Consider the following 221,277-nt stretch of genomic DNA (forward strand, 5'->3'; position numbering starts at 1 on the left):
TACGTGTCGAGCAGGTGCGCGCCGAACGCGTCGAGGCGCGCCGCATAGCGCCGCCACGCTGCATCGTCGACGAAACGCGGCCGCTTCGCGACCGGCGTGTCGATGTTGCCCTGGATCGTGCCCGCGCATTCGCCGTACACGACGACCTTCACGTCGTTGTACTGCAGCTTCGTCATATGCGCGCGGCAGCGCTCGATTTCGGCCGCGACTGCATCGGCATCGGTCATACCGGGCGCGACTTCCGCGAGGAAGCCCGAATACCAGCCCGACACGCACACGAGCCCGAATTCGGCGAGCTTCGCCTTCAGTGCGGGGCCCGTCTTCGGAAACTTGTTGCCGAGCTCGAAGCCCGCATAGCCGATTTCGGCGCCTTCCTTCAGCGCCGTCTCGAGCGGCGTCTCGCCGCCGAGCGACGGCAGGTCGTCGTTCATCCACGACAGGGGATTGATACCGATGCGGACGTTCCAGCTCATGACGTGCTTCCTTGATTCGAATGTTGTTGTGTCGGCGCGGCCGATGGAAAGGGGCGCGGATCAGCGCCGCTGGCGGGCCTTCGCGTCGAGATACGCGCGGTGCGCCGCTTCGACGCCGGCGCGTTCGGACACCTGCGGCACCGCGACTTCCCACCATGCGCCGCCGTCGTCGGTCGTGCGCTGGTGCGTGGTGTCGATCACGAGCACCTGGCTCGTCGTCGCCGCCCGCGCGCGCTTCATTTCGTGGCGCAGCTCGCCGATGTCGCGCACGTGCACGGCTTCGGCGCCCATCGCGCGCGCATGCATCGCGAAGTCGATCGTCGAGCGTTCGCCGCCTTCGGGCACGCAGTCGTCGAGCATGTTGTTGAAGCTCGCGCCGCCGCAATTGAGTTGCAGCCGCTCGATGCAGCCGTAGCCGCGGTTGTCGAGGATCACGACGATGAGCTTGCGGCCGAGCATCACGGAGGTCGCGAGCTCCGCGTTGAGCATCATGTACGAGCCGTCGCCGACGATCACGATCACTTCGCGCTCGGGCCGCGCGAGCTTCGCGCCGAGGCCGCCCGCGACCTCGTAGCCCATGCACGAATACGCATAGTCCATGTGGTAGTTGCCCGGCACGCCGCTGCGCCACAGTTTGTGCAACTCGGCCGGCAGCGTGCCGGCCGCGCAGACGACGAGATCGTCGCGCGCGCTGTCGCGTCCCGCGTCGGCCGCGGAGTCGCGCACTGCGCCGATTACTTCCGCGTCGTACGGCAGCGTGTCCTTCGGAATCCGGGTGGTCAGGTCCGTCACGCGCGCGTTCCACGCGGCGGCCTGATCGCGGTTCGCGGCGGTCCACGCCGGGTCGGCGCACCAGCCGGCCAGCGCGGCCGACAGCTGGCCGAGGCCCGTGCGCGCATCGGCCACCAGTTGCCGGCCGCGTTTCTTGCCCGCGTCGAACGGCTGCACGTTCAGGCTCAGCAGCGTCGCGTCGCCATAGAGCGCGTGCGAGCCGGTCGTGAAATCCTGCAGCCGCGTGCCGACCGCGAACACGACGTCGGCCTGCGCGGCCGCGCGGTTCGCGGCGGGCGAGCCCGTCACGCCGATCGAGCCGAGGTTCAGCGGGTGATCCCACGCGAGGCTGCCCTTGCCGGCCTGCGATTCGGCGACCGGCACGCCGTGCGTGTCGGCGAACGTGCGCAGCGCATCCCACGCCTGGCTGTACAGCACGCCGCCGCCCGCGACGATCAGCGGCTTCTTCGCGGCCTTCAGCACGTCGAGCGCATCGGCGAGTTCGAGCGCGTCGGCCGGCGGCCGGCGCATCCGGATCACCGGCGGCGCGAAGAAATCCTCGGGCCAGTTGTACGCGAAGGTCTGCACGTCCTGCGGCAGCGCGAGGCACACGGGCCCGCATTGCGCGGGATCGGTCATCACCTGGATCGCGCGCGGCAGCGCGACGAGCAGTTGCTCGGGCGACGTGATGCGGTCGAAGTAGCGCGTGACGGGCCGGAAACAGTCGTTCGCGCTGACGTCGCCCTGTTCGAAATCCTCGACCTGCTGCAGCACCGGGTCGGGCAGCCGCGACACGAACACGTCGCCGGGCAGCAGCAGCAGCGGCAAGCGGCCGACATGCGCGAGCGCGGCGGAGGTCAGCATGTTGGTCGCGCCGGGGCCGATGCTCGACGTCGCGGCCATCATCCGCTGGCGGAAATGCGCTTTCGCGAACGCGACGGCCGCGTTGGCCATCCCTTGCTCGTTGTGCGCGCGAAACGTCGGCAGCCGGTCCTTCTCCGCATGCAGCGCCTCGCCGAGCCCGGCCACGTTGCCGTGGCCGAAGATCGCGAACACGCCGCCGCAGTACGGCAGGATCTCGGTGCGGCCGTCGGGCTGGACGACTTCGGCGCGCAGGGCGGCCAGGTAGCGCACGAGCGCCTGGCTGACGGTCAGTCTTACGGTGGTGGTCATCGTCGGTCGATAGAGAAGAGTCGGGTGGTCGTCACGGGCACATGCATCAGGCCGCGGCGGCGGCGCGCGCGGCGGCCCGGCGGCTCAGCCACGCGTCGACCAGTTGCGCGAAGTTGCCGGCCACTTCGTCGGTCAGCGCCTGGTCGTCGATCCGGCCCGCGAACCAGTTCAGCGACGCATCGGCCCACAGCGTGCGCCCGACCATGAAGCCCTTGACGATCGGGTTGGTCGCCGAGCGGAAGCTGTCGACGAGGTATTGCAACGGCTGGTTCAACCCGAGGATCACCGCGCCACGGCAGTACGGGTCGCGCTCGGCGATCAGCGCGGCGAGCCGCGCCCAGCCGTCGGCGCTCAGCGGCGTGAGCTTCCACCATTCCGGCTTCACGCCGAGGTTGTAGAAGCGCGCGACCGTGCGCAGCACCGCGTCGTCCTCGGTGCCGGCCGGCGTCACCGCGCGCGGCGGAATCATTTCCAGCAACAGTTCGTTGCCGCTCGCGCGCGTGGCTTCCCATAGTTCCAGCACGCGCTGCTCCTGCTCGACGCGCAGGTCGACGTGGTCGTCCGGGTGATAGTGAACGAGGCACTTCACGACCTGTTCGGTCGGCCAGTGCGTGAGCGACGAGCCGACCGAACGCGTGTCGTCGAACCGCAGCGGCCGCGAGCCCGGCAGCTCGACCGGGCGGCCGACCCACCAGCCGCGCCCGGTGGCCGACGCGAGCGCGTCGCTGCCGTACGCGCCGCCGTCGATCAGCACGCCGACGTGGCCGGCGATCCCGCGCTCGCGCTCGACCTGTTCGACCGCGCGTACGAGCAGGCGCTTCAATGTCTTGATCCGCGCTTCGTCCGCGCCGGCCTGCACCGCCAGCTCGTAGAACTGGCTGCGGTGGTCGAACGCCATCACGCACAGGTCGTCCCATTCGCGGCGCGGCACCGTCACGCGATGCAGGTGCGCGAGCGTGCGGTCGGCGTCGACCTGCGGATTGCGGCTGCCGTCGAACCAGTGCGCGAGTTCGGCCGGCGTCGGCATCGCGGCCGAGCACGCGTGGCGCGACACGACGATCGCGCCGCACGCGTTCGCGATGCGCGTCGATTCGGCCCAGTCGCGCCCGCGCAGCAGCCCCGACAGCAGGCCGGACAGGAACGCGTCGCCCGCGCCGAGCACGTTGAGCACCTCGACGCGCTCGCCGAGAAAGGTCGGCGCCTCGTCGATGCGCGCGGGAATGTCGCCTTCGATCACGCAACAGCCGAGCGCGCCGCGCTTGACGACCAGCGTCGCGTTCGTGATCGCGCGCACCGCCTGCAACGATGCGATCAAATCATCCGGCACACCGCCCGCGATCAGGAATTCCTCCTCGGTGCCGACCAGCAGGTCGAATTCGCCGAGCACCTGCTGCAGCTGCCGCGTGACCTGCGCGTCGGGCACGTAGCGGTTTTCGCCGGCGCCGCGCGCGGTCAGCCCCCACAGCACCGGCCGGTAGTCGATGTCGAGGATCCGCACGGCGCCGTGGCGGCGCGCATACGTCAACGCGGTCAGCGACGCCTCGCGCGTGCCCGGCGTCGACAGGTGCGTGCCGGTGATCGCCAGCGCGCGGCAACCGGCGATGAAGTCCTCGCTGATCTCGTCGGCACGCACGGCCATGTCCGCGCAGTTCTCGCGCACGAACAGCAGCGGGAACGTATCGCGATCCTTGAGCCCGAGCAGCACCAGCGCGGTGAGGCGCTCGCGGTCGGTCTGCAACTGGCTCGTGTCGCAGCCTTCGCGCTCGAGCGTCTCGCGCAGGAAGCGGCCCATCTGCTCGTCGCCGACGCGCGAAATCATCGCGGTCTTCAGCCCGAGCCGCGCGACGCCGAACGCGACGTTGCCGGACGAGCCGCCGAGATACATCTGGAAGCTGCGCGCGTCCTCGAGGCGGCTGCCGTACTGCTGCGCATAGAGATCCACGGCCACGCGGCCGAGGCAGGCGAGATCGATGGGGCGGTCACTCGGAAAGTTCAGCAGGCTCATATCACGTGTCACGCTCGCGGCCGGCGTTCGGCGCTGCCGGCAGATTAGGGGACCGATCCGGTGGCGGCTGTCCGCAGCATGGGCTGCACGACGCGGGGCTGCCTGCCGTCGGGATTCGGGCTACGGAACGGAGTCTAGACTTTTTGGAAATCCAGTTCCCTAGGTGAAATCACGTAGAAATAAATTTCCAAATTTTCGAGGAAGTGATCTACAGTTTCATCCGGATGCTTCAGTCCCGATCGGACCAGATCGGACTCGGCCCGGCGGCGCGCAACGCGCCGTCTTCCGCCCCCGGAGATGAGGAGACAGATTGATCATGAAGACCAAGCTGATGGCCGTCGCGGCCGCCGCGATCCTGGCTGCGCCGCTCGCGCATGCCGAGAAGATCGGCGTGACGATGGCATCGTTCGACGACACATTCCTGACCATCCTGCGCAACAGCATCGCCGATTCGGCGAAGAAGGACGGCGCGACGGCGCAGATCGAGGACGGCGGCAACGACGTCGGCAAGCAGTTGAGCCAGGTCCAGAACATGATCGCGCAGAAGGTCGACGCGATCATCGTGAACGCGGTCGATACCGACGCGACGCCGAAGATCACGAAAATGGTGACCGCCGCGAAGATCCCGCTCGTCTACGTGAACCGCAAGCCGGTCGATTTCGACAAGCTGCCGGCCGGCGTCGCGGTCGTCGCGTCCGACGAAAAGCAGTCGGGCACGCTGCAGGCGCGCCAGGTGTGCAAGCTGCTCGGCGGCAAGGGCGACCTGCTGGTGCTGATGGGCGAGCTGTCCAACGAATCGGCGCGCGCCCGCACCAAGGACATCGAGGACGTGATCGCGACGAAGGATTGCGCGGGCATGAAGATCGTCGACAAGCGCGAAGGCAAGTGGAGCCGCACGCAGGGCCAGGACATCACGATGAACTGGCTGAGCTCGGGCACCAAGTTCGACGCGATCGTCTCGAACAACGACGAAATGGCGATCGGCGCGATCAACGCGCTGAAGGCCGCACGCAAGCTGACGCCGAAGACGGTCGTCGCCGGCATCGACGCGACGCCGGACGGCCTTGCGGCGATGAAGGCCGGCGAGCTCAAGGTGTCGGTCTACCAGAACGCGACCGGGCAGGGCGCGCAGGCGGTGGCCGCGGCGCTCAAGCTCGCGAAGAAGCAGCCGGTCGATCGCTACGTGAACGTGCCGTTCGAACTCGTGACGCCGGAGAACATGAACCAGTACGCGAAGCACTGACCGGTTTTTCCGCTGAACTGCGCGGGCCCGGCGCGGCCGGGTTCGCGCGCGATTTTCGAGGTACGTCCATGTTTACAGCCAGGATCGCGCGCTCGACGGCCAGCGAAAGCGCACCGGCCGCTTCGTCCGCCGCGCCCGGTGCGCCGATGGCCGACTGCGTGCTCGAGGTGCGCGGCGTCGGCAAGTCCTTTCCCGGCGTCGTCGCGCTCGACGGCGTGCAGTTCCGCGTGCGCCGCGGCACCGTGCATGCGCTGATGGGCGAGAATGGCGCCGGCAAGTCCACGCTGATGAAGATCATCGCGGGCGTCTACACGCCCGACCAGGGCGAAATCCTGATCAACGGCGAACCGGTCGTGCTGAACGGCCCGCTCGATGCGCTCGACCGCGGCATCGCGATGATCCATCAGGAACTCAACCTGATGCCGTACATGACGGTCGCGGAGAACATCTGGATTCGCCGCGAACCGAAGAACCGCTTCGGCCTGATCGATCACGCGGAGCTGCGCCGCCGCACGGCCGCGCTGTTCGAGCGGCTGTCCATCGACATCGATCCGGAGACCGACGTGCGCACGCTGACGGTCGCGAGCCGCCAGATGGTCGAGATCGCGAAGGCCGTGTCGTTCGACTCGGACGTGCTGATCATGGACGAGCCGACCTCCGCGCTGACCGACAAGGAAGTCACGCACCTGTTCCGGATCATTCGCCAGTTGCGCGAGCAGGGCAAGGGCATCGTCTACATCACGCACAAGATGAACGAGCTGTTCGAGATCGCCGACGAGTTCTCGGTGTTCCGCGACGGCAAGTACATCGGCACGCATGCGTCGACCGACGTCACGCGCGACGACATCATCCGCATGATGGTCGGGCGCGAGATCACGCAGATGTTCCCGAAGGAAGAGGTGCCGATCGGCGACGTCGTGCTGTCGGTGAAGGATCTCTGCGTCGAGGGCGTGTTCCGCGACGTGAGCTTCGAGCTGCGCGCGGGTGAAATCCTCGGCGTCGCGGGTCTCGTCGGCTCGGGGCGCTCGAACGTCGCGGAGGCGCTGTTCGGCGTCGTGCCGGCCACGTCGGGCGAGATCCGCATCGACGGCAAGCCGGTGCGGATCGCGACGCCCGCGCAGGCGATGAAGCACGGGATGGCGTTCCTGACCGAGGATCGCAAGGATTCCGGCTGCTTCCTGAATCTCGACCTGCTCGCGAACATGGAAGCGGCGGTGCTGAGCCGTCGCTACGTGAAGTTCAACTTCGTGCAGCAGGCGCAGCTGAAGCGCGACTGCGAGGAAATGAGCCGGATGCTGCGCGTGAAGTCGCCCGGGCTGCACGAGGAAATCCAGAACCTGTCGGGCGGCAACCAGCAGAAGGTGCTGATCGGCCGATGGTTGCTCACGCAACCGCGCATCCTGATCCTCGACGAACCGACGCGCGGCATCGACGTCGGCGCGAAGGCCGAGATCCACCGGCTCGTCGGCGCGCTCGCCGGCAAGGGCGTCGCGGTGCTGATGATCTCGTCGGAAATGCCGGAAGTGCTGGGGATGAGCGATCGCGTGATGGTGATGCACGAAGGGCGCATGACCGGCATCGTCGATCGCAAGGACGCCGACCAGGTCCGCATCATGGATCTCGCGTCGCGCTGAGCCGAAACAAGATTGGAGACACTGAAATGGGCAACCTGAACCCGGTCGCGGATGCGCAGACCATGACCCTCAAGTCGCGGCATGCGAAGTGGCCGCCCGAACTGAGCATCTTCCTCGTGCTGGTCGGCATCAGCCTGTTCTTCGAGATCGTCGGCTGGGTCGTCGTCGGCCAGAGCTTCCTGTTCAATGCCGAGCGGCTCGAGATCATCGTGCTGCAGATGGCCGTGATCGGCATCATCGCGGTCGGCGTGAACCTCGTGATCATCACCAGCGGGATCGACCTGTCGTCGGGGTCGGTCGTCGCGGCGGCCGCCGTCGTATCGGCGAGCCTCGCGCAGGTGTCCGACTTCCCGCGCGCGGTGTTTCCGCACCTCACCGACCTGCCGATCATCTGGCCGGTGCTGGCCGGCGTGTGCGTCGGGCTGCTGGTCGGCCTGCTGAACGGCACGCTGATCGCGATGACGGGCATCCCGCCGTTCATCGCGACGCTCGGCACGATGGTCGCGGCGCGCGGCTTCGCGAAGTGGTTCACCAACGGGATGCCGGTGTCGATGCTGACCGATCCGTTCGCGGCGATCGGCGCGGGCGCCAACCCGGTGATCATCTTCGTCGTGATCGCCGCGATCTTCCACGTCGTGCTGCGCTACACGCGCTTCGGCAAGTACACCTATGCGATCGGCGCGAACCGCCACGCGGCCGTCGTGTCGGGCATCAACGTCACGCGGCACCTGATCTTCGTCTATGCGATCGCGGGCCTGTTGAGCGGCATCGCGGGAACCGTGACCGCCGCGCGTGCGATCTCCGGCCAGTCGGGCATGGGCGTGATGTACGAGCTCGATGCGATCGCGGCCGTCGTGATCGGCGGCACGTCGCTGTCGGGCGGCCTCGGCCGCGTGACGGGCACCGTGATCGGCGTGTTGATCCTCGGCGTGATGACGTCGGGCTTCACGTTCATCCGCATCGACGCGTACTACCAGGAGATGGTGAAGGGCGCGATCATCGTCGCGGCCGTGATCGCCGACCAGTATCGCAACAAGAAGTCGCGCCGCTGATCGATTCCACCGCTGTCGAAACCACGAAACTGCCCAGGAAGACGATGAAGATCGCGCTGGATCCCTACATGATTCGCCACCTGCCGCTCGACCGGCTGCCGCACGCGGTGGCCGAGCTCGGCTACGACCAGATCGAGCTGTCGCCGCGCGGCGACTTTCTCGACTGGTGGGTGATGCCGCGCGCGACCCGTGAGCGGATGGCCGCGTTCCGCCACGCGATGCGCGCGAGCGGCGTCGGTCTCGCGTCGCTGCAACCGATGTACCGCTGGGCGAGCCCGTTCGACGACGAGCGGCAATGGGCCGTGCGCTGCTGGAAGAAGGCGATCGAGGTGGCAGTGGAGATGGAGTGTCCGCTGATGGTGTCCGAGTTCGGGCGCGGCGCGTCGCCGGAGCGCTCGGTCGGCGAGCGGCCGGGCGCGAACCCGAAGGAGCTGTGCGAGGCCGCATGGTTTCGGTCGATGGACGAGCTGCTGCCGATCCTCGAGCGCGAGCGCATCGTGCTGTCGGTCGAACCGCATCCGGAGGACTGGATCGAGCAGCTTCAACCGGCCATCGACATCGTCACGAACCTCGGTTCGCCGTCGCTGAAGCTGTCGTACATCGCGCCGCATACGTTCTACTACGGCGACGACATGGCCGCGATGATCGCGGCCGCTGCGCCGATCCTCGCGCACGTGCGCGTGGCCGATACCTTCGACCACCGCAAGAGCAGCCAGCTGCGCTACATCGTGAACCCGCCCGGCTCGAACCAGATCCGCGTGCACCAGCATCTCGACATCGGGCAGGGCGAGATCGACTGGGACGTGTTTTTCCGCGCGCTCGGCGCCGCCGGCTTCGACGGCGTGCTGTCGTCGTGCGTGTTCGCGTGGGAGGACCGCGCGGAAGCGTCGTCGCGCTATATGCGCGACGCGATCCAGCGCTACGTCGATCGCCATTTCGATCGCGCGGCGCGTTGACCGATGACCGATTGTTGACCGGCGCGGCACGGGCCGCGCCGCTGATGAACGAACGACTGGAGAGAACTGCATGACCTTGCAAATCGGCGTGATCGGCTGCGGCGCGATCGGCCAGGACCACATCCGCAGACTGACCCGCACGCTGTCCGGTGCGCGCGTCGTGGCCGTCAACGACATCGATCCGCAGCAGGCGCGCGACGCGGTGACGAAATACGGGCTCGACGCCGAGATCTACGGCGACGGCCACGACGTGGTCGCGGCCGCCGACGTGCAGGCCGTGCTCGTCACGTCGTGGGGGCCGACCCACGAAGTGTTCGTGCTCGACGCGATCGCGCACGGCAAGCCGGTGTTCTGCGAGAAGCCGCTGGCCGTCACGGCCGACGGCTGCATGCGGATCGTCGAAGCCGAAGTCGCGCACGGCAAGCGGCTCGTGCAGGTCGGCTTCATGCGGCCGTACGACGAAGGCTATCGCGCGCTCAAGCGCGTGATCGACAGCGGCCAGATCGGCGCGCCGCTGATGCTGCATTGCGCGCACCGCAACCAGTCGGTCGGCGAGCGCTACACAACCGACATGGCGATCACCGACACGCTGATCCACGAACTCGACGTGCTGCGCTGGCTGCTCGGCGAGGATTACACGAGCGCGCAGGTCGTCTATCCGAAGAAGACGCGCCATGCGAGCGCGCATCTCGCCGATCCGCAGATCGTGCTGCTCGAAACCGCGAGCGGCGTGCGCATCGACGTCGAGATCTTCGTGAACTGCCAGTACGGCTACGACATCCAGTGCGAGGTGGTCGGCGAGCAGGGCATCGCGAAGCTGCCCGATCCGCCGGCCGTCGGGCTCAAGCATGCGGCGCGGCAGTCGGTCGAGATCATGACCGACTGGAAGGAGCGCTTCATCGCGTCGTACGACGTCGAGCTGCAGGCGTTCATCGACGGTGTGCGGCAGGGCGCGCTCACTGGCCCGTCCGCATGGGACGGCTACGCGGCGGCGGTCGCGGCCGACGCGTGCGTGCGGGCGCAGCAGAGCGGCGCGGTCGAGCCGATCGCGATGGCCGACCGTCCCGCGTTCTATCGCGGTTGATCCACGGCCGCTTGCCGCTTACTTGCCGGACCGACCGACATGACGATGAAGATTGGCTGCGCGCCGTGCTGCTGGGGCGTCGACGACGTGAACAACCCGCATCTGCCGCCATGGCGGCACGTGCTGGCCGAGGCCGCGCAGGCCGGCTACTCGGGCATCGAGCTCGGGCCGTACGGCTACATCCCGCTCGACCGCGACGTGGTGAGCGCCGAGCTCGAGCGCCAGCGCCTGAGCATCACGGCCGGCACGATCTTCGACGATCTCGTGTCGCCGGAGAACCTGCCGAACCTGCTGCGCCAGACGCGCGACATCTGCGCGCTGATTACGCGGCTGCCCAAGCTGCCGACGCAGGACGGCCAGCGCTACGCGGCGCCGTACCTGGTCGTGATGGACTGGGGCCACGAGGAGCGCGACTACGCGGCCGGCCACGGCGACCGCGCGCCGCGGTTGTCCGACGCGCGCTGGGCGCGGATGGTCGGCCATATCCGGCAGATCGCGACGATCGCGCGCGACGAGTTCGGCGTGCGCGCGGTGATCCATCCGCATGCGGGCGGGTACATCGAGTTCGCGGACGAGATCGACCGGATCGTCGCCGATATTCCGGCCGACACGGCGGGCCTGTGCCTCGACACCGGCCACCTGCATTACTCGGGCATGGACCCCGAAACGTGGTTGCGCCGCCACGCGGCGCGGCTCGACTACGTGCATTTCAAGGATATCGACGCGGCCGTGTACGACGCCTTGATGGGCGAGCACATCGCGTTTTTCGCGGCTTGCGCGCGCGGCGTGATGTGCCCGATCGGCACCGGCGTGCTCGACTACCCGGCGATCCGCCGCGCGCTCGTCGACATTGGCTATGCCGGCTACATCACGATCGAACAGGAGCGCGACCCGCGCAACGCCGGCACGAGCCTGCGCGACGTCGCCGCGAGCCGCGCGTTTCTCGCGTCGGCCGGTTTTGCATGACCCTCTGAACCCGCACCAGGAACACCATCATGATTGACGGACAGATTCTGCTTGGACATTCGATTCGCTGGGGCATGGTCGGCGGCGGGCTCGGCAGCCAGATCGGCTACAGCCACCGGTCGGCCGCGCTGCGCGACGGCAGCTTCCAGCTGGTTGCGGGCGCATTCGATATCGATCCCGAACGCGGCCGGCAGTTCGGCGTGAAGCTCGGCGTCGCGGCCGAGCGCTGCTATCCCGATTACGCGACGATGTTCGACGCCGAGGCGCGTCGCCCGGACGGCATCCGCGCGGTGTCGATCGCGACGCCGAACAACACGCACTTCGAGATCTGCCGCGCCGCGCTGAACGCGGGCCTGCACGTGGTCTGCGAGAAGCCGCTGTGCTTCACGACCGAGGAAGCCGAGGCGCTGCAGCGGCTGTCGGTCGAGAAGAACCGGATCGTCGGCGTCGCGTACGGTTATTCCGGACACCAGATGATCGAGCAGGCGCGCGAGATGATCGCGCGCGGCGACCTCGGCGAGATCCGCATCGTGCAGATGCAGTTCGCGCATGGCTTTCACAGCGAGGGCGTCGAGGCCGCGAGCGCGGCCGCGCGCTGGCGCGTCGATCCGAAGTTCGCGGGCCCGAGCTACGTGCTCGGCGACATCGGCACGCATCCGCTGTATATCTCCGAGGTGATGGCGCCGGAACTGAAGATCAAGCGGCTGATGTGTTCGCGGCAGAGTTTCGTGAAGAGCCGCGCGCCGCTCGAGGACAACGCGTTCACGATCATGGAATACGACACCGGCGCGATCGGCTACGTGTGGTCGAGCGCGGTGAACGCCGGCTCGATGCACGGGCAGAAGGTGCGCGTGATCGGTTCGAAGGCGAGCATCGAATGGTGGGATGAACACCCGAACCAGTTGCGCTACGAAGTCCAGGGGCAACCCGCGCAGGTGCTCGATCGCGGGATGCCGTACCTGCATCCGCATGCATTGCGCGAGGACCGCATCGGCGCCGGGCATCCGGAAGGGCTGTTCGACGCATGGTCGAATCTCTACGCGCGCTTCGCGCTCGCGATGGACGCGGCCGATCGCGGCGACGCCGCGGGGGTGAAGGCGATCCGTATTCCGGACGTGCACGCGGGCGTCGAAGGCGTGCGCTGGGTCGAGAACTGCGTGCGTTCGGCCGACGCGGGCGGCGTGTGGGTCGACTATCGCTGAACGGAGGCGGGCCGGCTGCGCCGCGCTTCGTCGCGACGGCCGGCCTCGGTACACACCCTGATCTTTACGCCGCCGCGAGCGCGTTGGACAATCGTTCCCAGTCTTGCCGTGGAGCGTATGCAAGCGATGATCGAGCGCGTGGGAGCGAGCAGGCGGCGCGGGCCGTGCCGCAAACGTGATTAAATTCGCCCTTCATGCATGTATCCAGTCGAGCCCCGGGCCGCGCCGGCCAGCCACGCGCGCGCATCGGGGCCGTCAACTTCGCGCTATCCGATGAGTTCATCCGAGAAACCTCCCGCCACCGTCGAGGCGTTCCTGCAGCACCTGACGCAGGAGTACGACGGCCTCAGCAATCGCCTGAAGGTGATCGCGCGCCACGTGGAAACGCATCGGGACCAGCTTGGGCTGGAGGGCATCCAGTCGCTCGCGGAGGCCTGCGGCGTCCAGCCGTCGGCCGTCGTGCGCTTCGCGAAGCACTTCGGCTTCTCCGGGTTCTCCGAAATGCAGCGGCTGTTCCGCGAAGGGCTCGCGCAGCAGATCGCGCCGGGCCGTGCGTACAACCTGCGCGTGCGCGACGTGATCGAATCGGGTTCGTCGAGCCTGCAGCCCGAACAGATCGCCGACGAATTCATCAAGGGCAGCATTGCCGGGATGCAGCAGTTGCGGCAGACGCTCGATTCGCAGGCGCTCGCGCAGGCGGTCGACCTGCTCGCCGATACGCAGGCGATCTGGATCGCCGGGTCGCGGCGCGCGTTTCCGATCGCCGTGTATCTGGACTATGCGCTGCAGCACACCGACAAGCGCATCGGGCTGTTCAGCGCGCTCGGCAGCATGCATCTCGGGCAGATCCGGTCGGTGCGCGAAGGCGACGTGATGATCGTGATCTCGTTCATGCCGTACGCGGACGAGACGGTACAGGTCGCGCAGCAGGCCGCGCAGCGCGGTGCGCGGCTGATCGCGATCACCGACAGCCGGATGAGCCCGCTCGCGCGGGAGGCGGAAGTGACGCTGATGGTGCAGGACAGCGCGACGTTCGGCTTTCGCGCGCTGACGGCGACGATGGGCCTTGCGCAGAGCCTGTTCGTCGCGCTCGCGTACCGGCTCGAGCTGTCGTACCTGCCGACCGCCGACGGCGCGCACGGCACGAAGGCCGGTTGATCTCGGCTACCGGTGCGCCGCCCGCCGAACGGATCGACGGGCGGCGCACCGGCCGGCTTACTTCGCGGTCGGCATCGCGAATTCAGCGCCCTTGCCGATGCTCGACGACCAGCGCTGCATCACCGACTTCTGGCGCGTGTAGAAGCGCACGCCTTCCTCGCCGTACGCGTGCATGTCGCCGAACAGGCTCTTCTTCCAGCCGCCGAAGCCGTGCCATGCCATCGGCACCGGGATCGGCACGTTGATGCCGACCATCCCGACCTGGATGCGCCGCGCGAATTCGCGCGCGATCCCGCCGTCGCTCGTGAAGCACGACACGCCGTTGCCGAACTCGTGCGCATTGATCAGGTCGACCGCTTCGCCGAAATCCTTCACGCGCACGCAGCCGAGCACCGGCCCGAAGATTTCTTCCTTGTAGATCCGCATGTCGGGCGTGACGTGATCGAACAGCGTGCCGCCGGTGAAGAAGCCGGCCTCGCGGCCCGGCACGCGCAGCCCGCGGCCGTCGACCACCAGTTGCGCGCCTTCGTTCACGCCTTGCTCGATATAGCCTTCGATGCGCTTCAACGCTTCGCCGGTGACGATCGGGCCCATCTCGACTTCCGGCGACATCCCGTCGCCGATCACCAGCTTGCGCGCGCGCTCGGCGACCGCCGGCACGATCCTGTCGGCCACGTCGCCGACCAGTACCGCGATGCTGATCGCCATGCAGCGCTCGCCGGCCGAGCCGTACGCGGCGCCGATCAGCGCATCGACCGCCTGCTCGATGTTCGCGTCGGGCATCACGACGAGATGGTTCTTCGCGCCGCCCAGCGCCTGCACGCGCTTGCCCGACTGCACCGCGCGCTGCTGCACGTAGGCCGCGATCGGCGTCGAGCCGACGAAGCTGACGGCCTGCACGTCCGGGTGGTCGAGCAGCGCATCGACCGCGCCCTTGTCGCCCTGCACGACGTTGAACACGCCGGCCGGGAGGCCGGCCTGCGTGAGCAGGTCGGCGATGAACAGCGCGGCCGACGGGTCGCGCTCGCTCGGCTTCAGCACGAACGTGTTGCCCGTCGCGATCGCGACCGGGAACATCCAGCACGGCACCATGCACGGGAAGTTGAACGGCGTGATGCCCGCGACGACGCCGAGCGGCTGGCGCATCGTCCAGTTGTCGATGCCGGTGCTGACCTGGTCGGTGAAGTCGCCCTTCAGCAGTTGCGGCACGCCGCACGCGAATTCGACGATGTCGATGCCGCGCGCGACTTCGCCCTGCGCGTCGGAGAACACCTTGCCGTGCTCGGCCGTGATGATTGCAGCCAGCGTGTCGCGGTGCTCGTTCATCAGTTGCAGGAAGCGGTGCAGCACGCGCGCGCGGCGGATCGGCGGCGTCGCGGCCCAGTCCGGGAACGCGGCGTGGGCGGACGCGACGGCCCGCTCGACTTCGTCGTTGCCGGCGAGCGCGACGCGGCGCACCGCGCGGCCGAGCGACGGGTTGAGCACGTCCTGGAAGCGGCCGCTGCGGCCGGCGACGGGCGCGCCGTCGATATAGTGGCCGACGTCGGCGTCGGACGTATACGCGGGAACCGTGGTCATGCGTGTCTCCTGGGGGGATGAGAGCGGAACAGCGCCTAGTCTAGGGAAACCGGCAGGGCGGGAGAAGGCCGCGCAGCTTGATTCACTGTTCAGAATTCTGAATAATCACTGGATGAATCAGCAAAATGTCCAGGCGCTCTGGCCGCATATCCATTCGCTGACGGTGCTGGCCGCGGCGGGCAGTTTCACGGCGGCCGCGCAGCGGCTCGGCATCAGCAAGGCCGCGATGAGCCAGCGCATCGCCGATCTCGAAAAGGCGGCCGGCGTGCCGCTCGTGCGCCGCACCACGCGCAGCGTGCGGCTCACCGATGCGGGCCAGACGCTCGTCGACAGCACGCGCGACGCGTTCGAGTCGATCGGCCAGCATTTCGCGCGCGTGAAGGACCTGGCCGGCGAACCGCGCGGGCTGCTGCGCGTGACGGCGCCGGTCGCGCTCGGGCGCCAGCAGGTCGTGCCGCACCTGCCCGATTTCCTGCGCCAGCATCCGGGCGTGCAGATCGAGCTCGACCTGTCGGACCGCCTGCATTCGCTGACGCAGGAGGGCTTCGATCTCGCGATCCGCCATACGACCACCGCGCCGCAGACCCACGTCGCGTGGAAGCTGTGCGACACGCGTTCGCTGCTGGTCGCGAGCCGCGACTATCTCGACGCGCGCGGCGCGCCGCGCCACCCGAGCGAGCTCGTCGATCACAGCTGCCTGTGCTATCTGCGCGAGCACGAGCCGGCCGCGTGGAGCTTCGAGCCGGACGGCCGCCGCCGCGAGCGCGTGAGCGTGCCGGTGCGCGGCAGTTTCGCGGCGAACAACAGCGAGGCGATGCGCGAGGCCGCGCTCGGCGGGCTCGGCATCGCGCTGCTGCCCGATTTCAGCGCGCGGCGCGATCTCGACGCCGGCCGGCTCGTCGCGCTGCTCGACGGCTGGCGGCCGTCGGGTGCGTTCGGCGATCACATTTTCGCGATCCGCCCGTACAGCCCGGTCGTCCCGAGTGCGGTGCGCGCGCTCGTGCGGCACCTGCGCGAACGGCTCGCGGGCGGCTTCTCCGGCGCGTGAGCCGGGTGCCGGCGGGCGCCTGGCCGTGGGCTGGCCGGGCAAGCGCGGCGGCGCTGCGGTAAAATCGCCGCTTCCTCCCGCGCCACGTATGGCGCGTCATTCGAAGGTCGACAGCCGATGCAGATTCACAAGGAAGTGGACGCGCGCGGGCTCAACTGCCCGTTGCCGATCCTGCGTGCCAAGAAAGCGCTTGCCGATATGGAAAGCGGGCAGATCCTCAAGGTGCTCGCAACCGATCCGGGCTCGCAGCGCGATTTCGCCGCGTTCGCGAAGCAGACGGGCAACGAGATCGTCGAATCGACGACCCAGGACAAGACCTTCGTATTCCTGATGCGCCGCCGCTGAAGGCGCGCATCACGTGTCCCGCCGCGCCGGGCGCCTCGCCGGCTGTCCCTGGCCCGGTGCCCTTGCCCAGGCTCCTGTTCCATTGGAAAGCGCTGGCCACACTTCTCTGACAATTCTTAAACCTCGTTGCGCGACCGGCTGCGTATACTGACCCGGCCGGTCGTCCGCTCCCAGCGGAGGCGCCGGCCACGGTACGTCGCACGGCGGGCTCGGGGGCCATGCCTGACGCTACCGTCGTACAACGGGGAGAGGACATGTCCTTCAGACCAGGGACCCTTCGAAGTCCGTCCGGAGCGGAAAGCATCGCGCCCGTGCGCACCTCGGAATTGAGCCGGATCGAGCTCGATCCGCAACAGGACCGCCACGCGCGTGCCGCGCTGGAGGCCTATGCGGATTCGGCCGCGGCCGAGATGCCGTGGCTGGCCGAATGGCTGGACGAACGGCTGCGCGACGCCGCGCGGGACGACGGCTCGGGCCCGACCTACTGCGGTGCGACGATCGAACGCGTGTTCGATCTGGCGCAGGCATGGGCGGCGGGCCAGCCCGACTACGCGGCCGGCGCGTGGGAGCGCGTGCGCGACCAGTTGCAGCGGATGCTGGCGCAACCGCCGTTGCCGCAGCGGCCGTCGCCGCGCATGCCGACGGATGATTTCGCCGAGCCGGTGGCCGGCATCGCGGGCGCCGAATAGGCGTCCGGTTGCGCAAGAGAAAGGATTATTCGAAGAAAGGGCGATAGTCCGCGCAATTTCTTGGCGAATTTCATACTACTATGATGAAATCGCCGGTTCGTCCGTGCCCCGTTTTTGAGATATTTAGCCGGGGTCGCCGGCTTGCGCAGGAGGCGCGAGCGGCGAACGACGGCTCGCCGGCCGGTATCCGGACGCCGCGCACAGGTGGCGCGGCCGGGGCAGGCGCGGGAGCCGAGTGGACGAGTCGACTTCGATTTGCGGGGTGCTATGAGAATTGCTGTACTGGATGACGATCCGGCCCAGACGGATTTCGTCAGTCAAACGCTGACGGCCGTCGGCCATACGTGCTATGCGTTCAAGGAAGGCAAGGCCCTGAAGAAGCGCCTGCAGCGCGAGACGTTCGACCTGCTGGTGCTCGACTGGAACGTGCCCGACATGTCCGGCGAGGAAGTGCTCAAGTGGGTGCGGGCGAACCAGACCGAGCACAGCTTGCCGATCATCTTCATGACGAGCCGCGACGACGAGGCGGGGATTACGCAGATCCTCAACGCCGGCGCCGACGATTACGTGGTCAAGCCCGTGTCGGGCCCGATCCTGCGCGCCCGTATCGGTTCGCTGCTGCGCCGCGCGTATCCGGTCAATGCCGAGGCCACCGTCCGCGAGTTCGACCAGTTCCGTTTCGACGTGAACCTGAAGCAGGCGTACGTCGGCGACAAGGCCGTGAGCCTCACGCAAAAGGAATTCGAGCTCGCGCTGCTGCTGTTCCAGCATCTCGACCGGCCGCTGTCCCGCGCGCACATTCTCGACCTCGTATGGAAGCAGGCGACCGACATTCCGTCGCGCACGATGGATACGCACATTTCGATGCTGCGCACCAAGCTCGGCCTGCGGCCCGAAAACGGCTACCGTCTCGCGCCGATCTACGGATACGGCTACCGGCTCGAACGGGTCGGCCAGGGGGAACCGGAGTGACCGCGCGCATCACGCGGCGCACGGCGGGCCTGTGCACGGCGGCGCTGCGCGCGGCCTGCGCGGTCGCATTCGCGTTCGCCGCGCAGCAGGCCGCGGCGCAGCCGCCCGCCGCCGCCGGCAAGACGGTCGTCTATCGCACGCAGGCGGGCGACACGCTGTACGACGTCGCCGCGCGCTACCTGCAGGGCGCGGACGACTGGCAACTGCTCCAGCAGATCAACGGCGTGCCGGCGCCGAAGCGCCTGCAGCCCGGCATCGCGCTGAAGCTGCCGGTCGCGCGCCTGCGCAAGGAAAAGCTCACCGCACGCGTGATTGCGGTGCAGGGCACGGCCGAGCGCGCGTCCGGCGCCGCCTTCGCGCCGCTCGCGAACGATGCGACGCTCGCCGAAGGCGACCGCGTGCGCACCGGCCCGAACGGCTTCGTGACGATCGAGCTGACCGACGGCACGCACATGAGCCTGCCGCCCGACAGCCAGCTCGACCTGAAGTCGCTGCGCCGCACGGTGCTGACCGGCACGCTCGATCGCGAGTTCGAACTCACGCGCGGCTCGGTCGATAGCGAAGTCACCCACCTGAAGAAACGCGACGATCGCTTCCAGATCCGCTCGCCGTCGGTCGTCGCCGGCGTGCGCGGCACGCGCTTTCGCGTGAACTACGACGCGGCCGGCACGGCGTCGACGCGCGTCGAAGTGCTCGACGGCACCGTTGGCGTCGCGGGCGGCCGCAAGCCGGCCGGCGCGACGCTCGTGCATGCGAACTTCGGCAGCGTCGCGACGTCGTCGGGCGCGGTCGGCGCGCCGGTCGCGCTGCTGGGCGCACCCACGCTCGCGCATCCGGACAAGGTGCAGGACGAGCCCGACGTCGCGTTCGACATCGCGCCGCTCGAGCAAGCGCATGCGTACCGCGTGCAGCTCGCGCACGATGCGGGGCTGATGGACCTGTTCCGCGAAACGCGCACCGATTCGCCGCGCGCGGTGTTCCGCGACGTGCCGAACGGCAACTATTTCGTGCGGATCGCCGCGATCGATGCGAACGGCCTCGAGGGGCTGCCGCGCACCTATACGTTCGAACGCCGCGTGATGGGGCTCGACGCGAGCGCGTCGCAGGGCGCCGGCGGTTACGAGTTCCGCTGGTCGCCGAACGGGGCGGGCAAGAACGCGCGTTACCGGTTCGTGCTGTCGCGCTCGAAGGATCTGAGCGCGCCGGTCGTCGATCAGGTCGGCCTGCACGCGCGCCAGATCACCGTCGCGCACCTGCCGCCGGGCGACTATTTCTGGGCGGTGACCGTCGAGGAATTCGAAGGCGGCAAGTTCTACGAGAAGACCAGTCCGGTCAGCGCGTTCACGTTGTCGCGCTGACCCGCGGCGCATGAAACCCGATTCCGTTTCCACACGGCGGCACCTCGGCCGCCGCTTCCTGATCGAATGGATCGCGATCGGCTGCCTCGGGGTCGCGGTGATCCTCGCGTGCGCGCTCGGCCGCCTGTCGTCGAGCGTCGACGGGCTGATCTACGACCGGCTGCTGATGCTGCGCAGCCTGCCGCTGTCGCCCGACGTGGTGGTCGTCGACATCGACAACCAGAGCGTATCCGCGCTCGGCCGCTGGCCGTGGCCGCGCGACGTGCACGCGCGGCTGCTCGACACGCTCGCGCGCGCGCAGCCGGCCGCCGTCGTCTACGACGTGCTGTTTACCGAGCCGTCGCCCGAGGATCGCGCGTTCGCGGACGCGATGAGCCGCGTGCCGACCTTCCTGCCGGTGCTGCTGAGCCCCGAGCAGGCGGACGGCACGCGTTCCGTCGATCCGCCGGTCGCCGCGCTCGCGGCGCGCGCGACGGGGCTCGGCCATATCAATCTCGAAGTCGATCGCGACGGCATCGTGCGCAGCGTCGCGCTGTTCGAAAGCGACGGCCGCGTGCGCTGGCCGCAATTGATGGTGCCCGTCTATCGTGCGATCCAGGCCGGCCGGCTGCATCCGGTCGGCGGCGTGCCCGGCGCGAACGCGCACGACCTGTCGCGCGATGCGGCGGGCGACGGCCGCTACCTGATTCCGTTCAGCCGCAACACGCCCGCGTATCCGACGCTGTCGTTCGACGACGTGCTCGAAGGGCGCGTGAAGCCCGACGCGCTGCGCGGCAAGATCGTCGTCGTCGGCGTGACGGCGTCCGGGCTGTACGATCGCTTCGCGACGCCGGTGTCCGGCGAATTCGGCCCGCTCGCCGGCGTGTACATCCATGCGAACGTGCTCGACATGCTGGCGACCGGCAGTGCGATCTCGCCCGCGTCGCCCCTGGGGCTGTTCGTCGCGTCGCTGCTGCCGCTCGCCGTGTTGCTGGGCGGCTTCCTGATGCTGTCGCCGTGGCGTGCGCTGCTGCTGACGCTGAGCCTCGCCGCGCTCGCCGTCGTCGCGAGCCTGGCGCTGCTGTTCGAGGCGCGCATCTGGCTGACGCCGGCGCCCGCGATCTTCGGGCTGATCGCCGTCTACCCGATCTGGAACTGGCGGCGGCTGGAAATGACGATGTCGTACCTGCGCCGCGAGCTGCAGAAGCTCGCCGACGAGCCGCACCTGCTGCCCGAGGCGCCGCGTACGCGCAGCGTCGGCGGCGACGTGCTGGAGCGGCAGATGGCGCTGATGGCGCAGGCCGCGCAGCGCGTGCAGGACATGAAGCGCTTCGTGTGGGACAGCCTCGACAGCATGCCCGAGCCGATCTTCGTGACCGATCTCGCCGGCACCGTGCTGATCGCGAACCACGCGGCGAAACGCTACGGGTCGCGGCTCGCGCTGCCGCTGCCGGAAGGGCGGCCGCTGCGCACGGCGCTCGGCGAGCTGACGTTCATGAAGACCGTCGACGGCAACGCCGAGCACGACGCGGCGATCCGCGAGCGCTGGCCGGCCGCGCTCGATCCGACGCTCGAGGCCGAGCACGACGCGATGGCGCGCGGTATCGAGGTGCGCGATCGCGACGGGCTCGACCATCTGCTACGCTACGCGGCGTGTACGAACGCGCAAGGGCGCGTGACCGGCTGGATCGCCGGCCTCGTCGACGTGACCGAGCTGCACGCGGCCGAACGGCATCGCGAGGAAGCGCTGCACCTGCTGTCGCACGACATGCGCTCGCCGCAGTCGTCGATTCTCGCGCTGGTCGAGATCGAGCGCGACCGCGTCGACAGCGACGCGATGCGCGGGTTGCTCGCGCGGATCGAGCGCTATGCGCACCGCGCGCTGTCGCTCGCCGACGAGTTCGTGCAACTGGCGCGCGCGGAGTCGCAGGCGTACCAGCTCGAGGTGACGAGCCTCGTCGACGTGCTGATCGACGCGAGCGACGAGGTGTGGCCGCAGGCGCAGGCGAAGCACATCCGCGTCGAGACCGACGTGGGCGCCGACATGTGCTGGGTGCGCGCGGACCGCTCGCTGATCACGCGCGCATTCGTGAACCTGCTGAACAACGCGGTCAAATACAGTCCGTCCGACACGGTGATCACGTGTACGCTGACGGTCGAGCACGCATCGAAGCGGATGTTCTGTACGATTCGCGATCAGGGATACGGCATTGCGCCGGAAGATCAGCGGCATCTGTTCGAGCGTTTCAAGCGATTCCATGCCGGCGAGCGGCCCGAAATCTCGGGCTCCGGGCTCGGCATGGCATTCGTGAAGACGGTCGTCACGCGCCATGGGGGCAGCGTGTCGGTCGACAGCGAAGTGGGTGTCGGCACCGCGGTGACGGTGTCGCTGCCCGCGATCGACGAGCCGTCCGCCTGACAGGGCCGGGCGCGACGGCAGGTATTTGGGGAAAGCCATGAAAAAGCAATGGGCGGCGACCGCGCTGGCGGCGTCGCTGTTGACGGGTTGCGCGGGCGTGACGAGCGGCGTGAGTGCGCTCGGGCAGCCGAATGCATTTGCATCGGGGGCGCACGGCTACGATTTCGTGCGGACGGCCGCGCAGGCGGGCGACGCCGAGTATCGGCAGATCGAGACGCTCGTGCGCGACGAACTCGCGCGCCGCGGCTTCGATGCGCAGCCGCTCAAGGACGCGCGCTACCGGTTGTCGATCGCGTATGCGACGCAGCCGGCGGCGGTCGCGGCGAGCGCCGCCGGCTGCGGCGCGGCGAGCAGCGCATGCGTGACGGTCGACGGGCCCGCGCCGTTCGCGCTGCCGTTCATGGGCCGCGTGTACCGTCACGTGCTGACGCTGCGCTTCGTCGATGCGAAATCGGGCGCCGACGTCTATCGCGTGTCGGCGTCGCTGCGCGACCGCGATCCGGGCACGCAGCAGGCCGCGTCGGCGCTCGTGAAGAGCGCGCTGGCGAAGGTGCCGTTCGGCGACGGCAGCGGCTGGCTCGTCAAGACGAAAAAAGACGACGCGGGCGGCATGCCGGGCGTCGTCTCGGTGAAGCCGGCCGACGCGCACTGAGAGCGCTGGCCGCGAGGTGAGGGCGGGCCCGCCGGGGCGGGCCCTTGCCGCGTTCAGACGGTCGGTTGTCCGCCGTCGCGCGTGCGCAGGTACGTTTCGAACTCCGCACCGACTTCCGGGTGGCGCAGCGCGAATTCGACCGTCGCCTTCAGGTAGCCGAGCTTGCTGCCGCAGTCGTAGCGCGTGCCCTGATACTTGTAGGCCAGCACCTGTTCGTCGGCGAGCAGCGCCTGGATCGCGTCGGTGAGCTGCAGTTCGCCGCCCGCGCCCGGCTTCAGCGCACGCAGATGCTCGAAGATCCGCGGCTTCAGGATGTAGCGGCCGACCACGCCGAGGTTCGACGGCGCGACTTCCGGCGCCGGCTTCTCGACGATCGCCGACATCTTGACGATCGACTCTTCCCATTCCTTGCCGTCGACGATCCCGTACGACTTCGTCTCCGACGGCGGGATCTCTTCGACGCCGATCACCGAGCTGTGATAGTGGTCGAACACGTCGACCATCTGCTTCATCACCGGCGGGTTGCCGTCGAGCAGGTCGTCCGCGAGGATCACCGCGAACGGGTTGTCGGCGACCAGCTTTTCCGCGCACAGCACCGCGTGGCCGAGGCCGAGCGCTTCCGGCTGGCGCACGTAGAAGCAGTCGACATGGCTCGGCTTGATGCTGCGCACGAGTTCGAGCAGCTTTTCCTTGCCGCGCGCCTCGAGCTCGGCCTCGACTTCGTACGACTTGTCGAAGTGGTCCTCGATCGCGCGCTTGCTGCGCCCGGTCACGAAGATCATCTCGGTGATGCCCGCCGCGATCGCTTCCTCGACCGCGTACTGGATCAGCGGCTTGTCGACGACGGGCAGCATTTCCTTCGGGCTCGCCTTCGTTGCCGGCAGGAACCGCGTGCCGAGGCCGGCCACGGGGAATACCGCCTTGGTGACTTTCAACATGATCGAACCTTTATTCCTGTAATCGACTTGTCAGACGGTCTATGTTCACGTTCGCATTATAGTGAACGCAAATGACCTTACCGTTTGTTACGCAGGCAACCGATCGAGCTGCGCACGCAGTTTGTCGAGCGTGCTCTGGAATTCCGCGACGCGTTTCTGCTCCTGTTCGACCACGGCCGGCGGCGCTTTCGCGACGAACGCCTCGTTGCCGAGCTTCGCGTTGCATTTCGCGATCTCGCCCGTCAGGCGCGTGATTTCCTTCGACAGGCGCTCGCGCTCGGCCGCGACGTCGATTTCCACCTTCAGCACCAGCTTGTTCGGGCCGACGATCGCGATCGGCGCGCCGTGTGCTTCCTTGTCGAGCGCCGCTTCGTCCGCGAGGATCTGCACGTCCGACAGGCGCGCGAGCGCCTGCACGTACGGCGCGAACGAGCGCAGGCGCTCGGCGTCGCCGGCGGCCAGCAGCGGCACCTTGGTGGCCGGCGACAGGTTCATCTCGCCGCGCAGGTTGCGGCACGCGTCGACGATCGCCTTCAGGTCGGCCGCCCACTGTTCGGACGCCTCGTCGAGCTTCTGCAGGTTCGCGACCGGGTACGCCTGCGTCATCAGCGACGCTTGGCCCTCGGCCTTGCCCTGCGGATAGCGGCCGGCGAGCGGCGCGACTTTCTGCCAGAGCGCTTCGGTGATGAACGGAATGACCGGGTGCGCGAGGCGCAGCACCGTTTCGAGCACGCGCAGCAGCGTGCGGCGCGTCGCGCGCTGCTGTTCCGGCGTGCCGTTCTGGATCTGCACTTTCGCGAGCTCCAGATACCAGTCGCAGTACTCGTCCCACACGAACTTGTAGATGCTGCTCGCGATGTTGTCGAAGCGGTAATCGGCGAAACCCTTTGCGATGTCGGCTTCGGTGCGCTGCAAGAGCGACACGATCCAGCGGTCGGCCGCCGAGAAGTCGAGGTAGCCGCCGGGGCCGCAGTCGCCCGCGCCGCACACTTCCGGCTTGTCGGCGCCGCAGTCGTGGCCTTCGCAGTTCATCAGCACGAAGCGCGTCGCGTTCCACAGCTTGTTGCAGAAGTTGCGATAGCCTTCGCAGCGCGCGAGGTCGAAGTTCACGTTGCGGCCGAGCGTTGCCATCGACGCCATCGTGAAGCGCAGCGCGTCGGTGCCGAACGCGGGGATGCCGTCCGGGAATTCCTTGCGCGTCTTCTTCTCGATCGTCGCGGCCTGCTTCGGGTTCATCAGGCCCGTCGTGCGCTTCGCGACCAGCGCCTCGAGGTCGATGCCGTCGACGATGTCGATCGGGTCGAGCGTGTTGCCCTTGCTCTTCGACATCTTCTGGCCTTCCGCGTCGCGCACGAGGCCGTGCATGTAGACGGTATGGAACGGCACCTTGCCGGTGAAGTGCGTGGTCATCATCACCATCCGGGCGACCCAGAAGAAGATGATGTCGAAGCCGGTGACCAGCACCGACGACGGCAGGAAGTGCTTCAGTTCGGGCGTTTCGTTCGGCCAGCCGAGCGACGAGAACGGCACGAGCGCCGACGAGAACCACGTGTCGAGCACGTCTTCGTCGCGCTTGAGCGCCCCCGTGTAGCCCTTTGCCGCGGCCTGCGCGCGTGCGTCTTCCTCGTTGCGAGCGACGAACACCTCGCCGTTCTCGCCGTACCACGCGGGGATCTGGTGGCCCCACCACAGCTGGCGCGAGATGCACCAGTCCTGGATGTTCTCGAGCCACTGGTAGTAGGTGGTCGTCCAGTTTTCCGGGACGAACTTGATCTGGCCGTCGCGCACGACGTCGAGCGATACCTCGGTGATCGACTTGCCCGGATGGAACGTGCCTTCCGGCGCCGGCTTCGTCATCGCGACGAACCACTGGTCGGTCAGCAGCGGCTCGATCACGACGCCCGTGCGGTCGCCGCGCGGCACCATCAGCTTGTGCGGCTTCACGGAGTCGAGGAAGCCTTGCGCGTCGAGGTCCGCGACGATCGCCTTGCGCGCGTCGAAGCGGTCGAGGCCGCGATACTGTTCGGGGCCGTTGTCGTTGATCTTCGCGTCGAGCGTCAGGATCTCGATCGGCGCGAGCTTGTGGCGCAGGCCGACCTGGTAGTCGTTGAAGTCGTGCGCGGGCGTGACCTTCACGACGCCCGTGCCGAACTCGCGGTCGACGTAGTCGTCGGCGATCACCGGGATCTCGCGGCCCGTCAGCGGCAGCGTGACGAGCTTGCCGATCAGGTGCGCGTAGCGCTCGTCTTCCGGATGGACCATCAGCGCGACGTCGCCGAGCATCGTCTCGGGGCGCGTGGTGGCGACCGTCAGCGAGCCCGAGCCGTCGACGAGCGGGTAGCGGATGTGCCACAGGTGGCCGTTTTCTTCCTCGCTGACGACTTCGAGATCCGACACGGCGGTGAGCAGCACCGGATCCCAGTTGACGAGGCGCTTGCCGCGGTAGATCAGCCCTTGTTCATACAGCGTGACGAACACGTCGCGCACGGCGGCCGACATCTTGTCGTCCATCGTGAAGTATTCGCGCGACCAGTCGGTCGACGCGCCGAGGCGGCGCACCTGGTCCGTGATCGTCGAACCGGATTTCTGCTTCCATTCCCACACGCGCTCGACGAACTTCTCGCGGCCGAGGTCGTGGCGCGACACGCCCTGCGCGTCGAGCTGGCGCTCGACGACGATCTGCGTGGCGATCCCCGCGTGGTCGGTGCCGGGCACCCATAGCGTGTTCTCGCCGAGCATCCGGTGATAGCGGGCGAGGCCGTCCATGATCGTCTGGTTGAACGCGTGGCCCATGTGCAGCGTGCCCGTCACGTTCGGCGGCGGCAACTGGATCGCGAAATCGGGGCGGGACGGATCGAATGCCGGGGCGGCGTAGCCGCGTTTTTCCCACTCCGGCCCCCATTGGGACTCGATGGTGTGGGGTTCGAAGCTCTTCGCCAGCGTGTTGTCGCTCATGGTTGGAAATTTGCCGAAAAATGCTTGTTGGAGACTTGAACCGCACATTATAAGTCGCCGGGCGTCGAGCGGAGCCGTTCGCGGCTACAGTCAGGTTCGTACGTGTCCAATTGCTGACGCGTGTTGGGACGGCTAACTTGCGAGTCTGGCTGCGGGTTTGAGTCGGCGAGGGCTCGCTGCCGCATCGGTCCGCCGTCGTCACCAAGGAGAGTGGAGTGATACGACCGACATTTGCCGCCGCGTGGGCGGCGTCAACGAAGATTTACGATCCGGCCCGTTCGGGCGAGAGAGTGGCACAGGTGATAGGGGCAGCGTCGCTGCGCATATCCGGGATAAAAAGAACCCTTGGCGGAACACATGCGCGGTTCGTATGAGCTATATCCTGAATGAAGCTGGCGTAATCGTCCCGTCCATGTCGGGCAAGACCAGAGAAGGAGCCGATCGCCGACACTATTTTTATCGTGTCAGAGATGTGATCTCGTTTCTGAAAGTTGTTTGGGGCGCGCCTCAACTCATTGCCTATCCGCCGAGCGGTGGGGGCTCACTGGCGGGGAAACGTGGTCTTATCGAGGTGCATGGATGGAGTGACGCCAGCGGGCATGCGACACTTTTCAATGGACTCAAGTGCTACGACGCTTGTTATTTCAACGAGCCGGAGGCGAACTATCGCACTAGCCGCGCTTATTTCCGGTCGCTCAAATGAACATTTTTCGGGCGGTCTGCGCCGTCGCGCTATGTTCGGCACTGTCTGCCGAAGCAGCCGATTCCGTCATGGCCGTGCGGCGCACCAATGCGGAGAATTACAAGGACAGGGCGATCGGGCGGTCGAGCGGCTTGCAGAACACTATTTGCGCCGCGATTACGGCAATCCCGTGGAAGGTTACGCCGGGGCAAAATTTGCTCTGCTGAAATGCCTGGACCTGTATCACGGCCCCGAACTCGACGAACAAGTTCGCCGGTATGTCCCTCATCTCGACTGGATCGGCGACAAACCTGCTGCCCCGCGCACGAAATAACGCTGGTCACGCGTGCCGAAGCCGTCGCCGGCGGGGCAGGCGGCCTTGTTGGGCCGCGATGCCACATCGGTCGGCCACGGTATCGCGCACGACGGACTTATAATGTCGGGTCCGCATTTTTCTCGCCCGTTAGCCGCCGCTCCATGCCCGATCTGCTCGCCAATCTGAACCCCGAACAACTCGCCGCCGTCACGTTGCCGAACGAACCGGCGCTGATCCTCGCAGGGGCGGGCAGCGGCAAGACCCGCGTGCTGATCACGCGCATCGCGTGGCTGATCCAGCAGGGCTATGCATCGCCGCCCACCGTGCTCGCCGTCACCTTCACGAACAAGGCCGCGCGCGAGATGATGGCGCGCCTGTCGGCGATGATGCCGATCGACACGCGCGGGATGTGGATCGGCACGTTCCACGGCCTGTGCAACCGGATGCTGCGCACGCACTGGCGCGACGCGGGCCTGCCGCAGACTTTCCAGATCCTCGATACGGCCGACCAGCTGTCCGCGATCAAGCGACTGATGAAGGCGGCGAACGTCGACGACGAAAAGTACCCGCCGAAGAACGTCCAGTACTTCATCAACAACGCGAAGGAGCAGGGGCTGCGCCCGGACAAGGTCGACGCGACCGACAACTTCAACCGCAAGTTCGTCGAGCTGTACCAGGCGTACGACCAGCAGTGCCAGCGCGAAGGCGTCGTCGATTTCCCCGAGCTGCTGCTGCGCTGCTACGAGCTGCTCGCGTACAACGCGCCGCTGCGCGCGCACTACCAGGCGCGCTTCCGGCACATCCTCGTCGACGAGTTCCAGGACACCAACAAGCTGCAGTACGCGTGGCTCAAGATGCTCGCGGGCGGCGAGAACGCGATCTTCGCGGTCGGCGACGACGACCAGTCGATCTACGCGTTCCGCGGCGCGAACGTCGGCAACATGCGCGACTTCGAGGACGAATTCCGCGTGCGCAACCTGATCAAGCTCGAGCAGAACTACCGGTCGCACGGCAACATCCTCGACGCGGCGAACCAGCTGATCTCGAACAACGCGCACCGCCTCGGCAAGAATCTGCGCACCGACGCCGGCCACGGCGAGCCCGTGCGCGTGTACGAAGCCAGCACCGATTCGCAGGAAGCCGGCTGGATCGTCGAGGAAATCCGCTCGCTGATCAATACCGGGATGGCGCGCAGCGAAGTGGCCGTCCTGTACCGCAGCAACGCGCAGTCGCGCTCGATCGAGCACACGCTGATGTCGTCGGGCATTCCGTACCGCGTGTACGGCGGCCTGCGCTTTTTCGAGCGGCAGGAAGTGAAGCATGCGCTCGCGTATCTGCGCCTGATCGACAACCCGAACGACGACACGGCATTCGCGCGCGTCGTGAACTTCCCGACTCGCGGGATCGGCGCGCGCTCGGTCGAGCAACTGGCCGACGCCGCACGGCTGTACGGCTGCTCGATGGCCGCCGCGATTCCGTACGTGACCGGCAAGGCCGGCACGAGCCTCGGCGGGTTCGCGAACCTGATCGCGAAGATGCGCGCCGACACGCAGCACATGAACCTGCCCGACACCGTCGAGCACATCGTGCGCGCGAGCGGCCTCGCCGATTTCTACCAGGGCGAACGCGAAGGCCAGGATCGCCTCGAAAACTTGCAGGAACTCGTGAACGCGGCCACCGCGTTCATCGCCGAGGAAGGCTACGGGCTCGACACGCCGGCCCGCTCGATCCCGCTGCGTGCGGGCGCGATCGCGGCGCCCGAGCTCGGTACCGCGACCGACGATCCGGCGGTCGACGTGCTCGATCCGGCATCGCCCGCCGACCCGGCCCAGAACCCCGACACGATGACGCCGCTTGCCGGCTTTCTGTCGCACGCGTCGCTGGAAGCAGGCGACAACCAGGCGCAGGCCGGCCAGGACGCGGTGCAGCTGATGACCGTGCACGCGGCGAAGGGGCTCGAGTTCTCGGCCGTGTTCATCACCGGGCTCGAGGAAGGGCTGTTCCCGCACGAGAACAGCGTGCTCGAATCGGACGGCCTCGAGGAGGAGCGTCGGCTGATGTACGTCGCGATCACGCGCGCGAAGGAGCGGCTCTACCTGTCGTTCGCGCAAAGCCGGATGCTGCACGGCCAGACCCGCTACAACGTGCGCTCGCGCTTCTTCGACGAGCTGCCGGAGCACGTGCTGAAGTGGCTCACGCCGAAGGTCGAGGCCGGGTCGCGCTGGGGCGGGCGCTCGGACAACGCCGGCTACGGGCGCGACTGGTTCGCGCGGCCGGGCGGCGGCAGCCGCGAGCAGATCGTCGATGCGGCCGTGTCCGCGCCGCTGCCCGCGTTCGCGAACAAGCAGCGTGCGGCCGACACCGGCTTCCGGGTCGGCCAGCAGGTGTTCCATACCAAGTTCGGCGAAGGCACGGTCACCGCGCTCGAAGGCAACGGCACCGATGCGAAGGCGCAGGTGAAGTTCAAGCGCCACGGCGAGAAATGGCTCGCGCTCGCGGTCGCGAAACTGCAGGCGGTGGAATGATGGACGTCGACCTCGTCGTGGCGCCTGCCGCGCGTCCGCTCGGCATTCTGGCCGCGCTACCCGAGGAACTCGGCGACCTGATCGCCGCGATGCGCGCCGACGGCGCGATGAAGACGGTCACGCTCGGCCGCCGCGATTATCACGTCGGCACCGTGCACGGCGCGGCCTGCGTCGTCACGCTCGCGCGGGTCGGCAAGGTCGCGGCCGCTGCGACGGTCAGCGCGCTGATCCACGTGTTCGGCGTGTCGGGTGTCGTGTTCACCGGCGTCGCGGGCGGCGTGTCGCGCACGGTGCGGGTCGGCGACGTCGTCGTGGCCGATACGCTGCTGCAGCACGATCTCGACGCATCGCCGCTGTTTCCGCGCTATGAGGTGCCGCTGCTCGGCATCACGCGTTTCGCGACCGACGCAGCGCTGACGGCCCGCTTGCGGGCCGCATGCGCGCTGTTCGTCGAGGAAGAGGGCGCGCAGTTCGCCGAGCGCTTCGGGCTCGCCAGCGCGGCGCTGCACGCGGGGCTCGTCATCAGCGGCGACCGCTTCGTGTCGAGCGAGCCCGAAGTCGTCGCGCTGCGCGACGCGCTGCCGGACGCGCTCGCGGTCGAAATGGAAGGCGCGGCGATCGCGCAGGTGTGCGCCGAACACGACGTGCCGTTCGCGCTCGTGCGCACGATCTCCGATACGGCCGACGATCACGCGACGCAGTCGTTCTCGCACTTCCTGTCGGCGATCGCGAGCAGCTATTCGTCGGGCATCCTCAAGCGTTTCCTGACGCTGCATGCGACGACGGCGGCCTGAAGCCGCCGTCGTATTCTCCCTTCGTACCATTCGACCGGCCACGGTGCGCACGCCGCGGCCGGTCGTTCGTCACGCCTTTTTGCGCCCGCTGCCTTCGAGGTTCGGCAGGAACACCGTCAGCACGCCGATCAGCGGCAGGAACGAGCACACCTTGTAGACGAACGGAATGCTCGTCGCGTCCGCGAGCTGGCCGAGCACGGCCGCGCCGACGCCGCCCAGCCCGAACGCGAAGCCGAAGAACAGGCCCGCGACCATCCCGACCTTGCCGGGCATCAGCTCCGTCGCATAGACGAGGATCGCGGCGAACGCCGACGCCAGCACGACGCCGATGATCACGGTCAGCACGCTCGTCCAGAACAGGTTCGCGTACGGCAGCAGCATCGTGAACGGCGCGACGCCGAGGATCGACACCCAGATCACGTACTTGCGGCCGATCCGGTCGCCGACGGGCCCGCCGATCAACGTGCCGGCCGCCACCGCCGCGAGGAACACGAACAGGTGGATCTGCGCGGCCTGTACCGACAGGTGGAATTTGTCGATCAAATAGAACGTGAAATAGCTGTTGATGCTCGCGAGGTAGAAGTACTTCGAGAACACGAGCAGCACCAGCACGCCGATCGCAGCCATCACGCGACCGCGCGACAGCGTCGGGTGGCCGGCCGGTGCGGCCTTCTTCTTCATCGACGGATGCTTCTTGTACCAGTGGCCGATCTGCGTGAGCACGATCATCGCGACGAGCGCGGCCGCCGAGAACCACGCGATGCTGTGCTGGCCGTGCGGAATGATCACGAGCGCGGCGAGCAGCGGCCCGAGCGCGGAGCCGGCGTTGCCGCCCACCTGGAACACCGACTGCGCGAGCCCGTGCTGGCCGCCCGACGCCATCCGCGCGACCCGCGACGATTCGGGATGGAACACCGACGAGCCGCAGCCGACGAGCGCCGCGGCCACCAGCAGCATCGGGAAACTCGACGCCGCCGACATCAGCAGCAGCCCCGCGAGCGTGAAGCCCATGCCGACCGGCAGCGAATACGGCTTCGGACGCTTGTCGGTATAGAGGCCGATGAGCGGCTGCAGCAGCGACGCGGTGATCTGGTAAGTGAGCGTGATCAGGCCGATCTGCGCGAACGACAGCGCGAACTGGCTCTTGAGCATCGGGTAGATCGCGAGGATCAGCGACTGGATCATGTCGTTGAGCATGTGCGAGAAGCTGATCGCGCCGAGCACCGGGTAGACGGTGCGGGCGACGGGCGGTGCGGACGGCTGAGCGACGGCTGGGCCGGCGCCGGAGTCGAGGCTGGTTTCCATGTGAGCTGAACGAGTTGAGGTGGCTGGCGCGCTCTGTTGGGGATCGGCGCGTGGTTGATTCGTTGATGCGTCAAAGAAGTGTAATGTGGCGTGTCACGAATGTCCTGCCAAGTTTTATCGCGAATCGGACATTCGTCCGACGGATCGGCCGATGCGTGCTTTTTTGGACGGGTATAACGCTGGCGGCGCGTCCGCCCTTCAGCGGGGCCGCGCCGGGGCCGGTGCGTGTTTTTCCGGACTCAAGAAACGGCGGTGGCGGCCGTAGAACGACCCAATGACAACACGCGCGCCGCGCCTGGCCCCGGCTACCCGCCGGGCAGGCGCCGGACGCGCGGCATGGCCTGCCATCGCGGGACCGCCGGGACCGACCTTTCCGGCAGCGTGATCCATACGGGGATAGTTCGATGAAAGCAGCATCTTTGCATCCACAGCCCGGTGCGGCGGCCGCCGCATCCGGTGTTGCCGCCGGTCGTGTCGCACGGCGTGCGCGCGCGGCGCGTCGCGAGCGTCGGCCGTGGACCGTCAAGGCGACGTTGCGCGCCGCATTCGCGATCCTGCTGGTGGGCACGCTCGCGATCGGCGTGTTTTCGCTGTGGCAGATCAGCCGGCTGAACGCGTCGATCGCGTCGGTCTACGAACAGGGTCACGTCGCGAGCCGGGCGGCGGCGGAAGTCCGCGCCGAGGTGCTGCGCGCGAGCCGCGCGCAGAAGATGTTGCTGACCGCGACGACCGCGAAGGAGCGCGACGAACTCGGCGCCGAGGTGAGCGCGGGGCTCGCGTCGATCGGCCAGGCGCTCGGCACGCTGCAGCGCTATGCGGATCCGGCCGATACCGGCGATTCGGCGCGGCTGCACGCGTTCTCGACGGCGGTCGGCACGTGGAGCACGCATCTGCGCGATTTCGTCACGCTGGTGCGCGCGCAGCCGCTCGACCTGTCGCAGATGAACTGGCAGGTCGGCACGCAAGACGTGTCGCTGCTGGTCGAAACCGGCAAGCTCGAAAAACTCGTCGCCGAACTCGTGAAGACGCGCGGCGAGAAGTCGAAGGCGACGCTCGATGCGTCCGCCACCATTTTTTCGTCGTCGTTCGCGATGATCGCCGCGATGACGGCCGCATTGATCGTGCTGGCCGTCGTGATCGCCGAGCGCGTCGTGCGGCGCCTCGCGTCGCAGCTCGGCGGCGAGCCCGCGCTCGCGAAGGAGATCGCCGCGGACATCGCGCGCGGCGACCTGACGCGGCCGATCACGCTCGGCCGGCACGATCGCGGCAGCATGGTGCGCGCGCTGGCCGAGATGCAGACGGGGCTCGCGGCCACCGTCGGCGAGATCGCGGTGAGTGCCGAGGCCATCGCGGCCGCGTCCGGCGAAATCTCGACCGGCAACCTCGACCTGTCGCGGCGCACCGAACAGCAGGCCGTCGCGCTCGAGCGCACCGCGGCCAGCATGGAGCAGCTCACGTCGACCGTGCGGCAGAACGCCGAGAATGCGCGTCAGGCGAGCTCGCTCGCGGCCAATGCGTCGGCGGTGGCGGAGACGGGCGGGGAGGTCGTCGGGCGCGTGGTCGCGACGATGAGCGAGATCGACGACAGCGCGAAGAACATTCGCGACATCATCGGCACGATCGAAGGGATCGCCTTCCAGACCAACATTCTCGCGTTGAACGCGGCGGTCGAGGCCGCGCGCGCCGGCGAGCAGGGGCGCGGTTTTTCGGTGGTCGCCGGCGAGGTGCGGCTGCTCGCCCAGCGCTCGGCGACCGCGGCCAAGGAGATTCGGGAGCTGATCGGTGCGTCGGTCGAGCGCGTGGCCAACGGCGCGGCGCTCGCGCACGACGCGGGCCGCACGATGGGCGACGTGGTGCGCGCGGTCAAGCGCGTGACCGACATCATCGGCGAGATTTCGGCGGCGTCGGACGAGCAGAGCGCGGGGATCGACGAGATCGGCCGCGCGGTCACGCAGATGGATGCCGGCACCCAGCAGAACGCGGCGCTCGTCGAACAGGCGGCCGCTGCCGCGAACGCGCTCGACGAGCAGGCTCAGGCGCTGAAGGCGCTGGTCGGCCGTTTCCGCATCGCGCACTGAGCGTGCGGCGCGCCCCGGCGCTTACGACTTCTTCTGCTTGTCCGGATCGATGATGACCGTGCAGGTCGTGCCCGCCGACAGCACCACGTCGGCCGGCACTTCGTCGATCCGGATGCGCACCGGCACGCGCTGCGCGAGGCGCACCCAGTTGAAGGTCGGGTTCACGTCCGCGACGAGGTCGCGGCTTTGCGGGTTGTCGCGATCGTAGATGCCGCGCGAGATGCTTTCCACATGGCCCTTCATCACGCCGCCGCTCATCAGCCGCATTTCGGCCGGCGCGCCGATCTTCACGCGCGGCAGCTTGGTTTCCTCGAAGTAGCCGTAGACCCAGAACGAATGGCTGTCGACGATCGCGAGCTTCGCCTGGCCGGCCACCGCATAGTTGCCCTTGAATGTCTGAAGGTTCGTGATGTAGCCGTCGACCGGCGCGACGACGCGCGTGCGTTCGAGGTTGAGCTTCGCGGCGTCGAGCGCGGCGATCGCCTGCTGGTATTGTGCGTCGGCGCTCGACGCGCTGTGCGCCGCGTTCTCGCGGTTTTCCTTCGACACGACGAGCGCATCGAGATCCGCGCGGCGGGCCGCGTCGTCGCGGCGCATCTGCAGTTCCGCGCGGCGGGCGGCCACGGCCGCCTGCGCCTGCTCGACCGCGATCCGGTAGTGCGACGGGTCGATCTGCATGATCAGGTCGCCTTTCTTCACGAGCTGGTTGTCATGCACGGGCAGCTCGACGATCGCGCCCGACACGTCCGGTGCGACGTTGACGATCTCGGCGCGCACGCGCCCGTCGCGCGTCCACGGATCGTCCATGTAGTGCACCCACAGCGAGCGCCCGATCAGGATCGCGACGAGAAGGATGACGGCGGTCGCGACGAAGCCGAAGAGTTTTCTGAGCATCATGATGGTTCGGAATCAACGGTAAACGGCAAGACTCAGTCCGCCGCAAATGCAGACGAGAAGGCAGGCCCGGAACAGCGACGGGTGCCAGACGAGACGGTAGAGGCCCGTATAGGCGAGCAGGCGGTCGACGGCCCAGGTCGCGATCGCGCCGAGGACGAACATCAGCACCACCGTCGGCATGTAGGCATCGAGAATGGCGATTTCACGCGGCATCATGACGAGGCTCCTGGTTGGGGACGCACGGGGCGGTTGCGGTTGAGCGGCTCGAGCGGCGATTCCGGGTCGAGCAGCGCGGTCCGCACGAAATGCAGGTGGCTCAGGATGCGCTGCAGCCGGTGACGCTCGTCGCGCGACGGCTCGACCGCATCGAGCGTCTGCCGGGTCGCGTCGATCGCCGCATTGGTCGCGGCGAGCGTCGCGTCGAAACGTGCTGCGCTCGGCGTCGAGAACAGCGCCGACAGCGCGCTGCGCATCGTCTCGATCGCGCGCCGCCACGGCATCGCACTCGCATAGCGCGGGTCGGACGGCAGCGTCGCGAGCTCCTGGCGCAGGTCGATCGTCGCGTTGCCGGCTTCGAGCACCGCGAACATCCAGCGCAGCGCGTCGCGCTGCACGTCCGGCTGGTCGGCCGACAGCGTGTGCGCCTGGTACATCAGGTCCCGCGCGCCGCTTTCGAAGCGCGTGCGCAGGCCCGCGAGCCGCGCGTGGCCGGCCGCGACCACCTGGTGGCGCAGGTCGGCGAACAGCCGCTTCTTGTGCCACGGCGCGGTCGGCGGGAACAGCACCGCGAACGCGATCGCCGACGCCAGCATCGCCAGCACCAGCGCGAGCGAGTCGTTCATGAAGCTGGTCGGATCGTAGTGCGTGATGTTGTCCGGGCCGGCGAGGAAGCTGAAGAAGATCAGGTAGCCCATCCCGTAGCCGGCAAGCTTCGGCTTCAGCGTCATGAAGATGCCGATCGCGAGCAGCGGCGCGAGCGCGACGCACAGCAGCGGAAAGCCGTCGATGTGCGGATAGATGCCGAACGTCAGCAGGAAGCCCGTGCAGACGGCGAGCGCGGTGCCCATGCCCATCTGCGCGGACATCGCGGTGGGGCGCGGCGTCGACGACGCGAGCGCGCAGGTGGCCGCCGCCGTCAGCGTCATCGTCACGCCGCTCGGCCACGCGGTCTCGATCCAGAACCAGCCGAGCACGAGGATCACGGTCGCGGTGCGGATCGCCGCGATCACCATCGCCGTCGCATTGGTGCGCGGCTCGTAGCGTTCGATCCAGCGTTCGCGCTCGTGCGTCGCGCTCGACAGCGACGCGTAGGTGGCCGCGTATTCGTGCAGGTCGGTGATGAAGCGGTACAGCAGTTCGGCAGCCGTATCGAAGTCGAGCAGCGGAAAGTCCGGCTGCGTCTCGAGCGCGGCGCGCGTCGCGCGGATGCGGCGCGGCAGCGCGTCGCGCCACGCGAGCAGTTGCGCGGCCGCGTGGCCGGCGTCGGCCGACGTGCGCACCGGCTCGCCGGCGGGCGTCAGCAGCAGCGGCGCGATCTCGCGAAAGTACGGCTCGATCGCGTCGATCGCGGCCTGCGCGCCGGCCGCATGCAGCCGGTTCATCAACTGGTGCAGCGCATGGAAGCGGCTCGACGCGCTCATGAACTCGCTGTTCAGCCGCGCGAGGCGGCCGCTGCGCATCCGCGTGTCCGGATCCTCGAACACGGCCATGCTGCGCGCGGCCTCGAACCCGACCACGTCGGCGACGAAGCGCGTATGGATGGTTTCGATATGCGCGCGGTCGAGCTTGCCCGACAGCGCCGCCGCGACGTAGTCGACGAAGCTGCCGAAGCGCTTGCGCACCGTCGTGCGCATCTGCTCGCCGGTGGTCCGGGGAAACACGAGTGCGCTGACCACGCCGGCCGACACGATGCCGACCATGATTTCGGCCACGCGCGTCATCGCGCTCATGAATGCGCCGTCCGGGTGCTGCGACGCGGGCAGCCCGATCAGCGCGGTCGTGTAGCCGGCCAGCAGGAAGCCGTAGCTGCGGAAGTTGCGGTTGCGCGCGGCGCCGGCCGTGCACAGGGCAACCCACAGCGCGACCGCCAGCAGGAACAGTTCCGGCTGCTGCGGGAACAGCCCGACGAAGGTGAGCGTCGCGATCAGCCCGAAGATCGTGCCGGCGACCCGGTAGAAGCTTTTCGCGAGCACCGCGCCGCTTTGCGGCTGCATCACGATGAACACGGTCGTCATCGCCGTTTTCGGCGCGGGCAGGTCGAGCCGCATCGACACGCCGGTCGCGATGAACGCGGCGAGCAGCGCCTTGAACAGATAGAGCCACGCGGCGCCGTCGGTGCGGGCCCAGTCGCCGAACGCGGCGGTCCAGGCCGCGAACGGGCCGTCGACGCGCGAGGAAGCGGGGGAGGAAGCTGACATGGCGGCGCTCCGCGTTACCGTGCGGCCGGCGCGGCGGCGCCGCCGGCGGTTGCGACCTGCGCGGGGCGGGCGGCGGCGGCCGCGGGCTTCGCGGCCGATGCGGCGGCTGGCGCGGCTACACCGACGGTGGCCTCATCCTTCGGCGGTTGGCCGCCCCGGACATCCGTCCCCGTCTCGACCCCGCCGCCGAGCGCGGCCATCAACTGCGCGTGTGCGGCGAGGCGTTCCGCGTCGATGCGGGCGGCCGTCTCCTGCGCGCGCAGCAGTTGCTGTTGCGCGACCAGCACGTTCACGTAATCGGTCAGCCCGCGGCGGAAGCCTTCGCGGGACAGTTGATAGCTGCGATTGTTGGCCGCCACCGACCGCGCGGCGTCCTTCTTCTGCGTATCGAGCGAGCGGATCCGCACGACCTGGTCGGCGATGTCCTTGAGCGCGCCGACGATCGTCTGGTTGTAGCGCTCGACCGCCTGATCGTAGCCGGCATTCGCGGCGCCGAGCTGTGCACGCAGCCGGCCGCCTTCGAAGATCGGCAGCGACAGCGCGGGACCGGCCGTCCAGCCGCCGTTCATCGCGCGCAGGAAGTCGGTGAACGGCGCGGTCACGCCGAAGCCGCCGACCGTCGCGAGCAGGTCGATGTTCGGGTAGAACGACGCCTTCGCGACGTCGATGCCGCGCGCCTGCGCGTCGACCGTCCAGCGCGCCGCGACGACGTCCGGGCGGCGGCCGAGCAGGTCGGCCGGCATTGCCGACGGCAGGCCGGCCGGCGCATCGAGCGCCAGTTGCGGCCGCTTGATCGCGTCGCCGGCGCCGGGACCCTTGCCGGCCAGTGCGGCGAGCTGGTGGCGCGCGAGCTGGATCGCTTCTTCATAGCTGTCGATCTGCCGCTCGTAGTCGGGCAGCGTCGATTCCGCCTGGCTCACGTCGAGCTGCGTGCCGAGGCCGGCCTGCAGCCGCTTGCGGGCGAGATCGGCAAGCGAGCGCTGGCGCTCGTACGTTTCGTGCGCGAGATCGAGCAGCGCGTAGTTCATCGACATGCCGACATACGCGCGCACGACGTTGACTTCGAGTTCGAGCTTTGCCGCCCGCGCGTCGGCGGCGGTCGCATGCGCGGTGTCGAGCGCACGCTCGGTCGCGTTCTTGTCCTTGCCCCACAGATCGAGGTGATACGACAGGCCGAGCGTGCCGGTGTTGTTCCAGGTGTCGGTATCGGCGAGCGGCCCCGGGCCGTAGTACACGTTGTCCGGCCAGTGCTGACGCATCAGCGACAGGTTGCCGTTGATCTGCGGCAGCTCGGCCGAACGGGCGACGCGGGCCATCGCCTTCGCTTCGCGCACGCGGGCCTCGGCCGCCGCGAGGGTCGGGTTGCCGGCCTGGGCGGCGGCGATCCACGCATCGAGCTGCGGATCGCGATACGCGCGCCACCAGTCGGCGGCGGGCCAGCCCGCATCGCGGTCGGCCGCGCGGATGGCCGCGCCGGCGTCGAGCGCGTTCGCTTCGATGCGAGTGGACTGGGTTTTGTTGTCGCCCATGCTCGCGCAACCGGCCATTATTAATGAGACTGCAAGAACCGCCAGTGCGAGCGTCCCTTTTGTCGCCGGAGACTGCACGATTTTCTCCCTTTCGGATATAGATGAGTCGGAGGCGATTATATTTTTCAGCGATTCCTGAATAAACGGACAACGGTGCAAGTCATTTTTACGAATCCTGAGATAATATTTGTTGGACCCTGTGCAACAATCCTTGCGGATTCACACGGGTAATCGGATGGATACGTTACAAAACATGCGGGTATTCGTCCGCGTGGTGGACGCGGGAAGCTTTACCGCCGCCGCCCAGCAGATGAATTCGACCACCGCCTACGCATCGCGCGCGGTCTCGGATCTCGAGGCCCACCTGCGCACGCGCCTCCTGAACCGCACGACGCGCCGGATCGCGCTGACCGAAGCCGGCGAGCGCTATCTGCAACGCTGCGAACAGATCCTCGCCTATGTCGACCAGGCCGAAGCCGAGGCCGGCGACGCGCATGCGCGCCCGTCCGGCAAGCTGAAGGTCCATTGCTTCACGAGCCTCGGCCAGCACTACCTGGTGCCGGCCATCGCGCGCTACCGCGAGCGCTATCCGGACGTGCACGTCGAGCTGACGCTTGCGCAGCGGATGCCGGACCTGCTCGACGAGGGCTACGACGTCGCGATCGTCGTCGGCCGCGATCTGCCCGATTCGGGGCTCGTGTCGCAACGGCTCGGCGAGAGCTACAGCGTCGTATGCGCGTCGCCCGGCTATATCGAGTCGCACGGCTTGCCGCAGCGGCCGGCCGATCTCGCGCAGCACGTGTGCCTCGGGATGGTCGCGCCGGGCTTTCACTTCGACGAGTGGGCGCTGGCGGGGCCGAACGGCGACGAGGTCGTGCCGATCACGGCGCCGCCGTTCCGCGTGAACGTCGCCGAGGCGCTCGCGGTGGCCGTGCGGGAGGGGATGGGCATCGGCGGGCTGCCGCTCTATTCGGCGATCGGCTGGCTGCGCAGCGGGCACATCGTGCGCGTGATGCCCGAGTACCGCTCGCACGTGATGAACATCTACGCGCTCTATCCGTCGCGTCAGTACCTCGACGCGAAAATCCGGACCTGGGTCGATTTCCTGCGCGAAGAGGTGCCGCTCACGCTCCAAGCCGACGAAGCCGCGCTCGAACAGTTCACGCGTGCGACATGACCGCGCGGTCGACCGCAATCTGACGAGATTTGTCCTTCACGCAACATTTTTTTACGAACGTGTGTCAGACAGTTTGATACTGTTGGAATTAACGAGATACACCACACCGGAGTAGCGATGGATACGCACCTGATGATCGGCCTTGGCGTCCTGCTGGGCGCGGCTGCCGCCGCGGCGGCGACCCGCGACCTGCTGCGTGCGATGAAGGCGAAGGCGCAGCTGAAGCCCGTGCCGGTCCGCGTGCGCGAGCCGCGCCGCCCCGGCCGCTGATCCCGCCGGCGTCACGCTTCAGGTCGGGAAGGCCGCGCGACGCGGCCGCCCGGGCCGGCGTTCACCCGAGCTCGACGACCTTGTCCCACGCGAACGCGGGGTTTTCCCATTCGCCGGTGCGCCGGTGAAAGTAGCCGCGCGGATTGCACACCACGCGCGTGCCGCCGTCCGCCACGTAGTCGAATGACGTATGCGTGTGGCCGTGCAGCCACAGATCCACCGGCGGCCGCACCAGTTCCGCCATGTCCGTGACGAACCCCGCGGAAGCCAGATCTTTCGCATAGCGTTCCGCCAGCGAGCGCCGGTGCGGCGCATGATGAGTGACGACGATCGTCCTGCCCGCGAATGGCGCTGCCAATTGCGCTTCCAGCCATGCGCGGCCGCGCCGGTGCAGCGCGATCGCGTCGGCCGGCGAGAAATCCCGTTCCGGCGCGCTCGCTTCCGCATGCACCGCCGCGTCGTGCGGCCAGGTCACCTGGATCAATCCCTTGAAATCGAGCATCACGCGCAGCCCGGCGTCGGTCGCGCGCGCGACGCTGGCTTCGTCCCGGCCGAACAGCGAAAAATCGGCCCACAGCGTCGTGCCCAGCACGCGGAAGCGTTGGGCGGGATCGACGTAGACACCGTTGTTCAGGTAATGCACGTTGTCGAGCGCATGCGCCGCGTCGCGCATTGACGATTCCAGCGCGCCGAATTCCCCGTCGTAATACTCGTGGTTGCCGGGCACGTAGATCACCGGCACCGCCGGGTCGAACGTCTCGGCGGCCCAGCGTAGGCCTTCCGCGTGATTGTGGATGTCGCCGGCCAGCACGACGAGATCCGCGTCGGCATGCGGGATCGCGTCGGGCAGGTTGTTTTCGAGATGCAGGTCGGACAGGACGCGGACTTTCACGGGCGTGGCTCCGGAGTAGGCGGTTTCAGCGCAGGACCTTGCCGGGATTCATCAGGCCGCGCGGGTCGAGCGCGGTTTTCAGCGTGCGCATCAGCGTCGTTTCGACCGGCGACTTGTAGCGCTGCGCGTCGTCGATCTTCAGCTGGCCGATGCCGTGCTCCGCGCTGATCGTGCCGTGGTGGCGGTGCACGTTGTCGTAGACGATCCGGTTGATCGGCGCCTGGAACGTCGCGAGGAACGCCTTCGGATCGCCGCCTTCGGGCGTCTGCACGTTGTAGTGCAGGTTGCCGTCGCCCAAGTGGCCGAACGTGACCATACGCGCGCCCGGCGCGGCCTGCTGGATCGCCGCGTCGGTCTCGTCGATGAAGCGTGCGATCGACGAGATCGGCACCGCGATGTCGTGCTTGATGTTGAGCCCTTCGTCGGCCTGCGCGAGCGGGATGTGCTCGCGCAGGTCCCAGAACGCACGCGACTGCGCGAGGTTCTCCGCGACCACCGCGTCGACCACGAGCCCGGCCTCGAACGCTTCTTCCATCAGCTTCTCGAACAGCGCGCGCGCATGCGCTTCGCTTTCGTTGTCGGACAGCTCGAGCAGCACCGTTTGCGCATGCGTTTGCGCGAACGGGTAACGCAGTTGCGGATAGTGCTTGCCGACCAGCTGCATGCAGAAATCCGACATCAGCTCGAAGCCGGTCAACAGCGGCCCGGCCGCGCGCTGCGCGAGCGCGAGGAAATCGAGCGCCGCGTGCGGCGATTCGAGCGCGGCCAGCGCGGTGACCCGCGCGGCCGGCAGCGGATGCAGCTTCATCACGGCCGCCGTGATGATCCCGAGCGTGCCTTCGGCGCCGATGAACAGGTCGCGCAGGTCGTAGCCGGTGTTGTCCTTGCGCAGGCCGCGCAGCCCGTCCCAGATCTCGCCCTGCGGCGTCACGACCTCGAGCCCGAGGCACAGCTCGCGCGCGTTGCCGTAGCGCAGCACCGCGGTGCCGCCCGCATTGGTCGACAGGTTGCCGCCGATCGTGCAGCTGCCTTCCGCCGCGAGGCTCAGCGCGAACAGCCGGCCGCCTTCGCGGGCGCGCGCCTGTACGTCGGCGAGGATCACGCCGGCTTCGACGGTAATCGTGTTGTTGTGCGGATCGAGCGCGCGCACGCGGTTCAGGCGCGCAACGCTCAGCACGGCCTGGCTGCCGCTCGCGTCCGGCGTCGCGCCGCCGGCGAGCCCCGTGTTGCCGCCTTGCGGCACGAGCGCGACGCCATGCGCATTGGCGAGCTTCACGAGCGCGGCGACTTCGGCCGTGTTCGCGGGCCTCAACACCGCGCACGCCGCGCCCTTGTAGCGGCGCCGCCAGTCGGTCAGGAACGGTTCGGTATCGTGCGGGTCGGTCAGCACGTGATCGGCGCCGATCGCGTCGCGGCACGCGGAAACGAAAGCTTCGGAGGACATCATCACCTTGTCGCGTAAGGGTCAGGACGCGGCGCGCGGTTTTTTCGCCGCGCGCTTGAACGGCGCGACGTAAGCCAGCGCCGCCACGAAGAAGCCGACGGCAAGCAGGGTCTCGCACCAGCCGAGCGTTGCGGACAGCCCGCGATCGGACATGCCGCGCACGATGCCTTCGGCCAGATAGACGAGGATCAGCATGCTCGCCCACTGCATCGTATAGATGTTACGCCGCCAGACGCCGGGCAGCGCGAGCGCGAGCGGCACGGCCTTGAGCATCAGCGCGGAGCCGCCGGGGCGCAGCGGCGCGAGCCACAGCTCCCATGCGAGCGACAGCGCGATCAGCGCGACGAGACACGCGGCGGCGGCCAGCGCGTAGCGCGGCCGGGCCGCGACGGCGGGGCGGGCGGGGGCGGTCATGCGGCTTCGGTGGCCTGCGCAGCGGAAAGGGCCGCGGCGGCGCGCGCGAGCCGCACGCCCAGCGCGGCGGCAAGCGCCTTCTCGTCCGCCGAGAGCCCGCCGGGCGCCGCGCGGTCGTGCTGCGCGACGTGCGACGCGCCGTACGGCGTGCCGCCGGTACGCGTCGTGCTGAGGGCGGATTCGGTGTACGGGATCCCGACGATCATCATCCCGTGATGCAGCAGCGGCAGCATCATCGACAGCAGCGTCGACTCCTGGCCGCCGTGCAGGCTGCCCGTCGACGTGAACACGCTCGCGGGCTTGCCGGTCAGTGCGCCGGACAGCCATTGCGGCGTCGTGCCGTCGAGGAAATACTTGAGCGACGCGGCCATGTTGCCGAAGCGGGTGGGCGAGCCGAGCGCGAGGCCCGCGCATTCCTCGAGGTCGCGCAGTTCCGCGTACGGCGGGCCGTCGGCCGGGATGTCGGGGGCGGTGGCTTCGCATACGGCCGACACGGGCGGCACGGTGCGGATGCGGGCCTGCATGCCCGGCACGCTGTCGATACCGTTCGCGATCGCGAGCGCGAGATCGCGCGTGGCGCCGTGACGGCTGTAATAGAGGACGAGAATGTCTTTCATGGGCGACGGAGCCGTGTGCGGCCGCGCGCGTGCCCGGTGCAGTCGGCCCCTGCTGGAATCGAGCGGCTATTATAGGGGCTGAAGCCGTCGCGCAGCGCGGCGGCGGCGCGCCGTGACGCGCGCAGTTTCGAGAAGGAGAAGCCGTTTGCCGAAGTTGAGCGTCGATCTCGACACCATCAAGCGCCTCGCGCAGTTCGCGGCCCGGCGCAGCGCCGAGGATCGCATCCCGCAGGTGGCGGGGAGCCTGACCTTCACGACGATGCTGGCGCTCGTGCCGCTGCTGACGGTCGCGTTCGCGCTGTTCACCGCGTTCCCGATGTTCGCGTCGTTCCAGATCTCGCTGCAGGGGTTCCTCGCGGATCACCTGATGCCCGCGCAGTTCAACATCCAGATCTTCAAGTACCTGAACCAGTTCGCGTCGAAGGCCAAGGGGCTGACGACGGCCGGGCTGATCGTGCTCGTCGTCACGTCGGTGATGACCATGATGACGATCGAATCGGCGTTCAACCTGATCTGGCGCGTGCGCAAGCCGCGGCCGTTCGCGCAGCGCGTGCTCGCGTACTGGGCGCTGATTACGCTCGGGCCGTTGCTGTTCGGCGTGAGCCTGTCGATTTCGTCGTACCTGTTCACGCAATCGCTCGCGTTCACCGGCGCGGGGGCGTCGACGTCGATCGTCGAGTGGCTGCTCGCACTTGCGTCGCTGCCGTTGACGGTGCTCGCGTTCACGCTGCTGTACGTGTACCTGCCGAACTGCGCGGTCGCCTGGCGCGACGCGGTGATTGGCGGGCTGTTCGCGGCCATCGCGTTCGAACTCGCGAAGCGCGGTTTCGGCTACTACGTGCGGCGCATTCCGACCTATACGGCCGTCTATGGCGCGTTCGCGGCGCTGCCGGTGTTCCTGCTGTGGGTGTATCTGAGCTGGTTCATCGCGCTGCTCGGCGCGATGGTGGCGTCGGCGCTGCCGGCGATTCGCGTCGGCCAGTTCCACCGGATCCACTATCCGGGCAGCGACCTGCTCGACGCGCTCGAACTGCTCGCGCGGCTCGCCGAAGCGCGCGCGGCCGGCAAGCGCGGCTACACGGCGCTGCGGCTCGCGACGATGTTGCGCTGCGACATGGAAACCGCGCAGCGGCTGCTGACGACGATGGAGGAGCGGGAATGGGTCGCGCGGCTCGACGGCGGCGAAGAGGCCACGCCGCGCTATATCCTGCTCGCGAACCCGGAGCAGCTGACGCTCGCCCAACTGTTCGACGTGCTGGTGATCGATCGTACCGAGTTGACGTACCAGCTCGAGCGGCGCCGCAGCCACGTCGAAGGCGCGGCGCTGCTCGAGGTGCTGTCGAGCGACCGGTTCGACGTGACGCTCGCGTCGCTGATTGCCGCGCACCGGCTCGCGGGCGGGCAGCCGGCCGCGAGCGCCGGGCCGGCGCCGGGCGCGGCCGACCCGCACGCGCGGCCGCCGCGGCCGGCCTGAAGGCGGGCCGGCGGCTACAGCGGGATCTTGCCGGTACAGATATCCCTGAACATCACCCAGTCGCCCATCAGGCTGTAGATCGGGTGCCGGAACGTCGCCGGACGGTTCTTCTCGAAGAAGAAGTGGCCGACCCACGCGAACCCGTAGCCGCAGACGATCGCCGCCGGCAGCCACAGCCAGTGGCCGGTCGCGACCGCCATCGCGACGCAGCCGATCACGCCGAGCGAGCCGATGAAGTGCAGCCGCCGCGACGTCAGGTTCTGGTGCTCGTTCAGGTAATACGGGTAGAAATCAGCGAAGCTGGCGAATTGCTCCGTATGCGTATGCGCCATGGCCGTCTCCTCGGGCCGCTGTTCATGAGGTCATTGTGCGGCCGGCGGCCCGCGTCCGCAAGCGGCGGCGGCCCGCCGCGCCGGCCCGTGCTTTCCTTTTGACAGGCTTTCCGATAGGATCGAAAGAGATTTTGCATTCAAGCATGAGGGGACTACGATGCGCGTCAGCGATATTCTGAAAGTGAAGGGCAACACGCTGTTTACGGTGACGCCCGATAAGCCGCTGCGCGAAGCGGTCGATACGATGGCCGAGCACGACATCGGTTCGCTCGTCGTGATGGAGTACGGCGATCTCGTCGGGATGCTGACGTTTCGCGAGATCATCCTGCGCCTGCACGTGAACGGCGGCGCGATCGGCGACGTGCAGGTGCGCAAGGTGATGGACGAGCCGCTCACGTGCACGCCGGAAACGGACGTCAACGAAGTGCGCCGGATGATGCTCGAGCGTCACGCACGCTACATGCCCGTGCTCGACAAGAAGGTGCTGATGGGCGTCATTTCGTTCTACGACGTCGCGAAGACGGTCGTCGAGGCGCAAAGCTTCGAGAACCGGATGCTGAAGGCGTACATTCGCGACTGGCCGGAATCGGAAGCCGAAGCGCACAAGCCGTGAATCGCGCCGCGCCCGGCACGTCGATGCATGGGCGCCGCCATCCGGCACGCGGCGGCGCAGGCATGTCCTGCGCCGCCGTTTTTTCAACGACAACACGAGGCCCGCGCAGCATCGCCCAGACGATGCGCGCGTATTCCGCATGAGCGATCACACGCAAGCCACATCGGGGCGGCGCGACGAACGTCGCGCCCACGCATCGCAGTTCGACCTGCTGCGCGAGCGCCGCTTCGCGCCGTTCTTCACGACCCAGTTCCTCGGCGCGCTGAACGACAACGTCTTCAAGATCGGCTTCACGTCGCTCGTCACGTATCACACCGCGCGGTTCTCCGGCGTCGATGCGAAGACGGCTGCGTTCCTGATTTCCGCGATCTTCATCTTGCCGTTCGTGCTGTTCTCGGCCACCTCGGGCCAGATCGCCGACAAATACGACAAGGCGACCCTCACGCGCTTCGTGAAATCGTTCGAGATCGTGCTGATGCTGGTCGGCGCGGCCGGCTTCGTCACGCACAGCGCGACGCTGCTGTATCTGTGCACGTTCATGATGGGAATGCATTCGACGCTGTTCGGGCCCGTCAAATATTCGTACCTGCCGCAGCATCTCGGCGAACATGAGCTGGTCGGCGGCAACGGGCTCGTCGAGATGGGCACGTTCATCGCGATCCTGATCGGCACGATCATTGGCGGCGCGGCGGCCGGCATCGAAGGCAGCGGCGAACGCGTGCTCGCGGTGAGCGTCGTCGTGATCGCGCTGGCCGGGCGGCTCGTCGCGCAGCGCGTGCCATCGACGCCCGCGCCGCAGCCCGACCTCGTGATCAACTGGAACCCGGTCAGCGAGACCTGGCGCAACCTCAAGCTCGCGCGGCAGAACCGCACGGTGTTCCTGAGCCTGCTCGGCATCTCGTGGCTGTGGTTCGTCGGCGCGACGTTCCTCACGTCGTTCTTCAATTTCGCGAAGGACGTGCTGTCCGCGAGCCCCGACGTCGTCACGGTCCTGCTCGCGACGTTCTCGGTCGGCATCGGCCTCGGTTCGCTGCTGTGCGAGCGGCTGTCGCAGCGGCGCGTCGAGATCGGCCTCGTGCCGCTGGGCTCGATCGGCATCAGCGTGTTCGCGATCGAGCTGTATTTCGCGAGCCACGCGTTGCCGTCGCCCGGCCATCTGCTGTCGGTCGGCGAATTCCTCGGCGGCGCGCGCCACTGGCGCATCCTGGCCGACCTGTTCCTGCTCGCGATGTTCGGCGGCTTCTACAGCGTGCCGCTGTATGCGCTGATCCAGAGCCGCAGCGCGCCGACGCACCGTGCGCGGATCATCGCCGCGAACAACATCCTGAACGCGCTGTTCATGATCCTGTCGGCCGTGATGGCGATGGGGTTGACCAAGGCCGGCGTCGACATTCCGGGGCTGTTCCTCGTCACCGCGCTGTTGAACGTCGTGGTCGCGACGTATATCTACCTGCTCGTGCCCGAGTTCCTGCTGCGCTTCGTCGCGTGGGTGCTCGTGCATACGTTCTACCGGATCCGCCTCGTGCACGCGGAGCGAATCCCGGCGGAAGGGGCGGCGGTGCTCGTGTGCAACCACGTCAGCTACGTCGATGCGCTCGTGCTGGCCGCCGCGAGCCCGCGTCCGATTCGTTTCGTGATGGATCACCGGATCTTCAAGACGCGTTTCGCGAGCTGGGTATTCCGGCATGCGAAGGCGATCCCGATCGCGCCGCGCCACGAGGATCCCGCGATGCTCGCGCGGGCGTACGACCTGTGCGAGGCCGCGCTGAAGGACGGCGAACTCGTGTGCATCTTCCCCGAGGGCAAGCTGACGAAGACTGGCGACATCAACCCGTTCCATCACGGCATCACCGAGATCCTGGGCCGCACGCCGGCGCCGGTGATCCCGATGGCGCTGCGCGGGCTGTGGGGCAGCTATTTTTCGCGGCATTCCGATGCGCGGATGCCGCGGCCGATCAAGCGCGGCGTGATGAGCCGGCTGACGCTGGCGGTCGGCGAGCCGATCCCGGCGTCGGTGGCGACGCCCGAGGCGCTGCAGGCGGCGGTGACCGAACTGCGCGGCGCGCGGAAGTAGGCGGGCGGGCGTCGGGGCCGGCGCGGGACGATCGATCCGCGCACCCGGCCGGGATGGCGGCCCGGTTCGGCGGGTCCCGAGCGCAACGCCGAGGGCCTGCGATCGCCACACCTGCCTCGCATCCGCCCTTATCCGCGGCCGGCCCGTGTGGTCTGAACGGTTCACCCGGCCCGCGGGCCCGGGACGGCTGGCATAATAGCGGTTTACCTCTTTCTCGACCGGCAAACGATCGACCTGCCTGCGGCCCCGGCAGCGCATCGGTTTGACCATTTCTCTTTGGGCGGTTCCATCATGTCCGGCAATACCCTCGGCACGCTTTTCACTGTCACGACCTTCGGCGAATCGCACGGTCCCGCGATCGGCTGCGTGATCGACGGCTGCCCGCCGGGGATGGGGCTGACCGAAGCCGACATTCAGGTCGAGCTCGATCGCCGCAAGCCCGGCACGTCGCGGCACGTGACGCAACGACAGGAGGCCGACGAGGTCGAGATCCTGTCGGGCGTGTTCGAAGGCGTGACGACCGGCACGCCGATCGCGCTGCTGATCCGCAATACCGACCAGCGCAGCAAGGACTACGGCAACATCGTCGAGACGTTCCGTCCCGGTCACGCCGACTACACCTATTGGCAGAAATACGGCATCCGCGATTACCGCGGCGGCGGCCGCTCGTCCGCGCGTCTGACCGCGCCGATCGTCGGCGCGGGCGCGGTCGCGAAGAAGTGGCTGCGCGAGCGCTTCGGGGTCGAGGTGCGCGGCTACATGAGCGGCCTCGGCGACATCGACGTACCGTTCGTCGACTGGTCGTACGTGCACGAGAACCCGTTCTTCTCGCCGAACGCGGCGGTCGTGCCGGAGCTCGAGGCGTACATGGATGCGCTGCGCAAGGACGGCGATTCGATCGGCGCGCGCATCGACGTCGTCGCGTCCGGCGTGCCGGTCGGCTGGGGCGAACCGGTGTTCGACCGGCTCGATGCCGATATCGCGAAGGCGATGATGAGCATCAACGCGGTGAAGGGCGTCGAGATCGGCGCGGGCTTCGACAGCGTCGCGCAGCGCGGCTCGGTGCACGGCGACGAACTGACGCCGGCCGGCTTCGTCGGCAACCACGCGGGCGGCGTGCTCGGCGGGATTTCGACGGGGCAGGACATCACCGTGTCGATCGCGATCAAGCCGACGTCGAGCATCCGCACGCCGCGCCGCTCGATCACGAAGTCCGGCGAAGAGGCGACGGTCGAAACCTTCGGTCGCCACGATCCGTGCGTCGGCATTCGCGCGACGCCGATCGCCGAATCGATGCTCGCGCTCGTGCTGATCGACCATGCGCTGCGCCATCGCGCACAGTGCGGCGACGTCGAGACGGCCACGCCGAAGATCGCGGGCAGCGCGACTTGATAGAAGCGGGCGGCGCGCGTCGCGTCGGCCGTCGAACGATGAATGCAAGCGGGGCGCTGCGTGATGCAGCGCCCCGTTTCGTTTGCGGCGGTGGTGTGCCGTGACCAAAAAAACGCGCCGCTCGCGGCGGCGCGTTCCGGCAGCTTACATGTTCGGGTAGTTCGGCCCGCCGCCGCCTTCGGGCGTGACCCACACGATGTTCTGCGTCGGGTCCTTGATGTCGCATGTCTTGCAGTGCACGCAGTTCTGCGCGTTGATCACGAGGCGCTCGCCGCCGTCGTCGTTCTTCACGAACTCGTACACGGCCGCCGGGCAGAAGCGCGCCTCCGGCCCCGCGTACGTGCGCAGGTTCACGTTCACCGGCACGTTCGCATCCTTCAGCGTCAGGTGCGCCGGCTGGTTCTCCTCGTGGTTCGTGTTCGAGATGAACACCGACGACAGCCGGTCGAACGTCAGCTTGCCGTCCGGCTTCGGATATTCGATCGGCTCGCACTGCGACGCCGGCTTCAGCATCTCGTGGTCCGCATGCTGGTGATGCAGCGTCCACGGTACGTTGCCGCCCATCACCTTCTGCTCGAGCCCGACCATCAGCGTGCCGAGATACAGGCCCTTGGCCATCCACTGCTTGAAGTTGCGCGCGCGGTACAGCTCCGTGTACAGCCACGATTGCTTGAACGCATCCGGGTACGCATTGAGCTCGTCCGACTGGCGGCCGGCCTGCACCGCGTCGAACGCGGCGTCGGCCGCGAGCATGCCGGTCTTGATCGCCGCATGGCTGCCCTTGATCCGCGATGCGTTCAGGAAACCCGCGTCGTCGCCGATCAGCGCGCCGCCCGGGAACACCGTCTTCGGCAGCGACAGCAGGCCGCCGGCTGTGATCGCGCGCGCGCCGTACGACACGCGCTTGCCGCCTTCGAGGAACGCGCGGATCGACGGGTGCGTCTTGTAGCGCTGGAATTCCTCGAACGGCGACAGGTACGGGTTCGTGTAGCCCAGGCCCACCACGAAGCCGACCACGACCTGGTTGTTGTCCATGTGATACAGGAACGAGCCGCCGTACGTGTCGGACTTCAGCGGCCAGCCGGCCGTGTGGATCACGAGGCCCGGCTTGTGCTTCGCGGGATCGATTTCCCACAGTTCCTTGATGCCGATCCCGTACGCCTGCGGATCGGCGTTCGCGTCGAGCTTGAACGTCGAGATCAGTTGGCGGCCGAGGTGGCCGCGACAGCCTTCGGCAAACAGCGTGTACTTCGCGTGCAATTCCATGCCGAGCTGGAAGTTCTCGGTCGGCTCGCCGTCCTTGCCCACGCCCATGTTGCCGGTCGCGACGCCTTTGACCGAGCCGTCGTCGTTGTAGAGAATCTCCGCGGCCGGGAAGCCGGGGAAGATCTCCACACCGAGCGCTTCGGCCTGCTGGCCGAGCCAGCGCGTCACGTTGCCCAGCGAAATCACGTAGTTGCCGTGATTCTTGAAGTTGTCCGGCAGCGCCCAGTTCGGCGTGGTCACCGCGCTTTTCTCGGACAGGAACAGGAAGCGGTCTTCCGTCACCTCGACGTCGAGCGGCGCGCCGCGTTCCTTCCAGTCGGGAAACAGTTCGGTGATCGCGCGCGGGTCCATCACCGCGCCCGACAGGATGTGCGCGCCGATCTCGGAACCCTTCTCGAGCACGCACACGCCGATCTCGGTGCCTTTCTCGGCGGCCAGCTGCTTGAGCCGGATCGCCGCCGACAGCCCGGCGGGGCCGCCGCCGACGATCACGACGTCGTATTCCATCGATTCGCGCGGGCCGTATTGCTCGATGAGGCTTGCGGGGGTCATTGGCGTTCCTCTAACCGTTAGAATGCTTTTATTCGGGAGCGTATTGTCTGCGAAACGAAACGCTTGCCGCAACAGCATGCGGGTAGATTAGCACGATCGTTCTATTTTTTGTGCTAGGGTAATGCCGCCCGGGCTGTGCCGTCCGGGCTGGCGCAACGATATCGAAAGGGGATGTGCAAATGGGTCGATCGATCAATCTGGAGGGCAAGGTTGCGCTGGTCACGGGCGCGTCGAGCGGCCTCGGGCAGCGTTTTGCGCAGGTGCTGTCGCAGGCCGGCGCGAAGGTCGTGCTCGCGAGCCGCCGCGTCGAGCGCCTGAAGGAGCTGCGCGCGGAGATCGAGGCGGCGGGCGGCGCCGCGCACGTCGTGTCGCTCGACGTGACCGACGTCCAGAGCATCAAGGCGGCCGTCGCGCATGCGGAGACGGAAGCCGGCACGATCGACATCCTCGTGAACAATTCGGGCGTGTCGACGATGCAGAAGCTCGTCGACGTGACGCCGGCGGATTTCGAGTTCGTGTTCGATACGAACACGCGCGGCGCATTTTTCGTCGCGCAGGAAGTCGCGAAGCGGATGATCATGCGCGCGAACGGCGGCGGCAACGGCAAGCCGCCGTGCCGGATCATCAACATCGCGTCGGTCGCCGGGCTGCGGGTGTTCCCGCAGATCGGGCTATACGCGATGAGCAAGGCCGCGGTCGTGCAGATGACGCGCGCGATGGCGCTGGAGTGGGGCCGCCACGGGATCAACGTGAACGCGATTTGCCCGGGCTATATCGATACCGAAATCAATCATTACCTGTGGGAAACCGAGCAGGGCCAGAAGCTGCAGTCGATACTGCCGCGCCGGCGCGTCGGCAAGCCGCAGGATCTCGATGGGCTGTTGTTGCTGCTCGCGGCCGACGAGTCGCAGTTCATCAATGGCTCGATCATCTCCGCGGACGACGGCTTCGGCCTTGCGTGAGCGGATGACATTTTGCAACAAAGAAGACAGCAATGAGCGCAACAAGCGATTACTCCCCCGTTTTTGAGATGTCGATGCCGATCCGCTGGGGCGACATGGACGCGTTCGGCCATGTGAACAACACGGTCTATTTCCGCTACATGGAGCAGGCGCGGATCTCGTGGTTCGAGCAGCTCGGCATTGCGGGCGGCAACGGCGAGGGGCAGGGGCCCGTCATCGTCACCGCGTCGATGGAGTTCCTCAAGCAGCTGCACTATCCGGGCGACGTGATCGCGAGGATGTCGGCCGCGAAGCCCGGCCGAAGCAGCTTCGACACCGGCTTCGAGCTCACGCGCGCGGACGATCCGCAGCATGTCTATGCACGCGGCAACGCGCGCTGCGTGTGGGTCGATTACGCGCTCGGCAAGTCGGTGCCGCTGCCGCCGCTGCTGCGCGACACGATCGAGCACGCGCTCGCGACGAAAATCGGCTGAGCGCGCATATCGGCAGGCCGTGCGCACCGGGTCGCCGGTGGCGCGCGGTGCCCGTCGTTTCCGTCAATCGGCCGCCATGTGCGGCCGATCGTCATTCGCGCGCCGCGATGCAATGCGCGTTCACTGCCCGAGCAGGCGCTGCAGCAGCTCCGGCGTATTGTTCGTCCCGTATTTGCGCATCAGTCGCGCGCGGTAGATGTCAACCGTGCGGGAGCTGATGTCGAGCACGCGCCCGATCTGCTTGCTGGTCTTGCCGGTCGCGAGCTGCGCGGCGATCTCGCGTTCGCGCGGGGTCAGCTCGACCGCGACGCGGCGCGTCGCGCTCAGATCCTCGAAGGTCCAGATGCCGGCCGCGAGCGGTGCGGTGCGGTCGAGCGCGCGGCCCGTCACGTGGCACCAGAACAGTTCGCCGTCGGCGCGCTTCATGATTCTGTCGTCCGAGTAGACGCCGTTCGCGACCATCACGCGTGCGATGCGCTCGCCGATTCGCTGGAATTCGTCCGTGGACGGGTAGAGCACCGCATACGATTTTCCGGTCAGGTCGGCCCGCGCGCAGCGGAAGATCGACGCGAGCGCGTCGTTGCAGTCCTCGATCACGCGGTCTCGCGACAGCACGAGGCCGAGCGGCGCGAGGTGGAAGGCGGTCTGGTAATCGAGATCGGGCATGGCGCGGGGGGAGGGAAATGCTTATGTATTTTTGCGTATTGTGCCGCATCCGCGCCGCATCGTACCCTTTCAGGCATCTCGCGGCGTTCGTCGCGACATAAAAAGCGTGCCTCGACGCAGGCATCGCCGCGCATGCATAGAATGGTGCGGCGGGCTTGCGCCACGTGGCGCGTGAACCGGTTTTGCTGGTTTCCATAGAGGAAGGGACAACAGATGAACAAAGTCTATCCAAGCGCGGCTGCCGCGCTGGAGGGGATCGTCCGTGACGGACAGACCTTCGCGGTGGGCGGCTTCGGCCTGTGCGGCATTCCCGAGGCGCTGATCGCGGCGTTGCGCGATTCGGCCGTCAAGGGCATCACCTGCATCAGCAACAACGCGGGCGTCGACGGTTTCGGCCTCGGCCTGCTGCTGGAAACGCGCCAGATCAAGAAGATGATCTCGTCGTACGTCGGCGAGAACAAGGAGTTCGAGCGCCAGTACCTGGCCGGCGAACTCGAGCTCGAATTCACGCCGCAGGGCACGCTCGCCGAGAAGCTGCGCGCGGGCGGCGCGGGCATCCCCGCGTTCTTCACGAATACCGGCTACGGCACCGTGATCGCGGAAGGCAAGGAAACGCGCCAGTTCGGCGATCGCCACTACGTGCTCGAGCAGTCGCTGACGGCCGACGTCGCGCTCGTGAAGGCGTGGAAGGCCGACAAGTCCGGCAACCTGATCTATCGCCGCACCGCGCGCAACTTCAACCCGATGTGCGCGATGGCCGGCAAGATCACCGTGGTGGAGGTCGAGGAGATCGTCGAGAACGGCACGCTCGATCCGGATCAGGTTCATACGCCGGGGATCTTCGTGCAGCGCATCGTGCTGAACGCGACGCCGGAAAAACGCATCGAACAACGCGTCGTACGCGCGAAAGGAGACTGACATGGCCTGGAATCGTGACCAGATGGCCGCGCGCGCGGCGAAGGAACTGCAGGACGGCTTCTACGTGAACCTCGGCATCGGCCTGCCGACGCTCGTCGCGAACCACGTGCCGGAAGGCGTCGAGGTGTGGCTGCAGTCGGAGAACGGCCTGCTCGGCATCGGCCCCTCGCCGACCGAAGACGAAGTCGACGCCGATCTGATCAACGCCGGCAAGCAGACCGTCACGACGCTGCCCGGTTCGTCGATCTTCTCGTCGGCCGATTCGTTCGCGATGATCCGCGGCGGCCACATCAACCTCGCGATCCTCGGCGCGATGCAGGTCAGCAAGCAGGGCGACCTCGCGAACTGGATGATCCCCGGCAAGATGATCAAGGGGATGGGCGGCGCGATGGACCTCGTCGCGGGCGTGGGGCGTGTCGTCGTGCTGATGGAGCATGTCGCGAAGGGCGACCAGCACAAGATCCTCGACGAATGCAACCTGCCGCTCACGGGTGTCGGCGTGGTCGACCTGATCATCACCGATCTCGGCGTGATCGAAGTGACGCCGTCCGGGTTGAAGGTGCTCGAACTCGCCGACGGCGTGAGCGTCGACGAGATTCAGGCGAAGACGGGCGCACCGCTCGACGTCAGCGCCGTGGCCTGAGCACGACCCTGGTGCGTGATCCTCGACGCCCCGCGTTCCCGACGGAACGCGGGGCGTTTTGTCATGCACGCACGTGTCACGCAATTGCGCCGCCGCCGTCGATCAGTACCGTCGAACCGGTTGCATAAGGCGTGGCCGCCAGATACAGGATCGCATTCGCGACATCCTCCGGCTGGCCGACCCTGCGTGCCGGAAGCCGCTGGGCGGCGCCGGCGTACATCGCGTCGCGTGCGTCGGGCGCAAGCTTGTCCCACAGCGGCGTCGCGATCAGGCCGGGCGACACGGTGTTCACGCGAACCGGCGCCAGCTCAAGCGCCAGCCCGCGGGCGAGGGCCTCGAGCGCCGCGTTGATCGCGCCTTGCAGCACCGACGACGCGCTCGGCCGCACGCTGAGGAACCCCGACACGAACGTCAGCGAGCCGCCCGGCGCGATATCGATCGCGCGCGCGATGCGGTATGCGCCCCAGAACTTGCTGTCCATCGCGGCCTGCGCGTCGGCCAGCGGCAGCGCACGGACCGGGCCCGTGGCCGTATTCGCGGCCGAAATCACGACGTGGTCGAACCGGCCGACGCGCGCGCAGAACGCATCGACGTCCGCCGTATCGGTGATGTCGAGCGCTTCGGTCCGCACCTGCGCGCCCGGTATGGCATCGATGTCGAACCTGGCCGGATCGCGCGACGCGATCGTCAGATGCGCGCCGCGCCGCGCGAATGCCGTCGCGGTGGCGGCGCCGATGCCGGAGCTTCCGCCGACGACGAGTACGTTCTTTCCGTGGAGCGGATCGTTCATGAAAGTCGTTCCTGGGTAGTGAATTGAGCAGAGTTGAGCGGAATCCGGTCAGATCGTTTCGACCTCGCGCAGCGTCGACGGGCTGTGCAGCGCGAAGCGCGCGATGTCGTCCTTGCGCATGAAAACGACCCCCGGGTGTGATCGAGCGTAGTGCAGGAAGGTGTCCCACGCGCGGACCATCTGCGGCGTGCCGCTGATCCGGTCGTGCGCGCTGATCGACATCAGTCTGCGCCGCTGTCCGGCTTCCGCGTACAGCTGGTCGAAATCCAGCTTGATCTGCTCGACGAACATCGTCGGCGAGTAGTTGCGGCCTTCGATCAGCAGGATGTCGTTGTTGCGCAGCGTGTACGGGACCACCGCGAAATCGCGGCCGCCGACGGTCTCGATGAACGGTTCGTCGCGACTGACGTCGTCGATGTGATACACGTAGCCGAGTTCCTGCAGCAGCGACAACGTATGCGGTCCGCGCCGCAGCCAGTTGCAGTTGTAGCCGGTCGGGCGCTGCCCGGTCACTGCTTCGACCATGTCGCGCGCTTCGGTCAGGAAGCGGCGCTCGTCGTCGCGGCTCATCGCGAATTGCGCGCGCCACGTCGGGCCGTGCGCGGCGGCTTCGTGGCCGCGCGATACGATTTCGCGCGCCAGTTCGGGGTGCCGGCGCACGGCTTCCCCGATCATGTGCGACGTCACTTTCACGCCGTGCCGGTCCCACAGATCGAGCAGGCGCGGAATGCCTTCCCGGTAGCCATACGCAAACCAGGTGGCCGACGCGAGATCGACCGGCACCGACGGCGGGAACGCGACGGCCGGAAACGGGCTGTCCGCGCCCGTGGGCGGTTGGCCACCCGCCTCGAACTGCATCGAGATCGAGATCACGAGCCGCGCGCCGTCCGGCCAGAACGGCGTGGTGCCCGGTGCGGCAGGCACCGGCGTCGGCGTCGGCGCGGCGGTGGCGGGCACGGACGTGCCTGCGGCCAGCGCGACGCCGGCCGCGAGCCCGGCGCCGGCCTGGGCCAGGAACGTGCGGCGCGGCAGCGGCGTCGCGGAAGTGTCGTTACCGTGAGTCATCGTCCCCTCCGTCAACCGACGAGCCCAAGCTGACGCATCAGCGTCAGGTTGTCTTCGATGTGCCAGTTTTCCGCGATCCGGCCGTGGTCGATCCGATAGATATCGGTCGCGATGAAGTCGATCGCCTGTCCGCGCCCGGCCGTTCCGTTGAACGCCCCGGTGAAATGCCCGCGGAAATGCAGGTGCACGACGACCCGGTCGCCGGCAACGATCATCTGTTCGATGTCGCAGCGCAGGTCCGGGATCGCGCCGCGCATCGTGCCGGACGCCGCGAGCGGCCCCGGCAGGCCCTGTTCGCGGCCGGGCGGCAGCGTGCGGTCGGTGAAGTCGTCGGCGAGCGCCGCGCGAGCGAGCGCGGGGTCGCCGGTATTCCAGAAGCTGCCGTAGCGGCGCGCGGCCAGCACTTGCGCGCGGGCCTGCGCGGCCGGCAAGCCCGCCGCGACGGTCAGCGTGTGCGGCTCGACGAGATCGGCGGCATGGGCGGCGGGGGAGCAGAGCGCCACGACGCAGGCGGCTGCCGCGAATGCGTGCGCGACGGGGCGGGTGGCCGAACGAAGGCGGATCGACATGGTTTCGAGGGTCCTGTGAAAGCGTCAGGCGACGACGCGGAACAGGTATGGTAGGTTTCCGTTCTGAATGCAAATACGGGCAAGAAGCGAATGGATTCTTCGAAAAAAGGAAAGGTTAGGGTGAGGCGGGCGCCATGACGCTGATCGACGATTTCCCGGCACTCGATACCTTCGCGCGGATCGTGTCGGCCGGCAGCCTGTCGGCGGCGGCGCGCGAGCTCGACCTGTCGTTGTCCGTCGTCAGCAAGCGACTCGCGCATCTCGAGTCGCGGCTCGGCGTGCGCCTGCTGCACCGGACGACGCGGCAGCAAACGCTCACCGACGACGGCGCGCAGTTTCACGCGCAGGTGCTACGCATCCTCGCGGAGGTCGAGCAGGCGGAAACGCTGATGCGCGATCGCCGCGGCACGGTCAGCGGCGTGCTGCGCGTGACGGCGCCCGGCGAGCTCGGACGCCTGCGAATCGCGCCGCTCGTGGCGGCCTTTCAGCAGCGACATCCGCAATTGACCGTGCAGCTGATGTTGACCGATACGGTCGTCGATCTGCTCGCGTCCGACATCGACGTCGCCGTGCGGATCGGCAATCTTGCCGATTCGACGATGATCGCGCGCGAGCTGGCGCCGAATCATCGCGTGCTGTGCGCGTCGCCGGGTTATCTCGCGGCGCACGGGTCGCCGGCCCATCCGGCCGAGCTTCGTGCGCATCGATGCATCGTGATGGGCGACCAGCCGCGTGCCGAATGGCGGTTCGACGGCGCGCAAGGCGGCGTGGCGGTCGAGGTGACGGCCGCGCTGCTGACCAACGACGGCGGCGCGGCGCGCACGCTGGCGCTCGAGGGCGCGGGCATTGCGCTGAAGTCGATCTGGGACGTCGGCGCCGATCTCGACGCCGGCCGGCTCGTACGCGTGCTGCCGGCCTTCGCGGCGTCCGCCGCGCCGCTGCATGCCGTCTATCCCGGCGGCCGTCACGTGCCGCTGCGCGTGCGGACGTTCGTCGATTTCCTGCGCGAGCAGTTGCGTCATGCGTGGCGCCGCCACGACTGAACCCGCCCCGGGTGGCGGGCCGGGCGCGTGGCGACCCGTCATTCCGAAGCGGTTTACAATCGTTTGCATCGGGCGTCGCAAGCGTTGCCCCGCGCGTCGCCCCCGTTCGACAGGATGCCAACGATGCCAACGACCCCAGCGAATCCCCCGGTCCCCCGCCAGCGGCGCGTGCAGTGTGCGAGCACGGCCGGCCTTCACCACGTCGCCTATACCGAGTGGGGCGACCCCGCGAATTCGCGCGTGCTCGTCTGCGTGCACGGCCTGACCCGCTCCGGCCGCGATTTCGACCGGCTGGCCGCCGCGCTGTCCGATACGTATCGCGTCGTCTGCCCCGATGTCGCCGGGCGTGGCCGCTCGGACCGGCTGGCCGATCCGCGGCTCTATGCGATTCCGCAATACGTGGCCGACATGGTGACGCTGATTGCCCGGCTCGACGTCGAATCGGTCGACTGGTTCGGCACGTCGATGGGCGGCCTGATCGGGATGGCGCTTGCCGGGCTGCCCGGTTCGCCGCTGCGCCGGATGATCGTCAACGACGTCGGTCCGCGCATCGAGCCCGATTCGCTGACGCGCATCGGCGAGTACCTCGGCGTGCAGCCGCGCTTTGCGACCGAGCAGGAGGGAGTCGATTATCTGACGTCGCTGTCGCTGCCATTCGGTGCGCTGAGCGCCGACGAATGGCGCGAGATCAACGGGCCGCTGCTGCACGAACTGCCCGAAGGCGGCTGGACGATGCGCTACGATCCGCGCATCGCCGAACCGTTCAAGGCGACGACGCCCGAACTGGCCGCGCTCGGCGAGGCCGCGCTGTGGCGCGCGATCGAGACGACGGACGCGACGCTGCTCGTCGTGCGCGGCGAGACGTCCGACCTGCTGTCGCGCGAGACGGCGGCCGAAATGGTCCGTCGCGGCCGGCATGTGACGCAGGTCGAGATTCCGGGGGCGGGCCACGCGCCGGCGTTCGTCAGCGCGGACCAGATTGCGCTCGCGCGGCGGTTTTTCGTCGAAGGCGACGCATAAACGCGTCATAATATGCGGTTCGGCGGCACGCGGGCCGTGCCGCCGCCCGAATCCCTACCCATCACGACCGGAACATTTCATGGCAGTCATTCGTCACCACGTCGGGGCCCGTCTCTCCGAAACCGCGATCCACAACGGTACCGTGTATCTGGCCGGCCAGATCGCCGAAGACACCACGCAGGACATCCGCGGCCAGACGCGCGAAGTGCTCGGCCACATCGACCGCCTGCTCGCCGAAGCGAACAGCGACAAGGCCCATCTGCTGTCGGTGCAGATCTACATCTCGGATCTCGCGAACTTCGAAGGCATGAATGCGGAGTGGGACGCATGGGTTGCGGAAGGCAACACGCCGCCGCGCGCGACCGTCGAGGCGAAGCTCGCCGATCCGGCGCTGCTCGTCGAGATCGTGGTCGTCGCCGCGCAGCGGAGCTGAGCGTCAGCCAAAGATGACCGTATTCCGGCAGGCCGTGCAATGACCGAATCCGTTTCCGCTTCTCCCGTCGCGGCGCCGTCGTTCGACGACGTGCTCGCGTTCGTGCGCGAGCGGGCCGGCGACGCGCGGCTGTCGTCGGGCGAGTTGCTCGCCGATCACTCGGCCGGCACGGCGGCGATCATGCGCACGCTGAACGTCGATCCGCACGCGATGCAGGCCGCCGCGCTGTTCGTGCTGACGCCGCACCTGAGCGACCCCGAGCGCGAGCTGACCGAGCGTTTCGGCGACGAAGTCGCGCGGCTCGTGGCCGACGTGCGCAAGCTGTTGCGGCTCGGCACGGTCAGCCTGCGCGCCGCGCAGAACGCCGCGAAGCCCGACTCCGGGCGCGACGCGGCGGAAGAGCGGCGCACGCAGATCGAGGCGCTGCGCAAGATGCTGCTCGCGTTCGCGCAGGACATCCGCGTGGTGCTGATCCGGCTCGCGTCGCGGTTGCAGTCGCTGCGCTACTACGCGGCCGCGAAGCTCGATCCGCCGCCCGACGTCGCGCGCGAGACGCTCGAGATCTATGCGCCGCTCGCGAACCGTCTCGGTATCTGGCAACTGAAGTGGGAGCTCGAGGATCTCGCGTTCCGCTTCGAGGATCCCGTCACCTACAAGCGGATCGCGAAGCTGCTCGACGAGAAGCGCATCGAGCGCGAGGCGTACGTCACGCAGGCGATCGCGCGGCTGCAGCACGAGCTCGCGCAAGCGCACATCCAGGCCGACGTCAGCGGCCGGCCGAAGCATATCTACAGCATCTGGCGCAAGATGCGCGGCAAGGAGCTCGATTTTTCCGAGCTGTACGACGTGCGCGCGTTTCGCGTGATCGTGCCCGACATCAAGGATTGCTACGCGGTGCTCGGCATCGTGCATCACCTGTGGCAGCCGGTGCCGAAGGAATTCGACGACTACATCTCGCGGCCGAAGCCGAACGGCTACAAGTCGCTGCATACGGTCGTGATCGGCGACGACGGCCGTGCGTTCGAAGTGCAGATCCGCACGCAGGAGATGCATCGCTTCGCGGAGTACGGCGTCGCCGCGCACTGGCGCTACAAGGAGGCCGGCGCGCGCGGCTATGGCGGCCAGTTCTCGGCGAGCGACAAGTACGACGAGAAGATCGCGTGGCTGCGTCAGTTGCTCGCGTGGAAGGACGACGTCGAGGACGGCACCGAGGTGTCGGGCGATCAGGCGTGGGCGCAACTGCGCGAGACGTCGCTCGACGACGACCACATCTACGTGCTGACGCCGCAGGCGCGCGTGATCGCGCTGCCGCAGGGCGCGACGCCGGTCGATTTCGCGTACCACCTGCACAGCGAGCTCGGCCATCGCTGCCGCGGCGCGCGCGTCGACGGCGTGATGGTGCCGCTGAACACGGCGCTTTCGAACGGCCAGACGGTCGAGATCGTCGCGGTGAAGGAGGGCGGGCCGTCGCGCGACTGGCTGAACCTGCAGCTCGGTTACCTGAAGAGCCCGCGTGCGCGGCAGAAGGTGCGGGCGTGGTTCAACTCGATCGAGCAGGAAGAAAACATCGCGCACGGCCGCGCGCTCGTCGAAAAGACGCTGCAGCGCGAGGGCAAGACGTCGGTCAGCCTGGACAACCTCGCCGCGAAGCTCGGCTTCAAGTCGCCCGAGGAGCTGTTCTCGGTCGTCGGCAAGGAAGAATTCAGCCTGCGCAACGTCGAGCACGCGCTGTCCGACGCGCCGCCGCCGGAACCGGCGCCCGAGGCGCCGGCCGATTTCGAGAAGCGCAGCAGCGGCGCGAGCGTCGCGCACGGTGCGTCGACCGGCGTGCTGGTGGTGGGTGTCGACGCGCTGCTGACGCAGCTGGCGCGCTGCTGCCGTCCGGCGCCGCCCGATCCGATCAGCGGTTTCGTCACGCGCGGCAAGGGGATGTCGATCCACCGCAGCGACTGCCCGACGTTTCGCCGGATGGTCGAGCGCGCGCCGGAACGCGTGCTGCAGACGACCTGGTCGGCCGACGTGCTGGGCGGGCGCGGCGCGTCCGTCTATCCGGTCGACCTGATGATCGAGGCGAGCGATCGGCAAGGGCTGCTGCGCGATATCTCCGAAGTGTTCGCGCGCGAAAAGATCAACGTCGTGGGCGTGAAGACGCAAAGCCGCCGCAATGCGGCCTTCATGCAGTTCACGGTCGAGGTCTCGAATTCGGCGCAGGTGCAGCGCGCGTGCACGCTGCTCGGCGAGGTGCAGGGCGTCGTGCGGGCAGGACGGAAATCCTGATGGGGTTGGTTCCGCGTTATTTTGCTGCGACCGCATAAAACACTTGCCAAGCCTGCAGCCACTCCATATAATCTTAGCTTCTCTAGGCTCGTAGCTCAGTTGGTTAGAGCACCACCTTGACATGGTGGGGGTCGTTGGTTCGAATCCAATCGAGCCTACCAACGAATTGAGAATGCCCGGCCTCCGGGTGTTCGAAGCAGTACACAACTCAACGCGAACAAGGCGAATACGGTTATGACACCGCGAACGTTGACCGAAACCACTTCGGAGCGACGCTAGTCGAGGAACGTTTTCGCCCTTTCAGTTTGAGTGAAGTATCGAATGCGGCCCCTCGAAAGCGGGGCCGCATTTTTTTTGTCGCGAATTTTCACGCGCGAGTTTGATCTCGCGTACCTGGTCTGCCGCCCACTGTCGGCATCACGGAGAATGCTATGGTTTCGATACGCTTGCCTGACGGCTCAGTTCGACAATACGAGCATCCGGTGACAGTTGCCGAGGTCGCGGCCTCGATCGGTCCCGGCCTCGCTAAGGCTGCGCTGGGTGGCAAGCTCGATGGCGAGCTCGTGGATACGTCGACGCTGATCGACCGCGACGCGTCGCTCGCGATCGTCACGGACAAGGATGCCGACGGCCTCGACATCATCCGCCACTCGACCGCCCACTTGCTCGCGTATGCGGTGAAGGAACTGTATCCGGACGCGCAGGTGACGATCGGCCCGGTGATCGACAACGGTTTCTATTACGACTTCTCGTACAACCGCCCGTTTACGCCGGAAGATCTGGAAAAGATCGAAAAGCGCATGCAGGAACTCGCGAAGAAGGACGAGCCGGTCACGCGCCGTGTCGTGTCGCGCGACGAGGCGGCCGGTTACTTCCGCAGCATCGGCGAGAAGTACAAGGCCGAGATCATCGAATCGATTCCGCAAAGCGACGAAATCAAGCTGTACTCGCACGGCGGCTTCACCGATCTGTGCCGCGGCCCGCACGTGCCGTCCACCGGCAAGCTGAAGGTCTTCAAGCTGATGAAGGTCGCGGGCGCGTACTGGCGCGGCGATTCGAAGAACGAGCAGCTGCAGCGCATCTACGGCACGGCCTGGACGAAGAAGGAAGACCAGGACCAGTACCTGCACATGCTCGAGGAAGCGGAAAAGCGCGACCACCGCAAGCTCGGCAAGCAGCTCGACCTGTTCCACATGCAGGAAGAGTCGCCGGGCATGGTGTTCTGGCATCCGAAGGGCTGGGCGCTGTGGCAGCAGGTCGAGCAGTACATGCGCCGCCGCGTGAACGACGCCGGCTATCTCGAGATCAAGACGCCGATGATCATGGACCGCTCGCTGTGGGAAGCGTCGGGCCACTGGCAGAACTATCGCGAGAACATGTTCACGACGGAGTCGGAGAAGCGCGACTACGCGATCAAGCCGATGAACTGCCCGGGCCACGTCCAGGTGTTCAAGCACGGCCTGCGCTCGTATCGCGACCTGCCGCTGCGTTACGCGGAATTCGGCTCGTGCCACCGCAACGAGGCGTCGGGCGCGCTGCACGGCCTGATGCGCGTGCGCGGCTTCGTGCAGGACGACGCGCACATCTTCTGTACGGAAGACCAGTTCATCTCGGAATCGATCGCGTTCAACACGCTCGCGATGAGCGTGTACAAGGACTTCGGTTTCGATCACATCGACATCAAGCTGTCGCTGCGCCCGGACCAGCGTGCGGGCACGGACGAAACGTGGGATCGCGCCGAGCAGGGTTTGCGCGACGCGCTGACCGCTTGCGGCCTCACGTGGGAAGAGTTGCCGGGCGAGGGTGCGTTCTACGGCCCGAAGATCGAGTACCACATCAAGGACGCGCTCGGCCGTTCGTGGCAGTGCGGCACGCTGCAGCTCGACATGGTGCTGCCGGAGCGCCTCGGCGCCGAGTACGTCGCGGAGGACAACAGCCGTCGCCGGCCGGTGATGCTGCACCGCGCGATCGTCGGTTCGATGGAGCGTTTCCTCGGCATCTTGATCGAGCACCACGCTGGTGCAATGCCGGTCTGGCTCGCGCCGTACCAGGCAATTGTGCTCAATATCGCCGAAAGTCAGGCCGAATATGCGCACGCTCTAACCCAAACGTTGCAAAAACAAGGGGTTAGAGTGGCGGCCGATTTGCGCAACGAGAAGATTAGCTATAAAATACGCGAGCACACGCTGGAAAAGGTGCCTTATCTCCTCGTCGTGGGTGATAAGGAGCGTGATGCGCAAACGGTAGCCGTGCGTGCCCGTGGCGGCGTCGATCTTGGCGTTATGCCGGTCGAAGCCTTCGTTGAGCGTCTGCAGGAAGACCTGCGCTCGTTCAAGTAACCGCCCTGGCAGCGCGGCTCGTTTTTTTAATTTTTAGAGGAAACGTAACATCGCTACTGATAAGTCGTCGCACCGCATCAACGGTGAAATCACTGCGCCGGAAGTGCGCCTGGTCGGGATCGAGAACGAACCGCTCGGTATCGTAAAACTCGCTGACGCTTTCCGTAAATCGGAAGAACTGGATGTTGACCTGGTGGAGATCGCGCCGCAAGCGGTGCCGCCGGTTTGCCGTCTGATGGATTACGGCAAGTTCAAGTACCAGGAATCGAAGAAGCAGCACGAAGCGAAGCTGAAGCAGAAGGTCATCCAGGTCAAGGAAGTCAAGTTCCGCCCGGGTACCGATGACGGGGATTACAACGTCAAGCTCCGCAATCTCGTGCGCTTCCTCGAAGAGGGCGACAAGACGAAGATCACGTTGCGTTTCCGCGGCCGCGAAATGGCTCACCAGGAAATCGGTATGCGGATGCTGGAGCGTCTGCGCACGGATCTCGAGGAAGTCGGCCAGGTCGAGCAGATGCCGAAGATGGAAGGGCGCCAGATGATCATGGTGCTCTCGCCGAAGAAAAAGAAGTAACGAGCCCGCGCGCATCGCGCGCAGGTTCGACAGTGGTTCGGCGCGTTGCCCGGTCAGGGCGGCGCGCCAACAATGACGGCGGCTGCGCAAGCGGTGCGCCGTACACAAGTGGACTGGGTTTCGAAGGGCGGGTCAAGGGCGCAAGCCAACCGCACACCCATCGCCATCTAATAAACTGGAGTTGTTCGTCATGCCTAAGATGAAGACCAAGAAGAGCGCTGCAAAGCGCTTCGTGGTGCGTCCGGGCGGTACCGTCAAGCGCGGTCAAGCCTTCAAGCGTCACATCCTGACCAAGAAAACCACGAAGAACAAGCGCCATCTGCGCGGCGCAACGGCAGTTCATGATTCCGATCTGAACTCCGTCCGCGCGATGCTCCCGTTCGCGTAACCCCTCAACTGATACTCCAAGGAGAGAAACATGCCTCGAGTCAAACGTGGGGTAACCGCACGGGCCCGCCACAAGAAGATCATCAACCTGGCCAAGGGTTATCGCGGCCGCCGCAATAACGTCTACCGCATCGCCAAGCAGGCGGTGATGCGCGCTGGTCAGTATGCGTATCGCGATCGCCGCAACAAGAAGCGTGTGTTCCGCGCACTGTGGATCACGCGTATCAACGCGGCAGTTCGCCAGCACGACATGACCTACAGCGTGTTCATCAACGGCCTGAAGAAGGCGTCGATCGAACTCGACCGTAAGGTGCTGGCCGACATGGCGGTGTTCGACAAGGCTGCTTTTGCTGCGATCGTCAAGCAGGTGAAAGCCGCCGTTGCAGCCTAATTGCGAAATTAGCACTGCGTGGTTAGTTGCAGCGAGGTTCCGGTAGTCTCGGCCGCTGCAGCGAAAACGGGGCTCTTCCGAGCCCCTTTTTTGTTTGGCGAGGCCATTTCGCTCGCCAAGACCGAATGACGTTGGAAATGATGGGATCTATGGATCTGGACCAGATTGTCGCCGACGCGCAGCAGTCCTTCGAACAGGCTGCCGACATCACCACGCTCGAAAACGAGAAAGCCCGATTTCTCGGCAAATCGGGTGCGCTGACCGAGTTGCTCAAGGGCCTCGGCAAGCTCGATCCCGAAGCACGCAAGACCGAAGGCGCACGCATCAACGTCGCGAAGCAGCAGGTCGAAGCCGCGCTCACCGCCCGTCGCCAGGCCCTGGCCGACGCGCTGCTGAATCAGCGCCTCACCGCCGAAGCGATCGACGTGACGTTGCCGGGCCGTGGCGCCGGTGCAGGCAGCCTGCACCCGGTGATGCGCACGTGGGAGCGTGTCGAACAGATTTTCGGCTCGATCGGTTTCGACGTGGCCGACGGCCCCGAAATCGAGACCGACTGGTACAACTTCACGTCGCTGAACAGCCCGGAGAACCATCCGGCGCGTTCGATGCAGGACACGTTCTACGTCGAAGGCAAGGATGCCGACGGCCGCCAGCTGCTGCTGCGCACGCACACGAGCCCGATGCAGGTGCGTTATGCGCGCATGAACCGTCCGCCGATCAAGGTGATCGCGCCGGGCCGCACGTATCGCGTCGACAGCGATGCGACCCACTCGCCGATGTTCAATCAGGTCGAGGGGTTGTGGATCGACGAAAACATCAGCTTCGCCGACCTCAAGGGCGTCTATACCGACTTCCTGAAAAAATTCTTCGAGCGCGACGACATCCTCGTGCGCTTCCGTCCGTCGTATTTCCCGTTCACGGAACCGTCGGCCGAGATCGACATGATGTTCGAGCACGGCAAGAACGCCGGCAAGTGGCTCGAAATTTCCGGCTCGGGGCAGGTGCATCCGACCGTGATCCGCAACATGGGCCTCGACCCCGAGCGCTACATCGGTTTCGCGTTCGGCAGCGGCCTCGAGCGCCTGACGATGCTGCGCTACGGCGTCCAGGATCTGCGGCTGTTCTTCGAGAACGACCTGCGTTTCCTGCGCCAGTTCGCATAACGCCGCTCGCCGCGCCGACCTGTGCCCGCGCACGCCCAGACGGACGTTTCCGACGGGGCCCGGGCGTCGATCTAACCTGTTTCGAACGTAGACATCCATGCAATTCCCTGAATCCTGGTTGAGAACCTTTGTCGACCCGCAGCTGACGACCGACGCCCTGTCGCACGCGCTGACGATGGCGGGGCTCGAAGTCGAATCGCTGAGCAAGGCTGCGCCGCCGACGTCGAAGATCGTCGTCGGTCGCGTGCTCGAAGTCGTCAAGCATCCGGATGCGGACAAGCTCAATGTCTGCCAGGTCGACGCCGGCACCGGCGCGACGCTGAACATCGTGTGCGGCGCCCCGAACGTGGCGCCCGGCATCAAGGTGCCGGTCGCGCTGGTCGGCGCGGAACTGCCGCCGGCGGAAGAGGGCGGCAAGCCGTTCGCGATCAAGCTGTCGAAGCTGCGCGGCGTGGAGAGCCAGGGGATGCTGTGCTCGGCGCGCGAGCTGAAATTGTCCGAGGATCACAGCGGGCTGCTGATCCTGCCGGAAGATACGCCGATCGGCCAGGACATCCGCGAGACGCTCAATCTCGACGACACGATCTTCGAAATCAAGCTGACGCCGAACAAGGCCGACTGCCTGTCGGTGTTCGGTATCGCGCGCGAGACGGCCGCGATCACCGGCGCACCGCTGACGCCGGTCGACATCCGCCCGGTGAACGTCGAGCTCGACGAGACGCTGCCGGTGCGCATCGCTGCGCCCGATCTGTGCGGCCGCTTCTCGGGTCGCGTGATCCGCGGCGTGAATGCGCACGCGAAGACGCCGCAGTGGATGGTCGAGCGCCTCGAGCGTTCGGGCCAGCGCAGCGTGTCCGCGCTCGTCGACATCTCGAACTACGTGATGTTCGAGCTCAGCCGCCCGTCGCACGTGTTCGATCTCGACAAGATCCACGGCGGCATCGAAGTGCGCTGGGGCAAGCGCGGCGAATCGCTGAAGCTGCTCAACGGCAACACGGTCGAACTCGACGAAACGGTCGGCGTGATCGCGGACGATCGTCAGGTCGAAAGCCTGGCCGGCATCATGGGCGGCGACAGCACGGCCGTCACGCTCGATACGACCAACATCTACCTCGAAGCCGCGTTCTGGTGGCCGGACAGCATCCGCGGCCGCGCGCGCAAGTACAACTTCTCGACCGATGCGGCCCATCGCTTCGAGCGCGGCGTCGATTACGCGACGACCGTCGAGCACGTCGAGCGCATCACGCAACTGATCCTCGAAATCTGCGGCGGCAAGGCCGGCCCGGTCGACGATCAGGCGGTGAACCTGCCGCAGCGCGTGCCGGTGAAGATGCGCGTGTCGCGCGCGAACCGCATCATCGGCGTGAAGATCGACGCCGACGAGATCGCGAACATCTTCACGCGCCTCGGCCTGCCGTTCGAGCGTGAAGACGACGCGTTCCTCGTCACGCCGCCGTCGCACCGCTTCGACATCGAGATCGAGGAAGACCTGATCGAGGAAGTGGCGCGCATCTACGGCTTCGAGAAGATTCCGGCGCGGCCGCCGGTCGCGACGAGCGAAATGCGCGCGACCCACGAGACGCGGCGTTCGATCCACGACATCCGTCACGCGCTCGCCGCGCGCGACTACGCGGAAACCGTCAACTTCAGCTTCGTCGATGCGGAGTGGGAGCAGGATTTCGCGGGCAACGACAACCCGATCCGTCTGCTGAACCCGATCGCGAGCCAGCTTTCGGTCATGCGCACGACGCTGTTCGGCAGCCTGATCTCGGTGCTGCGCCACAACCTGAACCGCCGCGCTGATCGCGTGCGCGTGTTCGAATCGGGGCGCGTGTTCATTGCCGATCCGTCGGTGAAGGCCGGCGAACTGGCGGTCGAAGGTCATGCGCAGCCGAAGCGCGTCGGCGCGCTGGCGTACGGTCCGGCATTCGACGAGCAGTGGGGCGTCGTGACCCGCGCGGTCGATTTCTTCGACGTGAAGGGCGACCTCGAGGCGCTGCTCGCGCCGGCGGCCGCGCGTTTCGTGAAGGCCGAGCATCCGGCCCTTCATCCGGGCCGCAGCGCGCGCATCGAAGTCGATGGCCGTGCGGTCGGCTGGATCGGCGAGCTGCATCCGCGCCTGATGCAGAAGTACGAGCTGCCGCACGCGCCGGTGATGTTCGAAATCGACGCGGATGCGCTGACTGCACGTGCGCTGCCCGCGCCGACCGACGTGTCGAAATTCCCGCCGGTCCGCCGCGATATCGCCGTTGTCGTCGATCAGGCGGTCGAGGTTCAGGCACTTTTCGACGAAATGAAGAAGGCGCTTGCCGAAGACGCCTGCCGATTCGTTCAGAAGGTTGTACTCTTTGACGAATTTCGTGCAAAATCAAATACTTCCGGTGGTCTTGCCGCGAACGAGAAGAGCCTGGCCTTCCGCGTGACGCTGCAGGACGCGGCTGGCACGCTGCAGGACGAGGTCGTCGACCAGGCGATCCAGACGCTGGTCGAGCGGATGGCTCGCGCCGGTGCGCGCCTGCGCGGCTAAGGAGAGGGCCCGCCCGTTCGCGGGCGGCTTTTTCCATCGTAAGTTTTGATTCAACGCGCTGTATGGCAGATATGAACGACATGACCTCGAGTGAATTCGAAGCCCTCCTGACGGCGCAACGCAGCGCCATGAACCGCGACGCTTCGGCGCCGGCGTCCACCGAGACGCCGACGCTGACGAAGGCGGAACTGGCGGAGCTGCTGTTCGACAGCGTCGGGCTGAACAAGCGTGAAGCGAAGGACATGGTCGAGGCGTTTTTCGAAGTGATCCGCGATGCGCTCGAAAACGGCGAAAGCGTCAAGCTGTCGGGGTTCGGCAATTTCCAGCTGCGCGACAAGCCGCAGCGTCCGGGCCGCAACCCGAAGACGGGCGAGGCGATTCCGATCGCGGCCCGCCGGGTGGTAACCTTCCACGCGAGCCAGAAGCTGAAGGCGCTGGTCGAAAACGGCGCGGAATAATACGCGCCCACGCCCCGCGCGGCCGCCGCGCACCCTTACCGACGGTTAACCGATGACCACCACGGTTGAGAAAGTCGTCTTGCCTCCGATTCCCGCGAAGCGCTACTTCACGATCGGCGAAGTCAGCGAACTGTGCGGGGTCAAACCACACGTGCTGCGTTACTGGGAACAGGAGTTCACTCAGCTGCGGCCGGTGAAGCGGCGCGGCAACCGGCGGTATTACCAGCATCACGAAGTGCTGCTGATCCGGCGGATTCGCGAGTTGCTGTACGAGCAGGGCTTCACGATCAACGGCGCGCGCAACCGGCTCGATTCGCCGGGCAGCGAGCGGGCCGCGGCGGAGCCGGTCGAATCCGATATGCAGGCAGCCGATGCGCGCGGAGCGGCCAGGGCGGGCGCCAACGTCGATGTGACCGCGTTGCGGCAGGCACTGCTGGACGTGATCGACGGCCTGAAACACGACTGAACGTACGGCGCGCAGGATGTATGGGAAAGCCCGGTTGGCAACCGCCACCGGGCTTTTTTCATACGTATCGCGCGTGCGGATCAGCGCGACGCGAGCGGATTCTTCCGGCCCATGTCGACGACCAGCGTGCCGTCCGGCAGCATCCGCACCGAGCCCTGCGCGACCTGGTTGCGGTACCCGTACAGGTCGAACCGCATCGGCCCGGCCTCGGCCGAATTCCGGATCAGCGCGCGTACGTTCAGTTCGAGCACGTTGAACATCTTCATGTCGCCGCCTTCCATCCACATATAGCTCGGCGCATCGATCTGCGGCCGCTTCGGCGCGGGCGCGCCCGCTGCACGCCGGAACGTCAGACGCAAGCCATCGCGCTCGACCGTCGCCTGCGCGAGCTTGCCGTTCAGCACGGGCGGCGGAAACACTGTGTACTGGTCGAGCACGAGCGTGTCGCCGCGCAGTTCCGCGCCGCGCCGCTGCAGCGGCGTCAGCGACGACAGCTCAATGCCGAGCGAGCGCAGCAGCGTCGCCTGCGGGATACCGAGCACCGACACCTGCGACGGCCTGAATGCGAGGTGGCGGTCGTCGAGCACCGTCAGCGAGCCCTTCATGTCGGTCGGCAGCCAGACGCCCGGCACGTGATTCCACAGCTTGATGCCGCCCTGGACGCGCAGGTTCTGCCCGTCCGCGCTCAGTTGCAGGCCGTTCAGCGAACGCGGCGAATAGTCGAGCAGGTAGTCGTTGAACAGCGCCGACATCGCCTTCCACGACTCGACGACCGTGCCGCCGAGAATGCGGATGTCGTACTGGTTCGGGTCGTCGAGATCGATAGGTTCGCCGGCGCGCTTCGACACGAGTTCCACGTCGAGATCCTCGACATGAAAACCGATATCGCCGGACAGGTTGAAGTCGACGTTGCGCAGATGGATCGTCGGGTTGCGGTTCGACACGTGCCGCTCGTTGAACGGCGTCGTCGACGTGCGCCGCATCGCGACCTTCTGCATGCCGGGCCGCGCGGCGTCCGCCGCGAGCGCGTACGCTTCCCAGTGCTGGCGCACGTCGCGCAGCGCATTCTGCTGCGCGGCGAGGAAGCTGTCGTTCAGGCGCGCGGCCGCGTTGCCGAGCAGCGCGCCGCTCGCCCGGCCCGCATATGAAGGCATCCGGATCGCCATCGCGCCGCTTTCGTCGAAGTTGAAGTAGCCGGCCGATACCTGGTCGCGATAGTGGTACAGGTCGAACACGAACGTCTGGTCGTGCTTCGACGTGTCGAGCGGACCGATCAGGATGTCCGCGTTCATCGGCATCGAGCGCATGAACTTCACGTCGCCGCCGCGAATGTACATCGCTTGCTGCGGCGCGTTCGCGGGCATCGCGAAGCCCGCATGCGTGCCGTCGTCGAGCTTCAGGTCGAGGCCCGCCGGCGTTACGCGCAGCGCGGTGATCGTGAGCTTGAGGCGCGGCGGCGGCATCAGCTTGTCGACCGCCATCACGAGATCGTCGCCGGCGAGTTGCGCGATCGGCGTCTGCACCTTCAGCAGGTCGGCCATTTTCACGTTGGCCGCGCGCATCACCGGCTGCGCGTCGAGGCCCGACACGCGTACGCCGGTCGGGTGGAACACGAGCTGGCTGCCGTCGCGGATCGCGAGCGTGCCGGTCAGCGAGAACGGTACCCAGCCGTCGCGCTGCATCTCGCCTTGCAGATGGATCACGCCGTCGCCGGCCGATACCGCGAGCTTGCGCAGCGGCGCGTTGCGATAGCCGAAGATGTAGGTGTTGAAGAGGGCGGTCAGTTTCGCGTTGTCGAGTGTGACCGTGCCTTCGTGCACGTCGATCTCGAAGCTCGTGGGATCGTCGAATACGATCGGCGCGCCGGCCTGCGTGGGCACGAGCGTGGCCGATAACTGATGAATGAAGAAGCCGAGATTGTTGACGACGCGGAAATCGACGTCGCGCAGGAACGTCATCGCGCCGTTCTGGCCCGAGTCGCGCAGCGTGAACGGGCGCGGCTGCGTGAGGCTGATCGACGCGAGCGACGGCACGGTGCGCGCGATTTGCTGCTCGCGCGCGAGGCGCTCGGCCTTCGTGCGTTCGATCTTCGTCGATGCGATCGACGTGTTGCTGTCGCGCTGCGCGGCCGATTCCGCGCAGCCGGCGCACAGCAGCGCGAGCGCCAGCGCACCGCAGCCGAACACGCGGGATATCGTGTGTGATCGCGGGGCGGCCGTGCGTCGCAGGCCGGCAACCCGGTCGAAAATTGCCAAAGGCGAGCGATGGCCGCGCCGGACCGCATTCCGCATCGTCTGTCTCCATGTCTTGTCTTGATCGACGGCGGCGCGCGCCACTGCACGGCGCGAGCGTCGATGCCGTGCAGTGTGTCATAGCGCGCTAGAGCGGCGTTACCAAACAACGGCCGCCCGGTTACGGCGCGCTGGCGGGCTGCCGGATAATGGTTTCGCGGTGGACGGACGGTCGGATCAAACGATCGTTTGGTTTGTCCGGACCGCCGGCCGGCGTCTTTCGACGCGCCCCTGAAAACCCGCGGCCGACCATGGCCGGCGCGGGTTTCACCGGATGCCGAAGCGGCGCGGCCCCGGGCATCGACGGATACGATCGACGCGGGCGGCGAGGTAAGATCGGCTCAGTGGCGAATTCGACATCACAACACGGCAGCCATCACGGGGAAGCGCCATGGACCTGAAGGAAGTCGACGTACTGGGTGCGGGGGTGGGCGATCACTGGTACTACGCGTCGAAGGCGAGCGCCATTCGCCGGTTCCTGGGCGCGTCGGGCGCGAACCGGATACTCGACGTCGGTGCGGGCTCCGGCTTTTTCTCGAAGCATCTGCTCGAGCGCACGCCGGCGACGGAAGCATGGTGTGTCGACACGAGCTACGCCGACGACAGCGACGGCGAGGCGGCCGGCAAGCCCATCCACTTTCGGCGCTCCGTCGATCGATTCGACGCCGATCTCGTGTTGCTGATGGACGTGCTCGAGCATGTCGACGACGACGTCGGGTTGCTGACGCAGTATGTGAAGGGCGCGCCTTCGGGCAGCCGGTTCCTGATTACGGTCCCCGCGTTCCAGTTCCTGTGGAGCGGCCACGACGATTTTCTCGAGCACAAGCGCAGGTACACGCTCGGCGGCCTCGAGGACGTGGTCCGGCGCGCGGGGCTCGACGTCGAGCACGGCGCCTATTATTTCGGCCTGACGTTTCCGCTCGCGGCCGCACTGAGGCTGGGCGAGCGGGCGCGTTCGCATCCGCGCGAGCCTGCGTCGCAATTGCGCCGTCATCATCCGTTCGTCAACGGTTTGCTCAAGACGATCTGCCGCATCGAGTTGCCGATGTTCCGCTTCAACCGCATCGCCGGCCTGACGGTCATCTGTATCGCGCGCAAGCGGTGAAGGCGATGCGGGTTCGATGCCGCGGATTGCTTGCATCGGCACGATCGCGCCAAAAAATTTCACGAGAACCGGCACAAAATGCATGCGACCCGTTCTAAATCGGGGAACTGTCTGTTATAATTTTTTTCTTTCGGGGCGTAGCGCAGCCTGGTAGCGTACCTGCATGGGGTGCAGGTGGTCGGAGGTTCAAATCCTCTCGCCCCGACCAGACAAGAACCCGCGTCAGTTCAAGCTGACGCGGGTTTTTTCTTGGCCGTCGCTTTTTTGCACATCGCAGCGCGGCCCCGGTAAAATGCAAGGTTGATCCACGGAAAGCGCCGTGATTTAGCGGAAGAGGATTCCCCGAACATGACTGATCTTCGTCTTACCATGCGGTTCGCTGCAGTGCTCGCCACCGGCGCGCTCGTCGCCGGTTGCGGTACGTCGTCGCCCACGAAAGTGGACTACAAGAGCGATTCGAAATCGAAGGAAGCGTCGCTCGCAGTGCCGCCCAACATGCTCGACGAGACGGCCGATCAGCGTTCGCTGCCGCCCCAGGGCGGCGCGACTTCCCTGTCCGCGCTCAAGCAGGTCCAGCAGGCCGCGCCCGCGCTGGATACCGTCGCACCGGCCGTGGCCGGCATGCATATCCAGCGCGACGGCACCGAAAGCTGGCTCGTGATCGACGGCAAGCAACCAGCCGCGATCTGGCCGCAGGTTCGCCGTTTCTGGCAGGAGCAGGGCTTCCTGCTCGTCGTCGACCAGCGCGACAAGGGCGTGATGGAAACCGACTGGAACGAAACCCATCCGCAGATCAACGACGGCCTGATCCGCAGCGTGATCTCGAAGGCGATGGGCAATTCGTACGTGACGGCCGAGCGCAACAAGTACCGTACGCGTCTCGATTCGGCGCCGAACGGCGGCACCTACGTGTTCATCAGCCAGAAGGGGATGCGCGAGGCGATCACCGGCGCGAACAACGATTCGAGCAAGTGGGAGCCGAAGCCGAACGATCCGGCGCTCGAGACGGAATACCTGAAGCGGCTGATGGCCGTGCTCGCGCAGAACGAGCAGCGCGCGAAGAACGGCGAACCGCCGATCGCGAACATCAAGGACAACGCGGTACCGAAGGACAAGAAGGCCGATGCCGACGCGTCGTCGAAGGCCGCCGCGGCGATCGCCGCGCAGAACGTGTCGCGCACGTCGGCGCAAGGCAGCGACGCGGCTGATGCGGCCGTGCCGTCCGAAGTCACGCTCGGCGAGCCGTACGACCGATCGTGGCTGCACGTCGGGCTCGCGCTCGATCGCGCGAACTTCACGGTCGACGATCGCGATCGCTCGAAGGGCCTGTATTTCGTGCGCTATGTCGATCCGAAGGATCTGAGCTCGGCCGAGCAGGGCTTCTGGAGCCAGCTGTTCCACGGCAAGAAGGAAAAGCAGGCGAAGCAGTATCGCGTCAACGTGAAGGCGCTCACGGCCGATCAGACGCGTGTCGCGGTCGTCGACGATGCGGGCGCGATCGACACGTCGTCGCCGGCTCGGCAAATCATGGGGTTGCTCGTGAATCAGCTCCGCTGATCCCGGCGTTTTCCGCACTCCTGAAAAGCCCGCCATCCGGCGGGCTTTTTTCATGGCTGCTTGCTGGCGCGTGCGTTTGTTCTAGTGGTTCGGCCCGCCTCGTGACGTTACGTAACATCCGGGCGTTACGACGGCAGAACACGTGTCACATTGTCGCCGATCCAAAAAATTGTCCTTAAAAATCAAAGGAGTGTCGTGCATGTCGAGCTTGGCACGTAACCTGCTTTATAGGTTGGAATCGTTAGGACGGGGAGGCTGGCGTCAGCGTCCGGAGCGTGCGCCGCGTGCGCCAAACAACGGTCTCGATGCCTTCACACGCCGACGCGACAAGCGTCCGCACAACAGATGATGATCCGCACCCGCGTGCGGATCTCGATGGCCCCGTCGCCTATCCTCGTAGGGCGACGGTTTCGCCCGCGCTTCTCTGAAGCGCGGGCTATTTTTTTTGTGCCATCGTCATGCCGTATCGGCGTAGCCGATGCGCGCTGCGGGATTCGCGTATTCTCGGACTTTTTCGGACGAAGGAGGCGGGAATGGCGGAAATCGCAGTCGTGGCGCTGATCGTGGCGAAGCCGGGCGCGGAGGAAAAACTGCGCACCGTGCTCGAGGGTATCGTCGAGCCGACCCGCAACGAAGCCGGCGCATTGCAGTACGACTTGCACCGGGATCTGAAGGAGCCCGCGCGGTTCGTATTCGTCGAGCGTTGGGAAAGCGAGGAGGCGTTGGCTGCTCATGCGCGTTCCGCGCATATTCTCGCTTATCGCGAAGCGGCCGCGGACTGGATCGAGCGTTCCGAGATCCGCGTGCTGTCGAAGCTCGTCTGAACGCGAGCCGGGCAGGGCGACCGGACGTGTCCGGTCGCGGCGGCGCGTCAGTGCGACGTGCCGGGTACGTCCAGGATCAGGATGATCGTCCAGTCGGCGTCGCCGTCATGGTGATACTGGCGCTCGGCAACGATGAACGGTTGCTGCTTGCCTTGCGGGCCGAGGAACAGCACGTCGCCCTCCATCGGCAGGCACTCGATCGGCGGCAGCGCGAGGAACGCGTCGGCCGAGCCGCGGGGCATCAGTTGCTTGATCTGGCGAGTGGCGGCTTCGGTCCACTCGATGTCGAGTTGAATGTTGCTCATGCTGTCCTCCGCACCGGGGTGCGCACGGGTGGAAAATTTCGGTGCGCGACTTTAGCACAGCGCGCAGGCGCCGCAACCAAAAAAGCCGAACCCGGCTGCCCGGATTCGGCTTTTCGCTGAAGCGGTGCCGCCGAACTTACTGGCTGGCAGCGTCTGCAGCCTTCGCCTTCTTGGCGGCCTTCTTGTGATGCGCAGCCTTCTTGCCGTGGTGATGCTCTTCCTGCGCCGCCGGCTGAGCCGCTTCGGCCGCTTGTTGCTGTTGCAGCGCTTGTGCACGCTGCTCGATCTCGGCGATCTTGGCCGGATCGGTGATGGTTTGAATCTGCGTGCTCTCTTGCGCGTACGCTGCGCCAGTCAGCGCCGACATCGCTACCAGGATAGCCAGGGACGTCTTCTTCATTGCTTTACCTCCGCTAAGTGGTGATGAACCCGAGTGTTGCCGTTTTGTCTGGCGACCGCCGTCGAGTGCGTGTCGAGTGTAACAAAAGTGACGGATCAATGTGCACCGGATCGTCGCACGACGCAAGGCCTCGTTGAAGTCGCGCAACACTTCGCGCACTTCGTCACGCGTCTGCCATCCGCGGTGGCACCGTGATTTTCGCGCCGGTTTTCCCGGTGTCGTCAGAACCAGCCGAGCCAGCGATACACGTGGAATTGCGCGATTCCCACCAGCTCGTGCAGCGCCTGGTTGGCGTTGACCACATTGCGCCAGCGCGGCAGCCAGCCCGTCTGCGCACGGCGGAGATTCGCATAAACGGGCTGCGGATCGATGCCGAAACGGCGGAAATCGAGCAGGGCGCGGCGCATCTGATACGACGACGTGACGAGAATGCGCGCGTCGTCATACTGTGAGCGTAGTATAGACGCAGTGAATTTCGCGTTTTCGTAGGTCGTGCGGCTGTTCGGTTCGAGCACGAGGTCGGCGGGCGCCACGCCCTGCGCGACGAGCTGGCGTCCGTAGACGGCCGCCTCCGTGTCGCCGTGATGTTGCGGGTCGCCGCCGGACATCACGACGGTGCAGCGCTCGGCCTGCTGCCGGCATGTGCGATAGAGCGTCGCAACCTTGCGGATGCGCGCGACGCCGTCGGGCGGCGGCTGCAATCCGGTGTCGGTGCGGCGCGTGCCGGCGCCGATGAGGATCAGCGTGGTGCGCCCATGCATGTCGGGGCGCTCGACCGGCGTGACGCCGGCCTCGGTCCACGCGATCAGCGGCGCCGCGAGCCAGCCCGTCGCGAGCAGCCAGAACAGCGCGGCGGCGGTGATCGAAATGGTTCGACGCTGCTTGCGGCAGAGCATGAAACCGATGAAGAGAAGTACAAATGAATCGAACAGAATCAATTTGATTGGGGTATGGTGTCTTTTTATGGACGGCTGACGATACGGCCCTGACGCGACGCCGAACAACGTTGGCCTCCAGAATCGGTGGCGGTTTCGGCGGGCGGAGACCCCGCCCGGTGCGCCGCTTCGCATTGTCGCTGCACTTTAAGAAAGAATCGAGATGGCCACGTATTCCAACGAAGCGGTGCTCGACGCATTGAGACGAGTGCAGTACCGCCAGGTACCGTGGGCACGCCGCCCGGGCGTGTTCGAGTATCTCCGTTCGCTCGGGCTGATGGACACGGTCAGGCAGAAGACCGTTGCCCCCGCACCGGGCTTTCATGCACCGGTCGACATTGCCGTACTGACCGACAGCGGTCGAGCCGAATTCTCGCGCCTCGAGCGCGCCGAGAAATTACTTTCCTGGACTGATCGCCGCATGGACGACTACGCATTGAGCGAAGCGGGCGCCGTGGCGATTCTCGAAAGCCGCCTGTAGCGGGCTTCATCCCGGCCCGTGCGTCGCCGCGCAGGCCGGCGATGCAAAAAAAAGCCCGTATCGCGAGGATACGGGCGTACCGGATACTTTTGCTGCTGCCACGCTGTGCTCATGGCAACGATGTGACTCGCCGCATGCGGCGCAGTTCCCGGATCCGGGCATTTTCTTTGGCGAAATCTCGAAATCGGCAGGACTACGGATGACGCGACATGCCGGGCGGCTGTGAGCCGATCCGCGCCCGAGCGTTGCTGGCGATATCGCCGCGCAGGTCGCCGCGCGGCACGGTTTGCCGGCTCGACGAGTTGGCGGCCGGCGGCTGGCGGAGGCTGTTGCGGTGGTCCTGCTGGCGATGGGGCGGCTTCGCGCGATCGTCGGCATGGGCAGGAGCGGCCAGCGCCACGGAAACGACAATGCCGCATGCAACGAGCAGTGACATTGTTTTCATGGCGGGGCTCCCTCTCAAGCCGTCCGTGCGGCCTGTTGATATGACGCTAAGGTAAGCGTGGGAGTGCAGGCTTGCTGTAAATATTGGTAAATAGATGTTTCGCGGCACGACAACGGTAATCGACGGCAAAGCGTACGACGCAACGAAGTCGCGTCGCAGAAAGACACCGGGCGGCCGAAGCCGCACGATCGAGCATTCGTTACGCCATCTTGACGGGCGCGCGCCAGGATTCCGGATTGGTCCAGAAGGCGCCGCGCAGCCGGTCGCGGCTCGGCGGGGCGGGCGGCTTCGCCGCGCTTGCGCCGATGCGTCCGCGCAGCGAGATTTGCCGGCCGCTCGTGCCGAGTCGTTTCACGATTTCGGCGAGCGTACCGTCCGCCTGCCATTCGTCGAAGCGGCGGCGGCAGGTCGGCGGGGACGGGTAGCGGCCCGGCAGTTTCGACCAGCCTTCACCCGTCGACAGCACCCACAGCACGGCGTTGACCACCGACCGGGCTTCCACGCGGGGACGGCCGCGCCGCTCGCTCCGCGCGGGCTCCGAGCAAAACAGACCCTCGACCAGCGCCCACTCGTTATCTCTCAAATCGTCGAACAGCATCATGTCCTCACCTCAGCGAAGCTAACTCCGGTGCGCTGCCCTGCGCCGCGCACTCTTCAAGCACTCGAGCGTCGAGTGCCGGGTGGGGGCGTCCGGTTGGCCGGCAGCGGCGTTTCTGCTCTTCCGTCCGACGAACCTGCACCCTGTGCGCAAGGTAATGCACGAAGCGTGCCATGTCGGAGGTGAATCCCTCGAGAGCCGCTTGGCAGCGAGCTAACGGCTAAGTCAGCTAGGGGCGTATAAGACGCCAAAATAACCCGTCAGCAAATCGGGACAATCACCAATCTTGTGCAATTCGCCCATGTCACGTGCGTTTGCGAATCTATTGCACCGCAGCGAAACATGGACGGCGGGGGCCAGATTCGCTCACCGCGGACGGCTTCGCACATTAGAATCACGCATCGATATCGGCGATTGATGAGGTCGGGACATGAACGTTACGCTGCGCCAGCTTCGCGTGTTCATCGAGGTCGCGCGGCTCAAGAGCTTCAGTCGGGCGGGTGACGAGATCGGGCTCACGCAGTCCGCGGTCAGCCGTTGCGTGCGTGAGCTCGAGGCCGAACTCGGGTTGAAGCTGATCGACCGGACGACGCGCGACGTGCAACTGACCGACGTCGGCGGAAACCTGATCGCGAGCGTGTCGCGCCTGCTCGACGATCTCGACGACACGCTGCGCGAGATTCGCGAGATCGGCGAGCAGCGTCGCGGGCGCGTGATCGTCGCGGCAAGCCCGACGATCGCCTGCAGGCTGATGCCGCGCGTGGTGGCGTCGTGCGAGCGCCAGTTCCCGTTCGTGACGCTCGGCCTGCGCGACGACGTGCAGAGCGACGTGCTGCGCAAGGTGAAGTCGAGCGAAGTCGACTTCGGCGTCGTGATCGGGCCGCTGACGGTCGCCGATATCGTCTGCGAGCCGCTGATGACCGATTCGTTCTGCCTCGTCGCGCGCGCCGACCATCCGCTTGCGGCGCGGGCCGAGGTGCCGTGGACGGCGCTCGACGGCGAGCGCCTCGTGCTGCTCGATCATGCGTCGGGCAGCCGGCCGCTGATCGACGCGGCGCTGGCCACGCATCGCGTCAACGCGACGGTCATGCAGGAACTCGGGCATTCGGCGACCGTGTTCGGGCTGGTCGAGGCCGGTGTCGGCGTGAGCGTGCAGCCGTGGCTGTCGTTGCCGCTGCCTGCCGGCTCGACGCTGGTCGCGCGGCCGCTCACGCCGCGCACCGAACGCACCGTCGAGCTGGTGCGCCGCCGCGACCGGTCGTTGTCGCCCGCCGCGCAGGCGATCTGGGAGCTCGTGCGGCAGATGCCGGCAAGGGCCGAGGATCTCGACTGACGTGCGCCGCCGTGCGCCGGTCCGGCTTGCCGGCCGGTACACTACGCGGATCGTGTTCCTCCGCGGTGTTCTCGATGACGCATTCCGCAGGTTTTTTCCCGCCGCACGATGAGCCGGCGGCGCGCACCGCGGTGCATGCGCTGCGGCCGTCGCTGATCCGCGAGGTCGCGAACGCCGGCTTCGGCGTGCCGGACATGCTGCCGTTCTGGTTCGGCGAATCCGATCGCGTGACGCCGGACTTCATCCGCGACGCCGCGGCGGCGGCGCTGCGCGACGGCGCGACCTTCTACACGCACAATCTCGGCACGGCGCCGCTGCGCGACGCGATCGCGGCCTACGTCAGCGCGCGTCACGGTGTGACGGCGGCCGACACGGTCGCCGTGACGAGTTCGGGCGTGAGTGCGCTGATGCTGGCCGCCCAGATGCTGGTCGGGCCGGGCGAGCGTGTCGTCGCCGTCACGCCGCTGTGGCCGAATCTCGTCGAGATTCCGAAGATCCTGGGCGCGCAGGTCGAGTGCGTGCCGCTCGGCTACGGCGACGCGGGCTGGCAGCTCGACGTCGGCCGGCTGCTCGCGGCGCTGACGCCCGATACGCGGATGCTGCTGATCAACTCGCCGAACAACCCGACCGGCTGGACGATGTCGCGCGACGATCAACTGGCCGTGCTCGCCCATTGCCGTCGTCACGGCATCTGGCTGGTCGCCGACGAGGTGTACGAGCGGCTTGCCTTCGACGAGGGCGGCGCGCCGTCGTTTCTCGACATCGCGTCTCGCGACGAGCGCGTCGTGGTCGTGAATTCGTTCTCGAAGGCATGGGCGATGACGGGCTGGCGGCTCGGATGGCTGATTGCGCCGGCCTCGGTGATGGGCGACCTGTCGAAGCTCGTCGAATACAACACGTCGTGCGCGCCGGGCTTCGTGCAGGCCGCGGCCGAGGTCGCGTTGCGCGACGGCGAGCCGTTCGTGCGGTCGTTCGTCACGGCGCTGCGCGACGCGCGCGATCACCTGGTCGCCGCGCTGCGGACGCTGCCGGACGTCGAGGTGCCGCCTCCGCCGGGCGCGATGTACCTGTTCCTGCGGTTGCCGGGGGCGGCCGACAGCCTGGCGTTCTGCAAGACGCTGGTGCGCGACGCGGGGCTCGGCCTGGCGCCCGGGCGTGCGTTCGGCCCGGAGGGAGAGGGGTTCGTGCGCTGGTGTTATGCGTGCGATCCGGCGCGGCTCGACGCGGGCGTCGAGCGGCTGCGCCGGTTCCTCGCGCATGGCGCGGGCGCCCGGTGAAGCGGGGACGGAGCGGGCGCGCCGCCCGCGCGGCGGCCTGTTCCGCTCATCTTTACGCACCGGGCAATTTTGCGTAATATGGCGCTCAGTCACGCGGTTCCGTCGTTGAGCCGTGCTGTTCCGTCCGGTTTGGGCCTGGCCTGAAGTTGGTTCGCCGCCCCCGGTTCGTGCTCCCATCAATATGACCGATCAGAATCGGGCGAGCGCGTCTTCCGTTCCTTTCGTCTGTTTGTTGATCCGGTTCGTTTGACCACAGGGTCTGGCCTAGCTGCATGAATACCCAAGAGGCGAAGATCGTCCTCGAGACTGCTTTGATCTGTGCGCAGGAACCGCTGAAGCTTGGCGATTTGCGCAAGCTCTTTGCCGACGGCGTGTCGGCTGACACGGTCCGCACGTTGCTCGAAGACCTGAAACAGGATTGGTCCGGTCGCGGTGTCGAACTGGTGGCGCTGGCGACCGGGTGGCGCTTTCAGAGCAAGCCGGCGATGCGTCATTATCTGGATCGCCTGCATCCCGAGAAGCCGCCGAAATATTCGCGCGCGGTGCTCGAAACGCTCGCGATCATCGCGTACCGGCAGCCCGTCACGCGCGGCGACATCGAAGAGATTCGCGGCGTCACGGTCAATACGCAAGTGGTCAAGCAACTCGAGGACCGCGGCTGGATCGAGGTGATCGGTCATCGCGACGTGCCGGGGCGTCCGGCGCTGTATGCGACGACCAAGCAGTTCCTCGACGATCTCGGCCTGAAGGCGCTCGACGACCTGCCCGCGCTCGAAGAGCCGGCCGCGAACATCGAGGCGGCGCTGCTCGCGCAGCAGGCGATGGATTTCGACGGTGACATGCCGGCGGCCGACGCGCCGCAGGCGCTGGCGGATGAAGCAGTCGCCGGCGAGTCGACCGACGGGGCCGGCGATGCCGCGGCCGACGTCGCGTCGACGCAGGAAATTCCGGGTCGCGATACGCTCGATGCTGATCGCGGGCAAACGGAACAGATTGAACAGACGGAACAGGTTGGCGCCGAAGCAGTGCCGACCGATGTGCAGCCCGAGCCGCAGCGTGCGGATTGGAGCGAGGAAGATCGCAAGCCGGCCGCCGAAGCGGCTGCCGGAGACGGAGCGGAAGCGGCCGGCGACATGCCCGGCGAGGCTGATCAGGCCGACGCATCCCGCCCCCGTCCTGCGGACGACGAGACGCTGGACGACACGTCCGACAGTCTCGCGGATGCCGTGCGAAGCGCCAGTGCGCCCATCGGCGCCGACGCACTGCCGGACGACGAAGCAGAACCCGAACAGCGTCGCGCCTGATCGCGGCCAACTTCTTGCCGCGCCCGCGCCGGGCGCGAGACCTGACATTTTGAGGTTGTTTTGACAGATATCCACGATATTGAATCGTCCGCGCCTGCCGTGCAGGCAGCGCGTGCCGACGATGCGCCGGAGCAGGATGCTTCGGCCGCGGGTGGCGACGAGCGTCCCCGCCGCGGTCTGCGGCGCGGCCCGCGCAGCCTGATCGCGCGGCGTCGCGCGGCGGCCAAGTCGAAGGGCGCCGAAGGCGAGCAGCCGGGTGCCGAGGGCGCGGATGCGCAGCCGGCCGACGCCGTCGACGCGCAGCCGGCGCGTGCGCCGCGCAAGGAAGGCGCGGCCAAGGGCGGTCGCAAGCCGGCCGCCAAGCGCGAAGGCGCACCCAAGGGTGGCCAGGGCGGCCAGGGCCGTCGCGGTGCGGCGAAGGCTGAAGGCGGCCCGGCGAAGGCGGCGGAAGGCGATGCGTCCCAGGACGAACTGTTCGCATACGTGACGTCGCCCGCCTTCGACGCGGACAACTCCGCGGGCGGCAGCGGCGTGCGTGCGCCGATGCTGCGCCGCGGCCGCAGCCAGCCGGCGAACAAGCGCGTGCTGTCGCCGGACGACGACGCGCCGAAGCTCCACAAGGTGCTGGCGGAAGCCGGCATGGGTTCGCGCCGCGAAATGGAAGAGCTGATCGTCGCCGGCCGCGTGTCGGTGAACGGCGAGCCCGCGCACATCGGCCAGCGGATCATGCCGACCGACCAGGTGCGGATCAACGGCAAGCCGGTCAAGCGCAAGCTGCCGAACAAGCCGCCGCGCGTGCTGCTGTATCACAAGCCGACCGGCGAGATCGTCAGCCACGCGGATCCGGAAGGCCGTCCGTCGGTGTTCGACCGTCTGCCGCCGATGAAGACGGCGAAATGGCTCGCGGTGGGCCGCCTCGACTTCAATACCGAAGGTCTGCTGATGCTGACGACCTCCGGTGATCTCGCGAACCGCTTCATGCATCCGCGTTACAGCGTCGAGCGCGAGTACGCGGTACGCGTCGTCGGCGAGCTGGCCGAAGGGATGCGGCAGAAGCTGCTGCACGGCGTCGAACTCGACGACGGTCCGGCGAATTTCCTGCGCATCCGCGATGGCGGCGGCGAAGGCACGAACCACTGGTATCACGTCGCGCTGGCCGAAGGCCGCAACCGTGAAGTGCGCCGGATGTTCGAGGCGGTCGGCCTGATGGTGAGCCGGCTGATCCGGACGCGTCACGGCCCGATTCCGCTGCCGCGCGGCCTGAAGCGCGGCCGTTGGGAAGAGCTCGACGACGCGCAGGTGCGCAAGCTGATGGCGACCGTCGGCCTGAAGGCGCCGTCCGAGGAGAAGGGCAAGCGCGGCGGTGCCGGTCCGGCCGAGCGTCGCCAGCCCGACCCGATGGAGACGTCGATGGGCTTCATCAGTCGCGAGCCGGTGCTGACGACGCATGGGCAACTCGACCAGCCGCGTCGCGGCGGTGGCCGACGCGGCGGCCCGGGTCTGCCGGGCCTGAGCGGCTACGGCAGCCTGCCGGTTGCGCCGTCGGGTTATGGCAACCGCGCGGGCGGCGGCCGTGATGGCAACCGCGCGGGCGGCGGCCGCGACGGCAATCGCACCGGCGGTGGTCGCGATGTCGACGGCAATCGCGCGTCGTATGGCGCGGGCCCGAAGCGCGATGGTGCCGGCCCGAAGCGCGGCGGCAGCAAGGGTGGCGGCAATCGCAATCCGAACGGCAATCGTGCGGACGGCGCCGGCAACGGCGGCGGCGCGCGCGGTGGCCAGCGTCCGCAGCGCAGCCGCACGCGCGGCCGCTAAGCGTCTATTGGCGCACGGCGGCGTAGAGCCGCCGGCGTGCCGGCTCGATCGGCGTCCGGCCGATTTTTCCGGCACGACGCATCGCGTCGATGGTTTTCGGCTGTATCCATGCCGCGTGCCGCGGCAATGCCGATCATCGGCGCGGCGGGATGCGCCGGTCGACCGGACAAGCCCGATTTCGCATTTTCGGTCCGTAAAGGCAGCCGACGCGCTGCTTTTACCGGCTGGCTTGGCGTTTGCGCCAAAAATCGCTATAATCGCGGAGTCGCTGGGCGTACGGATTCAATGTGCGGCTCAGGTGCGACCACCAGTAAGAAGATGGGCGTTCCGCCCATTTTTTTTTGCTGAAACGGTTAGGCATCTCGGGTAGCGCTTCCTGCGCCGGCTAAGGCGCGCGCCCGCGGGTGAATCGCGAGCGGCGGGCGCGAACACCTGAGAGGACACTGTGCAACTGACGGAACTGATAGAAACCACGGTCACCGGGCTCGGCTACGAGCTGGTGGAACTCGAGCGCACCGGGCGCGGCATGCTTTGCATCTATATCGATCAGCCTGCCGGCATCTCGCTCGAAGATTGCGAAAAGGTTACGCGTCAGCTCCAGCACGTCTTGACGGTCGAAAATATCGATTACGAACGGCTCGAAGTCTCGTCCCCGGGGCTCGACCGCCCGTTGAAGAAGCTGGCCGACTTCGAGCGCTTCGCCGGCAGCGAAGTTTCCGTGACCTTGAAAAAGCCGCTGGACGGGCGCAAGACGTACCGGGGCATTCTGCACGCGCCGACTGGCGAAACGATCGGTTTGGAATTTGAGGGGAAGAAGGGCGAGGCAGCCATGCTGGATTTCACGCTGGCCGATATCGATAAAGCCCGCCTGATTCCGCAAGTTGACTTTAGGAGCCGCAAATAATGAGTCGCGAAGTGTTGATGCTGGTGGATGCGCTGGCGCGCGAGAAAAACGTCGACAAGGATGTGGTGCTGGGCGCCCTCGAGGCTGCGCTCGCGTCCGCTTCCAAGAAGCTGTTCGACGAAGGCGCCGAAATCCGCGTCCATATCGATCGCGAAAGCGGCGAGCACGAAACCTTCCGTCGCTGGCTCGTCGTGCCCGACGAGGCAGGCTTGCAGGAGCCGGATCGCGAGATCCTGCTGTTCGAAGCACGTGAGCAGAAGCCCGACGTCGAAGTCGGCGAGTATGTCGAGGAACCCGTTCCGTCGATCGAATTCGGTCGGATCGGCGCGCAGGCCGCGAAGCAGGTGATCCTGCAGAAGGTGCGCGACGCGGAGCGCGAGCAGATCCTGAACGACTACCTCGAGCGTGGCGAAAAGATCATGACGGGTACGGTGAAGCGCCTCGACAAGGGCAACTTCATCGTCGAATCGGGCCGCGTCGAGGCGCTGCTGCGCCGCGATCAGCTGATCCCGAAGGAAAACCTGCGCGTGGGCGACCGCGTGCGGGCATACATCGCGAAGGTCGACCGCACCGCGCGCGGCCCGCAGATCGAGCTGTCGCGCACGGCGCCCGAATTCCTGATGAAGCTGTTCGAGATGGAAGTGCCGGAAATCGAGCAGGGTCTGCTCGAGATCAAGGCGGCCGCCCGCGACCCGGGCGTGCGCGCGAAGATCGGCGTGATCGCGTACGACAAGCGGATCGATCCAATCGGCACCTGCGTCGGCATTCGCGGTTCGCGCGTGCAGGCCGTGCGCAACGAGCTCGGTGGCGAAAACATCGACATCGTGCTATGGTCGGAAGATCCCGCCCAGTTCGTGATCGGCGCGCTCGCGCCGGCAGCCGTCCAGTCGATCGTCGTCGATGAAGAAAAGCATTCGATGGACGTCGTCGTCGACGAGAACGAACTGGCTGTCGCGATCGGCCGCAGCGGTCAGAACGTGCGCCTTGCCGGCGAACTGACCGGCTGGCAGATCAACATCATGACGCCGGACGAATCCGCGCTGAAGCAGGGCGAAGAGCGCGACCGGCTGCGTGCGCTGTTCATGGCGCGTCTCGACGTCGACGAAGAAGTTGCCGACATCCTGATCGACGAAGGCTTCACGAGCCTCGAGGAAATCGCGTACGTGCCGCTCAACGAAATGCTCGAAATCGAGGCGTTCGACGAGGACACCGTGCACGAACTGCGCAACCGCGCACGCGACGCGCTGTTGACGATGGCCATCGCGAACGAAGAAAAGGTCGAGAACGCAGCGCTGGATCTCAAGAGCCTCGACGGCATCACGCCGGAGCTGCTCGCGAAGCTGGCCGAACACGGCGTGCAGACGCGCGACGATCTCGCCGAACTGGCTGTAGATGAACTGGTCGACATGACCGGAATGGAAGAGGATGCCGCTAAGGCGTTGATCATGAAAGCACGTGAACATTGGTTCCAGTGAGAAATGACCATGGCGCACTGATTTGATGGCGGCCGTATGGCCTGACCCAATGCTAACCGCAAGGAATCGGTTCTTGCACTAAGAGGAATGAATGGCGAGTAACAACGTAGCCCAATTTGCCGCGGAACTGAAAATGCCTGCTGGTGTGCTGCTCGAACAGCTGCAGGCAGCGGGCGTCCAGAAAGCGAGTGAAGACGATGCGCTGTCCGAAGCGGACAAGGCGCGTCTGCTCGATCATTTGCGCAAGTCGCACGGCGCAACCGACGGCGACAAGCGCAAGATCACGCTGACCCGCAAGCATACGTCGGAGATCAAGCAATCTGACGCGACGGGCAAGGCTCGCACCATTCAGGTCGAGGTCCGCAAGAAGCGTACGTTCGTCAAGCGCGACGACGTGGCCGACGGCGCGGAACAGGGTCAGGCGCAGGTCGCCGAAGCGGACGACGATGCAGAACTGAAGCGTCGCGAGGAAGAGGCGCGCCGCGAGGCCGAGCTGCTCGAGAAGCAGGCGCAGGAGCTGCGCGAGCGTCAGGAGCGCCTCGAGCGCGAGGAAGCCGAACGTCGCGCCCGCGAGGAAGCGGCCGAGGCCGAGCGCCGTCGCGCCGAGGAAGAAGCGGCGACGAAGCGTGCCGCGGCGGAAGCCGCCGCAGCCCAGCAGCAGGCGGCAGCGCAGCAGGCTGCTGCTGCCGAGCAGGAAGCGACGCCGACGCAGTCCGCGCAGGACGAAGCACGCGCAGCCGCCGAACGCGCGGCGCAGCGCGAAGCGGCGAAGAAGGCCGAGGACGCTGCCCGCGAGGCAGCCGACAAGGCGCGCGCCGAGCAGGAAGAGATCAGCAAGCGTCGCGCGGCGGCAGAAGCCGAAGCACGCGCGATCCGCGAAATGATGAACACGCCGCGCAAGGCCGTGGTCAAGGCAGTCGAGCCGCCGAAGCCGGTCGAGCCGCCGAAGCCGGCTGAAGCGAAGGGCACGCTGCACAAGCCGGCGAAGCCGGAAGGCGCACAGGCGCGTCCGGCCGTGAAAAAGCCGGCGGGTGCGGCGGCTCCGGCCACCACGCAGGCGCCGGCAGGCGCGGGCGACCGCAACAAGAAGCCGGGCGCAGGCAAGGGCGGCTGGCAGGATGACGCATCGAAGCGTCGCGGCATCAAGACGCGCGGCGACTCGAGCGGCGGCGTCGACCGCGGCTGGCGCGGCGGCCCGAAGGGTCGCGGCCGTCACCAGGACAGCTCGACGTTCCAGGCGCCGACCGAACCGATCGTTCGCGAAGTGCACGTGCCGGAAACCGTGTCGGTTGCCGATCTCGCGCACAAGATGTCGATCAAGGCCTCCGAAGTCATCAAGGTGATGATGAAGATGGGCCAGATGGTCACGATCAACCAGGTGCTGGACCAGGAAACGGCGATGATCATCGTCGAGGAACTGGGCCACCGCGCGGTTGCCGCGAAGCTGGACGATCCGGAAGCGCTGCTCGTCGAAGGCGAAACCGGTACCGATGCGGAGCAACTGCCGCGTCCGCCGGTCGTCACGGTGATGGGTCACGTCGACCACGGCAAGACCTCGCTGCTCGACCACATCCGCCGCGCGAAGGTTGCAGCGGGCGAAGCGGGCGGCATTACGCAGCACATCGGCGCGTACCACGTCGAAACGCCGCGTGGCGTCATCACGTTCCTCGATACGCCGGGTCACGAAGCGTTCACGGCAATGCGTGCACGCGGCGCGAAGGCGACCGACATCGTGGTGCTGGTGGTGGCAGCCGACGACGGTGTGATGCCGCAGACGAAGGAAGCCATCGCCCACGCGAAGGCGGGCGGCGTGCCGATCGTCGTCGCGATCAACAAGATCGACAAGCCGGATGCGAACCTCGATCGCGTCAAGCAGGAGCTGGTCGCGGAAGGCGTCGTGCCGGAAGAATACGGTGGCGATTCGCCGTTCGTGCCGGTGTCGGCGAAGACGGGCGCGGGGATCGACGATCTGCTCGAGAACGTGCTGCTGCAGGCCGAAGTGCTGGAACTGAAGGCACCGGTCGAAGCGCCGGCCAAGGGCATCGTGATCGAAGCGAAGCTCGACAAGGGTAAAGGCCCGGTCGCGACGATCCTCGTGCAGTCCGGTACGCTGAACCGCGGCGACATCGTGCTGGCGGGTACGGCCTACGGCCGCGTCCGTGCGATGCTCGACGAGAACGGCAAGCCGACGAAGGAAGCCGGCCCGTCGATCCCGGTCGAAATCCAGGGTCTGTCGGAAGTGCCGGGTGCGGGCGAGGAAGTGATCGTGCTGCCGGACGAGCGCAAGGCACGTGAAATCGCGCTGTTCCGTCAGGGCAAGTTCCGCGACGTGAAGCTCGCGAAGCAGCAGGCCGCGAAGCTGGAAAGCATGCTCGAGCAGATGGGCGAAGGCGAGGTGCAGAACCTGCCGCTCATCATCAAGGCAGACGTGCAGGGTTCGCAGGAAGCGCTCGTGCAGTCGCTGCTCAAGCTGTCGACCGACGAAGTGCGCGTGCAGATCGTGCACAGCGCGGTGGGCGGCATCAGCGAAAACGACGTCAACCTGGCGACGGCATCGAAGGCGGTCATCATCGGCTTCAACACGCGTGCGGATGCTCAGGCACGCAAGCTGGCCGAGGCGAACGGCATCGATATCCGCTACTACAACATCATCTACGACGCAGTGGATGAGGTGAAGGCGGCGATGTCGGGCATGCTGGCGCCGGAGAAGCGCGAAGTCATCACCGGCATGGTCGAGGTGCGCCAGGTCTTCAAGGTACCGAAGATCGGCACGGTCGCCGGCTGTATGGTCACGGACGGTATCGTCAAGCGCTCGTCGTCGGTGCGCGTGCTGCGCAACAACGTCGTGATCTTCACGGGCGAACTCGAATCGCTGAAGCGCTTCAAGGACGACGTGAAGGAAGTGAAGCAAGGCTTCGAGTGCGGTATGTCGGTGAAGAACTTCAACGACATCGTCGAAGGCGACCAGTTCGAAGTCTTCGAAGTGACCGAAGTCGCGCGTACGCTGTAATCGTCGCGCATCGGCTCATGGGCGGGGCAGGCTTGGGCCTGTCCCGCCCATTTTCATGGTGGCGTGCCGAAAACGGCCGCCGCTTCATCCTGATAAACGGATCACGGATCGATCATGTCCAGGAAACGTACTTCCCCCAATCGCAACGTTCAGATCGCCGACCAGATTCAGCGCGATCTGTCCGAACTCATCATGCGCGAGGTCAAAGATCCGCGCGTCGGCATCGTGACCATCCAGAGCGTGGAACTCACGCCGGACTATGCGCACGCGAAGGTCTATTTCACGGCGCTCACCGGCGATCCGGACAAGACGCAGGAGGCGCTGAACCATGCGTCGGGTCACCTGCACAACCTGCTGTTCAAGCGCCTGCACATTCATACGGTGCCGACGCTGCATTTCCATTACGACCAGACGATCGAGAAGGCCGTCGAAATGTCGCGCCTGATCAAGGAAGCGAACTCGACCCGCGCGAAGGACGACGACGAGGCCGACGCGCCGGCCAAGGACGACTGAGCTCGACGGGCCTATGACGAATGCAGCACCCCAACGTCCGCGCGTGCCCCGGCGCGTGCTGGACGGCGTTCTTCTGCTGGACAAGCCGGTCGGCCTGTCCAGCAACGATGCGCTGATTCGCGCGAAGCGCCTGCTTCTCGCGAAGAAGGCCGGCCACACCGGCACGCTCGATCCGCTGGCTTCGGGCCTGCTGCCGTTGTGTTTCGGCGAAGCGACCAAGTTTTCGCAGGATCTGCTCGACGCCGACAAGACCTATGAAGCGACGATGCGTCTCGGCCAGCGCACGGCCACCGGCGACGCGGAAGGCGACGTGATCGACACGCGGCCGGTCGAATGCGATCGGGCGGCGGTGGAAGCCGCGCTCGTACGCTTCACCGGCGACATCGTGCAGGTCCCGCCGATGTATTCGGCGCTTAAGCGCGACGGCAAGCCGCTGTATGAATATGCGCGCGCCGGCCAGACCGTCGAGCGGGAAGGCCGCAACGTGACGATCCACTTGCTCGAACTACTCGCGTGCGAGCTGCCCGACGTGACGTTTCGCGTGACCTGCAGCAAGGGCACGTATGTGCGCACGCTGGCCGAGGATATCGGCGAGACGCTGGGTTGCGGCGCGCATTTGACGATGCTGCGTCGCACGGGCGTCGGTGCGCTGACGCTCGACCATGCGGTGACGCTCGACGCGCTGTCGGACGCGCCCGAATCGGCGCGCGATGCATGGCTGCAGCCGGTTGACGCGCTGCTGTCGACGTTTCCGCTGGTGCGTCTCGACGAAGCTAGCGCGAAGCGGTTTCTGCACGGGCAGCGGCTGCCGCTGTCGGCGCTCGAGCCGATCGACGCGGCCGAGGGCGAGCGCGTGCGCGTGTACGACGCAACGCGGTTACTCGGCGTGGCGCGTAGGGCGAATGGCGTGCTCGCGCCGGAGCGGCTGGTCGTGACGGCTGAGTGATGCGAGGCGCGCAAGCGCCATCGCCGGCACAAAAAACCCGGTCGATTTCGACCGGGTTTTTTGTTGGATGCGTTGCGTTGAACGTGGTGCTCAGTGCGCGGCCGACGCCGCCGCACCTGCATCGCCGCCGCCCGCGCGTTCGGGCTTCGTGATCCAGATCAGTCCGATCAGCAGCACGAAGATCGCCGCCGAAATGTAGAACAGATCGTTCACGCCCAGCTGCGCAGCCTGCTGCGTGGCCATGTTGTTGATCAGGCCGTGTGCCTGCTGCTGCGTGAGCCCGAGATTGCCCATCTGAGTGACGGCCTGATTGAACGTCGGGTTGTACGGATTCGTCTGCTCGACCAGCTGCGCGTGGTGGAAGTTGTTGCGGTGGTCCCATGCGGTCTGGAAGATCGACGTGCCGATGCCGCCGCACATGATCCGCACGAAGTTCGACAGGCCGGACGCCGCCGGAATGCGGTGGCCGGGCAGACCCGACAGCGTGATCGACACCAGCGGGATGAAGAAGCCCGCCATCGCGATGCCCTGCACGAGCGTCGGCAGCGTCAGCGACCATTCGTCGACGCCGGTCGTGTAGCGCGAACGCATCCAGAAGCACAGCGCGAACGTGAGGAACGCGGCGGTCGCGATGTAGCGCGGATCGGTGCGCGGCAGGAACTTGCCGGTCAGCGGCGACAGCAGGATCGCGAACAACCCCACGGGCGCCATCACGAGCCCCGCATCGGTGGCCGTATAGCCGATCTGGGTCTGCAGCCACAGCGGCAGCAGCACGAGATTGCCGAAGTAGAGCCCGTAGCCGACCGCGAGCGCGATCGTGCCGCCCGTGAAGTTGCGCATGCGGAACAGCGACAGGTCGACGACCGGATGTTCCGCGGTCAGCTCCCAGATCACGAAGAACGCGAACGAGATGACCGCGATCAACGCGAGCGCGACGATCGTGGTCGACGCGAACCAGTCGAGATCCTTGCCCTTGTCGAGCATGATCTGCAGCGAGCCGACCCACAGCACGAGCAGCGCGAGGCCGACGCCGTCGATCGGCGCGCGGCGCACCGTCGATTCGCGCGTACGGTAGATCGACCACGTGGCAAGCGCGGCGGCGATGCCGACGGGAATGTTCACGTAGAAGATCCACGGCCACGAATAATTGTCCGAGATCCAGCCGCCGAGGATCGGCCCCGCGACCGGCGCGATCAGCGTCGTCATCGACCACAGGGCGAGCGCCATCGGCGCCTTCGCGCGTGGATAGCTCGACAGCAGCAGCGATTGCGACAGCGGAATCATCGGGCCCGCGACGGCACCCTGGAGCACGCGCGACGCGAGCAGGAATGGCAGGCTCGGCGCCAGCCCGCACATCCACGACGAGATGACGAACAGGATGATCGACGCGAGGAACAGGCGAACTTGCCCGAAACGGTCGGTCAGCCAGCCGGTCAGCGGCACCGAGATTGCGTTGGCGACCGCGAACGACGTGATGACCCACGTGCCCTGGTCGGACGACACGCCGAGGTCGCCCGAGATGGTCGGGATCGCGACGTTCGCGATGGACGTGTCGAGCACGTTCATGAACACCGCGAGCGACACCGCGATCGTGCCGAGCACGAGTTGCCCGCCCTGCAGGGGCGGGTAGGAGACAGGAGCCTGTGCCATGTCGGTTGTCTTTCCGGAGTCGGAACGGTTACATCATTTTCGCGGCGGCGTTCTGCTTCGCCGCGACCGGCGCCGACGCGTTGCCGCCTGCGTTCTCGGCGATGATGCGCGCGATTTCGGCGTCGGCTTCGTCGCCGTATTTCGCGAACACGTTGGTCTCGTAGACGGTGTTCGGCGCGTTGACGAGCTGGTCGCCGCGTTCGTCCTTGATGTCCACGTCGACCTGCATCGACAGGCCGATGCGCAGCGGATGCTTGTCGAGATCCTTCGGGTCGAGCTCGATACGCACCGGCAGGCGCTGCACGACCTTGATCCAGTTGCCGGTCGCGTTCTGCGCCGGCAGCAACGAGAACGCCGAGCCCGTGCCGGCCGAGAAGCCGACGACCTTGCCGTGGTACGTGACCGACGAACCGTAGATGTCGGCCGTCATCTCGACCGGCTGGCCGATGCGCATGTGCTTCAGCTGGACTTCCTTGAAGTTCGCGTCGACCCACACGGCATTGAGCGGCACCACCGACATCAGCGGGTTGCCGGGCGATACGCGCTGGCCGACCTGCACCGAGCGCTTCGCGACGTAGCCGGTGACCGGCGCCGGCAGCACGTTACGCGCGTTCGCGAGGTATGCGTCGCGCACCTTCGCGGCGGCGGCCATCACGTTCGGGTGCGATGCGATCGTCGTGTTCGCCGTCAATGCGCGATTCGATGCGAGCTGCTGCTGGGCGGCGTCGACCGATGCCTGCGCGGCCTTTACCGCGTCGCGGGCGTGCGAGATTTCTTCCTGCGACACGGCGCCCGTCTGCGCGACGGCCAGACGGCGACGCAGGTCGTCCTGCGCCTTCGACAGGTCGGACTGGCGCAGCGCAACTTGTGCGCGGTACTGGTCGTCGTTGACGAACAGGCCGCGGACCTGGCGCACCGTCTGCGCAAGATTGGCTTCCGCCTGCTGCAGCGCGACCTGCGAATCGGCCGGGTCGAGCACGACGAGCGGGTCGCCGGCCTTGACCGTTTGCGTGTCGTCCGCCTTCACGGCGATCACGGTGCCGGTGACCTGCGGCGTGATCTGCACGACGTTGCCGTTCACGTATGCATCGTCGGTGTCTTCATGGAAGCGGGCGACGAGGAAGTAGTACAGGCCGTATGCGATGGCCGCGATCACGATGACCGCGACGAGCAGCGTCATCATTCGTTTGCGCTTGCCGTTGTTCTGCGGCTGCGCGCTGGCGGCGTTTTGTTGGTCGCTCATGGCGATTTTCTCCGTCCGTTATTTCGAGTGTCTGCGTAGTGGTGGCGCCGGCTCAGTTGGCGGCTTGTTTGGTCGGCGTGGCCGCATCGGGCGCGGCGAGCGGCGTGCCCGTCGCGTCGAACCCGCCGCCGAGCGCCTTGATCAGCGCGAGCTGCATGTCGCGGCGACGCATCTTCAGGTTGGTCACCGTCTGCTCCGATGCGAGGCGGTTGCTGTCCGCCGTCAGCACCTGCAGTTGCGGCGACAGGCCGGCCTTGTAGCGGATGACCGCGAGATCGTACGCGCGGGTCGATGCGTCGAGCGCACGTTGGGCGTCGCCCATCTGGCGATCGACCGCGCGGATCGACGCGACCTGCGTCGCGACGTCGTTCAGCGCGCTGATCAGCGTCTGGTTGTAGTTCGCGACCGACAGGTCAAAGTCGGCGTAGCGGCCCTTGAGCTGGGCGCGCAGCGCGCCGGCATCGAAGATCGGCAGGTGGATCGCCGGGCCGAACTGCGCCTGGCGGCTCGCGAAATTCAGGAATTTGCCCCAGCCGAACGCATCGAAGCCGAAGCCGGCCGCGAGGTTCACGTCGGGGTAGAACTCCGCCTTCGCTTCCTTCACGTCGTGCATCGCGGCTTCGACCTGCCAGCGCGCGGCGACGATGTCGGGGCGGCGGGACACGAGATCGGCCGGCAGGTTGCCGGGCAGCGCGACGTCGCCGCTCGGGTTCATCACGGGCGCCGCGATCTGCAGCCCCCGATCCGGGCCCTTGCCGAGCAGCGCGGCGAGCTGGTAGCGCACCGTCGTGATCTGGCCGTCGAGGTCCGACAGCGAAGCCTGCGTCGTCGCGATGTTGCCGCGGGCCGTCTGGCGTTCGACGTTGGTGTCGAGGCCGGCCGATACGCGGCCGTCGGTGATCTTGCCGACCGTCTCGCGGTTGCCGATCTCGCGCTGCGCGATGTCGCGCAGCGCATAGAGCTGCGCGAGCGAGTTGTAGGTACGCGCGACCGACGACGCGAGCGTGATGCGCGCCTGCTGCATGTCGGCTTCGGCGGCCTTTTCCTGCGACACGGCCGTGTGCAGGCGTTCGCGGTTCTTGCCCCACAGGTCGAGTTCCCACGACGCGCTCGCGAGCGCGTTGTTCTCGCTGTACCACTGGCCGCCGTACGGAGGCGGGAACAGTGCGTTCGACGAATACAGCTCGCGCGTCCACGAATAGCTGGCTTCGGCCTTCGGCATCAGGTTCGAGCGGGACGATTCGATGTACGACGACGCCTTCGCGATGCGGGCCTGCGCCTGCGCGATCGACGGGTTGCCCTGCAGCGCTTCGTCGATCAGCTTCGGCAGTTGCGGATCGCCGAACTGGCTCGCCCAGTCGAGCGCCGGCCACTGGCCGCCCTGGGCCGGCAGGCTCTGGGCGGATTCGAATTGCGACGCGGGGGCGATCTGCTTGTCGCTCTTGATGCCGATGTAATTCGCGCAGCCCGCCAGCGCCAGCGCGGCGACCGCGGCGGCGACGGCGGCGCGGCACGACCCGGCGCGCACGGACAACGGGGAGGTTTTCATCGCGCTAACCCCTGACTCGGAATGAATGATGGACACTGCAAGGATTTCCTTACATTAATCTGTCAAAAGTAATTGTTATGGCAACTATTACGTGACGCTACCGCCGGCCGTCTCGCAATAGTTGCTGAGAATGCGGCGCAGCATGCTCTTCAGGAACCCGACTTCTTCCGGCGTAAACCCGTCCAGCACCTGGTCGAGCACGCTGCGAAAAATGGGCGGCAGCCGTTCGGCCAGCGCACGGCCTTCGTCGGTGAGTTCGAGGCGCACGACGCGTCGGTCCTCGATGCTGCGCACGCGCGACAGCAGGCCGCGTTTCTCGACCCGGTCGAGCAGGCGCGTGACCGCGCTTGCGTCGATCCCGTATTCGCGCGCCAGTTCGGCGGCCGTCGAGCACTTGCCGACCGCGATCATGAACAGCATGCTCGCCTGCGTGCCGGTGATGCCGAGCTCTTCCTGCGTGCGTTGCGTGACGAGGTTGGTCATCACGGATTTCACGCGGGACATCAGATAACCGACGCTGTCGTTCATCTGATACGTGGACAACGGCGAAACGGGCGGTGGGGTAGGAGAATCCGACATAAAACCCTGAAGCTGCAATAGTTGACTAGGCAGCAGTATAGGCACAATTGCTTGCCGCGGCAAATGTTAATCGAACGGCAAAGCGCGTGCTCGGCACGGCGAGAATCCCTTATCTCGATAAGGTTTTTGTCCGGGCGCGGTGCGGCGAAGCGGGTTGGCGCGGCCCGTTTTGCTGCGTTGCAACGCGCGGGTCAGCTGTCGACACGTACACGTGCTATAATTTGAGGCTCTCCAAGCTGCAACGCGCGCGCCCCGTGAAAAACGAGCGCGCGCGTTTGCGCGTTCAAACGATTTCCAGGTTTCTATGACCCGCGCCCTTCGCAATATCGCCATCATCGCCCACGTCGACCACGGCAAGACCACGCTCGTCGACCAGCTGCTCCGCCAGTCCGGCACCTTCCGCGACAACCAGCAGATTGCGGAGCGGGTGATGGACTCGAACGACATCGAAAAAGAGCGCGGGATCACGATTCTCGCGAAGAACTGCGCGGTCGAATACGAAGGCACGCACGTCAACATCGTCGACACCCCGGGGCACGCGGACTTCGGCGGCGAAGTCGAGCGCGTGCTGTCGATGGTCGACTCGGTGCTGCTGCTCGTCGACGCGGTCGAGGGCCCGATGCCGCAGACGCGCTTCGTCACGAAGAAGGCGCTCGCGCTCGGCCTGAAGCCGATCGTCGTCGTCAACAAGATCGACCGTCCGGGCGCGCGGATCGACTGGGTGATCAACCAGACCTTCGACCTGTTCGACAAGCTCGGCGCGACCGAAGAGCAGCTCGACTTTCCGATCGTCTACGCGTCGGGCCTGAACGGCTATGCGTCGCTCGACCCGGCCGCGCGCGAAGGCGACATGCGCCCGCTGTTCGAGGCGATCCTCGAGCACGTGCCGGTTCGCCCGGCCGATCCGGAGGCGCCGCTGCAGCTCCAGATCACGTCGCTCGACTATTCGACGTACGTCGGCCGGATCGGCGTCGGCCGCATCACGCGCGGCCGCATCAAGCCGGGCCAGCCGGTCGTGATGCGCTTCGGCCCGGAAGGCGACGTGCTGAACCGCAAGATCAACCAGGTGCTGTCGTTCAAGGGCCTGGAGCGCGTGCAGGTCGAATCGGCCGAAGCGGGCGACATCGTGCTGATCAACGGGATTGAAGACGTCGGCATCGGCGCGACGATCTGCGCGGTCGACACGCCGGAAGCGCTGCCGATGATCACCGTCGACGAGCCGACGCTGACGATGAACTTCCTCGTCAACTCGTCGCCGCTCGCCGGCCGCGAAGGCAAGTTCGTGACGAGCCGCCAGATCCGCGACCGCCTGATGAAGGAACTGAACCACAACGTCGCGCTGCGCGTGAAGGATACCGGCGACGAAACGGTGTTCGAAGTGTCGGGCCGCGGCGAGCTGCACCTGACGATTCTCGTCGAGAACATGCGCCGCGAAGGCTACGAGCTGGCCGTGTCGCGTCCGCGCGTCGTGATGCAGGAAATCGACGGCGTGCGTCACGAGCCGTACGAGCTGCTGACGGTCGACGTCGAGGACGAGCACCAGGGCGGCGTGATGGAAGAGCTCGGCCGCCGCAAGGGCGAAATGCTCGACATGGCGTCGGACGGCCGCGGCCGTACGCGCCTGGAATACAAGATCTCGGCACGCGGCCTGATCGGCTTCCAGAGCGAATTCCTGACGCTCACGCGCGGCACGGGCCTGATGAGCCACATCTTCGACTCGTACGCACCGGTCAAGGACGGCTCGGTGTTCGAGCGCCGCAACGGCGTGCTGATCTCGCAGGACGACGGCGCGGCCGTGGCCTACGCACTGTGGAAGCTGCAGGATCGCGGCCGCATGTTCGTGAAGCCGGGCGACGCGCTGTATGAGGGCATGATCATCGGCATTCACAGCCGCGACAACGACCTCGTCGTGAACCCGATCAAGGGCAAGCAGCTGACCAACGTGCGCGCGTCGGGTACCGACGAAGCCGTGCGTCTGGTGCCGCCGGTCCAGATGTCGCTGGAATACGCGGTCGAATTCATCGACGACGACGAGCTCGTCGAAGTGACGCCGCAGTCGATCCGCCTGCGCAAGCGCTTCCTGAAGGAGCACGAGCGTCGCCGCGCGAGCCGCGAAGGCGCGGTCGACTAAGCATCGACTGTTCCTGCGCACGACGAAAGAGGCTGCCTTCGGGCAGCCTTTTTTGCATCCGCGCATCGCGCAACCGGAGTACCTGCAAAACACTGTTCCGGCGGGTCGCGGCAATCCGGCAAAACCCCGCCACGCGGTGCTTTCGGGCACATTTCACCGTGAACTCCGGTATCGGTTCTGTGATATGCTGCGCGCACGCAAGTTTTAGGTCCTTCCAAGCAAGACTTGATTCGCAATCCGCTAAACGGTCAGGCCGTGTCGCGGAAGGTTGAGTAACCCGCTATTTCTCGAGAAGCTCGAAGAAAGGTGAGCGTAAAATGTCAGATGTAATGAAGCAGTTTCAGCTGAACTCCTATCTGTTCGGCGGCAATGCTTCGTACGTTGAAGAACTGTACGATGCATACCTCAACAATCCGGCGTCGGTGCCGGAGAACTGGCGAGAGTATTTCGACGCGCTGCAGAACGTGCCCGCGACGGACGGCTCCAACGCCAATGACGTCGCTCACTTCCCGATCGTCGAATCGTTCGCCGAGCGCGCGAAGGCCAATGCCTTCATCCCGCGCGAAAGCACCAGCAATCTGGCAACCGCGCGCAAGCAGGTGCACGTCCAGTCGCTGATCAGCGCCTACCGCTTCCTTGGCTCGCAATGGGCCAACCTCGATCCGCTGAAGCGTCGCGAACGTCCGGCCATTCCGGAACTCGAACCCGCGTTCTACGACTTCTCCGAAGGCGACCTCGACCAGACGTACAGCGCAAGCAATCTGTACTTCGGTTTCGACCAGGCTTCGCTGCGCGACATCGTCAAGGGTCTGCGCGACACGTACTGCGGCACGATCGGCGCCGAGTACATGTACATCAGCGACCCGGAACAGAAGCGCTGGTGGCAGGAGCGCCTGGAATCGACCCGCGCGACGCCGGCCTTCTCGATCGACAAGAAGAAGCACATCCTGAATCGCCTGACGGCCGCCGAAGGCCTCGAGCGCTACCTGCACACCAAGTACGTCGGCCAGAAGCGCTTCTCGCTCGAAGGCGGCGAAAGCTTCATCGCGGCGATGGACGAAGTCGTCCAGCACGCGGGCAAGAGCGGCGTGCAGGAAATCATCATCGGCATGGCTCACCGCGGCCGTCTGAACGTGCTGGTCAACACGCTGGGCAAGATGCCGGCCGACCTGTTCGCCGAATTCGAAGGCAAGCACGTCGACGACCTGCCGGCCGGTGACGTGAAATACCACAAGGGCTTCTCGTCGGACGTGTCGACGGAAGGCGGCCCGGTCCACCTGTCGCTTGCGTTCAACCCGTCGCACCTCGAAATCGTGAACCCGGTGGTCGAAGGTTCCGCGAAGGCGCGGATGGACCGTCGCGGCGACGAAGACGGCCTGCAAGTGCTGCCGGTGCAGATCCACGGCGACGCGGCCTTCGCCGGCCAGGGCGTCGTGATGGAAACGCTGAACCTCGCGCAGACGCGTGGTTACGGCACGCACGGCACGCTGCACATCGTCATCAACAACCAGATCGGCTTCACGACGTCCGACCCGCGCGACGCGCGCTCGACGCTGTACTGTACCGACGTCGTCAAGATGATCGAAGCGCCGGTGCTGCACGTGAACGGCGACGATCCGGAAGCCGTCGTGCTCGCGATCCAGATCGCGATCGACTACCGGATGCAGTTCCACAAGGATGTCGTGATCGACATCGTCTGCTTCCGCAAGCTGGGTCACAACGAGCAGGACACGCCGGCGGTCACGCAGCCGCTGATGTACAAGAAGATCGCGCAGCACCCGGGCACTCGTGCGCTGTACGCCGAGAAGCTCGTGCAGCAGGGCGTGATCACCGCGGAAGACGCCGACAACTACGTGAAGGCGTACCGCAAGGCGATGGACGACGGTCACCACACCGTCGATCCGGTCCTGTCGAACTACAAGAGCAAGTACGCGGTCGACTGGGTTCCGTTCCTGAACCGCAAGTGGACGGATGCAGCCGACACGGCCGTGCCGCTCGCCGAACTGAAGCGCCTGGGCGAACGCATCACGACGGTCCCGGAAAACTTCAAGGTTCACCCGCTCGTCGAGCGCGTGATCAACGACCGCCGCAACATGGCGCGCGGCGACCAGCCGCTCGACTGGGGCATGGGCGAACACCTCGCGTTCGCGTCGCTCGTCGCATCGGGCTACTCGGTGCGCCTGACGGGCCAGGACTCGGGCCGCGGCACGTTCACGCACCGTCACGCGGTGCTGCACGACCAGAACCGCGAGCGCTGGAACGACGGCACGTACGTGCCGCTGCAGAACATCGCCGACGGTCAGGCGAAGTTCACGGTGATCGACTCGGTGCTGTCGGAAGAAGCGGTGCTGGGCTTCGAATACGGTTACTCGACCGCCGAGCCGAACACGCTCGTGCTGTGGGAAGCGCAGTTCGGCGACTTCGTCAACGGCGCGCAGGTCGTGATCGACCAGTTCATCTCGTCGGGCGAAGTGAAGTGGGGCCGCGTGTCGGGTCTCACGATGCTGCTGCCGCACGGCTACGAAGGCCAGGGTCCGGAACACTCGTCCACGCGTATCGAGCGTTTCCTGCAACTGTGTGCCGACCACAACATGCAGGTCGTCCAGCCGACGACGCCGGCGCAGATCTTCCACCTGCTGCGTCGCCAGATGATCCGCCTGTTCCGCAAGCCGCTGATCGTCGCCACGCCGAAGTCGCTGCTGCGCCACAAGGAAGCGGTGTCGGACCTGTCGGAACTCGCGAAGGGTTCGTTCCAGCCGGTGCTGGGCGAAACCGACGGCGGCATCGACGCGAAGAAGGTCAAGCGCGTGCTGGTGTGCTCGGGCCGCGTGTACTACGACCTCGTCGCGCACCGCCGCGAAGCGAAGGCGAACGACGTCGCGATCATCCGTATCGAGCAGCTGTATCCGTTCGCGCACAAGCAGTTCGAAGCCGAAATCAAGAAGTACGAGAACGCGACTGAAGTGGTCTGGGTGCAGGACGAGCCGCAGAACCAGGGCCCCTGGTTCTACGTCGAGCACCACCTGAAGGAAGGCATGAAGGAAGGGCAGAAGCTGGCATACAGCGGCCGTCCGGCTTCGGCCTCGCCGGCGGTTGGCTACTACGCGAAGCACTACGAGCAGCAGAAGGCCCTGATCGAAGGGGCATTCGGCCGCCTGAAGAGCGCATCGATCGCGAAATAACCGACGTCAAGCGACACGGGAAGGCGCGCGGCGCTTTCCCGTCCCTTTTGGCCCCCGCGCGCGTCGCGCGCCGCACCGGCCGAAGGAATCGCACGAACCTCGTCACACCCCAGATTAAGCATCCAGGAAAATCACATGGCTATCGTAGAAGTCAAAGTCCCCCAGCTGTCGGAGTCGGTGTCGGAAGCCACCATGCTGCAGTGGAAGAAGAAGCCGGGCGAAGCAGTCGCGCAGGACGAAATCCTGATCGAACTCGAGACCGACAAGGTCGTCCTCGAAGTGCCGGCGCCGGCAGCGGGCGTGCTCGCGCAAGTGCTGCAGAACGACGGTGACACGGTGGTCGCCGACCAGATCATCGCGACGATCGACACCGAAGCGAAGGCAGGTGCTGCCGAAGCAGCGGCAGGCGCCGCCGAAGTCAAGCCGGCCGCCGCGCCTGCAGCAGCCGCGCCGGCCGCCCAGCCGGCTGCCGCGACCGCATCGAGCTCGGCCGCCGCATCGCCGGCCGCCGCGAAGCTGCTGGCCGAGAAGGGCCTGTCGACGGGCGACGTCGCAGGTTCGGGCCGCGACGGCCGCGTCACGAAGGGCGACGCGCTGGCAGCAGGCAGCGCACCGAAGGCGGCTCCGGCCGCCGCACCGGCGAAGACCGCCGCCGCGAAGCCGGCGCTGCCGGAAGTGAAGGTGCCGGCGTCGGCAGCGACCTGGCTGAACGACCGTCCGGAACAGCGCGTGCCGATGTCGCGCCTGCGTGCGCGTATCGCCGAGCGTCTGCTCGAATCGCAGCAGACCAACGCGATCCTGACGACGTTCAACGAAGTGAACATGGCGCCGGTCATGGAGCTGCGTAACAAGTACAAGGACAAGTTCGAGAAGGAACACGGCGTGAAGCTCGGCTTCATGTCGTTCTTCGTGAAGGCGGCCGTGCATGCGCTGAAGAAGTTCCCGCTCGTGAACGCGTCGATCGACGGTAACGACATCGTCTATCACGGCTACTTCGACATCGGTATCGCGGTCGGTTCGCCGCGCGGCCTGGTCGTGCCGATCCTGCGCAACGCGGATCAGCTGAGCCTCGCCGAGATCGAGAAGAAGATCGCCGAATTCGGCCAGAAGGCGAAGGACGGCAAGCTGTCGATCGAGGAAATGACGGGCGGTACGTTCTCGATCTCGAACGGCGGCGTGTTCGGCTCGATGCTGTCGACCCCGATCATCAACCCGCCGCAATCGGCCATCCTCGGCGTGCACGCGACGAAGGAGCGTCCGGTCGTCGAAAACGGCCAGATCGTGATCCGCCCGATCAACTACCTCGCGCTGTCGTACGACCACCGCATCATCGACGGCCGCGAAGCCGTGCTGTCGCTCGTCGCGATGAAGGATGCGCTGGAAGATCCGGCACGCCTGCTGCTCGACCTGTAAGCCGAGTCTCACCGCATCGACCCGTTCCGCCGGTTCGCGCCCACGCGCGAACCCGCGGGCGTACAAGTAGAAAGGATTGTCATGTCCAAGGAATTTGACGTCGTCGTGATCGGCGCCGGCCCCGGCGGCTACATCGCCGCGATTCGCGCCGCGCAGCTCGGCAAGACCGTTGCCTGTATCGAGAAGTGGAAGAACCCGGCCGGCGCGCTGAAGCTCGGCGGCACTTGCCTGAACGTCGGCTGCATCCCGTCGAAGGCGCTGCTCGCGTCGTCGGAAGAGTTCGAGAACACGTCGCATCACCTGGCCGACCACGGCATCACGGTCGACGGCGTGAAGATCGACGTCGCGAAGATGCTCGGCCGCAAGGACGCGATCGTCGAGAAGATGACGAGCGGGATCGAGTTCCTGTTCAAGAAGAACAAGATCACCTGGCTGAAGGGCCATGGCAAGTTCACCGGCAAGACCGACGCCGGCGTGCAGATCGAAGTGAGCGGCGAGGGTGAAACCGAAGTCGTCACCGCGAAGAACGTGATCATCGCGACGGGCTCGAAGGCGCGTCACCTGCCGAACATCCCCGTCGACAACAAGATCGTGTCGGACAACGAAGGTGCGCTGACGTTCGACGCGGTGCCGAAGAAGCTCGCCGTGATCGGCGCGGGCGTGATCGGCCTCGAACTCGGCTCGGTGTGGCGTCGCCTGGGTGCCGAAGTGACGGTGCTCGAAGCGCTGCCGGCGTTCCTCGGCGCAGCCGACGAAGCGCTCGCGAAGGAAGCGGCGAAGCTGTTCAAGAAGCAGGGCCTCGACATCCATCTCGGCGTGAAGATCGGCGACGTGAAGACGAGCGCCGACGGCGTGTCGATCGCGTACACGGACAAGGACGGCAACGCGCAGACGCTCGACGCCGACCGCCTGATCGTGTCGGTCGGCCGCGTGCCGAACACCGACAACCTCGGCCTCGAGGCCATCGGCCTGAAGGCGAACGAGCGCGGCTTCATCGACGTGGACGACCACTGCCGCACGGCGGTGCCGAACGTGTACGCGATCGGCGACGTGGTGCGCGGCCCGATGCTCGCGCACAAGGCGGAAGACGAAGGCGTGCTGGTCGCGGAAGTGATCGACGGCCAGAAGCCGCACATCGACTACAACTGCATTCCGTGGGTGATCTACACGTACCCGGAAATCGCATGGGTCGGCAAGACGGAGCAGCAGCTGAAGGCCGAAGGCCGCGAGATCAAGTCGGGCAAGTTCCCGTTCTCGATCAACGGCCGCGCGCTCGGCATGAACGCGCCGGACGGTTTCGTGAAGATGATCGCGGACGCGAAGACCGACGAACTGCTCGGCGTGCATGTGATCGCGGCGAACGCGTCGGACCTGATCGCGGAAGCCGTGGTGGCGATGGAGTTCAAGGCGGCGTCGGAAGACATCGCCCGCATCTGCCATCCGCACCCGTCGATGTCGGAAGTGATGCGCGAAGCGGCGCTCGCGGTCGACAAGCGCTCGCTGAACAGCTGAGCGCGGTATAGCGCCGGCCGGCCACCGGCTGGCGCAACCGTCTCATGACGAGGGCGGGCGGGTTTTTCCCGCTCGCCTTTGTTTTTTCCGGTTTGCCCTGATGAACGTCACCGAATACTACACGCGCGAACTGACCACGCGCGGCTATCAGTCCGATCCCGCTCAGCGCGCGGCCGTCGATCGCCTGCAGCGCTGTTTCGACGAATGGGTCGACTACAAGGCGCGCCGCTCGAACGCGTTCAAGAAGCTCATCAATCACCCGGATCTTCCGCGTGGCGTCTACATGTGGGGCGGTGTCGGCCGTGGCAAGAGCTTCCTGATGGACAGCTTCTACGCGGTGGTGCCCGTGCAGCGCAAGACGCGCCTGCATTTCCACGAATTCATGCGCGAAGTGCACCGCGAGCTCGAGGAGCTGAAAGGGCAGGCCGATCCGCTCGACGAACTCGCACGACGCATCGCGAAGCGTTACCGGCTGATCTGCTTCGACGAGTTCCACGTGTCGGACATCGCCGACGCGATGATCCTGTACCGCCTGCTCGACCGCCTGTTCAACAACGGCGTGCAGTTCGTGATGACGTCCAATTACGATCCCGACGACCTGTATCCGGATGGCCTGCATCGCGACCGCATGCTGCCGGCGATCGCGCTGATCAAGGAAAAGCTCGACGTGCTCAACGTCGACGCGGGGGTCGACTATCGTCAGCGCACGCTCGCGCAGGTGAAGATGTATCACACGCCGCTCGGCGCGGAGGCCGATCGCGAACTACGCCATGCATTCGGCAAGCTCGCGGCCGTGCCCGACGAGAGCCCGATCCTGCATATCGAGAAGCGCGAGCTGAAGGCGCTGCGCAAGGCGGACGGCGTCGTGTGGTTCGATTTCGCGACGCTGTGCGGCGGCCCGCGTTCGCAGAACGATTACCTCGAGCTGGCGAGCCGCTTCCATGCGATCGTGCTGTCCGAGGTGCCGCAGATGTCGCCGCGGATGGCGTCCGAAGCGCGCCGCTTCACGTGGCTCATCGACGTGCTGTACGACCACAAGGTCAAGCTGCTGATGTCCGCGGCGGTGCCGGCCGAGGCGTTGTACGTCGAAGGGCCGATGGCCAACGAATTCGCGCGTACGGTCTCGCGCATCGTCGAGATGCAGTCGAAGGAATATATCGAGACGCCGCGCCGCATCGTCGATACGTCGTTGACCTGAGCCGATTGCCGGCTCGGGTAATTGGCGACATTTAAACGTCAATTTCGGTTAAATTCAGCGAATCTCAGGGTATTTTCGGATTTGTCTTATATTCATCGTTGAGGTGAGCCGATATTGTGGTGTCATGGTTATTAAGGCTGGAGATGTCCATGACCCCGTATCGCGATTTGACCGACCACCAATGGCGCTGCGTCGCGCCGCTTCTGCCCGAAATGCAGCCGCGCACCGAGTTGCGCGGCCGGCCGTTAGCCAATACGCGCGCCGTGCTGAACGGCGTGCTCTGGGTGATCTACAGTGGCGCGACATGGTCGGCCATGCCGCGCCGTTACCCGTCGTATCAAACATGCCATCGACGCTTCAAGGCGTGGCACGAAACGGGCACGCTGATGAACGTGATGCGTGAGCTCTATGGCGACGTCGGCATGAATCTCTGCAATGAGCTGTCCGCGCGGATGCGCAAGCACACGCAATCGAAGGCGGCGGAGGCGCGTAGCCACGCGGCACCCGCATATCGTGCGCCGGGCAGCTATCCATCGGATGCGATGAAGCACGCGGCGTGAAGCCCATCGGTTTTTCGTTGTGCGTGCACCAAAAGAAATCGGCCTGGCGACGTCGTCGCAGGCCGATTTTTCATTGAGCCGCGCGTACTCGCGCGTACGGCGTTATTGCTGGCGCACCCAGGTCTGCGACCGGCCCAGCAGCGACACGCCGATGTAGCCGCGCACCACGAGCTTCTGGCCGCCGTCTTCAAGCGTCATCTTGCACTTGTAGACCTTGCCGTTCTCCGGGTCGAGAATGTTGCCGCCGTCCCAGTGGTCGCCGTCCTTCTTCATCGCCTTGATGATCGTCATGCCCTTGATGAGCTGATCCTTGCGCTCGTCCGTGCATGCGGTGCAGCGGCGATCGGGCGTATCGTTCGCGCCGAGGCCCTTGACGACCTTGCCCGTCAGCGCACCGTCGCCGTCCTCGGCGATCTGCACGAGCGCCTTCGGTTGATGGGTGTTGTCGTCGATCGTTTGCCACATGCCGATGGGGCTGTCGGCTTGTGCGAACGTGGGGGCTGCGCACGCGAGCAGGGCGCCGGCGATGGCGAGTGCACGCAACGGGCGAGTCAGTTGAATCATTGTCATCCTCCTTGTTTTGCATGTCTGTTCGATTCGCTCGCACGACCGTCTGCATGGGGCGGGCATGTTGCGAGCTTCGCCAGAATACGTGAAACCGCACGCCGCGTTTGATAGAGGGGACTCTAATCGAAACGGCCAGCATGACGCTGGCCGTTCGTGACTTTGGTGACCGATCAGTTGAGCTGATAAGAGAACGCCGCGTTGATGCGCGGGCTGCGTGACGCGCTTTCGACCGGCGCATCGCCGACCGGTTTGGCGACGTTCAGGTCGAGGCTGTAGTAGCGGCTGTCCGTGAGTCGCACGCCGATGCCGACCGACGACATGCGATTCGGCGATGGCGTGCCCGCGTGCAGATACACGCGCGCCATGTCGTATGCGATGTACGGCGTGATCGATTTCAGATACGTCCAGCCCGGCGTGAAGCCGCGGTTGACTTCGAGCGACATCCCCCAGCCCGAGTCGCCCGACGTTTCACCCGGCTGATAGCCGAGCGCATAGCGGGTCGAGCCGAACGAGATCTGCTCGGACGTCGGCAGCGAATCGGGACTGTATTGCCCGGTCAGCGACACCGACGTGCCGATGCGGAACGGCCATTCGTTTGTCTGCGTGAAGGTCGCGCCGGTTCGAACGAAGGTCAGCGAGATCGGGCTGTCCGCCGAGATCGTCGTCGTACCGATAGTCGTGTCCTGCGCTTTCGACGCGCCGAGGATGTTGAAGCCCTTCGCGACGTTGACGCTCAGCTTCTGCACCTGTTTCGGCTGGACGCTCGTGTAGTCGAGCTGCATCTGCAGCACGCGGACTTGCGAGCGCGTATCGATGCTGTTGCCGTTGATCTTGCTCTGGTAACGGTCTTCGTTGTGCGACGCATAGCCGGACACGGTACCGAGCAGGCTGCGCTGATTGTTCAGCAAGATCGGATAGGAGGCCGAAAGACCGAGCTTCTCGTTCTTGACCGTGCGTTCGACCGACGACGGCAGGCCGGGGTTGTCGGTCGGCTTGCCGCGATACGTGCTGGCATCGAGGCGCGTGATCAGGCCGTTGCTGCCGATCGGCACCGCGCCGCTGAACGCGAAATAGGTCTGCTTGTCGCGTCCCGGCGGCGCGAGCGCCGAGATGCTCAACTGCTCGCCGAACCGCGTGAGGCCGTTTTCGGTCGCGGTGATGAGGCCCTGGACGCCCGGGTGGTTGAAGTCGATCCCCGTGCTGACGTTGAACGGCTTGCGATCGACCGCGAGTTCGAGCGTCGTCGCGCCGTCGGTGGTCTGCGGTGGCGGCACGTTCGCCTTCACCGTGAGGCCCGGCAACAGCCCGAACGTGTTCACGTAACGCTCGAACGTCGCGCGGCGCAGCGGGCGATCGTCCGTGATGTGGGCAGCAATCGCGCGAATCTTCGGTTCCATCGCGCCGGGTTTGCCGGTGACCTTGACGTCCGACACATAGCCTTCCACCACCGTGATGCGCACGACGCCGTTCTCGAACGTCTGCGCGGGAACGAACGCGAACGACAGCGCGTAGCCGCGTTCCTGGTACAGCTTCGTCACGCCGTTGGCGGTTTCGATCAGCTCGCCGATGGTGATGTCCTTGCCAACGAGCGGTGTGAAGCGGCGCGTGATTTCCTCGAACGGTATCGACTTCACGCCTTCGACCTGGAACGTCTTCGGCGTCAGGTGCCGCGACAGCAGTTCCTGCAATTGCGGCGCCTGCGGCGCGACCTGAACGGTGACGTTCGGGCCCGTCTTCGGTGCGTTGATCTGGGGAAGGGAGTCGAGCGGGTTGCCGCCGACGCGCGTTTGCGCCTGTGCCGTGCCTGCTGCCGCGATGGCGAGCAGCATCATCCATCTGTCGAGTCTGGATTTCATTGTTCTTCCTCGTAGGCCTTGCTTTTCGTCTTCTTTGTAATGCCGGCGCGCGACATCTGGGTGTCGCGCGCCGCGTGCCGCCATGCCGGTTGTGTTCGTACGGCCGCGTCATTCGCTCCGGCTGCGATGACGCGACCGTCCTCCTTACTTGCCGACGCTGCCCAGCGTACCCAGCAACCCCGTGACCGGTGCCAGCAGGCCCGTCGAACCGCTGCCCGACGATGCCGTACCCGACACGCTGCCGACCAGCGACGTGACCGGCGCGAGCGGGCTCGAGCCCCCGGACCCTGCTGCACCGCCCACTGCTCCGGTGACAGTATTCAGCAAACCGGTGACGGGCGCGAGAGGGTTTGCACTGCCTGCGCCGCCCGTCGCGCCGCCGAGCGCGCCGGTGACCGTCGAGACGAGGCCCGTGACCGGTGCGAGCGGGCCGCTGCCCGAGCCGCCCGTTGCGCCGGTGAGCGAGCCGAGCGGTGTCGAACCGAGACCCGACAGCAGGCCGCCGAGCGGATTCGTCGAAGCGGAACCGGACGACGAGCCGTTCTGGACGGTTGCCGTCGAGCCGCCGACGAGACTCGTGATCAGGCCGGGGATCGGTGCTGCGCCGTTCGGGCCGTTCGGATTGACGAGGCCGCCCGCGTTGGTCACGGTATTGCCGACCGCGGTCACGAGCTGACCGACGTCGCCGACGAGCGGCTGGCTCGACGTCCCGCCGACCTGCTTGCCGGCCGAGCTGATCGCGCCGCCGATCTGGCCGAGCAGGCCCGACACGGGTTGGCCGAGACCGGTCGTCGTGCCGACCTGCTGCGTGACCTGGCCGGCCGTGATCACGAGCGGCGTGATCGCCGAGCTGATCGGTTGCGTGACCTGCTGAACGGCGCCCGACGACAGCGTCGAGCCGATCGTCGTGCCGGCGGCCGTCAGGCCGTTGGCGACCGTGTCGAGCACGGTGCCGACCGGCGTCGTGACCGGTGCGAGCGGCGCCAGCGGGCCCGTGCCCAGCGCCTTGACCGTCGAGCTCAGGCCGGACACCGTGGTGCTCGTCGCGCCGACGACGTTGCCGAGACCGGCGACCGTCGTGCCGACCGGGTCTTTGATCGAGCCGGTCTGACCGAGCCCGTTGCTCAACGCATCGGCGGCCGCGTCGATGATCGTGCCGGTGCTCGACACGGTGCTACCGACGCCCTTCGTCACGCCGTCGCCGAGGCCCGGCAGGCTGACGTTCCCGATGGTGCTGCCAAGGTCGGTGGCGGTTTGGCCGAGCGTGCTGACGGCGCCCTTGGTACCGGTCGTCGTACCGCTGGTGCCGCTCGTCCCGCTGGTACCGCTCGTGCCACTGGTGCCGCTCGTTCCGCTGGTGCTGCCGCTCGGCGGCGCGCTGACGCTGTTGCCGCCGCACGCGGCGAGCAGGCAGGCCGTCGCGAAAACGGTAAGGGGTACGCGCCATTGGCGCAGGGCGGTCGTCGTGAAGGAACGCTGGGACATGATGGACTCCTCGCTGTCTTGTCGATGAATGGATGTCGGATTACTTGTGCGTGCCGCCGAGCAAGCCGCCGATCAGCGACGTGACGGGTGCGAGCAGGTTCGTGCCGGAGCCGGAGCTCGTGACGGCACCCGTGCCGCCGCTCAGCGCCGGCGCGCCGACGGTGCTGGTGGCTGCGGGGACCGGCGCTGCAATCGGATTGCCGCCGCCCGTTACGCCGCCGAGTGCGCCGGTGACCGCGGAGACAAGGCCCGTCACCGGGGCGAGCGGGCTGCCGCTGCCGCCAGCCGCGCCGCCGAGTGCGCCCGTCACGGTGGAGACCAGGCCGGTGACCGGAGCCAGCGGGCCGCCGCCCGCGCCGCCTGCCACGCCGCCGAGCGCGCCGGTGACGGTGGAGACGAGGCCGGTGACCGGAGCCAGCGGGCCGCCGCCCGCGCCGCCTGCCACGCCGCCGAGTGCGCCGGTGACGGTGGAGACGAGGCCGGTGACCGGAGCCAGCGGGCCGCCGCCCGCGCCGCCTGCGGCGCCGCCGAGCGCGCCGGTGACGGTGGAGACGAGGCCGGTGACCGGAGCCAGCGGGCCGCCGCTCGTGCCGCCTGCTGCACCGCCCAGACCGCCGACGGTGCCGAGGAGGCCGGCGAGCGGCGCGAGCGGATTCGTCACGCCGCCGGTGCCGCCGGTAAGCAGGCCGCCGACGGCCTTCACGGTGTTGCCCGTCGACGAGACGGTGCCGCCGAGGCCGGTGGTGACCGGGTTGCCGCCCGTCGATGCGAGCAGGGCGCCGGCCTGGTTCAGCCCGTTGCCTACCGTGCCGAGCAGCGTGTTGACCGGTGCGCCGAGGCCGGTTGCCGCGCCGATCGTCTGCGTCGTCTGGCCGACCATCGTCGTGATCGGCGTGATGGCCGAGCTGACCGTTTGCGTGACTTGCTGGATCGGGCCGGTCGACAGCACGTTGGTGAGCGTGGTGCCGCCGTGCGACACGGCGCCGCCGAGCGTCGATACGAGGCCGCCGACGGCGCCCGTGACCGGCGCGAGCGGCGACAGCGGGCCGCTGCCGAGGCTCGTGACCAGATTGCCGGTTTGCGTGACTGCGCCGCCGAGTTGATTGACCACGCCGCCGGTGCTGGCGACCGTGGTGCCGACCGGATCCTTCGTCGCGCCGAGCTGGCCGAGGCCGCTGCCGAGGCCATTGCCCAGCGCGGTGACCGCGCCGCCTACGCTTTGCACGATGCCGCCCGCGGCTTGCGTGGTGGCGGGATTGACGCCCGGCAGCGACTGGCCGGCGATAACGGTGCCGAGACCCGAGACGGCGCTGCCGAGCCCCGTGGGGATCGTGCTGGCTTGTGCGAGGACAGTTCCCACTGGATTCGCCGACACACCCGAGGTGCCGGACGTACCGCTCGTGCCCGAGGTTCCGCTGGTGCCCGACGTGCCGCTCGTACCCGAAGTTCCGCTGGTGCCAGACGTGCCGGACGTGCCGCTCGTGCCCGAGGTCCCGCTGGTGCCGGAGGTACCGCTCGTACCCGAGGTGCCGCTCGTGCCGTTGCCGCCCGAGGTGGAGATCGTATCGCCGCCGCCCGAGCTCGAGCCGCCGCTGAGGCCCTTGCTGATCGAACCGGAGCCGCCGCACGCGGAGAGGGAGAGCATGGCTGCAACGGTGGCCGCGATCAGAGTCGTCCGGAACACGCCATGAGGGATAACCTTAATGTCCATTTCTTCCTCGCATTAAAAATGTGTTGTGAACTGCGTTGTGTTGAGTGGTGCGAGGACTACTCTGCAACTGTCGTGCCATTTCGATGCCCGACGGTTCGACAACCGGTTTTAAACGAGGCAATTCCTTGTCGGAAAAGGAAGTCGCGGGAATTGAAAGATTGTTGAATCTGTTTAAGAGCAGATGAATGAGAACGGTTTCGGCCGTTTCGTAACGTAACGTCACAACATTGGCGTTACGCGTGCGGCGTAACGTGGGCCCCACGCAGGCTTGGTGGACACGGCAATGGTTTTACTGGTGGATTAGGCGTGCACATCTAACCTATCGTAAATCCTATGTGTAAGTCGTACCGAAACGCCGTACAAATACGTCGTGCTCCTGGTCTTTTTTCCCGTCACAGCGGTTAAAAGAGGTTGGAACTTAAATAGGATCGGATATAGAATCGGAGCAGATGTAAGGAAATGTACGGTTCGGTACACTACGTTCGAGGAGGAGCGCTATCGCGAATGTTAACTTGCATCAAATCGTGAGCAATGCCCTTCGGGGCGACCTATAAAGAAAGCGCACCCGGTTGACGTTACAGCAGATGTGGCGAACGGTTGGGGCAAACGGCCAGATATGCGGGGATCGATACGTATAAAAGGCCAGAAAACGTAAATACAGGCACGAGGAATAAAATGAAAGCAATCATCAAGCGTTTCCTTAAGGAAGAAGACGGGGTTACCGCGATCGAGTATGGGCTGATCGCGGGTCTTATCGCTGTCGCGATCGTCGCCGGGGTGACGAACATCGGCAGCAGTCTCGGTAACATGTTTACCAATCTCGGCACGTGCGTGTCGTCTCCTTCGTCTACGAACTGTTCTGCCTCCGCGATTCGGGCAACGCCGGCGAGCTAAGCCGACTTCTGCTTTTCCGGAAGTCGTCGTGGCGTGGTAGCGGGCGGACTACTTCGGTAATCCGCCCGCCCTTGCATCTGCTGCGGGTCGTGGTGCGATGGGACATCTCATTTTTAGCGGGGTATTTCTGGCCTGGACGGGTTTAGTCGCGGTCAGTGATACTCGTTTCCGCCGTATTTCGAATGCGCTTGTCGTAGCCGGATTAATCGGTGGGTTCGGTGCCGTGTGCGCGGCCGCGAGTCCATTTGGTATTTCGGTGCTTCAGGCAGTGGTCGGCATGCTGGTCGGCCTGATCGGGCTGATACCGTTCTTCCTTCTGCGCGTCATGGGCGCGGCGGACGTAAAAATTTTCGCTGTACTCGGTATCTGGTGCGGTGCGCATGCGCTGCTTTGGCTCTGGGTAGCTGCCAGTCTGGCTGCAGGGCTGCACGCGCTCGCACTGATGCTGCTGTCGCGCACTTCGCTCGGGAGCTTGTGGCGGCAGCGCGAGCCGGCGCTGATACTTGGCAGATATCGGGCGACGCCCTATGCCGCATGCCTCGCGGTACCGGCTGCAGCATGGTTGATCTATCGGATCGCAACGAGGGGCGTGCTATGAAACGACAGAGCGCGTGTCCGGGATGGCGGCGGCAACGTGGAGCGACAGCGGTCGAGTTTGCGATCGTGTTCCCGCTGTTCTTCGTGATTTTCTATGCAATCCTGAGTTTCGGGATGATTTTCGTCATTCAGCAGAGCTTGACGCTGGCCGCGAGCGAGGGGGCGCGTGCAGGGTTGGCCTATGCGCCGGACCTCACGACGCGCGTCGCGAACGCCAAGACGACTACGCAGAACGTTCTCGGTTGGCTAAACAGCAGTCCGCCCAACGTGGCGGCCCAGCAATGCAACTACAGCGGAACGCCTACGCCGTTGCTGTACTGCCTGACGGTCACGGTCAGCTATACGCCTGATAGCTGGATGACGATCATGCCATTCCTGGGGGCGATCATGACGAAGCCACTGACAGGTACGGCAGTGGTGCAAATTCCGCAGTCGATGCTGTGAGTTGGGCGTCATGACGCGATAGACATGTCACACGCTAATCGCGTGACAAGAAGAAACCAATTGGATTCATTCCGGCATCCATACGACAACATGGCCAACAACTTAACGAAGATCATCGCGGGGCTGCTGATTGCGATCGCCGTTCTGCTCGGAATCTATGCATGGGTGCTTGGACGCAGCGCTTCAAGTCCCGCGCCGGCACAGCCGGTGGTGGCGGCAACTGCGGTGCCGGTCGTGATTGCAACACGTGCGTTGCCCGGTGGGCAGCCGATCCCAGCTGATGCGCTGAAGATCCAAGCGACGGCGCCGGCACCGGCAGGCGCTTTCAGTGACCTTGTTCCACTGGTCGGTCGCGTGCCGATTCGTGACATTCCGGCCTCGACGCCGGTTGTTGCCGATGCGCTGGTGTCCGGGCTTGCCGAGGACGTGCAGCCCGGCGAGCGCGCGGTTGCGGTTCGCGTCGACGAAACGAACGCGGTCGGCAACCGGCTGCGGCCCGGTAATTTCGTCGACGTGTTCCTGAACCTGAAACGCGAAGTGGGCAGCACGATGCTTGACGGCGAGGTTTCGCAGACACAGGCGCGGCTTTTGTTGTCGAAGGTTAGGGTGTTGTCGTTCGGCGATGCGACCGCCGAGCGCGACAGCGGCAACAACAACGGTGGTAACGGGCAACCGACCGGCGCCCGCATCGCGGTGCTCGCGGTGCCGACCGCGCAGGTCGATGCGCTGACGCTCGGCGAGGCGAGCGGCCGCCTGACCTTTGCATTGCGCAACCCGCGTGACGACGACCTGGCGCTGCAGACCGTTGCAGTACGTACGGACAACAAGCTGTCGCCGTCGGCGCTGGCCGCGGCAGGCGTCTCGCTGCAGCAGCTGTCCGGCACACCGAAAACACCGGTAGCCACCGCGAACCTGCCGCCGTTGCCCTCGCATCTGCCGCCGCCGGTGCGGCCGAGTGCGGGCGGCGGTATCGAAGTGATTCGCGGCGGCCGGTCGGAAACGGTTGCTTATTGAACCAGATCGACGGCCATCGATATCAGCGACGACAAGCAAAAGGCCGCATGCCGGTCTACCAAACGATGAAAAACACACTGATTGCATTCGCGCTTGCCATCTGCATCATGACCTTCGCCTCGTTCGCAAGCGCGAGCGCTACGATCGAACTCGCCGTCGGCGCGCAACGGCAGATTTCGGCGGGCCGTACCCTGCAGCGCGTCGCGGTCGGTGATCCGGCAGTTGCCGACGTGTTGATCATGAAAGGCAGCCGCTCGGGCTCCGTCCTGCTCATTGCGAAGGCTCCCGGCGCGACGAACGTGATGCTGTGGGAGCGCGGGCGCGATGAACCGACGATCTGGAACGTCGCGGTGGTCGATGCGGCCGCGCAAGCCGTGCTCGACGGCGCTACGCCGCGCGTGAATGCATACGGCGGCACGGCAGTGCTGCAAGGCTCGGCTGCGTCGCTCGAGGCACATGCGCGTGCGGCTGCGGTCGGCAAGAACATGAGCGGAAAAGGTGCCGTCATCGATCGCTCGACGGTTCCCGGCAAGAGTGTCGTGCAAGTCGACGTGCGGGTCGTCGAATTCAGCCGTTCGGTGCTCAAGCAGGTCGGGTTCAATTTCTTCAAGCAAAGCAACGGCTTTTCGTTTGGATCGTTTTCGCCGGGTGGCGTGCAGTCTTATAGCGGCGGTTCGGGCCCCGGGACCGGGGGATACGTTCCGACGCTCGGATCACCAGTCGCATCCGCATTCAACCTGGTCGTGAACGCGGCCGGACGCGGCATCTTTGCCGACTTGTCTCTGCTGGAGGCGAACAATCTCGCGCGCGTGCTGGCCGAGCCGACACTGGTCGCGCTGTCCGGCCAGAGCGCGAGCTTTCTCGCGGGGGGCGAGATTCCGGTGCCATCGCCGCAGGGGCTGGGTTCGACGGCGATCCAGTGGAAGCAATACGGCGTCGGGCTTTCGTTGACGCCGACGGTCTTGAGTCCGAGCCGGATCGCGCTGAAGGTCGCACCCGAGTCGAGTCAGCTTGACTTCGTGAACAGCGTGACGATCAGCGGCGTCGCAGTGCCCGGTATTACGACGCGCCGTGCGGACACGACCGTGGAACTGGGCGACGGAGAGAGCTTCGTGATCGGCGGCCTCATCGATCGCCAGACGATGTCGAACGTGAGCAAGGTGCCGTTGCTCGGCGATCTGCCGATCATCGGGACGTTCTTCAAGAATCTGAGCTATCAGCAGAACGACAAGGAACTGCTGATCATCGTGACGCCGCATCTCGTCGCGCCGATTGCCAAGGGTGCGGTGTTGCCCGCGACACCCGGTGAGTTGTCCGAGCAGCGCGACGGGCCGGTCTGGAAATCGTATCTGGGCGGAGCTGCGTCGCCCGACGCTGCTCCTGGATTTTCGAAATGAGTGGAATGTCTCGCGGTTTGCGATGCAACGCCACGCCTTGTGTAATCGGGGGTGTTCGACATGAATGCGCGAATTCAATCATTGTGTGAACCCGCCGTGACCGACTATTTCGTTTGCGCATCGCAGCATGAGGCACATGTCCGCTGGCTGGCCGATACGCTCGTATCGGCCGGCGCGGTCGAGGCCGCATCGCTGGAACCGGGTGTGCTGGCGCAGCGCATTACGGGCCTCAATCCGGCGCTCGTCTTCATCGATTTCTCGGACGGCAGCACGGCGGCGAGCATTGCCGCGGCTGCGATTCGCGCCACCCACCCCGGGCTGCCGATTGTCGCGCTTGGTTCGCTCGCACAGCCGGAGAGCACGCTCGCTGCATTGCGTGCCGGCGTCCGCGATTTCATCGACGTGTCGGCGCCGGCGGAAGATGCTTTACGCACGACTCGCGGGTTGCTGGCGAACGTCGGCGAGCCGGCGAGTCGCCACGGCAAGCTCGTTGCATTGCTCGGCGCGCGCGCGGGCATGGGGGTGAGCACGCTCGCAGCGAATCTGGCCGTATGGTTGCAGAAGCGCTCGGTGAGTCCGGAGGGGAGTGGCGTGCCGAATGGCGGGACGCCGGCCGGTCGTCAGACCGCGCTCGTCGACCTCGGGCTGCCAGCGGGCGATGGCGCACTGTTCCTGAATACCCGCTGCGAGTTCCATTTCATCGATGCGGTTCACAACCTTCGTCGCATCGACCGGACCTTCGTGAATACCGCGCTGACCCGGCATGAGAGCGGCGTCGTGTTGACGACGCTGCCCGCGGATCTCGGCGCGCTGCGCGACGTGTCGTACGCGTCGTGCGCTGGTTTGCTGAACCGGTTTCGCGCATTCTTCGATCAGCAGATCGTCGACCTCGGCGGTTTCTCGAATCGTGAATTCGTTGCACAAATCACGAGTTCTGCCGATGAAGCATGGCTCGTCTGCGATCAGGGCGTTGCGTCGATCGTATCGGCGGCCGATCTGCTCACCGGGCTGCGCGACGCGGGCGTCGACACCGATCGTGTCCGGCTCGTCGTCAACCAGTACGACCCCGCACTCGATCTGACGCCCGCGCAAATCGCGGAGCGACTCGGGCTGTCGCTGGCCGGCACGTTGCCGTCGCGCCGCGTCGCGATCGGCCATGCGGCAAACCAGGGCCGACTCATCGTCGATATGGCGGAGCGCGATCCGTACGTGCGCGCTCTCGAGTCGCTCGCCGCGCGGTTGCCGGGCGTGTCGATTCGCCCGGCCGTACCGCGTCCGGCGTCCGGCCTGTCCGCGCTGAAGCGCTTCATTCAACCCTCGTCCAAGCGGTCGTAAGCGATGGCACACGACATTCAATTTGCCGACGGCGCAGCGCCGTTTTCCCAGACGCAGCAATTCCACGACATCAAGAATGCCGCGCACGAACACTTGCTGACGCGCATCGAAGAGTTGGGCGCCGAGTTCGGCAGATGGTCCCGCCAGGCGATCAACCAGTTCGTCGATCTCGAGATTGACAGCTTCGTGCGCTTGCGCCGCATTCCGCTCAACGAGAACGAGGTACGGACGGTCGCGGAGGCGTTGACGAAGGAGCTCGCGGGTTTCGGGCCGATCGAGGATCTACTTGCGGACCCTGCGGTCGAGGACATCCTGATCAACGGCTACAGCGACGTGTATGTGTCGCGTCATGGGATCCTCGCCAAGCTGCCAGTGCGCTTCACCGACAACGCGCACTTGTTGCGGATCGTGCGGCGGATCCTCGCGCCGATCGGTCGCCGTCTCGACGAGTCGAACCCGATGGTCGATGCACGGTTGCCCGACGGCGGTCGCGTAAACGTGGTGATCGAGCCCCTGTCGATCGACGGTCCCGTCGTGTCGATCCGGAAATTCCGCAAGGATCCGCTGAAGCCGTCCGACCTGCTCGGCAACGGAACGTTCAACGAAGAGATCAACACGTTGCTTCAGGCGGCAGTCGAGGCGCGCTGCAACATTCTCGTGTCGGGCGGTACGAGTTCCGGCAAGACGTCGCTCCTCAACGCGCTTGCGTTCCATATTCCGGAGATCGAGCGTGTCGTGACAATCGAGGATACGGCGGAACTGTCGCTGAACCACCCGCACGTCGTGCGGCTTGAAAGCCGACCGGGCGGGTTCGACGGTACCGGCGTCGTGTCGATTCGCGACTTGCTGCGCAATACGTTGCGGATGCGTCCGGACCGGATCATCGTCGGCGAAGTGCGCGGCGGCGAGGTGCTGGAAATGCTGCAGGCAATGAATACGGGCCACGACGGCTCGATGGGCACCGTGCATGCGAGTTCGCCGCGCGAGTGTCTGTACCGTCTCGAGATGCTGGCCGGTTTTGCAGGTTTTCAGGGCACCGAGTCGAGCCTGCGTCGGCAGATCGCGAACGCCATCGACTTCATCGTGCAAATCGGACGCCTGTCGAACGGGCGGCGACGGATTTTATCGATCACCGAAGTGACAGGACTGTCCGACAACATCATTGCGACCCAGGAGCTTTACCGCTATGAAGCGCGCGTGACACCGGAGGGCGAGGAAGTCGATCACTGGGAAACCCTGGGCATTCATCCGCATTCACCGAAGCTCGCACGCTTTCGCCAGACGCTGACGAGTGGTGGGTTCGGCGACGGCGGATTCGGTGGAGGCGGCTTTGGCGGTGGCGGGTTCGGCCGCGGCGGCGGGGGTTTCAATGTATAGCGCAATGGTATGGGCGCTGGCGATCGCGATGCTGTGTGTCGCGGCTGCGATGATGCTGTGGCATCACGCGGAAACCCGGCGCGTACGAACCGACGCGAAGCGTTTCATCGACAGCCGGCTCGAGCCTCGCGCACGCGTCTCCGCATCGGCGACACCTGCTGCTGCTGTTGGTGCCGTGCGCGCCATGCAGCAACCGGGGGCGGCACGGAAGGTACCGTCCGAGGCCTTCGGGGCGCACTGGTATGCGACTGCCTCGGAATATCTGTCCAACCTTGCGAGCCGCGCGGGGATAGACGATGCGCGCGGCAAGGCAGTCGTCGCGCTTGCCGTGCTCGTCGCGGCTGCGGTCGTCGCGGGCAGCCACGGCGGCATGCTGGCGTGTTTCGCGGCACTCATTTGCGGAGGCGCGATACTTGGCGTCTGGCTCGCATCGCGGATTCAGCGGAGACGGCTGAAAATTGTTCGGCAGATCCCGTCGTTTCTCGACGGGATCGTGCGTCTCGTGACGCTGGGCAACAGCGTGCCCGCTGCTTTTCAGTCCGCACTGTTGACGACCGAGGAGCCGCTGCGCGGCTGTCTCGACGTCGTGTCGAGGATGCTGCGGAACGGTATCGAGATCGACCGCGCGATGATGCACATCGCGAAAATCTACCGGGCCGAAGAGTTCGAGCTCGTCGGCTCGGTGCTGCGCTTGTCGGTCAAATACGGCGGTCGCGCGGATGTGATGCTTGAACGGATGGCCGTATTCATGCGCGATCTCGAGCAAGCCGAGCGTGAATTGACCGCGATGTCGTCGGAGACGCGGCTGTCCGCGTTCGTCCTCGTCATGCTGCCAATTGCAATCGGCAGCTTTGTCGTGATGACCAATCCGAAGTATCTGTACGGAATGTGGGGCGATCCGAGCGGGCGGTCGCTGCTGATGATCGCGTTCCTGGCCCAAGTGGTAGGTAGCATTTGGCTGTATCGAATGGCTCGGCTCAGGTGAGGCTATGACGGCAACTCAAATCGGAGCGATTGCATTGGCCGTGGGCGCGCTCGGGGTGCTGCTGCTCGGGATGGTCGTGACGTTACGTGCGAATGCCGCAGCGCGGGCCGAACGAGCATTGGTCGATGCGCTGGATCGGCGCATGGCTGCATTGGAGGCGGCGAAGGCGCGGCCCGCGCAGGATGGCGATGCGCCGGCGAAAGCCAACGTGCGCGGCGGGCAGCGTGTCGAACGTTGGCTGAATCGCCTGTCGGCGGCAGGCATGCGGTGGCTGGATACCGGCTTCGGCAAATATGCTGTCGCGGAAGAAGATCGTCGCCTCCTGGAGCAATGCGGGTATGTCGATGCACGGACGCGTGGGCTGTTTCTGAGTGCACGGGTCGCGTGCGGGATCGCGTTGCCGCTGCTGTTCGCGATGTTCGCGAGCGGGCGCGTGAAAGGCAGTATCTGGATGGTCGGCATGTGTGGTGCATTCGCGCTCGGCTTCATGCTGCCGAAACTCTATGTGCAGCGCCGCGCCGCGTCGCGGCGACAGAGCGTTGTCGACGAACTGCCGCTACTCGTTGACATGTTGCGCTTGCTGCAAGGTGTCGGCCTGTCGCTCGATCAAAGCCTGCAGGTCGTGACGAACGATTTTCGGGGGATGCTGCCGGTGCTGTCGTCGGAGGTGGGAATCGCGCAGCGTCAGTTCGCCGCGGGCCGTACGCGCGAGCAGTCGCTGCAACGGCTGTCGAGTGGATTCGACAACGAGGATCTGCGCGCGATCGTGCGATTAATGATTCAGGTCGACAAGCATGGCGGTGCGGTGCAGGAACCGCTCAAGCAGTTCGGCGACCGTTTGCGCGAGACGCGTCGAGCGATGCTGCGCGAACGGATCGGTAGATTGACGGTAAAGATGACGGGCGTAATGGTGCTGACGCTGTTACCCGCTCTGCTGATCGTAACGGCGGGGCCGGGCATGCTGGCGGTGATGCGCGCGTTGTCGTCGCAGCATTGAAGGATGGAAGGGCAGACGATGAAGCGAATCGGCGAAGCGGTAATTCGGGCGGGCATGCTGGCGGTGGCGCTGCTGCTCGGCGCATGCGCAACCAAGGAAAGCGGGTATGGCGTCGGCGCGCAGACCGAGCGTGCGGCACTGATGCAAGCAGCAGATCAGAAGCAGTCCGTGCCGGATACGCCGGGGATGTATCTGGGTCTGATTCAGCGCATGCAAGCGCAGGGCCTCTATTACGCTTCGCTCGCGCACATCGATGCATATGACAAGACATACGGTGTCATGCCGGAATCGATCCTGTTGCGTGCGGATGCGCTGCGGATGACCGACCAGCCGGCCGCAAGTGCGGCTGTGTATGCGCAGTTGCTGAAGACGCCACTTGCGGCCCGTGGTTATCGCGGGCTGGGGTTGCTTGCGGGCGCTGCAGGCGATTTCGACCGTGCCGTGCAGGCGCTGACGCAAGCATCGGAGCTCGCGCCGACGGATCCGTCGCTACTGTCCGACCTCGCTTATGCGAAGTTGCGCAGCGGTGACGTCGTCGGCGCGCGAGTGCCGTTGATGAAAGCTGCCGAACTCGATCAGCGCAATCCGAAAATCGTCAGCAACCTTGCGCTGTATCTGTTTGCGGCAGGACGTGCGCAAGATGCGCAACGGCTGATGAACCAGCAGCATCTGTCGCCGGAAATTCGAAAGGACATCAACGGTGATGCCGCGAAGATCGCCGCGGCAGTGCGTGCGCAGCAGCGCGCAATCGCGACGCCGCCGGTGGTGTCGCGGCCCGGCGCGACGACGCCGATCACGCCGATGGCGAACAACTTCGGTTACGACCAAACTGTCCCGCTGCTGCAACGGTTTTCACAATGAACGGACATTCGGGGAACGACATGAGCGACAACACACGGAATCGAAGCGCATGCGGGCGCCGGATTGCGACGCTGGTCTCGATCGTCTGCATCGTAACGGGTTCCGGCGCTGCATACGGTCAAGATGCCGTGACACTGGGTGCGTCCGACGTTGGCCGCTCGACCAAAGACTGGCTCGCGATGCAGCGCGACAACCGCGCGGCGGCGCCGACGCAACCGGTGTTCGGGGACGTCGCGTCGCTTGCGTACCAACGCTATCTCGATTCGTTCAAGAACAAGATCCCTGATTCGATGAGTTCGCAACTCGGCGCCGTGGGTGGCATGTCGGGCGGCGGACAGGGCGGGCAATAAGCGGGATGACCATGCGCGCAGATCAGTCGCACACGGCGCGGCGGGGCAGCGCCGGTCGTCCCGGGATAAACCGCCAGCGCGGTAGCGTCGCGATCATGGCGACGATCTGGGTGCTGGTCGCGATCATTGTCCTGGGCGCGATCGACGTCGGCCATTTCTATGCCGAAAGACGCCGGATGCAAGCGGCGGCCGATTTGGCCGCGTTATCGGCAGTCTCTCAGGTGACGACCGACGCGACTTGCCAGGCAGCGAGGACCGCAGCCAGCCAAATCGCGAACCCGGCGACGAATGCATTGCCGGACGGTTCGAAAGTTTCCGTGTCGTGCGGCATCTGGACCGCGCCTCAGGGCGGCGGCAGCGCGCAGTTCACACGGGTGTCGGGCGACACAATCAGCGGTAACCAGTGCGCTGGGCTCTCTGCGGGAACGGTCAATGGCCAATCGACCAACGCCGTTTGCGTCACGGTGACCGAGCCGGTCGACGGGATTTTTCGCGGCGGCGTCACGATTGGCGGATCGGCCATTGCCAAGAGCGTACCGACCGACACTTTTACGCTGACCACGTCGCTTGCAGCGTTGAACGGTGGATTGGCCAACCAATTGCTCAAGGCGCTGACACGGTCAAACGACAATGCGCTGAATCTCCAGCTGGTTGACTATCAGGGACTCGCGCAAGTCAACTTGAAGCTGGCCGGCATTCTTGCCAATCTCCCGGTCGGCACCAGTACAGGCGTGCTGAATGGCACCGTGACGCTCGGTCAACTGGCGAATGCCGCGGTGCAGGCGGCGACGCAGCAGAGCGTAGCCGCGGCGAACCTGAAGGTGCTGAATGCATTGGTCATCGCCCTTTGTCCGGGGGGAGTCTGTGGCGGGCCGCAGATCGCGCTCGGTCAACTGGTTTCCGCTGCGACCGCGACGGGAAGCTCTGCCGTCAATGCCAGCGTCAATGCACTCGGATTACTGTCGACGGCATTGCAAATCGCGAACGGCACGAATTCGGTCGACATCCCCAGCGTCACGGTTCAGACGCCTACCGCGCTCTCACCGCTACTGAACGTGGCCGTGTCGGGTTCAGTCAAGTTGGGGGCCAATCCGCCGTCCACGGCGAGCGGTCCGCCCGGGCCGTTGAATTGCGGGACGTCCGATTGCGCAACCAGCACGTCGACCGCGCAGGGCAACGTGTTCCTCAATACGTCGATCTCGCTGCTGTCAAGCTGCCCCACCGGTGGATTGGTCTTTCCGGGTGGCAGTTGTCCGTCAGGTAATCCGACGCCGCTTGCTGCCGTTCAATTGCCGATTACAGCGTATGTGGCGCCCGCCACGGCAGGCCTGGCGTCCGTCAGCTGTTCGGCGGACGGTACGAAAAGCGCGACAGTGAACGTGCAGACCGGAGTCGTCGCCGTCTATATCGGGGGGTCTTCAAGTACGAAGATCAATCTCTCCGCTCCGTCCGGTTATTCGCCCGACGGTAGCGCGGCTCCGATTCCGCTGGTGTCCGTCAATCTGAGTAGTTTGCTCAATCTGCTGAACCTCGGCGGACTGTCGTCTACGCTGGCAGTATTGATCAAGACCCTGACGCTGGGTATCGTCGATCTGAACGCAATTTCGGTCAACATTGGCTTGCGGCCCGGGCAAATGACGACAGTGCCCGTCGCTAATCAAAGTCCGACGCCGTTGCTGTTCTCATATCCGGGATCTCAATCATCCGCTGCACCGAATCCACCGTCGCCATACACGCTGGGCACGGGAACGGACCAGTTCCTGTCGCCGGCGGTGACGGGCATCACGAACAATGGTCTCACGGTGTCGTTGGCGCTGGGTGACAGTGGATTGCTCGGAGCGCTGAAAGCAGTAGGCATCGATCTGACCGGGGTATTGAGTCAGTTGTTGAGTAACCTTCTCGGACCGCTTCTGAGCGCGCTCGGGAATACGCTCGTTCCGCTCCTCCTGCAACCGATCGATTCGCTCCTGACTTCCGTCACGGGCCTGCTCGGCCTGAGCCTAGGGAACGCCTATGTCACGAACACGCCGGATTCGATCAAATGCGGCAATCCCATGCTGGTTCAATAAATGCCCGAACGTTCCGTTATCGAAGCAGCCGGTATCGTCGCTGCCCGCAGCCGGCCGCTGATCTGCAACGCCAGGCAACCCGTCAATTACTGAAGCCGCACCCGAAACATGAGAACCACGCCCGCAATCGAAGAGCTCGACCTGTACGTCTGGGAAGGCAAGGCGGACATCGTCGACCGCGTCGCCCGATGCATGGCGAGCTTCGACGTCGAAGTGATCCGCGCCGACAACGCGACGGTCTCGCCCGAGCGCGCCGCGATGCGGCGGTCGCTGGCGATCATCAGCGTGACGATGATCGAAGGCGGCGCGGCATTCCTGCGCGACTGGCAGGCCAATATCGGCATGCCGGTCGTCTGGGTCGGCGCGGCGCGCGACCACGACGCGTCGCAGTATCCACCCGAGTATTCGCACATCCTGCCGCTCGACTTCACGTGCGCGGAACTGCGCGGCATGATCGGCAAGCTCGTCACGCAACTGCGCGCGCACGCCGCCGAAACGTTGCGGCCGTCGGAACTCGTCGCGCACTCCGAATCGATGCAGGCGCTGCTGCACGAAGTCGATACGTTCGCCGACTGCGACACCAACGTGCTGCTGCACGGCGAAACCGGCGTCGGCAAGGAGCGCATCGCGCAACTGCTGCACGAAAAGCATTCGCGCTATCGGCACGGCGAGTTCGTGCCGGTGAACTGCGGCGCGATTCCGGACGGCCTGTTCGAATCGCTGTTCTTCGGCCATGCGAAAGGGTCGTTCACGGGCGCGGTTGTTGCGCATAAAGGCTATTTCGAGCAGGCGGCCGGCGGCACGCTGTTCCTCGACGAAGTCGGCGATCTGCCGCTGTACCAGCAGGTGAAGCTGCTGCGCGTGCTCGAGGACGGCGCGGTGCTGCGCGTCGGCGCGACGGCGCCGGTCAAGGTCGATTTCCGTCTGGTCGCGGCGAGCAACAAGAAGCTGCCACAGCTCGTGAAGGAAGGGCTGTTCCGCGCGGACCTCTATTACCGGCTCGCGGTGATCGAGTTGAGCATCCCGTCGCTGGAAGAGCGCGGTGCGGTGGACAAGATCGCGCTGTTCAAGTCGTTCGTCGCCCAGGTGGTCGGCGAGGAGCGCCTCGCCGAGTTGTCGGACCTACCGTACTGGCTCACGGATTCGGTTGCGGACAGCTATTTCCCCGGCAACGTGCGCGAACTGCGCAACCTCGCCGAGCGCGTCGGCGTGACGGTGCGGCAGACGGGCGGCTGGGATGCCGCGCGGCTGCAGCGGCTGATCGCGCACGCACGCAGCTCGGCCCAGCCGGTGCCGGCGGAGAGTGCGGCCGAGGTGTTCGTTGATCGCAGCAAGTGGGACATGAACGAGCGTAACCGTGTGATCGCGGCGCTCGACGCCAACGGTTGGCGGCGTCAGGACACGGCCCAGCAGCTCGGCATCAGCCGCAAGGTGTTGTGGGAAAAAATGCGCAAGTACCAGATCTTCGACGAAGAGCCCGAGACCCGCGAAAGCGAGTAATTAATGAGATAAAATCGCGTGGAATGACAACGATCCGCGCGGGAATAAAACTTCATGAGCCATATGACGGGGTTGGGGCGGGTGAGCGTATTGCTCGCCCTGGTAGGAGGCATGCAAGGCGCGTTCGCGCAGGGGCTGGCAGGCAGCGATCCGTCGGCGGTGCAGCCGGCGTCGGCGCCGGTGGCCGCGATTCCGGTGATCGATTCGCAGGCGCAGACGCCGGTGCAGCCGCAGGCCGGCGAGTCGACGGGGCCGAGCACGGTCGACGATTTGCAGCGCCAGATCCAGGCGCATTCGCTGACGGAAATGCGCACGAGCTACAACGGCAGCTACGGCGCGAGCCTGCTGTTCAACGTCAAGGACGGTGCGTATTTCGTCGCGCTGTTTCAGCAGAAGGCGTTCTGGCGCGTGATCAAGACTTACAACGAAGCGCGGGCGGAAGCGATCTATCGCGATTTCTCGCACCAGGCCGAGCGGCTGGCCGTCGACGAACTGCGCGCGGCGAAGCTGGAATCGCAGAAGGCGCAGATGGACAAGCAGATCGAAGTCGTGCAGGACCGCGCGCGGCGTCTGCAGGCGGACATCTCGATCGCCCGCCAGCAGCAGGCGGCGGTGGCGGATCGCCAGAAGAGCGTGCGGAGCGAAACGGCGACGCTGCAGGCGCAACAGGCTCAACTTCAGTCGCAACTGCGGGCGTTGCAGCAGCAGGTGCGTTCGTTGCAGCGCGAGGCCAACGCGGGCCTGCCGGCGACGGCACGCTGAACCCGGTCGCGGCGGCGGTGCGGCGACGTGCCGCGCCGGCCGTACCAGTGAAAAGGGCAAGCCGGTTGGCTTGCCCTTTTTGTTTTACTGGCCGTCCGGCACGATTCGCCGGCGCCGCGTCACGATGACCGGCCCGTTGCCGCCGCGGGAATCCGACGGCGCGGCGTTGCCGGATGCGTCGCCGGTGTCGCGCGGCGCGCCGTAGCTTTCGCGCGGTTCACGCGGTGCGCCGTAGCCTTCGCGCGGCTCACGCGAGCCGTAACCCTCGCGCGGTTCGCGCGAACCGTAGCCTTCACGCGGCTCGCGGGAGCCGTAGCCGCCGTCGCCGCGCGATTCGCGCGGCCCGCCGTGCGAGCCGTACGGGCTGTGACCGCCGCCTTCACGGCCGCCGGGGCGACCGCCGGTGCGCGGGCCGCGGGGGCCGCCGCCGCCCGGGCGCGAGCCGCCCGTATCGAGCTGGATCGTGGAAATCGCACGCTTGTAGATGCCTTGCAGACCCACGGGGGTGCGCAGCATCACCAGATACTGGTCGAACGACTCGATACATCCCGTCAGACGAATGCCGTTGACGAGATAGATTTCAACACGCTTACGTTCCTTGCGCGCCGAATTGATGAAGTCGTTTTGCGGATGGGATTCTGCGGGATTGGCCATTGAGGTGCGGCAGGAGCCTGCGTCAGAGAATATGTTGTGCGTGTGTGTGGCGTGTTCGTCCACAAGGCGTTTGGCGGAATTCTACCCTGTTCGATAGGGGAGCGCGCAGTCGCGATTGTGTCGAACCGTAACCCACTATAGACGTTCCGGCGCATTTTCGCGATTAGGCCGAACGGCCGAAGCCGTTTCGTTACGCTGCGTTACGACTCTCGCAGCCCCGTATCACCTCGGTGCGCGCGCCGCGCTTACATTGGTCGCGCGAGCCGGGCGGGCCGGCTTATCAGGGATGCGGAGCATGAACAAGAGGCAAGTCGCAGTGGTGATCGGGAGCATGGCGTTGCTCGTTTCCGGCAGTGCAATGGCGGGGCGTGTGGATCTGTCGGTCGGCATCGGCGTACCGGTCGCGCCGGTAGCACCGGTCTATGTCGAGCCGGCGCCGGTCTATGTAGCGCCGCAGCCGGCCGTCGTCGCCTATCCGGGCTACGGGTATGGCTACTACGGCGATGACGACGACGACCGCTACCGCAAGTGGCGCAAGCACTATTACAAGCACTGGCATCGTCACCACGACGACGATGACGATTGACCCCGTGGCGAGTCGCGCCGACGCGCGTCAGAATGCGTAATCCGGGTTTTTCGGGTCGAATGCGGTGTCGTCGAGGGGCGTCGGCGCGATTTTCTCGATGACGATCCGCTCGAAAATCCTGCCGTCGTTGTCATAGGACTCGACGGTCCGGAAATAGGGTGCGTGCAGGTCGAGCCCCAGCACTTCCTTCTTCGCATAGAACTGCGGCCGGCCGGTCGGCGTTTCGTAGGTGAGCGCGACGACGCGCACGCCGTCGATCGTCCGGGCCTCCACGTCGGTCGGCCGCTGCACGCCGGCTTCCACGTATTTCTTTCCCTCGGTCAGGTACAGGTTCGCGATGAACTCGGTGCCGAGATCCTTCACCTGATGATTCGACTGGGCGCGCGCGAGCGCGCCGTCGATCGCCGTCCACAGCGGAATCTTGCCGAGCAGGCCGCCGAGGTGGCCATACATCTCGTCCTTGCGCTGCGTCGTGTCATAGATCGTCTCCTGTCCGGCATGCGCGCCGCCCGGCAACCATTTCGCATACACGCGCAGCGGCTCGCGGGTCGTTTTCACGAGCATGCGATCGGGCGTGTCGGGCCATTTTCCGCTGATGCGCTCCTGGCGCACCATCGTGAACTGGTAGGACGGATAGCCGTTCGGGCCGTTACGGATATAGAGCGGCACGGCGAGCGGATCGAGCGCCTTGAAGAGCGCGGTGAGCGTCGTGTCGTCGAGCTGCGCGAGCGTGCCGCGCTGGGCCGCCGTGCGCAGCCAGCGCGCCTGTTGCGCAACCGGCTCGTGCGTGACCTTCGCGAGCTCCGCCGGCAGCGCGGCCGCCTGCGCCGCGCTCGCGGCGCCGGCCGTTTCCTGCGCATGCAGCGCGGCTTGCGCGAGCGCCAGCGCGCACGCGACGGTCGCCACGGCGGCATGCCGCGCGCGGCGTTTCATTCGTTCGTTCATCGACGGCGTCTCCCGGAGCGATGGATCGTTCAGCCTTGCTTCGCGGCCTTGAGTTTGGCGAGTTCCTCGTCGCGCAGCGCGCGGCGCAGGATCTTGCCGACGTTCGTCTGCGGCAGCGCGTCGCGAAACTCGACGAATTTCGGCATCTTGTAGCCGGTCAGGTTCTTGCGGCAGTGCGCGAGCACGTCCTCGGCCGTCAGCGACGGGTCGCGCCGCACGACGAACACCTTGATCCGTTCGCCCTGGACCTCGTCCGGAATGCCGATCGCCGCGGCTTCGCTGATGCCGGGATGCATCACGAGCACTTCCTCGATCTCGTTCGGATACACGTTGAAGCCCGACACGAGAATCATGTCCTTCTTGCGGTCGATCAGGCGGATGAAGCCGCGCTCGTCCATCACGCCGATGTCGCCGGTGGCGAGCCAGCCGTCGGCGTCGATCACCTTCGCCGTCTCGTCGGGGCGCTGCCAGTAGCCGCGCATCACCTGCGGGCCGTGCACGCACAGCTCGCCCGGCTCGCCGATCGCGGCCCAGGTGCCGTCCTCGCGGCGAAAACGCACGACGGTCGACGGCGCGGGCAGCCCGATCGAACCGCTGAACGCGGCCATGTCGTTCAGGTCCACGGGATTCATCGTGACGATCGGCGAACACTCGGTGAGGCCGTAGCCTTCGACCACCGGCCGGCCCGTCACCTGCTGGAAGCGCTCGGCGACCGCGCGCTGCATCGCCATCCCGCCCGCCATCGCGAGCTTGAGCTTCGAGAAGTCGCGTTTGCGGAATTCCTCGTTGTCGAGGAACGCGTTGTACAGCGTGTTGATGCCGGTGATCCCCGTGAACGTCTCGTGGCGGATGATCTTCATCACCATCTTCATGTCGCGCGGGTTCGCGATCAGGATGTTGCGCCCGCCGAGCCCCATGAAGATGAACGCGTTCACCGTCAGCGAATAGATGTGATAGAGCGGCAGCGGCGTGAGCACGGTCTCGACGTCGCCCGACACCTGGTCGGCGATCCAGGCCTTCGCCTGCAGCAGGTTCGCGATCAGGTTGCCGTGCGTGAGCATCGCGCCTTTCGCGACGCCGGTCGTGCCGCCCGTGTACTGCAGGAACGCGAGATCGTCGCGCGTGATCTGCACCGGTTGCGGCGTGCCGCGCGCGCCGAGCGCGAGCGCGGAACGCAGCCGGATAGCCTGCGGCAGGTGGTAGTCCGGCACGAGTTTCTTCACGTGCTTCAGCACGAAATTGATCAGGCGGCCTTTCGCGTTGAGGCCGTCGGCGAGCAGGTCGCCGAGCGCGGTGACGACGATGTGCTTCACCTGCGTTTCCGGCAGCGCGTCCTGCAGCGTGCGCGCGAAGTTCTCGAACACGACGATCGTCTGCGCGCCGCTGTCCTTCAACTGATGCGCGAGTTCGCGCGCGGTGTACAGCGGATTCACGTTGACGACGATCGCACCGGCCTTCAGCGTGCCGAACAGCGCGACCGGATACTGGAACGTGTTCGGCAGCATGATCGCGACACGGTCGCCGGGCTTCACGCCGACGCTTTGCAGATAGGACGCGAATGCGTCGACCTTCCGCGCGAGCGTGCGGTAGGTCATCGACGCGCCGGCGCTCACGTAGGCGACGCGCTCGGCGAAGCGGGTCGTGCATTCGTCGAAGAACTGCACGAGCGACGCGTATTGCGTGACGTCGATCTCGTGCGGAACGCCGGGCGGGTACGACGCGTACCAGACGGCGTCGGTGTTCGGCGGAAGTTGGGCCGAGGTGGGTGCTGCGGAAGATGACATGACGTGTCTCCGGTCTTGGCTCTCGGCGAGGGCCCGCGCGTCAGCGCGTGCCCATGCCCCGTGCTTCGCGGCTCATCGACGCGGGCGTCTCGACGCCGCGCCCGACCGCGCGTATCAATCAAATCGTGAACAGGAAGCCGCGCGTGGCCTCGCGCGCTCAGTTCGTGGAATGCAGCGTGGCCGCCTCGACGGCTGTCGTGCCCGACTGCGGCAGCCCGAACGCTTCGCTTGCGCCCGCGTCGTCGAGTACGGCCGCGAAGATCGACAGTTGCGCGCTGTCGGGCATCGGCGCCTTCAGCGCGGCGACGATCAGCGACGACAGCCGCGCGATCATCTGCACGTCGTTCATCGTGCGGCCTTGCGAGAATTCGTCGATCAGGCTTTCCGTTTCGGCGCCCGCGAGCGCGCCGGACAGCGCGCCGATCGCGAAGTGCAGCCGCCAGCCGAGCTCGGTGCGCGGCAGGTGCGGCAGCGCGCGCTGGAACGCGTCGAAGAAGCGGCCCGCGACGCTCGCGTAATGCGCGGTCAGGAAGTTGCGCACGAACGGCGAAGGATCGGTGTACGCGCGGCCGATCAGCCGCAGGAACCCGGGCCCGCCGCGTTCGGGGTTGCGCGATGCCTTCAGCGCCGGAATGAACATCGCGCCGAGCACGTGCTCGCAGGTGATGTGCGTGCCGAGCTGCGCATCGAAGCGGTCGAGGATGCCGAGGCGTTCCTGGTTCAGCTGGTCGAGCCGGCGCGACAGCATCGCGTGGATCAGCGCTTCCTTGCTGCCGAAGTGGTAGTTGACCGCGGCGAGATTGACCGTCGCGCGCGACGTGATCTGCCGCATCGACATCGCTTCGAAGCCATGTTCGATGAACAGATCCTCGGCCGCATCGAGAATGCGCGCCTTCGTCCCGCCGGTCTGCCGCGTGCCGGATGACCGTGCCCCCGACGGCCGTCCCGCGGATGGCCGCCCCTCCTGACTTACTGCCATGTTCCGCCTCCCATGCCAGTTTCCCGGCCGCGAACAGGTGATTTGATTATCTGATTCAAACAGTCGTTTTTATTAAGATAAAAAATCGCGGGCGGACCGGGCAAGCGCGGAATCTGGATCAATTCCTCTAGTTCGATGTGCGGGTGCGGAAAGCACGGCGCCCGCGCCCGGCGGGGCGCGGCGCGCGCGATGACGCGGTGCCGCAACGTGCGGGGTCACCCGGTAGTGGTACGCGTATTGACCGATTGCGTCATGTCGATGCCGCGCCGCTCGCGGCTGAACAGGATCAGTACGGCGATCGCGACGGCGACGATGCCGGCCACGAGCGCGAGCGCGAAGCCGTAATTGTCGTGGTTCGACACGGCGAGCGACGCCTGCATCGTCGCGTTGCCCGACGCGAGCAGGTTGCCGAGCTGGTAGACGACGCCGGGGAAGGTCGCGCGGATCTCGTCGGGCGAGATCTCGTTCAGGTGAACCGGTATCACGCCCCATGCGCCCTGTACCGAGATCTGCATCAGGAACGCGCCGGCGGCGAGCGCGATCGCGCCGCTGGAGAACGCCCACAGCGGCAGCACGGGCAGCGCGATCAGCGCGGCGATGAAGATCGCACGGCGCCGGCCGATCCGCTCCGAGATCGCGCCGAACGACAGCCCGCCGACGATCGCGCCGACGTTCAGCACGATCGTGATCCACGACACGGTATGCGGATCGAAGTGATGCTGTTCGCGCAGGAAGGTCGGATAGAGATCCTGCGTGCCGTGCGAGAAGAAGTTGAACGCGGTCATCAGCACGATCGCGTAGATCGTGAGCTTCCAGTTCTGTTTCAGCGTGGCGCCGAGGCTCGGGCGCGCGCGCTTCTCCATCTGTTTCCAGGCCGGCGATTCGGGCACGTGGGCGCGGACGTACAGCACGAGCAGCGCGGGCAGCACGCCGACCATGAACATCCCGCGCCAGCCGATGTATTGGTAGAACAGGCCGAACACGACCGACGCGAGCAGATAGCCGCTCGGGTAGCCGGCCTGCAGCAGCCCGGACACGAGGCCGCGCGCGTGGGTCGGCACGGTTTCCATCGTCAGCGCGGAGCCGACGCCCCATTCACCGCCCATCGCGATGCCGAACAGCGCGCGCAGCACGAGCAGCGCGGTCAGGCTCGGCGCGAAACCCGACGCGAGCTCGAGTAGCGAATAGCATGCGATGTTGACCATCAGCGTCGGGCGGCGACCGAAGCGGTCGGCGAGCCGGCCGAAGATCAGCGCGCCGAGCGGTCGCATCGCGAGCGTCAGCGTGAGCGCGAACGCGACGGCGGGGATCGTCGACGCGAATTCCGCGGCGATGTCCTTCAGCACGAAAACCATCAGGAAAAAGTCGAACGCATCGAGCGTCCAGCCCAGATAGGCGGCGATCGTGACGTTGCGTTGCTCGCGGGTCCAGCTCATGTGCGGGTCTCCTCGTTGGCTTGCGCGCTCGCGATTGTGCATGCGGATGCCGGCCCGGCTCGCGCGCGGCGCGGGGCACTGATCGAGTGTAGGCTCGCGCGCCGCGCGAGGTGGGGCGCGATAGCCGCGAATCGGGAATAATCCCTACGAAATGCACTGTTTCGGAAATGGAAACGGAGCCGCGCGAGGCGCGCGACCGGACTCTGTATCATTCCGGAAGGCTTTTTGTATAAGTTCTGTAATGCGCGCGCTGCGCATCGCCACCGAATCAGGAGTCCCGATGAACGACCGTTCCGCCACTGCATTGCCCGTGCTCGAAACCGCGCGGCTGTGGCTGCGTCCGCGCGTGCTGGCCGATCTCGATGCGTGCATCGAGATGGATCGCGATCCCGAGGTCACGCGCCACATCGCGGGCCCGTGGCACGACCCCGTCGAGCATCGCCGCTTCGTCACGCACCGGATCACGCGCGACTATCCGCCCGGTCTCGGCTACTGGTCGATCTTCGAGAAGGCCGCGCCCGAGGTGTTCATCGGCTGGATCCTGCTGATCCCCGACTACAAGGACGGGGCGCGCGACGTCGAGATCGGCTGGCGGCTCGTGCGTGCGACGTGGGGGCGCGGCATCGCGAGCGAAGCCGCGGCGGCCGTCGTGCGGCACGCGTTCGACACCGTGCGCCTGCCGCGCGTGATCGCCGATATCGCGGAGGCCAACAGCGGCTCGCTGAACGTGGCGCGCAAGCTCGGAATGCGGCGCGTGAGCATCGTGCACGACGGCATTCCCTACATTCGGCATCGTCTCGAACGGAACGATTTGCGCGCGTAGCGCGGCGTCGTGCAGGCAGCGGGCGTCGCGGATCGTCGACCGAACGCGGATCACGACGATGACGGATTAACGGCGCGCGCGATCAGGAGTATCGTTGCCGGAATTTCGCTACATGGGGTACGACCATGGCACTCGGCAACGACGTTCATCTCATTCCCGTCAGGCTCGACGCGCTGCGTCCGACCCAGATGACGGTCGGCTATCGCGAAGTGAAGGCGAAGCGCAAGCACTGGAAGGCGCTGAACCGGCGCGCCCGCAAGGCCGCGATCGAATCGCACTGGTTCCCGGCCGTGCTCGGCCCAGGCGGGCTGCACTACATCACCGATCATCATCATCTCGGCCTCGCGCTGATCGAGGAGGGCGAGGCGCGGGTGAACGCGATGCTGCTGAAGGATCTGTCGTGGCTCGACGACACGATCTTCTGGCGGATGATGGAACACAACCAGTGGGTGCATCCGTTCGGCCCGGACGGCTCGCGGCGCGACTATGCGCATTTGCCGAAGGCGCTGACGGGCCTCGAGGACGATCCGTACCGCAGCCTCGCCGGCGAGCTGCGCACGGCGGGCGGCTATGCGAAGGACGCGACGCCGTTCAGCGAATTCCTGTGGGCCGACTATCTGCGCCAGCACGTGACGCTCGACCAGATCCGCAAGAACTTCGCGAAGGCGCTCGACGTCGCGCTGCATCGCGCGCACGAGCAGGATGCGCGCTATCTGCCCGGCTGGTCGGGCGTGATTGCCGTCAAACCCTGACCGGCGCACGGCGCGCACCGCCTCATGACGATCGCCCCGATCCGTCCCGACGCCGGCCCGCAACATCCGGACCATTTCGCGACGCTCGACGCGCCGCCCGCGCCGCGCACGCGGCGCGTCGGCCTCGATGCGCTGGCCGGCCTGTCGATTGCCGGCCTGCTGATTCCCGAGGCGGTCGCGTATGCGGGGCTCGCCAACCTGCCGCCGCAGGCCGGCCTGATCGCGCTGCTGTCGGGGCTCGTCGTCTATGCGCTGACGGGCAGCAGCCGCTTCGCGATCGTGTCGTCGACGTCGTCGTCGGCCGCGGTGCTCGCCGCGACCGTGCTCGCCGAATCGGGGATGGCGCTGGCCGCGCAGCTCGCGCTGGCGGCGGCGCTCGTCGCGATGACGGGCGTGCTGTTCATCCTGGCCGGCGTCGCGCGGCTCGGCGGCATGTCGGATTTCGTCGCGCGGCCCGTGCTGCGCGGTTTCACGTTCGGTCTCGCGCTGACGATCGTCATCAAGCAGCTGCCGAAGATTCTCGCGATTGCCGTGCAGCGCCGCGCCGCACGTCGCGCTCGACCTGCTCGCCGGCGCGCCGCACGCGAACCTCGCGAGCGTCGTGCTCGGCGCGACCGCGCTCGCGCTGCTGTTCGTGCTCGGGCGCCGCTCGCGCGTGCCCGCGACGCTCGTCGTGATCGTGCTGTCGATCGCGGCGAGTTATGCGGTCGACTGGCAACGGTACGGCATCGCGATCGTCGGCCATATCGACTTCCGGCACCTCGAATTCGGCTTGCCGCATCTCGATCGCAATGCGTGGATGCAGACGGTCGAGCTCGCATTCGCGCTGATGCTGATCCTGTACGCGGAATCGTACGGATCGATCCGCAATTTCGCGCTGAAGCACGGCGATACCGTGTCGCCGAACCGCGACCTCGTCGCGCTCGGCTGCGCGAACCTCGTGTCGGGCCTGCTGCACGGGATGCCGGTCGGCGCCGGCTATTCGGCGACGTCGGCGAACGAGGCGGCCGGTGCGCAGTCGCGCGTGGCTGGCCTGTGGGCGGCCGGCGTGGTCGCGCTGATCGTGTGGCTGCTGCTGCCGCAGCTCGCGCGCACGCCCGAGCCGGTGCTCGCGGCGATCGTGATCTTCGCCGTCAGCCATTCGCTGCACCCATCCGTGTTCCGGCCGTACTGGGCCTGGCATCGCGACCGGCTCGTCGTGATCGCGGCGCTGCTCGCGGTGCTCGTGCTCGGCGTGCTGCACGGGCTGCTCGCGGCCATCGGCGTGAGCCTGCTGCTGACGCTGCGCAAGCTGTCCGAGCCGAACGTCAGCGTGCTCGGCCGGCTGCGCGACAGCCACGATTTCGTCGACGTCGCGAGCCATGCCGATGCGAAGCCCGTGTCGGGCGTGCTGATCGTGCGGCCCGAGGCGCAGCTGTTCTTCGCGAACGCGGACCGGATGCTCAATCGCGTGCGGGCGCTGATGAAGGCCGCGCCGGACACGCATACCGTGATGGTGAGTCTCGAGGAAACGCCGGATGTCGACGGCACGACGATCGAATCGTTGCGCACGTTCGCGGCCGAATGCGCGGCGCGCGGGCTGCGGCTCGCGCTCGTGCGACTCAAGGTGCACGCGCTGCATGCGCTGCGCCGCGCGGCGGACGGTACGCTGCACGCCGACGTGATGTCGGAGCTGAGCGTCGATGAAAGCCTGCAACTGCTGCAGGCGGGCAGGCCGCCGAACGGCAGCGGCGGCAGCGAAGGCACGAGCGCCGCGTGACGGCGCGGCGCGTCGGCGCCGTCTATGGCGAAAGCGCGGCGCCGGCGGCGGTGCGCTCGATCATGTCGGCCACTTCCGCGGCCGTCGGCGCATAGGCGCCCGCATGTTCACACGCGACGGCCGCGCACGCGGCCGCGTGGCGCAGATGCTCGGCGGCCGACGCATCGGGCCGCGCAAGCTGGCTCGCGAGCCAGCCGCCGATGCTCGCATCGCCGCAGCCGACCGTATCGGCGACTTCAGTCGGGAACGCAGGCTGGAACAGCACGGTATCGCGATGCAGCAGTTGCATGCCGGCCGCGCCGCGCGTGACGAGCATCGTCGCGTCGGGCGCCCACGCGCGCAGTTGCGCGAGCGCGGCTGCTTCGTCGAGTTCCGGAAACAGCCCACGCAAATCCTCGTCGGATACCTTGATCCAGTCGGCGAGCGCGGTCAGCCGGCGCAGCGTGTCGCGATACGACGGCGCGGCCATCGGCGCGCGGAAGTTCGGATCGAACGAGATCCGCTTGCCGGCCGCGCGCGCGGCCTGCGCGAGCGCGATCAGGCGCGACGCGAGCGGCTCGCGCACGACACCGAGCGAGCCGACGTGCACGATGTCGGCCGCGTCGAACGCGCCGGCCGGCAAGTCGGCCGGATCGAACGCGAGATCGGCGCTGTTTTCTCCGATGAAGAAATAGTCGGGCGGCTGCTTCGATACGACCATCGCGAGCAGCGGCGCGCGGTCGACCTGCCGGATGAAGCGCATGTCGAGCCCCGCGTCGGCGCTCTTGCGCATCAGCTCGTCGCCGAAGGTGTCGCGGCTGACCGTGCCGGCGAAGGCCGTCGGTACGCCGAGTCGCGCGCCGACGCGCGCGACGTTCCAGCACGAGCCGCCGGCGATGCTGTGCCAGTGGTTTGCGTCGTCGCGGATGAAATCGGTCAGCGCTTCGCCGAACACGATCAGGCGGGGAAACGTCGTCGTCATGTTGAAACCTTGTGCCGCGGCGTCGCGCGCGGCCGTACGGCGGTTGATCTGAATCTGAATGGTCGGGCAGTGCGGGCCGTCGCGTGCGGCGACGCGGCCCGCCACCGCCCGGCTTCGCGGGCGGGCGGCGCGCTCGCCGCGATCAGCGCGGGGCGCTCCAGCCCTTGTAGGTCTTCACGTTGTCGCGCGTGACGAGCGTCGGCTCGATCAGGATCATCGGGTTGGCCGGCTTCTGGCCGTTCATGATCCCGTAGCCGACGTTGACGGCCTGCTGCGCCATCGCCCACGGATCCTGGCTCGACGACGCCTGCACGAGCGTATTCGACTTGAGTGCGACCTCGATGTCGGGCGCGCCGTCGACCGACGTGATCACGATGTTCGGACGGTTCAGCTGTTTCGCCGCGAGATCGGTGCCGATCGCCTGCGGGTCGTTGATCGCGAACACGCCGTCGAGCTTCGGAAAGCGTGTCAGGTAGCCCTGCATCGCATTCATCCCGCCTTCGCGCGAGCCCTTGCCGTCCTGGTCGCTCGACAGCAGCTTGATGCCGGCGTTTTTCGCGAGCACGGCCTTGCAGCCGTTCACGCGATCGATCACGGCCGACACCTGCGGGCCATTCTCGATGATCACGTTGCCCTTGCCGTTCAGCTTCTTCGCGAGGTAGTCGCACGCGAGTTCGCCGGCCTTCACGTTGTTGGTCTGCACGGTCGCGTTCGCGCCGGCCGCCGCGACGTCCACCGCGACGACCGTGATGCCGGCCGCCTGCGCCTTCTTCACCGCCGGCTCGATCGCCTTCGGATCGGTCGCGTTGAGCAGGATCATGTCGACGTGCGCGGAGATGAAGTTGTCGATCTGCGTGAACTGCTTGTTCAGGTCGTAGTCGGCCGAGACGGCCGTGACCTTCGCATTCGGGTTGAGCTGCTTCGCGCGCGCTTCGGCGCCTTTCACGATCGTGACGAAGTACGGGTTGCCGAGCGAGCCGACCGTGACGCCGATCGATTTCAGCGGCTTGTCGGCTGCATGGGCGACGGCGCTGAAGGCGAGTGCGCAGGCGACGGCGGTCAGGGCGGCGGTGTGCTTGAACATGTCGTTGTGTCTCCGAGAGGTCTGTTGGCGAACGGGCGCAGGAGGACCTGCCTGCACCTTGATGGTTGAATGGTAAGAGACGGGTATCAGGTACGGGCCGAGTCGCGCTGGCGATAGCGGTCGAGCGCGACCGCGCCGATGATCACCAGCCCCTTGATGATGTACTGCCAGATGTCGGACACGCCGAGCAGCACGAGGCCGTTGGTCAGCACCGCGATGATCAGCGCGCCGATCAGCGTGCCGACGATCGAACCGACGCCGCCGACGAAGCTCGTGCCGCCGAGGATCACCGCGGCGATCGCGTCGAGCTCGTACGACTGGCCGAGCTGCAGGCCGTTGGCCGCATACAGGCGCGCGGCCGACATCACCGCGCCGAGGCCGGCGAGCAGGCCCGACGCCGCATACACGAACATCTGGATCGCCCGCACGTTGATGCCCGACAGGCGCGCGGCTTCCGGATTGCCGCCGACCGAATAGATCCGCATCCCGAGGACCGTGCGGCGCAGGATGAACCACGAGATCGCGATTACCGCGCACGCGATCACGACGAGCCACGGCACGCCGAGGATCGAGCCGTTGCCGATGAATGCGAACGGCAGTTGCGGGTTGAACACGGTCGTGTCGTTGCCGATCAGCCGCGCGACGCCACGCACGGCCGTCATCGCGCCGAGCGTGACGATGAACGGCGGCAGGCGCAGGAACGAGATCAGCCCGCCGTTGATCGCGCCGAACACGAGGCCGACGACGAGCGCGAACGGCACGCCGAGCCAGCCCCAGCCGGGAATGGTCGACGCGATCAGCGCCGCGACGGCCGCGGCGGCGAGCACCGAGCCGACCGACAGGTCGATGCCGCCCGTCAGGATCACGAAGGTCATGCCGGCGGCGAGCACGATGTTGATCGACGCCTGCTGCGTGACGATCGACAGGTTCTGCAGCGTGAAGAAACCGTCGGTCAGGAAGCCGAAGCCGACGCACAGGACCAGCAGCACCGGCAGCATGCCGGCCGTGCGGATCAGCGATTGCATGCGGGCGCGATGATCGGCGCCGCGCATCAGGGGCGTGCGGTGGGGAACCGGATGGGCGGTCGCGGAAGCGAGGTTCCGCTGCTTGGTCGGGTTGATCATTTCGGTACCTTGAATGAAGAGGGAAATGAAGGGGCCGTGTCAGTGCGCGTCGGCCAGTTCGGCCTGCGAGCCGGTGGCGAGCGCGATGATCGCTTCCTGCGTGATCGGCGTATGCGTGTGCCCGCCGAGTTCGCCCGCGATCTCGCCTTCGCGCATCACGAGCACGCGGTCGGCGACGCCAATGATTTCCGGCAGCTCGCTCGAGATCACGATCACGCCCACGCCGGCACGGGCCAGTTCGTTGATGATCCGGTAGATCTCGGATTTCGCGCCGATGTCGACGCCGCGCGTCGGTTCGTCGAGGATCAGCACGCGCGGCTTCGTCTCGAGCAGGCGCGACAGCAGCACTTTCTGCTGGTTGCCGCCCGACAGCGCGCCGACGTTGACGTTCGCGTGCGGGACGCGGATCGACAGCGATGCAATCGCGTCGCGCGCGCGTTCGGCGCCGCGGGCGAGGTCGAGCGCGCCGAGCCGCGCATCGCGGTTGCACACCGAGATATTGATGTTGTCGCGCACGCTCATGTCGAGGAACAGGCCCTGGCGCTTGCGGTCTTCCGTCAGGTAGACGAGGCCCGCGTCGATCGCGTCGCGTGGCGAGTGCGCGCCGAACGTGCGCTCGCCCAGCTTCACGTCGCCGCGCACGCGCGGCTCGGCCCCGAAGATCAGCCGTGCGAGCTCGGTGCGGCCCGCGCCGACGAGCCCTGCGATGCCGAGCACTTCGCCGGCGTGCAGGTCGAGGCTGCAGCCGCGCACGCGCGCGCCGTCGGCGATGTCGCGGACCGACAGCAGCAGGTGACCGGGGTCGTACGGCGCGTGTTCCTTCTTGTAGAAGCCGGAGATGTCGCGGCCGACCATCATCGCGACGAGCCGCTCGGCCGACAGCGCCTCGCGTTCGAGCGTGCCGACGTACGTGCCGTCGCGCAGCACCGACACGCGATCGGACAGCTCGTAGATCTCCGCCATCCGGTGGCTGATGTAAATGATCGCGAGGCCTTCCTCGCGCAACTGGCGGATCAGGCGGAACAGGTGTTCGGTTTCGCGCGACGACAGCGGCGTGGTCGGCTCGTCCATCACGAGGATGCGGGCGCGGGTGTGCACGGCGCGCGCGATTTCGACGAGCTGCTGTTCGGCGATCGACAGCGTGTCGACGAGCGTGTCGGGCCCGAACGGGGCGCCCAGGCGCGCAAGCACGTCCTGGCAGCCGCGCGCCATCGCGGCGCGGTCGATCGTGCCCCAGCGGCGGTTGCCGCGGCGCAGTTCGCGGCCGACGTAGATGTTTTCCGCGACGGTCAGGTTCGGCGACAGGCACAGCTCCTGGTAGATCACCGCGACGCCGGCATCGCGCGCGGCGAGCGGGCCGTCGATGTCGATGCGTTGGCCGTCGATCAGGATCTCGCCGCCGGCGTCGGCGCGGTACGCGCCCGACAGGATCTTCATCAGCGTCGATTTGCCCGCGCCGTTCTCGCCCATCAGCGAGTGGATCTCGCCCGGATAGACGGTGAGGCTGACGTTGTCGAGCGCGCGCACGGCCGGGAACGTCTTGCTGATTCCGCGCATCTCGAGCAGCGGGCGGGGCGACTCAGAACGCGACATGGTGGACCTCCTGCAAATCGGTGCGGGCGCCCTTGAGGATGCCGGCCCGCGGGGAGAAGTTGAAAAACATCGGCAGCGTGGCGGCGCCGATCGCGCCGGCGTCGGCGCCGAACGTGCCGCGCACGAGCACGGGCGTGCCGCGCGCCTCGGGCGCGGTGGCCACGAGCGCCGCGCGCAGGCGGGTCGTGACCGCGTCGAGCAGGCCCGCGTCGGTGTCGGCGTCGATCACGACCACCGGCGCGTCGATCACGCACAGCACCGCGCGCAACGCCGGCGCGAGCGCGTCGACGCAGTCGTCGATCCATTCGTCGACGGCCGGCAGGCCGCGGGCGATGCATGCTTCGAGATCGGCGCGGTTCTCGACCGTCTCGCCGTGATGGCGCAGGTGACGCACGAGCGCATGCAGCGAGGCGCGCGCGAGCAGGATGTCCCACTGGCCGCGCGGCGGCGGCGCGGACGCCAGCCGGCTCGGCGGCACCGGAATCACCGCGATGTCGCCGGCATTGCCGGTCACGCCGCGCAGGCAGTCGCCGTCGATCGCGATGCCGCCACCGATCGCCGGCCCGATGAACAGGTAGACGAAGTCGTCGCACTGCCGGCCGTACCCGTAGAACAGTTCGGCGATCGCGGCCGCGTTGCCGTCGTTTTCGCCGAATACCGGCAGCGACAGTGTCCGGCCGAGGTCGGCCGCGAAATCGACGTCTTCCCACGCGCGGAACGTGTCGGGCGCGAGGCCGAGCTCGCGCATCCACGCGCCGAGGTTGTACGGCTGTGCAACGCCGACGCCGGTCAGGCGCGCACGTTCATGGTCGGGGAGCAGCGCCTGCATCGCGTCGATGTCGTGACGCACGATCTCAAGCACGTCGGCAGGCGCGGGAAGCAGCGTGTCGTGCGAGCGGCGGCCGAGCACGTCGCCTGCGAAGTTCACGAGCGCCGTCTCGATGCGCATCCGGTCGAGATGGACGCCGATGCCGAACGCGCCGCGCGGATCGAGGCGGATCAGCGACGCCGGCTGGCCGCGCTGGCCTTCGGTGCGGCCCGCGAATTCGATCAGCTTCGCGTCGGCGAGGGACGCGATGATGCTGCCGACCGCCGTCCCCGTCATGCTCGCGAGACGGGCGAGATCGGCCTTCGAGGCGCTGCCCGCACGGCGCAGCGTCTTCAGCAGCAGGCGCTCGTTGTAACGGCGCACGTTGGCCGAATTGCTTCCCTGGCCGAAGTGCGGGCTTCTCATGGCGTCTCCTTCCATGTCGCACCGCTCGGCGGCGCATTAAATAAATCACGTTGATTTATTTAACCGCGTGAGCGGCGACCTGTCAGCCTAGGGAAATCCCGGTTGTATCGGGGAAATGATGGCCGGGCGCGGCCCGGGACACGCTGCGACAGCGGCGATTTCGAATTCGTCTGATGGATTTGCTGCCGGCCGCGCGTCACGATTGCCGGTCGGGCTGCATGCGACAGCGCAGCCGGAAGAGGGCGATGTCTGCCGGCGCCGCGCGATGCGAGGCCGGCAGCGTCGGTCATTCATCGTTCATTGGACGCAGCGGCGGAGGCCGTCCAGCGTCCGCACTTGGGAGAAACGCCATGCACCGTCCGACGCGGCCTTCGGTATCGCTGCTCGATCCTTATACCGGCAGCGAACCGCTGCCGCTTTACACGACGACGGTGACCGTCACCGGCGGCGACGCGGCCCACGGACGATCGTCCGGCCGCGCGCGTTCGACCACCGGCGAACTCGATGTGTCGTTGCGCCTGCCGGTTGAATTGGGTGGCGCGGGCGGCGGTACGAACCCGGAGCAGTTATTCGCGGCAGGCTTCGCGGCGTGCTTTCATGGCGCGTTGACGCTGGTTGCGATGCGGCGCCGGATTCGGCTGCCGGCCGATCTCGCGATCTCGGCCAGCGCAACGTTTCAGCGCGATCCGGCGGATGGCCTGTTCGCCATCGCGCTCGACCTCGAGGTCGGCATGCCGGGCGTCGAGGCAGATGCTGCGCGCGAGCTGGTCGCGGAGACGGGGGCGATTTGTCCGTACGCGAAGATGGCGAAGAGCGGGATTCAGCATGTCGTGCGCGTCACCGGGGCGGTGTGATCGCGATGTCGCCGGGATCGGCGCTTCCTGGACTGGAAATGAAAAAAGGCCGGCATAAAGCCGACCTTTTTAAAAACAGATGGTGCCCAGGAGAGGACTCGGTCACCCATGCGCGACCCCGGCTGCGCTTGCAAGCGCAGCCTTTCGAGTCCTCGCGCAAAGCGCGCAGGCGCTTTGCTTCCTGGGCTGGAAATGAAAAAAGGCCGGCATGAAGCCGGCCTTTTTTAGAAAACAGATGGTGCCCAGGAGAGGACTCGAACCTCCACGATGTTGCCACCGCTAGGACCTGAACCTAGTGCGTCTACCAATTCCGCCACCTGGGCACGTTTCGCTTGCTGCGATGCGAAGACCGCTATTCTAGCGTGTCTGAAGTTTCTGTCAACTTCAATTTGACGTCTTGAACGCAAATAATTTGTGACGGGTTTGCCGCGAGAGGAGGGGACGTGCGTGGCGTCGATGTGCGCAATCGTCGATCCGGTTGCGGGGAGGAGCGCGACGTCCGCCGGTGCGTACCGCGATTCGGCGCCTGAAATGAAAAAAGGCCGGCATAAAGCCGACCTTTTTAAATACAGATGGTGCCCAGGAGAGGACTCGAACCTCCACGATGTTGCCACCGCTAGGACCTGAACCTAGTGCGTCTACCAATTCCGCCACCTGGGCACGTTTTGCAGTAGCTGCTTGCTGCAAAGAAGCGAAATTATAGCGTGCCTGGAAGCGCTGTCAACACAATTCGATCGATGGCGATAAAAATATTGCGCGCCGGGTGCCGCGCCATCACGCGCCGATCGGCTCCGCCCGTTTGGCCGTGAAATTCCAGCGCAGCGCTTCCCTCGTGTCGACGTGGGCAGGCAGCAAACCGGCTGCGAGAAACGTATCCGCGATCTTCTGTTGTTCACCGAAGTTCTGTGTGGCAACGGCGCGCACCAGATAGCTGCGTCGCGCATTCGCGCGCTCGATTGTCCCTGCATCGAGTCCCCAGATCGGCGCCAGGGCATTGGCGGCTTCCTGCTGATGGTCGCGCAGCCACGCGCCGGTCTGCGACAGCCGCTCGAACACGATCTGGATGACGTCGGGGCGCGCGGCGGCAAAACTGCTCGACGCGAGGTAATAGCGCTGGTATGACGCGAGACCGCTGCCATCGACCAGAATCCGCACGTCGGGATGCGCGTCGACCGACGCGACGTACGGATCCCATGTGATCCAGGCATCGACACTGTCGCGCTCGAATGCCGCGCGGCCGTCCGCCGGTGTCAGATAGTGGATGGCCGTGTCGCTTGTTGCGAGCTTCGTGCGTGCGAGCGCGGCAAGCAGCAGGTAGTGGCTGCCGGCCGCCTTCGTGACGGCGATCCGCTTGCCCTTGAGATCGGCGAGCGTGCGCAGCGTGCTGTCCTGCTTGACGATGATGGCCTGCGCCTTCGGCGACGGCGCTTCCTGCGCGACGTACACGAAACGGGCATGCGCGGCTTGCGCGAAGACCGGAACCGTGTCGGCCACGTCGGCGCTGAAATCGATCGCGCCGACGTTGAGTGCTTCGGTCAGCGGCAGGCCGCTCGCGAATTCATGCCACGACACGCGCAGGCCGAGCGGCGCGAGCGACTGCTCCAGCGTGCCGCGCGTCTTGAGTAGCGTGATGAGCGTCGACGATTTCTGGTATCCGATGCGCAGCGTGGTGGGCGTGTTCTCGGCGTGCGCGCGAATACCGGCGGCGCTCACGCCGACGGCCAGCATCGCGCGCGCGAACGCGCGGCGGTTCATCGACGTCATGGATCGTGTTCCTCGTTGGATTCGTTGAAAGAGAGGCGGCTAACGTACCAACGGGGACGGCAATCGATAAGCGATTAATTCTGCTATCAATCGGAGTGGTGGGCATATGGCGCGGCGCGTGCCGGTAATACGGTGCCCGAAATGAAAAAAAGGCCGGCATAAAGCCGACCTTTTTAAAAACAGATGGTGCCCAGGAGAGGACTCGAACCTCCACGATGTTGCCACCGCTAGGACCTGAACCTAGTGCGTCTACCAATTCCGCCACCTGGGCACGTTTTGCAGTAGCTGCTTGCTGCAAAGAAGCGAAATTATAGCGCCCCAATTATTCCTGTCAACACTTTTTTGCGATGCATCGCAAACCGGCCGTCGCCGCGCGCGCCGGCGGCATTCCCGTCTTTTGGCGACACGGGCGGGTGATAGAATGACCCGCCGCCGTCAATATAGAACTGTCTGACGGACACCTCTATGTTGATGCCGTGCACCATCAGTCAACGCAACGAGAACAATCATCGACAAACCCTTGAGCAAATATCCGTACCCCATTCCGAGCCGTGAAGAGATTCTCGGCGTGCTGCGTACGAGCGACGCGCCGCTGGCCGCCAACGACATCGCCGAAGCCCTGTCGATCAAGCGTCAGGAGCGCGAGGGGTTCTTCCGGCGTGTCGCCGCGATGGAGCGCGACGGCCAGATCCGCCTCGACAAGCGCGGCCACTACCAGTTGACCCATCCGTCGAATTTCGTCGCAGGGCGCGTGCAAGGGCATCGCGACGGCTACGGGTTCGTGATCCGCGATGACGGCCAGGACGACCTGTTCTTGCCGAACGGCGAAATGCAGAAGGTGATGCACAACGACCGCGTGCTTGCGCGAATCGTCGGCTACGATCGCCGCGGCCGGCCGGAAGGGCATGTCGTCGAAGTCACCGAGCGCGCGAACAAGCGCGTGATCGGCCGCCTGCTGAACGAGAACGGCGCGCTGATCGTCGCGCCGGAAGACAAGCGCATCGGCCACGACATCCTGATCACGCAGAACGTGAAGAAGGCGAAGGTCGGGCAGGTCGTCGTCGTCGAGCTGACCGATTTCCCGAGCCGTCATTCGCAGCCGCTCGGCCGTGTCGTCGAAGTGCTCGGCGATATCGACGATCCGGGCATGGAAATCGAGATCGCGGTGCGCAAGTACGGCGTGCCGCACGAATTCAGCCAGCCGGCGCTCGACGAAGCCGCCGCGCTGCCCGACAAGGTGCGGCCGACCGACCTGCGTTTCCGCGTCGACCTGCGCGACGTGCCGCTCGTGACGATCGACGGCGAGGACGCCCGCGACTTCGACGATGCCGTCTACTGCGAGCCGGTCAAGGTCGGCCGCGGCGACGGCTACCGGCTGATCGTCGCGATCGCCGACGTATCGCACTACGTGCAGCCGGGTAGCGGGCTCGACGCCGACGCGCTCGAGCGCAGTACGTCGGTCTACTTCCCGCGCCGCGTGATCCCGATGCTGCCGGAGAAGCTGTCGAACGGCCTCTGTTCGCTGAACCCGCAGGTCGACCGCTGCGTGCTCGCATGCGACATGGTGATCACCGCGCGCGGCGAGATCAAGGCATACCAGTTCTATCCGGCGGTGATCCATTCGGCGGCGCGCCTGACGTACACGGAAGTCGCGGCCGTGCTGTCGAACACGAAGGGGCCGGAGGCCGCACGCCGCGCCGATCTGCTGCCGCACCTGCAGGATCTGTACGGCGTCTACAAGTCGCTGTTCGCCGCCCGCCAACAGCGCGGCGCGATCGACTTCGACACGACCGAGACCTATATCGTCTGCAATTCGCAGGGCAAGATCGAGCAGATCGTGCCGCGTCAGCGCAACGACGCGCACAAGCTGATCGAGGAATGCATGCTGGCCGCGAACGTCTGCGCGGCCGATTTCCTGAAGCGCAACAAGCATCCGGGCCTGTACCGCGTGCACGCGGGGCCGACGCCGGAGAAGCTCGAGAACCTGCGCGCGTTCCTGCGCGGGATGGGCCTGTCGCTCGGCGGCGGCGACAAGCCGCATGCAAGCGACTATGCGGCGCTGATGGCGCAGATCCGCGACCGGCCGGACGCGCAGATGCTGCAGCCGATGCTGCTGCGCTCGATGCAGCAGGCGGTCTACAGCCCCGACAACATTGGTCACTTCGGTCTCGCATACGAGGCGTACGCGCACTTCACGAGCCCGATCCGCCGCTATCCGGACCTGCTCACGCACCGCGCGATCTACGCGATCCTGTCGGGCAAGAAGTACGCGCCGAAGGCGCCGGAAGGCTTCGAGCTCAATACCGCGCTGTCGCCGCGCGCCCGCGCGATGCAGCAGGCCGACGACGAAGCGCGCGGCCGTTCGCGCTCGAACACGGCGATCTGGGAAGAGCTCGGCCTGCACTGCTCGGCGAACGAGCGCCGTGCCGATGAAGCATCGCGCGACGTCGAGGCGTGGCTCAAGTGCTACTTCATGCGCGACAAGCTCGGCGAGGAGTACGGCGGGATGGTGAACGGCGTGACGTCGTTCGGCATCTTCGTGCAGCTCGACACGCTGTTCATCGAAGGGCTCGTGCACGTGACGGAGCTCGGCTCGGACTACTTCCAGTACGACGAGATCAAGAACGAGTTGCGCGGCGAACGCACGGGCATCCGCTATCGCCTGTCGGATCGCGTGCGCGTGCAGGTGAGCCGCGTCGATCTCGATGCGCGCAAGATCGATTTCCGCCTCGTGCGCGATACGCCGGTGAAGGCGCCGCGTCCGTCGCCCGCGCCGGCTGCCGGCGTCGATCGCAACGGCGGCGGCCCGCGCGTGCGTGCGCTGCCGCCGGTCGACGAAGCCGCGCCGCGTCGCAAGCCGGCCGCGAGCGCGCCGAGCGTCGCGGTGAAGGAAGCGCGCGCCGCGCGTGGCGCCGCGAAGAAGAAGGGCGGCGGCGGTGGCGGCGCACCCGCGAAGCCAACTGCGAAGAAGGCCCGCGCCCGCAAGAAGTATTGAGCGTTCGGGGCGGCGTACGCGCACGCCCCGCAGTATCGAGAGACGCCGCGTCACCGGTCATCGGCCGGCCACGCGGCGCTTTCCTTTTCCATGGATCGCGGCCGCGCACGTCGCGCGGCCGCACGTTTGATCGAAGGTTGTTCCAGTCATGTCACGTCTGAAGGTTCTTTACGGTTTTCATGCGGTGACCGCACGTTTGCGGCACGATGCATCGACGGTGGCGGAGGTGCTGTACGACCAGACGCGCCGCGACCGCCGCATGCAGGACTTCCTGCACACCGCGAAGGAAGCGGGCGTGCGGCTGATCGCGGCCGACGAAACGCGCCTGTGGGGCCTCGCGCATACCGAGCGCCACCAGGGCGTCGTCGCGCGCGTCGAGGACATGCCGCTCGCGCAGAACCTGTCCGAGCTGCTCGACGGCATCAACGGGCCCGCGCTGCTGCTCGTGCTCGACGGCGTCACCGATCCGCACAACCTCGGCGCATGCCTGCGGGTTGCCGATTCGGCCGGCGCGCACGCGGTGATCGCGCCGCGCGACCGGGCGGTCGGCCTGAACGCGACCGCGGCCAAGGTGGCGAGCGGGGCGGCCGATACGGTGCCGTACATCACGGTGACGAACCTCGCCCGCGCGCTGCGCGAGCTGAAGGAGGCCGGCGTGTGGATCATCGGCACGTCGGACGAGGCGTCGGCGACGCTCTACGAAACGAAGCTCGACGGCCCCGTCGCGCTCGTGATGGGCGCGGAAGGCGAAGGCATGCGCCGGCTCACGCGCGACACCTGCGACGAAGTGATGAGCATCCCGATGGCCGGCAGCGTCGAAAGCCTGAACGTGTCGGTCGCGAGCGGCGTGTGCCTGTACGAAGCCGTGCGCCAGCGCCGCGTGAAGGGCTGAGCCCGGGGCTGCCCCGTCCCGCGCGCGATGCGCGGGCGTCGAATGACCCGAACGACGCGCGCCGCGATGCAACGCGGTACGCGGCTCTGCGGAACCCGCGACCGATGACCCTGTTTCGTATTGGCGTCTCCTGCGCCGTGCTCGGCCTGCTCGCGGCCTGCACGTCGCCGTCGCTCGTCGAACGCGACGCCTACTACGCCGACACGAGCCTGCACGCGCGCGGCGCCGATTCGCGGATCCGCTTTCTCGTGATGCATTACACCGAAAGCGACGAGACGAAATCGTTGCGCACGCTGACCGGCGAGTCGGTCAGCGTGCATTACGTCATCCCGCCGCAGCCGCGCACCGAGCGCGGGATGCCCGTCGTCTACCAGCTCGTTCCGGAAGCGCGGCGCGCGTGGCACGCGGGCGTCAGCGAGTGGCAGCGCACGACCGAGCTGAACGCGGTGTCGATCGGCATCGAGAACGTGAACCGCGGCCCGCTCGACGCGCAGCAGCGTACCTGGCAGCCGTATCCGCCCGAGCAGGTCGACGCGCTGATCCGTCTGTCGAAGGACATCGTCGCGCGCTACGGGATTGCGCCGACGCGCGTGGTCGGGCACAGCGACATCGCGCCGCAACGCAAGATCGATCCCGGCCCGCTGTTCCCGTGGCATGCGCTCGCGCAAGCCGGTGTCGGCGCATGGCCGGACGACGCGACCGTCGCCGCGCGGCTCGGCGGCCGCGACCCGCACGCGCCGGTCGACGTGCGCGACCTGCAGCTCAAGCTCGCGCGCTACGGCTACGACGTGCCGACCGACGGCGTGCTCGACACGCGCACGCAACGCGTGTTCGCGGCGTTCCAGATGCATTTCCGGCCGTCCGATTACGCGGGCAATCCGGACGCGGAAAGCGACGCGATCGCGCAGGCGCTGCTCGACAAGTACTTCCCCGGCACGCAAGCGGCGGCCCCCGCACCGGCGGCCGACACGCGCTGACTACGCGGCGTATCGCACGCCGAAAAACGCGGGGGCGTCCGCCGACTCCGGTAAACTGGCAGTTTTCCGCAATCCCGCAGCATTACCACGCCATGACTCAAGACGAACTCAAACGCCTCGTCGGCCAGGCCGCCGCCGATTACGTGATCCAGAACGTGCCGGAAGGCGCCGTGATCGGTGTCGGCACCGGCTCGACCGCCAACTGCTTCATCGACGCGCTCGCCGCCGTCAAATCGCGCTATCGCGGCGCCGTGTCGAGCTCGGTCGCCACGACCGAACGCCTGAAATCGCATGGCATCAAGGTGTTCGACCTGAACGAGATCGAGTCGCTTCAGGTGTACGTCGACGGCGCCGACGAAATCGACGCAGGCGGCGCGATGATCAAGGGCGGCGGCGGCGCGCTGACGCGCGAGAAGATCGTCGCGTCGGTGGCCGACACGTTCGTCTGCATCGCCGACGCCAGCAAGCGCGTGCCGGTGCTCGGCGCGTTCCCGCTGCCGATCGAGGTCGTGCCGATGGCGCGCACCGCGATCGGCCGGCGCGTGACCGCGCTCGGCGGCGTGCCCGTGCTGCGCGTGACGAAGGACGGCGCGCCCTACATCACCGACAACGGTAACGAGATCATCGACGTGAAGGGCCTGCAGATCGCCGATCCGCGCGGTTTCGAAGCGCAGGTGAACGCATGGCCGGGCGTCGTGACGGTTGGCCTGTTCGCCGAACGCGGCGCGAATCTGTGCTTGCTCGGCACGGAAAACGGCGTCGAAACGATCGTTTATCCGGCTGGCTGAAACTGAATGAGAAGCAGTCCGTAACGGTGCGGTATCGGCCGTCATGGATTGGATGGTTAAATCTTGTGGAAACCGGGGTCCGGCAGGCGCGGCGCGCTTCCCGGGCCTTTTTTTTAGCCGTATAAATCACCTCGTTCAAAAGAGGGATAACCCTGTCAGGTGTTTACCAGATAGCGAAATATCGTCGAACTCATCAACTTATAGATCATAAGAACAGAGTAGTAACCAGGGCCGGCGGAACTGCGGAGCAGGTGTTCGCAAATCGACGCACGGGGAGGTGTCATGGAGCAGGGCAAAGACCGGTCACTGGTCGCCAAAGTGATGGATGGGCTTGTCGCGGGTATCGTCGAGGACAAGTACGGCGGCATCTTGCCGCCGCAGGACGTGCTGTCGAAAGAGTTCGATGTGAGCCGCACGGTCATGCGGGAAGCGTTGTCGATGTTGCTTGCGCGCGACATGCTCGACGTGCGTCCGAAAGTCGGGACGCGCGTGCGGCCGATGCGCGACTGGCGGATGATCGACGAGGACGTCGTGAGCTGGCGCTTTCGGGCAAAACCCGATCCGCAGTTCATGCGCGACGTCATCGAATTCCGGATGCTGATCGAGCCACGTGCGACCGCGCAGGCGGCGGTGCGTGCGACGGCGGCCGACATCGCGGGCATTCGCGAAGCGTTCGATGCGTTCAAGGTGCTGCAGCCGGGCGACGCCGGCTACGACACGGCGGACGAGCTGCTGCATACGCGGATCGTCCAGGCGAGCGGCAACCAGTTCTTCCAGCAGATGGCGGCGATCGTGCGCGGCGCAGTGCGTCTCGTGAACCCGCGCGTCGTGCAGAAGGAGGGCGCGCACGACACCGCGGTGAAGGCGCATGCGCGCGTCGTCGATGCGATCGAGCGGCGCGACCCGCGCGAAGCCGAAGCGGCGTCGCTCGCGCTGATCGATTTCAGCGCGGACGAGATTTCGCGCGATTTCTCGGTCGACGTGCCGGTGCGCGCCTGACGCGTCGCGCGTCGCTCATCCGTGTGCCGCCGGGCCGTTTATTATGACGGCCGGCCGGCAGCGTGCCGGCAACCGTCATACGACCGACACGGAAGATCAGGATGAACGACAACGACCATCGCCCGGTGCGCTTCGGCATCGTCGGTGCAGGCAGCATTGCGCGCCGCTTCGCGCAAAGCCTCGCACACGTGCCGGGCGCCACGCTCGCCGGCGTCTGGGCCCGCCGCGCCGACGCGGCGGCCGCCTTCTGCGAGACATACGGCGGCACGCCTGCGGCGAGCCTCGACGCGCTCCTCGCGAGCGACGAGATCGACGCGGTCTACATCGCGACGCTCCATGACAGTCACGCGCAGTACTCGCTGGCCGCGCTGGCTGCCGGCAAGGCCGTGCTGTGCGAGAAACCCGCGGCGCTGAACGCCGCGCAACTCGACACGATGCTGCAGGCGGCGCGCGATGCCGGGCGGCTCTTCATGGAGGCGATGAAGCCGCCATTCTTCCCGCTGTATCGTCAACTGCGTGCGCACCTGCGTGACGATCCGATCGGCGAGATCCGGCTCGTGCGGGCCGGTTGCGCATCGTCGTCGGTGCCGGACGACCATTCCGTCTATCGGCTCGATCGCGCAGGCGGCGCGTTGCTCGACATCGGCATCTACGAGGCGTTTCTCGCTGTCGACTGGCTCGGCGCGGCGCGCGACGTGCAGACGCTCGGCCGCGTCGGTGCGACCGGTGTCGACCTGTTCGCGAGCCTGAACAGCGTGCATGCGAACGGCGGGATCGCGCAGCTCTTTTGCGGGCTCGACGTGATGGGGCGCGGCGACGCGCTGATCGCGGCGGCCGGCGGCCACGTGACGATTCACGAGAAGTGGTGGAACCCCGAGCGTGCGACGATCCGCTATGCGGACGGGCGCACCGTCGAACTCGACGCCCCGGCCGCGGGCGGCGGGCTGAACTACGAAACCGCGCATTTCTGCGACCTGCTGCGCGCGGGCGAGACCGAAAGCCCGATCATGACGCACGACCATTCGCGGCAGATGATTGCGATGACCGATGCGGCGCGCGCCGTGCTCGGCGTGCGCTATTCGGGCGAATAGGCGGGAAGGAGCGCTGGGCCCGCGAGCGTGGCCCGGTGCAGCCGTTCGGGTTCAGTGACGGGTCGGCAGCGACAGGCGCTTTTCGTACCAGCGCTGCCCCCATTCGAGGATCTGGCACAGGATCCAGTACACGGCCGCGGCGGCGAGATAGAGCGGCAGCGGCTGATAGGTCGCCGCGATCACTTCCTGCGCGCTGCGCAGCAGTTCGGTCACGGTGATCACCGACACGAGCGACGTGTCCTTGATCAGGCTGATCAGGCTGTTCGACAGGCTCGGCACCGCGATGCGCAGCGCCTGCGGGCCGATCACGTAGCGCAGCGTCTGCCCCCACGACAGCCCGAGGCTGTACGCGGCGAGCCATTGGCCGCGCGCGATCCCGTTGATCGCGCCGCGCATGCTTTCCGACATGTACGCCGCGACGTTCGCGGACAGCGCGATCACGCCGGCCGGCGTCGGGTCGAGCGAGATGCCGAGGCTCGGCAGCCCGTAATAGATGACGAAGATCTGCACGAGCAGCGGCGTGCCGCGCATCAGGCTCACGTACGCGCGCGCCAGCCACGCGAGCGCGTTGACCCAGATGCGCTCGAAGCCGTCGAGCGCTTCGCTCTGCCGAATGCCCATCATCGCGAGCACGACGGCGCCAAGCAGGCCGAACACCATCGACAGCACGGCGAACTTGACGGTCAGCACGGCACCCTGGGCGAGCACCGGCAGCGATTGGACGAGCAGGGACGTTGTCGACATGGAATACGAAGCGAATGCGTGCGCGAAAGCGCAATCATAAACCGGACCGATAAAACAAAGGGCGGCATCGTTGCGGATGCCGCCCTTTCCGGCCCGCCGTCAGGCGGGAAATGCAGGCGTGCTTACTTGATCGGTTTCGTCACGTCGATGCCGAACCACTTGTCGGAGATCTTCGTGAACGTGCCGTCGGCCTCGAGTTGCGTCATCGCGTCGTCGATCGCCTTCTGGAACTTCGGGTTGCCCTTCTTGAACGGGATGCCCGACGGGTTCGCCGAACCGACGTTCGCACCCGGGCGCAGCGGCAGCTGCGAGTTCTTCGTCAGGTACGCGAGCATCAGGCGGTCGTTGAGCGCCGCGTCGAGGCGGCCGGCCGCGAGATCGCGCAGGTACTCGGGCGCGCCCGGGTACGTCTTCACGTCGATGCCGGGCACCGATTTCGCCATGTCCATGTAGTTGGTGCCGAGCGCGACGCCGAGCTTCTTGCCCTTCAGGTCTTCCAGCGACTTGAACTCGCGCGTGTCGTCCTTGCGCTGGATCAGCTGCGCGGACGAGAACGTGTACGCAGGCGAGAAGTCGAGCGTTTCCTTGCGCTTGTCGGTGATGCCGACCTGATTGGCGATCACGTCGAACTTGCCCGCCTGCAGGCCCGCGATGATGCCGCTCCATTCGGTCGTCACGAATTCGGCCTTCACGCCGAGCTTCGCGGCGACGGCCTTCGCGATGTCGACGTCGAAGCCGACGAGCTCGCCTTGCGGGTTCTTCGAGTTGAACGGCGGGAACGTGCCTTCGAGGCCGACGCGCAGCGTGCCGCGCTGCTTGACCTGGTCGAGGAGGTCGGCCGCGTGGGCGGTTGCCGCAGCGAACGACGTGCCGATCACGCCGGCAACCAGCAGCTTCTTCAACAGCGAAAATTTCATCGTGTGTGTCCTTGCCCTGTCCGGGTCAATGATTCTGATCGTGAAGCGATGATAGCAAAAACGCTATCGATATCTAAATACAGTTTGTTTATGGCTATATTACGCGGTGCGTTCGCGGGCGATCGCCTTCACGCATTCGGACACGAGCGCCGGGCCGCGATAGATGAAGCCGGTATAGAGCTGGACGAGCGCCGCGCCGGCCGCCAGCTTCGCACGGGCGTCCTCGCCCGAGAAAATGCCGCCGACGCCGATGATCGGCACGTCGTTGCCGACTTCGGCGTGCAGCTTGCGGATGACCTCGTTCGACGCGTCGAACACCGGGCGGCCCGACAGGCCGCCGGCTTCGTCCGCGTGCGGCAGGCCCTGGACGGCCGCGCGCGACAGCGTCGTATTGGTGGCGATCACCGCTTCGATCTTGTGGCGCAGCAGCGTGTCGCCGATTTCCTTGACCTGCTCGTCGTCGAGATCGGGCGCGATCTTCAGCGCGAGCGGCACGAGCTTGCCGTGCAGGTCGGCGAGGCGCTGCTGCTTGTCCTTCAGCGCGGCGAGCAGCGCGTCGAGCTCGCCCGCGCCCTGCAACTGGCGCAAGTTCTTCGTGTTCGGCGACGAGATGTTGATCGTCACGTAGCTCGCGAACGGGTACACGCGCTCGAGGCAGTACAGGTAATCCTCGGCCGCGCGTTCGATCGGCGTGTCGGCGTTCTTGCCGATGTTCAGGCCGAGGATGCCGCGATAGCGGGCGGCCTGCACGTTCTTCACGAACTGGTCGACGCCGTGGTTGTTGAAGCCCATCCGGTTGATCAGCGCTTCGGCCTCCGGCAGCCGGAACATCCGCGGGCGCGGGTTGCCGGGCTGCGGACGCGGCGTGACCGTGCCGACCTCGATGAAGCCGAAGCCGAGCGCCGCGAGGCCGTCGATGGCCGCGCCGTCCTTGTCGAGGCCGGCCGCGAGGCCGACCGGGTTGCGGAACGTGAGCCCCATCACGGTGCGCGGCGCGTCGGGCACGCGGGCCGACAGCGCGCAGGCGAGGCCCGTGCGTCCGGCCGCGCCGAGCGCGCGCAGCGTAAGGTGGTGAGCGTCTTCCGCATCCATTTTGAACAGGGATGCGCGGGCCAGCGGATAGAGGGAACTGAACACGGGAATGGGGCGGACGGCCGAAATGAATGACAACCCGCTATTTTACCGGGAGTTGCGCGGCACGGGCGTGCTTCGCTTCGTAGCCGCCGCGACGCGCGTCAGCCCGAGCCGGAATGTCCGCCCGGCAACGGCGCGCGCGCCAGCACCGCGTCGACGGGCGGCAGGTCGATCCGTTCCGGATCGAGCGTCTTCCAGCGGCCGTCGATCAGCCCTTCGAGCGGATGGAAGTTCGCCTTGTAGGCCATCTTCGGGCTCTCGCGGATCCAGTAGCCGAGGTACACGTAGGGCAACCCGAGGCTCTTCGCCTGCTCGATCTGCCACAGGATGTTGTAGGTGCCGTAGCTCGTGTGCCGGTCGTCGGGCTCGAAGAACGTATAGACCGACGACAGCCCGTCGCCGAGGATGTCGATCATGCTGACCATCCGCAGCTTGCCGGGTTCGCCGCCCGGTGCGTCGAGGTCGCGGAATTCGACGAGGCGCGAGTTGATCCGGCTTTGCAGCAGGAACTGTTCGTACTGGTCGCGACTGTCGCGATCCATGCCGCCGCCCGCGTGGCGCGCGGACTGGTAGCGCATGTAGAGCGCGTAGTGCTCTTCGTCGTAGTGCAGCGGCGACACCGTCGCGACCAGCGTGCGGTGCCGCTTCCACATCCTGCGCTGCGTGCGCGTCGGCGCGAACTCGCCGACCGGCACGCGCACCGGCACGCATGCGCGGCAGCCATCGCAGTACGGACGGTACGTGAAGACGCCCGAGCGGCGGAAGCCGGCCTTCACGAGTTCGGTGTAGATGTCGGAATTGATCAGGTGGCTCGGCGTCGCGACTTGCGAGCGTGCGATGCGGCCGTCCAGATAGCTGCACGGATAGGGCGCCGTTGCATAGAATTGCAACGCCGAAAGCGGTGAAAGCGGCAGCTCAGTCGGGTGAGTCATGGGCAGCTCTCGATGCAGGGAAGGAGTGCCGCGCTAGCGCTCGCTCCCGGTGGGCGCCGCCGTTTCGGCGGGGCTCGTCAGCGCGGCGAGCACGCGCTTGTCGAACTGCCACGGAATCGGCGGTTCGGCTGCCGCGCGGCGCACGTGAGCGACAAAGGCCTGGCGTGCGATCTCGCGGCCGCCGAGCGACGCTAGATGCGACGTATTCTGCTGGCAGTCTATCATTTCCAACCCCTGCTCGCGAAGGTGCGCGACGAGCGCGGCCAGCGCGATTTTCGATGCATCGGTCACGTCCGCATACATCGACTCGCCGAAAAACATCCGGCCGAACGACACGCCATAGAGGCCGCCGACGCGGCGCCCGTCGTGCCAGGTCTCGATGCTGTGCGCGTTGCCGGAGCGGTAGAGCGACGTATAGGCGTCGATGATCTCGGCGGTGATCCAGGTGCCGCGCTGCCCGCGGCGCGGCGCCTGCGCGCACGCGCGCATCACGCCGGGAAAGTCGTGATCGACGCGCACTTCCCATTCCGGCGTGCGCAGCACGCGCTTCAGCGTCTTGCGCAGCGACGGTGACACCTTGAATTCGGCCGGCACCAGGATCATGCGCGGGTTGGGGCTCCACCACAGCACCGGCTGGCCGTCCGAGTACCACGGGAAGATGCCGCGCCGGTACGCGTCGATGAGGCGCGACGGCAGCAGGTCGGCGCTCGCGGCGAGCAGCCCGGGTGCGCCGGTCGCGGGGCCGAGCGCGCGTTCGATGGACGGAAACGGATCGTCCGGGCCGAGCCAGGGAACCATGGGTGGGGCTCAGCCGTTGCGCAGCGAGCGGAAGATATCGCCGGTGTGCACGCCGTAGTCGCCGGCGGCGCGATCGGCGAAGAAGAAGCGCAGCGTCTGGCTGACGGTCGGGAACGCGATCTCGTCCCACGGAATGTCGGCTTCGTCGAACAGTTTCACTTCGAGGCTTTCCTCGCCGGCTTCGAAACCCGGATCGGTGAGCCGCGCGAGGTAGAACAGGTGGACCTGATGCACGTGCGGCACGTTGAGCAGCGTGAACAGGTTCTGCACCTCGACGCGCGCGCCGGCTTCCTCGAGCGTTTCGCGCGCGGCGGCTTCCGCGGTCGTCTCGCCCATTTCCATGAAACCCGCCGGCAGCGTCCAGAATCCGTAGCGCGGTTCGATCGCACGGCGGCACAGCAGGATCTGGTCGCCCCAGACCGGCACCGTGCCGACGACGTTGCGCGGATTCTGATAGTGGATCGTGCCGCAGTGATCGCAGACGAAGCGTTCACGGTTGTCGCCAGGCGGAATGCGCGCGAGGACTTCGTGACCGCAGACGGAGCAGAATTTCATGTCGAGTGGAAGGGACGAGGTGATGCGAGTGTATCACCGGCCCGCGGCATTCTTGAACGCCTGCGCATGCGGCGGCGTGTCGGGCGAAACGGCGCGCGCGGGCGCGAAGAGGACGCGGCGTCCGGACGCGCGAAAACAAAAAGCCCGGCGCGAGGCCGGGCTTTTTGCGACATTCTGGACGATTGGTTGCGGGGGTAGGATTTGAACCTACGACCTTCGGGTTATGAGCCCGACGAGCTGCCAGACTGCTCCACCCCGCGTCCGTCGAAGAAATGAATTATATGGGCTAACCCGGATGCGTGCAACTGTTTTCTGACAATCGCGTCGCGAGCGTGGGTGGGGCCGGTACGGGCAGGCGCGTGCGCTAGAATCGAGCGGTTTGTGTCGCCCTCCCGGCAGCGGCGCTGCGCGATCGCATCGACGCCGCTGCGACTCTCATTACTGCATCGACGGATTCATGGACATCGCTCACGATCTGCAATCGATCGGCGCGCAGGAACAGGCGCTCGTGTTTCCCCATTTCGACCCGGCCCGCGCGTGGGCGCTCGGCAACCGGATGCACGCGCTCGCGACGTCGCGCGGTCATGCGATCGCGATCGACATCGTCACGTTCGGCCAGCCGCTGTTCTACGCGGCGCTCGCCGGCGCGACGCCGGACAACGCCGACTGGGTGCGCCGCAAGCGCAACGTCGTCGCGCATTTTCGCCGCAGTTCTTACGCGATCGGCCTGCGCATGCAGCAGGCCGGCGCGACGCTCGCGGACAAGCACGGGCTGCCGGCCGCCGACTATGCGTCGCACGGCGGTTCGTTTCCGCTGACCGTCGCCGGCGCCGGCGTGATCGGCTCGATCACCGCGTCCGGGCTGCCGCAGCGCGCGGACCACGAGTTCGTCGTCGAGGCGCTGTGCGCCGAACTCGGTCACGACTATGCGGTACTGGCCCTCGCACGGAGCTGAGCGATGCAACTGCCCGGTTACGCATGGCTCGCGATCGCGATCGTCGCGGAAGTGATCGGCACGTCCGCGCTGCGCGCGGCGGACGGGTTCACGCGCTTGTGGCCGTCGGTGCTCGTCGTCGCCGGGTACGGCGTCGCGTTCTACTGCCTGTCGCTCACGTTGCGCACGATGCCCGTCGGCATCATCTATGCAGTCTGGTCGGGCGCCGGCATCGTGCTGATCACGCTCGTCGCGATGCTGCTCTATCGCCAGGTGCCGGACGTGCCGGCGGTGATCGGCCTCGGGCTGATCGTCGCCGGTGTCGTGGTGCTGAACCTGTTCTCGAAAATGCAGGCGCACTGAGCGTGCGACTGCCGTTTGCCGGACGACCTTCATGACCGATTCTTCTTCCGCCGCCGCTTCCGCCGAATCCGCCCAGCCCGACGTGCTTGCGTATGTCGCGAACCGCATCGGCTTTCTCGAACTGAACCGGCCGAAGGCGCTGAACGCGCTGTCGGTCGGCATGATCCGACTGATGCAGCAGGCGCTCGACGCGTGGCGCGACGACCCCGACGTCGTCGCGGTCGTCGTGCACAGCCCGCATCCGCGCGCATTCTGCGCGGGCGGCGACGTGCGCTTCTTCCACGACGCGTGGCGGCGCGGCGACCGCGATGCGGTCGACACGTTCTTCATCGACGAATACACGCTGAACCATGCGATCTTCACGTATCCGAAGCCGTACATCGCGCTGATGCACGGCGTCGTGATGGGCGGCGGCATGGGGATTTCGCAGGCGGCGCGGCACACGGGCGGCCTGCGCGTCGTGACCGACTCGACGAAGATGGCGATGCCCGAAACGCGCATCGGCCTGTTCCCGGACGTCGGAATGAGCTGGTTTCTCGCGCGCACGCCTGGCGCGATCGGCCGCTATCTCGCGGTGACCGGCGCGACGCTCGACGCGGCCGGCGCGCTGTATGCGCAACTCGCCGACGTCTATCTGCCCGACGCCGCGCTGCCGACGCTGCTCGACACGCTGCGCACCGCGCACATCGACAGCGGCGCGCAGGCCGTCGCGTGCGTGACCGACGCGGCTGCCGCGCACAAGGTCGTGCCGACGCCCGACACGTCGGCGCTCGCCGATGCGCGTGCCGGGATCGACCGGCATTTCGCGCAGCCGGACGTCAACGCGATTCTCGCGTCGCTCGACGCCGAGCAGGATTGCGCGGCGGTCGACGGATGGGTCGAGAAGGCGACCCATGCGATGCGCGAGCAACTGTCGCCGCTGTCGATGGCCGTGTCGCTCGAAGTCGTCGAACGCGCGCGCGGCGCGACGATGGCTGATTGCCTGCGGCGCGATCTCGATCTCACGCGCTCGAGCTTCGCACGCGGCGACGTGATTGAAGGCGTGCGCGCGCTGATCGTCGACAAGGATCACCAGCCCGTGTGGCGTTTCACGTCGGCTGCCGACGTCGGTCGTGCCGACGTGCTCGCGATGTTCGACAGCCCGTGGACGCCCGGCACGCATCCGCTGCGCGAGCTGAAGGACTGACGTCGATCAGGCCGACTCGCGCGAGCCGATCGACGCGCGACCCGGAAACGAAAAGGCCGCGTGCACGATGCACGCGGCCTTTTTCATGGAAGTCGGTCGATCTGAGGCCGAAGGGCGCGTCGCGCGCGCCGCGGCGTTATTCGTCGCCCGCGTCGTCCGACATGAACGCGCGCATGAACACGAGCGCGCCGAAACCCCACACCGCATTCGCCGCGAAGCCGGCCGCGAGCACGGGCATCATGTTGCCCGACGGCCAGATGCCGCGCAGCGGATCGATCGCGAACACGCGGGCGGCCGTCAGCACGATGCCGCCGAACACGAGCGCGCCGATCCACGATGCTTCGCGTTCCGGCGACACGCGCAACAACCATGCCATCGGAATCGCGCAGCACGCGCTGATCAGCGCATTCGCGACAAATTCAGGAATGCCGAGCGGCGCGAACGGTTGTGTCGAGAAGCCGGTTGCGGCGATCAGGTCGGCCGTGTGAAGGAGGGCGAGCGTGGCCTCGCGGAAAAACAGTGCGGCCAGGAAGCCGGACAGGAAGGGCAGGATGACTTTCTGCATCGATGAGTGCACCGCAGGCGCGCACGGCCGGGGCCGGGCGCGCGGAGTTATTCGGATAGGTGCGCCATTATAGGGCCCGGCCGCGGCGATATTCGCTCCAGCGTCGTGCTAATCACGAAAGCGGAAAACCTAAGCTCAAAAAAATCGTTCCAAAGCCCTGTACCGGTCCCTAGACTGATTTCCCAGAAACAGCCGTGCAATCGCGTCCTCGTCCGCGGCACGGCCTGACCGGCGAGCCATCCCGATTCGAATGCACACCATGCATGCGTCGCTCATCCGCGACGCGAGCAGGGCGATGTCTTTTTTAAATTTCGGCAGTGACAGTCAAGCAGGAGCAGCAGATGAATGTGTTCTGGTTTATCCCCACGCATGGCGACAGCCGCTATCTCGGCACGGCCGAAGGCGCGCGCGCCGCGGACTACGATTACTTCAAGCAGGTCGCCGTGGCGGCCGACACGCTCGGCTACGATGGCGTGCTGCTGCCGACCGGCCGTTCCTGCGAGGATGCGTGGGTCGTCGCGTCGAGCCTGATTCCGGCGACGCAGCGCCTGAAGTTCCTGGTCGCCGTGCGTCCCGGCATCGCTTCGCCGGGGCTGGCCGCGCGGATGGCCGCGACGTTCGACCGCCTGTCGGGCGGCCGACTGCTGATCAACGTCGTCACGGGCGGCGATGCGGCCGAGCTCGAAGGCGACGGCCTGTTCGCCGATCACGACACGCGCTACGAGATCACCGACGATTTCCTGAACATCTGGCGCGGGCTGCTGACCGCGTCGCACGACAACGGCGGATTCGACTACATCGGCAAGCACCTGCAGTCGAAAGGCGGCAAGGCGCTTTATCCGCCGGTGCAGCATCCGCATCCGCCGCTGTGGTTCGGCGGCTCGTCGCCGGCCGCTCACGCGATTGCCGCCGATCACATCGATACCTACCTGACCTGGGGCGAGCCGCCCGAGGCCGTCGCGAAGAAGATCGCCGACATCCGCGCCCGCGCCGACGCGCGCGGCCGCAAGATCAAGTTCGGCATCCGCCTGCACGTGATCGTGCGCGAGACCGAGGACGAAGCATGGCGCGACGCCGAGCGGCTGATCAGCCGGCTCGACGACGACACGATCGCGCGGGCGCAGAAGGCGTTCGCGAACATGGATTCGGAAGGCCAGCGCCGGATGGCCGCGCTGCACGGCGGCAAGCGCGGCGGCCGCGAGGCGCTCGAGGTCTATCCGAACCTGTGGGCCGGCGTGGGGCTCGTGCGCGGCGGCGCCGGCACGGCGCTCGTCGGCAATCCCGAGCAGGTCGCCGCACGCATGCGCGAATACGCGGATCTCGGCATCGAGACGTTCATCCTGTCCGGCTATCCGCACCTCGAGGAGTCGTATCGCTTCGCGGAACTCGTGTTCCCGCTGATCAAGGGCAAGGGTGTCGAGAAGGCGGCCGGTCCGTTGTCGGGGCCGTTCGGCGAGATCGTCGGCAACAACTATCTGCCGAAGACGAGCCAGAGCTGAGCGACGGAGGCTTGCGATGACAACGAAAACGTCGAAGACGGGCGTCGCCGTGGCCGCCCGCGCATGGCGCGGCGTCGCGCCGTGGCTCGTGCCGCTCGCGTTGCTGGTGGTGTGGGAAGTCGGTGCGCGCACCGGCTGGCTGTCGACCCGCGTGCTGCCCGAGCCGGTGGCGGTCGTGCGCGCGGCCTGGTCGCTCGTGACGTCGGGCGAAATGTGGGCGAACGTGAAAGTGAGCACGTGGCGCGCGCTGTTCGGCTTCGCGATCGGCGGCGGCGTCGGCCTCGCGCTGGGGCTTGCGACCGGGCTGTCGAAGGCCGCCGAGGTCGCGCTCGACTCGACGATCCAGATGATCCGCAACATCCCGGCGCTCGCGATGATTCCGCTCGTGATCCTGTGGTTCGGCATCGACGAGAAGGCGAAGCTGTTCCTCGTCGCGCTCGGCGTGTTCTTCCCCGTCTACATCAATACGTATCACGGGATCCGCTCGGTCGACGCGAACCTGATCGAGATGGCGAAGAGTTACGGCGTGCGCGGCTTCGCGCTGTACCGCGACGTGATCCTGCCGGGCGCGCTGCCGTCGATTCTCGTCGGCGTGCGTTTCGCGCTCGGGCTGATGTGGGTGATGCTGATCGTCGCGGAAACGATCTCCGCGCAGTCGGGCATCGGCTACATGACGATGAACGCGCGCGAATTCCTGCAAACCGACGTGGTGGTGGTCGGCATCCTGCTGTACGCGGTGCTCGGCAAGCTGGCCGATGTGCTGGCGAAATGGATCGAGCGCGTGACGCTGCGCTGGCACCCCGCCTATCAATCAGGAGCAAAGGCATGAATGCGACGACTTCGGCGGCCGCCTACGGCCCGCTCGCCGGCGCAGACCTCGAGGCCGAGTTGGCGCAGGCCCGCGTCGCGGACGGCGATGCGCGCGATGCGGCCATCCTCGAACGTGACGGCGGCGCATCGGTCGTGCCGCTCGCGCGGCGGCGCGCCGGCGGCCCGGCATCCGACGACGCGGTCACGCTGTCGGGCGTCAGCAAGCGCTTCGGCGCCCGCACGGTGCTCGACAACGTCGAGCTGAACATCGCGCGCGGCAGCTTCGTCGCGATCGTCGGCCGCAGCGGCTGCGGGAAATCGACGCTGCTGCGTCTCGTCGCGGGACTCGAGCAGCCGAGCAGCGGCGCGCTCGTGACGCACGGCGATGGCGGCGGCGCGCTCGATACGCGGATCATGTACCAGGATGCGCGCCTGCTGCCGTGGAAGACCGTGCTGCAGAACGTGATGCTGGGTCTCGGCCGCGGCGCGCGCGATCAGGCCCGCGCGGTGCTCGACGAAGTCGGGCTGCTGGAACGCGCGAACGACTGGCCCGCGCAACTGTCGGGCGGGCAGCGGCAGCGCGTCGCACTGGCCCGTGCACTCGTGCACCGGCCGCAACTGCTGCTGCTCGACGAGCCGCTCGGCGCACTCGATGCGCTCACCCGCATCGAAATGCACGCGTTGATCGAGCGCCTGTGGCGCGAGCATCGATTCACCGCGCTGCTCGTCACGCACGACGTGCAGGAAGCCGTCGCGCTCGGCGATCGCATCCTGCTGATCGAGCAGGGGCGGGTGGCGCTCGACCAGCCGGTGCCGCTCGACCGGCCGCGTGCCCGCGCGTCGGCGGCCTTCGCGGCACTCGAGGATCGCGTGCTGAAACGCGTGCTTGCCGGCGGCCCCGGCGCGGCCGATCAAGACACGCAGCATGAAGCAGACAAGGTTCGACCGGTCGGGCAGATCCGCTGGGCCGTTTAATGCCGGGCGGCTCCGGCCGCCCGTTCTGAGACTTTTTCTTCGGAGCGATCATCCCGATGAGCATCACCGCAATCAACGTACGTAACCAGTTCAAGGGCAAGGTCAAGGAGATCATTCGCGGGTCCGTGGTCTCCGAAGTCGACGTCGAGACGCCGTTCGGCATCGTCACGTCGGTGATCACCACCCGTTCGGTGGACGAACTCGAACTGAAGGTCGGCGCCGAAGTCGTCGCGCTCGTGAAGTCGACGGAAGTCTCGATCGCGCGTCTCTGAGCGCGCGCGTCGCGCGTCGGTGTGGCGCCGCCGGGCAGGCAACGTGCCCGGCGGCGCCACATTGCATTCGTGGAGCGCGTTTGCCTCGGTATTCGACCGCCGAACGAAGTGCTAGGATGGAACGACACCGATGCCGGAGGCGAACGCATGACCCCCATCCTTTCCCCCGAAGCCATCGAGGCGCTGAAATGGATCGACCAGTTCGGTGACAGCCGGCCGGTTCCCGCCGCGTTCAATGACGTTATCTATGCGTTGCTGAACGACGGGCTGATCTATCAGGCGACGGCCGACCGGGTCGACCTGACGGCCGATGGCCGGTCATTTTTGTCCGACGAATACGATTGAGCGCGCGGCGCCGGCCGCGTAGTCGGCTTGGCGCGGCGTCGCCACGGAGCGTGCGATGGAACCGAGAGGCAGCGACCTCGGCGATTTCAGCGAGCCGTACCGCGGCTTCGAGATCGAGGTGAAGACCGAGCAGGTCTGGGACGGCGAGCATGCGCACTACCGCGTGCTGCACGGCGACGCCGTGCGGATCGACTGGCGGCTGGTCAAGGTCGACGGGGTGCTGTTGACCGAGCGGCGCGTGATCGAGCGCGTGTTCGACGAGGCACGCCGGGCGGTCGATGCTGAGCTGGGGGACCGGTAGCGCGCGTGTCGGGCGGGCATGGCCGGGATTGCGGTAAAATGCCCGGTTGTTTCCGTGCCGCCTGGCCTGTACCCGAATTCCATGTCCGCTCCGTCCTCGCTTCCTCCCCGCCGTGTATCGGTCGCGCCCATGCTCGACTGGACGGACCGTCATTGCCGGTCGTTCCACCGCACGCTGACGCGCAATACGTGGCTGTATACGGAGATGATCACGACGGGCGCGCTGTTGTTCGGCGACGCCCAGCGGCATCTTGCGTTCACGCCGAGCGAATCGCCGGTCGCGCTGCAACTGGGCGGCAGCGAACGCGACGACCTCGCGCGCGCGGCGAAGCTCGGCGAGCAGTGGGGCTACGACGAAATCAACCTGAATTGTGGGTGCCCGTCCGAGCGCGTTCAACGCGGCGCGTTCGGTGCATGCCTGATGAACGAGCCGCAGCTCGTCGCCGACTGCGTGAAGGCGATGCGCGATGCGGTGTCGGTGCCGGTCACGGTCAAGCACCGGATCGGCGTCGATGCGGTCGAGGACTACGCGTTCGTGCGCGACTTCATCGGCACGGTGGCCGAGGCCGGTTGCGAAACGTTCGTCGTGCATGCCCGCAACGCGATCCTGAAGGGGCTGTCTCCGAAGGAGAATCGCGAGATTCCGCCGCTCAAGTACGACTATGCGTATCGGTTGAAGCGCGATTTTCCGTCGCTGGAGATCGTGATCAACGGCGGCATCACGACGCTCGATGAAGTCGCGCAGCATCTGGAGCACGTCGACGGCGTGATGCTCGGCCGCGAGGCGTATCACAACCCGTACGTGCTGGCGGAGGTCGATGCGCGCTTCTACGGATCGAGCGCGGCGGTGCCGACGCGCGAAGCGGCCGAAGCGCAGCTGATCGCGTATTGCGCGGCCGAGCTGAAGCGCGGCACCTACCTCGGCGCGATCGTGCGGCACGCACTCGGGCTGTATCGCGGCATGCCGGGCGCGCGTGGCTGGCGTCGCGTGCTGTCCGACAACAAGAAGCTCGCGCGCGGCGATCTGGCCGTGTTCGACGAGGCACGCGCGCATCTGAACGAAGCCGAAGATTTTTTTGAAAAAAAGGCTTTGCAAGATTCAAAAGTGTTCGTATAATCTTGTTCTTCGCTGCTGAAACAAAACAGCGAAACGAAGCAAGCAGTATCAGTGGTGGCTGTAGCTCAGTTGGTAGAGTCCAGGATTGTGATTCCTGTCGTCGTGGGTTCGAGTCCCATCAGCCACCCCAAAGAATTCCTAGTAGTATCAAATAGTTAGAAACGGCACTGAGATTTTATCCAGTGCCGTTTTTGTTTTGGAATTCCACAAAATGGAATTTAAAGCGCCTTGCGCTTCACGATCTTGTTGCGATCGTAGACGCGCGCAGTAGTCGCCGGATTCGCGTGAAGGTCAGGCAATGTGCCTCTCTCGTTCTTGAATTGCGTAGCGTAGTATGCGCGCAGGTCATGGAAGGTGAATCGGCAGGCGATGATCTTCGCCTCGATCGCCTCGTTCATCAACTTCCCCCAGAACCCCTTGAAGCCGTCGCGCGTGTAGTGCGTGCCGAACTTCGTCGTAAAGACATAGAGACACTCCCTATCGCCGCGCACGGCCTCCAGTCGGTCGAGCAGTTCGGCGAGCGGCGGCGTGATTTCGATCTGCTCAATGACCTCGCCACGTTTCTTGCCGCGCTGCTTCGCGCGCTTGACGCGAATGTGACCGGCCTTGCGATCGACCTGCGGCCATGACAGGTCGAGGAATTCGACTTTCCGGTTGCCGGCGAGCGCCGCATATTCGGCGGCCATGCCGATCATCGCGCGCTGGCCGCCTTGCGCGGCGAGCCACGACGTGAACGCGTGAAGCTCGGCAGGATCAGCGGTTTCGGTGCGAGGCTGCTCCTCGTTGCGCCGAACCTCGCGGCACGGGTTAGTTTTCGCCTGGCCGAACTCGATTGCGAGGCCGATCAAGTTCGAGAGCAGGGCGATCTCGCGGTTCGCTCGTACCGGAGCGTCCTTTCGTTCCTTGCGGAGATAGCGAGCGACGTCGGGCGCTTCGATATCGGATGCGCGCGCATCCTTGAACCTGAGGAGCAGCGGGCCCGAGCACTGCGTGTAGTCTTTTCGCGTGTCAGGCGAGTAGCGCTTCCAGCGGTCCGTTTCCTGAAACTCCTCCCAGAGCTTGCCGATCGTGCCGGTGTCGCCGGCCGCGCCGATGATGTCGAGTACCTTCCGTATCGCGGCGACCTTATCGGTGCCAAGGCTGATGGGTTTTGCGCCGACTGGGTGGTAACGGTAGCTGATTCCCTTTTTGCGCGGGATTGCTTCCATGCGCGGCAGCAAGCCATCGCGCAAGATGTTCTTCTTTCGTTTCATACCGCCGTTTGCCAGTTGATGGAGGTTTTGCGCCTGGGCACTTCATCGCGACGATTCACCTGTTCCCACGTGAGCATCGGATGTCCGTCGGCTTTCCGCGGCGCATCGATGCCCAGCGCCTTCTTGATCCAGCGCGCCTGCGCCGCTCCCTGTTTCAGGCCGCCCGTCAGCTCGACGAGCTCGTCGTTTGTCACGATCGGCATATCACTCTCCCGCGCCGAGGCGCTTGAACTCGACGACCCAAACCCACGGGTTCACGTCCCAGCCATGCCCGCGCGCGGCGTTCAGGCTGTCCCACAGGTCATGAAAGGCTCGGATGCTCGGCGGCCGGAAGGCTCCGGCGCTGTAGCCGCGCATGTGGTGGTCCTCGATGGTCACGCCTTCGGCGCGCGCATCGGCCTCGCTGATGCTCTGCAGGCGTTCGGCGCGCACGCCGGTGATCTCGAGCGCGATGCGCGACGCCCAGCGCGGCATGTGGATGGATGGCGACCAGCCACGTGATTCCTTGGCATCGAGCGCCTGGAACGTGTCGAGGCCGATGTCGACCTCGGCGCGGCCGTCGTCGGCCTGGTAAGCGATGCCGGCATAGCGGCGCATCGAGCGGCCGCCTTCGAACGTCTCGGTGCCGATGCGTCGCACCTCGTGCGTTTCGCGAACCCATAGCCGATCACCGACGTCACCGTGCGGGCAGACGTAGCAATCGCCGGTACGCGTGTGCCAGATTGCGGCCAGTTCTGGCGCGGGCGTTCCGCCGGCATACTTCACGGATCCGCCGCCGGCCTTTGTCGATTCCCACACACCGAGCGGGTTGTTGTGCGGCAGTTTGATGATGCGTCGGGTTTGCGTCTTCCGGCCTTCGAGTATTGCGCGCACCATCGGGCCGCTGAACAGGATAGGGCGCTCTTTCATCGTACCTCCGGAAATTCGTCGTGCGTGCGGCCGTCGAGATGGCGGCCAGCGGCGCGCTTGCCTGCGCGATGAACCATGGACCAGCCATCGCCGCTCGTGGCGCCACGCGGGTAGTCGTCGACGCGATTGCCGCCGGCGGCGACGCGGCCGTCAAGCGCGATCCCAGCCGTTTCGATGCGGCCCGCGCCAAAGTCGCCCGATCCTGGCGCCCATTCACCGTGCTGCTTGAATAGGAACGGCACGCCGTAGGCCGCGCACTGGTCGCGAAGATCGCGAGGCCATTCGGGGTGCATCGGCCGCGCGCCGTGGCCGCTTTCGCCGCCGACGATCACCCAGTCGATTTTCGGCGAGCTGTAGCCCATCCCGTCCTCCGCGTATTCGGTGGTGGGACCGTGGATCCACGGCGCGTCGGCAGGGCAGTCGGCACACGACTGCATTTCTTGCATGCAGCAAACACCCGTTGGATCGAACCACGCTCGAAGATCGACCGGCCCAAGCAGCGGCTCCATGGATAGGAACCGGCGGCGCGCCGGCGTCATGAGCAGTTTTTCGATGTCGCGGTCGGCCTCGGCCTGGTTCACGATCGTCGCGCCGAGCCAGACGTTGGCCGGCGGTTCGCCATCAACCCAGCACGCAAGCCAGTTGGCGAAAGTTCCGCGGATGCCGTAGTGCTGAGCGATCGATAACGCCTCCGACAACATCGGGCGCACATTGCTTATCCGCTTCGTTAGCATCAGCCAGTCGAGGTTCGGCGTGGATCGGATCAGATCGAACAGGTCGACCCGCCATGCCGGATCAACAGCGTTGTCGAACACATCGGCGAGCGACGCGCAGAAGACGCGCTGGCGCCGGCCGTGCGCGGCGAAGAACTCCGCGTGCTGCGCGTTCCATCGAAGCGGTTGACGCCACGTGGCCGCCGACGTGCGCACGCGCTCACCGTGCGGCCCCCAGACGACCTTGTGCATGCGCTTGTCCATCAGCTGCTCGGCGTAGCAGTGGTCGCACCCGGGCGACACCTTCGTGCAGCCGATGAACGGATTGAAGGTGTGGTCTGTCCATTCGATATTCGAGTTTTCAGCCATTACGCTTTCCTCTCCGCTTGGCATTGACCCGCGCCCAGTACTCCGGGCCACGCGGGGCCCGCGCCTTTTCGCGCAGCTTCATGCAGGCTCGGCAGTGGCGCGTGCCATTTCCGGCGACGTAGGTGTTCTGCTCGTCGAAGGCATGGCCGCGAATGCAGTGCGTCTGGTTTGCGCGGGCGCTGTCGCGCTTCGCATGGCACGACGTGCACACGGCCTGCACATCGAGGTGATGCTCGGCCGCGTAGCCGAGGTGGTGGTCGTACTCGTGCCGCCGCTCGCCGATCGCGTAGATGTGACCGCAATCGACGCAGGGCAAATCGTTGGGGTGTGGCCGCCGGCCGGTTCGTACTTCGACATTGACGCGCTGGCGAGCCTGCACTTTGTCACCGTCGCGCGCCGGTGTGGCTGCTGGGCCGGGACGCCCGGTGGCCGGATTGATGCGCGCGGGCGCCGAAGGCGTCGAGTCGCACCACTCGATTTTAGTGTTCTCGCTCATGGTCTGTTGTCCGCGCCGCAGTGGCGGCAATTTTCAAGGTATCGCTGTCGATCGCTGACGAAGCGTCCACAGCCCGAGCAGTTGAGGGTGTACGCACGCGGGAGCTTTCGCTTGGGCTGCAGGGCGATCCCGGTGCCGCGCAGCGCCTCGTCGCGCCTGATGTACTGCACGTCGACGGCCGGGCGCGTCTTCGCGTCGATGTACTCCTTCGGCCACGGGATGTCCGTCTCGCGGATGTTGTGGTGCTGCTGCGCGTCGTCTCTGGTGAAAAGCCGAGCTTTGCGCAGATCGGTCGTATAGCCGTCGGGATCGGCCCACCACAGCACGTCGTTGCCGACGAACGAACGGCTGTCCTGAAGGTAGAAAAGTGCGGTCATATCTGGATGTCGACGTATTTGGTGGTGAGGCGCGCTTCCTCGCTGTGGTGTCGGCGATAGACGATACGAATGCCGCCACCGAGGTCGAGCGGCCGGCCGCGGCCGTTGTCATCGTTCAGCTCCGCCTGGTGGTCGCAGCAGACCGAGCGCAGTGTGTCGGCGAGGGCGGGTGGATCGGCCAGCAGTCGAAGCAGGAAGTCGTGGTTGATCTCGATGATGGTTCGCGTGCTCATGCCGCAAGCTCCTCGTCGTCGACGTCCATAGGCTGCTGAAAAACACGGCCGCGCTCGCCGACTGGGATCGTCACAAGACCCGCAGCGGCGAGGAACGGATTGCGCTTCATGGCGTCGCGCGCCGCGCGCGCAGCTTCGGTTTTGATAGCGGCCGGGCACGGCACGTCAGGCCCGGTGCCGACCGTCCAGACCGCCCGCCACTGAGCTCGGCCGACGGGCGGGATCCAGTCGACGATCTGCACTTCGGTGCGGTGAATCGTCAGCAGCTCGCTGACGCGCTGCTGCGAGACACCGCAGCGTGCCACCAGTTCGCGAACCGACAGGCGCTCCGTTTCGAGAATGGCGCGCATGCGGTCCCATGCCGGCGTTGCGCATACCTTGCGGTCGCGCTCTGGTCGCCTGACCTTCAGCACTCGAAGGGCAAAGGTCTGGACCGATTTCCGCGAGCGTCGCGGAAACGCTGCGTACAGAGCCTTGGCTGGGATGGAAGACGGATAGAGGCGGGCGAGCAGGAGCGCCTCGGCGGTCGTCCACAGGTTGTGTGTCGACGTCGACATGCTACGATTCCTCCGGATTTTTCCAGCGAGCACCAGATGAAGACGGTTTTCCTGATGCGTGGGTACGAGATGAACTGCACGCCACGCCCGACCGACGACGGCAAGTTCGCCGCGCAGGTCGAAGTGACGAAAGTGGGATTCAGCCGCGAGGCGGCGTTTCGGAAACTCGGCGAATTCGACACGGAAGCCGAAGCGGTTGCCTATGCGAAGCAGTTTTCCGAAGAGTGGTTGACGCGATACGCGTGATCGGGAGGACCGATATGACCAAGGCTGAATTTCGCACGCTCGTATTCGAAATCGCGCAGGAGAAACGCTTGCGTGTCGACGAGATGCAGGACGGTAAGGCGAGGATCTGGTTCAACGAAAAAAGCCAGAAATTCCTCCATGCCGATCACATTGACGCTTTGTACGATCGACTGCGCCATCCGAACCTCTCGACGCGGGACATCAACGTTGCGATCGAGAGCGCCGCACCAGGGCGCCCCTGTACCCACCGAGGCATGCGCGAGATCTACGCGCAGATTCATCGATCATCGTGAGATGGGGGGCGGTTCTGCCGACGCGACGCATGCGGTGCATACGCCGCGCCACTCGCCGGTCGCGTCGTGAACGTCCCCCGTTCCGTCGCAGGCCGAGCAGCGCAGCGTCAGCTCCGGATACAGCTTCTCGCGCAGGTGTGGGGGCAGCTCGGCCGCGCGGATCGCGAACACTTCGACGTCGGTCAGCTTCATTGGATCGCACCCGCTGCGATCGCGTCGACGGCTTCGGTGAACGTTCGATATTCGTTCTCGCGCGACCACCACGCAAATATCGAGTACCGCTTGACCCACATCTCGGACGTTGTGTTGACGCCTATGTTGTCGGTGAGATTCGGGCTGGAGAACGCGACGGCTGGCGTACGTTGAATCACACGGCGCTCCGTGCGTTCGACATAGACCTCCGGCTCACCTTTCTTCATCAGCGTGCGCCAGCGCGTGCCGTCCCGCTGATCGTCGGGCGACACCTCGGCGCGGGGCTCCGGCTGGCCCGGATGGGCGGCTCTGATGCAAGCGTGGGCGAACGCGTGCACGCTTGTCGCGTAGATGCCTCCAGCGGCGTTCCGGTGTCCGTCGTTCGCGATCGCGTCGATCTGCTCGTCCGTCAGCCGCGCCCGAGCGTCTGCCTGGGCGGCGTTCTCGATTGCTTCTAGAGCTTCACGCCACGGATTGTTGACGTTCGAGTGCTCGCCGATCTCGAAGCCTAAATACGTGGCAATCGCGTTCGCCAGCTTGTCGGCCCATTCGCAGTAGTTGTCGCGCTCACGCAGCGTTTGGTCCCACAGTTCATCATCGGTCGGGCGAGCGTCTGCCTGCGCGGGAGGCTGCGGGGCGAACGGGTGAAGCCCGACGCGCCAAACGACAATGCCGCCGATCTCAAACGACACTGACCACGTATCTGCGGCCCATTCATCCTCGTCGGCTAGCGCTGCTGCGTACTCGGCGCGCACGTCGTCGGGCGCATCCGATGCAGGGCAGTACATCATGCCGAGCACGGCATCGAGCAAGTCATCGCGGCGCGTGACGATCTTCGCTTCCGGAATGTCAGTTTCTCCATGACCGATAACGATGAAGCAGTCGCCGGACACTTCCGCCACCGGTTCAGCCGCCTGCGCAGGGACGGCGGCGCGGTCGCGCCGGCAGGAACCGTCCGTGCGCTGCTCGCACGGGCCCACGCCGCTGCACATGCACGGCGTCGGCACACCAGCCAGCCGCGCGCGCAGCCACATTGCGACGTCTTCGCCCTGCTGGCATCCGAATTCGCTGCAGATTCCATGCAAGAGGTTCAGATTCACGCGCACCGCGTTGTAGACCCAGCGGGCAATCGGACGCAGCAGATCGCCGTCCTGCTGCGGCTCGATGGCGTCGAGCAGGTCGCGCACGATCTTGACGCTCGCCGAACGGTCGCTCGTGAGTTCGTCGATGTTGTCGCCGCCATGCTCGGCGTCGTAGTGGTGGCGGATGAACTCGCGCAGCTGGTCGACGGTATAGCCGCCGTACGTGTTGGTGGTCATCATCGTCCTCACTTGACGGAGATATCCGGCACGATCACCGAAGGCTTGAATACCACCTTGTAGTGGTAGGTGCTCGCCGGAGCGGGCTCGAGCTGCTCGATGAAGTACGTCACGTTATTCGACAGTCCGAGGAAGTGCTTCTTGTACTCGTTCGGACCGGTTTTGCAGATAATCGCGAGCTTCGTATCGGTGCTGGAGTTGTCCTTCGAGCAAAGCCCCTCGATGGTCAGCATGTACTCGCCAGTGAACCCGTTGTAGAACACGATGCGACGATTGATCTGGAAGTTGTCGGCAGCAGTCGACAAATTCTTCGACGCCACGTCGGCGTCAGAGCACCCGGCAGTTACGATGCTGCCAACCAGGGCGGCAACGATCAGCAGCCGAGCAGATGAGTTCGAGTGATGGGTCATGGTGTGAGCCTCGGTGGTCATGCGAATAAGTCGCCCTGTTTTTTGCCGCTCGATTCCGCGAGATGCGTAGGGCAGAAGTGGGTATCGGCGCCGACCAGGTGCGCATGCACCGCGCACAAGTGCCGGTCGCACGTCTTGCCCGGCTTCGTCTGGAAATCGCACTGGTAGCCGCTCGGCGCGTTGCAGCCCTCGACCGAGCAGCGACGCTCGCGCTTGCGACCTCGCGTGCAGATGATTCCGGACATGCCGCCGGGAAGGCGAAACGGAGTGCAGGGCATCAGGAGCCTCTGAGTTAGAAGGGCTGCGGCGCGACGGTCAGCGCGATCGCTATCGGGCGCACCCAGACCGGCGTCGACGAAAGCTGGAACGTCTCGCCGGATTCGGCGAGCAGCAGCGTCGTGCCCATCGCCTCGGCGATCGCCTGCGCGGCGTCCGGCGGCACCGCGTTGCCGATGCGCTCGCGCCACGCCTGGTCGGACAGTCCGTCGAGCTCGAGATACTCCTCCGGCTCCACGAGAGATTGGAGGACGGCCAGCTCGAGCGTGGTGAACGGCCGGTGCCAGGTGCCGTCGAGCGCGCGGATCACGGCGATGGTCTTCTCGTTCGCCGCGGGCAGGCGCGGATCAGCGACGGACCAGCGCCCGTTATCGTGGCCGGCGGCAGCCGACACCGCGCCGCTGTGCTGGTCCCAGCCGACCACGCCGTAGTGGCCACCAGTCAGGTACGCGTCGCCGCGCTCGCGGCGCATGCCCGGGCGCGGGTCGGCTACGGCGAACGCGCCTTGACCGCTGTCGCTGCGCGCGATGACCGTGCCGGCGGGCTCGTCGAAGCCTGTCACGCGGTACTTGCCGGCGCCTTCGAAACCGGTGCTCGCGCGCGGATCGGCGACCGCGTACGCGCCCTGGTCATCGCCGCCGATGACCGTCCCGGCGTGACCGTCCCATTCGGTCACCTTGTACTTGCTGAACAGTGGGCCGGCCGGCGGCCGCGGATCTTGCACGCATTGACCAGTGCCGTGCGCGCTGGTGACGGCGCCGGCGGCGTCGTGCCACGGAACGATCCGGAATTCGTTGTTGTGCTTCGCCGGCCCCTGGTGGCGCGGGTCCGCGACGCTGAAGGTGCCTTGCCCGGGCGACTTCTGGCCGGTGATCGTGCCAGCGTGGTCGTTCCAGTCGAGTACGCCGTACTGCTGGTATTGCGCGGCGTCGGCCGGCCCGCGCGGGTCCGCTACCGAATAGGTGCCATTCCCCGGGCGGCTCGCACCGGCCACCACACCGCACGGTTCCTCCCAGCGGTTCACGCCGAGCACGCCGTTGTGCATGTCCGGCACGATCAGGTAGTCGCGCAGATGGCCGTTCTCGACCGCGAGCTTGTCCAGGCTGCGCCAGTCGCTGCCGGCTTCGACGAATGCGAGGCGCACCCACGTTTTCCACTGCAACGACGGCACGCGGTGCATCGGGCCGGCGGCCTCGACGTCGCCCGGCAGCGGCATGCGGCCGAGCAGTGTGCCGACGCCCTGCAGGCGCTTGACCGGCGGCTCGTACAGGCACGCCGGCACCTTTTCCATGTGCCGCGCCACGAGCAGGAATCGCTTGCGGCTCTGTGCCAGCCCGCCGATCACGCCGCAGTCGTGCGTCGTTTCATTCACCGCGTAGCCGTAGTGCCGAAGAATTTGGCCGATTTGGTCGAGCAGGTGGCGGCCGCGCGTCGCGAGCCGGGGGACGTTTTCGAACACGATCAGTTCGACCGGATCGTCCTTCCATGCCTCGCACATCAGCCACACGCACCGCAGCGTCAGCTCGTTGAGCGCCTGGTACTTCGGCGTGCGGCTGAGCCGCTCCGAGAGCAACCCGGACGCCCCTTTGCACGGCGACGAGATGAACACGCAATGCGGGTGCTGGTAGCCGGCGGCGCGCCGCACGTCTTCGGGGGTGGCCTCGCGCCAGCCGGCCGGCGGCTCGGCGCCGTGGAACGCGGTGTACTGCTCGCGCGTGAAGAGGTCCATGACCGTGCACGGCGTGCCGACCAGCGTTTCGAAGTCGCGCGCGGCCGCCGGGTCGTTGTCGATCCCGCCGATGCAGCGCCACGTCGCGGTCATGTTGCCGACGCGGGACGTGGCTTTGGTGAAGCCCTTGGCGCCGCCGCCAAGGCCGCAGCAGAAACCGAAGCTGTTGTAGACGCGAGCCGTCAAGTCTTGTTTCATTCTAGATCTATCCTCGGTGGTCAGCCCCAATGGCTGGGTGCTCGGCTTAGCCGAAAGTCTTGGTGAGGTCGCGATCGACGGCTTTGCCGAGCGACCGGAGCAGATTCGCCAGCCCTGCTCGATCGTGATGGCTAGCGGTCGCCTGGCGCAGCAGGCCAAAATACGAATTCGCAACGGGCATAAGGTCGGCGGCCGGTGTTTCGGCGATGCGCCGCAACGCTTCATTGCGCGTTCGCTTCCGCGTCTCCCGGCGCCACGGCTTGATGACCTGCCCGACGAAGTCGATGCCGCGGTCGATTGGTTGCAGGATGGTCTTGCGTGGATTGATCCGAGCGCCGAGCCGTTCCGGCAGGAAATCCGTGACATCGGCGAGGATCTCGTTCAAGCGCGCCGGCGAGGCGTGCAGGAACACGAAGTCGTCGACGTATCGGATGTAGTGCCGCGCGCCGAGCACGTGCTTCGCGCGCTGGTCGAGCACGTCGAGGTAGACGTTCGCGAAGAACTGGCTCGAAAGGTTCCCGATCGGCAGGCCGAGGTCGGACGCCTGTTCGAGTAACCGTTTATGGGGCGGCACGAGCTGCATCATTGCCGGGTCGCCGTGGTATTCGAAGTCGCCCCGTGGATCGTGCATCAGCACGCGATCGGTCAGCGCGCGCCAGAACGGCTCGGGGATCTTCGCGAGCAGCAGGTCGCGCAGGATCCGCTTGTCGATACTGACGAAGAAGTTCGCGAGATCGCATTTCAGGTAGAACGCGCGCTTCGACCAATTCTGCGTGATCGACCGCACCTTCGCTTCGAGGCGCTGCGCGGCGTATAGCGTGCCGCGCCCCTTGATGCAGGCGCATGAATCGGCGATGAAGGACCGCTCAAAGCGCGGGCCGATCCGGTTGTAAAGCAGGTGGTGCACGATGCGATCGCGAAACGCAGCCGCCCAGACCTCGCGCGGCTTCGGTCGCGTGATGACGAAGCACTTCGAGCGGCCGGGCATGTAGCTGCCGTCGGCCAGCTCGTCGTACAGGCGGCGCAGGTTCCGTTCGAGCCGCATCTCGAACGCGAGCGCCGCATTGCTGTTTCGCTTCGTCCGCCGGCAGTCGAGATATGCTTCGACCAGTTCGGCGAACGATAACGGCCCTCGATCTGCGGACGGCGCGGGCGCGCAACTCGTTGTTCTGGTGGTTGTTGTTCTGGTTGCCATTGTTGAAGTTCTGGTACCACGCCCAGCCGGAGGTATCGTGCGATCTACGTCGCCCAGCCAATTTCTCAGCCGGGAAACTGCGCTGGACCTTTCCGCACGCCGGCGGCCGGTTTCCTCATTGCGCATGGCGGTGGCCTTGTGAGCCAGCGGCACGACCAGATTGATTTATCGCTCAGCCGCGAAGGCCTTGACCTTAGCGGAGCGGGCGACGGTTTGCGGCGTTCTTCCAGCCGTTGGCCTGCTTCCCGATGCTCGTCGTTTTCTCGACGGCGGCTGCATAGCCGTCACGGGCGATCAGGCGCTTGTCCATGCTGAGACGAAGCAACAACTCGATCACCTGCAGGCGCTCGAGCAATTCAGCGAGATGGGGCGCTTTGTCGGCCGCGACGTTCGCGCGGAACACCAACACCATGATCTCGATGCATTCCGCGCTGATCTTCTCGCCGATGCTGCGCTTGAAGTCGCGGGGCATGTTCTTGACCAGGCTGGTGGCGTCATCGAGCAGCCCGTAGGCCGCTCGATATATCGGGAGCTGGTTGTGCAGGGCCACGGTGGGTCAAATGATCAAAAGACTGAAGGGATAAATCTGCGGACGGCGCGGGCGCGCAACTCGTAGTTCTGGCGGAGGTCGTCCTGGAGGCCATGGAAGAAGTGCTGGTACCACGCCCAGCCGGAGTTCGATTCGTGACGTTCGCTGGACCAGTACCAGCTCGGCTCGAACTCTCCCTTCAGGTTCGCGAACAGGAGCGATTGCTCCCGCCGCGTCGGCAGTTCGCCGCCACGTTCGGCGGCCCATGCCTTCGCCGCTTCCCAGTCCAGATCTTCGGCATCGCCCGGCAGGAGAATCAGGTAGTGGCTCAGCGAACCGTCTTCGAGAAGGATCTGCCCGGCGATGCGCTCGCCGGCCGCGAGCGGTACCGTGGCGGCGTCGACGTGGTACTCGGTCGCGCGCGGCTGCTTCTTGAACTCGTCGATCAGCGCGCCGATGCGCGCGTGATCTGCTTCGATCTGTTCCAGCGTGATCGTCATTGCATGCTCCGGTTGTGAATGGATGAAGGGTTAAATCGACAATCTGCGGACGGCGCGGGCGCGCAACTCGCGGCTCTGGCGGGTGCCGTTCTGGTAGCCACTGGTGAAGTGCTGGCACCACGCCCAGCCGGCATAATCCGGATCGTCGTCGGGCGTGTTCGACCAATAAGCGGCCTTTTCGAACAGGTCGCGGTGCAGTTCGTAAGCGATCACGAGCTCGGCGCGAGTCGGCAAATCACCCCCGATGCTCTTGGCCCAGTCCATCTGTTCCTGCCAGGTGGCATCGTTGTTGTCGCCAGGCAGCAGAATCGTGTGCGTGACGTCGCCATTCTTGTCGACGAAGCCGCCAAGGTAGATCTCGCCGTCGGCGAGCGTGGGAAGCTGGATCTGCATGGTTTCTCCGGAAAAGAGAAGGGCGCCGATCGGCGCCCTTCGAATGCCGCGCGGACCGAGGTAAGCCGCGCGGGTTAGGCTCTGTTGAATCAGCGTGGCATCCACTGCGTGCCGCGCACGATCCGGCCGACCGGTTCGAGCACAAGCACTTCCGACTCCTTCTCGCTGCGCACGAGCGCGCTGCCGCGCCGCTGGGCTTTCTCGAGCGATGCGTGACGCCGTGGTTTGCAATACCTGCCGACCGTCACGAACAGCGGCGCCCGTGCGCCGACGGGACCAAGCGTCAGCTCGTCGATGCGCGCTTCGAGCGCCGCGGCGTTCGCGCGCCAGGTGTCGGCCTTCAGTTGCGCGGCGTCGCGCTCGGCGGTGAGGCGCTCAACGTCGGCGCGTAGGTCCGCGATGATCCGCGCGGCGTCGATGACGCGGGCATTCGGATCGACCGAGTCGTCGACCAGGCCGACCGAAACCAGCTGCGGCGCTACAGCGGCCGGTGGCGCGTCGCCGGCTGGCGTGGCCGGCTGCGCTGCGCGCGCGAGCCAGTACACATACTCGTTGCCGCCGCCGGCCCGCTTTTCGCGCTCGACAATCGCCTCGCCGAGCATCCGGTTCAGCTCCTTCGTCACGTCGAGATGCGGGAGCCCGGTTCCGGTCGCCACGGCCTTCGCCGTGGCTTCCGACGTCTCGGCGAGATACTTCTCGATGTCCTCTCTCACGCTGCCTCCCGTATTGCGTGCTGCGCGGCCGGCGCGACCTGACCGTCCTCGACCCAGAATGCTTCGATGGCTTCGGGCAGGCTGCCGGGCGGCGTCTTCAGGCTCATGAACACGAGCGCGGTTTCGATCTGGTTGCTGTACGCGAGATCGTCGAGCCAGTAGAGCAGCCGGTCGCGCTCCGGGCCGACCAGGACGTCGGCGCGATCGAGCACGAGCAGCTTCAGGCCCGAGAAGTGGCTGATCGCCGCGGCGATGTGCGCGTCGACGCGCCAGCGTTCCGATTCGGAGAGCAGGGCATACGCGCGCCCGTCCGCAAGAACTTCCATCTCGGGCGTGATCGTCACGTCGGCCCATTCGGACATCTCGGCGAGGTCCGTCAGGCGCTCATTCATCGGCGTGAGCGCTTCGCTGAGCAGGTCGGCCGGGATACCGTTCGGTGCGAGCGCCTCGGCGATCGCCTCGTACGCCGCGACGTCGTCGTGCAGCGCCGCAGCCTGCTTCGCCAGATCGGCGGCACCGGTGGCGCGCCGCTCGATTTCGCGAAGCGTCGCGATATCGGTGTCGAGCTGCTTGCGACGGCGCTGAAGGTCGGCCAGTTCCGAGCGCGCGGCGTCGCCGCTCTCGCGTGCGGCGGCCGCGCCGCTGTCCTCCGCGTCGTCTTCGAGCGCTCGTAGTTGCGTCGCAGCCGCGTCGGCCGCTTCGACATCGCGTTTGCGGTTGGCGGCTGCGTTTTGCAGCGTCTTCAGGCCCTGCTCGTACTCGGGCAGTTTCGCGGCAGCCTCATCGTCGCGCGTGCCGGCTGCTGCCGCCGCCGACAGCACGCCGTTGAGGTAGCGCAGGAGCGCGCCGCACTCGGGGCACGAGCATTCGGTGCCGGCCGGCGCCGCGCCGGCGCGCACCCGAAGCGCTTCGACCTTGGGCAGAAACTCGGCGACCTGCTCGTCGGCCAGCTGCGCGAGTTCGACCGCCTTCGCGTAACCGGCGGCGCGCGTACGCAGATCTGCGATCTTCGACGCGCGGGCACGTGCAGCCGTGTCCGCCGCATCGGCCGCGCCGATCTGCTGCTGCAGGTCGCCGATCCGGTCGTCGAGCGCCGCGCGGTCGCCCGTGAGCTTCCGCAACGCAGCTTCGTCGAACTCGACCGCCGCCGGCCGCCACGTCGCTCCCTTCTGACTGCCGTACGTCTCGCCGGTCGCGTTGCGCCACGACTGCTTCGCGCCGCGCGCGCGGTCGGCCGCTTCCTTCTGTCCCGCTTCGAAGCCTGCGCGCAACATCGGCGTGATCGCCGCGAGCCGCGCGGCGGCCGGTGCCGGCACCGCATCGGCGCGGAATCCGAGCTTGCCCAGCAGACGCGCACGCATTTCGTCTACGCCGATCTTCACGCCCATCAGGTCGTACAGGAACGCCCGGCGCTCGGTCGCGCCGAGGTGTGCGAACCGCTGGGCGTCGAGCACCAGCGGCAGGCGCGGATCCTCGGCGAGCTCGCGCTTCAGCTTGCCGGACGGCAGCATGACGCTGTTCGCCTGCTCGCCGCATGCGACAACGATCTGGCCGCCGTCGGCCCCCTCGGTGACGAGCGAGCCGTATTCCTTCTTAAGCGCGACGCGCACGGTGTCGCCGGTGAGCGCCATGCGCACGGCTTCCTGCAGGCTGCTCTTGCCGGCGCCGTTCGGGCCGGTGAAGAGGGCGACGGGTTTCGCGAGCCGGAGGTCCGCCGTGCGGATCCCGAGAACGTTCGCCACGTAGATGTCGGTGATTTTCACGATTCTTCTCCCTGCGTTCCGCGCGGCCGCAGAACCGTGCGGCCGCCGTCCGACTCCATCGCGCTGACGATGCCCTTCGCTTCGAGCAGCTCGACCAGCCGCGCGGCGCGGTTGTAGCCAATCTTGAACTGGCGCTGCACGCTCGAAATCGACACTTTCTGCTGTTCGATCACAAACGCTTCGACTTGGGCGTACAGCGGATCCTCGTTGCCGGAGGCGGCTTGTTCCTCGTGCCACTCCTTCCAGCCCTTCACCCATGCGATGCACAGCTCGCCGGCCATCACAGGGCATTCGCTTTCGGGCTTGCCTTCGGCGGCCGCCTGCCGGCCGGCCTGATGCTGTTCGTCGATCTGCGCTTGCATCGGGCCGTCGCCGAGCTTCGGCACCTCGCGGAAATCGGCGTCGACCACGTCGCTGTCGGGTTTGTCGCCGTCCATCCCGTCGCCGTCGTTGTCCGTGTACTCGCGGCCGAGGTCCAAGCCGCGCTGATCCGATTCGCCGCGGATCTCGTCCATGCCGCCGGTGTGCTCGTCGGGGTTTGCGACGACGACCAGGACGGCTTTTCCGCTCGCCTCGTACAGCTCGTGCAGGTTCGGTTGCGAGCCGCCGAATTTCACGACCGCCTTGACTCCGTCCTTGATCGTGATCTGGTCGAGGTCGCCCTGAACGACGATGCGGCCATCGCTCGCGATCAGGTGCGTCGCCATCTTCACGTTGTGCTCGACGCGTGCACGCATCCGGTCGATGACGTCGTTTTGCTTCTTCTCGGACAGCTTCACCCAGACGTCGGGCATCAGCTTCATTTCGGTCACCAGCGCGGAAAGCAGGTCTTTGCCGATGCTGTCGGCGGTCATCTGGAGGACGTTCTTGTCGGTCATGTCGAAATCCTTGGCGGCGGGAGGCGCGTGTTAGTCGGCGTTGATCGGGCCGCGCGGCCGGCGGCCGGCCGGCGCGGTCGTTTGGGAAGATGCCTTGCCGGCGGCCGCCTGTTCAGCTGCCGCCGTGATGGCGCGCATGCGCGCCGAGGCGCGGGCGTTCAGTTCGGCCTTCGCGGTTTCGTCCGGTACGCCGGCGATCGCGCTGCGGGCGAGGTCGAGGTCTTCGGGCGACTTGGCGGACTCGATGTCCTCGCGAATACCGCGTACGAGGCCGGCGGCATCGAATTCGAAACCGCCTTGACCATGGTTGCCGTCCTCAGGCGGCCCGTCCTGGTCGTCGACCGGATCGGCTTGGGCGGCCGCCGGCGACGCGCCGTGCGTGTGCGATTCCGTCGCGGGTCCCGTTTGCGGCTGCGATGCGCCGCGCGGAACTTCGTCGGCGGGCTCAGCGCGGCCGCCGCGCAGCTCGTCGAGGGTCGTGCTGTAGACCGTGTAGGACCCGTCCGGGGAGACGTCGACGACATCTGCCTCTTCTTCGGACGTGCGACCCATGCCCATGACGATGTCGGGCGCGTGGATGTTGCCGAAGAAACTGCCAGCGCGGTACTGGAACATCAGCGTGCGTAGCCCGGTCTGCCACTTCGATCCTGCCTTCCCGTACCAGCCTTCCTCGACGACCATTCGCATGCTGACCGGCGCCGATTCGATCACGGGCATGCCGATGTCCCGGTACAGGTCGAGCATGCGGCCCGCGTACTGACGAACCTGCTCGGGTGCGAGGCGCGGTTCCGGTGTGCCCCGCGGGAGCGCCCAAGCGATGCACTCGATGTCATCGACCTCGACCTCGCGCTCTTCGAAGATCGGCTTTCGAGCCTGCTGATTCCAGCCGGTCTTTTCCTTGTACTTCGCCGAGATCTTGCCGCGGCTGATCATCTGGAAGCGCAGCGGCGTGAAGCGGCCCGATGCGTTGATGGCGGCGATCACGAACTTGCCCGACCACCGCAGCTTGCCCTCGATCATGTCGGCGTTCTGCATCACGGCAGTGATCGACATGCGAACGGCGCGCGCGACCTCGATCGCGACAAGACAGTTGCCGATCGCGGACGGGTTCTCGACCCAGATTTCCTCGCCGTTCGCCTTCTTCAGGTTGTGCGACCGGAACTGTGCCGGAACGGCGTCGCTGCTCGCATATGCCTTGGCGATGCGGTTGGCCAGGACAAAGCCGCGCTCGGTGAACATGTCGACAGCTTGGTCCGGCATCAGCGCCGGCACGCCGCCGGCTGCCTTCACTTCGCTCAGTTGTGCGGGTGCATTCATGGGTGCCTCGTTACTCGTGGAATTTGCAGACGCCGTGCCGCGGGCAGTACTTCGCGTCGCAGAGCAGCGATTTCGGGTTGGGATAGAAGCGACCAGTGCGGAACATGTCGGCCGCGAATTCGATGAGGCCGGGCTCGTCCTCGGTGCCGATCATCACGCGCTTGGCGTCCTTCACCGATGCGGTGGCGACCTCGGGCGTGCCCTTGGTTTTCAGGCCGATGATCTCGGCGGTGTCGGCGATCAGCTCGCCAGTCGTGTGCTCGTAGAGCATCTCGTAGGTGCCGATCTGGGGGCCGTGTCCCTTTGTGACCGCCACGCCTTTCTGCACCGCGGCTGAGCCGCTCTTCAGGTCGGCAATGCCAGGGCCGAGCGCAGTGCGGCGCACGCGCGCCCGGTCCATCGTGCCGGTCAGGCGAATCGTGATGCCGCCGCCGCAGTCGATTTCGAGCGGCTTCGTTTCCATCTCGACGGCGATGAAGTTGTACCGCGGTGCAACTTCGAGGCAGTACTTCGTCGTGAGCGAGAGCCCGATGCGCTCGGCCTCCGTCAGGCTCAGGTCGTCGCGCGCCGGGTCGAATTCGTTCTCCGGGTCGCGCAGCTTGTCGACGAAGGCACCGGCAGCGTCGTCGACCGTCAGGCCGGAGCCGTCGAGGCGCGCCTGGTCGAAGACGGCCGTGCCGGCATGGATCGCGGTACCGAGCGCCGCGCGCAGGCCGACGACATTGCGCATCTTCATGAGGTGGATGCCTTCCCAGCGATACGCGCAATCGAACAGGCCGGCCCAGCTCGACGCCCGCACGGTATAGACCGAGGGAGTCATGCCGCACCCGCGGTTTCGGCGTCGATGTCCGCAGCCGGTGCCGGCATCTTCTCGATGCATACGTACGGGAAGCGATCGGGGAACGGCTTGATGTGCTTGTAGAAGTGCGAGCCGATCGAGTCGGCGCCCTTGAGCGCATCAAAGTTCGCTTGCGTGAATCGGCTGTAGTGGTACAGCGACGTCCGCGCGCCGGTCTTGCGATCCTTGAAGCGGACCGCGAGCGTTTCGGATTCGGCGTCGTAGCCGATGCTATGGATCTGCGACGACTCGACGGGTTGGGTGTCGATGGTTTTCATGTCTTGGAACTCCAGATAGAACGACGAGAGGCGCGCATCGGTCGACGCGGCAGATGGCGGACAACGTGGTGTCGATGGGTGCGACGGCGGCGCTTAGAGGATTCCGAAGCGCTTGCAGAAGTAGTCGATCGCGATCGCGATAACTGCAACCGCGATGAAGGTCGCGAGAACGAGCGCCCGGGCAGCACGCGGATGCTGACGCTCGAAGAAGTCGGCGTGGTCGGTGAAGCGGCTCATGTGGGCCTTGTGACGAGTGCCGTGATGGCCGTGCCGTCCGCGTTGAGCCGGGCAAGCACGAACGTGCACACCGCGGCGATCGCGAGCGCGACGAGGTAGCCGGCTATGGGATTCCATTCGAACACCCGGTCGAGCAGCGCGCCGAGGAGGTCGAAGGGCGTCATCCGAGGCTCCGCAGGTAGGGGCCGGCCAGGTCAGCGCCGAACCAGAGCGCGCCGATCGCGACGCCGTACGCGAACGCCCATGCCGAGCCTTCGATCACGTAGCGCAGGCGCGATACAGGCGATTGCCTGTATTGACGAAATACAGGCTGCAAGCTGTTGAGGGGTGAACGCATTACCGATTCCTCCGTAGATTCCGCTCGGCAAACGTCGAGACGTTGTGCTTTGTCCGGGTGAGGATCTGATGCGCGAGCGCCTCGCTGCCGACCATGGCGATGCCGAGCGCCGTCTTGCTGATCAGCATTTCCATCACGTTCGCGAGCGCGTCCGGATTTCCGTATGCCCCGCAGTTGCGCACGTAGTCGGCGATCAGCCTTTCGGCGAGGTCGCCGCATTGGGCGGGGGATTTGAGGGTGCTCATCGGTCGATTCCTGCGATGGTGATGTGGCGAACGGGATCCGACACAGGCATGGGCGCGCGGAAACCTGCCTTCGCCAGCGCGTCGTCGACAACGGCGCGGATACCGGACGTGAGCACGGTCTTCGACGCGACCAGGTGCAGTGCGTCGATCAGGTGCGCCATCGGTTGAAGGTGCGCGTCGAGCGACCGATCGGCCGCGAGCGAGCGCGCGTAAGCATCGGCCGACTCGGTTTCGCCCGCGTCGGACGGCAATTCGCCGTACGCGAAGCTCGAATCGGCCCGCTCCTGAGCGAGTTCCTTCGCGCGCTGCAGCCAGACTTGACCGAGCGTGTGCTTGATCTCGTTCATGCTTCACCTCTCGATTCGTTCGAGCGCTCGATCAGCGTAGCGATCGTGATTCGTGTGAACTCGCTATCAGGCGCGTAGCCGAACCACTCGCATGCGGCGACGACGCCGACCGCTCGAATCGCGTTTTCGAAGGCGTCCATCGGCGTCCTTTCGGGGACGGCCGGAATCTCGCGCGGGCCGCCGTCTTTGATCTCGTCCATGTGGTCCCTCGGTGTGGTGCGCGGATTACGACGCGAACGACTTGCGCTGAGTGTCGAGCCACGTTTCGGCCCATTCGAGCGCGAGCTTCGCTGCGTCATTCGTTTCCGGCGTGTCGCCCTTGCGGATCGCCATGAAAAAGCGCTCGACCGGGCGCGCCGAATCCTTCGGGATGCCGAGTTCAGTCGAATCGACGTCGATCCCACGCGCATTCGCGATCGTGCCGATGAGGCACGCACATTCGCCCGAGTAGGTCGAGCCGTCGACGCGGCCGGACTTCAATGCGTCAATCAGCGCCGGAACCTCGCACGGAGCCTGCGATATCACTTCGATGAAATCTGCCTTGATCGGCAGCAGGTCCGCGCCGCTCAGGTTCGCGCCGCTCAGGTCCGCGTCGCTCAGGTTCGCGCCGCGCAGGTTCGCGCCGCTCAGGTCCGCGTCGCTCAGGTTCGCGCCGCGCAGGTACGTGCCGCGCAGGTACGTGCCGCTCAGGTCCGCGTCGCGCAGGTACGCGCCGCGCAGGTACGTTCCCTGTTTGCAAGCCAGCTCGACAGCAACCTTCATCGAATCCGCTTCGCACTCGAAAATGACTTTCAGGGTCCAGCGGTTCAGGATTTGAATATTCACGTGAGTCTCCAGATAGTGTGGTGTGATTGCCGATCAGCTAAACTGGACGCAGCCGTTCTGAGCGGCCATATCGAACGCTGCGCGCCACTGCGAATAGATCGCGTAGAACGACTCATCGGCCTTCGCTTGCTCATCGAACTGGGCGAAGTCTTGCGCGAGCTTCGCGCTCACCGCCGAGCCGATGACGCCTTCGCAATCGCTGAAGCAGATCAGCTCCCAGAACGGTCCGCTCGTGGCGTTCCATGCGGCATGGTCGTGTCGGAGTTCCGATTTCCCCGTGCCGTACTGATCGACCGAAATTGGTTGATAGCCCGCAAGCTTCGCCAGCTTCTCGCGCCAGAAGTTGTAGCGGCTGTACCCACCCGAAAACGCTTCATCAGCGTCCTCGTAGCCATAAACAGCACGATCCACAAGATCATCAGCGCGGCCCGGAAAATCGGGATTGATGTAGACGCGCAGGTAATCGCATTCGATAGGTTCGCGGGTGAGCGGGTCGATCGGCTCGCCGCTGTCATCGAACACACAATCGATCTTCATGATCTGGCGGTACGCAGTTGCATCCAATCCCATGTCTTGCTCCGGTAAGGTCAGATTGCCCGCCGTAGCGGGCGCGGTTGGTCAGGCGGCAACCTTGGCTTGTTGCCACGGAGCGGTGCCGAGACACATGCGTGTGAACATTTCTGCTTGGGCGTCCCATGCGGAGTCCCATGCGGCGGCCCATGCGGCGGCCCCTGCGGCGGCCCCTGCGGCGGCCCGTGCGGCGTCCCGCTCCTCCTCGGTAGCCTCACCATTCGCGAAGCGCTCGGCGACATTCAGTGCGTCCTTGCTGCGCTGATCTTCCATCAGGTGCTCGACCTGCCGCGCGCACCAGACGGCGAACAATCGCAAATCACGGTCGGCACCTGATACGCAGCGAAGCGCCCAAAGTGCATCGTCGAGCCCATTGCTCTTGAGGATGTCGAGCAGAGGGATTTCGGCGTCGTGCTAGAACCGGATGTAGCTGCTGCGATCCGCGTCTTCAGCACTGAATGTTTCGCCCTGGATCGAGCGAACCAGCTTGTTGTAGCCGTCGTAGCACGCGCCGGCTTTGCGGAGCGCCGCAAGCGTCACGACAAAGCGCGGGTCAAATTCGGTTTGCATGTCTTTCTCCTGTAGCGGGAGCGGTTGGTCAGTCGTCGAGCGCGCGTCGAATCGTGTGGTCGGCGCAGTGGGATAACCCAGCGTTGCCCGGGCCGAACTTCTGGCCGCATCCCGAGCAGTAGACGTCGGCGAAACGCGGCACGGCCGCGAGGTCAGCGTCAGCGATGCGCTGCGCGATTTCCGCGTCTAGAACTGCCTTGCAGACGTTCCAGACCTCGTACACGTCCTCGATGTAGCCGCGACGCAGTGCCGCGTCGAGCACCGCGACCTGCTCGGCCGTGAACGGGAGCACGTCGAACGTGACGCCGTCGGCGATCGCTTCGTTGCGCTCGTCGCGCGCCAGAGCGGCGGCGTCGGCCGCCGCCTGCTGCTGGTCGGCGCGCCGGTCGACCCGAGCGGGCAGGGTGCGCACGTTGTGGTGAAGGGTTCGAGGAGGGTGCATCGCTTCCCCTTGAATAAAGGATTGCTAATCAAATTGCAGTCTTGAACTGCAACGCTGCGTGCGCAGCTCTGACTGGTGACGCCTCAAAAGAAGAACCGCCACCAGTCAGAGCTGTTTCGGGACAGTCTCATGGAGCCGGGCCGGTGCTGATCTCCGGCTTTGGGACTCCAGCGCTCAGCTGGTCGCGCATCAGCCTGCGCATTCCGGCTCCATGAGACTGCATCACTCGCGCGCCCGGCTACTCCCGGCCGTGCCGGCTCCGGGCCGCGCGAGGTTTTGTGCCGATTACGACTATCCCCATTGACGTGCTTTTCCTTTCAGAATCCGGCAAATTTGAGCTGTCGAGACACTGTATTTTTTCGCCAAGTCTTTTTGCAGCACATCGCCCGATTCATAGATGGCCTTGATTTCTGCTACCTGTGCGTTGGTCAACTTTGCCTTTCCACACAACTCTCCAGGTAGGCGCCCACCTCTGGCACGACCCCGTTCGTTGCGTTCGCGCATGTTGTCTTGATGAGTTCCCCAATGAAGGTGTTTGGGGTTGATGCATCGGGGGTTATCGCACCAGTGCAGTGCGAATCGGCCGTTTCGCTCTTCGCCTGTGGCCTCCATCAGAACGAGGATGTGAAGGCCGATAGGCTTTCCTTTTCGATATGCGCGGGCATAGCCCCATCCATAGCCTCGGCGCCCGTGATCAATGCAGGGATCTTCCAACTCCATAAATACTCCTGAAGAGATTTATCGACTGATCTCGGCTATGCGAGCTCAATCGGTAAAGCTCTCCATGGCGCCCAGCTACTCCCTGCTGCGCAGGCTCTGGGTCGCCATGGGTTTGTGTCGAATACAACGCGTTCGATCACGTCGTGCTTCGCTGTCTTGTGTCAGGTCCGTTCAAACAGCAAGCGGTAGCCAAACTTCGGCCTAGCGCGCTGCGCCTGTCCTGACTCACGACGCTGATCGCGCCGGCCGGTTGCTCCGCGTGTGCGGTCCCGGCATACCTTCGATTGTTAGAGAGCGATCCGCTTGGGGCGGTGGCGCGGCGTCGGTGTCGCGTTGATGGGAATTATAACTAAGGTTATCAGTGTGTCAACAACCAAAGTTATCGATCGGGCGGGAAATTTGTAACAAGGTGGGCGGCGGCCCGTTTGTTAAGCGTCTGCTGACGGCAGTTGAAAGTCTTCGGGAAGTGAGGCTAAACTACTGTACATGCATACAGTGTTGTGGCAAACCGAGGACGAGGGCGACCAGTGAAAGAAGAATCGAAGACGCGCCTGCGGTGCAGGCCTGGGGACTTGGCTAGGGTGGTGGCGAGTAGGAACCCTGCGCTGGTCGGCACGATCGTGGCGATTCAGCGGCTGCGGTCGGATGGTCTATGGGACGTGCTGCTCGAGAAGCCTGCGTTCGGTTTCACGGAGCGGATGAAGCGACCGGTCGTGACACGGGAGTTTTCGTTCTGGGATGCGTCGCTGGAGCCGCTTCCGCAAGAGGCTGCGCGGATCAGCCGCCAATCGGCCTGTCTTCGTCCTGAGCAGGCGAATCGTGCGGAGCTGACTGGGCAAGCAGCCCACTGATGTACGCCTCGACTTTGGCGCGGCCGAGCTCGTCGAGCCGATCGTAGCCGGGCGGAACCGGCTGGGCCGCGTCGCCGAATTCGAGCCACTCCAACGTGGTTTGCAGTGCGCGCGCGAGCGCGAACCCGTTCGTGGTCGTGGTGCTGCCGCCTCGTTCAACCTTGGCTATCGCCGGCTGCGATACGCCGACAAGTTCCGCGATGTGCTTCTGGGACAGGCCCAGTGCCTCGCGACGCTCCTTTGCCCGGCGCCCGAATTCAGGATTTTCCATAGCGGGCATCGTATAACCTTGGTTGTAGGGCGGCAAATAACCAAAGTTCTTGCGGATGAATAACTTTGGTTATAGTATTGCCGCATGAAACCGACCAATTGCTCCGTGCCGGCTCTGCAGGCAGCGATCCAAAAAGCTGGGTCGCAGTCCGCACTTGCCCGCCTGATCGGCAAAAAGCAGCCGCACATCCACAAGTGGCTGCATTCCCCCAATGCAATGAGACCCGAGAACTGCGTCCTGGTGGGGAACGCCGTCGGCATCCCGTACAGGGACTTTCGCCCCACCGATTGGCATCTGATCTGGCCTGACGCGTCGGCCGCTTCGGCGCCGGGACGCATGGGCGCGTGTACGTCAGATGGAGGGCAGCGCGACGCGCTTCGTGTAGGCGTCGACTGATCGCAATGGTTTGCATTCGTTGATAGCTGGCCAGGTGTTGTCCTGGCCTTTATTTCGCCCCGGTGCCAACTGGGTAAGCAAGTGGGTAACCAACTGGGTAACGATTGATTTTTCGTATGAACCAGCCAGAAATCAGGATGTTCGCGCTGTGGACGCCGGCCGCCACGCTGCCCGAGAGCGAGATCGAAGCTATGACGTTCGAGGAGTGCCTGGCGAAGGCGCTCGAGATCGGCGTCACGCGCTTCGATCGAAAGACGCTCGCGAAGAAATCGAAGATCCACTATCCGCACCTCGGCGATCTAATCGCCGGGCGCCGGCCGTTTCCTGCGACGAAGCTGCACCTGTTCTGCATGTTCAGCGGCTGCGATTATCCGCGCCAGTGGCTCCGAATCCAGGAGCGCAAGGCGATCGAGGAATATCGCCAGCTCAGCCAGCAGGCGATCGGCGAGTTCGTCCAGCAGGCGTTCGGCCAGCGGCAGGTGGCCGCATGACGCTGACTCTCAGCCAGCGCGACGTCGGCAAGCCGTTCGCCCGAAAGCTCGGGCGCCCCATGACCTATCTCGGCATCGTCGAGAACAGGCACCTTTTCATCTTCCGCGATCCTCCGCAGGACTACCTCGCGTTCCGGGCCGACCAGCTCTGGATGCTCGAGCGCGTGCGACCCGAGGCGGCGCCGATCGACGACACGAAGGAGGGCGGCTCGTGCTGACCGAACTGTTCGAGCGCGCGGCATCTCGCTTGAGCCATCGTGCCTGGAGCACACATTCCGCGGCTGCGCTAAACGCGAATTTCGGTGTTACAGCCGGGGCATGTGTACCGCGCAATAATGCGCCCCGGTATGCCAGGGGTGAAAATCAAAACCCTTTCGCACTTGGGTTTGTTGTCGAAGCAACCCTGGCAGATGAAGTGCACGGGCTCTTCCGTGCCGACATATCGGTATGCGAAACCGCGGTCAGAGACGGCGTCGAGCTTGTACTCGGAGCGCACCGTGAGCGCTTCCTCGAATTCAGCCGCTTTTGCGTTAGCGGCACGAAGTTGTTCCTTCAATTCATCGATTTCATCACGCGCAGCGGCCTGCTTTTCTTGCAGGGCAAGCGCGGCATTTTGAACGTCTATGACGCGATCGTTGATCGATTGCTGCATCTCGGCGAGCTTCAATTCATCTCGCGCTGCGACTGCTGCTTTTGCCAGATCGACGGCATTCTTCAGGCCGGCGATGGCGGCCGTGACAGTCATGATTGGCATCGTGGTCCCCGTCGTGAAATTGGCCGCGCACTCCCGCGGCGAAACCATCATAGCGTACTGGCGGCGGGAGCCGGCGTGCACTGGGGAGGCGCATGAACTGGGCGCACGATGACCTCGCCAAGGATCTCGCCGCACATCTTCGCGGCGCATCCGATCGCCTGGTATGGACCGACATGCAGCTCGGGCCGGCCGGCTCGCCGCGGCCGGATGTTTACACGGTGCCGTGCTCGTTCGCGCGGTTCCAGCCGATCGCCTACGAATGCAAGATCAGCGTCGCCGACTTCCGGCGTGACGTGACGGCGGGGAAATGGACCTCGTATCTGCGCTTCGCCGCCGGCGTGATCTTCGCGGCGCCGGCCGGCCTGCTGAAGAAAGAAGACATCCCGGCCGGGTGCGGCCTGATAGTGCGCGGCCCGGATGGCTGGCGTTCGCTGAAGGGACCGACGCTGAAGAACGTCGACAACCTGCCGCGCGACGCGTGGATCAAGCTGATCATCGACGGCATGGCGCGGCTCGCAAACACGAACCTTGAGCAACTGCGGGTCGGCCTTCATAGCGAATGGTCGATCGAGAAAACGCTCCGGAGGCGGCTCGGCGACATCGTCGCGGATGCGATGCGCGACCGGTTGCATGCCGAGCGTCGCCTGAAGCTGGCCACCGACCGACTGCAGGGGCTCGCGGAGGAAGCCGAAAGCGAGCGGCGACTGATCCTCGGTCGTGCGAAGGAGGATGCGAAACGCGACGCGGCGCAGGTTGACAGCGCGCGTGTCGAGTTGGCGCGTGCGCTTGGACTGCCTGAGAGCGCGAGCGCAGCGCGGATCGCCATGGCATGCAGAGAAGCCGCGCGCAGGCTTAGCATCGATACCGAAATCAGGCGACTCCGTCAGCAGCTCGAGCGCATTCAGGCCGCGATCGAATCGGCTGCCGAGCCGCTGCCGCACATTGCGCGGGAGGTGGCGTGACCTGGCTCGACCGTTCCCACCGCGGCGACTGCCGTGACCTGATGCGCGCGATGATCGCCGACGGCGTGCGCGTGCAGACGATCGTGACGTCGCCGCCGTACTGGGGCCTGCGCTCGTATCTGCCCGACGGCCACCCAGACAAGCATCGCGAGATCGGGCAGGAGCCGACGCTGCGCGAGTTCATCGACACGCTGGTCGGTGTGTTCGAGCTCGCTCGCGAGCTGCTCGCGGACGACGGCACGCTGTGGCTGAACATGGGCGACGCGTACGCCGGTTCGTGGGGCGCGCAGGGACGTACCGGGCAGATGTCGGATCGATCGGTGATCAGCGCGCAGCAGATCGCGGCCGCACAACACCGCAGCAGCGGTACCGGGTCGCGCGAGCGCACTGGCCTGAAGCCGAAAGACCTGATGGGCCAGCCGTGGCGACTCGCGTTCGCGCTGCAGGACGCGGGCTGGTATCTCCGGCAGGACATCATCTGGCACAAGCCCAACCCCATGCCGGAGAGCGTGCGGGATCGCTGCACGAAGGCGCACGAATACCTGTTCCTGCTGAGCAAGAGCGAGCAGTACTTCTACGACTTCGATGCGATGCAGGAACCGGTCAGCGGCGGCGCACACGCTCGGCGCGAAGCGCAGGGGCTCAAACGCCCGGGCTTCGGACATGGATACGATGCCGCTCCAAAGGATCGATACAAAACCCCGGACGGATGGGCAACGCATCCGGGCGCGCACGGCTCGTTTCACCGCGATGGCCGAGAAAAGGGGCGAAAGCTTTCGGCGGCCGGCAGCGGCGTGAAGAACAACACGAGCATGGATGCTGCGCTTTCAGACATGCGCAGTACCCGCAACCGTCGCAGCGTCTGGACCATCCCGACGCAGTCGTTCGACGGCGCGCATTTCGCAACCTTTCCCGAGGCGCTCGTCGAGCCCTGCGTGATGGCCGGCAGCCGGCCGGGCGACGTCGTGTTCGATCCGTTCTTCGGCAGCGGCACGACCGGCCAGGTCGCGCAGCGGCTCGGCCGCCGCTTTCTCGGCTGCGAGCTGAATCCCGATTACGAACCGCTGCAGCGTGATCGCCTGCGGCAGCCCGGCCTGATGCTGGAGGCTTCGTGACCCTCGTCATCGTTCCGATTTCGCTTGAAGAGGCAAACGCATTCGTCGCCGAGCATCACCGGCACCACGCGCCCGTTGTCGGCCACAAGTTCAGCATCGCCGTAGCCGACGACATGCTGATGGGCCGAGACGATTGCACAGGTATCTGCGGCGTTGCAATCGTCGGCCGCCCGGTCGCGCGCGGCAACGACGACGGCTGGACGCTCGAGGTGACGCGCTGCTGCACCGACGGCACGCGCAATGCGTGTTCGGCGCTGTACGGCGCAGCGTGGCGCGCGGCCCGTGCGCTCGGCTACGCGCGGCTCATCACATACACGTTGCCCGCCGAGGCCGGCGCCAGTTTGCGGGGCGCCGGATGGCGTCTCATCGGCGAGCGCGGCGGCGGAAACTGGAACACGCCCGCGCGACCGCGCATCGACACCGCTGCGTATCTGCGTGGACAGAAATTGTTGTGGGAAGCCCAATGAACGACCTCCCGAATCCTCTCACCCCAGCGGATTGCAACCTCCGCGATTTTCCGTTCATGCCGCTCGAGGTGAAGCGCCTGCTCACGTCAGAAACGTGGATCCTCGGCAGCGGCGACGAGCGCGCGGCCGCGATCACGTTGTGGCTCGAGAGTTGGCATCAGATCCCTGCCGCGAGCCTCCCGGCGGACGACCGCATGCTCGGCCATCTGTCTCAGTCGAAGAGCTGGAAGCGCGTGAAGGAACATGCGCTGCGAGGCTGGGTGAAATGTGCCGACGGTCGTCTGTATCACCCTGAAATTGCCGCGCACGCGCGCCGTGTCTGGCCGATCAAGCTTCGGCTGATGGCGCGGAAGATCCGCCGGCTGGAGATGGAGTCCGGCGAGTGGGCGCGGATCCGCGCCGTCGTCTTCGCGCGCGACGACTACACCTGCCGATACTGCGGCGCCCGTGGCGTCTACCTCGAAGCCGACCACGTCGTCCCGTTGTCGCGCGGCGGCCCGACGACCGAACAGAACCTCGTGACTTCCTGCCGGCCGTGTAATCGGTCGAAGGGCGCAAAGCTCGTGGAGGAATGGCGCCCATGAATTACTACCCCCATCACATCGGCGATTTCCGCTCGGGAACGGTCAACATGAGCCGCGTAGAGCGCTGGATCTACCGCGACCTCATCGACGTCTATTACGACACGGAGAAGCCGTTGCCGCTCGATCTCGACGAGGTCTGCTACGCGATTGGCGTGAGCACCGAGGACGAGCGTCGCGCCGTCGCCAACCTGTTGCGCTTCAAGTTCACGAAAAGTGACGCCGGATATGTGCACGATCGCTGCGAAATGGAGATCGCGGCGTACCGTTTGCGCGCTGAAACCGCTCAAGAGAATGGGAAGAAGGGTGGACGGCCGAAAAAGCGGACGGCTACCGGATCGGGTACCAAACCTAACCCATCCGGAACCCAAGAAAAACCCACTGGGTTTTCTCCGGGTTCCCATCCGGATGCAAGCGGCCCCCCAGACATAACCGGTTCTAAAACTAACCAAGAACCAACAACCAATAACCAAGATGTAAACCCAAGCGGCGGCGGCACAGCACAGGCAGTAGCGCGCGACGACGCGCCGATCGCCGCCGCCGCTTTCGTCGAGATCCTTCGCTCGTCGGGCGTCGGCTTCGCCGCCGATGACGCGCGGTTGGCGAGCTGGCCCGGACGCGGTGTGACGGCCGACGACCTCCGTGCGGCCGTCGCCACGGGGCGCAAGCGCAGGGAGCGCGAGCGCTCCGAGCAGCCGCTGAACCTCGGCCTGCTCGAGCTAATCCTCGGCGATCTGCTTGCCGCGCGCGCCGCGAAGCCAGCGCCCGGGACACGCCCGGTTGGCGACTGGTGGCGCTCATGGACCGGCATCGTCGACCACGGCGCCGCGCTCGGCGTCGAGCAGGGCCGCGACGAACCTCCGTTCGATTTCAAGCTGCGCGTGTTCGACGCCGCGGGCGATGGCCCGTGGTGGGACGACCACAACCGCGCGTTTCGCAACACTGCCGGCCCCGTCTCGGCCGGAGCTTTGATGGGGGAAGGGCGATGAACTGCAAAGTCGGCGACATGGCCGTGATCACGCGCGGCGAAGCCCGCGACCGCATCGTCGAGGTGAAGGCGCCCTACGGCGACTACCTGGGCTTCGGCTTCTGCTGGTACGTCGAAGCGCCCACGCCGATCCCGGCGACGGACGTTCTCACGTTTCGGCCGTGCGAGCTGAAGACCGGATGGATTCCGGACGCATGGCTGCGCCCGATCAGCGGCGTGCCGGTGACCGACGACGTTCCCGACGAGGTGACGGCATGACGCAGCAGTCCCTCATCGCCGCTTCGCCGATCGCGCAGCGCGTCGAGTTCGTCGTTCCCGGTACGCCTGTCGCGAAGGGCCGCCCGAAGTTCGCGCGCCGCGGCGCGCACGTCACGACGTACACGCCCGAGAAGACCGAGCGGTACGAGAACCTCGTGAAGATGGCCGCCCGCACGGCGATGCGCAGCGCTGCGCCGTACGCTGGCCCCATCCGCTTGATCGTGCACATCGGCCTGCCGATTCCGGCGAGCTGGTCGACGAAGCGCCAGGGCGAAGCGGCCGCCGGCGCCATCGGCGCGACGAAGAAGCCGGACGCCGACAACGTTGTCAAGGCGTTGAAGGACGGCATGAACGGAGTGGTGTACGTCGACGACGGCCAGGTCGTCGACCTCTGGGTGTCGAAGCGCTACGCGCGCACGCCGGGCGTGCGGATCGAGGCGATCGAATTGAATTTGAAGTCAGCATAGGAGCGGGGCCTTGAAAGCAAAAAGCAAACTCACCATCAACGCGATGATCGCGGCCATGAAGCCCGGCATCCGCTATTCGGCGCACGACCTCGCACGCCGCTTGAAGCATCCCGTTTCGTCGGTGCGCCAGCTGCTGTCGCTCGACGTTGCGCTCGCGCGGCTCGACTGCCATTCGGAGAGTCGCGGCCGCATGTACTCGCTCGCGGGCACGAGCCGCTCGCCGGGCACGCACGTCGACACGCGCATCCGGCCGGACTTCACGAGCAACCTGTCCGGTTACATGGCCGAGCTCAATAGGCGGCAGGCGCTGGCGATGATGACGCGGGGTGGCCGGTGATCGCCATCTTCGAGAACACGCAACAGGCGCTGCACGTCAGCTTTCTCGTGACGTCGCTGCCGCCGCGGCAGAAGCAGCAGTTCCGCCTGGCGCTGATCCAGATCCTCGAATCGGTTGGCCGTCTGAGCACGCGCCAGGCTGAATTCCTCGACTACCTGTACGGCAGCTCGTCGGGCACGATCAACTTCGACGGGCTGAGCGGTGACGAAATCCGGGCCCAGTGCGCGATGGTCGTCGGCGCGGTGCGCGATCACCTGCTGAAGCCGGAACGCAACGCGGTGTGGCTGCGATACGCCTGCGGGATGCCGGCGCGGCCGGCGAGCGCCACACGCGCGGCAGACCCGGGAGTCCCGCCGTCGGCCGAGTGGAAGCGGGCACTCGTCGAGATGCGGACGTACCTGCGGCCGTCGCTCACCGTGACGAACGGCAAGGCGATTATGGCGCTCATCGCTGGGCATTCGCAGGCGCGGCTGCGCCAGGACGGGCTGTCGTATCGGGAGATATCGGAAGAGACGCACGTCACGGTCCGGACGCTCGAGCGGAACGCGCAAATCATTCGGAAGCGCCTCGTCGAGCTGGAGCACCAGGCCGTGAAGCGGCTGACGCCGCTCTTCGAGCGAAACAACGTGACGATCGCGGAGGCCGTTGAGGCGTAAGGGGTACGGCGAAAATTCCCCTTGCAAATGTGGCGGACAGGGTATAAATTTTCGTCACATTGCAGAGTTGCGACCAAAGCCCGCTGAGCCGACAAGCCAGCGGGCTTTTTCGTTATGGCCTGTCCGCGCTATACTCGACTCGGCCTTAGCTGCGCCGGTGGGAAAGACGCAGCGAGGTGATCAGCCAGCGCGCCGAAAGGTGCAGACGGGTTTCCGCCGCCCTGCTGGCACCAGGCATTTCGAGCCCGCTGAGCGAAAATCAGCGGGCTTTTTACTGGGTCGGCTGGATCTAAACCGACTTTTAATAGTCCCGATTCCTACAGGGCGTCTATTTCCTTGGCGATCTTGGCCACGGTTGCGCCGATAAATTGTCCGAGTTGCTCTCCATTTTTGGCAGGGTCAGTGAACCACCGGTCACCGGTGGCTGGTGCGACCAAACCGGATGCGAGTGCTGTTTTGACGAGTTCGACGGCCTGTTCGGTTGCTCGTGCGGTAGTCATTAATGCTCTCCTGTTTGCGCTTATTAGACGATTTTCCGCGACCGCGTTCTCAGCGCGCGGCCATGAAGATATTGCGTTAATCGAGTGATTTAAGTCAACGCCGTTGAATTATCTTAATAATTTCGCTATTTGAATAAAATTGGCGGAATTGACTTGAGCGTTTCATTATTCGATTCAAACTGCAGATGTCACAAGATGAGCAGATCTGCTGCGATAGCGAATGTGTTGCCAGTATCTCGTCCGGTGCCGCCCGACATCCTCTTCGACGACTCGAACTGGATCCGGCACATCACGCCGGCCGACGGCGTCGCCGAGTGGGTGAACGACACACTCCTGCGCGACGGCGCGCCGCTGCACAACCCTGACCATGAGCACCTGATCGACGCCGACGTCGCCTACCTCTGGGCGGCCGTCGAGAATGTGCGCCAGATGCGGCGCGTCGTTGGCCAGTGCGAAGAGGTGACGATCCGCGCCGGCGGCTGGCAGCGCGCCCGGCAGGAGCAGCAGCTCTGCGAGTGGTTCGGCCGCGTGCCGGCGTTCCTGATTACGCTCGACGCGCATTACGCGCGCGAGTGCAGCGACCTGCAATGGTGCGCGCTCGTCGAGCACGAATTGATGCACATCGCTCAGAAGACGGATGAGTTCGGCGCCCCAGCCTTCACAAGGGACGGGTTTCCCAAGCTGGGCATCCGGGCACATGACGTTGAAGAGTTCGTCGGGATCGTGGAGAGATACGGCGTCGGCGATCGCGACGGACCTATCGCCAAGATGGTCAGAGCCGCGAACGCTGGCCCGACGATTTCGTCGGTATCGATCGCGCGCGCATGCGGGACATGTATGTTGAGGTCGGCATGAACGAAGAGCAGTGGCGTGTCATCGCGCAGTGGCCGAACTATGCGGTCAGCGATCACGGGCGGATCAAGCGGCTCACGAACAGGAACAGCGGTATCGCCGGCCGAGTGCTCGCGACTTTCCTGGTTTGCGGCTACCCGTCGGTGAATCTATCTCGTCCTGGAAAGCGCCAGTCGGTTCGAATTCATAGGATCGTCGCTGAATCGTTCCTCGAGCGACCGGCCGGCGCGTCGGAGGTGAATCACATTGATGCCAACCGTGCCAACAACCACATCTCGAACCTGGAGTGGGTAACCGCGAGCGGCAACCGGCTTCACGCATACCGTGTCGGCGGCCTATCCGCTGTCGGCGAGCAGAACGGTCACTCGAAGCTGACCGAGTGCGCGGTTCGCGAGATCCGCCAGCTTGATCGCAGCGAAAGCAGGCTGGCTCAGAAATTCGCCGTCTCCATCCGTACTATCCGCGATGTTCGATCGCGTCGCACGTGGACGCACATCTGACAAGCTGAGCCGCGTAACCCGAACGTTTTCCCGCCATGGCAGCACTTCCCGCAACGATCAAGCTGTTCATCGTGCAGTCGCTGGCGTGCTTCGACACGATCTCGCGCACTGCGAAGGCCGTGCGCGAGGAGTTCGGCGTCGAGGTGTCGCCACAGCAGTGCGAGCGCTACGACCCGACGAAGCGGGCCGGCGCGACGCTCAGCAAGAAGTACCGCGAGATCTTCGATCGTACGCGCGCGGAGTTCCTGAACGACACATCCCGCATCGGTGTGTCGCACCGCGCGGTGCGCCTGCGCGCGCTCGACCGAGCCGTCGCGGAAGCGGAGCGACGCAACAACCTGCCGCTGATGGCGCAGCTGCTCGAACAGGCTGCGAAGGAATCCGGCGACGCCTACACGAACCGGCGCCGCCTCGAACACACTGGGGAGAACGGCGGCCCGATCGAGAACAGGACGGTCGTCGTCGATGAAAGCCAGGTCGCAGCCGCCGTCGCCAAGCTCGAAGACGAGTATTGACCCCGCCATCGAGCGGGCCGTCCTGAAGGCGAAGTGCGAGCGGGATCACCTGTTTTTCAGCCGGTACTTCTTCAAGCACCGCCAGGCGATCAAGTTCCGCGTCAACTGGCACCACGTGCTGATCGCCGACACGGTGCAGCGCGTGATCGACGGCACGCTGAAGAACGTCGTCATCAACGTGCCGCCGGGCTCGTCGAAGACTGAGCTGGTCGCGATCAACCTGATCGCGCGCGGCCTCGCGCTGAACCCGCGCGCGCGGTTCCTGCACATCAGCTATTCGGACGACCTCGCGCTGCTGAACAGCGAGACAGCGCGCGACATCGTCTCATCCGACGAGTACCAGGCGCTCTGGCCGCTGAAGGTCGCTGACGACGCGAAGTCGAAGAAGCGCTGGAACGTGCTGGTCGACGGGAAGAAAGCCGGCGGCGTGTACGCGGTGTCTCTCGGCGGCCAGATCACGGGCTTCCGCGCCGGGCACATGACCCACGGCTGGCAGGGCGCGATCATCATCGACGACCCGCTGAAGGTCGAGGACGCGTATAGCAAGACGAACCGGGACAAGGCGAACCGCAAGATTCAGTCGACCGTGAAGAGCCGGAAGGCGAATCCGGACACGCCGATCATCGTGATCATGCAGCGGCTCGCCGAGGAGGACCCGACGGGCTTCATCAAGGCCGGCAAGCTGCCGGGCGACTGGGAGTTCATCGAGATCCCGGCGCTGATCACGGACGAGTACGTCGCGAAGCTGCCGGCGCACATCCGCGAACGCGTCGAGCGCGACGAGCGTGACGAGGACGGCCGGTACAGCTACTGGCCGTACAAGGAACCGCTGCAGGAGCTGCTCGCGTCCGAGAAGGCCGACGCGTACGTGTTCAACGGCCAGTACATGCAGCGACCGTCGCCGCTGGGTGGTGGGATCATCCAGAGCGGCAAGTTCCTGCGCTACGGCGCGCTGCCGCAACTCCAGTACCGGAAGATCTTCGCCGACACGGCGCAGAAGACCGCCGAGCGGAACGACTACAGCGTGTTCGAGTGCTGGGGCCTCGGGTACGACAACCGCGTGTACCTGATCGACCTGGTGCGCGGGAAGTGGAAGGCGCCCGAGCTGAAGCGGCGCGCGATCGACTTCTGGAACAAGCATGCGGCCATCGGTGCTGACGATCCGGGCGCGCCGGTGCTGCGGCAGATGAAGGTCGAGGACAAGTCCAGCGGTACCGGGCTGATTCAGGACATTCAGGCCGAGGGCGGCATCCCGATCGAGGGCATCGAGCGGGTGAAGGACAAGCTGACGCGCGTGATGGACGTCGTCAGCCACATCGACGCCGGCAACGTCGGCGTGCCGCTGGATGCCGCATGGGTCAGCGACTTCTTGACCGAGTGCGACTCGTTCAAGGCTGACGACACGCACATGCACGACGACCAGATCGATCCGATGGTCGACGCTATCAACGACATGCTGGGAGGCGCGAAGGACCTGTCGGTCTGGGAGCGGCTTGCCGGTTGAGCACGACAGGATTTCCCGGAATGTCGAAACGGAAGCAACAGACCCGGCCGCCGCGCGCGCCCGCGGCGACGCACGCCCATCGCACGGTCGACTCGTTCGCAAACTTCGAAGCGCGGCTCGGATGGGGCGCCGACAACCAGGCGTCGGCGGCGCAGTACACGCTGTCGTACCAGAGCCGCAACCGCGTCTGGCTGGAAGCCGCGTACCGCGGATCGTGGATCGTGCGCGCCGCGGTGGACGCGATTCCGGAGGACATGACCCGCAAGGGCATCGAGATGTCCGGGCTCGATCCGACCGACGTGTCGAAGATGGAGACGGCGCTGACGCGTAAGGCGATCTGGGACCAGCTCTGCGACACCGGCAAGTGGGCGCAGCTGTACGGCGGCGCTATCGCGGTGATGCTGATCGACGGCCAGGACATGTCGCAGCCGCTTCGGCGCGAGACGATCGGAAAAGGCCAGTTCAAGGGCCTGCTCGTGCTCGACCGCTGGATGGTTGCGCCGCCGGTCGGCGAAGTCGTGACCGAGTTCGGCCCCGATCTCGGCATGCCGAAGTACTACGACGTGCTGCCGTCGACGATCGGCTTGCCGCAGGGGCGCATTCACCACTCGCGCGTGTTGCGAATGGACGGCGAGGCACTGCCGTACTACCAGCGCATCAGCGAGAACGGCTGGGGCTTGTCGATCCTCGAGCCGATGTGGGACCGGCTCATCGCGTTCGACAGCGCGACGGTCGGCGCCGGGCAGCTCGTCTACAAGGCGCATCTGCGCACGCTGAGCGTCGAGAAGCTGCGCGAGATCATCGCGGCTGGCGGCCCGGCGCTCAACGGCCTGCTGAAGCAGGTCGAGATGATCCGGCTCGGGCAGTCGAACGAGGGCATCACCCTCATCGACTCGACCGACAAATTCGAGACGCACCAGTACGCGTTCAGCGGCCTGTCCGATGTCTTGCTCCAGTTCGCGATGCAGCTCAGCGGCGCGACGGGCATTCCGCTCGATCGCCTGTTCGGCCAGCAGCCGGCCGGCCTGAGCGACACGGGAGAAGGGTCGCGCCTGCTGTATCACGAGAAGGTGCACACGCGGCAGGAGCGCCGGATGCGCAACCCGCTGCACGGGCTGCTCGACGTGATGTGCCGGTCGGAAATCGGCCAGCCGTTGCCCGAGGACTTCTCGTACGAGTTCAACCCGCTGCAGGAGATGTCGGCCGCCGAGAAGGCGGAGATCGGCAACAAGACGGTCGACTCGGTGACGAAGGCCGTCGACGCCGACCTGATTCCGCGCAGCCAGGGCATGCGCGAGCTGAAGGCGTCGTCGCCCGACACCGGCATGTTCGGCGACATCCCGGACGAAGCAATCGAGCAGGCCGAGCGCGACGAAGAGGGCGAGGATCCGCCGGGTATTGATCCGACGCTTCCGCTCGGCCCGACGCCGGGCGCGGCCGCGCGCACGAACGATTCTCTGCTTCGCAGACTTTTCCGACGTCGATGATCCTCACCCTCGATCGAAAGCGCGACCGGCGCAAGAACCCGGTTCGGCTGAGCGGCGCCGAGCGGCAGTACGGCGGTCAGCTGCGAAAGATCGCCCATCAGGTCGGCGTGCTCGTGAATGGCTTTCCGGCTGACGACGCGTCGTATGCGCCGACGATCGAGGAACTGCTGCGGCGGTACGCCGAGGCGCTCGCGCCGTGGGCCGAGGCAACCGCAGCGCGCATGATCGCCGACCTGAATCGGCGCGACGCGCAGATGTGGATGAAGCAGGCCGCCGACATGTCGCGCGCGCTGCGCGACGAGATCCGCGGTGCGGCGACCGGCGAGACGATGCGCGCGCTCCTGTCCGAGCAGGTCCGGCTGATCAAGTCGATCCCGCTCGACGCAGCCGAGCGCGTGCACCGGCTCACGCTCGAAGGAATCGTCGACGGCACGCGCGCCGCGCAGATATCGAAGGCGATTCAGGAGTCTGGGCAGGTCGCGAAAAGCCGGGCGGACACGATCGCGCGAACCGAGGTCAGTCGCACGGCCGCGACGCTCACCGAGGCGCGCGCGCTCGACGTCGGCAGCCCCGGCTACTTCTGGCGGACGTCGGGCGACTCGGACGTCCGCGAGGACCATCGCGAGCTGGAAGGCAAGTTTTTCACGTGGGACAAGCCGCCGGTCGCCGATAAGCGGTCGGGCGCACGGGCGCACCCGGGCTGCATCTACAACTGCCGGTGCTGGGCCGAAGTCGTGCTTCCGACGGACTGATATGGCGAAGATGAAACAGGACAGCAGCGGATCATTGCTGTTCGAGTGTCCGTGCGGTGAGCTGCACGTCGTCTATCCGCATGGTTGCGATTCTCCGAGCCCGGCGCGATGGAACTGGAACGGCAGCGTCGATGCCCCGACGTTATCGCCGTCGATCCTCGTGTCGTGGCCCGGCCCCGGCGACCGCCAGAACGTCTGCCATTCATTCATCACGGATGGCCGGATCCAGTTCTGCGGCGACTGCACACACGAACTGGCCGGGCAGACGGTCGAGATTCCTGACTGGGTTGACTGAGTATGCCGACACATCGAACGACGTTGCGCGTGCGAGTGCGCACCGCGTGGTGGTTGCCGCTGTACCTCCGATCCCTGGCCGTCTGGTGCCGGCTCACATGCACCGAGCCCGATTACGAGCGAGTCCGCGGCGTCATCGCGCGCGGCGTCCGAACCAGCATCGAAGACTGATATGCGCATTTTCACCACTGATCACGCGTGCACGTGCGGCTCGCATGCGCCGCGCGCCCGCGCGCACACGCGCGACGGCATCACCGCGTCGGGCGTGTACGCGACCGAGCAGCTCGGCGAGCGGCAGTCCATCACGCCGGAAGGCTTCCTGCTCTGCGAGGCCGTGCCGATCGCGCGCGTCGGCGCGCAGGACTACGCCTACTTCGAACTGCCGGAGATCGAGGCGAAGGACGGCGTCATCGTCGCCGAGCGCACGGCCGACGTGCTGTTCAGCCCCGAGACGCTCGCCAGCTTCGAAGGCAAGCCGATCACGATCGACCATCCGCCGGACTTCGTGACGCCGGCGAACTACATGTCGGTGGCGCGCGGCACGGTCCGCAACGTGCGGCAAGGCGAAGGCGACCAGGCGGAGCTGATGCTCGCCGATCTGCTGATCACCGACGCCGAGGCGATCAGACGCGTCCAGAGCAAGGGCGCGGACGCGCTCACGCAGGTCAGCAACGGCTACGACGCCGACTACGAACAGATTGCGCCTGGGCGGGCGCGACAGGTGGTGATCGTGGGCAACCACGTCGCCCTCGTGAAAAGCGCCCGCTGTGGCCCCGTGTGTTCGATCGGGGATAGCAGTTCCAACCTACTCCCGACAGGAGATGCAAGCATGGCAACCAAGAAAGGCTCCAAGTTCGTCGACGCGTTGCGCAAGGCGTTCATGACGCGCGATTCCGAAGCGTTCGAGAAGGTCGCGAGCGAGATGACCGGCGACGAAGGCGGCGAGGGTGGCGACGGCCAACCCCAGATTCACATCCACATGCCCGGTACCGGCGCCGATCCGAAGGCGGCTGTCTCCGCGACGGGCGACGATGGCGCGGGCGGCGGCGAAGGCGATCCGCTGAAGCAGGTGCTCGACGCGATCCAAGCCACGAACGGCAAGATCGACGCGCTCGCCGACCGTGTGACGAAGCTCGAAGGCGGCGGCACCCAGACCGGCGACGGTGACGGCGATGACGACGATCTGGACGGCACCGGCACGATGGACAACGACGGTGCCGGCGAAGGCGACGACGACAAGACCGGCGCTCGTACCGGCGACAGCACCGCGCTGCGCGACCAGTTTCAGGACGCGCTCTCGCGCGCCGAGATCCTCGCGCCGGGCGTGCGGCTGCCGACGTTCGACGCGAAGGCGGTCCGCAAGAAGACGGTCGATGCCATGTGCGTGCTGCGCCGCCGCGCGCTGCGTGCCGCTCTCGACAACGAAAACGCCGAGACCGTGAAGACGGTGCTGGGCGGCGTGGACCCCGCTGGATTGCCGTGCGCCGTCGTGGCCGGTTACTTCAACGCGGCGGCTGCGCTCGTGCGCAGCAAAAACTCGAGCATCTCGACACAACGGACCGGCGACGCAAACCAGCCGGAGAAGAAGGACATCAACCAGATTCACGCCGAATTCTGGGCGACCCACAAGTAAGGAGCCGACATGCCCTCGTTGCAAGCCTACACTTTCCGCATGCCGGCGGGCTTTGCCGGCGACCTCCAGCGCGCTGAAGTCGCGACGATCGAGCCGCAGCAGATCGACTCTGCGGCGCCCCCGACGGTGTTCGGGGTGGCCGTGAAGCTCGTCAATGGCAAGATCCAACCGATCAACAACGCAGCTGACACCGCCGCGCTGGTCTACGGTGTGAACCTCCGCCCGTATCCGATCCAGGGCAACGGTACCGATCCGCTCGGCACTTCGACGCCGCCGACCAGCGGCGTGACCGACGTGCTCAAGCGCGGCTACGTGAACGTTGCGCTCGGCGGTACGACTCCGGCCACGAAAGGCGGCACGGTTTATGTGCGCGTCGCGGCGGCCGCTGCCGGCAAGCCCCTCGGTGGTTTCGAGGCGGCGGCAGACGGCACGAACACCGTGGCTATGCCCGCGAGCTGGTATTTCACCGGCCCCGGCGACACCTACGGCATCACCGAGATCGCCGTCAACATCTGATCCCCGGCGCTAACACAGCGCTTTACCTGAGCCCCGCTGACGCGGGGCTTTTGCATTTCTGGAGCCATTGAATGGACATGTCCGAACTGAAGCACCTGCGCCGGGCCGGGGCGCCGCTCTCGGCACCCCCGATGTCGGCGGCCGTGGCAGACGCGACGCGCCGGTTGATTCGCGCGCGCACCGCCGACGGCATGATGACCTACGACCAGCAGACGATCGACTCGACTGGCGCATTCCTCGTCGGCCAGCTTGAACGTCTCGACCAGACGCTCAACGAGCCGCTCGTCGAATACACCTGGTCGCGTGACGTCTACATCCGCTCGGACGTCTCGGCGGCGGACGAAATCGCGTCGTTCACGAACTCTGCCTACGGCATGAGCGGGGGTATCAACCCGAACGGTCTGAACTGGATTTCGAACGAAGGCAACGCTCTGCCTGGCCCCTCGGTCGATATCGGCAAGACGCCGCAGCCGATGCGCCTCTGGGGCGCCGAAGTCAAGTACACGGTGCCCGAGCTGGTCAAGTCGCAAAAGCTGGGCACGCCGATCGACGGCCAGAAAGTCGACGCCATGAACCTCAAGCGGAACATGGACATCGACCAGATCGTGTATTTCGGTGATCCGCAACTCGGCTTCACGGGGCTGGTGAATTCGAACGGCGCGGTCGCGAGCGTGACGAACGTCCCGAATGGTGGGAAGGGCACGCCGCAGTGGACAACGAAGACGCCGGACGAGATTCTCGCCGACGTCAACGAGGTCCTCACTTCTGCATGGCAGGCATCCGGCTGGAAGGTCAAGCCGAATCGCCTCATGCTGCCGCCGGCTCAACTGGGGTGGGTAGCGTCGCAGGTCATCAGCTCGGCCGGCAACAAGTCGATCCTGACCTACCTGCTCGAGAACAACATCTGTACGCAGCAGGGCGTGAAGCTCGAGATTCTGCCGCTGAAATGGCTGATCGGCGCCGGCGTCGGCGGCACGCCGGGCACGCTCGGCACGGTGGACCGGATGGTCGCGTACAACAGCGACAAGAAGTACGTCCAGTACCCGATGACCGACCTTCAGCGCACGCCGCTCGAATACCGCTCGCTGTTCCAGATCACGACCTACTGGTCGCGCCTGGGTCAGATCGAGTGGCGCTACGGCGTGACGGCGGCTTACCGGGACGGGATCTGACATGCCGAAGCTCTACGTCCATACCCCGTTCACGCTCCGGCACGACGACGGCTCGACCGAGCAATTCACGGTCGGCGAGCGCGATTTCTCCGAGGCTACCGCCGCTCACTGGTACGTCGCGCACCACACTCGCGAGCCCGGCGACGCTCCTAAGCCGACCGTCGCGCCGGCCGACGGAGCAGAGCTCGCCGCGGCGCGCGCGGCGCTCGAAGCGCAGGCCGCGCAACTTGCGTCCGCGCGCGAAGATGCCTCGAAAGAGGCTGCACGGCTCGCCGCGCTGCGGGTCGAGCTCGACACGTTCAGCAAAGGGCTGGACGAACGCGCGGCGGCGCTCGATGCGCATGAGGCAGCAGTTGCCGCGGGCGTGCAGGATCTCGCCGCGCGGGTCGCGGCCTTCGAGGCAGTCCAGAAGGACGCCGCGGCGGCCGCGAAGGATGGCGCAGCCGACGGCGCGACGCAGAAGTCCGGCGGCGGGAAGAAGGCATAATGGCCTCCCGGCGTCGCGCCATGCAGGCGCGCGCCGGCATCCGCATTTTGGCAAGGTGACACGTGGATATCGCCCAGTTCCGACAATCGTTCCCCGAGTTCAACGACACGACGACGTACCCCGACCCGCTCGTCCAGTTCTGGATGACGGTTGCGGTGTCGCTCGTCAACGCTGATCGGTGGCGCGAGCTGACGGACCTGGGTGTCGCGCTGGTCACCGCCCACCACCTCGCGCTCGCGTTGAAGGACCAGAAGACGGCCGCAGTCGGCGGCGTGCCCGGGCAGGTGACCGGCCCGCAATCGTCGAAGGCCGTCGACAAGGTCAGCGCGAGCTACGACACCGCGGCCGTCGCGATCAAGGACGGCGGCTTCTGGAACGCCACAATGTACGGCGTCCGCTATCTCAGCCTCGCGCAGATGATGGGCTCGGGCGGCATTCAGCTGTAACGCTGCCGCCGCCCATCGGGAGAATCCCATGGACGGCATGAAAATCGACCGCCTCGACGAGGTACTGAAGGCGATCAGCGGGCTCGTGCAGAAGGAGGTGCTCGTCGGCGTGCCCGACAGCACCGCCGGCCGGAAGAACGAAGGCGAGCCGCTCAGCAACGCCGAGATCGGCTACATCATGGAAAACGGCTCGCCGGCCAACAACATACCGGCGCGTCCGCACCTGGTGCCCGGCGTGCAGGACGCGCGGCCGAAGTTCGAGCCGCAGCTCCAGAAGGGTGTCGAAGCGGCGCTCAATGGCGATCTCGAACAGGTCGAGCGCAGGCTGAAGCTGGCCGGTCTCGCCGGGCAAAACGGCGTGCGCGCGAAGATCAATAGCAACATCCCGCCCAAACTCGCTGACGCGACGCTCGCCGCGCGCCGGCGCCGCGGCGTCACGCGCGAGAACACGCTGGTCGACACCGCTCAGTATCGAAACGCGATCACGTACGTGGTCCGCAAGAAGTAGTTTCCGTCTCCCCGATCCAAGGGCCGCCGCGTGCGGCCCTTTTTTCGTTGGTGCTCTCGCGATGGCCTTCCTCGACGTTACCGATGTCCTGCTCGATCCGGATTTCATGGACACCGGGCTGATTTGCAACCGCATGACGCAGACGGTAGGCACGGACGGCCGGGCAACCAACGCGGTTACCGCGATCCCGATCGATGCCGTCGTCACCAGCGACAGAGGCGACATCCTGCACCGGAACGCCGACGGCAGCCGGATCATCGGCTCGATCACGTTGCACACGCCGTTCCGGCTGCGCGATGGCGGACCGGACGGCCGTGCTGACGCCGACGAGGTCGTCTGGGATGGCACCACCTACACGGTCGTCAACGTGAACGACTACTCGCACTTCGGCCGCGGCTTCATCTGCGCGACGTGCGATCTGAAACCGCTATCAGGAACCCCATGAACGACAGCTCGACCGGCGGCTACCTGGCGCCATCCGTCGATGCGCCGCCGGCCGAGGATGACGTCCTCGACGATCTGGTTCACGACCTGATCGCGGGCATCACGGCCCTGTCGCCTGACCTCGTGCGGCCGCGCTGGCAGCAGAAGGTGCCGAAGCAACCGGAGCCGTCCGTCGACTGGTGCGCGTTCGGCGTCCAGGAGCAGGAGCCGGACGCGGGCCCTGCGATCCAGCACGACGGCACTGACGACGGGCACGACACGTACATCCGGCACCAGGACATCGACGTCATGTGCACGTTCTACGGGCCGCGCGCGAAGGGATATGCGCAGCGGCTCGCCGACGGGCTGGCGATCCCGCAGAACCGCGAGCAGCTCCAACTGCAAGACATGGCGTTCGTCGGCGTCAGCGCGATCCGCCCAGCGCCCGATCTCGTCAATCAGCAGTGGGTGCGGCGCTACGACATGACCGTGACGCTGCGCCGAAAGATCACCCGGACCTATGCGGTCCTCAACCTCAAATCGGCCACCGTGGCGACGACGACTGACTCGTCGACGCCCGTGGCCGGCGTTTCGAACATCCACTCGTAGGGGACCAGCATGTCCAACGGATTGCCGGTATCGCGTCTGATCAACGTGACGATCAACCTCGCCGCGCTGGCGGCGCGGGGCGCGAATTTGAACACTGGGCTGATTCTCGGCCCGTCGGCCGTCATCGATACCAACGTGCGCGCGCGGTCGTACGGTGGCATCGACGAGGTGACGCCGGACTTCGGCACGAACACGCCGGAGTACTTCGCCGCGGCGCTGTACTTCAATCAGACGCCGCAGCCGCAACAGCTGATGATCGGTCGGTGGGCGAAGACGGCGACGGCCGGCTCGCTGCGCGGCGGCGTGCTGTCGGCCGCGCAGAAGGACATCGCGCTGTGGGATGCGGTCACGACCGGCGCGTTCAGCATCACGGTCGACGGCGCGGCGAAGTCGGTCACCGGCCTCGACTTCTCGGCGCAGACGAACCTGAACGGCGTGGCGACGGTGATCAACGCCAAGCTGACGGGCGCGACAATCGCGTGGACTGGTTCGCAGTTCGTCGTGACGTCGAACACGACCGGCACGAATTCGAAGATCGGCTATGCGACGGCGCCGGGGGCTGGCACCGACATCTCGGCGATGCTCGGTCTGACGAGCAGCCTTGCCGGCGTGCCGGCGGACGGGATCGCGCCCGAGCAGCCCGTCGACGCGGCCGCGCTGTTCCTCGACCGCTTCTCGAACAAGTTCCTCGGCCTCGACTTCGCGGATGCGTCGATCACGGACGATCAGCACATCGCCGTCGCGAACCTCATCGAGGCCGACCAGCGGCACATCTACGGCATCACGACGCAGAACCCGCAGGTGCTGGACTCGACCGTGACGACCGACATCGCGAGCAAGCTGAAGGCGCTGAGCCTGAAGTACACGATCTTGCAGTATTCGAGCTCGACGCCGTACGCGGTGTCGTCGCTGCTCGGCCGCCTGCTGACCGTGAACTTTGACGGCAACAACACGACGATCACGCTGATGTTCAAGCAGGAGCCGAGCGTTGCCGCGGAGGATCTGACCAGCACGCAGGCGAACACGCTTCAGGCGAAGAACTGCAACGTGTTCGTCGACTACAGCAACGACACGTCGATCATCCAGTACGGCGTGACGCCGAGCGGCCTGTTCGCCGACTCGGTCTACAACGCGATCTGGTTCCGGACCCGCATCGAGACAGACGTCTACAACCTGCTGTACCAGAGCCCCACGAAGATCCCGCAGACCGACGGCGGCAACGCCCAGATCGCTGCGACGATCTCCGCGGCCTGTGAGGCGGGGGTGAACAACGGGTATCTCGCGCCGGGCGTCTGGAACTCGGCCGGCTTCGGCGCGCTGAACCAGGGCGACACGCTGGCACAGGGCTACTACGTCTACCAGCCGCCGATCGCGACGCAATCGCAGGCGGACCGCGAGGCGCGCAAGTCCGTCGTTTTCCAGGTCGCCGCGAAGGAAGCCGGCGCAATCCACAGCGTCGACATCCTTGTCAACGTCAACCGCTAATAGGGGAAGTTCAACATGCCGACTTATAGCTTTCAGGACGTCGCGGCGTCGATCGTCGGGCCGGGCGGGGCGTTCTCGCTCGGCTACGGCGAAGCGACCGCGGAAGAAGGCATCACGATCGAGCGTGCTGGCGACAAGAACACGATGACGATCGGCTCGGACGGTGAAGGCATGCACAGCTTGCACGCCGACAAGTCCGGGCAAATCACGCTGCGATACCTGAAGACCGCGCCGATCAACGCGAAGTTGATGGCGCTGTATGACGCGCAGTCGCTCGACAGCCGGCTGTGGGGCAAGAACCTGATCGAGGTTCGGCAGACGGCGGCCGGCGACGTGACGACCGCACGCAGCTGCGCGTTCAAGAAGGGGGCGCCTATCAAATACGCGAAGGACGGCGACGTCATCGAGTGGGTCTTCGACTGCATCAAAATCGATAGTCTGCTCGGGACGTACTGACCATGGCTACCGAAATCCAATTGAACGGCGGCCGGTACGTGATCGGCAAGCTGAACGCGATGCAGCAGTTCCACGTGTCGCGGCGCATCGCGCCAATCATCCCGCCGATGATTCCGGTGCTGATGAAGTTCTACGCCGAGCTCGAGCAGGCCGACATTGCGCGCGAGCAGGCACGCGCGAACGCCGCGCTCGCGGCGCTGGCCGCAGGTGTCGAGGGCGAGGAGGGAGCGCAAGCGCCGGCCGCCGCGGCGCCGGCACCCACGGCCGACCGCTCGCGCGAGCTGCTGTCGATGGTCGACGCGATCGCACCAGTGCTGCAACCGTTCGCCGACGCGCTGGCCGGCCTGAAGGACGAGGATGCCGAATACGTCTTCGGCACGTGCCTGTCCGTTGTCGAGCGCTGGCAGGGCGCCGGCTGGGCGAAGGTCTGGAACATCGCGCACAAGACGTCGATGTTCGACGACATCGGCATCGACGTGATGCTGCCGCTGGTCGTGCGCGTCGTCGTGGCGAACCTCGGCCCTTTTATCAGCGGGCTGCTTACCAGCCAAGCGAGCAGCCCGGCGGCGACGTAGGCTGGATCCGCACGCTGCCCGGCGGTGAGGATTGGCTGCTCGCGCCCGTACACGCGCAGATGTGTCGGTACGAGTCGCTGCTCGACGGGGCACTTGGCCTGGCCGACGTCGCCCTGATGAACGACTCCCTCGCCGTCCGGGCGGACAACGAAGCGGCGTACCGCCGCAAGATGGAAAGAGAAAATGGCTGATTCGGTCGTCATCCGCGAGTTCCTGGTCGCGCTCGGCTTCAAGGTCGACGAGAAGGGCCTGAAGAACTTCAAGGAAGGCGTCGAAGGCACGACGAAGGGTGTCAAGCAACTGATCGCAACGGTGTCCGGTGCAGCGTTGACGGTAAGCGCCGGCGTCGCGGCATTCGCATCGAAGCTCGAGCGCCTGTACTTCGTGTCGCAGCGGACCGGCGCGTCGGCAACCAACCTGCGCGGTTTCGAGTTCGCTGCACGCAACATGGGCGTCTCGGCCGAGGCGGCCACCGGCACGATCGAGAACCTCGCGCGCTTCCTGCGCAACAACCCCGCCGGCGAGGGGTACCTCGCGACGCTCGGCGTGCAGACGCGCAACGCGAACGGCGAGCTGCGCGACACGGTCGACATCATGTCCGACCTCGGGAAGTCGCTGGCGAACAAGCCGACGTGGCTCGCGAGCCAGTACGGCAACATTCTCGGCATCGACGAGAACCTGATGCTCGCGATGCGCAACGGGGACTTCGAGAAGCTCCTGGCGCAGTACCGCGAGATGTCGAAGTCGACCGGCCTGGACAAGGCGGCCGACGACTCGCACCGTTTCATGACGCAGCTGCGCGGGCTCGGCACGTCGTTCGAGAACCTCGGCATCCGAGTCGAGGGGGCGATGCTGCAGAAGGTCGGGCCCAGTCTCGATCGGTTTCAACGGTGGATGGACGACCACGGCGACGAGATCGCAAACAGGATCGCCGACATCGCGAGCGCGATCCTGAAAGTGGCCGAGGCCGCGGGGCCGCCGCTTGCGAAGCTGGTAGACCGGTTGGTCGAGCTGGACCGCGCGACGGACGGTTGGTCGACGAAGATTTTGCTGCTCGGAGTGGCGCTGAAGGCGCTCGGCGTATTCAAGATCGCCGGCGGTATCTGGAAGATGGTGGCGGCGCTGCGCGCGGGCGGTGCGGCGGCCAGCGGCGCAACTGGTCTGCTCTCCGCGATGGGTGTTGAGCTTGCCGCGCTGGCCTCAAGTGCGGCCGCCGTCGGCGCTGCGTTTCTCGGTTGGAAGATCGGCGACGGCGTGCGCGACCAGATCGACGGCTTGATCACGAAGCTGTCGGGCGGCCGGTTCCGTTCGTTGTGGGACATCCTCACGCTGCAGGATCGGCGCGGCCTCGACTCGACCGGCGGCTACACGCAGGCCGAGATCGACAGCATGAAGGACGGCGGTGGCGCGAAGCTGACGCCACCGCGCGACGCTGCTCCTGCGCCGACGCCGACGCCGACGCCGACGCCGACGCCGACGCGTGCGTCTGCATCTGGACCGGCACCGGGACCTGCGCCCGTCGCGCCGGCCGGCCTGGCCGGCGCGATGTCGCGCCTCGCCGATACGGCATTCGGTCATCTCATCGCGCGCGGCGAGGGCGACTACAACAGCGTCAACCGTGGCGCGCGCGGCGGCTACCGCTCCGGCACCGAGAACCTCGAGGGCATGACGCTCGCGCAGGTCATGGCCGCGCAACGCGCCGGGCAGTTCAACGCTGTCGGCCGCTACCAGATCATCGGCAGCACCCTGGCCGAGGCTGCGCGCGGGTTGAAACTGAACGGCTCGGAGATGTTCGACCGGAAGCTGCAGGACCGGATCTTCGATGAGTACCTCGTACGCAACAAGCGCCGCGCGATCGCCGACTATGTCGAAGGGCGTAGCGACGATCTGCGCGGCGCGCTGCGCGCCGCGTCGCGCGAGTGGGCGAGCGTTGCAGACCCGGACACCGGCCGCAGCTACTACGCGGGCAAGGGCAACAACCGCGCGAGCATCACGGCAGCCGAGATGGCAGCCGCGCTGCGCAACACGCGCGCGACGTACCAGCCGGCCGGCGCGCTGACTGCACAGTCGGCAGCCGGCGGCGGAACGACGAAGGTCGAGCTGCACCAGTCCACGCAGATCCACGTGACCGGCGCTGGCGATCCTTCGGCAGCCGGTCGCGCCGTCGAGCGCGAGCAGCGCGCGGTGAACGCCGACATGGTGCGCAATCTACAGGGGGTGATCTCGTGATCCTCGACATGATCATGATCTCGCCGAAGAAGATCGGCAGCATCACGGTGCAGGTCGCGATCGAAGAGATCTACAACGACGAGCTCGCGATCACCGAGCATCCGGTCGAGCAAGGGGCGCAGATCACCGATCACGCGTTCAAGCGGCAGCCGGACCTATCGATGCGGTGCGGCTGGAGCAATGCCGACTACGAAGCGTTGCTCGGCGCGGCGGAGGCGACGTTCGATGGAGGCGGCCTGCCGTCAGCGCAGTACGTCAACGCGATCTACTCGCAGCTGCTGGCGCTGCAGCAGGCACGCACGCCGGTCGACGTCACGACGAGCCGCCGGACCTATCAGAGCATGCTTCTGCAGGGGTTGCGGCTCACGGTTGACGCGAAGACGTCGAGCGCGCTGATCCTGACGGCGACCCTCAAGCAGATCCGCATCGTGTCGACGCAGGTGACGAAGTTGCCGCCGCGCGAGAACCAGGCCGACCCGGCGTCGACGGCCGAAACCGGCAACGGCGGTACGAAGGCCGCCGTGCCTGCGACGCCGGCGCCGGGCGGCGCAGTACCGCCGGGGAGTATGTGATGCCGAGCTACTTCGAGATTCCGTTTTCCCCGCGCCCGGAGCGATTCACCGTGACGCTGAGCGGGACCGACTATCGCCTGACCGTCCAGTATCGCAAGGCCGGCGGCGCGGGCTGGGTGCTGGACATCGCGGACGCTTCGGACAACCCGTTGGTGTCCGGCATCCCGCTGGTGACCGGCATCGATCTGCTCGGCCAGTACAAGCACCTGGGTTTCCAAGGGCGCCTGTGGGTGCAGGGCGCGGCTGATCCTGACGACGTACCGACGTACGAGGATCTGGGCATCGGATCGCATGTTTTCTGGGTGACAGACCAATGAGCGTTGAACAGTTTGGCCGGAAGGTATCGCTGATCATCGGCTTCGACAGCGGCGAGGCGCTCGATCTGTCCGAGCTGCGGATCGTGTTCCGCGTGCAGCGGGGCGACCTGCAGACGCCTAACTCGGCACGCATCCGCGTCTACAACGTGTCCGAGACGACGGCGCGACGCGCGCAGAAGGAGTTCACGCGCGTCGTGCTGCAGGCCGGCTACGAGGGCAACTACGGGATCATCTTCGACGGCCAGATCAAGCAGGTGCGACGCAGGCGCGAGAGCCAGACCGACACGTTCGTCGACATCACCGCGGCGGACGGTGATTCCGCGTACAACTTCGCCGTGGTCAACACGACGCTTGCGGCAGGCTCAACGGCGGCCGACCACGTGGCCGCCGCGTGCACTGCCATGAACCCGTATGGCGTGCAGCAAGGCTATCTGCCCGAACTGCCGTCGAACCCGCTGCCGCGCGGTAAGGTGATGTTCGGAATGGCGCGCGACTTCATGCGATGGACCGCGCGCACCACGCAGACTGTCTGGAGCATCCAGGACGGCAAGGTGGTGATGGTGCCGGAGACGGCATACATGCCTGGCGACATTCCGAAGATCACGTCGGCAACAGGCATGGTCGGGCTACCGCAGCAGACAGCGAACGGGATCGAAGTGAAGATGCTGCTGAACCCGAGCGTGAAGATCGGCCGACTGATCTGGCTCGACAACGCGAGCATCCAGCAGTACGAGTACAGCCTGAACGTCGGCCAGCAGGCGGAGAACGAGCGGATCGAGATGCAGGCGAAGCTGCAGGACGATGGCTTCTACTACGTGATGCTCGCGGACGTGGGTGGCGATACACGCGGCGACGAGTGGTACACGAGCGTGACATGCCTTGCGGCCGACGTGACGGTGCTGCTGGATTCGTTCAAGGATAAGGCGGCCGTGCCGCCCGCCGGCGTGATCAAAAAGTATGGCTAACGGCCGTAGGTCGGGAGCGCCTTGATGGTCATTCTGGCCCAGTTCACGTAGCTACTTACATCGGCTCGCGCCAGCGTGTTGAGGGGGACCGACTTCGTCGGCATCGTCGGCACGATGATGACGGCATCGCCGTCGATCGTCTCGCCCCAGCACCCGATGTCCCACACACCGCGGTAGGACTCGTAGCGCCGCATGTTCTTCGCGTTCGCTAGCGGCAAGTCGCACTTCTGGGCGGTGTACAGGATCGTCGGGAACTGGTTGTCGACGGTGACACCGACCTTCATGTCGGCGAACGGATAGACGTAGGCGTCGTCAGCGACGGCGGCGAGCGGCGCGAGCAGCGCGGCGGTCAACAGCAGTTTTTTCATTTTCATCCCATGGATCGACGTGAAAGGGTAGGCGACCCGGAGGTCGCCCTGCGTGAAGCGTTCGACGGCGTGCGCGCGGGCATCTGGACAGCATTGCCTGGCATCATCCAGTCGTTCGAAAGCGCCGCCGACCGGCCGCCGACGTGCAGCGTCCAGCCGGCCATCAAGGCGCTGGTGCGCGGCATCGATGGAACGATCCAGAGCGTCGCGCTGCCGCTGCTGGTCGACTGCCCGGTCCAGTTCCCTGCCGGCGGAAATTGTACGTTGACGTTCCCGGTGGCGCCCGGCGACGAGTGCCTCGTCGTGTTCGCGTCACGCTGCATCGACGCCTGGTGGCAGTCGGGCGGCGTGCAGGAGCAGGCCGAGCTGCGCATGCACGACCTGTCGGACGGGTTCGCGCTGCTCGGCTTTCGATCGAGGCCGCGCGCGCTCGCCGGCGTGAGCGTCAGCTCGACGCAACTGCGCAGCGACGACGGCGCGACGTACATCGATCTGAACCCGACGCTGCAGAAGGTCAAGATCGTCGCGCCGGGCGGCTTCGACGTCGTCGCGCCGCTTTCGACGTTCTCGGCGGCCGTGACTATCACCGGGATGCTGACGTTCGTCGGCGGTATGGTCGGCAGCGCAGCAAGCGGGGCTGCAGCCGTGTTCAACGGCGTGATTCAGTACATCGGGCAAGTCTTCGCGAACGGCAAGCGCGTCGACGATACGCACACGCACCCGAACGGCAGCGGCGGCAACACCGGCCAGGTCAACTGAGATTCCCATGCGATACCGAAAACTCGACGCTGACGGCGATTACGTCTTCGGCGGGGGCGCGGCAGACTTCCTCGTGAACACGCCCGAGACGGTCGCGCAGGCGGTGCTGACGCGGCTGCGCTTGCTGCGCGGCGAATGGTTTCTCGACACGACGGCCGGCATGCCGTGGGCCACGGATGTGCTCGGGAAGTACACGAGCGGCAAGTATGACGCGGCGATCCGCCAGTGCATCCTCGGCACGCAGGGCGTGACTGAGCTCGTCAGCTACTCGAGCACTGCCGATTCTGAGACGCGCGTGCTGACCGTCACCGCAACGATCAACACCATCTACGGCACCACCACGGTACAGGCGACATTGTGACTCTCACGACCCTCGCACCCACCATCGACGCGAACGGCATCACTGCGCCGACGTACGCGGACGTGTTCGCGTATCTCCAGGATCAGTACCGTTCGATCTACGGCGCCGACACGTACCTGGAGCCGGACAGCCAGGACGGTCAGCTGATCGGCGTGTTCGCGAAAGCGATCAGCGATGTCAACGCGGTCGCGATCGCGATCTACCGGTCGTTCAGCCCGGCGACGGCGCAGGGCGATGCGCTATCGAGCAACGTCAAGATCAACGGCATCGCGCGCAAGGTCGCGTCGTACTCGAGCGCCGACCTGGTGCTGGTCGGGCAGGCCGGCAAGACGATTACGAACGGCGCGGCGAAGGACGCCAACGGTGTGCAGTGGATGCTGCCGGCGACGGTGACGATCCCGCCGAGCGGCACGATCACCGTCACGGCCACGTGCGCGGCGATCGGCGACGTGTCCGCGCGCGCGGGCATGATCAACCAGATCGCGACGCCCGCACTCGGCTGGCAGTCGGTGACGAACCCGGCGGACGCCGCAGAGGGCGCGCCGGTCGAGAAAGACCCGGTGCTGCGGCAGCGGCAGACGGTGTCGACGGCGCTGCCGTCGCTCACAGTGCTCGACGGCATCATCGGTGCAGTGGCGAACGTGCCGGGCGTCACCCGATATGTCGCCTACGAAAATGACACCAGCGCGACCGACACGAACGGCATCCCGTCGCATTCGATCTCGCTCGTGGTCGAGGGAGGCGACGCGACGGCCATCGCGAACGCGATCGCGGCGAAGAAAACGCCGGGGTCCGGGACATACGGCACGACTGCCGTCATCGTCACGGACATCTACGGTCGGCCGGTCACCATCAAGTTCTTCCGGCCGGCGCCCGCGCCGATCGCCGCGACGGTCAGTCTGAAGGCGCTCACCGGCTATACCAGCCAGGCGGGGCAGCAGATCCAGCAGGCCGTGTCCGACTACATCAATGGCGTGCAAATCGGCGGCGGCCTATCTGGCAGCGTCGAATGGGGTGACGCGCTGACCGCGGCGAACGGCGTGGGCGGCGGCGTTACGTTCAAGCTGTCCGGCCTGACACTCACCGGCCCGCGCGGCGCCGGCGCGCCGGACGTCGCACTGCTGTTCAACGAGGCGGCGTCGTGCACGCCGGCGAACGTGACTCTGGTGGTGACCTGATGGCCGAGCTGACCGACTACACCGCGCTGATCACGTCCGAGCACCGCGACCTGCCTCGGTTTGCGGCGGTGCTCGGCGCGCTCGTGCAGCCGCTCGTCGACCAGATGAACATGCTGCAGAGCATGCCGGGAAAGTTTGACCTCGACAACGCGGTCGGCGTGCAGCTGGACGACGTGGGCGTCTGGGTCGGCGTGTCGCGGAAGATCCGCACGCCGCTGTCCGGCATCTACTTCTCGTTCGATGTTGCCGGCCTCGGATTCGATCAGGGCATCTGGAAGGGGCCGTTCGATCCCGATACCGGGTTGACGGTCCTCGACGACGACACGTATCGGCTCGTCATCCGCGCGAAGATCGGCGCGAACCACTGGGACGGGACGCTCGAATCGAGCGCGGCGATCCTGAACAGCATCTTCGACGCGGACACGCACGTGTTCATCGAAGACCACCAGGACATGTCGATGACGATCGGCATCTCCGGAAAGGTGCCATCTGCGGTGTTCCTCGCGCTGCTCGCTGGCGGCTACATCCCGCTGAAGCCCGAGGGCGTCCGTGTCAACTACACGATCGTCACGACCGTCGACAGCGCACCGCTGTTCGGCTTCGACATGTCTGGCTCATACGTGGCCGGCTTCGATGTCGGCGCGTGGGGCAAACCGATCTGACTCACGCAACGCATTTTCCGCTTTGAGCCGCCTTCATTCGGGCGGCTTTTTCTTTGCTCGGAGCACTGATGGCAAACAACAATTTCAAGGCGTTTGCGGCGGCTGCCGGCGCGAACGTGATGACGCAGTCCGACTACGAAGCGCTCGCCGCACTTCTGACCGGTTTCGTCAGCGGTACCGCCCAGTCGGCCCAACTCAACAAGGTCTGGCGCCAGAGTTCGATCATGTCTGCCGTGCTGGCGCAGTTCATCGTTGACCTCACGGGTCAAGATGCGATCGACGACGGCACGACGACAACCTTGCTGGCGAATCTGAAGGCTGCAGTGCAGGCGCAGTCCGCCGCAGTGGTCGGCCAGGCCCGAAATGTAGTCATGTCGGTAGCCGCGGCTTCGAGTACCGCGACGCTGTCCGCGGACGAGATTGTTGTTGGCACTGCGCTCGGCGGTCGGAAGTACCTGCTGAATCAGTTTTCTAAGACGATCAACCTCGCGATCGCCGGCGCGGGTGGCATGGATTCCGGGGGCGCTCCGGCATCAGGTTATGTCGCCCTGTATGTGATCTACAACCCAACCACGGGCGCCAGCGCGTTGCTCGCCACGAACGCCACGAATGCCGTCGCACCAAACGTCTACGGGGGCGCCAATATGCCGGCCGGCTATACCGCGAGTGCGCTCGTGAGCGTGTGGCCGATGAACGGAAGCGGACAATTCGCCGTTGGCCTCCAGACTGATCGCAGCATTTCGATTCTTCCGAATGTGGTCTTGAACAGCAACACCAGCCAAGCGTCCCTGACCGCGCTTTCCATTGCGGGAGCCGTGCCGAAAAACGCAGTATCGGTGATGCTACGCTCGTCTCTATCAAGCGGTAGTGCCGGATGGAGCGGGAATATCACCGTGTCGCCGTCTACCGCAGGGTCGGGAATCGCACCTCAAACAGTCGGGGGCAGCAATGGTGCGGCGAATTCCGCTCTTTATGGAACGCTTCCCGATGTCGGAATAGTCGGCAGCAGCCAGCAAATATTCTATATTTGCAATGCCAGTCCGGGTACTCCGACCTACGGAATCAACGTTCTTGGGTATAAATTCTGAGGTCCACCTATGGCGACAATCTACGTACAGTTTTCGGACTCGAATGAGACCGTAATCGTGTCGGTTTTCAGTG

General features: G+C 66.1%; 225 protein-coding genes, 7 tRNA genes and 3 pseudogenes (1 of these 235 only partly in view). 140 read left to right on the forward strand and 95 right to left on the reverse strand.

Features of this window, described 5'->3' with window-relative positions; genetic code table 11:
• The 3 genes in view from iolE to iolC are tightly spaced (at most 60 nt apart) and all read right to left on the reverse strand, a layout consistent with a single transcriptional unit that may run on beyond the window.
• Positions 1-473, reverse strand: the 5' portion of a protein-coding gene (iolE, locus tag HWX55_RS04740) for a myo-inosose-2 dehydratase (RefSeq protein ID WP_175974390.1). Its footprint begins 457 nt before the window's first position; only the first 473 of its 930 coding nucleotides appear in the window; the start codon lies at positions 471-473; its stop codon lies beyond the left edge, outside the window.
• Between the two features lie 60 nt (positions 474-533).
• Positions 534-2,417: a 3D-(3,5/4)-trihydroxycyclohexane-1,2-dione acylhydrolase (decyclizing) gene (gene iolD / locus HWX55_RS04745; protein ID WP_175974392.1), complete on the reverse strand. Its 1,884-nt coding sequence runs from the start codon at positions 2,415-2,417 to the stop codon at positions 534-536.
• Between the two features lie 46 nt (positions 2,418-2,463).
• Positions 2,464-4,422 carry a 5-dehydro-2-deoxygluconokinase gene (gene iolC, locus HWX55_RS04750; protein ID WP_175974394.1) on the reverse strand — a complete coding sequence of 653 codons (1,959 nt, stop codon included), beginning with the start codon at positions 4,420-4,422 and terminating at the stop codon, positions 2,464-2,466.
• 316 nt (positions 4,423-4,738) lie between these two features.
• Here iolC and HWX55_RS04755 point away from each other — a divergent pair, with 316 nt between their 5' ends.
• The 8 genes from HWX55_RS04755 (at position 4,739) to HWX55_RS04790 (ending at position 13,717) form a co-directional block, all read left to right on the forward strand.
• Positions 4,739-5,665 (forward strand): sugar ABC transporter substrate-binding protein, encoded by a 927-nt coding sequence (locus HWX55_RS04755; protein ID WP_175974396.1) that lies wholly within the window; start codon positions 4,739-4,741, stop codon positions 5,663-5,665.
• Positions 5,666-5,733: 68 nt separating this feature from the next.
• Positions 5,734-7,299, forward strand: a complete 1,566-nt coding sequence (locus HWX55_RS04760) for a sugar ABC transporter ATP-binding protein (RefSeq protein ID WP_175974398.1) — start codon at positions 5,734-5,736, stop codon at positions 7,297-7,299.
• A gap of 26 nt (positions 7,300-7,325) precedes the next feature.
• Positions 7,326-8,351, forward strand: coding sequence for an ABC transporter permease (locus tag HWX55_RS04765; RefSeq protein ID WP_050017580.1), 1,026 nt, complete (start codon positions 7,326-7,328; stop codon positions 8,349-8,351).
• A gap of 44 nt (positions 8,352-8,395) precedes the next feature.
• The gene (locus HWX55_RS04770) at positions 8,396-9,307 is read left to right on the forward strand and encodes a sugar phosphate isomerase/epimerase (RefSeq protein ID WP_175974400.1); all 912 of its coding nucleotides are present in this window, start codon (positions 8,396-8,398) and stop codon (positions 9,305-9,307) included.
• 70 nt (positions 9,308-9,377) lie between these two features.
• The gene (locus tag HWX55_RS04775) at positions 9,378-10,391 is read left to right on the forward strand and encodes a Gfo/Idh/MocA family oxidoreductase (RefSeq protein ID WP_175974402.1); all 1,014 of its coding nucleotides are present in this window, start codon (positions 9,378-9,380) and stop codon (positions 10,389-10,391) included.
• 39 nt (positions 10,392-10,430) lie between these two features.
• The gene (locus HWX55_RS04780) at positions 10,431-11,357 is read left to right on the forward strand and encodes a TIM barrel protein (protein ID WP_175974404.1); all 927 of its coding nucleotides are present in this window, start codon (positions 10,431-10,433) and stop codon (positions 11,355-11,357) included.
• A 29-nt stretch (positions 11,358-11,386) separates the two neighbouring features.
• Positions 11,387-12,559 (forward strand): Gfo/Idh/MocA family oxidoreductase, encoded by a 1,173-nt coding sequence (locus HWX55_RS04785; protein WP_175974406.1) that lies wholly within the window; start codon positions 11,387-11,389, stop codon positions 12,557-12,559.
• A gap of 273 nt (positions 12,560-12,832) precedes the next feature.
• Complete coding sequence (locus HWX55_RS04790) at positions 12,833-13,717, forward strand: MurR/RpiR family transcriptional regulator (RefSeq protein ID WP_050017572.1); 885 nt, start codon at positions 12,833-12,835, stop codon at positions 13,715-13,717.
• 57 nt (positions 13,718-13,774) lie between these two features.
• Here the strand turns inward: HWX55_RS04790 and HWX55_RS04795 are convergent, their stop codons facing one another.
• On the reverse strand, positions 13,775-15,295 hold the full coding sequence (locus HWX55_RS04795) for a CoA-acylating methylmalonate-semialdehyde dehydrogenase (RefSeq protein ID WP_050017570.1): 1,521 nt from the start codon (positions 15,293-15,295) through the stop codon (positions 13,775-13,777).
• A 112-nt stretch (positions 15,296-15,407) separates the two neighbouring features.
• Between HWX55_RS04795 and HWX55_RS04800 the strand changes: the two genes are divergently transcribed.
• The 7 genes from HWX55_RS04800 to HWX55_RS04830 all read left to right on the forward strand — a co-directional run bounded on the left by HWX55_RS04800 (position 15,408) and on the right by HWX55_RS04830 (position 22,757).
• Complete coding sequence (locus HWX55_RS04800) at positions 15,408-16,343, forward strand: LysR family transcriptional regulator (protein WP_124595268.1); 936 nt, start codon at positions 15,408-15,410, stop codon at positions 16,341-16,343.
• Positions 16,344-16,460: 117 nt separating this feature from the next.
• Entirely contained in the window at positions 16,461-16,688 is a 228-nt protein-coding gene (locus HWX55_RS04805) for a sulfurtransferase TusA family protein (protein ID WP_006402122.1), read from the forward strand.
• Between the two features lie 254 nt (positions 16,689-16,942).
• Positions 16,943-17,377, forward strand: a complete 435-nt coding sequence (locus tag HWX55_RS04810) for a peptidase (protein ID WP_175974408.1) — start codon at positions 16,943-16,945, stop codon at positions 17,375-17,377.
• A gap of 267 nt (positions 17,378-17,644) precedes the next feature.
• Positions 17,645-18,349: a response regulator transcription factor gene (locus tag HWX55_RS04815; protein WP_006490421.1), complete on the forward strand. Its 705-nt coding sequence runs from the start codon at positions 17,645-17,647 to the stop codon at positions 18,347-18,349.
• Positions 18,346-19,707 (forward strand): FecR domain-containing protein, encoded by a 1,362-nt coding sequence (locus HWX55_RS04820; protein ID WP_175974411.1) that lies wholly within the window; start codon positions 18,346-18,348, stop codon positions 19,705-19,707. Before HWX55_RS04815 ends, HWX55_RS04820 begins: the two co-directional genes overlap by 4 nt.
• A 10-nt stretch (positions 19,708-19,717) precedes the next feature.
• A complete protein-coding gene (locus HWX55_RS04825; RefSeq protein ID WP_050017564.1) occupies positions 19,718-22,105 on the forward strand; it encodes a CHASE2 domain-containing protein in 2,388 nt (795 codons plus the stop codon).
• A 37-nt stretch (positions 22,106-22,142) separates the two neighbouring features.
• The gene (locus HWX55_RS04830; protein WP_175974413.1) at positions 22,143-22,757 is read left to right on the forward strand and encodes a DUF4136 domain-containing protein; all 615 of its coding nucleotides are present in this window, start codon (positions 22,143-22,145) and stop codon (positions 22,755-22,757) included.
• 53 nt (positions 22,758-22,810) lie between these two features.
• Here the strand turns inward: HWX55_RS04830 and galU are convergent, their stop codons facing one another.
• Both galU and HWX55_RS04840 read right to left on the reverse strand, forming a co-directional pair.
• The gene (galU, locus tag HWX55_RS04835) at positions 22,811-23,695 is read right to left on the reverse strand and encodes a UTP--glucose-1-phosphate uridylyltransferase GalU (protein WP_050017561.1); all 885 of its coding nucleotides are present in this window, start codon (positions 23,693-23,695) and stop codon (positions 22,811-22,813) included.
• Positions 23,696-23,782: 87 nt separating this feature from the next.
• Entirely contained in the window at positions 23,783-26,650 is a 2,868-nt protein-coding gene (locus tag HWX55_RS04840) for a valine--tRNA ligase (protein ID WP_175974415.1), read from the reverse strand.
• Positions 26,651-27,020: 370 nt separating this feature from the next.
• Between HWX55_RS04840 and HWX55_RS04845 the strand changes: the two genes are divergently transcribed.
• The 4 genes from HWX55_RS04845 (at position 27,021) to HWX55_RS04860 (ending at position 30,967) form a co-directional block, all read left to right on the forward strand.
• Positions 27,021-27,353 (forward strand): T6SS effector amidase Tae4 family protein, encoded by a 333-nt coding sequence (locus tag HWX55_RS04845; RefSeq protein WP_244140487.1) that lies wholly within the window; start codon positions 27,021-27,023, stop codon positions 27,351-27,353.
• A gap of 31 nt (positions 27,354-27,384) precedes the next feature.
• A complete protein-coding gene (locus tag HWX55_RS04850; protein WP_244140488.1) occupies positions 27,385-27,666 on the forward strand; it encodes a T6SS amidase immunity protein Tai4 family protein in 282 nt (93 codons plus the stop codon).
• Positions 27,667-27,809: 143 nt separating this feature from the next.
• Positions 27,810-30,173, forward strand: a complete 2,364-nt coding sequence (locus HWX55_RS04855; protein WP_027807866.1) for a UvrD-helicase domain-containing protein — start codon at positions 27,810-27,812, stop codon at positions 30,171-30,173.
• Positions 30,170-30,967 (forward strand): 5'-methylthioadenosine/adenosylhomocysteine nucleosidase, encoded by a 798-nt coding sequence (locus HWX55_RS04860; protein WP_175974419.1) that lies wholly within the window; start codon positions 30,170-30,172, stop codon positions 30,965-30,967. The genes HWX55_RS04855 and HWX55_RS04860 overlap by 4 nt, the downstream gene beginning before the upstream one ends.
• 69 nt (positions 30,968-31,036) lie before the next feature.
• On the opposite strand, the gene HWX55_RS04865 is transcribed toward HWX55_RS04860, so the two are convergent.
• The gene (locus HWX55_RS04865; RefSeq protein WP_175974421.1) at positions 31,037-32,272 is read right to left on the reverse strand and encodes an MFS transporter; all 1,236 of its coding nucleotides are present in this window, start codon (positions 32,270-32,272) and stop codon (positions 31,037-31,039) included.
• Positions 32,273-32,676: 404 nt separating this feature from the next.
• Here HWX55_RS04865 and HWX55_RS04870 point away from each other — a divergent pair, with 404 nt between their 5' ends.
• Positions 32,677-34,350 (forward strand): methyl-accepting chemotaxis protein, encoded by a 1,674-nt coding sequence (locus tag HWX55_RS04870; protein ID WP_175974423.1) that lies wholly within the window; start codon positions 32,677-32,679, stop codon positions 34,348-34,350.
• A 21-nt stretch (positions 34,351-34,371) separates the two neighbouring features.
• On the opposite strand, the gene HWX55_RS04875 is transcribed toward HWX55_RS04870, so the two are convergent.
• The 4 genes from HWX55_RS04875 to HWX55_RS04890 are packed head-to-tail and all read right to left on the reverse strand — an operon-like array spanning position 34,372 to position 39,271.
• Complete coding sequence (locus HWX55_RS04875) at positions 34,372-35,247, reverse strand: HlyD family secretion protein (protein WP_050018179.1); 876 nt, start codon at positions 35,245-35,247, stop codon at positions 34,372-34,374.
• Positions 35,248-35,259: 12 nt separating this feature from the next.
• Positions 35,260-35,463: a DUF1656 domain-containing protein gene (locus tag HWX55_RS04880; protein ID WP_006476212.1), complete on the reverse strand. Its 204-nt coding sequence runs from the start codon at positions 35,461-35,463 to the stop codon at positions 35,260-35,262.
• Positions 35,460-37,664, reverse strand: a complete 2,205-nt coding sequence (locus tag HWX55_RS04885) for an FUSC family protein (protein WP_175974425.1) — start codon at positions 37,662-37,664, stop codon at positions 35,460-35,462. Before HWX55_RS04885 ends, HWX55_RS04880 begins: the two co-directional genes overlap by 4 nt.
• Before the next feature lie 14 nt (positions 37,665-37,678).
• Positions 37,679-39,271: an efflux transporter outer membrane subunit gene (locus HWX55_RS04890; RefSeq protein ID WP_175974427.1), complete on the reverse strand. Its 1,593-nt coding sequence runs from the start codon at positions 39,269-39,271 to the stop codon at positions 37,679-37,681.
• 157 nt (positions 39,272-39,428) lie between these two features.
• Here HWX55_RS04890 and HWX55_RS04895 point away from each other — a divergent pair, with 157 nt between their 5' ends.
• Together HWX55_RS04895 and HWX55_RS04900 are read left to right on the forward strand one after the other, a co-directional pair.
• Complete coding sequence (locus tag HWX55_RS04895) at positions 39,429-40,370, forward strand: LysR family transcriptional regulator (protein ID WP_124557261.1); 942 nt, start codon at positions 39,429-39,431, stop codon at positions 40,368-40,370.
• Between the two features lie 117 nt (positions 40,371-40,487).
• Positions 40,488-40,640 carry a hypothetical protein gene (locus tag HWX55_RS04900; RefSeq protein ID WP_162838134.1) on the forward strand — a complete coding sequence of 51 codons (153 nt, stop codon included), beginning with the start codon at positions 40,488-40,490 and terminating at the stop codon, positions 40,638-40,640.
• 61 nt (positions 40,641-40,701) lie between these two features.
• Here the strand turns inward: HWX55_RS04900 and HWX55_RS04905 are convergent, their stop codons facing one another.
• The 4 genes from HWX55_RS04905 to wrbA are packed head-to-tail and all read right to left on the reverse strand — an operon-like array spanning position 40,702 to position 44,007.
• Positions 40,702-41,532: a metallophosphoesterase gene (locus HWX55_RS04905; RefSeq protein ID WP_175974429.1), complete on the reverse strand. Its 831-nt coding sequence runs from the start codon at positions 41,530-41,532 to the stop codon at positions 40,702-40,704.
• A gap of 25 nt (positions 41,533-41,557) precedes the next feature.
• Entirely contained in the window at positions 41,558-42,979 is a 1,422-nt protein-coding gene (locus HWX55_RS04910; RefSeq protein WP_175974432.1) for an FAD-binding oxidoreductase, read from the reverse strand.
• A gap of 18 nt (positions 42,980-42,997) precedes the next feature.
• The gene (locus HWX55_RS04915; protein ID WP_050018173.1) at positions 42,998-43,390 is read right to left on the reverse strand and encodes a DUF2069 domain-containing protein; all 393 of its coding nucleotides are present in this window, start codon (positions 43,388-43,390) and stop codon (positions 42,998-43,000) included.
• Positions 43,387-44,007, reverse strand: a complete 621-nt coding sequence (gene wrbA / locus HWX55_RS04920; protein ID WP_175974434.1) for an NAD(P)H:quinone oxidoreductase — start codon at positions 44,005-44,007, stop codon at positions 43,387-43,389. The genes HWX55_RS04915 and wrbA overlap by 4 nt, the downstream gene beginning before the upstream one ends.
• A 145-nt stretch (positions 44,008-44,152) precedes the next feature.
• Between wrbA and HWX55_RS04925 the strand changes: the two genes are divergently transcribed.
• A complete protein-coding gene (locus tag HWX55_RS04925) occupies positions 44,153-45,481 on the forward strand; it encodes a YihY family inner membrane protein (RefSeq protein WP_089488378.1) in 1,329 nt (442 codons plus the stop codon).
• A gap of 14 nt (positions 45,482-45,495) precedes the next feature.
• Here HWX55_RS04925 and HWX55_RS04930 read toward each other — a convergent pair whose 3' ends face one another.
• The gene (locus HWX55_RS04930) at positions 45,496-45,813 is read right to left on the reverse strand and encodes an Mpo1-like protein (RefSeq protein ID WP_175974436.1); all 318 of its coding nucleotides are present in this window, start codon (positions 45,811-45,813) and stop codon (positions 45,496-45,498) included.
• 157 nt (positions 45,814-45,970) lie between these two features.
• Here HWX55_RS04930 and HWX55_RS04935 point away from each other — a divergent pair, with 157 nt between their 5' ends.
• From HWX55_RS04935 to aroC, 3 genes are all read left to right on the forward strand, one after another.
• The gene (locus tag HWX55_RS04935; RefSeq protein WP_006488504.1) at positions 45,971-46,426 is read left to right on the forward strand and encodes a CBS domain-containing protein; all 456 of its coding nucleotides are present in this window, start codon (positions 45,971-45,973) and stop codon (positions 46,424-46,426) included.
• Between the two features lie 139 nt (positions 46,427-46,565).
• The gene (locus HWX55_RS04940; RefSeq protein ID WP_175974438.1) at positions 46,566-48,500 is read left to right on the forward strand and encodes an MFS transporter; all 1,935 of its coding nucleotides are present in this window, start codon (positions 46,566-46,568) and stop codon (positions 48,498-48,500) included.
• Between the two features lie 291 nt (positions 48,501-48,791).
• Positions 48,792-49,892 carry a chorismate synthase gene (gene aroC, locus HWX55_RS04945; protein WP_050018168.1) on the forward strand — a complete coding sequence of 367 codons (1,101 nt, stop codon included), beginning with the start codon at positions 48,792-48,794 and terminating at the stop codon, positions 49,890-49,892.
• Between the two features lie 144 nt (positions 49,893-50,036).
• Here the strand turns inward: aroC and HWX55_RS04950 are convergent, their stop codons facing one another.
• Positions 50,037-51,710, reverse strand: coding sequence for an electron transfer flavoprotein-ubiquinone oxidoreductase (locus HWX55_RS04950; protein WP_175974440.1), 1,674 nt, complete (start codon positions 51,708-51,710; stop codon positions 50,037-50,039).
• 179 nt (positions 51,711-51,889) lie between these two features.
• Here HWX55_RS04950 and HWX55_RS04955 point away from each other — a divergent pair, with 179 nt between their 5' ends.
• Both HWX55_RS04955 and HWX55_RS04960 read left to right on the forward strand, forming a co-directional pair.
• Positions 51,890-52,672, forward strand: a complete 783-nt coding sequence (locus HWX55_RS04955) for an SDR family oxidoreductase (RefSeq protein ID WP_050012456.1) — start codon at positions 51,890-51,892, stop codon at positions 52,670-52,672.
• Positions 52,673-52,704: 32 nt separating this feature from the next.
• On the forward strand, positions 52,705-53,145 hold the full coding sequence (locus HWX55_RS04960) for a thioesterase family protein (protein ID WP_050012457.1): 441 nt from the start codon (positions 52,705-52,707) through the stop codon (positions 53,143-53,145).
• Positions 53,146-53,265: 120 nt separating this feature from the next.
• On the opposite strand, the gene HWX55_RS04965 is transcribed toward HWX55_RS04960, so the two are convergent.
• Complete coding sequence (locus HWX55_RS04965) at positions 53,266-53,811, reverse strand: LuxR C-terminal-related transcriptional regulator (RefSeq protein ID WP_050012458.1); 546 nt, start codon at positions 53,809-53,811, stop codon at positions 53,266-53,268.
• Positions 53,812-54,024: 213 nt separating this feature from the next.
• On the opposite strand from HWX55_RS04965, the gene HWX55_RS04970 reads away from it, so the two are divergent.
• Positions 54,025-54,729 (forward strand): CoA transferase subunit A, encoded by a 705-nt coding sequence (locus HWX55_RS04970; protein ID WP_050012459.1) that lies wholly within the window; start codon positions 54,025-54,027, stop codon positions 54,727-54,729.
• Position 54,730: 1 nt separating this feature from the next.
• Entirely contained in the window at positions 54,731-55,372 is a 642-nt protein-coding gene (locus HWX55_RS04975) for a CoA transferase subunit B (protein ID WP_175974442.1), read from the forward strand.
• A gap of 76 nt (positions 55,373-55,448) precedes the next feature.
• Here HWX55_RS04975 and HWX55_RS04980 read toward each other — a convergent pair whose 3' ends face one another.
• The 3 genes from HWX55_RS04980 to HWX55_RS04990 are packed head-to-tail and all read right to left on the reverse strand — an operon-like array spanning position 55,449 to position 57,796.
• Positions 55,449-56,162 carry an SDR family oxidoreductase gene (locus tag HWX55_RS04980; RefSeq protein WP_175974444.1) on the reverse strand — a complete coding sequence of 238 codons (714 nt, stop codon included), beginning with the start codon at positions 56,160-56,162 and terminating at the stop codon, positions 55,449-55,451.
• 48 nt (positions 56,163-56,210) lie between these two features.
• Complete coding sequence (locus HWX55_RS04985) at positions 56,211-57,227, reverse strand: polysaccharide deacetylase family protein (RefSeq protein ID WP_175974446.1); 1,017 nt, start codon at positions 57,225-57,227, stop codon at positions 56,211-56,213.
• A gap of 11 nt (positions 57,228-57,238) precedes the next feature.
• The gene (locus HWX55_RS04990) at positions 57,239-57,796 is read right to left on the reverse strand and encodes an ester cyclase (protein WP_175974448.1); all 558 of its coding nucleotides are present in this window, start codon (positions 57,794-57,796) and stop codon (positions 57,239-57,241) included.
• Between the two features lie 134 nt (positions 57,797-57,930).
• Between HWX55_RS04990 and HWX55_RS04995 the strand changes: the two genes are divergently transcribed.
• The 13 genes from HWX55_RS04995 (at position 57,931) to HWX55_RS05055 (ending at position 70,874) form a co-directional block, all read left to right on the forward strand.
• Positions 57,931-58,839, forward strand: a complete 909-nt coding sequence (locus tag HWX55_RS04995) for a LysR family transcriptional regulator (protein ID WP_175974449.1) — start codon at positions 57,931-57,933, stop codon at positions 58,837-58,839.
• Positions 58,840-58,962: 123 nt separating this feature from the next.
• On the forward strand, positions 58,963-59,859 hold the full coding sequence (locus HWX55_RS05000) for an alpha/beta hydrolase (RefSeq protein ID WP_175974452.1): 897 nt from the start codon (positions 58,963-58,965) through the stop codon (positions 59,857-59,859).
• A 79-nt stretch (positions 59,860-59,938) separates the two neighbouring features.
• A complete protein-coding gene (locus HWX55_RS05005) occupies positions 59,939-60,292 on the forward strand; it encodes a RidA family protein (RefSeq protein WP_069621352.1) in 354 nt (117 codons plus the stop codon).
• 39 nt (positions 60,293-60,331) lie between these two features.
• Complete coding sequence (locus HWX55_RS05010) at positions 60,332-62,569, forward strand: bifunctional (p)ppGpp synthetase/guanosine-3',5'-bis(diphosphate) 3'-pyrophosphohydrolase (protein WP_175974454.1); 2,238 nt, start codon at positions 60,332-60,334, stop codon at positions 62,567-62,569.
• An 84-nt stretch (positions 62,570-62,653) separates the two neighbouring features.
• A tRNA-Val gene (locus tag HWX55_RS05015) sits at positions 62,654-62,730 on the forward strand.
• 270 nt (positions 62,731-63,000) lie between these two features.
• Positions 63,001-64,908, forward strand: coding sequence for a threonine--tRNA ligase (thrS, locus tag HWX55_RS05020; RefSeq protein ID WP_050012468.1), 1,908 nt, complete (start codon positions 63,001-63,003; stop codon positions 64,906-64,908).
• Between the two features lie 49 nt (positions 64,909-64,957).
• Entirely contained in the window at positions 64,958-65,482 is a 525-nt protein-coding gene (infC, locus tag HWX55_RS05025) for a translation initiation factor IF-3 (RefSeq protein WP_071734130.1), read from the forward strand.
• 190 nt (positions 65,483-65,672) lie between these two features.
• The gene (gene rpmI, locus HWX55_RS05030) at positions 65,673-65,870 is read left to right on the forward strand and encodes a 50S ribosomal protein L35 (RefSeq protein ID WP_004191477.1); all 198 of its coding nucleotides are present in this window, start codon (positions 65,673-65,675) and stop codon (positions 65,868-65,870) included.
• A gap of 30 nt (positions 65,871-65,900) precedes the next feature.
• Complete coding sequence (gene rplT, locus HWX55_RS05035) at positions 65,901-66,260, forward strand: 50S ribosomal protein L20 (protein WP_004192938.1); 360 nt, start codon at positions 65,901-65,903, stop codon at positions 66,258-66,260.
• Positions 66,261-66,409: 149 nt separating this feature from the next.
• A complete protein-coding gene (gene pheS / locus HWX55_RS05040; RefSeq protein ID WP_050012469.1) occupies positions 66,410-67,423 on the forward strand; it encodes a phenylalanine--tRNA ligase subunit alpha in 1,014 nt (337 codons plus the stop codon).
• 97 nt (positions 67,424-67,520) lie between these two features.
• A complete protein-coding gene (pheT, locus tag HWX55_RS05045) occupies positions 67,521-69,950 on the forward strand; it encodes a phenylalanine--tRNA ligase subunit beta (protein ID WP_175974456.1) in 2,430 nt (809 codons plus the stop codon).
• A 71-nt stretch (positions 69,951-70,021) separates the two neighbouring features.
• Entirely contained in the window at positions 70,022-70,408 is a 387-nt protein-coding gene (locus tag HWX55_RS05050; protein ID WP_006486093.1) for an integration host factor subunit alpha, read from the forward strand.
• A 52-nt stretch (positions 70,409-70,460) separates the two neighbouring features.
• Positions 70,461-70,874 (forward strand): MerR family transcriptional regulator, encoded by a 414-nt coding sequence (locus tag HWX55_RS05055; RefSeq protein ID WP_175974458.1) that lies wholly within the window; start codon positions 70,461-70,463, stop codon positions 70,872-70,874.
• A gap of 80 nt (positions 70,875-70,954) precedes the next feature.
• Here the strand turns inward: HWX55_RS05055 and HWX55_RS05060 are convergent, their stop codons facing one another.
• Positions 70,955-73,165 carry a hypothetical protein gene (locus HWX55_RS05060; protein ID WP_175974460.1) on the reverse strand — a complete coding sequence of 737 codons (2,211 nt, stop codon included), beginning with the start codon at positions 73,163-73,165 and terminating at the stop codon, positions 70,955-70,957.
• Between the two features lie 391 nt (positions 73,166-73,556).
• On the opposite strand from HWX55_RS05060, the gene HWX55_RS05065 reads away from it, so the two are divergent.
• The 4 genes from HWX55_RS05065 to HWX55_RS05080 all read left to right on the forward strand — a co-directional run bounded on the left by HWX55_RS05065 (position 73,557) and on the right by HWX55_RS05080 (position 76,651).
• Positions 73,557-74,270: a methyltransferase domain-containing protein gene (locus HWX55_RS05065; protein ID WP_175974462.1), complete on the forward strand. Its 714-nt coding sequence runs from the start codon at positions 73,557-73,559 to the stop codon at positions 74,268-74,270.
• A gap of 131 nt (positions 74,271-74,401) precedes the next feature.
• Positions 74,402-74,478 (forward strand) — tRNA-Pro (locus HWX55_RS05070).
• Between the two features lie 140 nt (positions 74,479-74,618).
• Positions 74,619-75,827: an outer membrane protein assembly factor BamC gene (gene bamC, locus HWX55_RS05075; RefSeq protein ID WP_175974464.1), complete on the forward strand. Its 1,209-nt coding sequence runs from the start codon at positions 74,619-74,621 to the stop codon at positions 75,825-75,827.
• Between the two features lie 533 nt (positions 75,828-76,360).
• Positions 76,361-76,651, forward strand: coding sequence for a putative quinol monooxygenase (locus tag HWX55_RS05080; RefSeq protein ID WP_027810280.1), 291 nt, complete (start codon positions 76,361-76,363; stop codon positions 76,649-76,651).
• Positions 76,652-76,698: 47 nt separating this feature from the next.
• Here HWX55_RS05080 and HWX55_RS05085 read toward each other — a convergent pair whose 3' ends face one another.
• The 3 genes from HWX55_RS05085 to HWX55_RS05095 form a co-directional block, all read right to left on the reverse strand.
• On the reverse strand, positions 76,699-76,956 hold the full coding sequence (locus tag HWX55_RS05085) for a hypothetical protein (protein ID WP_034184019.1): 258 nt from the start codon (positions 76,954-76,956) through the stop codon (positions 76,699-76,701).
• A gap of 136 nt (positions 76,957-77,092) precedes the next feature.
• Positions 77,093-77,356, reverse strand: coding sequence for a hypothetical protein (locus tag HWX55_RS05090; RefSeq protein ID WP_050012476.1), 264 nt, complete (start codon positions 77,354-77,356; stop codon positions 77,093-77,095).
• A 221-nt stretch (positions 77,357-77,577) separates the two neighbouring features.
• Positions 77,578-78,294, reverse strand: coding sequence for a YdcF family protein (locus HWX55_RS05095; protein ID WP_175974739.1), 717 nt, complete (start codon positions 78,292-78,294; stop codon positions 77,578-77,580).
• A 160-nt stretch (positions 78,295-78,454) separates the two neighbouring features.
• Here HWX55_RS05095 and HWX55_RS05100 point away from each other — a divergent pair, with 160 nt between their 5' ends.
• Positions 78,455-78,772 carry a hypothetical protein gene (locus HWX55_RS05100; protein WP_050012478.1) on the forward strand — a complete coding sequence of 106 codons (318 nt, stop codon included), beginning with the start codon at positions 78,455-78,457 and terminating at the stop codon, positions 78,770-78,772.
• 193 nt (positions 78,773-78,965) lie between these two features.
• Here the strand turns inward: HWX55_RS05100 and HWX55_RS05105 are convergent, their stop codons facing one another.
• Both HWX55_RS05105 and HWX55_RS05110 read right to left on the reverse strand, forming a co-directional pair.
• Entirely contained in the window at positions 78,966-79,217 is a 252-nt protein-coding gene (locus HWX55_RS05105) for a hypothetical protein (RefSeq protein ID WP_050012479.1), read from the reverse strand.
• Between the two features lie 211 nt (positions 79,218-79,428).
• Positions 79,429-79,815: pseudogene (locus HWX55_RS05110) on the reverse strand (transposase); the annotation flags it as partial.
• 430 nt (positions 79,816-80,245) lie between these two features.
• On the opposite strand from HWX55_RS05110, the gene HWX55_RS05115 reads away from it, so the two are divergent.
• The 9 genes from HWX55_RS05115 to truB all read left to right on the forward strand — a co-directional run bounded on the left by HWX55_RS05115 (position 80,246) and on the right by truB (position 92,392).
• Positions 80,246-81,148 (forward strand): LysR family transcriptional regulator, encoded by a 903-nt coding sequence (locus tag HWX55_RS05115; protein WP_089488385.1) that lies wholly within the window; start codon positions 80,246-80,248, stop codon positions 81,146-81,148.
• Between the two features lie 74 nt (positions 81,149-81,222).
• The gene (locus HWX55_RS05120) at positions 81,223-82,425 is read left to right on the forward strand and encodes a pyridoxal phosphate-dependent aminotransferase (RefSeq protein WP_175974466.1); all 1,203 of its coding nucleotides are present in this window, start codon (positions 81,223-81,225) and stop codon (positions 82,423-82,425) included.
• Between the two features lie 272 nt (positions 82,426-82,697).
• On the forward strand, positions 82,698-83,729 hold the full coding sequence (scpB, locus tag HWX55_RS05125) for an SMC-Scp complex subunit ScpB (RefSeq protein WP_175974468.1): 1,032 nt from the start codon (positions 82,698-82,700) through the stop codon (positions 83,727-83,729).
• Between the two features lie 60 nt (positions 83,730-83,789).
• Positions 83,790-85,544 (forward strand): 23S rRNA pseudouridine(2605) synthase RluB, encoded by a 1,755-nt coding sequence (rluB, locus tag HWX55_RS05130; RefSeq protein WP_175974470.1) that lies wholly within the window; start codon positions 83,790-83,792, stop codon positions 85,542-85,544.
• 445 nt (positions 85,545-85,989) lie between these two features.
• Positions 85,990-86,448, forward strand: coding sequence for a ribosome maturation factor RimP (gene rimP, locus HWX55_RS05135; protein ID WP_175974472.1), 459 nt, complete (start codon positions 85,990-85,992; stop codon positions 86,446-86,448).
• Positions 86,448-87,923, forward strand: coding sequence for a transcription termination factor NusA (gene nusA, locus HWX55_RS05140; protein ID WP_006476166.1), 1,476 nt, complete (start codon positions 86,448-86,450; stop codon positions 87,921-87,923). The genes rimP and nusA overlap by 1 nt, the downstream gene beginning before the upstream one ends.
• 91 nt (positions 87,924-88,014) lie before the next feature.
• Entirely contained in the window at positions 88,015-90,933 is a 2,919-nt protein-coding gene (gene infB, locus HWX55_RS05145; protein WP_124593175.1) for a translation initiation factor IF-2, read from the forward strand.
• A gap of 114 nt (positions 90,934-91,047) precedes the next feature.
• Entirely contained in the window at positions 91,048-91,446 is a 399-nt protein-coding gene (gene rbfA / locus HWX55_RS05150) for a 30S ribosome-binding factor RbfA (protein WP_050012484.1), read from the forward strand.
• 13 nt (positions 91,447-91,459) lie between these two features.
• On the forward strand, positions 91,460-92,392 hold the full coding sequence (gene truB, locus HWX55_RS05155; protein WP_175974474.1) for a tRNA pseudouridine(55) synthase TruB: 933 nt from the start codon (positions 91,460-91,462) through the stop codon (positions 92,390-92,392).
• 90 nt (positions 92,393-92,482) lie between these two features.
• Here truB and HWX55_RS05160 read toward each other — a convergent pair whose 3' ends face one another.
• The 4 genes from HWX55_RS05160 to HWX55_RS05175 all read right to left on the reverse strand — a co-directional run bounded on the left by HWX55_RS05160 (position 92,483) and on the right by HWX55_RS05175 (position 97,413).
• Complete coding sequence (locus tag HWX55_RS05160; protein ID WP_050012486.1) at positions 92,483-94,042, reverse strand: DHA2 family efflux MFS transporter permease subunit; 1,560 nt, start codon at positions 94,040-94,042, stop codon at positions 92,483-92,485.
• 28 nt (positions 94,043-94,070) lie between these two features.
• Complete coding sequence (locus HWX55_RS05165; RefSeq protein WP_050012487.1) at positions 94,071-95,285, reverse strand: HlyD family secretion protein; 1,215 nt, start codon at positions 95,283-95,285, stop codon at positions 94,071-94,073.
• Between the two features lie 52 nt (positions 95,286-95,337).
• Entirely contained in the window at positions 95,338-96,834 is a 1,497-nt protein-coding gene (locus tag HWX55_RS05170) for an efflux transporter outer membrane subunit (protein WP_175974476.1), read from the reverse strand.
• A gap of 87 nt (positions 96,835-96,921) precedes the next feature.
• On the reverse strand, positions 96,922-97,413 hold the full coding sequence (locus HWX55_RS05175) for a MarR family transcriptional regulator (protein ID WP_050012489.1): 492 nt from the start codon (positions 97,411-97,413) through the stop codon (positions 96,922-96,924).
• Positions 97,414-97,717: 304 nt separating this feature from the next.
• On the opposite strand from HWX55_RS05175, the gene typA reads away from it, so the two are divergent.
• The 6 genes from typA to HWX55_RS05205 all read left to right on the forward strand — a co-directional run bounded on the left by typA (position 97,718) and on the right by HWX55_RS05205 (position 107,409).
• Positions 97,718-99,544 carry a translational GTPase TypA gene (gene typA / locus HWX55_RS05180; protein ID WP_006476159.1) on the forward strand — a complete coding sequence of 609 codons (1,827 nt, stop codon included), beginning with the start codon at positions 97,718-97,720 and terminating at the stop codon, positions 99,542-99,544.
• A 317-nt stretch (positions 99,545-99,861) separates the two neighbouring features.
• Complete coding sequence (locus tag HWX55_RS05185; RefSeq protein ID WP_175974478.1) at positions 99,862-102,726, forward strand: 2-oxoglutarate dehydrogenase E1 component; 2,865 nt, start codon at positions 99,862-99,864, stop codon at positions 102,724-102,726.
• A 135-nt stretch (positions 102,727-102,861) separates the two neighbouring features.
• Positions 102,862-104,139: a 2-oxoglutarate dehydrogenase complex dihydrolipoyllysine-residue succinyltransferase gene (gene odhB, locus HWX55_RS05190; RefSeq protein WP_050012491.1), complete on the forward strand. Its 1,278-nt coding sequence runs from the start codon at positions 102,862-102,864 to the stop codon at positions 104,137-104,139.
• Positions 104,140-104,220: 81 nt separating this feature from the next.
• Positions 104,221-105,651 (forward strand): dihydrolipoyl dehydrogenase, encoded by a 1,431-nt coding sequence (lpdA, locus tag HWX55_RS05195; protein ID WP_050012492.1) that lies wholly within the window; start codon positions 104,221-104,223, stop codon positions 105,649-105,651.
• A gap of 100 nt (positions 105,652-105,751) precedes the next feature.
• Positions 105,752-106,849, forward strand: a complete 1,098-nt coding sequence (gene zapE, locus HWX55_RS05200) for a cell division protein ZapE (RefSeq protein ID WP_027811308.1) — start codon at positions 105,752-105,754, stop codon at positions 106,847-106,849.
• A gap of 116 nt (positions 106,850-106,965) precedes the next feature.
• A complete protein-coding gene (locus HWX55_RS05205) occupies positions 106,966-107,409 on the forward strand; it encodes a transposase (RefSeq protein ID WP_124593173.1) in 444 nt (147 codons plus the stop codon).
• A gap of 102 nt (positions 107,410-107,511) precedes the next feature.
• Here the strand turns inward: HWX55_RS05205 and HWX55_RS05210 are convergent, their stop codons facing one another.
• The 4 genes from HWX55_RS05210 to HWX55_RS05225 all read right to left on the reverse strand — a co-directional run bounded on the left by HWX55_RS05210 (position 107,512) and on the right by HWX55_RS05225 (position 113,028).
• The gene (locus HWX55_RS05210) at positions 107,512-107,973 is read right to left on the reverse strand and encodes a DUF2147 domain-containing protein (protein ID WP_050012494.1); all 462 of its coding nucleotides are present in this window, start codon (positions 107,971-107,973) and stop codon (positions 107,512-107,514) included.
• Between the two features lie 173 nt (positions 107,974-108,146).
• Positions 108,147-109,832 (reverse strand): ShlB/FhaC/HecB family hemolysin secretion/activation protein, encoded by a 1,686-nt coding sequence (locus HWX55_RS05215; protein WP_050012495.1) that lies wholly within the window; start codon positions 109,830-109,832, stop codon positions 108,147-108,149.
• A 144-nt stretch (positions 109,833-109,976) separates the two neighbouring features.
• Complete coding sequence (locus tag HWX55_RS05220; protein ID WP_175974741.1) at positions 109,977-111,320, reverse strand: collagen-like triple helix repeat-containing protein; 1,344 nt, start codon at positions 111,318-111,320, stop codon at positions 109,977-109,979.
• A gap of 37 nt (positions 111,321-111,357) precedes the next feature.
• The gene (locus tag HWX55_RS05225; RefSeq protein ID WP_175974480.1) at positions 111,358-113,028 is read right to left on the reverse strand and encodes a collagen-like triple helix repeat-containing protein; all 1,671 of its coding nucleotides are present in this window, start codon (positions 113,026-113,028) and stop codon (positions 111,358-111,360) included.
• Between the two features lie 675 nt (positions 113,029-113,703).
• Between HWX55_RS05225 and HWX55_RS05230 the strand changes: the two genes are divergently transcribed.
• The 14 genes from HWX55_RS05230 to HWX55_RS05295 all read left to right on the forward strand — a co-directional run bounded on the left by HWX55_RS05230 (position 113,704) and on the right by HWX55_RS05295 (position 127,610).
• The gene (locus HWX55_RS05230) at positions 113,704-113,922 is read left to right on the forward strand and encodes a Flp family type IVb pilin (RefSeq protein ID WP_175974482.1); all 219 of its coding nucleotides are present in this window, start codon (positions 113,704-113,706) and stop codon (positions 113,920-113,922) included.
• A 97-nt stretch (positions 113,923-114,019) separates the two neighbouring features.
• The gene (locus HWX55_RS05235) at positions 114,020-114,520 is read left to right on the forward strand and encodes a prepilin peptidase (protein WP_175974484.1); all 501 of its coding nucleotides are present in this window, start codon (positions 114,020-114,022) and stop codon (positions 114,518-114,520) included.
• Positions 114,517-114,963, forward strand: coding sequence for a TadE family protein (locus HWX55_RS05240; protein WP_175974486.1), 447 nt, complete (start codon positions 114,517-114,519; stop codon positions 114,961-114,963). Before HWX55_RS05235 ends, HWX55_RS05240 begins: the two co-directional genes overlap by 4 nt.
• Before the next feature lie 90 nt (positions 114,964-115,053).
• Complete coding sequence (gene cpaB, locus HWX55_RS05245) at positions 115,054-115,977, forward strand: Flp pilus assembly protein CpaB (protein ID WP_175974488.1); 924 nt, start codon at positions 115,054-115,056, stop codon at positions 115,975-115,977.
• Positions 115,978-116,042: 65 nt separating this feature from the next.
• On the forward strand, positions 116,043-117,374 hold the full coding sequence (locus tag HWX55_RS05250) for a type II and III secretion system protein family protein (protein WP_175974743.1): 1,332 nt from the start codon (positions 116,043-116,045) through the stop codon (positions 117,372-117,374).
• A gap of 60 nt (positions 117,375-117,434) precedes the next feature.
• Positions 117,435-118,709, forward strand: a complete 1,275-nt coding sequence (locus HWX55_RS05255) for a fimbrial protein (protein ID WP_175974490.1) — start codon at positions 117,435-117,437, stop codon at positions 118,707-118,709.
• A 3-nt stretch (positions 118,710-118,712) separates the two neighbouring features.
• A complete protein-coding gene (locus tag HWX55_RS05260; RefSeq protein ID WP_124556370.1) occupies positions 118,713-120,086 on the forward strand; it encodes a CpaF family protein in 1,374 nt (457 codons plus the stop codon).
• Positions 120,079-121,071, forward strand: coding sequence for a type II secretion system F family protein (locus HWX55_RS05265; protein WP_175974492.1), 993 nt, complete (start codon positions 120,079-120,081; stop codon positions 121,069-121,071). The genes HWX55_RS05260 and HWX55_RS05265 overlap by 8 nt, the downstream gene beginning before the upstream one ends.
• Before the next feature lie 4 nt (positions 121,072-121,075).
• On the forward strand, positions 121,076-122,068 hold the full coding sequence (locus tag HWX55_RS05270) for a type II secretion system F family protein (RefSeq protein ID WP_124556372.1): 993 nt from the start codon (positions 121,076-121,078) through the stop codon (positions 122,066-122,068).
• Between the two features lie 18 nt (positions 122,069-122,086).
• On the forward strand, positions 122,087-122,929 hold the full coding sequence (locus tag HWX55_RS05275) for a tetratricopeptide repeat protein (protein ID WP_175974745.1): 843 nt from the start codon (positions 122,087-122,089) through the stop codon (positions 122,927-122,929).
• Positions 122,926-123,279 (forward strand): DUF3613 domain-containing protein, encoded by a 354-nt coding sequence (locus HWX55_RS05280; protein ID WP_124556374.1) that lies wholly within the window; start codon positions 122,926-122,928, stop codon positions 123,277-123,279. The genes HWX55_RS05275 and HWX55_RS05280 overlap by 4 nt, the downstream gene beginning before the upstream one ends.
• 11 nt (positions 123,280-123,290) lie before the next feature.
• Positions 123,291-125,348: a pilus assembly protein TadG-related protein gene (locus tag HWX55_RS05285; RefSeq protein WP_279612664.1), complete on the forward strand. Its 2,058-nt coding sequence runs from the start codon at positions 123,291-123,293 to the stop codon at positions 125,346-125,348.
• Positions 125,349-125,456: 108 nt separating this feature from the next.
• Positions 125,457-126,848 carry a sigma-54 dependent transcriptional regulator gene (locus HWX55_RS05290; RefSeq protein WP_069621389.1) on the forward strand — a complete coding sequence of 464 codons (1,392 nt, stop codon included), beginning with the start codon at positions 125,457-125,459 and terminating at the stop codon, positions 126,846-126,848.
• Between the two features lie 54 nt (positions 126,849-126,902).
• Positions 126,903-127,610 carry a DUF2968 domain-containing protein gene (locus HWX55_RS05295; protein ID WP_175974496.1) on the forward strand — a complete coding sequence of 236 codons (708 nt, stop codon included), beginning with the start codon at positions 126,903-126,905 and terminating at the stop codon, positions 127,608-127,610.
• 84 nt (positions 127,611-127,694) lie between these two features.
• Here HWX55_RS05295 and hfq read toward each other — a convergent pair whose 3' ends face one another.
• The gene (hfq, locus tag HWX55_RS05300; RefSeq protein WP_006495323.1) at positions 127,695-128,264 is read right to left on the reverse strand and encodes an RNA chaperone Hfq; all 570 of its coding nucleotides are present in this window, start codon (positions 128,262-128,264) and stop codon (positions 127,695-127,697) included.
• Positions 128,265-128,559: 295 nt separating this feature from the next.
• Between hfq and HWX55_RS05305 the strand changes: the two genes are divergently transcribed.
• Complete coding sequence (locus HWX55_RS05305; RefSeq protein WP_089488641.1) at positions 128,560-128,850, forward strand: hypothetical protein; 291 nt, start codon at positions 128,560-128,562, stop codon at positions 128,848-128,850.
• A gap of 27 nt (positions 128,851-128,877) precedes the next feature.
• Here HWX55_RS05305 and HWX55_RS05310 read toward each other — a convergent pair whose 3' ends face one another.
• The 4 genes from HWX55_RS05310 to HWX55_RS05325 form a co-directional block, all read right to left on the reverse strand.
• Positions 128,878-129,795, reverse strand: coding sequence for a DUF1571 domain-containing protein (locus tag HWX55_RS05310; protein ID WP_175974498.1), 918 nt, complete (start codon positions 129,793-129,795; stop codon positions 128,878-128,880).
• Between the two features lie 29 nt (positions 129,796-129,824).
• Entirely contained in the window at positions 129,825-131,579 is a 1,755-nt protein-coding gene (locus tag HWX55_RS05315) for an AMP-binding protein (RefSeq protein WP_175974500.1), read from the reverse strand.
• A 157-nt stretch (positions 131,580-131,736) separates the two neighbouring features.
• A complete protein-coding gene (locus tag HWX55_RS05320; protein WP_175974502.1) occupies positions 131,737-132,558 on the reverse strand; it encodes a TetR/AcrR family transcriptional regulator in 822 nt (273 codons plus the stop codon).
• Positions 132,559-132,773: 215 nt separating this feature from the next.
• Complete coding sequence (locus tag HWX55_RS05325; RefSeq protein ID WP_175974504.1) at positions 132,774-133,994, reverse strand: MFS transporter; 1,221 nt, start codon at positions 133,992-133,994, stop codon at positions 132,774-132,776.
• Between the two features lie 280 nt (positions 133,995-134,274).
• Between HWX55_RS05325 and HWX55_RS05330 the strand changes: the two genes are divergently transcribed.
• From HWX55_RS05330 to HWX55_RS05340, 3 genes and pseudogenes are all read left to right on the forward strand, one after another.
• On the forward strand, positions 134,275-134,817 hold the full coding sequence (locus HWX55_RS05330; RefSeq protein WP_175974506.1) for a GNAT family N-acetyltransferase: 543 nt from the start codon (positions 134,275-134,277) through the stop codon (positions 134,815-134,817).
• A gap of 125 nt (positions 134,818-134,942) precedes the next feature.
• On the forward strand, positions 134,943-135,569 hold the full coding sequence (locus tag HWX55_RS05335) for a ParB-like protein (protein ID WP_050012516.1): 627 nt from the start codon (positions 134,943-134,945) through the stop codon (positions 135,567-135,569).
• Between the two features lie 24 nt (positions 135,570-135,593).
• Positions 135,594-137,328 (forward strand): annotated as a pseudogene (locus HWX55_RS05340) (SulP family inorganic anion transporter).
• 22 nt (positions 137,329-137,350) lie between these two features.
• Here the strand turns inward: HWX55_RS05340 and HWX55_RS05345 are convergent.
• The 5 genes from HWX55_RS05345 to HWX55_RS05365 all read right to left on the reverse strand — a co-directional run bounded on the left by HWX55_RS05345 (position 137,351) and on the right by HWX55_RS05365 (position 143,324).
• A complete protein-coding gene (locus tag HWX55_RS05345) occupies positions 137,351-138,289 on the reverse strand; it encodes a carbohydrate kinase (protein WP_175974508.1) in 939 nt (312 codons plus the stop codon).
• 142 nt (positions 138,290-138,431) lie between these two features.
• Positions 138,432-139,373, reverse strand: coding sequence for an ABC transporter substrate-binding protein (locus HWX55_RS05350; RefSeq protein WP_175974510.1), 942 nt, complete (start codon positions 139,371-139,373; stop codon positions 138,432-138,434).
• A gap of 86 nt (positions 139,374-139,459) precedes the next feature.
• A complete protein-coding gene (locus HWX55_RS05355; RefSeq protein ID WP_175974512.1) occupies positions 139,460-140,497 on the reverse strand; it encodes a ribose ABC transporter permease in 1,038 nt (345 codons plus the stop codon).
• Between the two features lie 39 nt (positions 140,498-140,536).
• On the reverse strand, positions 140,537-142,090 hold the full coding sequence (locus HWX55_RS05360) for a sugar ABC transporter ATP-binding protein (RefSeq protein WP_124556384.1): 1,554 nt from the start codon (positions 142,088-142,090) through the stop codon (positions 140,537-140,539).
• Complete coding sequence (locus tag HWX55_RS05365) at positions 142,077-143,324, reverse strand: ROK family protein (RefSeq protein ID WP_175974514.1); 1,248 nt, start codon at positions 143,322-143,324, stop codon at positions 142,077-142,079. The genes HWX55_RS05360 and HWX55_RS05365 overlap by 14 nt, the downstream gene beginning before the upstream one ends.
• A 350-nt stretch (positions 143,325-143,674) precedes the next feature.
• Between HWX55_RS05365 and HWX55_RS05370 the strand changes: the two genes are divergently transcribed.
• A complete protein-coding gene (locus HWX55_RS05370; protein ID WP_175974747.1) occupies positions 143,675-144,178 on the forward strand; it encodes an Ohr family peroxiredoxin in 504 nt (167 codons plus the stop codon).
• Positions 144,179-144,414: 236 nt separating this feature from the next.
• Here HWX55_RS05370 and HWX55_RS05375 read toward each other — a convergent pair.
• The 4 genes from HWX55_RS05375 to HWX55_RS05390 all read right to left on the reverse strand — a co-directional run bounded on the left by HWX55_RS05375 (position 144,415) and on the right by HWX55_RS05390 (position 146,213).
• Positions 144,415-144,501 (reverse strand) — tRNA-Leu (locus HWX55_RS05375).
• 250 nt (positions 144,502-144,751) lie between these two features.
• A tRNA-Leu gene (locus tag HWX55_RS05380) sits at positions 144,752-144,838 on the reverse strand.
• A 114-nt stretch (positions 144,839-144,952) separates the two neighbouring features.
• Positions 144,953-145,942 (reverse strand): aliphatic sulfonate ABC transporter substrate-binding protein, encoded by a 990-nt coding sequence (locus HWX55_RS05385; protein WP_175974516.1) that lies wholly within the window; start codon positions 145,940-145,942, stop codon positions 144,953-144,955.
• Positions 145,943-146,126: 184 nt separating this feature from the next.
• Positions 146,127-146,213 (reverse strand) — tRNA-Leu (locus HWX55_RS05390).
• A gap of 249 nt (positions 146,214-146,462) precedes the next feature.
• On the opposite strand from HWX55_RS05390, the gene rnr reads away from it, so the two are divergent.
• The 6 genes from rnr (at position 146,463) to HWX55_RS05420 (ending at position 153,684) form a co-directional block, all read left to right on the forward strand.
• A complete protein-coding gene (rnr, locus tag HWX55_RS05395; protein WP_175974517.1) occupies positions 146,463-148,937 on the forward strand; it encodes a ribonuclease R in 2,475 nt (824 codons plus the stop codon).
• A 148-nt stretch (positions 148,938-149,085) separates the two neighbouring features.
• Positions 149,086-149,829: a 23S rRNA (guanosine(2251)-2'-O)-methyltransferase RlmB gene (rlmB, locus tag HWX55_RS05400; RefSeq protein ID WP_089467338.1), complete on the forward strand. Its 744-nt coding sequence runs from the start codon at positions 149,086-149,088 to the stop codon at positions 149,827-149,829.
• A 104-nt stretch (positions 149,830-149,933) separates the two neighbouring features.
• Positions 149,934-150,806 carry an N-acetylmuramoyl-L-alanine amidase gene (locus HWX55_RS05405; protein WP_175974520.1) on the forward strand — a complete coding sequence of 291 codons (873 nt, stop codon included), beginning with the start codon at positions 149,934-149,936 and terminating at the stop codon, positions 150,804-150,806.
• A gap of 92 nt (positions 150,807-150,898) precedes the next feature.
• On the forward strand, positions 150,899-151,594 hold the full coding sequence (gene rpiA, locus HWX55_RS05410; protein WP_069621409.1) for a ribose-5-phosphate isomerase RpiA: 696 nt from the start codon (positions 150,899-150,901) through the stop codon (positions 151,592-151,594).
• A gap of 282 nt (positions 151,595-151,876) precedes the next feature.
• Positions 151,877-152,593, forward strand: a complete 717-nt coding sequence (locus HWX55_RS05415; RefSeq protein WP_050012547.1) for an FCD domain-containing protein — start codon at positions 151,877-151,879, stop codon at positions 152,591-152,593.
• A gap of 101 nt (positions 152,594-152,694) precedes the next feature.
• A complete protein-coding gene (locus HWX55_RS05420) occupies positions 152,695-153,684 on the forward strand; it encodes a Gfo/Idh/MocA family oxidoreductase (RefSeq protein WP_175974523.1) in 990 nt (329 codons plus the stop codon).
• 51 nt (positions 153,685-153,735) lie between these two features.
• On the opposite strand, the gene HWX55_RS05425 is transcribed toward HWX55_RS05420, so the two are convergent.
• From HWX55_RS05425 to HWX55_RS05455, 7 genes are all read right to left on the reverse strand, one after another.
• Positions 153,736-154,428 (reverse strand): amino acid ABC transporter permease, encoded by a 693-nt coding sequence (locus HWX55_RS05425; protein WP_175974525.1) that lies wholly within the window; start codon positions 154,426-154,428, stop codon positions 153,736-153,738.
• Between the two features lie 122 nt (positions 154,429-154,550).
• Positions 154,551-155,345 (reverse strand): cystine ABC transporter substrate-binding protein, encoded by a 795-nt coding sequence (locus HWX55_RS05430; protein WP_050012549.1) that lies wholly within the window; start codon positions 155,343-155,345, stop codon positions 154,551-154,553.
• A gap of 99 nt (positions 155,346-155,444) precedes the next feature.
• Positions 155,445-156,482 (reverse strand): quinone-dependent dihydroorotate dehydrogenase, encoded by a 1,038-nt coding sequence (locus HWX55_RS05435; RefSeq protein WP_175974527.1) that lies wholly within the window; start codon positions 156,480-156,482, stop codon positions 155,445-155,447.
• Positions 156,483-156,580: 98 nt separating this feature from the next.
• Positions 156,581-157,411, reverse strand: coding sequence for an arginyltransferase (locus HWX55_RS05440; RefSeq protein WP_175974529.1), 831 nt, complete (start codon positions 157,409-157,411; stop codon positions 156,581-156,583).
• Between the two features lie 33 nt (positions 157,412-157,444).
• Positions 157,445-158,209, reverse strand: coding sequence for a leucyl/phenylalanyl-tRNA--protein transferase (gene aat, locus HWX55_RS05445; protein ID WP_175974531.1), 765 nt, complete (start codon positions 158,207-158,209; stop codon positions 157,445-157,447).
• A 9-nt stretch (positions 158,210-158,218) separates the two neighbouring features.
• Positions 158,219-158,764: an NUDIX hydrolase gene (locus tag HWX55_RS05450; RefSeq protein WP_006476111.1), complete on the reverse strand. Its 546-nt coding sequence runs from the start codon at positions 158,762-158,764 to the stop codon at positions 158,219-158,221.
• A 183-nt stretch (positions 158,765-158,947) separates the two neighbouring features.
• Positions 158,948-159,024: transfer RNA gene (locus HWX55_RS05455), tRNA-Met, on the reverse strand.
• A 197-nt stretch (positions 159,025-159,221) separates the two neighbouring features.
• Here HWX55_RS05455 and HWX55_RS05460 point away from each other — a divergent pair.
• From HWX55_RS05460 to HWX55_RS05470, 3 genes are read left to right on the forward strand one after another with little or no spacing between them, the layout of a single operon-like run.
• Entirely contained in the window at positions 159,222-159,719 is a 498-nt protein-coding gene (locus tag HWX55_RS05460) for a heme-degrading domain-containing protein (protein WP_069621415.1), read from the forward strand.
• 3 nt (positions 159,720-159,722) lie between these two features.
• Entirely contained in the window at positions 159,723-160,061 is a 339-nt protein-coding gene (locus HWX55_RS05465) for a multidrug efflux SMR transporter (protein WP_099316358.1), read from the forward strand.
• Between the two features lie 31 nt (positions 160,062-160,092).
• Positions 160,093-161,247, forward strand: a complete 1,155-nt coding sequence (locus tag HWX55_RS05470) for an enoyl-CoA hydratase/isomerase family protein (RefSeq protein WP_175974533.1) — start codon at positions 160,093-160,095, stop codon at positions 161,245-161,247.
• Between the two features lie 136 nt (positions 161,248-161,383).
• Here the strand turns inward: HWX55_RS05470 and HWX55_RS05475 are convergent, their stop codons facing one another.
• On the reverse strand, positions 161,384-161,812 hold the full coding sequence (locus tag HWX55_RS05475; protein ID WP_006484223.1) for a hypothetical protein: 429 nt from the start codon (positions 161,810-161,812) through the stop codon (positions 161,384-161,386).
• A 341-nt stretch (positions 161,813-162,153) separates the two neighbouring features.
• Here HWX55_RS05475 and ssuD point away from each other — a divergent pair, with 341 nt between their 5' ends.
• From ssuD to HWX55_RS05515, 8 genes are all read left to right on the forward strand, one after another.
• Positions 162,154-163,311: an FMNH2-dependent alkanesulfonate monooxygenase gene (gene ssuD, locus HWX55_RS05480; RefSeq protein WP_175974535.1), complete on the forward strand. Its 1,158-nt coding sequence runs from the start codon at positions 162,154-162,156 to the stop codon at positions 163,309-163,311.
• A 16-nt stretch (positions 163,312-163,327) separates the two neighbouring features.
• Positions 163,328-164,140 carry an aliphatic sulfonate ABC transporter permease SsuC gene (gene ssuC, locus HWX55_RS05485; RefSeq protein WP_050012554.1) on the forward strand — a complete coding sequence of 271 codons (813 nt, stop codon included), beginning with the start codon at positions 163,328-163,330 and terminating at the stop codon, positions 164,138-164,140.
• Positions 164,137-165,096 carry an ATP-binding cassette domain-containing protein gene (locus HWX55_RS05490; protein WP_175974537.1) on the forward strand — a complete coding sequence of 320 codons (960 nt, stop codon included), beginning with the start codon at positions 164,137-164,139 and terminating at the stop codon, positions 165,094-165,096. Before ssuC ends, HWX55_RS05490 begins: the two co-directional genes overlap by 4 nt.
• Positions 165,097-165,152: 56 nt before the next feature.
• The gene (locus HWX55_RS05495; protein WP_006476104.1) at positions 165,153-165,368 is read left to right on the forward strand and encodes a TOBE domain-containing protein; all 216 of its coding nucleotides are present in this window, start codon (positions 165,153-165,155) and stop codon (positions 165,366-165,368) included.
• A 147-nt stretch (positions 165,369-165,515) separates the two neighbouring features.
• Positions 165,516-165,713, forward strand: a complete 198-nt coding sequence (locus HWX55_RS05500) for a hypothetical protein (protein ID WP_050012556.1) — start codon at positions 165,516-165,518, stop codon at positions 165,711-165,713.
• 55 nt (positions 165,714-165,768) lie between these two features.
• Positions 165,769-166,014 carry a hypothetical protein gene (locus HWX55_RS05505; RefSeq protein ID WP_175974539.1) on the forward strand — a complete coding sequence of 82 codons (246 nt, stop codon included), beginning with the start codon at positions 165,769-165,771 and terminating at the stop codon, positions 166,012-166,014.
• A gap of 129 nt (positions 166,015-166,143) precedes the next feature.
• Positions 166,144-167,130: a tRNA dihydrouridine(20/20a) synthase DusA gene (dusA, locus tag HWX55_RS05510; RefSeq protein ID WP_244140489.1), complete on the forward strand. Its 987-nt coding sequence runs from the start codon at positions 166,144-166,146 to the stop codon at positions 167,128-167,130.
• Positions 167,131-167,184: 54 nt separating this feature from the next.
• Positions 167,185-167,260 (forward strand) — tRNA-His (locus HWX55_RS05515).
• A gap of 88 nt (positions 167,261-167,348) precedes the next feature.
• Here HWX55_RS05515 and HWX55_RS05520 read toward each other — a convergent pair.
• From HWX55_RS05520 to HWX55_RS05555, 8 genes are read right to left on the reverse strand one after another with little or no spacing between them, the layout of a single operon-like run.
• Positions 167,349-168,383 (reverse strand): tyrosine-type recombinase/integrase, encoded by a 1,035-nt coding sequence (locus HWX55_RS05520; RefSeq protein WP_175974543.1) that lies wholly within the window; start codon positions 168,381-168,383, stop codon positions 167,349-167,351.
• Entirely contained in the window at positions 168,380-168,586 is a 207-nt protein-coding gene (locus HWX55_RS05525) for a DUF4224 domain-containing protein (protein ID WP_059584299.1), read from the reverse strand. Before HWX55_RS05525 ends, HWX55_RS05520 begins: the two co-directional genes overlap by 4 nt.
• A gap of 1 nt (position 168,587) precedes the next feature.
• On the reverse strand, positions 168,588-169,259 hold the full coding sequence (locus HWX55_RS05530; protein ID WP_244140490.1) for a hypothetical protein: 672 nt from the start codon (positions 169,257-169,259) through the stop codon (positions 168,588-168,590).
• Positions 169,260-169,288: 29 nt separating this feature from the next.
• Complete coding sequence (locus tag HWX55_RS05535) at positions 169,289-170,374, reverse strand: phage Gp37/Gp68 family protein (protein ID WP_175974547.1); 1,086 nt, start codon at positions 170,372-170,374, stop codon at positions 169,289-169,291.
• Complete coding sequence (locus HWX55_RS05540; protein ID WP_175974548.1) at positions 170,367-170,870, reverse strand: hypothetical protein; 504 nt, start codon at positions 170,868-170,870, stop codon at positions 170,367-170,369. The genes HWX55_RS05535 and HWX55_RS05540 overlap by 8 nt, the downstream gene beginning before the upstream one ends.
• Positions 170,867-171,247, reverse strand: coding sequence for a hypothetical protein (locus HWX55_RS05545; RefSeq protein ID WP_175974551.1), 381 nt, complete (start codon positions 171,245-171,247; stop codon positions 170,867-170,869). Before HWX55_RS05545 ends, HWX55_RS05540 begins: the two co-directional genes overlap by 4 nt.
• Complete coding sequence (locus tag HWX55_RS05550) at positions 171,244-171,480, reverse strand: hypothetical protein (RefSeq protein ID WP_175974553.1); 237 nt, start codon at positions 171,478-171,480, stop codon at positions 171,244-171,246. The genes HWX55_RS05545 and HWX55_RS05550 overlap by 4 nt, the downstream gene beginning before the upstream one ends.
• Positions 171,477-172,037, reverse strand: coding sequence for a hypothetical protein (locus HWX55_RS05555; protein ID WP_175974555.1), 561 nt, complete (start codon positions 172,035-172,037; stop codon positions 171,477-171,479). The genes HWX55_RS05550 and HWX55_RS05555 overlap by 4 nt, the downstream gene beginning before the upstream one ends.
• A 36-nt stretch (positions 172,038-172,073) precedes the next feature.
• Between HWX55_RS05555 and HWX55_RS05560 the strand changes: the two genes are divergently transcribed.
• Together HWX55_RS05560 and HWX55_RS05565 are read left to right on the forward strand one after the other, a co-directional pair.
• Entirely contained in the window at positions 172,074-172,283 is a 210-nt protein-coding gene (locus HWX55_RS05560; protein WP_023474754.1) for a hypothetical protein, read from the forward strand.
• Positions 172,284-172,297: 14 nt separating this feature from the next.
• Positions 172,298-172,576, forward strand: coding sequence for a hypothetical protein (locus tag HWX55_RS05565; protein WP_175698534.1), 279 nt, complete (start codon positions 172,298-172,300; stop codon positions 172,574-172,576).
• Here the strand turns inward: HWX55_RS05565 and HWX55_RS05570 are convergent.
• From HWX55_RS05570 to HWX55_RS05700, 27 genes and pseudogenes are all read right to left on the reverse strand, one after another.
• Positions 172,568-172,768 (reverse strand): hypothetical protein, encoded by a 201-nt coding sequence (locus tag HWX55_RS05570; protein WP_175698533.1) that lies wholly within the window; start codon positions 172,766-172,768, stop codon positions 172,568-172,570. The two genes, HWX55_RS05565 and HWX55_RS05570, sit on opposite strands and share 9 nt — an antisense overlap.
• Positions 172,765-174,090, reverse strand: a complete 1,326-nt coding sequence (locus tag HWX55_RS05575) for a hypothetical protein (RefSeq protein WP_175974557.1) — start codon at positions 174,088-174,090, stop codon at positions 172,765-172,767. Before HWX55_RS05575 ends, HWX55_RS05570 begins: the two co-directional genes overlap by 4 nt.
• 5 nt (positions 174,091-174,095) lie before the next feature.
• On the reverse strand, positions 174,096-174,518 hold the full coding sequence (locus HWX55_RS05580; protein ID WP_244140491.1) for a hypothetical protein: 423 nt from the start codon (positions 174,516-174,518) through the stop codon (positions 174,096-174,098).
• Complete coding sequence (locus HWX55_RS05585; protein WP_244140492.1) at positions 174,515-174,742, reverse strand: hypothetical protein; 228 nt, start codon at positions 174,740-174,742, stop codon at positions 174,515-174,517. The genes HWX55_RS05580 and HWX55_RS05585 overlap by 4 nt, the downstream gene beginning before the upstream one ends.
• A 47-nt stretch (positions 174,743-174,789) precedes the next feature.
• Positions 174,790-176,700, reverse strand: coding sequence for a DNA cytosine methyltransferase (locus HWX55_RS05590; RefSeq protein ID WP_175974561.1), 1,911 nt, complete (start codon positions 176,698-176,700; stop codon positions 174,790-174,792).
• Positions 176,701-176,746: 46 nt separating this feature from the next.
• Complete coding sequence (locus HWX55_RS05595) at positions 176,747-177,745, reverse strand: RNA-directed DNA polymerase (protein WP_175974751.1); 999 nt, start codon at positions 177,743-177,745, stop codon at positions 176,747-176,749.
• A gap of 343 nt (positions 177,746-178,088) precedes the next feature.
• Positions 178,089-178,445: a four helix bundle protein gene (locus tag HWX55_RS05600; protein ID WP_175974563.1), complete on the reverse strand. Its 357-nt coding sequence runs from the start codon at positions 178,443-178,445 to the stop codon at positions 178,089-178,091.
• A gap of 14 nt (positions 178,446-178,459) precedes the next feature.
• The gene (locus tag HWX55_RS05605) at positions 178,460-178,924 is read right to left on the reverse strand and encodes a DUF1566 domain-containing protein (protein ID WP_175974565.1); all 465 of its coding nucleotides are present in this window, start codon (positions 178,922-178,924) and stop codon (positions 178,460-178,462) included.
• Positions 178,925-178,954: 30 nt separating this feature from the next.
• Positions 178,955-179,317 carry a DUF1566 domain-containing protein gene (locus HWX55_RS05610; protein WP_175974567.1) on the reverse strand — a complete coding sequence of 121 codons (363 nt, stop codon included), beginning with the start codon at positions 179,315-179,317 and terminating at the stop codon, positions 178,955-178,957.
• Positions 179,318-179,406: 89 nt separating this feature from the next.
• Complete coding sequence (locus HWX55_RS05615) at positions 179,407-180,030, reverse strand: 1-pyrroline-5-carboxylate dehydrogenase (RefSeq protein ID WP_175974569.1); 624 nt, start codon at positions 180,028-180,030, stop codon at positions 179,407-179,409.
• Positions 180,027-181,793, reverse strand: a complete 1,767-nt coding sequence (locus tag HWX55_RS05620; protein ID WP_175974571.1) for an AAA family ATPase — start codon at positions 181,791-181,793, stop codon at positions 180,027-180,029. Before HWX55_RS05620 ends, HWX55_RS05615 begins: the two co-directional genes overlap by 4 nt.
• Complete coding sequence (locus HWX55_RS36300) at positions 181,790-182,671, reverse strand: DNA translocase FtsK (protein WP_175974573.1); 882 nt, start codon at positions 182,669-182,671, stop codon at positions 181,790-181,792. Before HWX55_RS36300 ends, HWX55_RS05620 begins: the two co-directional genes overlap by 4 nt.
• A gap of 30 nt (positions 182,672-182,701) precedes the next feature.
• A complete protein-coding gene (locus HWX55_RS05630) occupies positions 182,702-183,988 on the reverse strand; it encodes a hypothetical protein (protein ID WP_244140493.1) in 1,287 nt (428 codons plus the stop codon).
• Between the two features lie 10 nt (positions 183,989-183,998).
• The gene (locus HWX55_RS05635; RefSeq protein ID WP_175974575.1) at positions 183,999-184,808 is read right to left on the reverse strand and encodes a PD-(D/E)XK nuclease family protein; all 810 of its coding nucleotides are present in this window, start codon (positions 184,806-184,808) and stop codon (positions 183,999-184,001) included.
• Positions 184,805-185,104, reverse strand: coding sequence for a KTSC domain-containing protein (locus HWX55_RS05640; RefSeq protein WP_175974577.1), 300 nt, complete (start codon positions 185,102-185,104; stop codon positions 184,805-184,807). The genes HWX55_RS05635 and HWX55_RS05640 overlap by 4 nt, the downstream gene beginning before the upstream one ends.
• 93 nt (positions 185,105-185,197) lie before the next feature.
• Positions 185,198-185,341: a hypothetical protein gene (locus tag HWX55_RS05645; protein ID WP_175974579.1), complete on the reverse strand. Its 144-nt coding sequence runs from the start codon at positions 185,339-185,341 to the stop codon at positions 185,198-185,200.
• Positions 185,338-185,505 carry a hypothetical protein gene (locus HWX55_RS05650; protein WP_175974581.1) on the reverse strand — a complete coding sequence of 56 codons (168 nt, stop codon included), beginning with the start codon at positions 185,503-185,505 and terminating at the stop codon, positions 185,338-185,340. Before HWX55_RS05650 ends, HWX55_RS05645 begins: the two co-directional genes overlap by 4 nt.
• The gene (locus HWX55_RS05655) at positions 185,502-185,678 is read right to left on the reverse strand and encodes a hypothetical protein (RefSeq protein WP_175974582.1); all 177 of its coding nucleotides are present in this window, start codon (positions 185,676-185,678) and stop codon (positions 185,502-185,504) included. The genes HWX55_RS05650 and HWX55_RS05655 overlap by 4 nt, the downstream gene beginning before the upstream one ends.
• Positions 185,678-185,923 carry a hypothetical protein gene (locus tag HWX55_RS05660; RefSeq protein WP_175974584.1) on the reverse strand — a complete coding sequence of 82 codons (246 nt, stop codon included), beginning with the start codon at positions 185,921-185,923 and terminating at the stop codon, positions 185,678-185,680. Before HWX55_RS05660 ends, HWX55_RS05655 begins: the two co-directional genes overlap by 1 nt.
• A complete protein-coding gene (locus HWX55_RS05665; protein WP_175974586.1) occupies positions 185,920-186,270 on the reverse strand; it encodes a hypothetical protein in 351 nt (116 codons plus the stop codon). Before HWX55_RS05665 ends, HWX55_RS05660 begins: the two co-directional genes overlap by 4 nt.
• Positions 186,267-186,470 (reverse strand): hypothetical protein, encoded by a 204-nt coding sequence (locus HWX55_RS05670; protein ID WP_175974588.1) that lies wholly within the window; start codon positions 186,468-186,470, stop codon positions 186,267-186,269. Before HWX55_RS05670 ends, HWX55_RS05665 begins: the two co-directional genes overlap by 4 nt.
• Positions 186,471-186,495: 25 nt before the next feature.
• Positions 186,496-187,095: a pentapeptide repeat-containing protein gene (locus HWX55_RS36305; RefSeq protein ID WP_279612665.1), complete on the reverse strand. Its 600-nt coding sequence runs from the start codon at positions 187,093-187,095 to the stop codon at positions 186,496-186,498.
• 33 nt (positions 187,096-187,128) lie between these two features.
• Positions 187,129-187,665 (reverse strand): hypothetical protein, encoded by a 537-nt coding sequence (locus tag HWX55_RS05680; protein WP_175974590.1) that lies wholly within the window; start codon positions 187,663-187,665, stop codon positions 187,129-187,131.
• A gap of 48 nt (positions 187,666-187,713) precedes the next feature.
• Positions 187,714-188,235, reverse strand: a pseudogene (locus HWX55_RS05685) (hypothetical protein).
• A 28-nt stretch (positions 188,236-188,263) separates the two neighbouring features.
• Entirely contained in the window at positions 188,264-188,677 is a 414-nt protein-coding gene (locus tag HWX55_RS05690; protein WP_175974593.1) for a hypothetical protein, read from the reverse strand.
• A gap of 291 nt (positions 188,678-188,968) precedes the next feature.
• Positions 188,969-189,397, reverse strand: coding sequence for an HNH endonuclease (locus HWX55_RS05695; RefSeq protein WP_175698511.1), 429 nt, complete (start codon positions 189,395-189,397; stop codon positions 188,969-188,971).
• A 777-nt stretch (positions 189,398-190,174) separates the two neighbouring features.
• Positions 190,175-190,519, reverse strand: a complete 345-nt coding sequence (locus tag HWX55_RS05700) for a helix-turn-helix domain-containing protein (protein WP_175974595.1) — start codon at positions 190,517-190,519, stop codon at positions 190,175-190,177.
• Between the two features lie 84 nt (positions 190,520-190,603).
• Here HWX55_RS05700 and HWX55_RS05705 point away from each other — a divergent pair, with 84 nt between their 5' ends.
• From HWX55_RS05705 to HWX55_RS05715, 3 genes are all read left to right on the forward strand, one after another.
• On the forward strand, positions 190,604-190,915 hold the full coding sequence (locus HWX55_RS05705; protein ID WP_175974597.1) for a YdaS family helix-turn-helix protein: 312 nt from the start codon (positions 190,604-190,606) through the stop codon (positions 190,913-190,915).
• 116 nt (positions 190,916-191,031) lie between these two features.
• Positions 191,032-191,406 carry a hypothetical protein gene (locus HWX55_RS05710; protein WP_175974598.1) on the forward strand — a complete coding sequence of 125 codons (375 nt, stop codon included), beginning with the start codon at positions 191,032-191,034 and terminating at the stop codon, positions 191,404-191,406.
• Entirely contained in the window at positions 191,403-191,624 is a 222-nt protein-coding gene (locus HWX55_RS05715; protein ID WP_175974601.1) for a hypothetical protein, read from the forward strand. Before HWX55_RS05710 ends, HWX55_RS05715 begins: the two co-directional genes overlap by 4 nt.
• 68 nt (positions 191,625-191,692) lie before the next feature.
• Here HWX55_RS05715 and HWX55_RS05720 read toward each other — a convergent pair whose 3' ends face one another.
• Entirely contained in the window at positions 191,693-192,151 is a 459-nt protein-coding gene (locus HWX55_RS05720) for a hypothetical protein (protein ID WP_175974603.1), read from the reverse strand.
• Positions 192,152-192,252: 101 nt separating this feature from the next.
• On the opposite strand from HWX55_RS05720, the gene HWX55_RS05725 reads away from it, so the two are divergent.
• From HWX55_RS05725 to HWX55_RS05765, 9 genes are read left to right on the forward strand one after another with little or no spacing between them, the layout of a single operon-like run.
• Positions 192,253-193,122, forward strand: a complete 870-nt coding sequence (locus tag HWX55_RS05725; RefSeq protein WP_175974605.1) for a hypothetical protein — start codon at positions 192,253-192,255, stop codon at positions 193,120-193,122.
• Positions 193,119-194,237 carry a site-specific DNA-methyltransferase gene (locus HWX55_RS05730; protein ID WP_175974607.1) on the forward strand — a complete coding sequence of 373 codons (1,119 nt, stop codon included), beginning with the start codon at positions 193,119-193,121 and terminating at the stop codon, positions 194,235-194,237. The genes HWX55_RS05725 and HWX55_RS05730 overlap by 4 nt, the downstream gene beginning before the upstream one ends.
• On the forward strand, positions 194,234-194,704 hold the full coding sequence (locus HWX55_RS05735) for an XF1762 family protein (RefSeq protein ID WP_175974608.1): 471 nt from the start codon (positions 194,234-194,236) through the stop codon (positions 194,702-194,704). The genes HWX55_RS05730 and HWX55_RS05735 overlap by 4 nt, the downstream gene beginning before the upstream one ends.
• A complete protein-coding gene (locus HWX55_RS35935; RefSeq protein ID WP_208458708.1) occupies positions 194,701-195,288 on the forward strand; it encodes an HNH endonuclease in 588 nt (195 codons plus the stop codon). The genes HWX55_RS05735 and HWX55_RS35935 overlap by 4 nt, the downstream gene beginning before the upstream one ends.
• Positions 195,285-196,274 (forward strand): YdaU family protein, encoded by a 990-nt coding sequence (locus HWX55_RS05745; protein WP_244140494.1) that lies wholly within the window; start codon positions 195,285-195,287, stop codon positions 196,272-196,274. Before HWX55_RS35935 ends, HWX55_RS05745 begins: the two co-directional genes overlap by 4 nt.
• Complete coding sequence (locus tag HWX55_RS05750) at positions 196,271-196,531, forward strand: hypothetical protein (RefSeq protein ID WP_175974612.1); 261 nt, start codon at positions 196,271-196,273, stop codon at positions 196,529-196,531. Before HWX55_RS05745 ends, HWX55_RS05750 begins: the two co-directional genes overlap by 4 nt.
• The gene (locus HWX55_RS05755; protein WP_175974614.1) at positions 196,528-196,998 is read left to right on the forward strand and encodes a RusA family crossover junction endodeoxyribonuclease; all 471 of its coding nucleotides are present in this window, start codon (positions 196,528-196,530) and stop codon (positions 196,996-196,998) included. The genes HWX55_RS05750 and HWX55_RS05755 overlap by 4 nt, the downstream gene beginning before the upstream one ends.
• Positions 196,999-197,008: 10 nt before the next feature.
• On the forward strand, positions 197,009-197,335 hold the full coding sequence (locus HWX55_RS05760) for a hypothetical protein (protein ID WP_175698500.1): 327 nt from the start codon (positions 197,009-197,011) through the stop codon (positions 197,333-197,335).
• A gap of 47 nt (positions 197,336-197,382) precedes the next feature.
• Positions 197,383-197,991: a hypothetical protein gene (locus HWX55_RS05765; RefSeq protein ID WP_175974615.1), complete on the forward strand. Its 609-nt coding sequence runs from the start codon at positions 197,383-197,385 to the stop codon at positions 197,989-197,991.
• Positions 197,992-198,308: 317 nt separating this feature from the next.
• On the opposite strand, the gene HWX55_RS05770 is transcribed toward HWX55_RS05765, so the two are convergent.
• A complete protein-coding gene (locus HWX55_RS05770; protein ID WP_156349303.1) occupies positions 198,309-198,491 on the reverse strand; it encodes a hypothetical protein in 183 nt (60 codons plus the stop codon).
• A gap of 195 nt (positions 198,492-198,686) precedes the next feature.
• Here HWX55_RS05770 and HWX55_RS05775 point away from each other — a divergent pair, with 195 nt between their 5' ends.
• From HWX55_RS05775 to HWX55_RS05880, 22 genes are all read left to right on the forward strand, one after another.
• Positions 198,687-199,346: a putative metallopeptidase gene (locus HWX55_RS05775; RefSeq protein ID WP_175974617.1), complete on the forward strand. Its 660-nt coding sequence runs from the start codon at positions 198,687-198,689 to the stop codon at positions 199,344-199,346.
• Positions 199,343-199,843 carry an HNH endonuclease gene (locus tag HWX55_RS05780; protein WP_175974618.1) on the forward strand — a complete coding sequence of 167 codons (501 nt, stop codon included), beginning with the start codon at positions 199,343-199,345 and terminating at the stop codon, positions 199,841-199,843. Before HWX55_RS05775 ends, HWX55_RS05780 begins: the two co-directional genes overlap by 4 nt.
• Before the next feature lie 35 nt (positions 199,844-199,878).
• On the forward strand, positions 199,879-200,358 hold the full coding sequence (locus HWX55_RS05785) for a DUF2280 domain-containing protein (protein WP_175974620.1): 480 nt from the start codon (positions 199,879-199,881) through the stop codon (positions 200,356-200,358).
• Positions 200,309-201,862: a phage terminase large subunit gene (gene terL / locus HWX55_RS05790; RefSeq protein ID WP_175974622.1), complete on the forward strand. Its 1,554-nt coding sequence runs from the start codon at positions 200,309-200,311 to the stop codon at positions 201,860-201,862. The genes HWX55_RS05785 and terL overlap by 50 nt, the downstream gene beginning before the upstream one ends.
• Positions 201,863-201,882: 20 nt before the next feature.
• Positions 201,883-203,349, forward strand: a complete 1,467-nt coding sequence (locus tag HWX55_RS05795) for a DUF1073 domain-containing protein (protein WP_175974624.1) — start codon at positions 201,883-201,885, stop codon at positions 203,347-203,349.
• Positions 203,346-204,101, forward strand: coding sequence for a phage minor head protein (locus HWX55_RS05800; protein WP_175974626.1), 756 nt, complete (start codon positions 203,346-203,348; stop codon positions 204,099-204,101). The genes HWX55_RS05795 and HWX55_RS05800 overlap by 4 nt, the downstream gene beginning before the upstream one ends.
• Before the next feature lies 1 nt (position 204,102).
• Positions 204,103-204,396: a DUF6527 family protein gene (locus tag HWX55_RS05805; RefSeq protein WP_175974628.1), complete on the forward strand. Its 294-nt coding sequence runs from the start codon at positions 204,103-204,105 to the stop codon at positions 204,394-204,396.
• 264 nt (positions 204,397-204,660) lie between these two features.
• Complete coding sequence (locus tag HWX55_RS05810; RefSeq protein ID WP_244140495.1) at positions 204,661-206,028, forward strand: DUF2213 domain-containing protein; 1,368 nt, start codon at positions 204,661-204,663, stop codon at positions 206,026-206,028.
• A gap of 9 nt (positions 206,029-206,037) precedes the next feature.
• A complete protein-coding gene (locus HWX55_RS05815; protein ID WP_175974632.1) occupies positions 206,038-206,544 on the forward strand; it encodes a hypothetical protein in 507 nt (168 codons plus the stop codon).
• 71 nt (positions 206,545-206,615) lie between these two features.
• The gene (locus HWX55_RS05820; protein WP_175974634.1) at positions 206,616-207,716 is read left to right on the forward strand and encodes a DUF2184 domain-containing protein; all 1,101 of its coding nucleotides are present in this window, start codon (positions 206,616-206,618) and stop codon (positions 207,714-207,716) included.
• Between the two features lies 1 nt (position 207,717).
• On the forward strand, positions 207,718-208,203 hold the full coding sequence (locus HWX55_RS05825; RefSeq protein ID WP_175974636.1) for a hypothetical protein: 486 nt from the start codon (positions 207,718-207,720) through the stop codon (positions 208,201-208,203).
• 62 nt (positions 208,204-208,265) lie between these two features.
• Complete coding sequence (locus tag HWX55_RS05830; protein WP_175698492.1) at positions 208,266-208,649, forward strand: DUF4054 domain-containing protein; 384 nt, start codon at positions 208,266-208,268, stop codon at positions 208,647-208,649.
• Between the two features lie 28 nt (positions 208,650-208,677).
• The gene (locus tag HWX55_RS05835; RefSeq protein ID WP_175974637.1) at positions 208,678-209,157 is read left to right on the forward strand and encodes a hypothetical protein; all 480 of its coding nucleotides are present in this window, start codon (positions 208,678-208,680) and stop codon (positions 209,155-209,157) included.
• Positions 209,158-209,218: 61 nt separating this feature from the next.
• Complete coding sequence (locus HWX55_RS05840) at positions 209,219-209,602, forward strand: hypothetical protein (RefSeq protein WP_175974639.1); 384 nt, start codon at positions 209,219-209,221, stop codon at positions 209,600-209,602.
• The gene (locus HWX55_RS05845) at positions 209,599-210,189 is read left to right on the forward strand and encodes a hypothetical protein (protein WP_175974641.1); all 591 of its coding nucleotides are present in this window, start codon (positions 209,599-209,601) and stop codon (positions 210,187-210,189) included. Before HWX55_RS05840 ends, HWX55_RS05845 begins: the two co-directional genes overlap by 4 nt.
• A gap of 9 nt (positions 210,190-210,198) precedes the next feature.
• Positions 210,199-211,674, forward strand: coding sequence for a DUF3383 domain-containing protein (locus HWX55_RS05850; protein WP_175974643.1), 1,476 nt, complete (start codon positions 210,199-210,201; stop codon positions 211,672-211,674).
• A 15-nt stretch (positions 211,675-211,689) separates the two neighbouring features.
• The gene (locus HWX55_RS05855; protein WP_175974645.1) at positions 211,690-212,130 is read left to right on the forward strand and encodes a phage protein; all 441 of its coding nucleotides are present in this window, start codon (positions 211,690-211,692) and stop codon (positions 212,128-212,130) included.
• Positions 212,131-212,132: 2 nt separating this feature from the next.
• Positions 212,133-212,705, forward strand: coding sequence for a phage tail assembly chaperone (locus tag HWX55_RS05860; protein WP_175974648.1), 573 nt, complete (start codon positions 212,133-212,135; stop codon positions 212,703-212,705).
• Between the two features lie 183 nt (positions 212,706-212,888).
• The gene (locus tag HWX55_RS36310; protein WP_175974650.1) at positions 212,889-214,934 is read left to right on the forward strand and encodes a mannosyl-glycoprotein endo-beta-N-acetylglucosamidase; all 2,046 of its coding nucleotides are present in this window, start codon (positions 212,889-212,891) and stop codon (positions 214,932-214,934) included.
• Complete coding sequence (locus tag HWX55_RS05870) at positions 214,931-215,506, forward strand: phage baseplate protein (protein WP_175974652.1); 576 nt, start codon at positions 214,931-214,933, stop codon at positions 215,504-215,506. Before HWX55_RS36310 ends, HWX55_RS05870 begins: the two co-directional genes overlap by 4 nt.
• On the forward strand, positions 215,506-215,823 hold the full coding sequence (locus tag HWX55_RS05875) for a hypothetical protein (RefSeq protein ID WP_060009913.1): 318 nt from the start codon (positions 215,506-215,508) through the stop codon (positions 215,821-215,823). The genes HWX55_RS05870 and HWX55_RS05875 overlap by 1 nt, the downstream gene beginning before the upstream one ends.
• Entirely contained in the window at positions 215,820-216,788 is a 969-nt protein-coding gene (locus HWX55_RS05880; protein ID WP_175974655.1) for a hypothetical protein, read from the forward strand. Before HWX55_RS05875 ends, HWX55_RS05880 begins: the two co-directional genes overlap by 4 nt.
• Here the strand turns inward: HWX55_RS05880 and HWX55_RS05885 are convergent.
• Positions 216,785-217,156: a hypothetical protein gene (locus HWX55_RS05885; protein WP_244140497.1), complete on the reverse strand. Its 372-nt coding sequence runs from the start codon at positions 217,154-217,156 to the stop codon at positions 216,785-216,787. The genes HWX55_RS05880 and HWX55_RS05885 overlap by 4 nt on opposite strands.
• 9 nt (positions 217,157-217,165) lie before the next feature.
• Between HWX55_RS05885 and HWX55_RS05890 the strand changes: the two genes are divergently transcribed.
• From HWX55_RS05890 to HWX55_RS05910, 5 genes are all read left to right on the forward strand, one after another.
• On the forward strand, positions 217,166-217,915 hold the full coding sequence (locus HWX55_RS05890) for a Gp138 family membrane-puncturing spike protein (protein WP_175974658.1): 750 nt from the start codon (positions 217,166-217,168) through the stop codon (positions 217,913-217,915).
• A 7-nt stretch (positions 217,916-217,922) separates the two neighbouring features.
• Positions 217,923-218,276, forward strand: a complete 354-nt coding sequence (locus HWX55_RS05895) for a hypothetical protein (protein ID WP_175974660.1) — start codon at positions 217,923-217,925, stop codon at positions 218,274-218,276.
• Positions 218,273-219,454, forward strand: coding sequence for a baseplate J/gp47 family protein (locus HWX55_RS05900; RefSeq protein WP_175974662.1), 1,182 nt, complete (start codon positions 218,273-218,275; stop codon positions 219,452-219,454). Before HWX55_RS05895 ends, HWX55_RS05900 begins: the two co-directional genes overlap by 4 nt.
• Positions 219,454-220,116: a DUF2612 domain-containing protein gene (locus tag HWX55_RS05905; protein ID WP_175974664.1), complete on the forward strand. Its 663-nt coding sequence runs from the start codon at positions 219,454-219,456 to the stop codon at positions 220,114-220,116. Before HWX55_RS05900 ends, HWX55_RS05905 begins: the two co-directional genes overlap by 1 nt.
• Positions 220,117-220,184: 68 nt before the next feature.
• Positions 220,185-221,204, forward strand: a complete 1,020-nt coding sequence (locus HWX55_RS05910) for a hypothetical protein (RefSeq protein ID WP_175974667.1) — start codon at positions 220,185-220,187, stop codon at positions 221,202-221,204.
• Positions 221,205-221,277: the final 73 nt, after the last annotated feature.

The sequence above is a fragment of the Burkholderia sp. BCC1047 genome (assembly GCF_902833155.1).
GTDB classification, from domain to species: Bacteria; Pseudomonadota; Gammaproteobacteria; order Burkholderiales; family Burkholderiaceae; genus Burkholderia; species Burkholderia sola.

Excerpts from the sequence above, each read along its gene's own strand:
- iolD (WP_175974392.1), bottom strand. The coding sequence starts at position 2,417 with ATGACCACCACCGTAAGACTGACCGTCAGCCAGGCGCTCGTGCGCTAC.
- iolC (WP_175974394.1), bottom strand. The coding sequence starts at position 4,422 with ATGAGCCTGCTGAACTTTCCGAGTGACCGCCCCATCGATCTCGCCTGC.
- HWX55_RS04755 (WP_175974396.1), top strand. The coding sequence starts at position 4,739 with ATGAAGACCAAGCTGATGGCCGTCGCGGCCGCCGCGATCCTGGCTGCG.
- HWX55_RS04760 (WP_175974398.1), top strand. The coding sequence starts at position 5,734 with ATGTTTACAGCCAGGATCGCGCGCTCGACGGCCAGCGAAAGCGCACCG.
- HWX55_RS04765 (WP_050017580.1), top strand. The coding sequence starts at position 7,326 with ATGGGCAACCTGAACCCGGTCGCGGATGCGCAGACCATGACCCTCAAG.
- HWX55_RS04770 (WP_175974400.1), top strand. The coding sequence starts at position 8,396 with ATGAAGATCGCGCTGGATCCCTACATGATTCGCCACCTGCCGCTCGAC.
- HWX55_RS04775 (WP_175974402.1), top strand. The coding sequence starts at position 9,378 with ATGACCTTGCAAATCGGCGTGATCGGCTGCGGCGCGATCGGCCAGGAC.
- HWX55_RS04780 (WP_175974404.1), top strand. The coding sequence starts at position 10,431 with ATGACGATGAAGATTGGCTGCGCGCCGTGCTGCTGGGGCGTCGACGAC.
- HWX55_RS04785 (WP_175974406.1), top strand. The coding sequence starts at position 11,387 with ATGATTGACGGACAGATTCTGCTTGGACATTCGATTCGCTGGGGCATG.
- HWX55_RS04790 (WP_050017572.1), top strand. The coding sequence starts at position 12,833 with ATGAGTTCATCCGAGAAACCTCCCGCCACCGTCGAGGCGTTCCTGCAG.
- HWX55_RS04795 (WP_050017570.1), bottom strand. The coding sequence starts at position 15,295 with ATGACCACGGTTCCCGCGTATACGTCCGACGCCGACGTCGGCCACTAT.
- HWX55_RS04800 (WP_124595268.1), top strand. The coding sequence starts at position 15,408 with ATGAATCAGCAAAATGTCCAGGCGCTCTGGCCGCATATCCATTCGCTG.
- HWX55_RS04805 (WP_006402122.1), top strand. The coding sequence starts at position 16,461 with ATGCAGATTCACAAGGAAGTGGACGCGCGCGGGCTCAACTGCCCGTTG.
- HWX55_RS04810 (WP_175974408.1), top strand. The coding sequence starts at position 16,943 with ATGTCCTTCAGACCAGGGACCCTTCGAAGTCCGTCCGGAGCGGAAAGC.
- HWX55_RS04815 (WP_006490421.1), top strand. The coding sequence starts at position 17,645 with ATGAGAATTGCTGTACTGGATGACGATCCGGCCCAGACGGATTTCGTC.
- HWX55_RS04825 (WP_050017564.1), top strand. The coding sequence starts at position 19,718 with ATGAAACCCGATTCCGTTTCCACACGGCGGCACCTCGGCCGCCGCTTC.
- HWX55_RS04830 (WP_175974413.1), top strand. The coding sequence starts at position 22,143 with ATGAAAAAGCAATGGGCGGCGACCGCGCTGGCGGCGTCGCTGTTGACG.
- galU (WP_050017561.1), bottom strand. The coding sequence starts at position 23,695 with ATGTTGAAAGTCACCAAGGCGGTATTCCCCGTGGCCGGCCTCGGCACG.
- HWX55_RS04840 (WP_175974415.1), bottom strand. The coding sequence starts at position 26,650 with ATGAGCGACAACACGCTGGCGAAGAGCTTCGAACCCCACACCATCGAG.
- HWX55_RS04845 (WP_244140487.1), top strand. The coding sequence starts at position 27,021 with ATGAGCTATATCCTGAATGAAGCTGGCGTAATCGTCCCGTCCATGTCG.
- HWX55_RS04850 (WP_244140488.1), top strand. The coding sequence starts at position 27,385 with ATGTTCGGCACTGTCTGCCGAAGCAGCCGATTCCGTCATGGCCGTGCG.
- HWX55_RS04855 (WP_027807866.1), top strand. The coding sequence starts at position 27,810 with ATGCCCGATCTGCTCGCCAATCTGAACCCCGAACAACTCGCCGCCGTC.
- HWX55_RS04860 (WP_175974419.1), top strand. The coding sequence starts at position 30,170 with ATGATGGACGTCGACCTCGTCGTGGCGCCTGCCGCGCGTCCGCTCGGC.
- HWX55_RS04865 (WP_175974421.1), bottom strand. The coding sequence starts at position 32,272 with ATGGAAACCAGCCTCGACTCCGGCGCCGGCCCAGCCGTCGCTCAGCCG.
- HWX55_RS04870 (WP_175974423.1), top strand. The coding sequence starts at position 32,677 with ATGAAAGCAGCATCTTTGCATCCACAGCCCGGTGCGGCGGCCGCCGCA.
- HWX55_RS04875 (WP_050018179.1), bottom strand. The coding sequence starts at position 35,247 with ATGATGCTCAGAAAACTCTTCGGCTTCGTCGCGACCGCCGTCATCCTT.
- HWX55_RS04880 (WP_006476212.1), bottom strand. The coding sequence starts at position 35,463 with ATGATGCCGCGTGAAATCGCCATTCTCGATGCCTACATGCCGACGGTG.
- HWX55_RS04885 (WP_175974425.1), bottom strand. The coding sequence starts at position 37,664 with ATGTCAGCTTCCTCCCCCGCTTCCTCGCGCGTCGACGGCCCGTTCGCG.
- HWX55_RS04895 (WP_124557261.1), top strand. The coding sequence starts at position 39,429 with ATGGATACGTTACAAAACATGCGGGTATTCGTCCGCGTGGTGGACGCG.
- HWX55_RS04900 (WP_162838134.1), top strand. The coding sequence starts at position 40,488 with ATGGATACGCACCTGATGATCGGCCTTGGCGTCCTGCTGGGCGCGGCT.
- HWX55_RS04910 (WP_175974432.1), bottom strand. The coding sequence starts at position 42,979 with ATGATGTCCTCCGAAGCTTTCGTTTCCGCGTGCCGCGACGCGATCGGC.
- HWX55_RS04915 (WP_050018173.1), bottom strand. The coding sequence starts at position 43,390 with ATGACCGCCCCCGCCCGCCCCGCCGTCGCGGCCCGGCCGCGCTACGCG.
- wrbA (WP_175974434.1), bottom strand. The coding sequence starts at position 44,007 with ATGAAAGACATTCTCGTCCTCTATTACAGCCGTCACGGCGCCACGCGC.
- HWX55_RS04930 (WP_175974436.1), bottom strand. The coding sequence starts at position 45,813 with ATGGCGCATACGCATACGGAGCAATTCGCCAGCTTCGCTGATTTCTAC.
- HWX55_RS04935 (WP_006488504.1), top strand. The coding sequence starts at position 45,971 with ATGCGCGTCAGCGATATTCTGAAAGTGAAGGGCAACACGCTGTTTACG.
- HWX55_RS04940 (WP_175974438.1), top strand. The coding sequence starts at position 46,566 with ATGAGCGATCACACGCAAGCCACATCGGGGCGGCGCGACGAACGTCGC.
- aroC (WP_050018168.1), top strand. The coding sequence starts at position 48,792 with ATGTCCGGCAATACCCTCGGCACGCTTTTCACTGTCACGACCTTCGGC.
- HWX55_RS04950 (WP_175974440.1), bottom strand. The coding sequence starts at position 51,710 with ATGACCCCCGCAAGCCTCATCGAGCAATACGGCCCGCGCGAATCGATG.
- HWX55_RS04955 (WP_050012456.1), top strand. The coding sequence starts at position 51,890 with ATGGGTCGATCGATCAATCTGGAGGGCAAGGTTGCGCTGGTCACGGGC.
- HWX55_RS04960 (WP_050012457.1), top strand. The coding sequence starts at position 52,705 with ATGAGCGCAACAAGCGATTACTCCCCCGTTTTTGAGATGTCGATGCCG.
- HWX55_RS04965 (WP_050012458.1), bottom strand. The coding sequence starts at position 53,811 with ATGCCCGATCTCGATTACCAGACCGCCTTCCACCTCGCGCCGCTCGGC.
- HWX55_RS04970 (WP_050012459.1), top strand. The coding sequence starts at position 54,025 with ATGAACAAAGTCTATCCAAGCGCGGCTGCCGCGCTGGAGGGGATCGTC.
- HWX55_RS04975 (WP_175974442.1), top strand. The coding sequence starts at position 54,731 with ATGGCCTGGAATCGTGACCAGATGGCCGCGCGCGCGGCGAAGGAACTG.
- HWX55_RS04980 (WP_175974444.1), bottom strand. The coding sequence starts at position 56,162 with ATGAACGATCCGCTCCACGGAAAGAACGTACTCGTCGTCGGCGGAAGC.
- HWX55_RS04985 (WP_175974446.1), bottom strand. The coding sequence starts at position 57,227 with ATGACTCACGGTAACGACACTTCCGCGACGCCGCTGCCGCGCCGCACG.
- HWX55_RS04990 (WP_175974448.1), bottom strand. The coding sequence starts at position 57,796 with ATGTCGATCCGCCTTCGTTCGGCCACCCGCCCCGTCGCGCACGCATTC.
- HWX55_RS04995 (WP_175974449.1), top strand. The coding sequence starts at position 57,931 with ATGACGCTGATCGACGATTTCCCGGCACTCGATACCTTCGCGCGGATC.
- HWX55_RS05000 (WP_175974452.1), top strand. The coding sequence starts at position 58,963 with ATGCCAACGACCCCAGCGAATCCCCCGGTCCCCCGCCAGCGGCGCGTG.
- HWX55_RS05005 (WP_069621352.1), top strand. The coding sequence starts at position 59,939 with ATGGCAGTCATTCGTCACCACGTCGGGGCCCGTCTCTCCGAAACCGCG.
- HWX55_RS05010 (WP_175974454.1), top strand. The coding sequence starts at position 60,332 with ATGACCGAATCCGTTTCCGCTTCTCCCGTCGCGGCGCCGTCGTTCGAC.
- thrS (WP_050012468.1), top strand. The coding sequence starts at position 63,001 with ATGGTTTCGATACGCTTGCCTGACGGCTCAGTTCGACAATACGAGCAT.
- rpmI (WP_004191477.1), top strand. The coding sequence starts at position 65,673 with ATGCCTAAGATGAAGACCAAGAAGAGCGCTGCAAAGCGCTTCGTGGTG.
- rplT (WP_004192938.1), top strand. The coding sequence starts at position 65,901 with ATGCCTCGAGTCAAACGTGGGGTAACCGCACGGGCCCGCCACAAGAAG.
- pheS (WP_050012469.1), top strand. The coding sequence starts at position 66,410 with ATGGATCTGGACCAGATTGTCGCCGACGCGCAGCAGTCCTTCGAACAG.
- pheT (WP_175974456.1), top strand. The coding sequence starts at position 67,521 with ATGCAATTCCCTGAATCCTGGTTGAGAACCTTTGTCGACCCGCAGCTG.
- HWX55_RS05050 (WP_006486093.1), top strand. The coding sequence starts at position 70,022 with ATGAACGACATGACCTCGAGTGAATTCGAAGCCCTCCTGACGGCGCAA.
- HWX55_RS05055 (WP_175974458.1), top strand. The coding sequence starts at position 70,461 with ATGACCACCACGGTTGAGAAAGTCGTCTTGCCTCCGATTCCCGCGAAG.
- HWX55_RS05060 (WP_175974460.1), bottom strand. The coding sequence starts at position 73,165 with ATGCGGAATGCGGTCCGGCGCGGCCATCGCTCGCCTTTGGCAATTTTC.
- HWX55_RS05065 (WP_175974462.1), top strand. The coding sequence starts at position 73,557 with ATGGACCTGAAGGAAGTCGACGTACTGGGTGCGGGGGTGGGCGATCAC.
- bamC (WP_175974464.1), top strand. The coding sequence starts at position 74,619 with ATGACTGATCTTCGTCTTACCATGCGGTTCGCTGCAGTGCTCGCCACC.
- HWX55_RS05080 (WP_027810280.1), top strand. The coding sequence starts at position 76,361 with ATGGCGGAAATCGCAGTCGTGGCGCTGATCGTGGCGAAGCCGGGCGCG.
- HWX55_RS05085 (WP_034184019.1), bottom strand. The coding sequence starts at position 76,956 with ATGAGCAACATTCAACTCGACATCGAGTGGACCGAAGCCGCCACTCGC.
- HWX55_RS05090 (WP_050012476.1), bottom strand. The coding sequence starts at position 77,356 with ATGAAGAAGACGTCCCTGGCTATCCTGGTAGCGATGTCGGCGCTGACT.
- HWX55_RS05100 (WP_050012478.1), top strand. The coding sequence starts at position 78,455 with ATGGCCACGTATTCCAACGAAGCGGTGCTCGACGCATTGAGACGAGTG.
- HWX55_RS05105 (WP_050012479.1), bottom strand. The coding sequence starts at position 79,217 with ATGAAAACAATGTCACTGCTCGTTGCATGCGGCATTGTCGTTTCCGTG.
- HWX55_RS05115 (WP_089488385.1), top strand. The coding sequence starts at position 80,246 with ATGAACGTTACGCTGCGCCAGCTTCGCGTGTTCATCGAGGTCGCGCGG.
- HWX55_RS05120 (WP_175974466.1), top strand. The coding sequence starts at position 81,223 with ATGACGCATTCCGCAGGTTTTTTCCCGCCGCACGATGAGCCGGCGGCG.
- scpB (WP_175974468.1), top strand. The coding sequence starts at position 82,698 with ATGAATACCCAAGAGGCGAAGATCGTCCTCGAGACTGCTTTGATCTGT.
- nusA (WP_006476166.1), top strand. The coding sequence starts at position 86,448 with ATGAGTCGCGAAGTGTTGATGCTGGTGGATGCGCTGGCGCGCGAGAAA.
- infB (WP_124593175.1), top strand. The coding sequence starts at position 88,015 with ATGGCGAGTAACAACGTAGCCCAATTTGCCGCGGAACTGAAAATGCCT.
- rbfA (WP_050012484.1), top strand. The coding sequence starts at position 91,048 with ATGTCCAGGAAACGTACTTCCCCCAATCGCAACGTTCAGATCGCCGAC.
- truB (WP_175974474.1), top strand. The coding sequence starts at position 91,460 with ATGACGAATGCAGCACCCCAACGTCCGCGCGTGCCCCGGCGCGTGCTG.
- HWX55_RS05160 (WP_050012486.1), bottom strand. The coding sequence starts at position 94,042 with ATGGCACAGGCTCCTGTCTCCTACCCGCCCCTGCAGGGCGGGCAACTC.
- HWX55_RS05165 (WP_050012487.1), bottom strand. The coding sequence starts at position 95,285 with ATGAGCGACCAACAAAACGCCGCCAGCGCGCAGCCGCAGAACAACGGC.
- HWX55_RS05170 (WP_175974476.1), bottom strand. The coding sequence starts at position 96,834 with ATGAAAACCTCCCCGTTGTCCGTGCGCGCCGGGTCGTGCCGCGCCGCC.
- HWX55_RS05175 (WP_050012489.1), bottom strand. The coding sequence starts at position 97,413 with ATGTCGGATTCTCCTACCCCACCGCCCGTTTCGCCGTTGTCCACGTAT.
- typA (WP_006476159.1), top strand. The coding sequence starts at position 97,718 with ATGACCCGCGCCCTTCGCAATATCGCCATCATCGCCCACGTCGACCAC.
- HWX55_RS05185 (WP_175974478.1), top strand. The coding sequence starts at position 99,862 with ATGTCAGATGTAATGAAGCAGTTTCAGCTGAACTCCTATCTGTTCGGC.
- odhB (WP_050012491.1), top strand. The coding sequence starts at position 102,862 with ATGGCTATCGTAGAAGTCAAAGTCCCCCAGCTGTCGGAGTCGGTGTCG.
- lpdA (WP_050012492.1), top strand. The coding sequence starts at position 104,221 with ATGTCCAAGGAATTTGACGTCGTCGTGATCGGCGCCGGCCCCGGCGGC.
- zapE (WP_027811308.1), top strand. The coding sequence starts at position 105,752 with ATGAACGTCACCGAATACTACACGCGCGAACTGACCACGCGCGGCTAT.
- HWX55_RS05210 (WP_050012494.1), bottom strand. The coding sequence starts at position 107,973 with ATGATTCAACTGACTCGCCCGTTGCGTGCACTCGCCATCGCCGGCGCC.
- HWX55_RS05215 (WP_050012495.1), bottom strand. The coding sequence starts at position 109,832 with ATGAAATCCAGACTCGACAGATGGATGATGCTGCTCGCCATCGCGGCA.
- HWX55_RS05225 (WP_175974480.1), bottom strand. The coding sequence starts at position 113,028 with ATGGACATTAAGGTTATCCCTCATGGCGTGTTCCGGACGACTCTGATC.
- HWX55_RS05230 (WP_175974482.1), top strand. The coding sequence starts at position 113,704 with ATGAAAGCAATCATCAAGCGTTTCCTTAAGGAAGAAGACGGGGTTACC.
- HWX55_RS05235 (WP_175974484.1), top strand. The coding sequence starts at position 114,020 with ATGGGACATCTCATTTTTAGCGGGGTATTTCTGGCCTGGACGGGTTTA.
- HWX55_RS05240 (WP_175974486.1), top strand. The coding sequence starts at position 114,517 with ATGAAACGACAGAGCGCGTGTCCGGGATGGCGGCGGCAACGTGGAGCG.
- cpaB (WP_175974488.1), top strand. The coding sequence starts at position 115,054 with ATGGCCAACAACTTAACGAAGATCATCGCGGGGCTGCTGATTGCGATC.
- HWX55_RS05250 (WP_175974743.1), top strand. The coding sequence starts at position 116,043 with ATGAAAAACACACTGATTGCATTCGCGCTTGCCATCTGCATCATGACC.
- HWX55_RS05255 (WP_175974490.1), top strand. The coding sequence starts at position 117,435 with ATGAATGCGCGAATTCAATCATTGTGTGAACCCGCCGTGACCGACTAT.
- HWX55_RS05260 (WP_124556370.1), top strand. The coding sequence starts at position 118,713 with ATGGCACACGACATTCAATTTGCCGACGGCGCAGCGCCGTTTTCCCAG.
- HWX55_RS05265 (WP_175974492.1), top strand. The coding sequence starts at position 120,079 with ATGTATAGCGCAATGGTATGGGCGCTGGCGATCGCGATGCTGTGTGTC.
- HWX55_RS05270 (WP_124556372.1), top strand. The coding sequence starts at position 121,076 with ATGACGGCAACTCAAATCGGAGCGATTGCATTGGCCGTGGGCGCGCTC.
- HWX55_RS05275 (WP_175974745.1), top strand. The coding sequence starts at position 122,087 with ATGAAGCGAATCGGCGAAGCGGTAATTCGGGCGGGCATGCTGGCGGTG.
- HWX55_RS05280 (WP_124556374.1), top strand. The coding sequence starts at position 122,926 with ATGAACGGACATTCGGGGAACGACATGAGCGACAACACACGGAATCGA.
- HWX55_RS05285 (WP_279612664.1), top strand. The coding sequence starts at position 123,291 with ATGCGCGCAGATCAGTCGCACACGGCGCGGCGGGGCAGCGCCGGTCGT.
- HWX55_RS05290 (WP_069621389.1), top strand. The coding sequence starts at position 125,457 with ATGAGAACCACGCCCGCAATCGAAGAGCTCGACCTGTACGTCTGGGAA.
- HWX55_RS05295 (WP_175974496.1), top strand. The coding sequence starts at position 126,903 with ATGAGCCATATGACGGGGTTGGGGCGGGTGAGCGTATTGCTCGCCCTG.
- hfq (WP_006495323.1), bottom strand. The coding sequence starts at position 128,264 with ATGGCCAATCCCGCAGAATCCCATCCGCAAAACGACTTCATCAATTCG.
- HWX55_RS05305 (WP_089488641.1), top strand. The coding sequence starts at position 128,560 with ATGAACAAGAGGCAAGTCGCAGTGGTGATCGGGAGCATGGCGTTGCTC.
- HWX55_RS05310 (WP_175974498.1), bottom strand. The coding sequence starts at position 129,795 with ATGAACGAACGAATGAAACGCCGCGCGCGGCATGCCGCCGTGGCGACC.
- HWX55_RS05315 (WP_175974500.1), bottom strand. The coding sequence starts at position 131,579 with ATGTCATCTTCCGCAGCACCCACCTCGGCCCAACTTCCGCCGAACACC.
- HWX55_RS05320 (WP_175974502.1), bottom strand. The coding sequence starts at position 132,558 with ATGGCAGTAAGTCAGGAGGGGCGGCCATCCGCGGGACGGCCGTCGGGG.
- HWX55_RS05325 (WP_175974504.1), bottom strand. The coding sequence starts at position 133,994 with ATGAGCTGGACCCGCGAGCAACGCAACGTCACGATCGCCGCCTATCTG.
- HWX55_RS05330 (WP_175974506.1), top strand. The coding sequence starts at position 134,275 with ATGAACGACCGTTCCGCCACTGCATTGCCCGTGCTCGAAACCGCGCGG.
- HWX55_RS05335 (WP_050012516.1), top strand. The coding sequence starts at position 134,943 with ATGGCACTCGGCAACGACGTTCATCTCATTCCCGTCAGGCTCGACGCG.
- HWX55_RS05345 (WP_175974508.1), bottom strand. The coding sequence starts at position 138,289 with ATGACGACGACGTTTCCCCGCCTGATCGTGTTCGGCGAAGCGCTGACC.
- HWX55_RS05350 (WP_175974510.1), bottom strand. The coding sequence starts at position 139,373 with ATGTTCAAGCACACCGCCGCCCTGACCGCCGTCGCCTGCGCACTCGCC.
- HWX55_RS05355 (WP_175974512.1), bottom strand. The coding sequence starts at position 140,497 with ATGATCAACCCGACCAAGCAGCGGAACCTCGCTTCCGCGACCGCCCAT.
- HWX55_RS05360 (WP_124556384.1), bottom strand. The coding sequence starts at position 142,090 with ATGTCGCGTTCTGAGTCGCCCCGCCCGCTGCTCGAGATGCGCGGAATC.
- HWX55_RS05365 (WP_175974514.1), bottom strand. The coding sequence starts at position 143,324 with ATGAGAAGCCCGCACTTCGGCCAGGGAAGCAATTCGGCCAACGTGCGC.
- HWX55_RS05370 (WP_175974747.1), top strand. The coding sequence starts at position 143,675 with ATGCACCGTCCGACGCGGCCTTCGGTATCGCTGCTCGATCCTTATACC.
- HWX55_RS05385 (WP_175974516.1), bottom strand. The coding sequence starts at position 145,942 with ATGACGTCGATGAACCGCCGCGCGTTCGCGCGCGCGATGCTGGCCGTC.
- rlmB (WP_089467338.1), top strand. The coding sequence starts at position 149,086 with ATGTCACGTCTGAAGGTTCTTTACGGTTTTCATGCGGTGACCGCACGT.
- HWX55_RS05405 (WP_175974520.1), top strand. The coding sequence starts at position 149,934 with ATGACCCTGTTTCGTATTGGCGTCTCCTGCGCCGTGCTCGGCCTGCTC.
- rpiA (WP_069621409.1), top strand. The coding sequence starts at position 150,899 with ATGACTCAAGACGAACTCAAACGCCTCGTCGGCCAGGCCGCCGCCGAT.
- HWX55_RS05415 (WP_050012547.1), top strand. The coding sequence starts at position 151,877 with ATGGAGCAGGGCAAAGACCGGTCACTGGTCGCCAAAGTGATGGATGGG.
- HWX55_RS05420 (WP_175974523.1), top strand. The coding sequence starts at position 152,695 with ATGAACGACAACGACCATCGCCCGGTGCGCTTCGGCATCGTCGGTGCA.
- HWX55_RS05425 (WP_175974525.1), bottom strand. The coding sequence starts at position 154,428 with ATGTCGACAACGTCCCTGCTCGTCCAATCGCTGCCGGTGCTCGCCCAG.
- HWX55_RS05430 (WP_050012549.1), bottom strand. The coding sequence starts at position 155,345 with ATGAAATTTTCGCTGTTGAAGAAGCTGCTGGTTGCCGGCGTGATCGGC.
- HWX55_RS05440 (WP_175974529.1), bottom strand. The coding sequence starts at position 157,411 with ATGACTCACCCGACTGAGCTGCCGCTTTCACCGCTTTCGGCGTTGCAA.
- aat (WP_175974531.1), bottom strand. The coding sequence starts at position 158,209 with ATGGTTCCCTGGCTCGGCCCGGACGATCCGTTTCCGTCCATCGAACGC.
- HWX55_RS05450 (WP_006476111.1), bottom strand. The coding sequence starts at position 158,764 with ATGAAATTCTGCTCCGTCTGCGGTCACGAAGTCCTCGCGCGCATTCCG.
- HWX55_RS05460 (WP_069621415.1), top strand. The coding sequence starts at position 159,222 with ATGGACATCGCTCACGATCTGCAATCGATCGGCGCGCAGGAACAGGCG.
- HWX55_RS05465 (WP_099316358.1), top strand. The coding sequence starts at position 159,723 with ATGCAACTGCCCGGTTACGCATGGCTCGCGATCGCGATCGTCGCGGAA.
- HWX55_RS05470 (WP_175974533.1), top strand. The coding sequence starts at position 160,093 with ATGACCGATTCTTCTTCCGCCGCCGCTTCCGCCGAATCCGCCCAGCCC.
- HWX55_RS05475 (WP_006484223.1), bottom strand. The coding sequence starts at position 161,812 with ATGCAGAAAGTCATCCTGCCCTTCCTGTCCGGCTTCCTGGCCGCACTG.
- ssuD (WP_175974535.1), top strand. The coding sequence starts at position 162,154 with ATGAATGTGTTCTGGTTTATCCCCACGCATGGCGACAGCCGCTATCTC.
- ssuC (WP_050012554.1), top strand. The coding sequence starts at position 163,328 with ATGACAACGAAAACGTCGAAGACGGGCGTCGCCGTGGCCGCCCGCGCA.
- HWX55_RS05490 (WP_175974537.1), top strand. The coding sequence starts at position 164,137 with ATGAATGCGACGACTTCGGCGGCCGCCTACGGCCCGCTCGCCGGCGCA.
- HWX55_RS05495 (WP_006476104.1), top strand. The coding sequence starts at position 165,153 with ATGAGCATCACCGCAATCAACGTACGTAACCAGTTCAAGGGCAAGGTC.
- HWX55_RS05500 (WP_050012556.1), top strand. The coding sequence starts at position 165,516 with ATGACCCCCATCCTTTCCCCCGAAGCCATCGAGGCGCTGAAATGGATC.
- HWX55_RS05505 (WP_175974539.1), top strand. The coding sequence starts at position 165,769 with ATGGAACCGAGAGGCAGCGACCTCGGCGATTTCAGCGAGCCGTACCGC.
- dusA (WP_244140489.1), top strand. The coding sequence starts at position 166,144 with ATGCTCGACTGGACGGACCGTCATTGCCGGTCGTTCCACCGCACGCTG.
- HWX55_RS05520 (WP_175974543.1), bottom strand. The coding sequence starts at position 168,383 with ATGAAACGAAAGAAGAACATCTTGCGCGATGGCTTGCTGCCGCGCATG.
- HWX55_RS05525 (WP_059584299.1), bottom strand. The coding sequence starts at position 168,586 with ATGCCGATCGTGACAAACGACGAGCTCGTCGAGCTGACGGGCGGCCTG.
- HWX55_RS05530 (WP_244140490.1), bottom strand. The coding sequence starts at position 169,259 with ATGGTGCGCGCAATACTCGAAGGCCGGAAGACGCAAACCCGACGCATC.
- HWX55_RS05535 (WP_175974547.1), bottom strand. The coding sequence starts at position 170,374 with ATGGCTGAAAACTCGAATATCGAATGGACAGACCACACCTTCAATCCG.
- HWX55_RS05540 (WP_175974548.1), bottom strand. The coding sequence starts at position 170,870 with ATGAGCGAGAACACTAAAATCGAGTGGTGCGACTCGACGCCTTCGGCG.
- HWX55_RS05545 (WP_175974551.1), bottom strand. The coding sequence starts at position 171,247 with ATGACCGCACTTTTCTACCTTCAGGACAGCCGTTCGTTCGTCGGCAAC.
- HWX55_RS05550 (WP_175974553.1), bottom strand. The coding sequence starts at position 171,480 with ATGAGCACGCGAACCATCATCGAGATCAACCACGACTTCCTGCTTCGA.
- HWX55_RS05555 (WP_175974555.1), bottom strand. The coding sequence starts at position 172,037 with ATGTCGACGTCGACACACAACCTGTGGACGACCGCCGAGGCGCTCCTG.
- HWX55_RS05560 (WP_023474754.1), top strand. The coding sequence starts at position 172,074 with ATGAAGACGGTTTTCCTGATGCGTGGGTACGAGATGAACTGCACGCCA.
- HWX55_RS05565 (WP_175698534.1), top strand. The coding sequence starts at position 172,298 with ATGACCAAGGCTGAATTTCGCACGCTCGTATTCGAAATCGCGCAGGAG.
- HWX55_RS05570 (WP_175698533.1), bottom strand. The coding sequence starts at position 172,768 with ATGAAGCTGACCGACGTCGAAGTGTTCGCGATCCGCGCGGCCGAGCTG.
- HWX55_RS05575 (WP_175974557.1), bottom strand. The coding sequence starts at position 174,090 with ATGATGACCACCAACACGTACGGCGGCTATACCGTCGACCAGCTGCGC.
- HWX55_RS05580 (WP_244140491.1), bottom strand. The coding sequence starts at position 174,518 with ATGACCACCGAGGCTCACACCATGACCCATCACTCGAACTCATCTGCT.
- HWX55_RS05585 (WP_244140492.1), bottom strand. The coding sequence starts at position 174,742 with ATGTCCGGAATCATCTGCACGCGAGGTCGCAAGCGCGAGCGTCGCTGC.
- HWX55_RS05590 (WP_175974561.1), bottom strand. The coding sequence starts at position 176,700 with ATGAAACAAGACTTGACGGCTCGCGTCTACAACAGCTTCGGTTTCTGC.
- HWX55_RS05595 (WP_175974751.1), bottom strand. The coding sequence starts at position 177,745 with ATGCGGCTCGAACGGAACCTGCGCCGCCTGTACGACGAGCTGGCCGAC.
- HWX55_RS05605 (WP_175974565.1), bottom strand. The coding sequence starts at position 178,924 with ATGACGATCACGCTGGAACAGATCGAAGCAGATCACGCGCGCATCGGC.
- HWX55_RS05610 (WP_175974567.1), bottom strand. The coding sequence starts at position 179,317 with ATGCAGATCCAGCTTCCCACGCTCGCCGACGGCGAGATCTACCTTGGC.
- HWX55_RS36300 (WP_175974573.1), bottom strand. The coding sequence starts at position 182,671 with ATGACCGACAAGAACGTCCTCCAGATGACCGCCGACAGCATCGGCAAA.
- HWX55_RS05630 (WP_244140493.1), bottom strand. The coding sequence starts at position 183,988 with ATGAATGCACCCGCACAACTGAGCGAAGTGAAGGCAGCCGGCGGCGTG.
- HWX55_RS05635 (WP_175974575.1), bottom strand. The coding sequence starts at position 184,808 with ATGACTCCCTCGGTCTATACCGTGCGGGCGTCGAGCTGGGCCGGCCTG.
- HWX55_RS05640 (WP_175974577.1), bottom strand. The coding sequence starts at position 185,104 with ATGAAAACCATCGACACCCAACCCGTCGAGTCGTCGCAGATCCATAGC.
- HWX55_RS05645 (WP_175974579.1), bottom strand. The coding sequence starts at position 185,341 with ATGAGCCGCTTCACCGACCACGCCGACTTCTTCGAGCGTCAGCATCCG.
- HWX55_RS05650 (WP_175974581.1), bottom strand. The coding sequence starts at position 185,505 with ATGACGCCCTTCGACCTCCTCGGCGCGCTGCTCGACCGGGTGTTCGAA.
- HWX55_RS05655 (WP_175974582.1), bottom strand. The coding sequence starts at position 185,678 with ATGCGTTCACCCCTCAACAGCTTGCAGCCTGTATTTCGTCAATACAGG.
- HWX55_RS05660 (WP_175974584.1), bottom strand. The coding sequence starts at position 185,923 with ATGAGCACCCTCAAATCCCCCGCCCAATGCGGCGACCTCGCCGAAAGG.
- HWX55_RS05665 (WP_175974586.1), bottom strand. The coding sequence starts at position 186,270 with ATGAACGAGATCAAGCACACGCTCGGTCAAGTCTGGCTGCAGCGCGCG.
- HWX55_RS05670 (WP_175974588.1), bottom strand. The coding sequence starts at position 186,470 with ATGGACGAGATCAAAGACGGCGGCCCGCGCGAGATTCCGGCCGTCCCC.
- HWX55_RS05680 (WP_175974590.1), bottom strand. The coding sequence starts at position 187,665 with ATGGGATTGGATGCAACTGCGTACCGCCAGATCATGAAGATCGATTGT.
- HWX55_RS05690 (WP_175974593.1), bottom strand. The coding sequence starts at position 188,677 with ATGCACCCTCCTCGAACCCTTCACCACAACGTGCGCACCCTGCCCGCT.
- HWX55_RS05695 (WP_175698511.1), bottom strand. The coding sequence starts at position 189,397 with ATGGAGTTGGAAGATCCCTGCATTGATCACGGGCGCCGAGGCTATGGA.
- HWX55_RS05700 (WP_175974595.1), bottom strand. The coding sequence starts at position 190,519 with ATGGAAAATCCTGAATTCGGGCGCCGGGCAAAGGAGCGTCGCGAGGCA.
- HWX55_RS05705 (WP_175974597.1), top strand. The coding sequence starts at position 190,604 with ATGAAACCGACCAATTGCTCCGTGCCGGCTCTGCAGGCAGCGATCCAA.
- HWX55_RS05710 (WP_175974598.1), top strand. The coding sequence starts at position 191,032 with ATGAACCAGCCAGAAATCAGGATGTTCGCGCTGTGGACGCCGGCCGCC.
- HWX55_RS05715 (WP_175974601.1), top strand. The coding sequence starts at position 191,403 with ATGACGCTGACTCTCAGCCAGCGCGACGTCGGCAAGCCGTTCGCCCGA.
- HWX55_RS05720 (WP_175974603.1), bottom strand. The coding sequence starts at position 192,151 with ATGACTGTCACGGCCGCCATCGCCGGCCTGAAGAATGCCGTCGATCTG.
- HWX55_RS05725 (WP_175974605.1), top strand. The coding sequence starts at position 192,253 with ATGAACTGGGCGCACGATGACCTCGCCAAGGATCTCGCCGCACATCTT.
- HWX55_RS35935 (WP_208458708.1), top strand. The coding sequence starts at position 194,701 with ATGAACGACCTCCCGAATCCTCTCACCCCAGCGGATTGCAACCTCCGC.
- HWX55_RS05745 (WP_244140494.1), top strand. The coding sequence starts at position 195,285 with ATGAATTACTACCCCCATCACATCGGCGATTTCCGCTCGGGAACGGTC.
- HWX55_RS05750 (WP_175974612.1), top strand. The coding sequence starts at position 196,271 with ATGAACTGCAAAGTCGGCGACATGGCCGTGATCACGCGCGGCGAAGCC.
- HWX55_RS05755 (WP_175974614.1), top strand. The coding sequence starts at position 196,528 with ATGACGCAGCAGTCCCTCATCGCCGCTTCGCCGATCGCGCAGCGCGTC.
- HWX55_RS05770 (WP_156349303.1), bottom strand. The coding sequence starts at position 198,491 with ATGACTACCGCACGAGCAACCGAACAGGCCGTCGAACTCGTCAAAACA.
- HWX55_RS05775 (WP_175974617.1), top strand. The coding sequence starts at position 198,687 with ATGAGCAGATCTGCTGCGATAGCGAATGTGTTGCCAGTATCTCGTCCG.
- HWX55_RS05780 (WP_175974618.1), top strand. The coding sequence starts at position 199,343 with ATGAACGAAGAGCAGTGGCGTGTCATCGCGCAGTGGCCGAACTATGCG.
- HWX55_RS05785 (WP_175974620.1), top strand. The coding sequence starts at position 199,879 with ATGGCAGCACTTCCCGCAACGATCAAGCTGTTCATCGTGCAGTCGCTG.
- terL (WP_175974622.1), top strand. The coding sequence starts at position 200,309 with ATGAAAGCCAGGTCGCAGCCGCCGTCGCCAAGCTCGAAGACGAGTATT.
- HWX55_RS05795 (WP_175974624.1), top strand. The coding sequence starts at position 201,883 with ATGTCGAAACGGAAGCAACAGACCCGGCCGCCGCGCGCGCCCGCGGCG.
- HWX55_RS05800 (WP_175974626.1), top strand. The coding sequence starts at position 203,346 with ATGATCCTCACCCTCGATCGAAAGCGCGACCGGCGCAAGAACCCGGTT.
- HWX55_RS05805 (WP_175974628.1), top strand. The coding sequence starts at position 204,103 with ATGGCGAAGATGAAACAGGACAGCAGCGGATCATTGCTGTTCGAGTGT.
- HWX55_RS05815 (WP_175974632.1), top strand. The coding sequence starts at position 206,038 with ATGCCCTCGTTGCAAGCCTACACTTTCCGCATGCCGGCGGGCTTTGCC.
- HWX55_RS05820 (WP_175974634.1), top strand. The coding sequence starts at position 206,616 with ATGGACATGTCCGAACTGAAGCACCTGCGCCGGGCCGGGGCGCCGCTC.
- HWX55_RS05825 (WP_175974636.1), top strand. The coding sequence starts at position 207,718 with ATGCCGAAGCTCTACGTCCATACCCCGTTCACGCTCCGGCACGACGAC.
- HWX55_RS05835 (WP_175974637.1), top strand. The coding sequence starts at position 208,678 with ATGGACGGCATGAAAATCGACCGCCTCGACGAGGTACTGAAGGCGATC.
- HWX55_RS05840 (WP_175974639.1), top strand. The coding sequence starts at position 209,219 with ATGGCCTTCCTCGACGTTACCGATGTCCTGCTCGATCCGGATTTCATG.
- HWX55_RS05845 (WP_175974641.1), top strand. The coding sequence starts at position 209,599 with ATGAACGACAGCTCGACCGGCGGCTACCTGGCGCCATCCGTCGATGCG.
- HWX55_RS05850 (WP_175974643.1), top strand. The coding sequence starts at position 210,199 with ATGTCCAACGGATTGCCGGTATCGCGTCTGATCAACGTGACGATCAAC.
- HWX55_RS05855 (WP_175974645.1), top strand. The coding sequence starts at position 211,690 with ATGCCGACTTATAGCTTTCAGGACGTCGCGGCGTCGATCGTCGGGCCG.
- HWX55_RS05860 (WP_175974648.1), top strand. The coding sequence starts at position 212,133 with ATGGCTACCGAAATCCAATTGAACGGCGGCCGGTACGTGATCGGCAAG.
- HWX55_RS36310 (WP_175974650.1), top strand. The coding sequence starts at position 212,889 with ATGGCTGATTCGGTCGTCATCCGCGAGTTCCTGGTCGCGCTCGGCTTC.
- HWX55_RS05875 (WP_060009913.1), top strand. The coding sequence starts at position 215,506 with ATGCCGAGCTACTTCGAGATTCCGTTTTCCCCGCGCCCGGAGCGATTC.
- HWX55_RS05880 (WP_175974655.1), top strand. The coding sequence starts at position 215,820 with ATGAGCGTTGAACAGTTTGGCCGGAAGGTATCGCTGATCATCGGCTTC.
- HWX55_RS05885 (WP_244140497.1), bottom strand. The coding sequence starts at position 217,156 with ATGAAAAAACTGCTGTTGACCGCCGCGCTGCTCGCGCCGCTCGCCGCC.
- HWX55_RS05890 (WP_175974658.1), top strand. The coding sequence starts at position 217,166 with ATGGATCGACGTGAAAGGGTAGGCGACCCGGAGGTCGCCCTGCGTGAA.
- HWX55_RS05895 (WP_175974660.1), top strand. The coding sequence starts at position 217,923 with ATGCGATACCGAAAACTCGACGCTGACGGCGATTACGTCTTCGGCGGG.
- HWX55_RS05905 (WP_175974664.1), top strand. The coding sequence starts at position 219,454 with ATGGCCGAGCTGACCGACTACACCGCGCTGATCACGTCCGAGCACCGC.
- HWX55_RS05910 (WP_175974667.1), top strand. The coding sequence starts at position 220,185 with ATGGCAAACAACAATTTCAAGGCGTTTGCGGCGGCTGCCGGCGCGAAC.